This is a genomic window from Bradyrhizobium sp. USDA 223, assembly GCF_044909005.1.
Classification (GTDB): domain Bacteria; phylum Pseudomonadota; class Alphaproteobacteria; order Rhizobiales; family Xanthobacteraceae; genus Bradyrhizobium; species Bradyrhizobium yuanmingense.
Window position 1 is genome coordinate 4,474,690 of record NZ_JBIYDR010000001.1, and the last position, 227,500, is coordinate 4,702,189.

At 65.3% G+C, this 227,500-nt stretch carries 203 protein-coding genes, 1 other RNA gene, 7 pseudogenes and 1 riboswitch (2 of these 212 running past the window's edge); of the genes and pseudogenes, 106 read left to right on the top strand and 105 right to left on the bottom strand.

The window, feature by feature from the left end:
* The 5 genes from ABIA40_RS20820 to ABIA40_RS20840 all read right to left on the bottom strand — a co-directional run.
* On the bottom strand, positions 1–179 hold the 5' end (the start) of the coding sequence (locus tag ABIA40_RS20820) for a methyl-accepting chemotaxis protein (protein WP_271542648.1). It extends 1,558 nt beyond the left edge of the window; 179 of the gene's 1,737 nt are visible here — the first part of the coding sequence; it begins with the start codon at positions 177–179; its stop codon lies beyond the left edge, outside the window.
* 200 nt (positions 180–379) lie between these two features.
* On the bottom strand, positions 380–625 hold the full coding sequence (locus tag ABIA40_RS20825; RefSeq protein WP_157286918.1) for a DUF6894 family protein: 246 nt from the start codon (positions 623–625) through the stop codon (positions 380–382).
* Positions 626–788: 163 nt separating this feature from the next.
* Positions 789–1,376 (bottom strand): hypothetical protein, encoded by a 588-nt coding sequence (locus ABIA40_RS20830; protein WP_036003601.1) that lies wholly within the window; start codon positions 1,374–1,376, stop codon positions 789–791.
* 114 nt (positions 1,377–1,490) lie between these two features.
* Positions 1,491–2,477 carry an MDR family oxidoreductase gene (locus ABIA40_RS20835; RefSeq protein WP_404543075.1) on the bottom strand — a complete coding sequence of 329 codons (987 nt, stop codon included), beginning with the start codon at positions 2,475–2,477 and terminating at the stop codon, positions 1,491–1,493.
* A 42-nt stretch (positions 2,478–2,519) separates the two neighbouring features.
* A complete protein-coding gene (locus ABIA40_RS20840) occupies positions 2,520–3,773 on the bottom strand; it encodes an MFS transporter (RefSeq protein WP_404543076.1) in 1,254 nt (417 codons plus the stop codon).
* A 338-nt stretch (positions 3,774–4,111) separates the two neighbouring features.
* Between ABIA40_RS20840 and nadA the strand changes: the two genes are divergently transcribed.
* The 3 genes from nadA to nadC are packed head-to-tail and all read left to right on the top strand — an operon-like array spanning position 4,112 to position 7,717.
* Positions 4,112–5,212, top strand: coding sequence for a quinolinate synthase NadA (gene nadA, locus ABIA40_RS20845; protein WP_404543077.1), 1,101 nt, complete (start codon positions 4,112–4,114; stop codon positions 5,210–5,212).
* Between the two features lie 11 nt (positions 5,213–5,223).
* Positions 5,224–6,828 (top strand): L-aspartate oxidase, encoded by a 1,605-nt coding sequence (locus ABIA40_RS20850; RefSeq protein WP_271542655.1) that lies wholly within the window; start codon positions 5,224–5,226, stop codon positions 6,826–6,828.
* 10 nt (positions 6,829–6,838) lie between these two features.
* Positions 6,839–7,717, top strand: a complete 879-nt coding sequence (nadC, locus tag ABIA40_RS20855) for a carboxylating nicotinate-nucleotide diphosphorylase (protein WP_404543078.1) — start codon at positions 6,839–6,841, stop codon at positions 7,715–7,717.
* Between the two features lie 157 nt (positions 7,718–7,874).
* Here the strand turns inward: nadC and ABIA40_RS20860 are convergent, their stop codons facing one another.
* The 20 genes from ABIA40_RS20860 to rsmH all read right to left on the bottom strand — a co-directional run bounded on the left by ABIA40_RS20860 (position 7,875) and on the right by rsmH (position 35,661).
* Positions 7,875–9,323 carry a cell wall hydrolase gene (locus ABIA40_RS20860; protein WP_404543080.1) on the bottom strand — a complete coding sequence of 483 codons (1,449 nt, stop codon included), beginning with the start codon at positions 9,321–9,323 and terminating at the stop codon, positions 7,875–7,877.
* Between the two features lie 308 nt (positions 9,324–9,631).
* Positions 9,632–11,785 carry an NAD-dependent DNA ligase LigA gene (gene ligA / locus ABIA40_RS20865; RefSeq protein ID WP_404543081.1) on the bottom strand — a complete coding sequence of 718 codons (2,154 nt, stop codon included), beginning with the start codon at positions 11,783–11,785 and terminating at the stop codon, positions 9,632–9,634.
* Between the two features lie 165 nt (positions 11,786–11,950).
* Positions 11,951–13,624, bottom strand: a complete 1,674-nt coding sequence (recN, locus tag ABIA40_RS20870; RefSeq protein ID WP_404543082.1) for a DNA repair protein RecN — start codon at positions 13,622–13,624, stop codon at positions 11,951–11,953.
* Between the two features lie 13 nt (positions 13,625–13,637).
* Entirely contained in the window at positions 13,638–14,528 is an 891-nt protein-coding gene (locus tag ABIA40_RS20875) for an outer membrane protein assembly factor BamD (RefSeq protein ID WP_404543083.1), read from the bottom strand.
* A gap of 242 nt (positions 14,529–14,770) precedes the next feature.
* A complete protein-coding gene (lpxC, locus tag ABIA40_RS20880) occupies positions 14,771–15,730 on the bottom strand; it encodes a UDP-3-O-acyl-N-acetylglucosamine deacetylase (protein ID WP_404543084.1) in 960 nt (319 codons plus the stop codon).
* A gap of 364 nt (positions 15,731–16,094) precedes the next feature.
* Positions 16,095–17,873, bottom strand: coding sequence for a cell division protein FtsZ (gene ftsZ / locus ABIA40_RS20885; protein ID WP_404543085.1), 1,779 nt, complete (start codon positions 17,871–17,873; stop codon positions 16,095–16,097).
* 87 nt (positions 17,874–17,960) lie between these two features.
* The gene (gene ftsA / locus ABIA40_RS20890; RefSeq protein ID WP_036003557.1) at positions 17,961–19,283 is read right to left on the bottom strand and encodes a cell division protein FtsA; all 1,323 of its coding nucleotides are present in this window, start codon (positions 19,281–19,283) and stop codon (positions 17,961–17,963) included.
* Positions 19,280–20,296, bottom strand: coding sequence for a cell division protein FtsQ/DivIB (locus tag ABIA40_RS20895; RefSeq protein WP_271542670.1), 1,017 nt, complete (start codon positions 20,294–20,296; stop codon positions 19,280–19,282). Before ABIA40_RS20895 ends, ftsA begins: the two co-directional genes overlap by 4 nt.
* A gap of 350 nt (positions 20,297–20,646) precedes the next feature.
* Complete coding sequence (locus tag ABIA40_RS20900; RefSeq protein WP_271542672.1) at positions 20,647–21,633, bottom strand: D-alanine--D-alanine ligase; 987 nt, start codon at positions 21,631–21,633, stop codon at positions 20,647–20,649.
* 132 nt (positions 21,634–21,765) lie between these two features.
* Positions 21,766–22,683 (bottom strand): UDP-N-acetylmuramate dehydrogenase, encoded by a 918-nt coding sequence (gene murB, locus ABIA40_RS20905; protein WP_404543086.1) that lies wholly within the window; start codon positions 22,681–22,683, stop codon positions 21,766–21,768.
* A 5-nt stretch (positions 22,684–22,688) separates the two neighbouring features.
* Positions 22,689–24,092, bottom strand: a complete 1,404-nt coding sequence (gene murC / locus ABIA40_RS20910) for a UDP-N-acetylmuramate--L-alanine ligase (RefSeq protein ID WP_271542675.1) — start codon at positions 24,090–24,092, stop codon at positions 22,689–22,691.
* A gap of 149 nt (positions 24,093–24,241) precedes the next feature.
* Positions 24,242–25,342, bottom strand: coding sequence for an undecaprenyldiphospho-muramoylpentapeptide beta-N-acetylglucosaminyltransferase (gene murG / locus ABIA40_RS20915; RefSeq protein WP_404543088.1), 1,101 nt, complete (start codon positions 25,340–25,342; stop codon positions 24,242–24,244).
* Between the two features lie 205 nt (positions 25,343–25,547).
* Complete coding sequence (ftsW, locus tag ABIA40_RS20920) at positions 25,548–26,699, bottom strand: putative lipid II flippase FtsW (protein ID WP_271542677.1); 1,152 nt, start codon at positions 26,697–26,699, stop codon at positions 25,548–25,550.
* Between the two features lie 228 nt (positions 26,700–26,927).
* Entirely contained in the window at positions 26,928–28,325 is a 1,398-nt protein-coding gene (gene murD / locus ABIA40_RS20925) for a UDP-N-acetylmuramoyl-L-alanine--D-glutamate ligase (RefSeq protein ID WP_404543090.1), read from the bottom strand.
* Between the two features lie 7 nt (positions 28,326–28,332).
* A complete protein-coding gene (mraY, locus tag ABIA40_RS20930; protein WP_157286936.1) occupies positions 28,333–29,436 on the bottom strand; it encodes a phospho-N-acetylmuramoyl-pentapeptide-transferase in 1,104 nt (367 codons plus the stop codon).
* 138 nt (positions 29,437–29,574) lie between these two features.
* On the bottom strand, positions 29,575–30,957 hold the full coding sequence (gene murF / locus ABIA40_RS20935; protein ID WP_404543092.1) for a UDP-N-acetylmuramoyl-tripeptide--D-alanyl-D-alanine ligase: 1,383 nt from the start codon (positions 30,955–30,957) through the stop codon (positions 29,575–29,577).
* On the bottom strand, positions 30,954–32,426 hold the full coding sequence (locus ABIA40_RS20940; protein WP_404543093.1) for a UDP-N-acetylmuramoyl-L-alanyl-D-glutamate--2,6-diaminopimelate ligase: 1,473 nt from the start codon (positions 32,424–32,426) through the stop codon (positions 30,954–30,956). The genes murF and ABIA40_RS20940 overlap by 4 nt, the downstream gene beginning before the upstream one ends.
* Positions 32,427–32,512: 86 nt before the next feature.
* Positions 32,513–34,279 carry a peptidoglycan D,D-transpeptidase FtsI family protein gene (locus ABIA40_RS20945; RefSeq protein ID WP_404543094.1) on the bottom strand — a complete coding sequence of 589 codons (1,767 nt, stop codon included), beginning with the start codon at positions 34,277–34,279 and terminating at the stop codon, positions 32,513–32,515.
* The gene (locus ABIA40_RS20950; RefSeq protein WP_128263717.1) at positions 34,276–34,668 is read right to left on the bottom strand and encodes a hypothetical protein; all 393 of its coding nucleotides are present in this window, start codon (positions 34,666–34,668) and stop codon (positions 34,276–34,278) included. Before ABIA40_RS20950 ends, ABIA40_RS20945 begins: the two co-directional genes overlap by 4 nt.
* Positions 34,669–34,671: 3 nt before the next feature.
* Complete coding sequence (gene rsmH / locus ABIA40_RS20955) at positions 34,672–35,661, bottom strand: 16S rRNA (cytosine(1402)-N(4))-methyltransferase RsmH (protein ID WP_404543096.1); 990 nt, start codon at positions 35,659–35,661, stop codon at positions 34,672–34,674.
* Between the two features lie 440 nt (positions 35,662–36,101).
* Between rsmH and ABIA40_RS20960 the strand changes: the two genes are divergently transcribed.
* Positions 36,102–36,962: an N-acetylmuramoyl-L-alanine amidase gene (locus ABIA40_RS20960; RefSeq protein WP_225136852.1), complete on the top strand. Its 861-nt coding sequence runs from the start codon at positions 36,102–36,104 to the stop codon at positions 36,960–36,962.
* Positions 36,963–37,084: 122 nt separating this feature from the next.
* Here the strand turns inward: ABIA40_RS20960 and ABIA40_RS20965 are convergent, their stop codons facing one another.
* Together ABIA40_RS20965 and ABIA40_RS20970 are read right to left on the bottom strand one after the other, a co-directional pair.
* Positions 37,085–38,314 (bottom strand): RNA polymerase sigma factor, encoded by a 1,230-nt coding sequence (locus ABIA40_RS20965; protein ID WP_404543097.1) that lies wholly within the window; start codon positions 38,312–38,314, stop codon positions 37,085–37,087.
* 128 nt (positions 38,315–38,442) lie between these two features.
* Entirely contained in the window at positions 38,443–38,796 is a 354-nt protein-coding gene (locus tag ABIA40_RS20970) for a YciI family protein (protein ID WP_157286942.1), read from the bottom strand.
* Between the two features lie 149 nt (positions 38,797–38,945).
* On the opposite strand from ABIA40_RS20970, the gene rnpB reads away from it, so the two are divergent.
* Positions 38,946–39,376, top strand: an RNA gene (gene rnpB / locus ABIA40_RS20975) — RNase P RNA component class A.
* Positions 39,377–39,553: 177 nt separating this feature from the next.
* Here rnpB and ABIA40_RS20980 read toward each other — a convergent pair.
* Positions 39,554–40,267, bottom strand: coding sequence for an alpha/beta fold hydrolase (locus ABIA40_RS20980; protein WP_404543098.1), 714 nt, complete (start codon positions 40,265–40,267; stop codon positions 39,554–39,556).
* Between the two features lie 68 nt (positions 40,268–40,335).
* Positions 40,336–40,776 (bottom strand): DUF983 domain-containing protein, encoded by a 441-nt coding sequence (locus tag ABIA40_RS20985; RefSeq protein WP_404543100.1) that lies wholly within the window; start codon positions 40,774–40,776, stop codon positions 40,336–40,338.
* Positions 40,777–40,855: 79 nt separating this feature from the next.
* Here ABIA40_RS20985 and ABIA40_RS20990 point away from each other — a divergent pair, with 79 nt between their 5' ends.
* Positions 40,856–42,226, top strand: a complete 1,371-nt coding sequence (locus ABIA40_RS20990) for a PLP-dependent aminotransferase family protein (protein ID WP_404543101.1) — start codon at positions 40,856–40,858, stop codon at positions 42,224–42,226.
* A gap of 312 nt (positions 42,227–42,538) precedes the next feature.
* Complete coding sequence (locus ABIA40_RS20995; RefSeq protein ID WP_404543102.1) at positions 42,539–43,282, top strand: sulfite exporter TauE/SafE family protein; 744 nt, start codon at positions 42,539–42,541, stop codon at positions 43,280–43,282.
* A gap of 31 nt (positions 43,283–43,313) precedes the next feature.
* Here ABIA40_RS20995 and ABIA40_RS21000 read toward each other — a convergent pair whose 3' ends face one another.
* The 4 genes from ABIA40_RS21000 to ABIA40_RS21015 form a co-directional block, all read right to left on the bottom strand.
* On the bottom strand, positions 43,314–44,714 hold the full coding sequence (locus ABIA40_RS21000) for an MATE family efflux transporter (protein WP_404543104.1): 1,401 nt from the start codon (positions 44,712–44,714) through the stop codon (positions 43,314–43,316).
* 51 nt (positions 44,715–44,765) lie between these two features.
* Positions 44,766–46,565, bottom strand: a complete 1,800-nt coding sequence (locus tag ABIA40_RS21005) for an ABC transporter ATP-binding protein (protein WP_404543105.1) — start codon at positions 46,563–46,565, stop codon at positions 44,766–44,768.
* A gap of 350 nt (positions 46,566–46,915) precedes the next feature.
* A complete protein-coding gene (locus ABIA40_RS21010) occupies positions 46,916–48,502 on the bottom strand; it encodes a DHA2 family efflux MFS transporter permease subunit (protein ID WP_157287782.1) in 1,587 nt (528 codons plus the stop codon).
* 202 nt (positions 48,503–48,704) lie between these two features.
* Positions 48,705–50,018, bottom strand: coding sequence for an efflux RND transporter periplasmic adaptor subunit (locus ABIA40_RS21015; RefSeq protein ID WP_404543106.1), 1,314 nt, complete (start codon positions 50,016–50,018; stop codon positions 48,705–48,707).
* A 191-nt stretch (positions 50,019–50,209) separates the two neighbouring features.
* On the opposite strand from ABIA40_RS21015, the gene ABIA40_RS21020 reads away from it, so the two are divergent.
* Both ABIA40_RS21020 and ABIA40_RS21025 read left to right on the top strand, forming a co-directional pair.
* Complete coding sequence (locus ABIA40_RS21020; protein ID WP_225128345.1) at positions 50,210–50,845, top strand: TetR/AcrR family transcriptional regulator; 636 nt, start codon at positions 50,210–50,212, stop codon at positions 50,843–50,845.
* A gap of 41 nt (positions 50,846–50,886) precedes the next feature.
* The gene (locus tag ABIA40_RS21025; RefSeq protein ID WP_404543107.1) at positions 50,887–51,228 is read left to right on the top strand and encodes a DUF6665 family protein; all 342 of its coding nucleotides are present in this window, start codon (positions 50,887–50,889) and stop codon (positions 51,226–51,228) included.
* Positions 51,229–51,246: 18 nt separating this feature from the next.
* Here the strand turns inward: ABIA40_RS21025 and ABIA40_RS21030 are convergent, their stop codons facing one another.
* Together ABIA40_RS21030 and ABIA40_RS21035 are read right to left on the bottom strand one after the other, a co-directional pair.
* Complete coding sequence (locus tag ABIA40_RS21030; RefSeq protein WP_404543109.1) at positions 51,247–51,834, bottom strand: histidine phosphatase family protein; 588 nt, start codon at positions 51,832–51,834, stop codon at positions 51,247–51,249.
* 132 nt (positions 51,835–51,966) lie between these two features.
* Entirely contained in the window at positions 51,967–53,169 is a 1,203-nt protein-coding gene (locus tag ABIA40_RS21035) for an extensin family protein (protein WP_404543111.1), read from the bottom strand.
* Positions 53,170–53,264: 95 nt separating this feature from the next.
* Here ABIA40_RS21035 and ABIA40_RS21040 point away from each other — a divergent pair, with 95 nt between their 5' ends.
* Positions 53,265–53,444 (top strand): hypothetical protein, encoded by a 180-nt coding sequence (locus ABIA40_RS21040; protein ID WP_271542713.1) that lies wholly within the window; start codon positions 53,265–53,267, stop codon positions 53,442–53,444.
* A 196-nt stretch (positions 53,445–53,640) separates the two neighbouring features.
* Here the strand turns inward: ABIA40_RS21040 and ABIA40_RS21045 are convergent, their stop codons facing one another.
* Positions 53,641–54,540 (bottom strand): DUF2147 domain-containing protein, encoded by a 900-nt coding sequence (locus ABIA40_RS21045; RefSeq protein WP_404543112.1) that lies wholly within the window; start codon positions 54,538–54,540, stop codon positions 53,641–53,643.
* A gap of 194 nt (positions 54,541–54,734) precedes the next feature.
* Between ABIA40_RS21045 and ABIA40_RS21050 the strand changes: the two genes are divergently transcribed.
* A complete protein-coding gene (locus ABIA40_RS21050) occupies positions 54,735–55,511 on the top strand; it encodes a DUF2147 domain-containing protein (protein ID WP_275508675.1) in 777 nt (258 codons plus the stop codon).
* Positions 55,512–55,718: 207 nt separating this feature from the next.
* On the opposite strand, the gene ABIA40_RS21055 is transcribed toward ABIA40_RS21050, so the two are convergent.
* Positions 55,719–56,300: an NUDIX hydrolase gene (locus ABIA40_RS21055; protein ID WP_271542719.1), complete on the bottom strand. Its 582-nt coding sequence runs from the start codon at positions 56,298–56,300 to the stop codon at positions 55,719–55,721.
* Between the two features lie 68 nt (positions 56,301–56,368).
* Entirely contained in the window at positions 56,369–57,232 is an 864-nt protein-coding gene (gene asd / locus ABIA40_RS21060) for an archaetidylserine decarboxylase (protein WP_128263736.1), read from the bottom strand.
* A 35-nt stretch (positions 57,233–57,267) separates the two neighbouring features.
* Between asd and ABIA40_RS21065 the strand changes: the two are divergent.
* Positions 57,268–58,933, top strand: a pseudogene (locus ABIA40_RS21065) (aminotransferase class III-fold pyridoxal phosphate-dependent enzyme).
* Between the two features lie 306 nt (positions 58,934–59,239).
* Here ABIA40_RS21065 and ABIA40_RS21070 read toward each other — a convergent pair.
* The 3 genes from ABIA40_RS21070 to ABIA40_RS21080 form a co-directional block, all read right to left on the bottom strand.
* Positions 59,240–59,899 carry a hypothetical protein gene (locus ABIA40_RS21070; protein ID WP_404543113.1) on the bottom strand — a complete coding sequence of 220 codons (660 nt, stop codon included), beginning with the start codon at positions 59,897–59,899 and terminating at the stop codon, positions 59,240–59,242.
* A 125-nt stretch (positions 59,900–60,024) separates the two neighbouring features.
* Entirely contained in the window at positions 60,025–60,714 is a 690-nt protein-coding gene (locus ABIA40_RS21075) for a methyltransferase domain-containing protein (RefSeq protein WP_271542726.1), read from the bottom strand.
* Positions 60,715–60,747: 33 nt separating this feature from the next.
* Complete coding sequence (locus ABIA40_RS21080; RefSeq protein ID WP_271542728.1) at positions 60,748–61,800, bottom strand: glycosyltransferase family 1 protein; 1,053 nt, start codon at positions 61,798–61,800, stop codon at positions 60,748–60,750.
* A gap of 273 nt (positions 61,801–62,073) precedes the next feature.
* Here ABIA40_RS21080 and ABIA40_RS21085 point away from each other — a divergent pair, with 273 nt between their 5' ends.
* From ABIA40_RS21085 to ABIA40_RS21095, 3 genes are all read left to right on the top strand, one after another.
* On the top strand, positions 62,074–62,796 hold the full coding sequence (locus tag ABIA40_RS21085; protein WP_157281595.1) for a L,D-transpeptidase: 723 nt from the start codon (positions 62,074–62,076) through the stop codon (positions 62,794–62,796).
* Between the two features lie 111 nt (positions 62,797–62,907).
* A complete protein-coding gene (locus ABIA40_RS21090; RefSeq protein WP_404543115.1) occupies positions 62,908–63,324 on the top strand; it encodes a c-type cytochrome in 417 nt (138 codons plus the stop codon).
* A gap of 187 nt (positions 63,325–63,511) precedes the next feature.
* A complete protein-coding gene (locus ABIA40_RS21095; RefSeq protein ID WP_404543116.1) occupies positions 63,512–63,850 on the top strand; it encodes a GIY-YIG nuclease family protein in 339 nt (112 codons plus the stop codon).
* A 130-nt stretch (positions 63,851–63,980) separates the two neighbouring features.
* On the opposite strand, the gene ABIA40_RS21100 is transcribed toward ABIA40_RS21095, so the two are convergent.
* Together ABIA40_RS21100 and ABIA40_RS21105 are read right to left on the bottom strand one after the other, a co-directional pair.
* A complete protein-coding gene (locus ABIA40_RS21100; protein WP_404543117.1) occupies positions 63,981–64,247 on the bottom strand; it encodes a hypothetical protein in 267 nt (88 codons plus the stop codon).
* Entirely contained in the window at positions 64,244–65,038 is a 795-nt protein-coding gene (locus ABIA40_RS21105; RefSeq protein WP_157281604.1) for a thioredoxin family protein, read from the bottom strand. Before ABIA40_RS21105 ends, ABIA40_RS21100 begins: the two co-directional genes overlap by 4 nt.
* 90 nt (positions 65,039–65,128) lie before the next feature.
* Between ABIA40_RS21105 and ABIA40_RS21110 the strand changes: the two genes are divergently transcribed.
* The 5 genes from ABIA40_RS21110 to ABIA40_RS21130 all read left to right on the top strand — a co-directional run bounded on the left by ABIA40_RS21110 (position 65,129) and on the right by ABIA40_RS21130 (position 68,590).
* Positions 65,129–66,349, top strand: a complete 1,221-nt coding sequence (locus ABIA40_RS21110) for a helix-turn-helix domain-containing protein (protein ID WP_404543119.1) — start codon at positions 65,129–65,131, stop codon at positions 66,347–66,349.
* Positions 66,350–66,378: 29 nt separating this feature from the next.
* Positions 66,379–67,017 carry a glutaminyl-peptide cyclotransferase gene (locus ABIA40_RS21115; protein WP_404543120.1) on the top strand — a complete coding sequence of 213 codons (639 nt, stop codon included), beginning with the start codon at positions 66,379–66,381 and terminating at the stop codon, positions 67,015–67,017.
* Between the two features lie 224 nt (positions 67,018–67,241).
* Entirely contained in the window at positions 67,242–67,580 is a 339-nt protein-coding gene (locus tag ABIA40_RS21120; protein WP_404546289.1) for a hypothetical protein, read from the top strand.
* Positions 67,581–67,620: 40 nt separating this feature from the next.
* Complete coding sequence (locus tag ABIA40_RS21125; protein ID WP_404543121.1) at positions 67,621–68,109, top strand: ABC transporter permease; 489 nt, start codon at positions 67,621–67,623, stop codon at positions 68,107–68,109.
* A 100-nt stretch (positions 68,110–68,209) separates the two neighbouring features.
* The gene (locus tag ABIA40_RS21130; protein WP_404546291.1) at positions 68,210–68,590 is read left to right on the top strand and encodes an ABC transporter permease; all 381 of its coding nucleotides are present in this window, start codon (positions 68,210–68,212) and stop codon (positions 68,588–68,590) included.
* A 224-nt stretch (positions 68,591–68,814) separates the two neighbouring features.
* Here the strand turns inward: ABIA40_RS21130 and ABIA40_RS21135 are convergent.
* Positions 68,815–69,193: pseudogene (locus ABIA40_RS21135) on the bottom strand (LrgB family protein); the annotation flags it as partial.
* On the opposite strand from ABIA40_RS21135, the pseudogene ABIA40_RS21140 reads away from it, so the two are divergent.
* From ABIA40_RS21140 to ABIA40_RS21165, 6 genes and pseudogenes are all read left to right on the top strand, one after another.
* A pseudogene (locus ABIA40_RS21140) lies at positions 69,194–69,322 on the top strand (glutamine cyclotransferase); the annotation flags it as partial. It lies immediately after the preceding pseudogene.
* Positions 69,323–69,594: 272 nt separating this feature from the next.
* A complete protein-coding gene (locus ABIA40_RS21145) occupies positions 69,595–71,163 on the top strand; it encodes a DUF4403 family protein (protein ID WP_275508664.1) in 1,569 nt (522 codons plus the stop codon).
* Between the two features lie 290 nt (positions 71,164–71,453).
* A complete protein-coding gene (locus tag ABIA40_RS21150; protein ID WP_271542742.1) occupies positions 71,454–72,563 on the top strand; it encodes an ABC transporter ATP-binding protein in 1,110 nt (369 codons plus the stop codon).
* 64 nt (positions 72,564–72,627) lie between these two features.
* Positions 72,628–73,677 (top strand): ABC transporter substrate-binding protein, encoded by a 1,050-nt coding sequence (locus ABIA40_RS21155; RefSeq protein WP_404543124.1) that lies wholly within the window; start codon positions 72,628–72,630, stop codon positions 73,675–73,677.
* Positions 73,678–73,683: 6 nt separating this feature from the next.
* On the top strand, positions 73,684–74,946 hold the full coding sequence (locus ABIA40_RS21160) for an ABC transporter permease (RefSeq protein WP_404543126.1): 1,263 nt from the start codon (positions 73,684–73,686) through the stop codon (positions 74,944–74,946).
* Positions 74,943–75,773: an ABC transporter permease gene (locus ABIA40_RS21165; RefSeq protein WP_404543128.1), complete on the top strand. Its 831-nt coding sequence runs from the start codon at positions 74,943–74,945 to the stop codon at positions 75,771–75,773. Before ABIA40_RS21160 ends, ABIA40_RS21165 begins: the two co-directional genes overlap by 4 nt.
* A gap of 78 nt (positions 75,774–75,851) precedes the next feature.
* Here ABIA40_RS21165 and ABIA40_RS21170 read toward each other — a convergent pair whose 3' ends face one another.
* Entirely contained in the window at positions 75,852–76,379 is a 528-nt protein-coding gene (locus ABIA40_RS21170; protein WP_036013268.1) for a PRC-barrel domain-containing protein, read from the bottom strand.
* 233 nt (positions 76,380–76,612) lie between these two features.
* Here ABIA40_RS21170 and ABIA40_RS21175 point away from each other — a divergent pair.
* A pseudogene (locus tag ABIA40_RS21175) lies at positions 76,613–77,417 on the top strand (histidine kinase dimerization/phospho-acceptor domain-containing protein); the annotation flags it as partial.
* Between the two features lie 43 nt (positions 77,418–77,460).
* On the opposite strand, the gene ABIA40_RS21180 reads toward ABIA40_RS21175, so the two are convergent.
* On the bottom strand, positions 77,461–77,661 hold the full coding sequence (locus ABIA40_RS21180) for a hypothetical protein (RefSeq protein ID WP_157281619.1): 201 nt from the start codon (positions 77,659–77,661) through the stop codon (positions 77,461–77,463).
* Between the two features lie 230 nt (positions 77,662–77,891).
* Here ABIA40_RS21180 and ABIA40_RS21185 point away from each other — a divergent pair, with 230 nt between their 5' ends.
* The 6 genes from ABIA40_RS21185 to thiC all read left to right on the top strand — a co-directional run bounded on the left by ABIA40_RS21185 (position 77,892) and on the right by thiC (position 83,555).
* On the top strand, positions 77,892–78,452 hold the full coding sequence (locus ABIA40_RS21185) for a lytic transglycosylase domain-containing protein (RefSeq protein WP_157281621.1): 561 nt from the start codon (positions 77,892–77,894) through the stop codon (positions 78,450–78,452).
* A gap of 160 nt (positions 78,453–78,612) precedes the next feature.
* Positions 78,613–78,741, top strand: a riboswitch (TPP riboswitch).
* Positions 78,729–79,739, top strand: coding sequence for an FAD-dependent oxidoreductase (locus tag ABIA40_RS21190; RefSeq protein WP_404543131.1), 1,011 nt, complete (start codon positions 78,729–78,731; stop codon positions 79,737–79,739). It overlaps the preceding riboswitch by 13 nt.
* Positions 79,730–79,927 carry a sulfur carrier protein ThiS gene (gene thiS, locus ABIA40_RS21195; RefSeq protein WP_157281625.1) on the top strand — a complete coding sequence of 66 codons (198 nt, stop codon included), beginning with the start codon at positions 79,730–79,732 and terminating at the stop codon, positions 79,925–79,927. Before ABIA40_RS21190 ends, thiS begins: the two co-directional genes overlap by 10 nt.
* 174 nt (positions 79,928–80,101) lie before the next feature.
* Positions 80,102–80,884 (top strand): thiazole synthase, encoded by a 783-nt coding sequence (locus ABIA40_RS21200; protein WP_036028480.1) that lies wholly within the window; start codon positions 80,102–80,104, stop codon positions 80,882–80,884.
* Positions 80,871–81,476 carry a thiamine phosphate synthase gene (locus ABIA40_RS21205; protein ID WP_404543134.1) on the top strand — a complete coding sequence of 202 codons (606 nt, stop codon included), beginning with the start codon at positions 80,871–80,873 and terminating at the stop codon, positions 81,474–81,476. The genes ABIA40_RS21200 and ABIA40_RS21205 overlap by 14 nt, the downstream gene beginning before the upstream one ends.
* Before the next feature lie 180 nt (positions 81,477–81,656).
* Positions 81,657–83,555 carry a phosphomethylpyrimidine synthase ThiC gene (gene thiC, locus ABIA40_RS21210; RefSeq protein ID WP_404543136.1) on the top strand — a complete coding sequence of 633 codons (1,899 nt, stop codon included), beginning with the start codon at positions 81,657–81,659 and terminating at the stop codon, positions 83,553–83,555.
* A 94-nt stretch (positions 83,556–83,649) separates the two neighbouring features.
* Here thiC and ABIA40_RS21215 read toward each other — a convergent pair whose 3' ends face one another.
* The gene (locus ABIA40_RS21215; RefSeq protein ID WP_271542761.1) at positions 83,650–84,204 is read right to left on the bottom strand and encodes a DUF4262 domain-containing protein; all 555 of its coding nucleotides are present in this window, start codon (positions 84,202–84,204) and stop codon (positions 83,650–83,652) included.
* Between the two features lie 44 nt (positions 84,205–84,248).
* On the opposite strand from ABIA40_RS21215, the gene ABIA40_RS21220 reads away from it, so the two are divergent.
* Both ABIA40_RS21220 and ABIA40_RS21225 read left to right on the top strand, forming a co-directional pair.
* On the top strand, positions 84,249–84,761 hold the full coding sequence (locus tag ABIA40_RS21220) for a mismatch-specific DNA-glycosylase (RefSeq protein ID WP_271542763.1): 513 nt from the start codon (positions 84,249–84,251) through the stop codon (positions 84,759–84,761).
* 336 nt (positions 84,762–85,097) lie between these two features.
* A complete protein-coding gene (locus ABIA40_RS21225; protein ID WP_404543138.1) occupies positions 85,098–85,748 on the top strand; it encodes a glutathione S-transferase family protein in 651 nt (216 codons plus the stop codon).
* A 14-nt stretch (positions 85,749–85,762) separates the two neighbouring features.
* Here ABIA40_RS21225 and ABIA40_RS21230 read toward each other — a convergent pair whose 3' ends face one another.
* Positions 85,763–86,308: a phosphohydrolase gene (locus ABIA40_RS21230; protein ID WP_404543140.1), complete on the bottom strand. Its 546-nt coding sequence runs from the start codon at positions 86,306–86,308 to the stop codon at positions 85,763–85,765.
* A gap of 232 nt (positions 86,309–86,540) precedes the next feature.
* Here ABIA40_RS21230 and ABIA40_RS21235 point away from each other — a divergent pair, with 232 nt between their 5' ends.
* A complete protein-coding gene (locus ABIA40_RS21235) occupies positions 86,541–87,236 on the top strand; it encodes a glutathione S-transferase family protein (RefSeq protein ID WP_404543142.1) in 696 nt (231 codons plus the stop codon).
* A 103-nt stretch (positions 87,237–87,339) separates the two neighbouring features.
* On the opposite strand, the gene ABIA40_RS21240 is transcribed toward ABIA40_RS21235, so the two are convergent.
* Positions 87,340–87,774, bottom strand: coding sequence for a hypothetical protein (locus tag ABIA40_RS21240; protein ID WP_157281643.1), 435 nt, complete (start codon positions 87,772–87,774; stop codon positions 87,340–87,342).
* Positions 87,775–88,287: 513 nt separating this feature from the next.
* On the opposite strand from ABIA40_RS21240, the gene ABIA40_RS21245 reads away from it, so the two are divergent.
* From ABIA40_RS21245 to ABIA40_RS21255, 3 genes are all read left to right on the top strand, one after another.
* Positions 88,288–88,671: a RidA family protein gene (locus ABIA40_RS21245; protein ID WP_157281647.1), complete on the top strand. Its 384-nt coding sequence runs from the start codon at positions 88,288–88,290 to the stop codon at positions 88,669–88,671.
* A gap of 171 nt (positions 88,672–88,842) precedes the next feature.
* Positions 88,843–89,103, top strand: a complete 261-nt coding sequence (locus ABIA40_RS21250) for a hypothetical protein (RefSeq protein ID WP_057026969.1) — start codon at positions 88,843–88,845, stop codon at positions 89,101–89,103.
* A gap of 239 nt (positions 89,104–89,342) precedes the next feature.
* A complete protein-coding gene (locus ABIA40_RS21255) occupies positions 89,343–89,594 on the top strand; it encodes a hypothetical protein (RefSeq protein WP_271542772.1) in 252 nt (83 codons plus the stop codon).
* 79 nt (positions 89,595–89,673) lie between these two features.
* Here ABIA40_RS21255 and ABIA40_RS21260 read toward each other — a convergent pair whose 3' ends face one another.
* Entirely contained in the window at positions 89,674–90,159 is a 486-nt protein-coding gene (locus tag ABIA40_RS21260; RefSeq protein ID WP_271542774.1) for a J domain-containing protein, read from the bottom strand.
* Positions 90,160–90,270: 111 nt separating this feature from the next.
* Here ABIA40_RS21260 and ABIA40_RS21265 point away from each other — a divergent pair, with 111 nt between their 5' ends.
* The 3 genes from ABIA40_RS21265 (at position 90,271) to ABIA40_RS21275 (ending at position 92,152) form a co-directional block, all read left to right on the top strand.
* Positions 90,271–91,038, top strand: a complete 768-nt coding sequence (locus ABIA40_RS21265) for an SDR family NAD(P)-dependent oxidoreductase (protein WP_271542776.1) — start codon at positions 90,271–90,273, stop codon at positions 91,036–91,038.
* 177 nt (positions 91,039–91,215) lie between these two features.
* Positions 91,216–91,464, top strand: coding sequence for a helix-turn-helix domain-containing protein (locus ABIA40_RS21270; protein ID WP_157281651.1), 249 nt, complete (start codon positions 91,216–91,218; stop codon positions 91,462–91,464).
* A 172-nt stretch (positions 91,465–91,636) separates the two neighbouring features.
* Positions 91,637–92,152, top strand: a complete 516-nt coding sequence (locus ABIA40_RS21275) for a collagen-like protein (RefSeq protein ID WP_404543145.1) — start codon at positions 91,637–91,639, stop codon at positions 92,150–92,152.
* Here ABIA40_RS21275 and ABIA40_RS21280 read toward each other — a convergent pair.
* Positions 92,149–92,364 (bottom strand): hypothetical protein, encoded by a 216-nt coding sequence (locus ABIA40_RS21280; protein ID WP_157281653.1) that lies wholly within the window; start codon positions 92,362–92,364, stop codon positions 92,149–92,151. The genes ABIA40_RS21275 and ABIA40_RS21280 overlap by 4 nt on opposite strands.
* A 93-nt stretch (positions 92,365–92,457) precedes the next feature.
* Positions 92,458–92,727 (bottom strand): DUF2277 domain-containing protein, encoded by a 270-nt coding sequence (locus ABIA40_RS21285; RefSeq protein ID WP_157281655.1) that lies wholly within the window; start codon positions 92,725–92,727, stop codon positions 92,458–92,460.
* A gap of 256 nt (positions 92,728–92,983) precedes the next feature.
* Between ABIA40_RS21285 and ABIA40_RS21290 the strand changes: the two genes are divergently transcribed.
* Both ABIA40_RS21290 and ABIA40_RS21295 read left to right on the top strand, forming a co-directional pair.
* Positions 92,984–93,337, top strand: coding sequence for a hypothetical protein (locus ABIA40_RS21290; protein WP_271541860.1), 354 nt, complete (start codon positions 92,984–92,986; stop codon positions 93,335–93,337).
* 77 nt (positions 93,338–93,414) lie between these two features.
* Positions 93,415–94,017: an MSMEG_1061 family FMN-dependent PPOX-type flavoprotein gene (locus ABIA40_RS21295; protein WP_036042123.1), complete on the top strand. Its 603-nt coding sequence runs from the start codon at positions 93,415–93,417 to the stop codon at positions 94,015–94,017.
* Positions 94,018–94,111: 94 nt separating this feature from the next.
* On the opposite strand, the gene bfr is transcribed toward ABIA40_RS21295, so the two are convergent.
* The 3 genes from bfr to ABIA40_RS21310 form a co-directional block, all read right to left on the bottom strand.
* The gene (gene bfr, locus ABIA40_RS21300) at positions 94,112–94,600 is read right to left on the bottom strand and encodes a bacterioferritin (protein ID WP_036013205.1); all 489 of its coding nucleotides are present in this window, start codon (positions 94,598–94,600) and stop codon (positions 94,112–94,114) included.
* A 133-nt stretch (positions 94,601–94,733) separates the two neighbouring features.
* Positions 94,734–95,006, bottom strand: coding sequence for a bacterioferritin-associated ferredoxin (locus ABIA40_RS21305; protein WP_036013202.1), 273 nt, complete (start codon positions 95,004–95,006; stop codon positions 94,734–94,736).
* Between the two features lie 161 nt (positions 95,007–95,167).
* A complete protein-coding gene (locus tag ABIA40_RS21310; RefSeq protein WP_404543147.1) occupies positions 95,168–95,479 on the bottom strand; it encodes a hypothetical protein in 312 nt (103 codons plus the stop codon).
* Between the two features lie 125 nt (positions 95,480–95,604).
* Between ABIA40_RS21310 and ABIA40_RS21315 the strand changes: the two genes are divergently transcribed.
* On the top strand, positions 95,605–95,925 hold the full coding sequence (locus ABIA40_RS21315) for a hypothetical protein (protein ID WP_404543148.1): 321 nt from the start codon (positions 95,605–95,607) through the stop codon (positions 95,923–95,925).
* 210 nt (positions 95,926–96,135) lie between these two features.
* Positions 96,136–96,417, top strand: coding sequence for a hypothetical protein (locus tag ABIA40_RS21320; RefSeq protein ID WP_036013199.1), 282 nt, complete (start codon positions 96,136–96,138; stop codon positions 96,415–96,417).
* A 79-nt stretch (positions 96,418–96,496) separates the two neighbouring features.
* On the opposite strand, the gene ABIA40_RS21325 is transcribed toward ABIA40_RS21320, so the two are convergent.
* Positions 96,497–97,723: a lytic murein transglycosylase gene (locus tag ABIA40_RS21325; protein WP_404543149.1), complete on the bottom strand. Its 1,227-nt coding sequence runs from the start codon at positions 97,721–97,723 to the stop codon at positions 96,497–96,499.
* A 7-nt stretch (positions 97,724–97,730) separates the two neighbouring features.
* Positions 97,731–99,380: an energy-dependent translational throttle protein EttA gene (gene ettA / locus ABIA40_RS21330; RefSeq protein ID WP_404543150.1), complete on the bottom strand. Its 1,650-nt coding sequence runs from the start codon at positions 99,378–99,380 to the stop codon at positions 97,731–97,733.
* A 235-nt stretch (positions 99,381–99,615) separates the two neighbouring features.
* Here ettA and ABIA40_RS21335 point away from each other — a divergent pair, with 235 nt between their 5' ends.
* Positions 99,616–99,831: a hypothetical protein gene (locus ABIA40_RS21335; RefSeq protein WP_128263772.1), complete on the top strand. Its 216-nt coding sequence runs from the start codon at positions 99,616–99,618 to the stop codon at positions 99,829–99,831.
* Positions 99,832–99,962: 131 nt separating this feature from the next.
* Positions 99,963–100,925, top strand: coding sequence for a D-2-hydroxyacid dehydrogenase family protein (locus ABIA40_RS21340; protein ID WP_404543151.1), 963 nt, complete (start codon positions 99,963–99,965; stop codon positions 100,923–100,925).
* A 54-nt stretch (positions 100,926–100,979) separates the two neighbouring features.
* On the opposite strand, the gene ABIA40_RS21345 is transcribed toward ABIA40_RS21340, so the two are convergent.
* Positions 100,980–102,176 carry a L,D-transpeptidase gene (locus ABIA40_RS21345; RefSeq protein ID WP_271541877.1) on the bottom strand — a complete coding sequence of 399 codons (1,197 nt, stop codon included), beginning with the start codon at positions 102,174–102,176 and terminating at the stop codon, positions 100,980–100,982.
* A 367-nt stretch (positions 102,177–102,543) separates the two neighbouring features.
* Here ABIA40_RS21345 and ABIA40_RS21350 point away from each other — a divergent pair, with 367 nt between their 5' ends.
* The gene (locus ABIA40_RS21350) at positions 102,544–103,314 is read left to right on the top strand and encodes a hypothetical protein (protein WP_404543153.1); all 771 of its coding nucleotides are present in this window, start codon (positions 102,544–102,546) and stop codon (positions 103,312–103,314) included.
* 171 nt (positions 103,315–103,485) lie between these two features.
* Here ABIA40_RS21350 and sseA read toward each other — a convergent pair whose 3' ends face one another.
* The 3 genes from sseA to ABIA40_RS21365 form a co-directional block, all read right to left on the bottom strand.
* On the bottom strand, positions 103,486–104,343 hold the full coding sequence (gene sseA / locus ABIA40_RS21355) for a 3-mercaptopyruvate sulfurtransferase (protein ID WP_404543154.1): 858 nt from the start codon (positions 104,341–104,343) through the stop codon (positions 103,486–103,488).
* Positions 104,344–104,479: 136 nt separating this feature from the next.
* Complete coding sequence (locus ABIA40_RS21360; protein ID WP_036013188.1) at positions 104,480–104,893, bottom strand: rhodanese-like domain-containing protein; 414 nt, start codon at positions 104,891–104,893, stop codon at positions 104,480–104,482.
* A 129-nt stretch (positions 104,894–105,022) separates the two neighbouring features.
* Positions 105,023–106,198: a VWA domain-containing protein gene (locus ABIA40_RS21365; RefSeq protein ID WP_036013185.1), complete on the bottom strand. Its 1,176-nt coding sequence runs from the start codon at positions 106,196–106,198 to the stop codon at positions 105,023–105,025.
* A gap of 160 nt (positions 106,199–106,358) precedes the next feature.
* Between ABIA40_RS21365 and ABIA40_RS21370 the strand changes: the two are divergent.
* Positions 106,359–106,601 (top strand): annotated as a pseudogene (locus ABIA40_RS21370) (GlsB/YeaQ/YmgE family stress response membrane protein); the annotation flags it as partial.
* A 110-nt stretch (positions 106,602–106,711) separates the two neighbouring features.
* A complete protein-coding gene (locus tag ABIA40_RS21375; RefSeq protein WP_036042145.1) occupies positions 106,712–107,554 on the top strand; it encodes a MoxR family ATPase in 843 nt (280 codons plus the stop codon).
* A gap of 1,001 nt (positions 107,555–108,555) precedes the next feature.
* Here the strand turns inward: ABIA40_RS21375 and ABIA40_RS21380 are convergent.
* The 4 genes from ABIA40_RS21380 to ABIA40_RS21395 form a co-directional block, all read right to left on the bottom strand.
* Positions 108,556–110,202, bottom strand: coding sequence for a GMC family oxidoreductase (locus ABIA40_RS21380; RefSeq protein ID WP_271541886.1), 1,647 nt, complete (start codon positions 110,200–110,202; stop codon positions 108,556–108,558).
* A gap of 16 nt (positions 110,203–110,218) precedes the next feature.
* The gene (locus ABIA40_RS21385) at positions 110,219–110,812 is read right to left on the bottom strand and encodes a GNAT family N-acetyltransferase (protein ID WP_271541887.1); all 594 of its coding nucleotides are present in this window, start codon (positions 110,810–110,812) and stop codon (positions 110,219–110,221) included.
* 158 nt (positions 110,813–110,970) lie between these two features.
* A complete protein-coding gene (locus ABIA40_RS21390) occupies positions 110,971–111,897 on the bottom strand; it encodes an SMP-30/gluconolactonase/LRE family protein (RefSeq protein ID WP_271541889.1) in 927 nt (308 codons plus the stop codon).
* A gap of 136 nt (positions 111,898–112,033) precedes the next feature.
* Positions 112,034–112,867, bottom strand: a complete 834-nt coding sequence (locus ABIA40_RS21395; protein ID WP_271541891.1) for an AraC family transcriptional regulator — start codon at positions 112,865–112,867, stop codon at positions 112,034–112,036.
* 171 nt (positions 112,868–113,038) lie between these two features.
* On the opposite strand from ABIA40_RS21395, the gene ABIA40_RS21400 reads away from it, so the two are divergent.
* Positions 113,039–114,142, top strand: a complete 1,104-nt coding sequence (locus ABIA40_RS21400) for a mandelate racemase/muconate lactonizing enzyme family protein (RefSeq protein WP_271541893.1) — start codon at positions 113,039–113,041, stop codon at positions 114,140–114,142.
* A 9-nt stretch (positions 114,143–114,151) separates the two neighbouring features.
* Here the strand turns inward: ABIA40_RS21400 and ABIA40_RS21405 are convergent, their stop codons facing one another.
* Complete coding sequence (locus ABIA40_RS21405) at positions 114,152–114,508, bottom strand: hypothetical protein (protein WP_271541895.1); 357 nt, start codon at positions 114,506–114,508, stop codon at positions 114,152–114,154.
* Positions 114,509–114,692: 184 nt separating this feature from the next.
* Between ABIA40_RS21405 and ABIA40_RS21410 the strand changes: the two genes are divergently transcribed.
* Positions 114,693–114,917: a hypothetical protein gene (locus ABIA40_RS21410; protein WP_024339451.1), complete on the top strand. Its 225-nt coding sequence runs from the start codon at positions 114,693–114,695 to the stop codon at positions 114,915–114,917.
* Positions 114,918–115,197: 280 nt separating this feature from the next.
* Here the strand turns inward: ABIA40_RS21410 and ABIA40_RS21415 are convergent, their stop codons facing one another.
* On the bottom strand, positions 115,198–115,854 hold the full coding sequence (locus ABIA40_RS21415) for a glutathione S-transferase family protein (protein ID WP_157281691.1): 657 nt from the start codon (positions 115,852–115,854) through the stop codon (positions 115,198–115,200).
* 164 nt (positions 115,855–116,018) lie between these two features.
* Between ABIA40_RS21415 and ABIA40_RS21420 the strand changes: the two genes are divergently transcribed.
* The gene (locus ABIA40_RS21420) at positions 116,019–117,242 is read left to right on the top strand and encodes a polyhydroxyalkanoate depolymerase (protein WP_271541897.1); all 1,224 of its coding nucleotides are present in this window, start codon (positions 116,019–116,021) and stop codon (positions 117,240–117,242) included.
* Between the two features lie 3 nt (positions 117,243–117,245).
* Here ABIA40_RS21420 and ABIA40_RS21425 read toward each other — a convergent pair whose 3' ends face one another.
* The 8 genes from ABIA40_RS21425 to ABIA40_RS21460 all read right to left on the bottom strand — a co-directional run bounded on the left by ABIA40_RS21425 (position 117,246) and on the right by ABIA40_RS21460 (position 129,818).
* Positions 117,246–120,620 carry an adenylate/guanylate cyclase domain-containing protein gene (locus ABIA40_RS21425; protein ID WP_404543157.1) on the bottom strand — a complete coding sequence of 1,125 codons (3,375 nt, stop codon included), beginning with the start codon at positions 120,618–120,620 and terminating at the stop codon, positions 117,246–117,248.
* Positions 120,621–120,922: 302 nt separating this feature from the next.
* Positions 120,923–121,441 carry a hypothetical protein gene (locus tag ABIA40_RS21430; protein WP_271541901.1) on the bottom strand — a complete coding sequence of 173 codons (519 nt, stop codon included), beginning with the start codon at positions 121,439–121,441 and terminating at the stop codon, positions 120,923–120,925.
* Positions 121,442–121,884: 443 nt separating this feature from the next.
* Positions 121,885–123,753, bottom strand: a complete 1,869-nt coding sequence (locus ABIA40_RS21435) for an ABC transporter ATP-binding protein (protein WP_271541903.1) — start codon at positions 123,751–123,753, stop codon at positions 121,885–121,887.
* A 200-nt stretch (positions 123,754–123,953) separates the two neighbouring features.
* Positions 123,954–124,880 (bottom strand): 2-hydroxyacid dehydrogenase, encoded by a 927-nt coding sequence (locus ABIA40_RS21440; protein ID WP_404543159.1) that lies wholly within the window; start codon positions 124,878–124,880, stop codon positions 123,954–123,956.
* 7 nt (positions 124,881–124,887) lie between these two features.
* On the bottom strand, positions 124,888–126,216 hold the full coding sequence (locus tag ABIA40_RS21445) for an NAD(P)/FAD-dependent oxidoreductase (protein WP_404543160.1): 1,329 nt from the start codon (positions 126,214–126,216) through the stop codon (positions 124,888–124,890).
* Between the two features lie 52 nt (positions 126,217–126,268).
* Positions 126,269–127,144, bottom strand: coding sequence for an ABC transporter permease (locus ABIA40_RS21450; protein WP_057026066.1), 876 nt, complete (start codon positions 127,142–127,144; stop codon positions 126,269–126,271).
* A 4-nt stretch (positions 127,145–127,148) separates the two neighbouring features.
* Positions 127,149–128,099 (bottom strand): ABC transporter permease, encoded by a 951-nt coding sequence (locus tag ABIA40_RS21455; protein WP_157281707.1) that lies wholly within the window; start codon positions 128,097–128,099, stop codon positions 127,149–127,151.
* A 27-nt stretch (positions 128,100–128,126) separates the two neighbouring features.
* Positions 128,127–129,818 carry a peptide ABC transporter substrate-binding protein gene (locus tag ABIA40_RS21460; RefSeq protein WP_404543162.1) on the bottom strand — a complete coding sequence of 564 codons (1,692 nt, stop codon included), beginning with the start codon at positions 129,816–129,818 and terminating at the stop codon, positions 128,127–128,129.
* Between the two features lie 218 nt (positions 129,819–130,036).
* Here ABIA40_RS21460 and ABIA40_RS21465 point away from each other — a divergent pair, with 218 nt between their 5' ends.
* Positions 130,037–130,669, top strand: coding sequence for a cupin domain-containing protein (locus ABIA40_RS21465; RefSeq protein WP_157281711.1), 633 nt, complete (start codon positions 130,037–130,039; stop codon positions 130,667–130,669).
* Positions 130,670–130,699: 30 nt separating this feature from the next.
* Here the strand turns inward: ABIA40_RS21465 and ABIA40_RS21470 are convergent, their stop codons facing one another.
* Positions 130,700–131,725, bottom strand: a complete 1,026-nt coding sequence (locus ABIA40_RS21470) for an AraC family transcriptional regulator (RefSeq protein WP_404543163.1) — start codon at positions 131,723–131,725, stop codon at positions 130,700–130,702.
* 187 nt (positions 131,726–131,912) lie between these two features.
* Here ABIA40_RS21470 and ABIA40_RS21475 point away from each other — a divergent pair, with 187 nt between their 5' ends.
* The 6 genes from ABIA40_RS21475 to ABIA40_RS21500 all read left to right on the top strand — a co-directional run bounded on the left by ABIA40_RS21475 (position 131,913) and on the right by ABIA40_RS21500 (position 140,682).
* Positions 131,913–132,362, top strand: coding sequence for a cupin domain-containing protein (locus ABIA40_RS21475; protein WP_024339447.1), 450 nt, complete (start codon positions 131,913–131,915; stop codon positions 132,360–132,362).
* 99 nt (positions 132,363–132,461) lie between these two features.
* The gene (locus ABIA40_RS21480) at positions 132,462–133,952 is read left to right on the top strand and encodes a flavin-containing monooxygenase (protein ID WP_404543164.1); all 1,491 of its coding nucleotides are present in this window, start codon (positions 132,462–132,464) and stop codon (positions 133,950–133,952) included.
* Between the two features lie 70 nt (positions 133,953–134,022).
* A complete protein-coding gene (locus ABIA40_RS21485; RefSeq protein WP_404543165.1) occupies positions 134,023–135,096 on the top strand; it encodes a hypothetical protein in 1,074 nt (357 codons plus the stop codon).
* Positions 135,097–135,163: 67 nt separating this feature from the next.
* A complete protein-coding gene (locus ABIA40_RS21490) occupies positions 135,164–136,144 on the top strand; it encodes an NAD-dependent epimerase/dehydratase family protein (RefSeq protein WP_271541920.1) in 981 nt (326 codons plus the stop codon).
* Positions 136,145–136,320: 176 nt separating this feature from the next.
* Positions 136,321–137,517, top strand: a complete 1,197-nt coding sequence (locus ABIA40_RS21495) for an efflux RND transporter periplasmic adaptor subunit (RefSeq protein ID WP_271541921.1) — start codon at positions 136,321–136,323, stop codon at positions 137,515–137,517.
* Positions 137,518–137,529: 12 nt separating this feature from the next.
* Positions 137,530–140,682: an efflux RND transporter permease subunit gene (locus tag ABIA40_RS21500; RefSeq protein WP_404543167.1), complete on the top strand. Its 3,153-nt coding sequence runs from the start codon at positions 137,530–137,532 to the stop codon at positions 140,680–140,682.
* 267 nt (positions 140,683–140,949) lie between these two features.
* Here the strand turns inward: ABIA40_RS21500 and ABIA40_RS21505 are convergent, their stop codons facing one another.
* Positions 140,950–142,122 (bottom strand): MFS transporter, encoded by a 1,173-nt coding sequence (locus tag ABIA40_RS21505; RefSeq protein WP_275497045.1) that lies wholly within the window; start codon positions 142,120–142,122, stop codon positions 140,950–140,952.
* A 51-nt stretch (positions 142,123–142,173) separates the two neighbouring features.
* On the opposite strand from ABIA40_RS21505, the gene ABIA40_RS21510 reads away from it, so the two are divergent.
* Positions 142,174–143,049 carry an AraC family transcriptional regulator gene (locus ABIA40_RS21510; protein ID WP_404543169.1) on the top strand — a complete coding sequence of 292 codons (876 nt, stop codon included), beginning with the start codon at positions 142,174–142,176 and terminating at the stop codon, positions 143,047–143,049.
* A gap of 226 nt (positions 143,050–143,275) precedes the next feature.
* Entirely contained in the window at positions 143,276–144,628 is a 1,353-nt protein-coding gene (locus ABIA40_RS21515; protein WP_109144743.1) for a malonyl-CoA decarboxylase, read from the top strand.
* 227 nt (positions 144,629–144,855) lie between these two features.
* Here the strand turns inward: ABIA40_RS21515 and tarD are convergent, their stop codons facing one another.
* The 5 genes from tarD to ABIA40_RS21540 all read right to left on the bottom strand — a co-directional run bounded on the left by tarD (position 144,856) and on the right by ABIA40_RS21540 (position 148,832).
* A complete protein-coding gene (gene tarD, locus ABIA40_RS21520) occupies positions 144,856–146,025 on the bottom strand; it encodes a D(-)-tartrate dehydratase (RefSeq protein WP_404543170.1) in 1,170 nt (389 codons plus the stop codon).
* Between the two features lie 176 nt (positions 146,026–146,201).
* Complete coding sequence (locus ABIA40_RS21525; protein WP_036007363.1) at positions 146,202–146,444, bottom strand: DUF3297 family protein; 243 nt, start codon at positions 146,442–146,444, stop codon at positions 146,202–146,204.
* Between the two features lie 11 nt (positions 146,445–146,455).
* On the bottom strand, positions 146,456–146,932 hold the full coding sequence (locus tag ABIA40_RS21530; RefSeq protein WP_157281731.1) for a glutathione peroxidase: 477 nt from the start codon (positions 146,930–146,932) through the stop codon (positions 146,456–146,458).
* A 2-nt stretch (positions 146,933–146,934) separates the two neighbouring features.
* A complete protein-coding gene (locus ABIA40_RS21535; protein ID WP_271541933.1) occupies positions 146,935–148,335 on the bottom strand; it encodes an amidase family protein in 1,401 nt (466 codons plus the stop codon).
* A gap of 239 nt (positions 148,336–148,574) precedes the next feature.
* Positions 148,575–148,832, bottom strand: a complete 258-nt coding sequence (locus ABIA40_RS21540; protein WP_036007354.1) for a DUF6894 family protein — start codon at positions 148,830–148,832, stop codon at positions 148,575–148,577.
* A 262-nt stretch (positions 148,833–149,094) separates the two neighbouring features.
* Between ABIA40_RS21540 and pqqA the strand changes: the two genes are divergently transcribed.
* The 10 genes from pqqA (at position 149,095) to ABIA40_RS21590 (ending at position 159,222) form a co-directional block, all read left to right on the top strand.
* Positions 149,095–149,175 (top strand): pyrroloquinoline quinone precursor peptide PqqA, encoded by an 81-nt coding sequence (gene pqqA, locus ABIA40_RS21545; protein ID WP_007595659.1) that lies wholly within the window; start codon positions 149,095–149,097, stop codon positions 149,173–149,175.
* Positions 149,176–149,305: 130 nt separating this feature from the next.
* Entirely contained in the window at positions 149,306–150,235 is a 930-nt protein-coding gene (gene pqqB / locus ABIA40_RS21550; RefSeq protein WP_404543171.1) for a pyrroloquinoline quinone biosynthesis protein PqqB, read from the top strand.
* Positions 150,236–150,255: 20 nt separating this feature from the next.
* The gene (gene pqqC / locus ABIA40_RS21555; protein ID WP_404546293.1) at positions 150,256–151,011 is read left to right on the top strand and encodes a pyrroloquinoline-quinone synthase PqqC; all 756 of its coding nucleotides are present in this window, start codon (positions 150,256–150,258) and stop codon (positions 151,009–151,011) included.
* An 11-nt stretch (positions 151,012–151,022) separates the two neighbouring features.
* On the top strand, positions 151,023–151,334 hold the full coding sequence (pqqD, locus tag ABIA40_RS21560; RefSeq protein ID WP_157281739.1) for a pyrroloquinoline quinone biosynthesis peptide chaperone PqqD: 312 nt from the start codon (positions 151,023–151,025) through the stop codon (positions 151,332–151,334).
* A complete protein-coding gene (pqqE, locus tag ABIA40_RS21565; RefSeq protein WP_128263812.1) occupies positions 151,331–152,512 on the top strand; it encodes a pyrroloquinoline quinone biosynthesis protein PqqE in 1,182 nt (393 codons plus the stop codon). Before pqqD ends, pqqE begins: the two co-directional genes overlap by 4 nt.
* The gene (pip, locus tag ABIA40_RS21570; RefSeq protein WP_404543173.1) at positions 152,502–153,488 is read left to right on the top strand and encodes a prolyl aminopeptidase; all 987 of its coding nucleotides are present in this window, start codon (positions 152,502–152,504) and stop codon (positions 153,486–153,488) included. Before pqqE ends, pip begins: the two co-directional genes overlap by 11 nt.
* Positions 153,489–153,501: 13 nt before the next feature.
* Positions 153,502–154,179: a hypothetical protein gene (locus tag ABIA40_RS21575; RefSeq protein WP_404543175.1), complete on the top strand. Its 678-nt coding sequence runs from the start codon at positions 153,502–153,504 to the stop codon at positions 154,177–154,179.
* 240 nt (positions 154,180–154,419) lie between these two features.
* Positions 154,420–156,219 carry an FAD-dependent oxidoreductase gene (locus ABIA40_RS21580; RefSeq protein WP_404543176.1) on the top strand — a complete coding sequence of 600 codons (1,800 nt, stop codon included), beginning with the start codon at positions 154,420–154,422 and terminating at the stop codon, positions 156,217–156,219.
* On the top strand, positions 156,189–158,036 hold the full coding sequence (locus ABIA40_RS21585; protein WP_404543177.1) for a 2-oxoacid:acceptor oxidoreductase subunit alpha: 1,848 nt from the start codon (positions 156,189–156,191) through the stop codon (positions 158,034–158,036). The genes ABIA40_RS21580 and ABIA40_RS21585 overlap by 31 nt, the downstream gene beginning before the upstream one ends.
* 130 nt (positions 158,037–158,166) lie before the next feature.
* On the top strand, positions 158,167–159,222 hold the full coding sequence (locus ABIA40_RS21590; protein WP_404543178.1) for a 2-oxoacid:ferredoxin oxidoreductase subunit beta: 1,056 nt from the start codon (positions 158,167–158,169) through the stop codon (positions 159,220–159,222).
* Here ABIA40_RS21590 and ABIA40_RS21595 read toward each other — a convergent pair whose 3' ends face one another.
* Positions 159,223–159,669 (bottom strand): DUF4399 domain-containing protein, encoded by a 447-nt coding sequence (locus tag ABIA40_RS21595; protein ID WP_271541953.1) that lies wholly within the window; start codon positions 159,667–159,669, stop codon positions 159,223–159,225.
* A gap of 17 nt (positions 159,670–159,686) precedes the next feature.
* A complete protein-coding gene (locus ABIA40_RS21600; RefSeq protein ID WP_404543180.1) occupies positions 159,687–161,219 on the bottom strand; it encodes an SUMF1/EgtB/PvdO family nonheme iron enzyme in 1,533 nt (510 codons plus the stop codon).
* A 323-nt stretch (positions 161,220–161,542) separates the two neighbouring features.
* On the opposite strand from ABIA40_RS21600, the gene ABIA40_RS21605 reads away from it, so the two are divergent.
* From ABIA40_RS21605 to ABIA40_RS21630, 6 genes are all read left to right on the top strand, one after another.
* Complete coding sequence (locus ABIA40_RS21605; RefSeq protein ID WP_271541957.1) at positions 161,543–162,163, top strand: hypothetical protein; 621 nt, start codon at positions 161,543–161,545, stop codon at positions 162,161–162,163.
* 40 nt (positions 162,164–162,203) lie between these two features.
* Positions 162,204–162,653 (top strand): DsrE family protein, encoded by a 450-nt coding sequence (locus ABIA40_RS21610; protein WP_271541959.1) that lies wholly within the window; start codon positions 162,204–162,206, stop codon positions 162,651–162,653.
* A 217-nt stretch (positions 162,654–162,870) separates the two neighbouring features.
* Positions 162,871–163,194 carry a helix-turn-helix transcriptional regulator gene (locus ABIA40_RS21615; protein ID WP_271541960.1) on the top strand — a complete coding sequence of 108 codons (324 nt, stop codon included), beginning with the start codon at positions 162,871–162,873 and terminating at the stop codon, positions 163,192–163,194.
* The gene (locus ABIA40_RS21620) at positions 163,191–163,619 is read left to right on the top strand and encodes an SRPBCC domain-containing protein (RefSeq protein WP_225182720.1); all 429 of its coding nucleotides are present in this window, start codon (positions 163,191–163,193) and stop codon (positions 163,617–163,619) included. The genes ABIA40_RS21615 and ABIA40_RS21620 overlap by 4 nt, the downstream gene beginning before the upstream one ends.
* Positions 163,620–163,670: 51 nt before the next feature.
* A complete protein-coding gene (locus tag ABIA40_RS21625) occupies positions 163,671–163,862 on the top strand; it encodes a hypothetical protein (RefSeq protein ID WP_157282126.1) in 192 nt (63 codons plus the stop codon).
* Between the two features lie 11 nt (positions 163,863–163,873).
* The gene (locus tag ABIA40_RS21630) at positions 163,874–164,311 is read left to right on the top strand and encodes a DUF1801 domain-containing protein (protein WP_157282129.1); all 438 of its coding nucleotides are present in this window, start codon (positions 163,874–163,876) and stop codon (positions 164,309–164,311) included.
* A 210-nt stretch (positions 164,312–164,521) separates the two neighbouring features.
* Here the strand turns inward: ABIA40_RS21630 and ABIA40_RS21635 are convergent, their stop codons facing one another.
* The 3 genes from ABIA40_RS21635 to ABIA40_RS21645 are packed head-to-tail and all read right to left on the bottom strand — an operon-like array spanning position 164,522 to position 169,308.
* Entirely contained in the window at positions 164,522–166,060 is a 1,539-nt protein-coding gene (locus ABIA40_RS21635; protein ID WP_271541966.1) for a SpoVR family protein, read from the bottom strand.
* On the bottom strand, positions 166,057–167,334 hold the full coding sequence (locus ABIA40_RS21640; RefSeq protein ID WP_338122584.1) for a YeaH/YhbH family protein: 1,278 nt from the start codon (positions 167,332–167,334) through the stop codon (positions 166,057–166,059). Before ABIA40_RS21640 ends, ABIA40_RS21635 begins: the two co-directional genes overlap by 4 nt.
* A 30-nt stretch (positions 167,335–167,364) precedes the next feature.
* Positions 167,365–169,308: a PrkA family serine protein kinase gene (locus ABIA40_RS21645; RefSeq protein WP_036007284.1), complete on the bottom strand. Its 1,944-nt coding sequence runs from the start codon at positions 169,306–169,308 to the stop codon at positions 167,365–167,367.
* A gap of 849 nt (positions 169,309–170,157) precedes the next feature.
* On the opposite strand from ABIA40_RS21645, the gene ABIA40_RS21650 reads away from it, so the two are divergent.
* From ABIA40_RS21650 to ABIA40_RS21675, 6 genes are read left to right on the top strand one after another with little or no spacing between them, the layout of a single operon-like run.
* Positions 170,158–173,007 (top strand): bifunctional transaldolase/phosoglucose isomerase, encoded by a 2,850-nt coding sequence (locus tag ABIA40_RS21650; protein ID WP_404543182.1) that lies wholly within the window; start codon positions 170,158–170,160, stop codon positions 173,005–173,007.
* Between the two features lie 13 nt (positions 173,008–173,020).
* Positions 173,021–174,019, top strand: a complete 999-nt coding sequence (gene gnd, locus ABIA40_RS21655; RefSeq protein WP_057026081.1) for a phosphogluconate dehydrogenase (NAD(+)-dependent, decarboxylating) — start codon at positions 173,021–173,023, stop codon at positions 174,017–174,019.
* 29 nt (positions 174,020–174,048) lie between these two features.
* Entirely contained in the window at positions 174,049–175,560 is a 1,512-nt protein-coding gene (zwf, locus tag ABIA40_RS21660) for a glucose-6-phosphate dehydrogenase (RefSeq protein WP_275508610.1), read from the top strand.
* Positions 175,560–176,309, top strand: coding sequence for a 6-phosphogluconolactonase (pgl, locus tag ABIA40_RS21665; protein ID WP_404546295.1), 750 nt, complete (start codon positions 175,560–175,562; stop codon positions 176,307–176,309). The genes zwf and pgl overlap by 1 nt, the downstream gene beginning before the upstream one ends.
* A 22-nt stretch (positions 176,310–176,331) precedes the next feature.
* Entirely contained in the window at positions 176,332–176,838 is a 507-nt protein-coding gene (locus ABIA40_RS21670) for a gluconokinase (RefSeq protein ID WP_404546297.1), read from the top strand.
* The gene (locus ABIA40_RS21675; RefSeq protein ID WP_404543184.1) at positions 176,835–177,647 is read left to right on the top strand and encodes an HAD family hydrolase; all 813 of its coding nucleotides are present in this window, start codon (positions 176,835–176,837) and stop codon (positions 177,645–177,647) included. The genes ABIA40_RS21670 and ABIA40_RS21675 overlap by 4 nt, the downstream gene beginning before the upstream one ends.
* A 205-nt stretch (positions 177,648–177,852) precedes the next feature.
* Here the strand turns inward: ABIA40_RS21675 and ABIA40_RS21680 are convergent, their stop codons facing one another.
* Both ABIA40_RS21680 and malQ read right to left on the bottom strand, forming a co-directional pair.
* Positions 177,853–179,655: a glycoside hydrolase family 15 protein gene (locus ABIA40_RS21680; RefSeq protein ID WP_275497062.1), complete on the bottom strand. Its 1,803-nt coding sequence runs from the start codon at positions 179,653–179,655 to the stop codon at positions 177,853–177,855.
* 30 nt (positions 179,656–179,685) lie between these two features.
* Positions 179,686–181,647 (bottom strand): 4-alpha-glucanotransferase, encoded by a 1,962-nt coding sequence (gene malQ / locus ABIA40_RS21685; protein ID WP_404543185.1) that lies wholly within the window; start codon positions 181,645–181,647, stop codon positions 179,686–179,688.
* 204 nt (positions 181,648–181,851) lie between these two features.
* On the opposite strand from malQ, the gene ABIA40_RS21690 reads away from it, so the two are divergent.
* The 6 genes and pseudogenes from ABIA40_RS21690 (at position 181,852) to treY (ending at position 195,853) form a co-directional block, all read left to right on the top strand.
* Positions 181,852–183,798, top strand: coding sequence for a maltotransferase domain-containing protein (locus ABIA40_RS21690; RefSeq protein ID WP_404543187.1), 1,947 nt, complete (start codon positions 181,852–181,854; stop codon positions 183,796–183,798).
* A gap of 11 nt (positions 183,799–183,809) precedes the next feature.
* Positions 183,810–187,104 (top strand): annotated as a pseudogene (treS, locus tag ABIA40_RS21695) (maltose alpha-D-glucosyltransferase).
* Positions 187,097–189,235: a 1,4-alpha-glucan branching protein GlgB gene (gene glgB, locus ABIA40_RS21700; RefSeq protein ID WP_404543189.1), complete on the top strand. Its 2,139-nt coding sequence runs from the start codon at positions 187,097–187,099 to the stop codon at positions 189,233–189,235. The pseudogene treS and the gene glgB overlap by 8 nt, the downstream one beginning before the upstream one ends.
* Positions 189,236–189,238: 3 nt before the next feature.
* Complete coding sequence (glgX, locus tag ABIA40_RS21705) at positions 189,239–191,317, top strand: glycogen debranching protein GlgX (RefSeq protein WP_404543190.1); 2,079 nt, start codon at positions 189,239–189,241, stop codon at positions 191,315–191,317.
* Positions 191,314–193,065: a malto-oligosyltrehalose trehalohydrolase gene (gene treZ / locus ABIA40_RS21710; RefSeq protein ID WP_404543191.1), complete on the top strand. Its 1,752-nt coding sequence runs from the start codon at positions 191,314–191,316 to the stop codon at positions 193,063–193,065. Before glgX ends, treZ begins: the two co-directional genes overlap by 4 nt.
* A gap of 1 nt (position 193,066) precedes the next feature.
* Complete coding sequence (gene treY / locus ABIA40_RS21715) at positions 193,067–195,853, top strand: malto-oligosyltrehalose synthase (RefSeq protein WP_404543192.1); 2,787 nt, start codon at positions 193,067–193,069, stop codon at positions 195,851–195,853.
* A gap of 3 nt (positions 195,854–195,856) precedes the next feature.
* Here treY and ABIA40_RS21720 read toward each other — a convergent pair whose 3' ends face one another.
* Positions 195,857–196,174, bottom strand: a complete 318-nt coding sequence (locus tag ABIA40_RS21720; protein ID WP_404543194.1) for a polyhydroxyalkanoic acid system family protein — start codon at positions 196,172–196,174, stop codon at positions 195,857–195,859.
* A 180-nt stretch (positions 196,175–196,354) separates the two neighbouring features.
* On the opposite strand from ABIA40_RS21720, the gene ABIA40_RS21725 reads away from it, so the two are divergent.
* Entirely contained in the window at positions 196,355–196,519 is a 165-nt protein-coding gene (locus tag ABIA40_RS21725; protein WP_009798696.1) for a DUF3309 family protein, read from the top strand.
* A 130-nt stretch (positions 196,520–196,649) separates the two neighbouring features.
* On the opposite strand, the gene ligD is transcribed toward ABIA40_RS21725, so the two are convergent.
* A complete protein-coding gene (ligD, locus tag ABIA40_RS21730) occupies positions 196,650–199,325 on the bottom strand; it encodes a DNA ligase D (RefSeq protein ID WP_404543196.1) in 2,676 nt (891 codons plus the stop codon).
* Positions 199,326–199,443: 118 nt separating this feature from the next.
* Here ligD and ABIA40_RS21735 point away from each other — a divergent pair, with 118 nt between their 5' ends.
* Positions 199,444–200,328 carry a Ku protein gene (locus tag ABIA40_RS21735; protein WP_157281790.1) on the top strand — a complete coding sequence of 295 codons (885 nt, stop codon included), beginning with the start codon at positions 199,444–199,446 and terminating at the stop codon, positions 200,326–200,328.
* 120 nt (positions 200,329–200,448) lie between these two features.
* Here the strand turns inward: ABIA40_RS21735 and ABIA40_RS21740 are convergent, their stop codons facing one another.
* The 6 genes and pseudogenes from ABIA40_RS21740 to ABIA40_RS21765 all read right to left on the bottom strand — a co-directional run bounded on the left by ABIA40_RS21740 (position 200,449) and on the right by ABIA40_RS21765 (position 208,662).
* Complete coding sequence (locus ABIA40_RS21740; protein ID WP_271542004.1) at positions 200,449–201,138, bottom strand: response regulator; 690 nt, start codon at positions 201,136–201,138, stop codon at positions 200,449–200,451.
* Positions 201,135–203,859: pseudogene (locus ABIA40_RS21745) on the bottom strand (DUF4118 domain-containing protein). Before ABIA40_RS21745 ends, ABIA40_RS21740 begins: the two are co-directional and overlap by 4 nt.
* Positions 203,860–203,899: 40 nt before the next feature.
* Complete coding sequence (locus ABIA40_RS21750) at positions 203,900–204,505, bottom strand: K(+)-transporting ATPase subunit C (RefSeq protein ID WP_404543198.1); 606 nt, start codon at positions 204,503–204,505, stop codon at positions 203,900–203,902.
* 109 nt (positions 204,506–204,614) lie between these two features.
* The gene (kdpB, locus tag ABIA40_RS21755; protein WP_275508596.1) at positions 204,615–206,732 is read right to left on the bottom strand and encodes a potassium-transporting ATPase subunit KdpB; all 2,118 of its coding nucleotides are present in this window, start codon (positions 206,730–206,732) and stop codon (positions 204,615–204,617) included.
* Positions 206,733–206,755: 23 nt separating this feature from the next.
* On the bottom strand, positions 206,756–208,459 hold the full coding sequence (gene kdpA / locus ABIA40_RS21760) for a potassium-transporting ATPase subunit KdpA (protein WP_404543199.1): 1,704 nt from the start codon (positions 208,457–208,459) through the stop codon (positions 206,756–206,758).
* A 113-nt stretch (positions 208,460–208,572) separates the two neighbouring features.
* A complete protein-coding gene (locus ABIA40_RS21765; protein WP_035698142.1) occupies positions 208,573–208,662 on the bottom strand; it encodes a K(+)-transporting ATPase subunit F in 90 nt (29 codons plus the stop codon).
* 609 nt (positions 208,663–209,271) lie between these two features.
* Between ABIA40_RS21765 and ABIA40_RS21770 the strand changes: the two genes are divergently transcribed.
* On the top strand, positions 209,272–209,736 hold the full coding sequence (locus ABIA40_RS21770; protein ID WP_404543201.1) for a hypothetical protein: 465 nt from the start codon (positions 209,272–209,274) through the stop codon (positions 209,734–209,736).
* A 23-nt stretch (positions 209,737–209,759) separates the two neighbouring features.
* Positions 209,760–209,951 carry a hypothetical protein gene (locus tag ABIA40_RS21775; protein ID WP_157281804.1) on the top strand — a complete coding sequence of 64 codons (192 nt, stop codon included), beginning with the start codon at positions 209,760–209,762 and terminating at the stop codon, positions 209,949–209,951.
* Between the two features lie 40 nt (positions 209,952–209,991).
* Here the strand turns inward: ABIA40_RS21775 and ABIA40_RS21780 are convergent, their stop codons facing one another.
* Positions 209,992–210,573, bottom strand: a complete 582-nt coding sequence (locus ABIA40_RS21780) for a TetR/AcrR family transcriptional regulator (protein WP_275497078.1) — start codon at positions 210,571–210,573, stop codon at positions 209,992–209,994.
* A gap of 86 nt (positions 210,574–210,659) precedes the next feature.
* On the opposite strand from ABIA40_RS21780, the gene ABIA40_RS21785 reads away from it, so the two are divergent.
* From ABIA40_RS21785 to ABIA40_RS21795, 3 genes are all read left to right on the top strand, one after another.
* The gene (locus ABIA40_RS21785) at positions 210,660–211,400 is read left to right on the top strand and encodes a crotonase/enoyl-CoA hydratase family protein (protein WP_404543202.1); all 741 of its coding nucleotides are present in this window, start codon (positions 210,660–210,662) and stop codon (positions 211,398–211,400) included.
* A gap of 84 nt (positions 211,401–211,484) precedes the next feature.
* Positions 211,485–212,120 carry a uracil phosphoribosyltransferase gene (gene upp, locus ABIA40_RS21790; protein ID WP_172786898.1) on the top strand — a complete coding sequence of 212 codons (636 nt, stop codon included), beginning with the start codon at positions 211,485–211,487 and terminating at the stop codon, positions 212,118–212,120.
* Between the two features lie 33 nt (positions 212,121–212,153).
* A complete protein-coding gene (locus ABIA40_RS21795; protein ID WP_404546299.1) occupies positions 212,154–213,728 on the top strand; it encodes an AMP-binding protein in 1,575 nt (524 codons plus the stop codon).
* A gap of 20 nt (positions 213,729–213,748) precedes the next feature.
* Here the strand turns inward: ABIA40_RS21795 and ABIA40_RS21800 are convergent, their stop codons facing one another.
* Entirely contained in the window at positions 213,749–214,915 is a 1,167-nt protein-coding gene (locus tag ABIA40_RS21800) for an acyl-CoA dehydrogenase family protein (RefSeq protein ID WP_404543203.1), read from the bottom strand.
* A gap of 96 nt (positions 214,916–215,011) precedes the next feature.
* Here ABIA40_RS21800 and ABIA40_RS21805 point away from each other — a divergent pair, with 96 nt between their 5' ends.
* Positions 215,012–215,515: a MaoC family dehydratase gene (locus tag ABIA40_RS21805; protein ID WP_343212595.1), complete on the top strand. Its 504-nt coding sequence runs from the start codon at positions 215,012–215,014 to the stop codon at positions 215,513–215,515.
* Positions 215,515–216,366 carry a CoA ester lyase gene (locus tag ABIA40_RS21810; protein ID WP_198399641.1) on the top strand — a complete coding sequence of 284 codons (852 nt, stop codon included), beginning with the start codon at positions 215,515–215,517 and terminating at the stop codon, positions 216,364–216,366. The genes ABIA40_RS21805 and ABIA40_RS21810 overlap by 1 nt, the downstream gene beginning before the upstream one ends.
* 251 nt (positions 216,367–216,617) lie before the next feature.
* Here the strand turns inward: ABIA40_RS21810 and ABIA40_RS21815 are convergent, their stop codons facing one another.
* On the bottom strand, positions 216,618–217,022 hold the full coding sequence (locus ABIA40_RS21815; protein WP_157281814.1) for a hypothetical protein: 405 nt from the start codon (positions 217,020–217,022) through the stop codon (positions 216,618–216,620).
* A 264-nt stretch (positions 217,023–217,286) separates the two neighbouring features.
* On the opposite strand from ABIA40_RS21815, the gene ABIA40_RS21820 reads away from it, so the two are divergent.
* Both ABIA40_RS21820 and ABIA40_RS21825 read left to right on the top strand, forming a co-directional pair.
* Positions 217,287–217,505: a hypothetical protein gene (locus ABIA40_RS21820; protein ID WP_157281816.1), complete on the top strand. Its 219-nt coding sequence runs from the start codon at positions 217,287–217,289 to the stop codon at positions 217,503–217,505.
* A complete protein-coding gene (locus ABIA40_RS21825; protein ID WP_404543204.1) occupies positions 217,502–217,660 on the top strand; it encodes a hypothetical protein in 159 nt (52 codons plus the stop codon). The genes ABIA40_RS21820 and ABIA40_RS21825 overlap by 4 nt, the downstream gene beginning before the upstream one ends.
* A gap of 311 nt (positions 217,661–217,971) precedes the next feature.
* Here the strand turns inward: ABIA40_RS21825 and ABIA40_RS21830 are convergent, their stop codons facing one another.
* The 4 genes from ABIA40_RS21830 to ABIA40_RS21845 form a co-directional block, all read right to left on the bottom strand.
* Positions 217,972–219,078, bottom strand: coding sequence for a trypsin-like peptidase domain-containing protein (locus tag ABIA40_RS21830; protein WP_271542058.1), 1,107 nt, complete (start codon positions 219,076–219,078; stop codon positions 217,972–217,974).
* A gap of 164 nt (positions 219,079–219,242) precedes the next feature.
* Complete coding sequence (locus ABIA40_RS21835) at positions 219,243–219,578, bottom strand: hypothetical protein (RefSeq protein WP_157281818.1); 336 nt, start codon at positions 219,576–219,578, stop codon at positions 219,243–219,245.
* Positions 219,579–219,665: 87 nt separating this feature from the next.
* Positions 219,666–220,157 carry an Hsp20/alpha crystallin family protein gene (locus ABIA40_RS21840; RefSeq protein WP_057026078.1) on the bottom strand — a complete coding sequence of 164 codons (492 nt, stop codon included), beginning with the start codon at positions 220,155–220,157 and terminating at the stop codon, positions 219,666–219,668.
* A gap of 74 nt (positions 220,158–220,231) precedes the next feature.
* Positions 220,232–220,693, bottom strand: coding sequence for an Hsp20 family protein (locus ABIA40_RS21845; RefSeq protein ID WP_036042370.1), 462 nt, complete (start codon positions 220,691–220,693; stop codon positions 220,232–220,234).
* 308 nt (positions 220,694–221,001) lie between these two features.
* Here ABIA40_RS21845 and ABIA40_RS21850 point away from each other — a divergent pair, with 308 nt between their 5' ends.
* Positions 221,002–222,564 (top strand): hypothetical protein, encoded by a 1,563-nt coding sequence (locus ABIA40_RS21850; protein ID WP_404543206.1) that lies wholly within the window; start codon positions 221,002–221,004, stop codon positions 222,562–222,564.
* On the opposite strand, the gene ABIA40_RS21855 is transcribed toward ABIA40_RS21850, so the two are convergent.
* Positions 222,553–223,854: an MFS transporter gene (locus ABIA40_RS21855; protein WP_404543207.1), complete on the bottom strand. Its 1,302-nt coding sequence runs from the start codon at positions 223,852–223,854 to the stop codon at positions 222,553–222,555. The genes ABIA40_RS21850 and ABIA40_RS21855 overlap by 12 nt on opposite strands.
* 400 nt (positions 223,855–224,254) lie before the next feature.
* On the opposite strand from ABIA40_RS21855, the gene ABIA40_RS21860 reads away from it, so the two are divergent.
* The 3 genes from ABIA40_RS21860 to ABIA40_RS21870 form a co-directional block, all read left to right on the top strand.
* Positions 224,255–225,469, top strand: coding sequence for an ABC transporter substrate-binding protein (locus tag ABIA40_RS21860; RefSeq protein WP_404543209.1), 1,215 nt, complete (start codon positions 224,255–224,257; stop codon positions 225,467–225,469).
* Between the two features lie 7 nt (positions 225,470–225,476).
* Positions 225,477–227,210, top strand: a complete 1,734-nt coding sequence (locus ABIA40_RS21865; protein ID WP_404543210.1) for an FAD-dependent oxidoreductase — start codon at positions 225,477–225,479, stop codon at positions 227,208–227,210.
* Positions 227,211–227,287: 77 nt separating this feature from the next.
* Positions 227,288–227,500, top strand: partial view of an IclR family transcriptional regulator gene (locus ABIA40_RS21870; protein ID WP_404543211.1) — the 5' portion only. Its footprint extends 582 nt past the window's final position; 213 of the gene's 795 nt are visible here — the first part of the coding sequence; it begins with the start codon at positions 227,288–227,290; the stop codon falls past the right edge of the window.

Genomic DNA, 227,500 nt, shown 5'->3' on the forward strand with positions numbered 1-227,500 from the left:
TCGGCCTTGACTGCGTCGCGCGCGATCTGCTGCTGCGCAAGCGCGCTCTGGCTGCTCTCGCGAATGTCCGCATTGCCGAGCATCTGGCTTGCAATCATGGCCCCAACCAGGAGCACACCGAGCGCCGACGCAATCGCCAGCTTGGTCCCGATCCTCAGATTCTGAACTAGGCTCAACATGGGCATGCTTCCCCCGAAGGAACGCGCAGCCGAGTCATTGTCGGCTTCCCCTGACTGCGCCATTGCCCAAAAAGTGAGCTTCTCACATTCCGATTTGGTTAACGAAATCCCTCGCAGAAATACTGACTTTGCACGCTAAATGATTGAGCGCGAAAGGAAATGATCCCGTCATAGTTGTAAATTGCAGCTTCAAGTCGGAGCTAGGACGCTTTACATCCGATGGCCTCGCCGACGAGGCTGATTCGAAAGACCGGCTGCTTGTCCTCGTCGAGCAGCTCCATGCACCATTCGGCGTTCGGCTTCAGGCTGCGCGCGATACCGCTGAGCAGATTGGCGCACACCTCGGTCATCTCGGTCCAGGCGGCTGCGCGATCCTCGAACTCGTACGGCAGGTCGGCGGCGCCGGAATAACGGCCGGTGCTGATGCGGAAGAAATAGAGCGACATCGTTGAACCTTTGCGTGGGACCGCCCCCCGGCCACGCGCAAACTGCGGCCCGAACAGCTACCAAGGCATGAAAGCCGCCGTCCGTATGACTACGGCGCAGGCGGCTTGGTGTTCGATGATGCCTTCGACGATCAATGGCGCGGGTTGTCCCGCGCAGGCGAGCTCACTGCGTGGAGCGGCGCAGCTCCAGCGGTCCCTCGTTCTTCGCCGGCTCGGACTTCACCGGCTCGAGCCGGCTGCCCTCGACACGCGGCGTCTCGACGCGCGCGGCTACCTCGGTGTTCGATGCGGCAACCGTGCCGGTGTGCTCCGGCTTGTGCAGCGAGCGCGGCCGCGCCGCAGCGCGCGCCATCAGCATTTGGTTGCCGCCCTGGTGACGGAAGTCGCAATAGGCGAAGCCCATGCCCGACACCGAACCGCGGAAGCTGCGATCGTCGGTCTTTTCGAGGTTGAAACAGGGCTCGAACGGAATGCCCTTGATCGAGGCGCAAACGTTCTGGCCGCGAATCTGGAGCGTATTGCCGGGAAGTCGGAGGTGCTTGACCGGGCCCGAGCCCGAGAATTGCACCGCACCGGCGGCGCCGAGATCGTCGAGGATGCGGCCTGCACCGCGGGTGCCGTCGAAACAGGTGAAGGCGAACACCTTGCCGGCCACGAAGCGGCGCGCCTCGTCGGCGTTCATGCTTCCAGCGATGGCCGGCGCAAACGTCGCTGCCGCCGTGACAGCCCCCAACACAATACGCGCAAGCATGCTCAACTCCGAACCAACCCCCGCAGCGGGCGATGCCTTTATCTCTTTACCCGCTGCTTACCATACGAACCATGGCGAGATTGAAGCAGCTTGGTTGGTAAAGTCTGAACGCCGTCAGACAATTTTTACCACGACGCGGCCGCGCACCTGGCCGGCCAGGATTTTTGCGCCCCACCCCGCAACTTCGTCGAGCGAGATTTCCTTAGTAATTTCAGTTAGTTTTGTCCGATCCAGGTCGGAGGCCAAGCGCTGCCAGGCGGCTTTCCTGGGCTCGATCGGGCACATCACCGAATCGATGCCGAGAAGGCACACTCCGCGCAAAATAAACGGCGCCACCGAGGACGGCAGGTCCATGCCGGCGGCCAGGCCGCAGGCCGCGATCGCTCCACCATATTTCGTCATCGAAAGCAGGTTGGCGAGGGTGGTCGAGCCGACGCTGTCGACGCCGCCGGCCCAGCGCTCCTTGGCGAGGGGCTTTGCCGGCGCCGACAATTCGTTGCGGTCGATGATCTCGGCAGCCCCCAGCTGCTTCAGGTAGTCGGCCTCGGAGGCCCGCCCGGTCGAAGCGATGACGTGGTAGCCGAGCTTCGAGAGCACGGCGATCGCGACCGAGCCGACGCCGCCGGCAGCGCCCGTCACCACGACCGGGCCGCTCTTCGGCGAGATGCCATGCTTCTCCAGCGCCAGCACCGAGAGCATCGCGGTGAAGCCGGCGGTGCCGATCGCCATGGCGTCGCGCGCCGATAGCCCTTGCGGAAGAGCGACCAGCCAGTCGCCCTTCACCCGCGCCTTCTCGGCATAGGCGCCGAGATGGGTCTCGCCCATGCCCCAGCCGGTGCAAACGACCTTGTCGCCCGCCTTCCACTGCGGATGCGAGGAGGCTTCGACCGTGCCGGCAAAATCGATGCCGGCGATCATCGGGAAGCGACGCACCACCGGCGCCTTGCCGGTGAGCGCAAGGCCGTCCTTGTAGTTCAGCGTCGACCATTCGACGCGGACGGTGACATCGCCCTCCATCAGCTCGGCTTCGTCGAACTGCGCGAGCTGCGCGGTGGTGCCCTTGTCCGCCTTGTCGATCCTGATCGCCTTGAATGTGGCCACGACTGAACTCCCTGACTTTGTTTGTCGGGGATGTTTAGCCGATCAGGCAGGCTGCGCAACCGCCCGCTGAACGGGTTTCTCCACGATCGGAAGATTGATCAGCGCCGAGAGCACGCCGAACAGGATCGAGAGCCACCAGATCGGCGTGTAGGACCCGAACTTTTCGAACACGATGCCCCCGAGCCAGACGCCGAGGAAGCCGCCGACCTGATGGCTGACGAAGGCAAAGCCGTAGAGCGTCGCGAGCCAGCGCGTTCCGAACATCAGCGCCACCAGCGCCGAGGTCGGCGGCACCGTCGACAGCCAGGTCAAGCCGGAGATCGCGCCGAACGCGATCGCCGAGAACGGCGTGATCGGGAACGAGATGAAAGCGAGGATCGCCAGCGCGCGCGTGAAGTAGATGGCCGAGAGGATGTAGCGCTTGGGAAGATAGTTCTGGAGATACCCCACGCTCAGCGATCCGATGATGTTGAACAGGCCGATCGCCGCGATCACCCAGCCGCCGGTTTGTGCGGTGATACCGCGATCGACCAGGAACGCCGGCAGATGCACGGTGATGAAGGCGAGCTGGAAGCCGCACGTGAAGAAGCCGAGCACCAGGAGCACGTAGGAGCGATGACCGAAGGCTTCGGCAAGCGCCTTGGTGATGGTCTGGTCATCCGCGGGCGTTGCGCTGCTTGCGCTTGTCACCGGCGGCGTCGAGAGCGCCAGCGACAGCGGGATGATCAGCAGCATCAGGAAGCCGAATACGGAGAGCGCCTGCTGCCAGCCGAAATTGTCGATCAAGGCGACACCGATCGGTGCGAACAGGAACTGTCCGAACGAACCCGCCGCCGTGCCGGCGCCGAGCGCGATGCCGCGCTTCTCCGCGGGCAAGAGCTTGGTGAAGGCCGACAGAACCAGATTGAACGAACAGCCGGCGAGGCCAAAGCCGATCATCACCCCGGCGCCGATGTTGAGCGACAGCGGCGTCGAGGAATAGCGCATCAACAGCAGCCCGCCGGCATAGAGCAGCGCGCCGACGCACATCACCCGGAACAGGCCGAAGCGATCCGCGACCGCACCGGCGAACGGCTGGCCCAGTCCCCACAACAGATTCTGCACGGCGATGGCGAGGCCGAACACGTCACGGCCCCAGCTGAATTCGTGACTCATCGGCTGCACGAAGAAGCCGAGCGCCGAGCGCGGACCGAAGCCGAGCATGCCGATGGCACAACCGCAGAGGATGATGACGGCCGGGGTACGCCAGTTGGAGGAACGCGAGGCCGGTGCGAGCTCGCCGATCTGTGTCGACATGGTTGTCCTCGTCTGTCCTTGGCGGAGCCGCAAATCAGCAGCCGCGGGACAGCCCGTTTAATGCATATGCATGAAAATCCCAAGGCAAAAACGATTGCATTCCACGAAGAGCTGAAGCGGGAGCATTGCGTTTCAATCCGACCTCGTCTGACAGGTGCGCGGTGACGGGAATGTGTACGGCAGGCCCTAGCGATAGTCGCCCGTGCGTGCTACGTTTGATTTACTCATATTGAGCATATATGGCTTCTGTCCGGCCTGCTCGGCCGGCTTTCTCGGGCCCTATATATTCTCAAACTGAGCATAATCGCACATCTAATGGCCACACTTGGGAGGATTCAATGCCGATCACTGGAATGTACGGTCCCGACGACTTTGCCAATCGGCCGCAAGGCCAGCCGATCACCTCCCCCCGCGCCGCGCCTCCGGGACCGACATGGCCGATGCCCTCCCTGGAATGGACGCCGGCGGTCGAACGCGCCACTGCGCCGCTCTATGACCGCGTCAAGCACGTGATCCCGTCGATCGAATGGCCGCTGATGGCGCCGACGATTCATGCGATCAACGAGCTCAAGCGCGCGCGGGGCGCGGTCATCCTCGCCCACAACTACCAGACCCCGGAGATCTTCCACTGCGTCGCCGATATCGGCGGCGACTCGCTCCAGCTCGCGGTCGAAGCCACCAAGGTGAAGTCCGGCATCATCGTCCAATGCGGCGTGCACTTCATGGCGGAGACCTCGAAGCTGCTCAATCCGGACAAGACCGTCTTGATCCCGGATTCGCGTGCGGGCTGCTCGCTCGCCGCCAGCATCACCGGTGCGGACGTGCGGCTGCTGCGGGAGAAGTTCCCCGGCGTGCCTGTTGTCGCCTACGTCAACACCTCGGCCGAGGTGAAGGCCGAGGTCGACATCTGCTGCACGTCCTCGAACGCGGTGCAGGTGGTCGAGAGCCTGAACGCCCCGACCGTGATCTTCCTGCCCGACCGATACCTCGCCACTTACGTGGCGTCGAAGACCGACGTGAAGATCATCGCCTGGAATGGCGCCTGCGAGGTGCATGAGCGCTTCACGGGCGAAGAGCTGCGGAGCTTTCGCGAGGCCGATCCGTCCGTGCAGATCATCGCGCACCCAGAATGCCCGCCGGACGTGCTGGCGGAAGCCGACTTCACCGGTTCGACCGCGCACATGATCAACTGGGTACGCGCGAAGCGGCCGCGGCGGCTCGTCATGATCACGGAATGCTCGATGGCCGACAATGTCCGGGCCGAGCTGCCCGACGTGGAGATGCTTCGCCCCTGCAATCTCTGCCCGCACATGAAGCGCATCACGCTCGCGAACATCCTGGAGAGCCTGCTGACGCTTGGTGAGGAAGTGACGATCGATCCCGCGCTTGCGGAACGTGCGCGGCGCTCGGTCCAGCGCATGATCAATCTGAGCAATTGAGAGCGAGCAACATGCAACACGACATCCACGACCCCGCCCGCACCGACGACGTCGTCATCGTTGGCGGCGGTCTTGCCGGACTGTTCTGCGCGCTGAAGCTTGCACCGCGGACGGTGACCTTGATCTCGGCGGCACCGCTTGGGCACGGCGCATCCTCCGCGTGGGCGCAAGGCGGCATCGCCGCGGCAGTTGCCGAAGGCGATACGCCGGAGACACATGCTGCCGATACCGTCGCGGTCGGCGGCGGCCTCGTCGATGCAGCCGTCGCGCTCGGGATCGCGCGCGAAGCGGCGCCGCGCATTCACGATCTTCTCGCCCTTGGCGTTCCGTTCGACCGCGATCTCGACGGCAGGCTTGCCGTCGGACGCGAAGCTGCGCATTCGGCGCGACGCATCGTGCATGTGCGCGGCGACGGCGCCGGTGCCGCGATCATCGCGGCCTTGAGCGAGGCCGTGCGCCGCACGCCCTCGATCCGGCTGATGGAAGGCTTCGTCGCCGAAGCACTGCTGACCGAGGACGGCGCGGTCACCGGGCTTCAATTGCGCGAGGCCGGCAATCCCGCGGCACGGCCGCTCGTGCTCGCCTCGCGTGCGGTCGTGCTTGCGACCGGTGGGCTCGGCCATCTCTACGCCGTCACCACCAATCCGTCGGAAGCGAGCGGCTCGGGCCTTGCGATCGCCGCCCGCGCCGGTGCCGTGATTGCCGATCCTGAATTCGTGCAGTTCCACCCGACCGCCATCATGGTCGGCCGCGACCCGGCGCCGCTCGCCACCGAAGCGCTGCGCGGCGAAGGGGCAACGCTGATCAATGGCAACGGCGAGCGCTTCATGAGCGCCCGCCACCCGCTCGCCGAGCTCGCGCCCCGCGACATCGTGGCCCGCGGCGTGTTCGCCGAGATCGCGGCCGGGCGCGGCGCCTTCCTCGATGCGCGCCAGGCGCTGGGCGCGCGCTTTGCGACGAGGTTTCCGACCGTGCATGCGAGCTGCATCGCCGCCGGCATCGATCCCGCGGCGCAGCCGATTCCGATCGCGCCGGCCGCGCATTACCACATGGGCGGCATCGCGGTGGACGCGCGCGGTCGCAGCTCGATCGACGGTCTCTGGGCCGCCGGAGAAGTCTCCTCCACGGGCGCGCACGGCGCCAACCGGCTTGCCTCGAATTCCCTGCTCGAAGCCGTCGTCTATGCCGCCCGCATTGCCGACGACATCGCCGGCCGCACCGTGCCCCCGCCGGCACGCCTTCCCGACTCTTTGGTGAGGTCGCGCGCTGGCACGCCGGACGCCGCAGAAGTGAAGCGGCTGCGCGCGACGATGAGCGCACATGTCGGCGTGATCCGCGACGATGGCGGGCTTGCACAAGCCATGCGCCATTTCGCAAGGCTCGAGCGCGAGGCCGGACGCGGCGTCCTCGGCAACATGGCGATTTCGGCCCTGCTCGTCGCCGCTGCGGCCTGGACCCGGCGCGAGAGCCGCGGTGCGCATTACCGTTCCGATCACCCGGCCGAAAACCCAGCGCTGGCGCAGAGAACGATGACCACGCTCGCGGCGGCGCGCGAGGTCGCGGAAAGCCTCGACGAGCACCCGCGGCCACGCCTTGCGCAATCCATGATCGCCTGAAGGAGGCCCCATGATCACCCCGACCTCACTGCTCTATCCCGATGCCTTCCTCTCGCCGCTCGCGATCGAGGCGGCCGCCAGTCGCGCGCTCGACGAGGACCTGGGGCGCGCCGGCGACGTCACCTCGCTGGCGACGATCCCGGAGGCGACGCGCGCGCAAGCCATCCTTGTCGCGCGCCAGTCCGGCGTGATCGCCGGATTGCCGCTGGCGCTCGCGACCTTGCAGAAGCTGTCGCCCGAGATCGAGGTGCGCGCACATGTTCGCGATGCCGCTCGGGTTGCGCGAGGCCAGCACGTGCTCACGATCTCGGGTCCTGGGCGCGCCATCCTCACGGCGGAGCGCACCGCGCTGAACTTCGTCGGCCGGCTGTCGGGCATCGCCACGCTCACGGCGGACTATGTCGCCCGCGCCGAAGGCACCAGGATGCGCATCTGCTGCACGCGAAAAACCACGCCGGGACTGCGCGCGCTGGAGAAATACGCCGTGCGCTGCGGCGGCGGCTTCAACCATCGCTTCGGGCTCGACGATGCGATCCTGATCAAGGACAACCACATCGCGGTCGCCGGCGGCATCCGCCCGGTGCTGGAGCGCGCCCGCGCCCATGCAGGCCATCTCGTCAAGATCGAGATCGAGGTGGACACGCTGGCTCAGCTGCGCGAGGTGCTCGACAGCGGAATGGCCGATGCGGTGCTGCTCGATAATATGGACCTTGCGACGCTGCGCGAGGCGGTGAAGCTCAACGCGGGCCGCCTCGCGCTGGAGGCGTCCGGCGGCGTCACACTGGACTCGATCGCCGCCATTGCGGCTACCGGCGTCGACTATGCGTCGGCCGGCGCCCTGACGCATTCTGCGCCGAATTTCGATTGTGCGCTGGACATCGAGGCGTAGGGAGCTCTTCTCCCTCTCCCCGTTCTTACGGGGAGAGGGTTGGGTGAGGGGCCTCTCTCCGCACATGCGACCAGTCGAGAGTCCTGTACCCCCTCGCCCGAATTCGAGCTTCGCTCGAATTCGACCTCTCCCCGCAAGCGGGGCGAGGTTGAGAAAACTACCGCCGCTCGCCCAACTCCGCGGAGCTCTTGGCTTCCTGCGCGAGCTCGGCCGACAGCGCAGCGGTCTGCGCCGGCGTGCCCCAGCTCGGCAGCTCGCTGCCGTCGCCCCAGTTGCGCGGCCGATAGAAGGTGTGCACGCCGGTCTTGTACAGCTTCTTCATCTCGGCGACCCAGGACGGGCGGACCCAGTAGGCATGGTAGTGCGTGGACTTGCCGACCTCGGGCAGCCAGATCTGGCCGTCGAGCATCGCCTTTGAGATCTTCTTGGCGCGCTCCCACATTTCGGGCTCGCGGATCACGTCCGGATTGTTGTCGCAGGCGAAGGTGAACTGGCAGGCCAGATGCCGGTGCTTGTTCTGGTAGACCGCGCCGCACACGGTGTCGGGATATTTGCCGGAGAAGACGCGGTTCATCACCACTTGCGCCACCGCAATCTGGCCGCGCACGGCTTCGCCGCGTGCTTCGAAATAGACGGCTTCGGCAAGACACTTCTCGGACTTGGCGCGCGACTTGTCGTCGAGCGCGAGCCGCTCCGCCGGCGACTTGCCGCGCTGGTTGTCGGCGTTGACCTCGCCCTTCGGCGCGACGCTCTCGCCGCTCTCGATGTCCTTGGCGATCTCCGCCGTCGGCGGGGTCAGCGAGGCCGTCACCTTCATGTCGGGGTCGGGCATCACGATCAGCGGCTCGGCGCCGGGCTGCCAGCTCTCGATGGTCTCGAGATTGCCGCCCAGCGAGGAGCTGCCGAAGAACAGGCTCGATGTCTTGACGCTGAAAGGATCGCGCGCGGGAGCAGCCGGCGCCGTGGCGCGCTTCAGCGCTTCCAGCGGCTGCACCGCGAACGCGCGCGCAGCCTCGCTCGCCTGCGGCGGATTGGAATATTGTGGCAGCGGCGGCGCGCGCATCGCCTCCTGCAGCTCGGGATCGAGCGGGGCCGCGGATTCCGGCGACATCGCCGGCGGCAATGCGGCGGTCTTGGCGCCGAATACCGAGCTGTTCGAGGTCGCGGGATCTTCCTTGGCCGGTGCTGCAGCCGGCGCGGCCGTCTCAGGCGACTGCGTCGGCGCGACGATTGCGAGGCGATCGCCCTTCAGGGCGCGATCGACCTTGGGAAAGTCGGATGCGTGGTAGCGCGGCGGTGCCTGAAGCGCCGGATTGCGGCGGATTGCGCCGGTGACGTCGCTGCCGTCGAGGCTCGCGAGCCGAACCATCGCGCTCTGCGGAACCGAGGTGCCGATGGGCCGGGAAAAACTGTAGGTGGCGAGCTGGATCGAGGACGCAGCGGAGAACACCTGCTTCTGCCACCGCTCGGCGACGCCGGGTTGGCGCGCCAGCAGCGAGGCAATGTCCTGATAGCCGGTCTCTCTCGGCATCAATGCGAAGATGCAGAGACCGATGCCGAAGGACGCGAACCGCGCGCCCTTCGGATGGTTACGCAACACAGACATCGATACGCTCACGCTACGCTTACGCTCGTTTGATCGAACTCAGTACATCCGTGCAATTCGACCTTTATTGTGAGTATCTAATTTAGGTTGCCGGGGCGTTAATCGGCGTTGCGCAGGCGGTACACTCAAGCGAATGCAGGTGTTTTCACGGGGCGACGTCGCGCATTGGTAAACGCGGCCTCACGTGAAGCGGTAAACATCGGGTCAACGCGAATGGTGAAGGAACTCTTGCGTCCGCGTACCATCACGGGAAGCTGTTGGGGGAGCGCCTGTGCGATGACGACGGTTGCGAGGGGCCAACGCGCCCCTCACTCGGCGATCAGCTTCAACCACTCGTCTTCGGTCAGCACCTTGACGCCGTGCTTGTTGGCGTCCGCGAGCTTGGAGCCGGCGCCGGGGCCCGCGACGACGAGGTCGGTCTTTTTCGAAACCGAGCCCGACACCTTGGCCCCGAGCCGCTCGGCTGTCGCCTTGGCTTCATCCCGTGTCATCTTCTCCAGCGAGCCCGTGAACACCACGGTCTTGCCGGCGACGGCCGAATTGCTCTTCGGCTTCTCGGCGTCGACGATCTCGACCTCCCTGGTCAGCCGCTCGACGATGCCGCGATTGTGGCTCTCGCCGAAATAATCGGCGATGCTCTTGATCACGGTGTCGCCGATCTGGTCGAGCGCGTCCATGTCCGCGATCGCCTCCTCGTCGCCCTTGGCAACTTTCAGGCAGGCATCGTGGAAGGCGTCCCACGAGCCGTAGCCGCGCGCGAGCGCCAGCGCCGTGGTCTCGCCGACATGGCGCATGCCGAGCGCGAAGATGAAGCGCTCCAGCGCGATCTTGCGGCGGCTCTCGATGGCGCCGAACAGGTTGCGCACCGAGGTCGCGCCGTAGCCTTCGATCTCCTCGAGCTTGAGTTTCGCGTTGCGCTGCTCCAGCGTGAAGATGTCGGCAGGCTCCTTCACCCAGCCCTCGTCGAAGAAATACTGGAGCTGCTTTTCGCCGAGACCGTCGATGTCGAATGCCCGCCGCGACACGAACAGCTTCAGATGCTCGATCTTCTGATAGGGACAGGCGAACTCGCCGGTGCAGCGGGCACGCGAGCCCTCCTCGCCCGTCGCCGTCTCCTCGCGCACGACGTCGGTGTGCAGCGGACACGGACACTTCTTCGGGAAGTGGAATTCCCTGGCGGTCTTCGGCCGCTTGTCGAGGACGACGTCGACCACCTGCGGGATGACGTCGCCGGCACGCTGGATCACCACGGTGTCGCCGATCCTGATGTCGCGCCCCTCGCGCAGCACCTCGCCCTTGTTGCCGATGCCCTTGATGTAGTCCTCGTTGTGCAGCGTCACGTTCTGCACGATCACGCCGCCGACGCCGACCGGCTCGAGCTTGCCGACCGGCGTGAACGAACCGGTGCGGCCGACCTGGATCTCGATGTCCCGCAGCACCGTCATGGCGCGTTCGGCCGGGAATTTGTGCGCGATGCCCCAGCGCGGCGTCCGCGACACGAAGCCGAGCCGCTCCTGCCAGTCGATGCGGTCGACCTTGTAGACGACGCCGTCGATGTCGTAATCGAGCCGCGCGCGCTGCTCTTCGATCGCATGGTGGAAGGCGAGCAGCTCCTCGACCGAGTGACAGAGCTTGGTCAGCGGATTGGTCTTGAAGCCGCAGCGCTCGAACCAGCCGATCATGCCGCTCTGCGTCTCTTCCGGCATCGCGCTCATCTGCCCCCAGGCATAGGCGAAGAAGCCGAGGGGACGGGAGGCGGTGATGGTCGGGTCCTTCTGGCGGAGCGAGCCGGCGGCCGAATTGCGCGGATTGGCGAAGATGGTATCGCCTGCCGCCTTCTGCCGTTCGTTGAGCGCCAGGAACGCCTTCTTGGTCATGTAAACTTCGCCGCGCACCTCGCAGATGTCGGGGATGTTGCGGCCCTTCAGCTTCTGCGGCACGTCCTCGAGCGTGCGGATGTTGGCGGTGACGTCCTCGCCGACAGCGCCGTCGCCGCGCGTCGCGGCGGTGACGAGCTCGCCGCCCTCATAGCGCAGCGACATCGAGAGACCGTCGATCTTCGGCTCGGCGGAGAAGTCGATCTTGTCGTCGTCGAGCTTCAGGAAACGCACGATGCGGCCGACGAAGTCGCGCACGTCCTCCTCCGCAAAGGCGTTGTCGAGCGACAGCATGGGCACGGCATGCGGGACTTTCTTGAAGCGCCCTGACGGCGCGGCGCCGACCTTCTGCGAGGGCGAGTCCGCGGTGACGAACTCGGGAAAACGCGCCTCGATCGCGTTGAGGCGCTGGCGCAGCGCGTCGTATTCGGCGTCGGAGACGGTGGGCGCGTCCTCCTGATAGTAGCGCTCGTTGTGCCCCTCGATCTCGAGCGCGAGCCGCTTATGCTCGACCCTGGCCTGCGCCTTGGTGAGTTCGGCGACGTCGCGTTGCGGTGTTGCTTTGGATTTTGCTGCTCTGGCCATGGCGCTTGGATACGACGGAGCGGGCGGGAGGGTAAAGGCTTGTGGAAATCTCGTGCCCCGGACGCAGCGCAGCGCTCCTTCAGCGGTGCGCTGCGAGCCGGCGCCACATGTCGCGGCAGGCATTCTGGGTCCCGGCTCGCGCTCCGCGCGTCCGGGACACGAACCTCAAGCCGTCGCTGCCTTCAGCAGCCTCTCCGCCGCCGCCCTCGCCTCGGCCGTGATCTCGGCACCGGCGAGCATGCGGGCGATTTCCTCACGGCGGTGGTCGGCGGCGAGCGCATTGACGCGGGTGGCGACGCGCTTGCCCTTGTCGAGGGCGTCCTTGGAGATGAGCAGGTGCTGGTCGGCGCGGGCGGCGACCTGCGGGGCGTGGGTCACGGCCATGACCTGGACCTTGCCGGCAAGCCGCGCCAGGCGCCCGCCGATGGCGTCCGCAACCGCACCGCCGACGCCGGTGTCGATCTCGTCGAAGACGAGCGTCGGCGCCGAGCCGCGGTCGGACAGCACGACCTTGAGCGCGAGCAGGAAGCGCGACAGCTCGCCGCCGGAGGCGACCTTCATCAAGGGCCCCGGTCTGGTGCCCGGATTGGTCTGCACCCAGAACTCGACGCGATCGAAACCTTGCGGCCCGGGCGCGGCCTCGTCGGTCTCGACCTGGGTCATGAACCTGGCGCGTTCGAGCTTGAGCGGGGCAAGCTCGGCATTGACCGCCTTGTTGAGCTTCTCGGCCGACTTCTGCCGCGCCAGCGACAGCTTCTTGGCGGCCGCCGCATAGCGGCTGTCCGCCTCGATCGCGGCCTGCTCCAGCTTCTTCAGGCGCGAGGCGCCGGCATCGATCAGCACGACGTCAGCGGCATATTTGGCGGCCAACGCGGCGAGGCCGTCAACCGGGGTCGAATATTTGCGAGACGCCGCACGCAAAGCAAAAAGCCGTTCCTCGATGCGTTCGAGCTCGGCCGGATCGAAATCGGTTGCGGCCAGCGCCGCCTGGAGGTGCTGATCGGCCTCCTCCAGCGCGTTGATCGCGGCGTCGATCGCCTTCACCGCCGGCTCGACCAGCGCCGGCGAGTTGACGCCGCGCCGCTCCAGCCGGCGCACCGCCGCCGAGAGCGCGGCAACCGGCGAATGATTGCCGCCGACCGCTTCCTGCGCCTCGCGCAGGTCGGTGGCGATCTTCTCGCCTTGCATCATGGTGGTGCGGCGGGAGGCCAGCGCGGTTTCCTCGCCGTCCTTGGGCGCGAGCTGCTTCAGCTCGTCCGAGGCGTGGCGCAGATAATCGGCCTCGCGCGCAGCGCGCTCCATGGCGGCGCGATGCTCCTCCAGCGCGGTGTTGGCGGTGCGGCGCGCGTCCCAGAGCGCTTCGACGGCCGCGACGTCCTTCTCGAGGCCGGCAAAAGCGTCGAGCAGGCGGCGGTGGGTTGCGGCATCGACCAGCGCGCGCTCGTCGTGCTGGCCGTGGATCTCGACCAGGGCGGTGCCGACCGCCTTCAGCGTCTGCACGCTGATCGATTGGTCGTTGATGAAGGCTCGGGTGCGGCCGTCGGCGAGCTGCACGCGCCGGAGAATCATCTCACCGGTATCGTCCAGACCGTTCTCGGCCAGGATCTTCGCGGCAGGGTGATTCTTCGGGACATCGAACACGGCCGTGACCTGCCCCTGCTCCGCGCCGTGACGCACGAGGCCGGCGTCGCCGCGGCCGCCGAGCGCCAGCGCAAAGGCATCGAGCAGGATGGATTTGCCCGCACCGGTCTCGCCGGTCAAAACCGCGAGGCCGGAGGCGAATTCGATATCGAGCCGTTCGATCAGGACGATGTCACGGATCGACAGACGCGCCAGCATGGAACCAAATTTCCTAGCCGAGACCCATCTTCTTGAAGGTCCGGCTGATCCAGGACCCCTGATTCTCGCTCGGCTCGAGACCGCCGGATTTTACAAGATTATAGGCGTCCTTGTACCAGCGGCTGTCAGGAAAATTGTGCCCAAGCACGGCCGCCGCGGTCTGCGCTTCGCCGACGATGCCGATCGTCATGTAGGCCTCGGTCAGCCGGAACAGCGCCTCCTCGACATGGCGGGTGGTCTGGTACTGCGTGACGACGGTCTTGTACCGATTGATCGCAGCCGTGTAGTCGCGCTTCTGGGCGTAGTAGCGGCCGACACTCATTTCCTTGCCGGCGAGCTGGTCGCGCGCGCCCTCGATCTTGGCCTTGGCCGAGGTCGCATATTCCGAGTTCGGATATTTGCGCACCACCTCTTCCAGCGCGGCGATCGCCTTTTCGGTGCGGGTCTGGTCGCGGCTGATGTCCGGGATCTGGTCGTAATGGGAGGCGGCGATCAGATATTGCGCATAGGCCGCATCCGGGCTGCCGGGATGAAGCGTGACGTAGCGGGTGGCAGCACCGATGCAGCCGTCATAATCGCCGCCCTGATAGGACGCATAGGCCGACATCAGCAGCGATTTGCGGGCCCAGTCGGAATAAGGATGCTGGCGGTCGACCTCCTCGAACTTCTTGTTCGCCGCCTTCATGTCCTTCTTCTCGTTCATGAGGTACAGGCCCTCATTGTAGATCTTGTCGGCGGGCTCCTCGACGAAGGTGTCGTCCTTGGCGGTGAACTTGTCCCAGAGCGCGCCCGTGCCGCATCCGGCGAGCGGCAGCGCGAGCATGATGAAGGTGACGGCCTGAAGCAGCCCGCGGGCTCGCGACGAGACCGAGAAATATCCGCGCGTCATACGCTGTGCCGACATGAGTTTAAGCCCTGACGCCCTGTGATGCGGTGTCCGCCAGCCCACGAACCCCTCATGGGCGCGAAATGTAACCGTGGTGCCTGCCACGCGACCACGCCGATGTATCCGAAAACGATCGTTAACGAACCGGATAGGGAGGCATTTCGCCCGGATTAAGGCGAACCTGCCGCAATGCTAGCCGATCATGGTTACCAGGAGTTTCCCGGGGGCCGCCAACCACGTTCTGAAGGCGGCAGGCCGCGTCACACATCCGGTCCGAAGGCCGCAGCGACCCGGCCGCCGACGATGCCGCGACCGACCTCGCCCATGGCGCGCGTGGTGCGGCGGGCAGCCTCGCCCTCGACCACCCGCCAGGCGGTCCGGTCGGCGAGCAGCGCCGTCAGGACGGCGTGGTTGAGCTTGTGGCCGCCACGCACCGAGCGGTAGGCGCCAAGCAGCGGCAGGCCGGCCAGCGCGAGGTCGCCGATCACGTCCAGCACCTTGTGGCGGGCGCATTCATCGGCGTAGCGCAGGCCTTCGGTATTGAGCAGCCGCTCGTCGTCGAACACGACGGTGTTGTCGAAGGAGGCGCCGAGGGCATAGCCAGCGCTCCAGAGCCGCGCGACGTCGCACATCAGGCCGAAGGTCCGGGCCCGGCCGACTTCGCGGCGGAAACCTTCAGGGTTGACGTCGAAGGCGTAAGCCTGCTGGCCGATGACGGGATTGGTGAAATCAATCTCGACCTCGACGCGGAACCCATTGGTGTGGGGCCTGATCTCGCCGAAGGAGTCGCCGATCTTGACCGAGATCGGCTTCAGAACCTGGATGAAGCGGCGCTGCGCCGGCTGGGTGACGATGCCGGCCTGGTCGATTGCCGCGATGAAGGCGGCAGCGCTGCCGTCCATGATCGGGACTTCGGGACCGTCGATCTCGATGGTGGCGTTGTCCACGCCCATTCCCCGCAGTGCAGCAAGGACATGCTCGGCGGTGGACACCAGCGGACCGTTGCGGTCGCCGAGGACGGTGGCAAAGTCAGTCGCAATCACCTGCTCGGCGGTGGCCTGAACTTCGCGATCACTTCCCTCAAGTCCGGTCCGGACAAAAATAAAACCCGCGTCGACAGACGCAGGCCCAAGCGTGAGAGTGACGGGAAGACCGGAATGAACGCCGACGCCTGCCACAGAGGCTTGCGCACGAAGCGTTGTTTGCCGGCTAAATTTCATCAGGAACCCGCCCCGCTACGACCCACTGCGACTTATACGAGACCCGCTTGCCCGGCCAGAGCCGACGCTACCGAATCTCCGTATCCCCAAGTCACGGCAAACCATAGTTGCAGCCTCAAACAGCGCCAACTCACGCTTTTTTACCGATTGTTACCCCAAACCTGCCGTATTCGCGCCAAGGCTTAACCAAATTGCACCGGGTTTCGGGACCCTTATCGGCAGTTTTACTGAACCACTGAAGTCGTAATTAATGATTTAAAATCAGTTGTTTGGCTGCGCTATCCGGATGTGCCCGGGACAAAAGGAAAGGTCCCGGCGAGCTTCTCGCCGGGACCTTTTTTCGTCCGCCTTATTGTAACAATTCTCAGGTCGCCTGCCGCCGCAGGAAGGCCGGGATATCAAGATGGTCGTCACCCTGTGGCGCCGGCGCAACAGGCGCGGGGCGGCCGTGGATGTCCAGCCCTTGCGGCGCGGGACGGCGGGCATACTCGGATACCGGCTCATTGGACGCGATCTGCTGCGCCACGGTCTTCTGCGGCCGGCGCTCAGGCAGCGGCGGCATGGCAGGACCGGCGGTGCGGGCCGCGACCGGCGGCTCGCTTTCCTCGTCGCGACGGCCGAGGCCGACATTGGCGAGGCGCTGCAACAGCGACAGGCGGGTCTTCTGCGGGGTCTCCTCCTCGGCCTCGCCGCGTGCCTGCCGAATCTCGGCCTGCGCCGGCATCGGCAGCTCCTCGATTCGCGGCATGCGCGGCGTCCGGGCCGGACGCTCGGCCTGCGGCGGGATGAAGGTATCAGGCGTCATCGGCTCCTGCACCGTGACCGGGGCCATATCGGCCTCCGGGAACAGGGTCGGCTTCTGCGCGATCGGGCGCACGGTGACGTCGCCATAGGTCTGCGGCGCGGGCGCCTGCGGCACCTCGGAAACGGCAGCGGCGATCGCGGCGAGCGCAGCACGCTCGACGTTCGGACGGGGCGCAGCGGGAGCCGGCGCGGCGGCTGGGGTCTGCGCTTCCAGCTTCTGGGCGCGCTCGGCCAGACGCTGGTTGTCGGCGCGCAGCCGGGCGGTCAGGTCGGCGAGACGGCTCTCGGCGGCGGCCGGGGCGGCAGCCTGCTGCATCTGTGGTGCCGGGTTGGCGACGGGCGCAGAGGTGGCCTGGCTGTTGCGGGCGATCGCGGCCTGCTCGATGCCGGTGGCGACCACCGAGACGCGGATCAGACCGTCGAGCGCTTCGTCGAAAGTGGCGCCGACGATGATATTGGCGTCCTGGTCGACTTCCTCGCGGATGCGGGTCGCGGCCTCGTCGACCTCGAACAAAGTGAGGTCCTTGCCGCCGGTGATGGAGATGAGGAGGCCCTTGGCGCCCTTCATCGACGAGTCGTCGATCAGCGGGTTGGCGATCGCGGCTTCCGCGGCGGTCAGCGCGCGCTTGTCGCCGGAGGCTTCGCCGGTGCCCATCATCGCCTTGCCCATCTCGCGCATGACGGCGCGGACGTCGGCGAAGTCGAGGTTGATCAGGCCTTCCTTGACCATCAGGTCGGTGATGCAGGCGACGCCCGAATAGAGCACCTGGTCGGCCATCGCGAAGGCGTCGGCGAAGGTGGTCTTCTCGTTGGCGACCCGGAACAGGTTCTGGTTCGGGATGATCAGGAGCGTATCCACGACCTTGTGCAGCTCGGAGATGCCGGCTTCGGCCGTGCGCATGCGGCGCTGGCCCTCGAAGTGGAACGGCTTGGTCACCACGCCGACGGTGAGGATGCCCATGTCGCGCGCGGTCTTGGCGATGACGGGAGCTGCACCCGTGCCGGTGCCGCCGCCCATGCCGGCGGTGACGAACACCATGTTGGCGCCCGAGAGATGGTCGCGCAGCTCGTCGATCACCTCTTCCGCGGCCGCGGCGCCGACGTTCGGCTGCGAGCCGGCGCCGAGGCCTTGCGTGACGGCCGTGCCCATCTGCACGATGCGCTGCGCCTTCGACATCGTCAGCGCCTGCGCGTCGGTGTTGGCGACCACGAAGTCGACGCCCTGCAGGCCCGCCGTGATCATGTTGTTGACGGCGTTGCCGCCGGCGCCGCCGACGCCGAACACGGTGATCCGGGGCTTCAGTTCGTGAATATCAGGAACATTGATGCTGATGGTCATGGTTGCCTCTCGATCACGCGCGCGTGGGTTCGCCCCGGCCGGTGGCCGCGGGAGTTGGTGAAAATCGAAGATTGCGGAAAGCGGTCATCAGAAGCCCTCGCGTAGCCATCGTCCGACCTTTCCGAAATATCCGCCGGTCCCTGTCTTGATCTGCTGCCGCGTATGCCGCGGTTCGACATGTTCGAGGTGAACATATTGCGGGTAGACCAGAAGTCCGGCCGGCACCGCGAACGCGGCGTTCTTCGCCTCGTTGGGAAGCCGGCCGAAGCCGAGCGGACGACCGACCCGCACGGGCCGGCCGAGAATCCGGGTGCCGAGATCGACGAGGCCGGTCAGCTGCGAGGCCCCGCCCGAGAGCACGACACGGCCGTTCGGCTCTGCGGCGAAGGGCGAATCCTTCAGCTTGTCCCGAACCATTTCGAAGACTTCCTCGGCACGGTGCTTGACGATGTTCGCGATGGTGGCGCGGGAGACGATCTGCGGCAGATCCTGCTCGTCACCGGCTGTCGGCACAGACATCAGCTCACGCGAGTCCGATCCGCCGGTGATGACGGTGCCGTATAAGGTCTTGATTCGCTCGGCATCGGCAATGGTCGCCGAGAGTCCGCGCGCAAGATCCATCGTGATGTGTTGCCCGCCGACCGCAAAACCCGCCGCGTGCACGAAGCGGCCGCCCGAATAAACGGCAATCGTGGTGGTGCCGGCGCCCATCTCGACGACAGCGGCGCCGAGATCGGCCTCGTCGTCGGTCAGCACCGACAATCCGGCCACATAGGGGCTCGCTGCCATGGCTTCGACATTGATGTGGCAGCGCTCCACCGCCAGCATCAGGTTCCGCGCCACGGTGGCGTCGCAGGTGACGACGTTCATGTCGACGCCGAACTGGTGCGCGACCATGCCGCGGGGATCGCGGATGCCTTTGACACCATCGAGCGTGTAGCCGACCGGCAGGGCGTGCAGCACGGTGCGGCCTTCGCCGGTGGCGTGGCGCATGCCGGTGGAGGTGACGCGGCTGACATCGGCCGGCGTCACGGCGCCGCCACGAATGTCGGCGGCAGCCTCGACCAGCTGGCCGGCGAGCCGGCCGCCGGAGACCGACAACAGCACGGACTCGACCCGCACCTTGGCCATCTTCTCCGCAAGCCCGACCGCCTGGCGCACCGCCTGCTCGCATTCGCCGAGATCGATCACAGCGCCGGCCTTCATGCCGCGCGCCTGGATCTGGCTATAGCCGATCAATTCCACCGCATGGGTGCGGCCGCGCAGCGCATCGCTCGGCGGCGAGGGCTTCAGCCGCGCGATCATGCAGGCGATCTTGCTGGTGCCGATGTCGAGGCAGGCGACGATGCCGCCGCGCTTGTGCGGCATCGGGCGCGTCTTCGGCGTCTGGGTGCGATCGAGACCGGTCATGCGGAATCCCCGGCCTTCTTTTTCTTCTTGTCCTTGAACAGCTCCTCGCGCGCCTTGGCGGCGTCCTCGGAGAGCTGCACCACCAGCCGGTCCGGCAGGCGCATGTCGACGGCGACGATGTCGCGCGAAAAGAGCCTGTCCTCCTTGTCGAGCTTCGACAGCATCGCAAGCGCGTTGCCGACGTCCTGCTCGGGCAGGCGGATGTCGAGACCGTCCTTGAGCCGCAGGTTCCAGCGCCGCTCGCCGACGTAGATCGCGGCCTTGGTGACCGAATGGACCTGCGGATAGCGCGCCAGCAGCGCCAGGAAATCGCGCGCCTGGGTTTCGGCGCCCTTGCCGACTACGAGCGGCAGCGACAGGAAGCGGCGCGAGACATAGGGCTCGAGCACGGCGCCGTCGTCGGCGATGACGGAGAGCCGGCCGGCCTCCTGCCACAGCGCGAACGCCTTGCGCTCGGTGAGCTCGATCATGAGCTGGCCCGGATAAAGCTTCAGCACGGTCGCATCAGCGATCCAGGGATTGGCCTTGAGCTTGTCGCGCACCGCCTCGGCATCGAGGAACAGCAGCGAGGAGCGGCCGCTGACGCCGCCGATCGCGAGGATCTCGTCCTGCGTCAGCTGCTTGCGGCCGTTGATGACGACGGAGGTGATCCGGAAGCCGGCGGAATTGGCCAGCGCATTGCGGGCATCGCTGACCGCGGTGACGAAATCCTGGAGGTGGCCGCCCTTGACGATGCCGAAGCCGCAGCTGCCGATCAACAGCAGCACGGTCATGGTCAGGCCGACCCGGCGCGGCAGATAGCGCTCGACCAGCGCGACCAGGCGCGGCGGTGGCTCGCGCTCGATGACGGCCTTGGCCTTGGCTTTGTCCCTGGCGGCAGCGCGCGCCGCTTCGTGCTTGTCCTGCATCCACTCGCGCAGAAGCACGACCGCTCCGATAGCGGCCGCCTTCAGGTCAGCTTGGGGCCTCAGCGACCTTAAAAGCGATCGGGTGAGGCGTCCTGCACCATCCATTGCACGAGCTCGTCAACAGTTTGCCCGCGACATCGCGCGGATCCTGGCGAACATGACGTCTCGGACCTGCCGGGCCGGGTGCTGGTCTTCAGCAGAAGAAAACCTCTCCCCTTCAAAGCGTTCGCTGGGGGTGACATCACCCGCGACAGCTCACGCGCCGGCAGCCAAAGCGCCATATGCGCCGCCAGCGTTAACCTTCGGACGTCCTGGTAAACAAAAGGTAAAGTTCGTTAACGACTCGCGCATTTTGCCTCGCGATGTCTGGCATTTGCGCCGCGATGTCCGGCATTTTACCGGTTTTGGCCACCAAACCGCCCCGTTTCGCCGGTCTGGCCGTTAACCAGTCCTGACTATTTCCGCACGCGCTGGCAGGCGAGCTCGACCAGGCCGCGCAGGAAGTCGACGAACTCGATGCCTTCGGCTTTCAGCGCCTTGGGGTAGAGCGAGGACTTGGTCAGCCCGGGCAGCGTGTTGGTTTCGAGATAGACGAGGCCCTTGTCCGAGACGATGAAGTCAGAGCGGGAATAGCCGGTGCAGGACATTGCGCGGTGGGCCAGCATCGCCTGCTCCTTAAGCGCGGCGGTGATCTCGGGTGCGAAGCGGCCGGGGCAGATCTCCTGGGTCGACTTCAAAAGATACTTCGCCGCGTAGTCGAAATTGCCCTCGCCCGGAATGATCTCGATCGGCGGCAGCGAGATGATCGAGCCGTCGGTGCGCTCCAGCACGCCGCAGGTCGCCTCCACGCCGGCGATGTAGGGCTCGATGACGTACTCTTCATGCTTCGCTGCGTTGCGGACAGCGACGAGATCCTGCTTGGCGTTGACGAAGATCAGGCCGTAGCTCGATCCGTCGCGCGCGGGCTTTGCGATCAGCCTTCCATACTCGGCGAAAGCCTCGTCGATATCATCGAGCGCAAGATTTTCCGGCGGCGTCACGCCGCCGAGCGCGGCGAAGTGCTTGGCTGCGATCTTGTCGAAGGCCAGATGCGACGACGCCGAGCCCGAGCCGGTGAAGGGCACGCCGCGCGCCTCGCACATCACCTGCAATTCGCCGTTCTCGGCACGCCCGCCGTGCAGGCCGAGCACCAGCACGCGATCCTCAGCCTTGGCCCGGTCGAGCGCCTGCGCGAGCGGGACGCCGCGCGTGCCCGGCTTGAATTCGTCCTCGAACGGGCGGGCATGCTCGAGCAGCTGCTTCGACTGCACGACGTGCACCTTGTCCTCGACGTCCCACCACCAGAGGTCAGCCTCGGGCAGCGCCTGATGCAGCGCCTGGGCTGTGGCAACCGAGACAAGACGCTCGCGGTTGGAGCCGCCGAAGAGGATGGTGATGCGCATGTTTTTTGGTCCGTTACCTATCTGCATCGTCATTCCGGGGCGCGCTGAAAGCGCGAGCCCGGAATCCATAACCACCAGTCGGGGTTATGGATTCCGGGCCTGCGCCTGCGGCGCATCCCGGAATGACGGTGATCATGAAACCCCGATCCGCTTGATTTCCCAGTGTAGCTCAATTCCGGAATTCGCCTTCACCCGTTCGCGCACGGTCTCGCCGAGCGTCTCGATGTCGTGCGCGGTGGCATCGCCCGTGTTGATCAGGAAGTTGCAGTGCATCTCCGAAACCTGTGCGCCGCCGACGCGCAGGCCGCGGCAGCCGGCGGCGTCAATCAGCTTCCAGGCGGAATGGCCGGGCGGATTCTTGAAGGTCGAGCCGCCGGTTTTCTCGCGGATCGGCTGCGCGGTCTCGCGATGGCTCTGCACCTCCGCCATGCGCGCGCGGATCGCCTCCGCGTCCCTGATCTCGCCGCGAAAGCGCGCGGAGGTGAAGATGATGGAGGGATCGACGCCGCTGCTGCGGTAGACGAACTTCATCTCGGCCTTGGAGAAGACGTGCTTGGTGCCGTCGCGCCCGACACCCCTCGCCTCGATCAGCACGTCCTTGGTCTCGCCGCCATTGGCGCCGGCATTCATGCGCAGCGCGCCGCCGATCGTGCCGGGAATGCCGAAGTAGAATTCGAGCCCGCCGATATTGGCGGCGGCGGCGACTTCGGCCACCCGCTTGTCCAGCGCGGCGGCGCCCGCTGTGACGATGTCGCCGCTCGCGCTCGCCTCGCCGAAAGCGCGCGGCGCAAGGCGGATCACGACGCCGGCAATGCCGCCGTCGCGCACGATCAGGTTGGAGCCGACCCCGATGACGTAGACGGGAATGTCGGAGGCGAGATGCGCCAGGAAGTAAGCGAGATCGGCCTCGTCCGCTGGCGTGAACAGCACCTGCGCTGGACCGCCGACGCGAAACCAGGTGAGTTCGGCGAGCGACTGGTTGGCGAGCAGCCGGCCGCGCAGATCCGGCATCGCGGCTTTGAGAGCGGGCGTGATGTCGGGGAAACCCACCGTCCTTACCCCAACGCCTTCAACTGGTCCGGCAGCGCATACGCCCATTGCGTGATGTTGCCGGCGCCGAGACACACAACGAGATCGCCGCTCTTGGCGATGCCATGGACGATTTTGGCTAGTTCGCCGGCATTGGGCAGCGGGATCACCTCGCGATGGCCGTGGGCGCGCAGGCCGGCGACGAAATGATCGCGGTCGATGCCTTCGATCGGCGCTTCGCCGGCGGCATAGACATCGGCGACGACGACCGCGTCGGCATCGTTGAAGCAGGTGCAGAACTCCTCGAACAGGGATTGCAGGCGGGTATAGCGATGCGGCTGCACCACCGCGATCACCTTGCCGGTGTAGGAATCGCGCGCGGCCTTCAGCACGGCTGCGATCTCCACGGGGTGATGGCCGTAATCATCGATCACGGTGACGCCGTTCCACTCGCCGGTCTTGGTGAAGCGGCGCTTGACGCCGCCGAAGCCGGCCAGCGCCTTGCGGATCACCTCGTCCGACACGCCGAGCTCGTGCGCGACCGCGATCGCCGCCGTCGCGTTCGAGGCATTGTGCCGGCCCGGCATCGGCAGCGCGAGATCGGCGATCTCGTGCGTGGTGCCGTTCTTGCGGTCGCGGATCACGACCTTGAACTTCGAGCCGCCGCCGCCCGCGGTGAGATCGACCAGCCGCGCATCGGCCTGCGGATTCTCGCCATAGGTGATGATGCGGCGGTCCTCGATCTTTCCGACGAGGCTCTGCACCACGGGATGATCGATGCACATCACGGCAAAGCCGTAGAACGGCAGGTTCTCGACGAAGTGACGAAACGCGTCCTGCACGGCCTCGAAGGTCTTGAAGTGATCGAGATGCTCGGGGTCGACATTGGTGACGATCGCGACATCGGTCGGCAGCTTCAGGAAGGTGCCGTCGCTCTCGTCGGCTTCCACCACCATCCAGTCCCCCGCGCCGAGACGTGCGTTCGAACCATAGGCGTTAATGATGCCGCCATTGATGACGGTCGGATCGAGGCCGCCGGCGTCGAGCAGCGTTGCGACCATCGTCGTCGTGGTGGTCTTGCCGTGCGTGCCGGCGATGGCGACGCAGCTCTTCAGCCGCATCAACTCGGCCAGCATCTCGGCGCGGCGCACCACGGGAATGCGTTTCTCGCGCGCGGCCATCAGTTCCGGGTTGTCGCGCTTGATCGCGGAGGACACGACCACGACCTCGGCGCCGTCGATGTTCTCGGCCTTGTGGCCGACCGAGACTTTCGCGCCCTTCTTGCGCAGACGGTCGAGATTGTAATTGTCGGAGGCATCCGAGCCCTGCACGGCATAGCCGAGATTGACCAGCACCTCGGCGATGCCGCTCATGCCGATCCCGCCGATCCCGACGAAGTGGATGGGTCCGATCTCGCGCGGCAGTCTCATGTGGTTTCCTTGGGGTCATCGTCCGCGAAGGCGGACGATCCAGTACTCCGCGACGCCTGAGATTCAAATCAACTGCGTCGGATACTGGATGCCCCGCTTTCGCGGGGCATGACAAGTGACTTTTTTGGCCATTCGGGCCGGAACAGGCGTCAGATTCCCGCGACCTTGACCACGAGATCCGCCAGCCGCTCGGCCGCATCGAGCCGGCCAGCGCCGCGGGCGGCTTCAGCCATCGCGGCAAGCCGCGCCGGCTCGGCGGCGAAGCCAGAAATTTCCGACGCCAGCCGGTCGGAGGTGAACTCGGTCTGCGGGATGCGGATTGCGCCGTCGACCTTGACCAGCACGCCGGCATTGGCGAACTGGTCCTGGTCGATCGAGCCGGGCAGCGGCACCAGGATGGAGGGGCGGCCGATCGCGGCGAGCTCGGCCACGGTACCCGCGCCGGAGCGCGATACCACGAGATGATTGGAGGCGAGCCGCGCCGGCAGATCCGTGAAGAACGGCGCGAGCTCGGCCTTGATCTTGAGCTTGTCGTAGACGGCGCGCACGCGGCTCATGTCCTCTTCGCGCACCTGCTGGGTGAGGACGAGACGGCTCCACAGCGCAGGCTCGAGCCTTTCGATCGCGCCCGGCACGATGTCGGCCATGATGCGCGCGCCCTGGCTGCCGCCGACGACGAGCAGACGCAGCGGACCGTTTGGCTCGGGCGCTGCATATTTCACCGCAGCGGCCGCGAGGATCGCCGGACGCATCGGCGTGCCGACGGTCGTGGTCTTGCCTGCCAGCGCCGGGTCGCGATCGAGCACACCGGGCAAGGACGTCGCGATGGCGCGCACGTGGCGCGACAGGAACCGGTTGGCGCGGCCGAGCACGGCGTTGGCGTCGTGGATGATGCCGGGCACGCCGGCGAATTTCGCCGCGACCAGCGGCGGCAGCGTCGGATAGCCGCCGAAGCCGACGACAGCGACGGGCTTCAATCGCTTGATCAGCGCATAGGCCGACAGCGTTCCGGCGGCAAGCGTGAGGCCGGCATAGGCGAGCTGGAACGGATTGCGGCCGCGCGCGGTCTCGCTTCTGACGACGTCGATCATGTCCTTGCTGAACAGCCCGCTATAGCGCAGCGCGCGCTCGTCGGTGACGAGGCGGACGCGATAGCCGCGCCGGATCAATTCGACGCCGAGCGCCTCGGCCGGAAACAGATGGCCGCCGGTGCCGCCCGCGGCGAGAAGAATCAGGGGGGACGTGTCCATAATGAGAGAGTTTTACAGGGTCTTTCTCGTCATTGCGAGCGAAGGCAACAATGAGTGTTCGTGCCCCGGGCGCAGCGCAGCGCGCTGCCCTTCGCAGCGTGGTGCGCTGCTGAACCGGGGCCCATTCCTTCTGCGATATGGCTGCGGCATCCTGGGTCCCGGCTCTGCGCTCCGCTTCGCTGCGCTTGTCCGGGACACGAGAGCTTCACGCGTAACTGCGCATCGCCTCGGCGTGGCCGCTCGCCTCGACCTCGGTGCGCGGGCGCAGCCGCGTCAGCGCCAGCATCATGCCGACGCCATAGGCGAGCGAGACCATCGAGGAGCCGCCATAGGAGATGAAGGGCAGCGTCATGCCCTTGGCGGGGATGAGCTGCAGGTTCACCGACATGTTGATCGCCGCCTGCACGCCGAACAGGATCGCGAGCCCGGAGGCCGCAAAGCGCGCGAACATGTCCTCGTTGGCATAGGCGCGCGACAGCGTGCGGATCACGACGAAGGCGAACAGCGCAAGCATCGCAAGGCACAGGATGATGCCGAACTCTTCGCCAGCGACCGCAAACACGAAGTCGGTGTGGCTGTCCGGCAGGCTGCGCTTGGCGATGCCCTCGCCCGGTCCGAGCCCGAACCAGCCGCCGTTGTAGAACGCCTCCATGGCGGTATCGACCTGAAAGGTGTCGCCGGAGGCCGGGTTCATGAAGCGCCTGATACGTCCTGCGACGTGCGGGACGAACAGATAGGCGCTGAACAGGCCGGCCGCGCCGAGCCCTGCGAGGCCGAACACCCAGATCATCCGCATGCCCGCGATGAAGAACAGCGAGCCCCACACCATCAGCACCAGCATGGTCTGGCCGAAATCCGGCTCCATCACCAATAGCGCGACCAGCATCAGGAGCAGCACCACTGCCATCGAGGTCGCCGGCATCTCCGGGCGCCTGGTCGATTCCGCGAACAGCCAGGCAGCGATCACGACAAAGGACGGCTTTGCGATCTCGGAGGCCTGGATGTTGACGCCCAGCAGCGTGATCCAGCGGCGCGAGCCCTTCACCTCCGGGCCGAAGGCGAGCGTGAGCACGATCAGGACGATGCTCGCCGCGAAGATGATCAGCGCCGAGCGGCGGATCGCGCGCGGTGACAGGAAGGACACCCCGAGCAGCACGATGCAGGAGGGCACCAGGAACAGCACGTGGCGGCTGAAGAAATGGAAGGCATCGAGCCCGATGCGGGTCGCAACCGGCGGGCTCGCCGCCAGTGACAGGATCACCCCGGTCAGCATCAGCCCCAGGATGGCGCCCATCAGCGGCTTGTCGACGGTCCACCACCACTCGGAAAAGGGGGTGCGTTCTTCACGGGAGAGCATGGGCGGCCGCTTTCGGACAGAGGTCCGTTCATTGGTCGCCGAGGTTGGTTACCGGGGGGTTAACATGATGGTTCAAGTTGTGGAGAGTCTCGTGCCCCGGACGCAGCGCAGCGCGCCGCCCTTTGCGGCGCGCTGCGCTGCAGAGCCGGGGCCCAACTCTCAACAGTATACCGTATCGCCTTCTAGGTCCCGGCTCGCGCTCCGCGCGTCCGGGACACGAGAGCGCCCTCACACCACCGGCTTCACGCCCGGCAGGACTTGCACCAGCTCGCGGAACTTGGTGCCACGGATCTCGAAATTGCGGTACTGGTCGAAGGAGGCGCAGGCGGGCGACAGCAGCACGACCGCATCAGTGAGGCCCGAAGCCTCGGCATCGCGCGCGGCGTGCTCGACGGCGACGTCGAGGGTCTGGCTGATCTCGTGCGGGACCGTTCCGAGCGTGCCCGAAAACTCCTGCGCGGCTTCGCCGATCAGATAGGCTTTTCGAATGCGCGGGAAGAAGCCCGTGAGGCCAGTGATGCCACCCGCCTTGGGCTTGCCGCCGGCGATCCAGAAGATGTCAGCGAAGGACGACAGCGCATGCGCCGTGGCGTCGGCGTTGGTGCCCTTGGAATCGTTGACGAACAACACGTTGCCGCGGCGCCCGACCTGCTCCATGCGATGCGCCAGGCCCGGAAAGCTGCGCAGGCCGTTCTGCAGCACGTCCTGGCTGATGCCCATCGCGAGCGCGGCAGCAGCCGCGCAGGCCGCGTTTTGCGCGTTGTGCTGGCCGCGCAGCGAGCCGATGCCACCGAGCGCGGCGACCTCGCTGCGGGCGCCGCCCGCGGCGCGCACGATGGTGCCGTGCTCGACGTAAATGCCCGACGCGAGCGGGTTCTTGACCGAGATGCGCACCACGTTCTTGCCGGCGCGGTCGAGCCGGTCGGCGATGTCGCGGCAAAAGCCGTCATCGACACCGACAATCGAGGTGCCGCCGACCTGCACGCCGGCAACGAGGCGCTCCTTCACCGCGGCGTAGTGCTCGATCGTGCCGTGGCGGTCGATGTGGTCCTCGCTGACATTGAGCAGGATGCCGACGGAGGGATCGAGCGAGGGCGTCAGGTCGATCTGGTAGGACGACATCTCGATGACGTGGACGCGGCCCGTGCGCGGCGGCTCCAGCGACAGGATCGCGGTGCCGATGTTGCCGCCCATCTGGGTGTCGTAGCCCGCGACTTTCGTGAGATGCGCGATCAGCGCCGTCGTGGTCGACTTGCCGTTGGTGCCGGTGATGGCGACGAACGGGGCGTCCGGCGCGTGGCGGCGCCGCTCCCGACAGAACAGCTCGATGTCGCCGATTGCCTCGACGCCAGCTTCGCGCGCCTTCAACACGCTCCAGTGCGGCACCGGATGCGTCAGCGGCACGCCGGGCGCGAGCACCAACGCGGCGAACTTCGCCCAGGAGACGTTGCGCAAGTCCGCGGTGATGAAGCCGGCCTGCGCGGCCTTAGCGACGTTCTCGGCATTGTCGTCGGCGGCGATCACGTCGGCGCCGCCGGCCTTCAACGCATGGCAGGAGGCGAGCCCCGAGCCGCCGAGGCCGAACACCGCGACCGTCTTGCCGGCGAAGGACGTGACGGGGATCATCGATCGGTCACCGCAGCTTCAGCGTCGAGAGGCCGGCGAGCGCCAGCATCACCGAGATGATCCAGAATCGGATCACGATCTGCGGCTCGGTCCAGCCCTTCTGCTCGAAATGATGGTGGATCGGCGCCATCCGGAACACGCGCTTGCCGGTGAGCTTAAAGGACACGACCTGGACGATGACCGAAACCGCCTCGAGCACGAACAATCCGCCGATCACGGCGAGCACGATCTCGTGCTTCACCGCGACGGCGATCGCGCCGAGCATGCCGCCGAGCGCGAGCGAGCCGGTGTCGCCCATGAAGATCGAGGCCGGCGGCGCGTTGAACCAGAGGAAGCCGAGACCGGCGCCGAGCAGCGCACCGCAGAGCACCGCGAGCTCGCCGGTGCCTGCGACATATTTGATCTGGAGGTAGTCGGCGAACACCAAGTTGCCGGTGAGATAGGCGATCATCGCGAAGCTCGCGGTGGCGATCATCACCGGCACGATGGCGAGGCCGTCGAGCCCGTCGGTGAGGTTCACCGCATTGCCGGCACCGACGATCACGAACGCGCCGAAGACGACGAAGAACCAGCCGAAATGCAGCACGGTATCCTTCAAGAAGGGAATCGTCAGCGCGGTCGAGGCGGGATCGCGGTTGAGCCGCACCAGCGCATAGCAGGCGACCAGCGCGATCACGGCTTCGATCAAGAGGCGCAGCTTGCCGCCGAACCCGGTCGTGGTTTGCTTGGTCACCTTGAGGTAATCGTCATAGAAGCCGACGAAGCCGAAGCCGAGCGTCACCGCGAGCACGATCCAGACATAGGGGTTGAGCGGATTCGCCCACAGCACGGTGCCGACCGTGAGCCCGGACAGGATCATCAGCCCGCCCATGGTGGGCGTGCCCTTCTTGGAAAGATGCGATTGCGGACCGTCGGTGCGGATCGGCTGGCCCTTGCCCTGACGGATGCGCAAGTGATCGATGATCCAGGGGCCGAACAGGAACACGAACAGCGCGCCGGTCACGATGGCGCCACCGGTGCGGAAGGTGATGTAGCGGAAGACGTTCAGGAAGGTGCGAAAGGCACCGAAGCCCGGAAATGTGTTGGAAAGCTCGATCAGCCAGTAAAACATTCAGACGGTCCTATGGCGCCTTTGCACGTCCAGGTGCTTCACGCGCATTCGCTGGTCTTCGTCATGGGCCGCGCGTTCGGGAAACGGACGGCTTTCGCCGCAAGGGGTGGGATTCGGGAACGGCGCCTTCCAAGCAGTTTACGCCTTTGCCTGCAAGGCGGCCACCAGCCCCGGCACAAACTTGTTGACCCAGAACATCTTCTTGCTGCCCTTGACAACCACGACGTCGCCTGCCTTCAGCAGGTTTGCGACCTCCGCCGGTTTCAGCGTGGCGGGATCGTCGTGCCAGCCAAGACCCTTGCCCGAGGGCAATGCGTCGAACAGGTGGCGCATCAGCGGCCCGACGCAATAGACGCCGTCGATGCCGTCGAGGTGGCTGGCAAGGCCGGTGTGATAGCTCGTTGCGTCCGCGCCGAGCTCGAGCATGTCGCCGAGAATCGCGATGCGGCGGCCGCCGCTCATGTTGCGCGCCTGCAGGCTTTGCAGCGCCGCGGCCACGCTGGCCGGATTGCCATTGAAGCTGTCGTCGATCACGGTGACGTCGCCGACCGCCTGCTCGACGCCGCGGCCGGTCATGATGCCGACTCGGTCGAGCTTGACCGCGAGGGTCGCGACGTCGAGATGCGCGGCATGAACCGAGGCGAGCGCGGCCAGCGCATTGTGCACCCGGTGCGGCGCGCCAGGGGTGAGGCTGAAGGCGATCTCCTTCCTGCCGATCGCGGCCACGACCTGCCAGCTCTCGCCGTGCGGCGCGTGCGCGACCTCGTGCACCTCGGCATGCTCGCCGCCGAAGCGCACGACCTTGCCCTTCCACTCGGAAGCCTTGATTCCGGCGGGCAGTACCAGCACGCCGTTCTCGGGCAGTCCGAGCGCGATCGATACCTTCTCGCGCCGGATGGCTTCGAGCGAGCCGAGCTTTTCCAGATGCACCGGCTGGACGTTGACGACGAGCGCGACGGTCGGCTGCGTGAGCTCGCTCAATCGCGCGATCTCGCCCTTCTGGTTCATGCCCATCTCGACGACCCAGAGGCTGGCGTCCCGTCTGGCATTGCACAGCGTCAGCGGCACGCCCCAGAAATTGTTGAAGCTCGAGGGGCTGGCATAGGCGTTCGGATAGGCGGCGAGAAATTCCTTGGTGCTGGTCTTGCCGGCGCTGCCGGTGAGCCCGATCACCGGGCCATTGAAGCGCGCGCGTGCGGCGCGCGCGAGGCCCCAGAGGCCGTCGATCAGCGTGTCGTTGACGACGATCTGGGGAATGCGGATGCCCGCGATCTCGTGCGGTACGATCATCGCGACTGCGCCTGCGGCTTCCGCCTTGTCGGCGAACTCCCAGCCGTCGCGCGCGCTTGCAAAAGCCGAGACGAAGCCGCCGCTCGGCGTGCCGCTCAGCGCAACGAACAGGCTGCCCGGCTTCACCAGCCGGCTGTCCTGGGTGACGAAATCGATCGGCGTCTCCGGGAACGATCCGGCGACGCCCAGCGCGCGCGCGACCTCGGCAACCGTCCATATTGGCCCGCTCATGCAACCCTCGACGCTAGTGCGGCGGCGACCGCCTCGTGATCACTGAAAGGCAGCACCTCGCCGCCGACGATCTGCCCGGTCTCGTGGCCCTTGCCGGCGATGAGCAGCGCATCGCCCTCCTGCAAGTCCTCGATCGCGGCGCGGATCGCCTCGGCGCGGTCGCCGATCTCGCGCGCGCCCTTGGCGCTGGCGAGGATCGCGGCGCGGATCGCTTCCGGCTTCTCGCTGCGCGGATTGTCGTCGGTGACGATGACGGCGTCGGCATTCTCCGCCGCGATCTCGCCCATGATCGGACGCTTGCCGGCATCGCGGTCGCCGCCGGCGCCGAACACGACGACCAGCTTGCGCCTCGCATAAGGCCGCAGCGCCTGCAGTGCCTTCGCGAGCGCATCGGGCTTGTGCGCATAATCGACGAAGATCGGCGCGCCGTTGCGCTCGCCGACGCGCTCGAGCCGGCCCTTGGCGCCTTCGAGATGTTCGAGGCTCGCAAACACGTTTTCAGCATCGCTGCCCGTGCCGATGGCAAGGCCGGCCGACACCAGCGCATTCTCGATCTGGAATTCGCCGACCAGCGGCAGCCGGATCGCGTAAGCCCTGCCGCGATGTTCGACCGTGAGCTTTTGCGAGAAGCCTTCGACCACGGCCTCCGTGAGGCGGATGCCCTCGCCTGCGCCATCGCCGTTGCGGCCCACCGCCATGACGCGCAGGCCGCGCGATGTCGCCGCATCGATCGCCTCCGCCGAGCAATCATGATCTGCCGAGATCACCGCGGCGCCATCCGGCGGCACCAGCTCGCGGAACAGGCGGAGCTTGGCCGCGAGATAATGCGCGACGGTCGGATGGTAATCCATGTGGTCGCGGGAGAGATTGGTGAAGCCGCCGGCCGAGATGCGCACGCCGTCGAGGCGATATTGGTCCAGCCCGTGCGAAGATGCCTCGAAGGCGAGATGCGTGACGCCCTCGCGCGCGATCTCGTCCAACTGCCGGTGCAGCGCGATCGGATCCGGCGTGGTCAGCGAGCCGTAGACGGTGCGCTTCTGCGACACCAGACCGATGGTGCCGATGCTGGCGGAGGCATGCCCGAGCCGCTCCCAGATCTGGCGCGTGAACGCGGCGACCGAGGTCTTGCCGCTGGTTCCGGTCACCGCGGCGATCGTCGTAGGCTGTGCCGGGAAAAACCTCGCAGCGGCCAACGCCAACGCGCGGCGCGGATTGGCGCTCGTGATGAACGGCACCTTGCACGCGGCCGGTGCATGGTCACCGACAACGGCAACAGCGCCAGCGGCAATCGCCGCATCGACGAAGCGGGCGCCGTCGGTCTTGCTGCCTGCCAGCGCGAAGAAGAGATCGCCCGGCTTGACTAGGCGGCTGTCGAGCGCAACGCCGCTCACCTCGAGCGCCGCAACAGCGGGCTCGATTGCGGCATCATTGCCCTTGACATCCTGACTCAAGAGGTCGCGCAGCTTCATGGTGTTCCAGTCGACATGCCCTGCCGGAAGGCCGAATTCTCGGGAGAAAATCCCGACTCAGCAGCGGCAATGGCCCACCCGGTTGATTACTGGGTTGTCCTGGATGCTGCAAGAATAAGGCGCTCCGCAGGCGGCAGCTCGAACCGCGGCTCGACCCCCAGAAGCGGCGCGATCCGCTCGATCACCTTGCCGCCGGTCGGCACCGCGTTCCAGCCCGAGGTGATGAAACCATGCGTTTCCGGCAGTGCCTGCGGCTCGTCCAGCATGATCAGGACGTGATATTTGGGATCATCGCAGGGCAGGATGGCGGTGAAGGAATTGAGCACGCGCTTCTTGGCGTAGCGGCCGTTGACGACCTTCTCGGACGTGCCGGTCTTGCCGCCGACGTAATAGCCCTTGACGTCCGCCTTTCTCGCCGAGCCGACTTCGGCATTGAGCCGCATCAGGAACCGCATCTTGTCGCTGGTCTCCGGCTTGATGACGCGCTTGGCCATCGCCATGGCCTCGGATTCGCTGCGCTTCAGGAATGTCGGCGGAATCAGATGGCCGCCGTTCACCAGCGCGTTGATGCCCATCACCGCCTGCAGCGGCGCCACCGACAGGCCCTGGCCGAACGCGGCGGTTACCGTGTTCAGCTCGCTCCAGCGCCGCGGCAGAAGCGGCGCCGCGCTCTCCGGCAACTCGGTGCGCAGCCGCGTCGTCTGGCCTAGCTTTGCGAGGAACGCCTTGTGCGCCTCGACCCCCTGGTTGAGCGCAATCCGCGCCGCGCCGATGTTGGAGGAATAGGTGAACACTTCCTTGGTGTTGATGAAGCGCCCGACCGGATGGCTGTCGTGGATCGTGAACTTGCCGTAATGCAGGTTTCCGCGCGCGTCCCACATCGAGTTCAGACTGATCTTGCCGGAATCGAGCCCCATCGCCAGCGTGAACGCCTTGAAGGTCGAGCCCATCTCGTAGACGCCGGTGGTGAGGCGGTTGATGCGGTCGGGGTCGTGCGCTTCCTTCGGATTGTTGGGATCGAAGTCCGGCAGCGAGACCATCGCCACGATCTCGCCGGTCTTGACGTTTGAGACGATGCCGGAGGCGGCCTTGGCGCGGAACTTGTCCTTGGCCTTCAACAGCTCGTCGCGCAGCGCGTGCTCGACGCGCAGATCGACCGCGAGCTCGATCGGCTTCTGCAACCGGTCGGTGGCAAAGCCGGCGCGGTGGAGGTCGGCGAGCCCTTGATTGTCGAGCCACTTCTCGAGGCCGGCGATGCCCTGGTTGTCGATATTGACGAGACCGATGAGGTGAGCGACCTCGTTGCCGGTCGGATAGACGCGCTTGTTCTCGCGCAGGAATCCGATGCCGGGAATGCCGAGCTTGTGGACGGCCTGCTGCTGCGCCGGCGTGACCTCGCGCTTGAGCCAGACGAAGCCCTTGCGTGTCCTCAGGCGCTCGCGCACCTCAGCCTCGTCGAGGTCGGGAATGGTCGCGGTGAGGAGCTCGATCGCCTCGTCCTTGTCGATGATGCGGCGCGGCTCGCCGAACAGGCTCGCCGCCTTGACGTCGGTCGCAAGGATGGCGCCGTTGCGATCGACGATGTCGGGCCGCGCGGTCGCAACCACCTCTTGCGCTGCGGCGCGGCGCGCGCTGTGGGCGTCGGCGCCGATGGCGAACATCACGAGCCGCCCGCCGATCAGGGCATAGACCGAAGCGAAGGCGAGCATGGCGAGGCCGACACGCGCGCGCGCCTTCGCGGCGCGATCGACGTTGCGCCCGTAGAGCAGGCTTCGGATCAGCCGCCGCCGCCAAGGTTCACCTGACCGCTCGGTCGACTTTTCGGTAAGTTTTGCAGGCGTTGCCGGGCTCATTGCTTGTCCTCGGGCTGAGGCACGGAGCCCGTCACCGTGTCGGGATCGCTCGCAGCTTCAATGGTCTTGAGCATGGCCCCGATCGGATCGGGCTCGCCCGGCCTGAACATCCGGGGCGGACGCTCCGGCAGGTTCTTCAGCAAATCATATTGCGTGCCGTTGACCGGCTTGAGGTGCAGATGCCGGTCGGAGAGGCCTTGGAGGCGGTGGGGCGCATCGAGCTTGGCCCATTCGGCGCGCAGCGCCGCGATCGCATCGCGCTGCTCGCGGATCTCCGCACGCAGCCGCAGCACCTTCTCGGTGCGCGCCGTGGAGTCCATCTTGATCCGGTAGACATGGGCGGCTGCGAAGATCAGCGCACCGATGACGAGGAGGTGGATGATGCGCATGCGCTAGCCGCCCCTCATCACGTCGGCGAGCTTCGGCCAGGACGATGCCTCATCAGTCTCATGCGCCGGCGCCGAGCTGCGCTCGGCCGCGCGCAGCTTTGCCGAGCGCGCGCGCGGATTGTGCGCAACTTCGTCCTTGCCGGCGACGACCGGTCGCCGCGTCAGCAGCTGGAAGCTCGGCGGGACTTGCGCGACTTCCGGCAGATGCCGCGAGCCGCCGCCGGTCTTGGAACGCTCGGAGAGGAAATTCTTGACGATGCGGTCTTCCAGCGAATGGAACGAGACCACGACGAGGCGGCCGCCGGGCTTGAGCACGCGCTCGGCCGCAACGAGCGCCGCCTGGAGCTCCTCGAGCTCTTCGTTGACGAAGATGCGCAGCGCCTGGAACGTCCGTGTCGCCGGATGAATGTCGCCGGGCTTCGATCGCACCACCCTGCCGACGAGATCGGCGAGCGCACGCGTGGTCGTGAACGGGGTTTCCTGCCGGTCCGCCACGATGGCGCGGGCGATGCGGCGCGAATGCCGCTCCTCGCCGAAGAGATAGATGATGTCGGCGAGATCGCCTTCCGAGGCGCGCGCGACGATGTCGGCCGCGGTCGGACCTGTCTGTCCCATCCGCATGTCGAGCGGACCGTCGAGGCGGAAGGAGAAGCCGCGGCCGGCTTGGTCGAGCTGCATCGAGGATACCCCGACATCCATCACGACGCCGTCGACAACATCGACGCCTTGCGCCGCGCAGACTTCGGCGAGATTGGAGAAGCGGTCCTCGACCAGAGTCAGCCGGCCCGCGGCGCGTTCGACCAGCTCGGCGCCGCCGGCAATCGCGGTGCGGTCCCGATCGATGGCAATCAGTCGGGTTCCCGGCACGTCCAGGATCGCGCGGCTATAGCCGCCGGCGCCAAAGGTGGCATCGACATAGACGCCGCCCTCGCGCGGAGCGAGATGCGCGATGGCCTCACGGCCCAGAACGGGGATATGCGGAGTCGAGCTCATGGGCGACGCCTGCCGGCCGCCGGCCGAAATACCCGAGCGGAATCGAGGCCGAACAAGCCCATAACGCCTCGAATCATTGCGCGTCGCGGCGGTTCCACGACAAAGCCCCCGTCCAGCATGGTTACCGAGCCCGATCGTCCTGGGCCACAAACCCAGTGTTCCCAGTGGAATTTGTCGGGCAGCCATGGGATTTCGAGCCAAAATACGCTTTGGCCGCCTCCGGACGCGGGTCGGCTCTTCATCCCTCAGTAACGGCCCTTAGCGTTAAGAAAGCGTTGCTCGGTTCGAGACAAGTGGAAAAGGTGACGATGGGGTGATGCGTCATCCACACACATTGCCAAAATGAATCCGTTAACCGCGCCGCGCGATTGCGCGCGATGGAGGGTAAAGGAATAGTAAAGAGAAGGGCTTGCCCCACTCTCCGTCGATTTGAGCTGCTCATGCCCTCGGGTTCGTCCACGCCTGGATCTGATTCGAAGCGTCACCGCGTTCTCCCGGTTCCCAAGACCGTGGCGGGCCTGCGCACCTTCGAGCCCGATTCCTCGATCGTCTCGGACATCATCCCCTCCCCGAACCATGGCGAGCGCAACAAGGGACGGCAGCCGGACATGATCGTGCTGCACTACACCGGCATGCCCGATGTCGAAGGCGCGCTGGCGCGCCTCTGCACCGCCGGCACCGAAGTGTCGGCGCATTATGTCGTGCTGGAGGACGGCCGCATCGTGCAATGCGTGCCTGAGGCCAAGCGTGCCTGGCACGCCGGCGTCTCCTCCTGGGCCGGCGAGGACGACATCAACTCCTGCTCGATCGGCATCGAGATCATCAATCGCGGCCATGACTGGGGCTATCCGGAGTATCCGCTGCGCCAGATCGCTGCCGTGATCGCGCTGTGTCGCGGCATCATGCTCCGCCGCAAGGTGCCGGCGCACCGGGTGCTCGGCCATTCCGACGTCGCGCCCGCCCGCAAGAAGGATCCCGGCGAGAAATTTCCATGGCATTCGCTGGCCAATTCCGGCGTCGGCCACTGGGTGACGCCCGCGCCGATCGTCCGCGGCGAGACTCTCATGCTCGGCACCATCAGTGACGCGGTGCTGAGCATGCAGCAGGCGCTGGCAAGGTACGGCTATGGCGTGCCCCTGAACGGCAAGTACGACGCTGCGACGATGGAAGTCGTCACCGCCTTCCAGCGCCATTTCCGCCCGGCGCGGCTCGACGGCGTCGCCGATCATTCGACGCTGTCGACCTTGCAAGCGCTGCTGGCGAGCCTGCCGGCGGAAGGAACGCCGGTGGCGTCGACATAGCAGAGGTCTTCCGAGAATGTGACCTCTTGCTCCGTCATGCCCGGGCTTGTCCCGGGCATCCACGTCTTGCCTCCGCGCATGCGAACGTGGATGGCCGGGACAAGCCCGGCCAAGACGGAAACTCAATCCATCTCCCTCATTCTTCGCGCATAGAGCCTTCGCAACGGCGCGAGCTGTGTCGCCGCCGTCGCTGCACGATAGGCCTCGCGCGCCTCCTCCGTCCTGCCGAGCCGCCGCAACAGATCCGCGCGCACGGCGGGCAACAGCTCATAGCCGCGAAGCCCGCCGCGCGCGGCGATCGCATCGACGAGATCGAGCGCTCGTGCCGGCCCATCGACCATCGACAGCGCCGCGGCGTGATTGAGCTCGATCACCGGCGACGGATTGATGCGCAGCAGCACCCCGTACAGCCCCGCAATCTGCGGCCAATCGGTCTCCTCGAAGCTCGGCGCACGCGCATGCAGCGCTGCGATCGCAGCCTGCACCGCATAGGGCTGCGGCCGGCCCGGCACGCGCAGCGCATGCTCCACCAGTCGTAAGCCCTCCTCGATCTGCGCGCGGTCCCACAGCGAGCGGTCCTGCTCTTCGAGCAGGACGATGTCGCCGGCCGGCGTCTGTCGCCCGGCGCGGCGCGCGTCGTGCAGCAGCATCAGGGCCAGCAGGCCCTTGATGCCGGCGCGGTCGGGCATCAACCGGTTCAGCAGGCGGCCAAGCCGGATCGCCTCGCTCGCCAGATCGGGCCGCATCAGGTCCGCGCCCTCGGTCGCGACATAGCCTTCGGTGAAGACGAGATAGATCACGGCGAGCACGCCATCGAGCCGCGGCGCCAGCATCTCGCGCTCCGGCACCTCATAGGGGATGCCGGCAAGCCTGATCTTCTGCTTGGCACGGACGAGCCGCTGCGCCATCGCTTCCTCGCCGACGAGGAAGGCGCGTGCCACCTGCGCCGTCGACAGTCCGCACACGGTGCGCAGCGTCAGCGCGACCTGCACCTCGGGCGCGAACGCGGGATGGCAGCAGGTGAAGATCAGCCGCAGCATGTCGTCGTCAAGCGTTGCGGTCGGCTCGTCCGGGCCCAGCGCGTTAAGCTCGAGCTCGTGCACCAGCGCCTGCTGCTTGCCGCGGAACACAGCCTGACGGCGGATGCGATCGATCGCCTTATGCTTGGCGACGTTGACGAGCCAGGCGCGCGGATTGTCGGGGACCTCACACGCCCAGCGTTCCAGCGCGACCGCAAAAGCATCCTGAAGCGCGTCCTCGGCGAGATCGAAATCGCCGACGAGACGGATCAGCGTGGCCAGCGCCCGCCCCGCCTCGTCGCGGAAGATTTTTCCGATCTCGCTCGGGGTCATGTCACGCTATCACTCCCCTCTCGTCATTCCCGGGCGCGGCAGCCCGGAATCCATAACCACGATTCGGGGATATGGATTCCGGGCCTGCGCCTTGCGGCGCATCCCGGAAATGACGAAGGTGAGAGCCGTCACTTGTCGTAGACCCAGATCGGCCGCACCTCGATCGAGCCGATGCGTGCGCTCGGAATCCGCGCCGCGATCTCGATGGCGGCGTTGAGATCCTTGGCTTCGATCAGGTAATAGCCGCCGAGCTGCTCGCGCGTTTCCGCGAACGGACCATCGGTCGTCAGCGTCTTTCCGTCGCGCACGCGCACCGTTGTCGCGGTCGTGGTCGGCTGCAAGCGGTCGCCGGCCTTGAAATTGCCGTTCTGGATGATGTCTTGCGTGAAGGATTGATACTCGGCCAGGATCTTCTGGCTGGTCGCCGCGTCGATCTTCGCGTACTCGACCTCGTTCTGGTAGATCATCAGCAGATATTGCATTGCTTCACTCCTGTGTTCGGCTCCATCGCCGACATCCAGTCGAACGGGGCACGCGCCAAACGACATCTTCAGGATAAATTATTTCTGGGCGAGCGTGCCTCGCGATATCGGCTTGACGAAACCGTCACAAATGCCCATGCCTAAAGCCGTCAGTCGGCCGGACGGCCGCTCCGGCAGGTGCCGAAAGGCCGCCGGGGAGGAAAGTCCGGGCTCCCTTGACATGCGGTGCCGGATAACGTCCGGCGGGGGTGACCCCAGGGAAAGTGCCACAGAGAACGAACCGCCCGCCTTCGCCCTCCGGGGCTTCGGCGCGGCAAGGGTGAAAAGGTGCGGTAAGAGCGCACCGCGGGTCCGGCAACGGAGCCGGCATGGCAAACCCCACCGGGAGCAAAACCGAATAGGGACGGCTTAAGCGGGCTGTTCGCGAAAGCGATAACGCCGCGGGGCGATGTCAGGCCCGCCGTCCGGGTAGGTTGCTCGAGGCCGTGTGCAAACATGGTCCCAGAGGAATGGCCGTCACGTATCGTTCGCGCAAGCGGACGGTGCCCTACAGAACCCGGCTTACAGGCCGGCTGATATCTTGCAACGAGGGGTTCGATGCTAGCGCATCGGACCCCTCACCAATTGTACGAGCGCGCAAACATTCAACCAGTGTCATTCCGGGGCGTGCGCAGCACGAACCCGGAATCCATCGCGCGGCAGTGTCGGTGGATGAATGGATTCCGGGTTCTCGCTTCGCGAGCCCCGGAATGACGAACTACGCCACGATCTCGCTCAACACTTTCATCAACACCTCCGGCGCCGTCACATTCGGCGCGTGGCTGGCGTCGAGCTCGACATAGCGCCAGCCCTCCTCGCTCTTCGTGCGCTGGGCAAACTGCCCGAACACATCGCCGGGCGGAAGGCGTGTGCAGTAGATGTAGCTGCGCGGCATCTCCGGCTCGCCGTGTTCGACCCTCAGGCGCGTCTCGAAGCACTTGATCGGCATCGGGACGCGGCGCGCGTTGAGCCAGTCGAGATCGGCCGGCGAGGTGTCCGGCGGCGGCGGGTTCGGCGGGATGCGATAGCCGTCGCCCGAGCTGACTGCCTTGCGCATCGGCACGCGCCCGCCCTCGTTGAGGTCGAACAGCGACTGGCCGTCACGCGGCACGAAGGCGTCGAGATAGATCAGCTGCGTTACGCGCTCGCGCGCGCGGTCGGCGACGCCGGTCGCAACCATGCCGCCATAGCTGTGGCCGAGCAGCACGATGTCGCTGAGGTCCTCGAAAGCGATGACGTTGAGGATGTCCTGGATATGGGTGTCGAGATCGACCGACGGATTGGCCAGATGCGCGCGCTCGCCGAGCCCGGTGTAGGTCGGCGCCACCAGGCGGTGGCCGGCCTGCGCCATCAGCGGGTGCATCTTCTTCCACGCCCATCCGCCGGACCATGCGCCATGACAGAGCAGGAAGGTCTTCGCGCGCGGGGCCATCGGGGTTTCCATCATTCTTGCTTGATATGATGGAGTGTAGCGGCATGCCGCGCGATGTAAACGCCGCCTCAGGCGGCGCGCGTGTCTGCCTTCACCAGCACCGGCGCAAGCTCGCCGGCGTTACGCCGCAACTTGCCCGCCTCGAAACCATGCATGCCGAGCTGCCATTGCAGGCCGACGATGGCGCCCTTGGTCGGTTGCAGCAGCGCGAGCGAGGCCAACAGCGTCACCGGCAGCCACACCGCGAGTTGCAGCCATTCCGGCGGGGCGTAGGCGGTCTCGACCGCGAGGATCGCCGGGACCACGAGATGGCCGACCACCACCATCACGAGATAGGCGGGAAAGTCGTCGGCGCGCTGGTGGATCAGCTCCTCGCCGCAATGGTCGCAAGCCTCCGCCACTTTCAGGAAGCGGCCGAACATGTGCCCTTCCCCGCAATTCGGGCATTTGCCGCTGAAACCGCGCCACATCGCCTTGGCCAGAGAGACCGTCGCCGGAGAGACAGACATGACCACACCTCTTCCTTTTCGATGATCCATACAATACTATCTTGTATCCATACATTCAAAGGTTATGGGCCTAAATTGCATGGAATGGATCCCTACAATCTCGGAGCTTTCGGGCCCGCGCTACCAGCGCATCGTCGAGGCCATGGAGGCGGACATTGCCGCCGGCAGGCTGGTGCGCGGTCAACAGTTGCCGACGCAGCGCGCGCTGGCAAAGGCCCTCGGCATCGACCTCACCACGGTGACGCGCGCCTACACCGAGGCGCGGCGCCGGGGTATCATGGAAGCCAGGGTCGGACAGGGCTCGTTCGTGTCGGAGACCAGCGCGCGGCGCGCGGTCGACCTGCCGCACCCGGTCGCGATCGACCTGTCGATGAACGTGCCACCGCACCCGCTGGAGGCGCAGCTCGACGAGCGCATCATTGCCGGATTGGAGGCCCTGCGCGCGCAATCGGGCCTGACGGCGTATCTCAACTATCAGCCGCCCGGCGGCAGCGCACATGAGCGCGAGGTCGCGGCGCGCTGGATGCGCGCCCGCGTTCCGCATGCGCAGGCCGACAGGCTGGTGATCTTTCCCGGCGCTCAGACGATCCTCTTCAACCTGCTCGGCCATCTTGCGCGGCCCGGCGAGACCGTGCTGACCGAAGCCCTCACCTTCCCCGGCATCAAGGCCGCCGCGGCACTGCTCGGCGTCAAGCTCGTCGGTGTCCCCATGGATGAGGACGGCATCCTGCCGGACGCGCTGGCAAAGGCGTGCCGCGTGCATACGCCGAAAGCCGTCTATCTCATTCCGACGCTGCACAATCCGACCACGGCGACGCTTTCCGCCGATCGGCGCGGCACTATTGCGAAGATCATCCGCGATGCCGGCACCATCCTGATCGAGGACGATGCCTACGGGCTGCTCGACCGCTCGGCCTCGCCCGTCGCGAACCTCATTCCGGAGCGGACTTATCTTGCAACCACGCTGTCAAAATGCATCGCGCCGGCGCTGCGCGTTGCCTATCTGGTGACGCCCGACAGCGGCTCGCAGCGGGACATGCGCACCTCCCTGCAGGCGACCGTACAGATGCCGGCGCCCCTGATGGTCGCGCTGGTAACGCATTGGATCGAAAACGGCATCGCCGACCGCATCGTCAGCGCCATCCGCAACGAGGCGGTCGGACGCCAGCAGCTCGCGCAACGCGCACTGAAAGGCTTTCAGTTCCTCGCCAGGCCCGCTGCGCATCATCTCTGGTTGCGGCTGCCGGAAGGACGCCCCGACGTCGCGGCACATCTGCTGCGGAACGGGCTTGCCGTCGTCGCCGGCGATGCCTTCACCGTCGACGGGGCACCGCCGCATGCGGCACGCGTCTCGCTCGGCGCGGCCCGGAACAGATCGGAATTGACGGAAGCGCTGCGTATCCTGGTCGGCGCGCTGCAGAAGCCTGCCGACACCAGGCAGATCGTCTAGTGCGGAAATGGCTTCCTTCACCTCTCCCGCTTGTGGGAGAGGTCGCGCCGAAGGCGCGGGTGAGGGCTTTCTCCTCTGGGGGATTGTCCCGTTGTGGAGACACCCTCTCCCCAACCCTCTCCCGCAAGCGGGCGAGGGAGCGCACCTCCCTCGTAGCAATCGGGCTACATTCATCGCACTTCAGATCACCGACGGTGAAGCGGCCGCAGACCACGCTTGCATGCGGTTGGATTGACCTCGATGCCGGCAGGCATGTTATGCGAGCCGCGCGATCAACCGTTCAGGGTCGCCCCTTGCGACAAGGACAATCCGTTGGAAACGCTCACCTACGTCCTGCTGCTGCTCGGCGCGCTCGCCGGCGGCTTCGTCTCGGGACTGGCCGGTTTCGGCACGGCGCTGATGGCGCTCGGCATCTGGCTCTACGTGCTGCCGCCCTCGCTCGCGGTGCCCCTGGTGCTGATCTGCTCGGTCATCGCGCAGACCTCGACGCTGCCCTCGATGTGGAAGAATTTCGATCTCTCGCTGGTCTGGCCGTTCCTGATCGGCGGACTGATCGGCGTGCCGCTCGGGACCATGATGGTCGCCTCCGCGGACCCGGAGGTGTTCAGGCTGAGCGTCGGCGTGCTGATCCTGATCTTTTCGAGCGCGCTGTATCTGAACAAGAGACCGCTCGCGATCAAAATCGGCGGCCGGGTCGCAGACAGTGCGATCGGCTTTGCCGGCGGCATTCTGGGCGGACTTGCCGGATTGTCCGGCCCGCTGCCGATCCTTTGGGCCAACATCCGCGGCTGGAACAAGCACGAGCGGCGCGGCATCTTCCAACTCTTTAACTTCACAGTGCTCGCCACCGCGCTGGTGTTGCAAACGGCATCAGGTCTCGTCGCCCTCAAGGTGGTCTGGCTCGCGGCCGTCGCGTTTCCGGGCACGCTGGTCGGCGCCTGGGCCGGCGCGCGCGTCTACCATGCGCTGAACGACAAGCATTTCGGCGATGTCGTGCTCGGCCTGTTGTTCCTGTCCGGCCTGACGCTCGTCTGGAATAGCCTTGGCGGGCATTGAAGCGCCGCGAACTGGCGGGCGGTCATTTTCTCTACGCGGGAGCACGCGCGGGAGGCGCGACCGCCTCGGCTTCCACGGTCTCCGCAGCCTGGTCCCGCGGCGCGAAGCGCTTGCCGAACTCGCGGCGCATCAGCCACAGACTCAAGCCGGCCTGCAGCGTCGTCGCCGCGATCGAAAGATACCAGACGTGCTCGATGCGGAATCCGGGTCGCGTCGACAGCCAGAGCACCGGCACCGAATAGGTGAACACGCGCGTCAGCGAGCTCAGCAGCACAGGCTTGGTGTTGCCGAGGCCCTGGAACATGCTGGAGCAGGTGAAGATGAGGCCCTGCGCCACCATGTTGAGCGAGATGATCCGCAGGAACAGGAAGGCGACCTCCATCGTCTCCCGGTCGTTGGAGAATCCGGCCAGCAGCAGCTCCGGCTTCAGCTGCGCGAGGATCATGAAGCCGACCGCCACGACCGTGGCGATCAGCGCCGATTTGACGAAAGTCTCTCGCACCCGCGCGGCGTCGCCAGCGCCGAAATTCTGGCCTGCGATCGGCCCGGCCGCCAGTGCAACCGCGAGCGCCGGCATCTGGATGAGGGCGAGCACGCGCTGGCCGATACCGAATCCGGCCTGTGCCGCCGCGCCGAAGTCGCGCAGCACGTAGTAAACTACCGCCATGAAGATGAACATCATTGCGAACTCGCCGCCGGCCGGCAGACCGACATTGAGGATGCGCTTGAAGTAGCGCGGCTGCGGACGCCACTGCACCGGATTGAATGCAACGTAGCGCTCGACCTTGCGAAAATACGCCAGCAGCATCAGGACGCCGGCGCCCACCGCGATCGTGCTCGCCAGTCCGGCGCCGGCGACACCGAGCGGATAACCGGTGCCCCAGCCCGAGATCAGTACCGGCGCCAGTGCAATGTTGATGATGACGGCAAGGATCCGCACCAACATAGCGGGGCGAACGATACCGGTCCCGCTTAGGGCGGAGGCAATGACTTGCATGACAAATTCCAGCGCGAGCGCCGGCATGAACCACAACAGATAAGTGGTCCCCGCCTCGATCGTGGCCTGGTCAGCGGCAATCGAACGCATGTAAGGACGCGACAGCGCCGCACCGATCACGAGGGTCGAGACGCCCGCCAGCACCGACAGCACGACCGACTGGTTGAAGATCAGGTTGGCGTCCCGCCGGTCCTTGCGTCCCACCGCATGCGCGATCAGCGCCACCGTGCCGACGCCGAGCACCTGCATCAAGGCGTTGACGAGGAAGCCGGCATTGCCGGCCGCGGCGACGCCGGCAACCGCGGCATCGCCGAGGCTAGACACGAAATACAGATCGACCAGCTGGCAGATCATGATCGAGATCATGCCGGCCATGATCGGAGGCGCCATGCTCAGGATGTGACTTGCGATGGAGCCGTGCGTCAGGTCTTTCATGTCATTCGATCCTCACGCGGCGCGCCGGCATTCGTCCGCCGGCCACGCGCGTCATTCCGCTGCTGCGATCTGTCCGAGCTCCACCACCTGGCGCTCGAACAGGCTGCGATAGATGCCGTCCGGCTTGCGCGCGAGCACCGCGTGCGTGCCCTGCTCGACGATCTCGCCGCGATCGAACACCAGGATGCGATCGAGGCTCTTCACCGTCGACAGCCGGTGCGCGATCACGATCGAGGTGCGGCCCTGCATCAACCGCTCCATCGCCTCCTGGATCAGCGCCTCGGATTCCGAATCCAGGCTCGAGGTCGCCTCGTCCAGAATCAGCACCGGCGCATCCGCCAGGAAGGCGCGCGCCAGCGCCACGCGCTGCCGCTCGCCGCCCGACAATTTCACGCCGCGCTCGCCGACCAGGGTGCCGTAGCCCTTCGGCAGGCGCAGGATGAAGTCGTGCGCATTGGCAAGCCGCGCCGCTTGCTCGATCGCTTCCAAGCTGGCGCCGGGCCGGCCATAGGCGATGTTCTCGGCGAGCGTGCGGTGAAACAGGATCGGCTCCTGCTGCACGATCGCGATCTGGCTGCGCAGCGATTGCTGCGTGGCCAGCGCGATGTCCTGACCGTCGATCAGCACCCGGCCTCCGCTGACGTCGTAGAGCCGCTGCACCAGCTTGACGAAGGTGGTCTTGCCGGAGCCGGAGCGGCCGACGAGGCCGACCCGCTCGCCGGCGCGGATCGTCAGCGAGAGCCCGTCATAGAGCGGCGCGCGATGGCCGCCATAATGGAACGTGACGTCGTCGAACACGATCTCGCCGCCCTCGATCGCGATCGGCTGCGCGTCGGCCGCATCGGCGATGCCGATCGGCTCGTCGTGGATCGCCACCAGCTCCTCCATGTCGTTGACCGAGCGCTGGAGGTTGTTGATGTGCATGCCGACGTCGCGCAAATAGGCGTGGATCACGTAGTAGCTCGTCAGCACGTAAGTGACATCGCCAGGCGAGGCGTAGCCGGAGACCCACAGCCACACGGAGCCGCCGATCACCGAGGCGCGCAAGGCCAGCAGCAGCGTCAGCTGCGCCATGGCGGTGTAGTTGTAGCGAAACCAGGTCCGCCGCACCCGCACGCGCCAGCGGTTGATGACGCGCGCGAGCCGCGCATCCTCGCGCAGCTCCGCACCGAAGGATTTCACCACGGCATTGCAGGTCAGCGCATCCGCCAGCGTGCCGCCGACCTTGGTGTCCCAGGCATTGGAGACGCGCGCGGCCGGCGCGATGTAGCGGGTCGAGAACAGCACCGTCATCGTGACATAGGCCAGCGCGCCGAGCGCGATCACCGCGCCGAGCGAGGTCCAGTGCAGGCCGAGCAGAATCATCGAGCCGATCAGAACGACGAACGAGGGCAGCAGCGCGAGCAGCAGCGTGTCGTTGAGCAGGTCGAGCGCCCACATGCCGCGAGTGATCTTGCGGACCGTGGAGCCGGCGAAGGAGTTCGCGTGCCAGTCGGTCGAGAGACGCTGCACGCGCGTGAACGCCTCCTGCGCGACCTCGGACATGATCTGCAGCGTGAACGGCACGATCGCCTGCAATCCCGCGAGCCGCAGTACCATCGAGGCCGCACCCAGCGCCACGATGGCGCCGAACGCGACCAGCGCCGCGTGCCGGGCATCGGGGTCGGACGGACCTCGGGTCAGCGCGTCGATCAGGTGGCCGGAGAAGACCGGCATGAACAAATCGGCGGCGGTTGCGCCGAGCAGGCCGCCGGCCACGACGAGGCCGCGCCCCGGCTGCTTCAGCCAATGCTTGAACACGAAGGGAAGCACGACGCGAATCGCCGCAGGCTTCTTGGACAGAGCGGTCATGGCATCATCCGGCCGCTTCGCGCGGGCCGGCTCCATCGGTGGACGCAGGCCGGCCGCGAGGGCCGAGACGGCGTCACGTAAGACTGATTTTGACTTGGGAAACGAAGCGATCGGGACGCTTGGCCAAAACCTTGGCCCAATCGAAGCTGGCGGAAGAGGCCTCTAACAGGCCGCGTACATACCGAGCCAGAACGTGATCGAGGTCATCATCGAGCGCGGGCGTACGATCTGCGATTGCGACGAAATCATGCAAATCTCTCCCCGGTTCGAATGAATGAGGTGCGCTTTATAGATGTGTCGCCAGCCGATTGCAACGGGCCTCGCGCGAGATCACGCACGAGTGTTGCAAATTAGTGCGCGTCGCCGCCGGCGCCGAACGGCGAAGCCGGCTTGTTCAGCAGCGCGACCAGCAGGCTGAGACCGAGATAGAACAGCGCCAGCATGAGGAAGACGTCGCCGAAACTCATCACCACGGCCTGGCGATGCACGATCTGGCTGAGCTGCTTCATCGCCATCAGCGCGGAATCGCCGAGCCCCTGGAACTTCTGCATCAACATGGTCAGGGTTTCGGTCGCAGTCGCGTTGCCCCAGGTCACCCGCTCCTGCAGGCGGACGATGTGCAGGTCGGTGCGTTCGTTGAGCACGGTGTTGATGACGGCGAGGCCGACCGCACCGCCGAGATTGCGCATCAGGTTGAACAGGCCGCTCGCGTTCTTCACCTTCTCGGGCGCGAGCGTGCCGAGCGCGATGTTGTTGGTCGGCACCATCGCGAACATCATGCCGATGCCGCGCAGGATCTGCGGCACCAGCAGCTCGTAGAAATCGTATTCGCGCGTGATAAAGGTCATCTGGTAGGAGCCGATCGCGAACACGATGAGGCCGAATGCGATCATGTAGCGCATGTCGACCTTCGCCATGAGCCGGCCGACCAGCGGCGCGACCAGGAACATGGTGATGCCGGAGACGAACATGGTCTCGCCGATCATCAGCGCGCTGTAGCCGCGCACTTCGGCGAGATAGCGCGGGTAGATGTATGTCAGGCCGTAGAGGCCGATGCCGATGCAGAATTGCAGCGTACATCCGACGGCGAAATTGCGGTCAGAAAAGGTGCGCAGATTGACGATCGGCTCGGCCGCCGTGAACACGCGCCAGAAGAAGGCGATGGCCGAGAGACCGCTGATCCAGGCGCAGATCGCGACCGACGTGTCCTGCATCCATTGATGTTGCGATCCTTCCTCCAGCACGTATTCCAGCGTGCCGAGGAAGCTGGCCATGAACAATAGGCCCCACCAGTCGAAGCGCTCGAGCAGCTCGAAATGCGGCTCGTCGAAATCGACCAGCGCCAGCACGCCCAACGTGATGCCGATGCCGGGCACGACGTTGATGAAGAACAGCCAGTTCCACGACATCAGGTCGGTGATGTAGCCGCCGACCGTCGGCCCGATGGTCGGGGCCAGCGTCGCGACGAGGCCGATGATGGGTCCGACGATGTGGAATTTCGTGCGCGGAAAGACGGTGTAGGCCGAAGCGAACACGGTCGGGATCATGCCGGCGCCGAGAAAGCCCTGCAGCGCACGCCAGAGGATCATCTCCTCGATCGTCGTGGCGAAGCCGCAAAGCAGGCTTGCGGCGGTGAAGCCCGCCGCCGAGATCGCGAACAGCAGCCGCGTGCCGAAGGCGCGCGACAGGAAGCCCGACAGCGGGATCGCGATCACCTCGGCGATGAGATAGGCGGTCTGAACCCAGGACACCTCGCTCGAGCTCGCCGACAGCCCGGCCTGGATTTCGCTCAAGGAGGCCGAGACGATCTGGATGTCCAGGATCGACATGAACATCCCGAACACCATGATGATGAACGCGAACAGCCGCTTCGGCGCAATGCGCTCCGAAGCGGGATCCGCCATCATGGCAGGTGAAGCGGTGGTGGCGGTGGCCATGTGTCAGTTCGGACTGGAGCGGCGGGCTCTTACCTCTCCCGCTTGCGGGAGAGGTCGACGCGCTCGAAGAGCGCGGCGGGTGAGGGCTTTCTCCTCTTGGGGAGTCTCCCTGGAGGAGACACCCTCTCCCCAGCCCTCTCCCGCAAGCGGGAGAGGGAGCGCACCTGCATTCGGGGCAGCGGCGCGGCTCATGTCATCGTCCCTACTGCGGATGGACCGCGGTGGGATGGTCGAGGTCGACCTCGGTGTCGGCGTCGGCGGCGCCCTTGTTGGTGTCGACGGTGGCGTAGACCGACATGCCGGCGCGGAGCAGGTTCTGCTTCGCCACTGATTTGGGCACGCGGATGCGAACCGGCACGCGCTGCACGATTTTGGTGAAATTGCCGGTGGCGTTGTCGGGCGGCAGCAGCGTGAACACCGAGCCCGCGCCCGCCGCGATGCTGTCGACCACGCCGGAGAACTTGCGCATGCCATAGGCATCGACCTTGATCGTCACCGGCTGGCCGGGACGGATGCGCTTGAGCTGCGTCTCCTTGAAATTCGCGTCGATATAGACCTCATCCAGCGGCACGATGTTGCCGAGGCGCTGGCCGACCGCGACGAAGTCGCCGGTGTTGACCAGGCGGTTCGAGAACGTGCCGTTGACCGGCGCACGCACCGCGGTGAAGCTGAGGTCGCGCTCGGCCTTGGCGAGCGTGGTCTTGAGCTCGGCGAGCTGCGCTTGCGCTTCGGCTTGCTGCGCCTTGGCGACGTCGACATTGCTGACGGCAACCTCATAGGCGGCGCGTGCGGCCTTGACCGCGGCGGCGCCCTGGTCGCGTCCGGCCTCCGAGCTTTCGAAGGTGGCGCGCGAGGCAAAGCCCTTGCTGCTCAGCGCCTGCTGGCGCTCGTAATCGAGGTCGGCGCGCTTGAGGCCCGCTTCCGCGGAGACGAGCTGCGCCTTGGCCTGGGCGACCTGGCTGTCGAGCGCGGCGACCTGGCGGCCGATGCGATCGATGGTGGCCTGCTGGGTCGCGATCTTGGTCGCGGCGGCTTCGACCGCAATTCGGTAATCGCCGTCGTCGATGCGGAAGATGATGTCGCCGGCCTGGACGGCCGTGTTGTCGCCGGCGAGGATCGCGGAGATATGGCCGGCAACGCGCGCGCCGAGCATGGTGTTGTTGGCGCGGACATAGGCATCGTCGGTCGAGATGTAGAAGCGGCCGACCAGCGTGTAATAGCCGGCATAGCCCGCAACGGCGAGCGCGAGCGCGAGGCCGACGCCGGTCAGGACGAATTTGCGCTTGCCGGATTTGGGCGCAGCGGCGGCAGGCACCTCCGTCGCGGGTGCCGGCGGCTTGTCGGTCACCGGGCCCTCCGGCGCCTCGCGGGTCGGACGCTTCGCTTCCTCGGCGACATGAGGGCGCAGCTGCTCGGCAGGGAGTGCGGATGCCTCGGAGACAGCATCACCACCCGCCTGGCCCTCCACCGCTTCCTGGCGAAGGACGCGAGCCGTCTGGTCTCTCGATGCGGCCATCCAGGCCTCCCCAAAAACGCAACCGAGGGCGCCCGCTGCTGCGGGCGGTCTCCTCGCTGGATCTCAAATACCATTGACCGAACGGTTCGGTCAATATAGAGATCGTGTCCTGCAGACCTTACTGCCGCGAAGCCTTCGTTGGCGTTTCATGGCCCTGATCCGAACCAAAAAGCTTCCGAGACCCTAAACCAATGGTTGTAGCTGCCGGCGAACAATTGCACGTCGTCCCGGACGAGGACAATTCCAAGCGCCGCCAGATTCTGGACGGTGCCCGCAAGGTGTTCATGGATCTTGGCTTCGACGGCGCCAGCATGGGCGAGATCGCCCGCGCCGCGCAGGTCTCCAAGGGCACGCTCTACGTCTATTTCGCCGACAAATTCGCGCTGTTCGAAGCCATCGTCGAACAGGAGGCGCTCCAGCATGGCCAGGTCGTGTTCAGTTTCGATCCCGAGCGCGAGGCCGAGACGACGCTGAAGGAGTTCGGCCTCGCCTATCTTCACCTGGTCTGCCGCCCCGGTGGCGGATCGGCGATCCGCACCGTGATGGCGATCGCCGAGCGCATGCCGGATGTCGGCCGCCGTTACTATGCGCGCGTGCTGGACAAGAGCATCAACCGCCTCTCCGACTATCTCAAGGCCCGTGTCGCCTCGGGCGATCTCGCGATCGACGATTGCGATCTCGCCGCCTCGCAGTTCATGGAGCTCAGCAAGGCCTCGCTGTTCCTGCCCTTCGTGTTCCAGGCGGCGCCCGCGCCGTCGGAACAGCGCATGAGTGCGGTGGTCGAGAGCGCAACGCGGATGTTCCTGGCGGCGTATAAGGCGAAGTAGCCGCGCGTTGCGCCTGTGGGCCGGGCGGCTATATTGCGGCCATGTCTCGCGATCTTCGCCCGCCGGTCGACATCCTCCACTACGAGATCGTCCAGGAACAGGCTTCCGCGCTTGGACGGATGGGCCGTGCCCTCGAACAGAGCCTGTCGCGCTTGCGCGAGTTCGACGCCGCCCACGCAGCGACCGATGTGCCGGAAGCGATGCAACCGGCCAGGCGCAAGCTGGTGCTGGAAGCTGGCGAGGCGCTTTGGATGTTCGTGGTGCAACGCGAGGCGTCCGGCTTGCGCGACAGCCGCCACATCATGCGCACCTACAACGTCCCGGGTGAGGTGCAGCGCTGCATGGGATTGGCACCCGCGCCGCGGAAGCCGGCCGCCGGATGAACCCCGGCTCCGCTGGGATCAAATTCCGATGTCTTCCATTGCGCGCCACCCGTGCAGGACGCGCCGCCCCTCCCGCGCGAACGCAAAGCAGTTGCCGCCGCCGGCGGGCTGATCGTGGATGCGGGCGATGGGGTGGCCCGCAATGTGGCAGAACAGCAGCGTGCCGACTGCGCCGTGGCCGACGAACAGGACGTCGCCGGGACGATGTCGCGCCAGCACCGCCTCGGCCTCGCGCACGATCCGCGCCTGTGCATCCGCAGCGCGCTCCCAGCCGCGCACGCTGAGATGAGGCGCGGCGAAGAACTGGTCGGCGACTTGCTCGAACTCGGCCGGCTTCAGGAAGCCGGTCGCCGAACGATCGTTCTCGTGCATGGCCTCGCGGATCTCGATCATGAGTCCGAGCCGAGCGGCAATGATCTCGGCGGTCTCGATCGCCTTCCGCTCGCCGCTGGAGACGATCTGCGTCGTGCTTGCGAGCCAGCCTGCATTCGCCAAAGCTTCGGTGCGCGCGCGACCCACCGGGCTCAGGCCCCATTGCGGCACCGGCACATCGGGATCGATTTGCACCTGCGGGTGGGTGAGATAGCGGACGATGCCAGCGGTCATAGTGAATCCGGTCTCTCCTCGTCATTGCGAGGAGCCCTTGCGAGAGCAATCCAGACTGCCGCTGCGGTGATAGTCTGGATTGCTTCGCTCCGCTCGCAATGACGGCGGGAGATGACTTCCGCAAGGTCATGCCTATTCGTCGATGTACTCGTCGTCTTCCCGCTTGTGCATCGTGCTCTTGCGCGCACCGAGCGAACCGGTCACCGCCGGCTCACGCGCGCTCGCATAGGGCTTGCGCGATTGCGCGCGGGAGGCGACCTCTTCGCCCGACACTGCGGCGGGCTGGCAGATCAGGCGGCGGCTGGCGCGGCGCATCAGATCGACATGGATGTGATCGTAGTGAAAGACGTTGGAGCCCGGCGCCAGCACGGTCGTGAAGTGCGCGCAGGCCCCAGCCTGCACGTCGCGCAGGAAGCCCTGCTCTTCCGGCATGCCGCGCCAGCCGTCCTTGATGGTGATGCGGCGGCCGTCGGCGAGCACGAAGGCGGAAATGTCAAGGGCGTTGCCGAAGGCGTGCTCCGAAATATGGGCCCGCGAATTGCCGTTCATGCCGCGGCAGGAATAGGCGGAGATCTGCTTGATCTCGGCGACGCGTACGCCGAACCAGCGCATCGCCGACGGCTGCACCGTGTCGGCGAGCCAGCGGTCGAGCTCGGACACGATCGGACAGGCGAGCGTCGCGGTCGGCTTGATCGCGACGGGACCGACGCTCGTGACGGGATTACCCTGCGCAGGACCAAGACGCGGCAGCGGCTGCTGTGCCGGCGCCTGCGAGTAAGGCGCCGGACGAGCCGGATAGCTCGGTGTGTTCATGTAACGTGCCGCCCCCGCGGCATCGGTGCCCTCCGGCGGCAGGTCGATCTCGTCCTCCTGCGCAGCCACGCCGGGAGCGTTGAGCGACATCGGCCCGGATGAGGTGCCGTAGCCGGCGGGCTGGCGCACCGCGCTCTCGGGATAGTTCGAGGGCTGCGGATAGGACGATGCGGGATATCCCCGGCTCTGCGGATAATTCGACTGCGGCTGCACCGGCCAACGCGGCTGGTTGCCGATGCTGCCGGGGGGGCGCAGCGCCTCGTCGGCAAAGCCATAGGTGCCGGAGGCTTCGCCGATGGCGGCGACCTTGAGCGGAAACTCGGCGCCGCAGCTGCCAGGGCCGGAGATCGGGTCGATGCGGACGATGTCCGCACTTTCCTTGACTGCGCCCGATTTCAGGCATGCGGCTTCTGCCTCGGCCCGCCACGGTTCGCGTTCGGCCTGGAAGAAGCCGCGACCGCAACCCGCTAGCGAAACAAGGACGATGGAGCCGACGAGATACAAACGAACTCCGCGCGTCATGAACGCACGTTCGGTGAATTTACTTAAAGACTCTTCAACGTGTTGATTTCAGTGTTCTTTAACCATACCGGGCGCGGCGGCGCCGGTTGCTGCCGATGACGAGCGACAGCGAGCCTGACTTTTTCAGAAAGAGACTTTCTGTTAACCATAAGAGCTGCGCGCCAAGCAACGCGCACGGAGGGAGCGACCTCATGACGTTCGCCGGCAGATTGAGCGTTATCACCGCCTACCTCGCCATGGCCTTCGTCGGCGCCATCGTGCTCGGGATGATTTAGACGGCATCGATCGACACAACGCGGCTGCTTACCCTCCCCTGGAGGGGGAGGGTCGCTGCGCATGTAGCGAAGCGGAATGCGTAGCGGGGTGGGGTGACAGTCTCTCCCCATCCACAGTGTCCGAGAGGAGAGATCACCCCACCCCGCTCGCGCTGCGCGCGATCGACCCTCCCCCTCCAAGGGAGGGTAAGAAACACTACGACCGCGTGCGCGAGGATTGCGACGAGGCGGTGATCTCCTCCCGTGGCGCATCGACTCGCGTCCAGTCGTTGCCGGAGCACCAGAAGCGGCCGAGCGCGCAGGCTTCGACGTGCAGCTTGCCGGAGCCCTTCAGCGTCATCCTCGCGTAGTAGGTGTTGCCGCTGGAGCGGCTGTAGATGCTGCCGGCCCAGACATCGCGCTTCCTCGGCTTCATGTTGACGAGCACGCTCTCGCCGCGGCTCGACGCTTCACTGAGCGCGTAACCGCACAACGCAGCTCCACAGCGCTCGATGCGGACCGTGCCCTTGGCACCTAGGCTCTCCCATTCGCCGAGCAGCGCGTGGCCCGTGTCAGTGGTGATCTGCGCCACCGCTACGGTCTGATTGATCTCGGTGCTCGGAACGATGACCGGCGGCTCGATGCGCGGCGGTTCGAGCGCGGCGGTCTTCGGCTGATCGGTGCGCTCCAGGTCAACCCGCGGCGGACCGGGGCTCAGCGTCTCCATTCTTGCAATCTCCAAGCTTGGCGCCGGCGGCGGTGCAACGGGCTGCGATGTCGCCGCGGCAAGGGCGGGAGGCGCCGGTGGCGGCACCACCACAGCCGCTTGTGGCGGCTTGACCGCTGCCGCCGGACAAGCCGGCTGCGGCGCCTGGACCATCGGCGCGGGCGCCGGCTGCACAGTTCGTGCCGGGCCGACATCCCCCGTCGGCCTGAGGCTGCGCTTGGGAGCCACCGTAATACAGGACGCGGCTCGGCAATTGCGCGGCGCCTCGACATGGAACCGGCTGCCGCCGATCGAGAACGTGTAGGAGCCGGCCTGCGCCGTCGGCGCGACCGCCAGCAGCGCGATCGATGTGGCAAGACAAGTGGCAAGCCAGGTTGCAAGCCGCTGCATCTGCGTTTCCCTCAGGTCGCGACGACGTTACGCAGCGCAGGCGAGGCTGAATGTGCGCTGCATCACCCAGGCGTTGTTCGCTCGTTGTGACGCCCATCACAGAACGCCCGACCGCCGCGGCGTAGGGTCGAACCACGCTTCATCCACCAGCGACACCAGTCCATATCGGGACCGCGCTATTTTCGGAGGTTGTCATGAACAAGCTCTCCATCGCCGCCACCGCCCTCTTCCTGGCTTCGACCGCCGCCGCGCATGCCGGCAATTCGATCTCGTTCCAGATCGAGGGCCAGCACATCCGCATCGAGACGCCGCGCAACTGCGCTTCGCTCAACTGCGTGACCATCGTCGCGCCGGGCCTGTCGGACAAGCCGATCAAGCTGAACAACATCAACCTCAAGGGCCTTGGCGGCTCCAAGGACGATGACGAGGACACCACGCCGGCTCCGGCGCCCACGACGGCGCAGCCCGCGCCGGCTCCCGTGCAGCAGCAGCCGGTGCCGCAAGCGACTGCGCCGGCAGCGCCAGCCGCGCCCGCTGCCCCAGCCGCGACCGCTGCCGCCGCTCCCTCTATTGGCTTCGACAATTCGCAGCCTGCTCCGGTTGCGGCGCCCGCGCCCGTTGCTGCCACCGCTCCCGTCGCCGCGGCTCCCGCGCCGGCTCCGGTGGCTGCCGCGCCCGTGGCCGCAGCGAACTCGCCGATCGGCATCTGGGCGACCGAAGAGAACAAGGGCAATGTCCGCGTCGAGCAGTGTGGCGCCAATCTCTGCGGCTATGCCGAGAAGACCAATGAGCGCATCCTGATCAACATGAAGCCCGAAGGATCGAAGTGGAGCGGCCGCATTCGCGATCCCAACTCCGGACGCAATTACGACTCCACGATCTCGATGAAAGGTCCGAACGTGATGCGCGTGCAGGGCTGCGCCTTCGGCGGCATGTTCTGCGGCGGTCAGACCTGGAAGCGCGTCAGCTGACGCGCGGAGGGTCGGCTCAAACACGTTCGACGCACGTGAGCGCGCTCGGTGCGCTCCCTCGCCCCGTTCTTACGGGGAGAGGGTTGGGGTGAGGGGCTGCTTCGGCAGAAATAGTGACAGTGAGACTCGCGGAGAGTCCCCCTCACCCGGATTGCACCTACGATGCAATCCGACCTTTCCCCGCAAGCGGGGCGAGGTCGAGAGAACTCACGCCTCGCCGCGCAGCCAAGCCTTCACCTTCTGCAACAGGCCATGCCGCAACTCATCGACAGAAGCTGCTTCCGCTTGTGTCAGCGTCTGCAAAGATGCATGGATGTCGTCCTTCGCCAACGGCGACACCGGCTCGGAAACCTGCTCCGGGACGGACAGAGGCGCCAGCCCTGCCGCCGCGAGCGCGATCGGTCCGATCTGAGTCAGGAAGACGCGTTCGTATTCGCGCGACAGACGGGCGATCGCGTCGTCCAGCGTCAACCAGTCGACCGCCTTGATGTCGTTCATCAGCTTGCGGACCGGCCCGCCGTCGGCCTCCATCCGCCAGTAATGCACGACCTTGGAGCGCCCGCCGGACTGATAGACCAGCGTGCCCAGAAATTCGTGCACGGCGACGTCGTGGCCGGTCTCCTCCAGCACCTCGCGGTGCGCGGCTTCCCTCGGCGTCTCGCCGTCGTCGAGCTTGCCCTTGGGCAGGACCCATTCGTTGCGCTTGCGCTGGCGCACGACTGCAACCAGCGGCACCGGCGCGCGCCGCAACACAATACCACCCGCCGCCATGACCGGCGCCCGCGCCATCGTCACATCCGTATCGATCGAATCGTCCCCACCCGACGATATAGGCGGCGGGGGCGGCGGATTGAAGGCTACTTTCTCCTGAGCAACGCTTGCCCCGCGCGAATGCGCGTGCCCTCGGCAATGCCGTCGCAGAAGGAGAAATCGCCGGGCGCGAGGATGATGATGGTCGAGCCGTGCTCGAACCAGCCGAGCTCCTCGCCTTTGCTCACGTTGACGTCGCAGGGAAAATTGACCGGGCCGCGCGTCTGCGCGTTCAGCACCATGTCGAGGAAGTGCAGGCGGATGCTCGCGACCAGGATCGCCGCCACCGGCACCAGCGTCACGGCTTCGCCGGTCGACAAATGCGTGCGGATCACCGCGCGCTCGTTCTTGCAGAACAGACGCTCGACGCGCTTGAGCGCAATCGGGTTGACGTTCCAGACGTCGCCATGGATCAGCGTGACCCGCTCGATGTGCGCGTCATAGGGCGCATGGAAGCGGTGATACATGCTCGACGTCAGCCGCAGCGTGACGAAGGAGCCGTTGCGGTGCTGCTCGACCAGCGCGGAATCGCCGACGAGATCGAGCAGCGAATAGGGCGCGCCCTTGACCTGGAACAGCTCGGTGTCCGCGATTTTCCCGTGAGCGCCGACGATGCCGTCGGAGGGGCTCGCCACCACCGCAGGATCAGGATCGAAGGGCCGCAGGCCCGGCTTCAGCTCCCGGGTGAAGCAGTCGTGCAGACTCCTGAACTGCGTCTTGCTTGCCTCCGACAGATCGAGGTCGGAGAACAGCTTCCACAGCGCGATCGAGAAGTCCCGCACCAGGGGATTCTCGATCTTGGAGAACCAGCCCATGAAGCGGGTCAGGGCCGCGCGGGGGATGCGATTGGTCAACAGGAAGTTGAGGTCTTCCTGCTGAGTGAAAGAGGCGATGAGGGCTTTGACTGTCATGAATCTGTCAGCTCGCAGGTTTAGCGCTTGTTGTCATGGAAACGACACTCCCGATTCTCTCGATGTCCGTGGCCGCCGCAGCGTCCGCTGCCGCCGTCCTCCCGAAGATCAAGGCGCGGGTCGAACTCTCCCGCGCCAAGCACCGCTCGCTCGCCGGGCACTCCAAGATGTCGCGCCGGGTGGCGCGGCTGCTGCCGTTCTACGAGTTCGAGGGCGATCAATACTTCGCCTGCGACGGTGCGCCGGCGAACATCGCAGCGCAACGCAAGGACGCCTTCTTCCGTCTCGCCAGGCTCTACGCCGAGCGCTACCCCAAAGGCCGCGCGATGACCAAGGAAGCGGCGGAGCAGATCTCCGATCTCAACTTCACCGAAAGCTATCGCGTGCCGTTCCAGTTCTCGCGCCTCGTCCGCGAGCATCTGGGGACCTCGACCTTCATGGAATCGTCCAGCGGCGTCACCGTCACCGATGTCGACGGCAACAGCTTCTACGACCTCACGGGCTCCTACGGCGTCAACATCTTCGGCAACGACTTCTACAAGGAGTGCATCGAGGGCGCCGAGAAGCGCGCGCATGCGCTCGGCCCCGTGCTCGGCCCCTACCATCCCGTCATCCTCGAGAATGTGCAGCGGCTCTGCCAAATCTCCGGCCTCGACGAGGTCTCGTTCCACATGTCCGGCACCGAAGCCGTGATGCAGGCGGTGCGGCTGGCGCGCTACCACACCAAGCGCACGCACCTGGTTCGTTTCGCCGGCGCCTATCACGGCTGGTGGGGCGACGTGCAGCCGGGCGTCGGCAATCCCATTCCTGCGCACGAGACCTACACCCTCGCCGAGATGTCGGAGAAGACGCTCCATGTCCTGCGCACGCGCAAGGACATCGCCTGCGTTCTGGTCAACCCGCTGCAGGGGCTGCATCCCAACGCCAACGCGCCCGGGGATTCCTCGCTGGTCGATTCCTCCCGCGGCGGCAATTTCGATCGCGCGGCCTACACCGAATGGCTGAAGAAGCTGCGCGAGGTTTGCAGCGAGCGCGGTATTGTCCTGATCTTCGACGAGGTCTTCGTCGGCTTCCGCCTCGCCGCCGGCGGCGCCCAGGAATATTTCGGCGTCAAGGCCGACATGGTGACCTATGGCAAGAGCCTCGCCGGCGGCCTGCCGGTCGGCGTGGTCTGCGGCAAGCGCGAATTGATGCGGCGCTTCCGCGACGACCGTCCCGCCGACATCTGCTTCGCCCGCGGCACCTTCAACTCGCATCCCTACGTCATGACGGCGATGGACGAGTTCCTGAGCCGCCTCGCCAGCCCGAACTTCCGCGCCGTTTATGACGGGCTGGAAGAGACCTGGAACGGGCGCGTGAAGAAGCTCAACCAGATGATGCAGGATGCCGACCTGCCGGTGCGCTTCGCCAACTTCTCCTCGATCTGGACGGTGAAATACACCACGCCGTCCCGCTACAATTGGATGCTGCAATATTACCTGCGCGCCGAAGGCCTGGCGTTGAGCTGGGTCGGCACGGGACGGCTGATCTTCAGCCTCAACTACACCGACGCCGACTTCACCGAAGTCGCCGACCGCTTCGTCCGCGCCGGCCCAGAAGATGAAGGCCGACGGCTTCTGGTGGCACGATGGCGTGCTCACCAACAAGCAGATCAAGCGCCAGATCCTGAAAGAGATGCTGGCCAAGCGCTTCGGGCGCTGAGGCTCTCTGACACTTAGCCCCGATCACCGCTCGCCCTTCTCCCTCGCCCCGCTTGCGGGGAGAGGGTCGGGGTGAGGGGGGCTCTCCGCGCGTGCGGTGAGCATTGACGCACGACCATCTGGCAGCGTCCCCGCGGATAGCCCCCCTCACCCGAATTTGCGCTCCGCGCAAATTCGACCTCTCCCCGCACGCGGGGAGAGGTGAAGGAAGCACCGCGTTCGCAGCCCCGAACACGTGGATGCCCGGGACAAGCCCGGGCATGACGTAGCCATCAGACATCGGAGCCTGTCGCGTGCGCCGCGCGCTTCAAGCGTGCTGCTCTTCGAGCACGGGCTCGTCGATGAAGCCCAGCGTGTGCTCGGGATTGAGGTGCAGGCCGGGATCCATCAGCTCGCCGCGCATCAAAGCGAGCGGGGCTTTGCGATAGAGCATCAGATCGTGGAAGGGATCGGTCAGGATCTTGGTCATCCAGACGAGGCCGGTCTCGACGTCGCGGATGAAGAACAGGTGCACGGTGCGGAACAACAGGCCGCCGCCGCCGACCACGAGCCAGATCTTCGCCACCTGCCGCATGAAGTCGGTCGCGCTCTGCCAGGGCGTGAAGATGCCGAACAGGGTGGGATCGACGACCAGCACCAGCGGCGACAGCGCCCAGATCGCCATCAGCACCACTTTGCGCTGCAAATTGTAGCCGACCTTGATCTCTTCCTTGTACTCGTGCGTCGCCTGGTTGATGTGGTCGTAGGTGTGCGGCTCGAAGAAGAAGTGGCCGGCCTGGCGCGAGGTCATCGACACCAACCAGCCGACCAGCGCGGAGACGACGGGATCGATGAACAGCCAGACATAGGCGAACAGGAAGCTCAGCGCGCTGACGAAGTGCAGGCTCTGATTGATGCGGCTGTGGTGATAGTAGCGATGGTCGTCCCAGCGCTGGATCCGCAGCTGCTCGAGATAATTCTTGATCATGCTCTTCCCCAAAATGCTTTCGGGTTCAGGATTACAGGGATTCGATGTAGGCCGTGTGACATCATCATTTTGTCATGTGACGATGTGCAGCGGCGCGATGACGCACGCGACGCGTGAGCCTCAGATCAAGCCGCTTTGGCGACGTCGACCTTGCGGAAGCGCACCAGCGAGAAGTGTCCCAGCGGCGGAATCAAGCGGCGCTCGGCAAGCTCGATGCCGTGCGCGCCGGCGAGCCATTTGGCATAGCGCGACCAGGCGAATTCGGCGGTGCGAAAGCCGAGCGGACGCACCACCGGCTGCAGCTTCTGCTCGATGAAGCGGCGCATCCCGGTGTCGGCGCTGACGCGGGTGAGGATGATCAATTCGCCGCCCGGACGCAGCACGCGGGCGAATTCGTCGAGCGCCTTCTCCGGGTTCGGCACGGCGGTGACGACGTATTGCGCCATCACGACGTCGAAGGAATTATCGGGGAATTCGAGCTTCTCGGCGTCCATCACCGCGAGGCCCTCGACGTTCTTCAGCTTCTGCTCCGTCACGCGGCGGCGCGCCTTGTCCAGCATCGCTTCCGAAATGTCGGTGCCGAAGATGCGCAGGTTCGGCGCGTAGAGCGGCAGCGAGATGCCGGTGCCGACGCCGACCTCGAGCACGCGGCCGCCGATCTTGTTGGTGGCCGCGATCGCCGCCTGCCGGCCCTTGGCGAACACGCCGCCGAACACGAGATCGTAGACCGGTGCCCAGCGGTCATAGGCCTGCTCGACCGTGCCGCGCGTGAGGTCGAGCTGCTGGGTGCCGTCAAAGTTCATGATCTTAGCCATCGATGAGGTTCTCGCTGTGGTTCGAATAGACGGTCAGCCGCGCACCGGCCGCCGCGCCATGCGAGGCGAGGCGCGCAGGACGCGGCTGGGCTGCAGTGAGGTGAGGTTGCCGACGAACTGGCGCGCGCTGTTCTCCCAGGAGCGCTCCAGCGCGAAATTGCGGCAGGTCTCGCGCGACATCGTGAGCGCGCGCAGGCAGGCGGAGCCCAGATCGTGGTCGATCGCGCCGATCGGGTGATCGGCAATGACGTCTTTCGGTCCCGTCACCGGAAACGCCGCAACCGGCGTGCCGCAGGCGAGCGCCTCGAGCTGCACCACGCCAAAGGTGTCGGTCAGGCTCGGAAACACGAATACGTCGGCCGCGGCGAGATGGGCCGTGAGATCCGCCCCCTTCTTCTCGCCGAGGAAGACTGCGTCCGGATATTTCTTCTCCAGCGCCGCCTTCTGCGGGCCGTCGCCGACGACGACCTTGGTGCCGGGCAGGTCGAGCGACAGGAACGCTTCGAGATTCTTCTCCACCGCCACGCGCCCCATTGTCATGAAGATCGGGCGCGGCAGGTCGAGCTGTGCCGGAGCGTCGGGATGAAACAGCCCGGTGTCGACACCGCGCGTCCAGAAGCCGAGCCGCTTGAAGCCGCGCTCGGACAGCTCCTGCCGCAGCGAGGGCGTCGCCACCATGGTCATGGCAGCGGCATCGTGGAAGTGGCGCAGCACCGCGTAGCCGACGCCCGCCGGGATGCCGGTCCGCACCGAGACGTATTCCGGAAAGCGGGTCGTGTAGGAGGTGGTGAAGGCGAGCCGGTTGCGGCGACAATAAGCGCGCGCCGCCCAGCCGATCGGGCCCTCGGTCGCGATATGCAGCGCCTCTGGCGCGGCCTTCTCGATCCGCCGCGCGATCTCCTTCGCCGAAGGCAGCGCGAAGCGCAGGCCCGGATAGGTCGGCAGCGGCCAGGACGGAAAGCCGTCGGGGGTGAGGAAGTCGATCTCGACGTCGAGGGCCTTGGCCGCATTCGCTAGGGAGGTCAGGGTGCGGACCACACCGTTGACCTGCGGATGCCAGGCGTCCGTCGCGATTAATACCCGCATGGGAAGATCCCGAGAGTTTGATGATTCTCAGGCATCGACCATCAACGAAGGTTATTTCAGGCGTGTGACGTCACAGAAGTGTCGGCGTGCTGTTTTGTTCGTTAACGAGCCGGCGGAGCCACGAAACTGTCATGAAACAATTCTTGCCGCCGTGAAACCGTTTTCGGTTTTCCGCGCAAATGTCCCGAAACGTTTTGCCGTTAGGACTTTAGGCAACGGAGCACCGCAACGGTGCCGCGGTGAGCAAAACACCGAGCAAACAGGGGCGATCACATGTTCAATCTGGACACGTTCAAGACGTTTTCGCGCGCCGTTGCACTCAGTGCCGTCGCGGTTTCCGCAATCGCGTTCGCTGGTGCAGCCAAGGCCGCGCCGGTGCAGATCTTCCCGTTCTTCCAGCCGCTGCCGCCGATGACCGCGCCGCAGCCGCTGCAGCCCTATCAGCCGTATCAGCCCTATCAGGCGCCGACCTACCAGACCGAGCCTGAGGATCAGGACGCGGTCGAGCTGCCGGCCCGCTTCCGCCGCCAGACCGTCTCCTACGCGACGCGCGAAGCGCCGGGCACAATCATCATCGATACGCCCAATACCTATCTCTATTACGTGCTCGGCAATGGCCAGGCACTGCGCTACGGCATCGGCGTCGGCCGCGACGGCTTCACCTGGTCCGGAATCCAGTCAGTGAGCCGCAAGGCCGAGTGGCCGGCCTGGACGCCGCCGCCGGAGATGATCGCCCGCCAGCCCTATCTGCCGCGCCACATGGCCGGCGGCCCCGGCAATCCGCTCGGCGCGCGCGCCATGTATCTCGGCGGCACCATCTACCGCATCCACGGCACCAACGCCCCTGAAACCATCGGCAAGCGCGTGTCCTCCGGCTGCATCCGCATGACCAACGAGGACGTCACCGACCTCTATTCCCGCGTCAACGTCGGCACCAAGGTGATCGTGCTGCCGATGACCGAGCGCCGCGCAGACCTCGGCGCCGCGAGCCGCTGAAGCGACAGGACAACGTAACGCGAACGGCCCCGGAACCCACCGGGGCCGTTTTCGTTTGCCCTCGACATCCCCGTTGCGCCTGTTGCGGCGCAATCCCCGATGGAGGCGCAAATGCGACCACGAAGGCAACCCTCGCCAAGCCCATGGCTGCACGCCCTCGCCTGCGCCGGAGCACTGACGCTGCTCGTGTCCGCGCACGCCTCGCGCGCGCAGCAACCCGCGAATGACGACGCCGGCAAGCAGGCTTTCAACAATTCCTGCCGCACCTGCCATTCCATGAAGGAAGGCGACAATCGCCTCGGTCCCAATCTCAACAAGATCGTCGGACGCAAGGCCGGCTCGCTGCCGGACTACAATTACTCCTCGTCCATGAAAGAAGCCGGCTTCGCCTGGGACCAGGACAAGCTCACCCGCTTCATGGTCAAGCCGGACGAAGTCGTGTCCGGCCACAAGATGCAGCCCTATGGCGGTATCTCGGCGGAGGAGGCGGCGAAAGTGGTAACGCATCTGAAGGCAATGTCGCAGTGACCGGTGATTGCGGCGCATCCTTCGAGACGCCCGCCTGCGGCGGGCCCTCAGGATGAGGACTGAGTCTGCTGCTTCGATTGGCTGCCGAGACGTTTCCCGGTCATGATCAATCCAAGGCAGGACTGCCAGATAGCCTCATCCTGAGGAGCGCGCCGTTGCGCGCGTCTCGAAGGACGAGGCGTTCACGATGACCGACGGCGCGTGGCTCTACATTCTCCAATGCGCGGACGGCAGCTACTACATCGGCACGACGCGCACCGAGCTCGAGATTAGGGTCGCTCAACACAACGCCGGCACGTTCGAGGGCTACACGATGTCTCGTCGCCCCGTCACGCTGATCTTCTCCCAATGGTTCGACCACATCACCGACGCGATCGAATGCGAGCGCAAGCTCAAGAAATGGAGCCGCGCGAAGAGGGAGGCGTTCATGCGCGGCGACTTCGCCGAGCTGCATGAGCTGGCAAAGCGAGGATCACATCATCCTTCGAGACGCCCGTCTACGGCGGGCCCTCAGGATGAGGACTGAGTGTGTGGCTCGCAGTCATCCAGTACTTGCGCCACTCGCCAAATGCCAGATAGCCTCATCCTGAGGAGCGCGCCCTTGCGCGCGTCTCGAAGGACGAGGCGTTCGCACCGGCGGATCGCTTCACCGGCCGCTACCGCCGCCGCTCCGCCATCAGCCTCAGCCACGCCGCGGCATGAAACGCGCTCATCAAGAGATACATCGGCACCATCCCGCCGAGCAGGGAGCCTTGCCCGGCGCCGCACAGCATGTCCGCCGGCCCACCCCCGATCATGGCCGTCATCACGGCCATGATCGCGAAAGTCGGCGTGGCCGCCAGCGCCAGCCATTTGGCGAGGTGGCGCGCGGCCGCCACAGCGTCGGGGCTGGCGCCGGGGACCGCGCTGACCGGGCCGGTCATTTCCGTTCTCCCGCGGCCTCCTCGCGGAAGGCTTTCTCGCCGGCGTCCGAGATCTCCACCCATCGCTTGTCGGGCGCGGCGCCCTCCTCGTAGCTGTCGTGCCAGTTCCACCATTTGTAGGTCGGCGTCTGTGGATAGCCCGGAGGCGAGTCCTCCCACACCTCCTGGCGGCCGAGCGGGGTGATGTCGAGATAGTTCCAGGTCCCGCCCATCTGCTCGTCGCCGCGGCTCTTGACCAAATAGGTGCGGAAGATTCGCGTTCCGTCGCGGTAGAACACGTTGGTGCCGTGCCATTCGTCGACGCCGAAATCGGCATCGAAGCTGTCGGTGATGGTGACCCAGGGCATGGTCCAGCCCATCCGCTGCTTCAGCCTGACGATGTCGGCGTACGGCGCGCGCGACGCGAACACCAGCGTGGTGTCGCGGGCATTCAAGTGCGAGACATGGGCGACCTGGTCGGCCACCATGGAGCAGCCGCGGCAGGCGTGATCGGGCCAGCCGAACACACCGGGCTCGAAGAAGGCGCGATAAACGATCAGTTGCCGCCGGCCCTGGAACAGCTCGTGCAGACTGAGCTTGCCGCCGGGGCCCTCGAACGCATAGGTTTTGTCGACCGCCATCCATGGCATGCGGCGCCGCTCGGCGGCCAGGGCGTCGCGGGCACGGGTATGCGCCTTCTCCTTCACGAGCAGCTGCAGACGGGCCGCCTCCCAGTCCTGCGGAGACACCACCGGCGGTGTCTGCATGGCGGTCTTTCCGTTGGTTCCTGCTTTTTCTGCTGATGTCATCATGACTCTCCAAAGCTTTTGCTCGACGTCCTGCCAACGATTTCTGGCACCAAGCGGCCACGGTGCGGGAGTAACAAGTGTGGCGGGATTGACATGGAATCGCTGATCACTGCCGCTGCGCGCGCGTTAGAGGCCGGCGATCCGCTCGGGGCCCTGAACCGCGTCGCGCTGCGCAACGATGCGCCGTCGCTGGCGCTGCGCGGCATCGCGATGGCGCAGCTCGGCGATCTCGCCAAGGCCAAGTTGCTGCTGCGCACCGCCGCGCGCGCCTTCGGTCCGCGCGAGGCGGTGGCACGCGCAAGATGCCTGGTGGCCGAAGCCGAGATCGCGCTGGTCTCACGCGATCTGAACTGGCCGGTGAAGACGCTCGCGGCGGCACGCGCGACGCTCGAACAGCACGGCGATCTCGTCAATGCCGCCCATGCAGGCCATGTCGAGGCCCGCCGCCTGCTTCTGGTCGGGCGCCTCGACGAGGCCGAGCGCACGCTCGCCGAAGTCCGTCCCGCCATGCTCCCGCCCGCGTCGCAGGTCGTCCGCGAGCTCGTGCTCGCCGGCATCGCCATCAGGCGGCTCAGAACGAACGACGCGCGCACGGCGCTCGGCCGCGCGGCTCACGCAGCGCGCCTTGCAGCCATTCCGGCGCTCGTGGCCGAGGTCGACAGCGCGAGCCTGATCCTCGACACGCCGGCAGCACGCCTGATCGCCCGCGGCAGCGAACATCCGCTGTTGCTGGGAGAGGTCGAACGTCTGGCGACCTCGACGGCGCTGGTCGTGGATACCTTTCATCACGTCGTGCGCAGGCAAGGCGTCGCGGTGTCGCTCGGAACGCGCCCCGTGCTGTTCGCGCTCGCGCGTCTCCTGGCCCAGGCATGGCCTGCGGATGTCTCGCGCGAGACGCTGATATCCGGCGCCTTTCGAGCCGGGCACGCCGACGAATCGCACCGCGCGCGCCTGCGCGTCGAGATCGGACGGCTCCGCACCAAGCTCGCGCCGCTGGCCGATATCAGCGCGACGAAGCAAGGCTTCGTGCTGGCGCCGCGGAAGACGCGCGACGTCCTCGTGCTGGCGCGGCCCGTTGAGGAGAGGCACGCCGCCGTCCTCGCCTTTCTTACCGACGGCGAGCCATGGTCGAGCTCGGCGCTCGCGCTTGCGCTTCGCATCAGTCCGCGCACCGTGCAGCGCGCGCTCGAGGACCTGGCGCGGTCGGGCAAGGTGCAGTCGTACGGACACGGACGGGCGCGCCGCTGGATGACGCCGCCCGTTCCGGGTTTCCCGACAGGCTTGTTACTCCCCACGCCGCTCCTGAAGACGTAGGATGCGCGTTAAGCACAGGGAGCAAGCACATGAAACGTTCAGCCGCCGAGATCGTCACGGAATATGGCCCCTTTCCAGGCGTCGAAGCCGTGCATGGCGTCACCTATGACGGCACGCGAGTCTGGTTCGCCTCCGGCGACAAGCTGAACGCGCTCGATCCGGCCGACGGCAGGATCGCGCGCTCCATCGACGTCGCCGCGCATGCGGGAACGGCGTTCGACGGACGGCACCTATTCCAGATCGCCGAGGACCGCATCCAGAAGATCGATGCGGCCTCGGGCAAGGTGCTCGGCACCATTCCGGCGCCCGGCGGCGGCGGCGATTCCGGCCTCGCCTGGGCCGAGGGCTCGCTCTGGGTCGGGCAATATCGCGAGCGCAAGATCCATCAAATTGACCCCGAAACGGGGAAGATCCTCCGCACCATCGAGAGCAAGCGCTTCGTGACCGGGGTGACCTGGGTGGACGGCGAGCTCTGGCACGGCACCTGGGAGAACGAACAGAGCGATTTGCGCCGGATCGACTCGGAAACGGGACAAGTGATCGAGCAGATCGACATGCCCGCCGGCACGATCGTGTCAGGCCTGGAATCGGACGGCGGTGACCGTTTCTTCTGCGGCGGCGGCAATCGCGGCAAGGTGAGAGCGGTCCGGCGCCCGCGGCAAAGCTAGTTCACGGTGAGCTGAGCGCTTAGCCTCGTCCTTCGAGACGACCGCTTCGCGGTCTCCTCAGGATGAGGCTAAGCAACATCGGCGCTCGCTGAAGCCAGCGCCGCACACACACGCGAACATTTCTCTGGCTTCGCTGAGGGCCTCGTCTCAACGGCGGGCTGACTGGAATCATATCGGCAGCGCGAGAACGGTCTTTAGCGCAGAAGCACGTCAATGGCTTACGGATTCGATGCAGCGGGCCGACGCAACTCTGCCAATTCCTCTCCGGCGGAAACCAGCAGAAGGTCGTGCTGGCAAAATGGCTGGCGCGAGGGGTACAGGTTCTGGTGCTCGACAATCCTACCCGTGGTGTTGATGTCGGCGCAAAAGAGGAGATCTACAGTGTCCTCAGGGATCTGACGGACCAGGGAGCAGCCATTCTTCTGATATCGGACGATTTGCTCGAGCTCATCGGTCTGTCAAACCGGATTCTGGTGATGCGCGATGGCGAGATCCAGTTCGAGCGGGACGCGCCTGCCAATGATAAACCGACGGAGCAGGAACTTGTCAGGCACATGGTCTGAGACAAAGGCGCGTAGATCGAGATTGCGACTCGAGGCTACAATGGAGATCGCGAGGCAGTTTGTTCAGCGTCACCGCGCGATCATAAATCCAGGTGGCCCCGCGCTTCTGCTGCTGACGATGGTCATCGTTTTCACAGCCATCAATCCTCGCTTCCTGAGCTGGATAAACCTTTTCAATCTGATGAGACAGTCCTCCATCCTGCTCATCGTGGCGACCGGCATCACCTTTGTCATTCTCATGGGAGCAATCGACCTTTCCGTCGGCGCGATCGTGACCTTCGTGGCAATCTCCTCGGCAGTTCTGATCCGGGATTTCGGGTTCAGCGCCGCTGCGATCCTGTTTGCTGCTTCCGTCATCGGGGCGCTTTGCGGCCTTTTCAACGCCATTTTGGTGCTGCGCCTGCGGATCCCGTCCTTTGTCGCCACCCTCAGCACCATGACCATCATTGGGGGCATTTCCACCTGGATCAGTGGCGGTGTGAACGTGTTTTTTCGCAGTCCGGATCTCACATGGTCGCATCCGGTGTAATGATCGGGCGCATTCCAAACTCGGGAATTCTGGCGCTTCTGATATTTGCGGTCGCCTCTTTTATCGGTGCGAGAAGCCATTTCGGGCGATCTCTGTTGCAATTGGCGGGGGAGGAGTGACGGCTCGGCTTTCGGGCATCGATGTTCTTCGCACGAAAGCAATCGCGTTCGTCGCATCCGGAATGCTCTGCGGAATTGCAGGCTTGCTGCTTGTCGCGCGAACCTCGACCGGAACCGCCCGGATGGGCGATGACCTTTTGCTTCAGGCGATCGCAGCTGTGGTCATGGGCGGCACCGCTCTTTCAGGCGGTTCAGGAGGCGTGCATCGAACGCTAATCGGGGTGTTGGTGATTGCCGTTCTGCAAAATGGCTTAAACATCGCAGGGGTGCATACCTACATCCAGATCATGGTGACGGGCCTTATCGTCATCCTGGCCGTGACAGTCACGCTCGATCGATCACGGCTTGCCTTCATCAAGTAGACGGGATCTGTTCCGGTATTGAGCGGGTCAATTGGGCGGCTTCCTTGCACAGGCTTCCCTTTCAGGCTTTATCTTGTTTTATGGGAGTGCGAGTGGTGTCCAAACAGCGCCCATGGACATCTCGGAACGTAAACGATGGCTATGAAGGTGCTACTGGCGAAGCGGTTCGTCTCTGGACATTCTTCGTCGATGCAGAGTCCAATAGCGGCGAGAGGTCTCGCGCATCATTTTATCAATACCGTTACTGCGAACGGCACCAGGAAGGATGTCACAAGGGCATTCAGGCCCATGCCAAGGCTTGAGAACACACCAGCGATCTCATCAACCTGGAAAGCGCGTGCGGTGCCGATGCCGTGCGCCGCGATGCCTGCGGCAAAGCCTCGAGCCCGAAATCGATGATGCCTGTCCAGTTCATCAAGGGGGTCACGATGATGGCGCCATGATACCAGTGAGAATGACTGCGACAGCAGTCACCGACGGATCCGCATGTAGCGTTTCGCTGATTCCCATTGCAACGCCGGCCGTGAGTGACTTCGGCGCAAGAGACAGGATAGTTTCGAGGGGAAGCCCGGCGGCCTCGGCAAGAAGGACCACAGATGTGACATCGAGCAGATCGACATGCCCGCCGGCACGATCGTGTCAGGCCTGGAATCGGACGGCGGTGACCGTTTCTTCTGCGGCGGCGGCAATCGCGGCAAGGTGAGAGCGGTCCGGCGCCCGCGGCAAAGCTAGTTCACGGTGAGCTGAGCGCTTAGCCTCGTCCTTCGAGACGACCGCTTCGCGGTCTCCTCAGGATGAGGCTAAGCAACATCGGCGCTCGCTGAAGCCAGCGCCGCACACACACGGTCCTCATCCTGAGGGCCCGCCAACGGCGGGCGTCTCGAAGGATGGCCGCAGTCGCAGATCTCACGCTGCGGTTTCGCCCCAATTCCACCCAACGGGTGCGCTCTAGCGCCCTCCTCGCCCGCCCTGTAGAATCCCCGTCGGGGCGACTTGGGGGATTGATGCGTCTGACGTGGAATGTGAAGACTATCCTGATCGGTGTCGCGGTGCTCGCGGCGTCGTTCTTCATCAGCCTGAAGGCGATGGACTTACTGGCGCCGCGCGCGACAGATTCGGCGCCGCCGGTCGCTCAGTTGCCGCCGCTGCCGCCGGCCTCGAAGAGCTCCATCGTGATCGCGCCGGTCGCCATCGCGCTGTCGGCGATCCGCGAGCAGGCCGAGAGGGCCGCGCCGCGCAATTTCGCCGGCAAGGCCGACAACCCGATCTCGCAGATCCTGGAGAATGCCGATATCGGCTGGTCCGCCGTCCGGGGCCCGATGGCGGCAGCCGGCGACAAGGACGTGCTGACGATCTCGACCCCGCTCACCGGCAAGCTCAACGTGACCGGCTCGCTGTCGTCGAAGGCCACAGGCGCGCTTGGCGATGCGCTCGGCAGCGTGCTCGGCGGCGACGCCGCGAAGCGGATCGGCGCGGTCAACATCAAGAACCTGAACGCGAGCGCGGAGATCAAGGGCAACGTCGTCGTTACCTCGCGCCCGAAGCTCGCCGCCGCCTGGTATCTGGAGCCTAATCTCGGCGCCCAGGTCAATCTCGGCGACACCAACCTCAACGTCGCCGGCGCCAAGGTCAACGTGCCCGCGCAGGTCAAGCCGCTGATCGACAAGACCGTCGGCGAGCAGATCAACGCCGCCTCCGAGCGCATCCGCAACGATCCCAGCCTGCGCGAGAATGCCAAGGCGCAATGGATCAAGGCCTGCCGCTCGATCCCGCTGCAAGGATCTAGCGCCTCGGCGGCGCTGCCGCCGCTCTGGCTCGAGATGAAGCCGGTGCGCGCGATCGCGGCGCAGCCGCGCGTCGATGCGCAGGCCGTGACCTTGCTGCTCGGCCTCGAGGCCGAGACACGCGTGACCTCGACGCCGACCAAGCCGGACTGTCCGTTCCCCGACAAGATCTCGATCGTGCCGCCGACCGGCACCGGCGTGAACATCGGCGTGCCGATCGACGTGCCTTTCACGGAGATCAACAAGCTGATCGCCGCGCAGATGGTCGGCCGCACCTATCCGGAGGACGGCTCCGGCCCGGTCGACGTCACCGTCAAGAGCGCCAACGTCGTGCCCTCGGGCGACCAACTGCTGATCTCGCTTCTGGTGCGCGCCAAGGAGAAGAAGAGCTGGTTCGGCCTCGGCGCCGAGGCGAATGTGCACATCTGGGGCCGGCCGGTGCTCGACCAGGCGCAGCAGACGCTGCGGCTCACCGACATCCAGCTCGCGGTGGAATCCGAGGCGGCCTTCGGCCTGTTGGGTGCCGCCGCCCGCGCCGTCGTCCCGCAGATGCAGCAGGCGCTGCTGCAGAGGGCAACGCTCGATCTGAAGCCGATCGCCGCCAACGCCCGCGAGAAGATCGCCGCCGCAATCGCCGACTACCAGAAGAGCGAGGACGGCCTCAAGGTCGAGGCCAGGATCGAGAGCCTCACTCTCGCCGACATCGCCTTCGATTCCAAGACTCTGCGCGTGGTTGCGGAAGCCGGCGGCTCGCTGAACGTATTCGTGACGAAGCTGTCGGGGATGTAGCGCTTCCCTGCGAATCGCAGGGCTATTTGCATTTGAACCTTCACCGAGGTCGTCATGCCCGGGCTTGTCCCGGGCATCCACGTTCTTTGTGCTGCGCGGCAAGGCGTGGATGGCCGGGACAAGCCCGGCCATGACGATGTGGGGACTATCGTGCCAGACGTGCACTGTTCATATGCGATAGCCCCGCCACTCGCCGGACCCGCACAATTCCTCGTCGCTTGCGCCGCTGGCATTCTCGCTGCAGGATGCTAATCTCGCACGCGCATTGTAGGGGACAACGCGAGGACAACATGGAAGCCGGCATGGTCACGCCTGCGCCGGCGCTGGTGCGTTTTTCCGGCATTCAAAAAACCTATGATGGCGAGCATCTCGTGGTGAAGAACCTCGACCTCGACATCAGGAAGGGCGAATTCATCACCCTGCTCGGCCCGTCGGGATCGGGCAAGACGACCACGCTGATGATGCTGGCCGGCTTCGAGGTGCCGACCCATGGCGAGATTTACCTCAGCGAGCGGCCGATCAAGAACGTGCCGCCGCACAAGCGCGACATCGGCATGGTGTTCCAGAACTACGCGCTGTTTCCGCACCTGACGATCGCTGAAAACATCGCCTTCCCGCTGTCGGTGCGCAAGTCGAGCAAGGCGGAAACGCAAGAGCGCGTCAGCGCGGCGCTGCGCATGATCAAGATGGAAACTTTTGCGCACCGGCGGCCCGGGCAATTGTCCGGCGGTCAGCAGCAGCGGGTGGCGCTGGCCCGCGCGCTGGTGTTCAATCCGCAGCTCGTGCTGATGGACGAGCCCCTGGGCGCGCTGGACAAGCGGCTGCGGGAGCAGATGCAGCTGGAGATCAAGCAGTTGCACGAGACGATGGGCATCACGGTCGTCTATGTCACCCACGACCAGAGCGAAGCGCTCACGATGTCGGACCGCATCGCCGTATTCAACGACGGCATCGTGCAGCAGATCGACCGCCCCGACGCGCTGTATGAGCATCCCGTGAACAGCTTCGTCGCCCATTTCATCGGCGAGAACAATGTGCTCGCCGGCACCGTGGAAACCGTCGAAAGGGATTATTGCCGCGTCGCGCTGGCCGGTGGCGGCACAGTCGCCGCACGGGCGGTCAACGTGTCAGGCGCAGGCGCATCGACCTCCCTGTCGGTGCGGCCGGAGCGTGTCGCAATAATTCCCAATGGCAATTCCAGTGAGGGACCGAACCGGCTGCCGGCAAAAGTGCAGAACACCATCTATCTCGGTGACCACGCGCTGGCCGTGCTGGATGTGGCCGGCAACGCCGAGTTCATGGTCAAGCTTCAGCCGGGAGCGCATCACGGCCTAAGACCTGGCGAAAGCGTGTTCATCACCTTCCGCCCGGAGGACTGCCTCGCCCTCGATCCAGTCTGATCTGCCGGCGGCAAAGCTGAACACTCGATGTCAACGCAACTCACATGAAGAAGGAACGAAGACCATGCTGAAGCGCAAGATTGCTCTGGGTTTCGCCGCGGCACTGGGCGCCAGTGCTGCGCTGGCCAATGTCGCGGAGGCGCGTGACCTCACCGTCGTCTCGTGGGGCGGTGCGTATCAGGAGGCCCAGAAGAAGGTCTATTTCGAGCCGTTCAAGAAAGCATCCGGCATCGCGATGAACGATGAATCCTGGGACGGCGGCGTCGGCGTGCTGCGCGCCAAGGTGCAGGGAGGTGCCGCCACCTGGGACGTCGTCCAGGTCGAGAGCGATGAGCTCGCGGTCGGCTGTGAAGAGGGCCTGTTCGAGAAGCTGGACTATTCCAAGATCGGCGGCGAGGCCGCCTATATCCCGCCGTCGGTCAATCCTTGCGGCGTCGGCGCCATCCTCTACGATTTCGTGCTCGGCTACGACAAGGACAAGCTGAAGGAGGCCCCGAAAGGCTGGGCCGACTTCTTCGACACCAAGAAGATTCCCGGCAAGCGTGCCCTGCGTCAGGGTCCGAAGACCACGCTGGAGATCGCCCTCATGGCCGACGGCGTCGCACCGAAGGACGTCTACAAGGTGCTGGCGACCGACGAAGGCATCGAGCGCGCCTTCAAGAAGCTCGACACTATCAAGGGCGACCTCGTCTGGTGGAAGGCCGGCGCGCAGCCGCCGCAATTGCTCGCCTCCGGCGAGGTGGCGATGACCTCGGTCTACAATGGCCGCATCGACACCGCGAACAAGAACGAGAAGAAGAACTTTGGCATGGTGTGGGACGGCGCGCTGTTCACACTCGACAGCTGGGTCATCCTGAAGGGGAGCCCGAACAAGGACGCGGCCTACAAGTTCCTGGAATTCGTCGGCAAGGCGGAGAACCAGTCCAAGCTGTCGGAGAACATTGCTTACGGCACCTCCAACAAGGACGCCGCCGGCCGGCTCGCGCCCGCCGTCCTGAAGGACCTGCCGACGGCGCCTGACAACATCAAGAACGCGGTCGAGATCAACGTCGGCTTCTGGCTCGAGAACATCGACCGCCTGACCGAGCGCTTCAACAAATGGGCCGCGAAATAGCGATCAATGACGAACGCGCTTCTGACTGGCGCTGACGCCAAGACCGAGGTGCCGCTCAAACGCCGCTTGAGGCGCGCGGAGCGGACACGCCAGGTCAAGGCATTGGCGCTGGTCCTGCCGCTTCTGCTGTTTCTGCTCTTCACCTTCGCAGGTCCCATCGCCGGCATGCTGTGGCGCTCGGTCGAGGACTGGGAGGTGCGTCAGGTCCTGCCGCAGACGGTCGCAGCTCTTACCAGCTGGGACGGCAAGGACCTGCCGGATGAAAACGCCTATGCGGCGCTTGCAAGCGACATCCTGGCGGCGCGCGCCGCCGGCACCCTTGCGATTGCGGCCAAACGGCTCAACTACGCGCTGAACGGCTTCCGCACGATCCTGACCAGCACGGGACGCAATCTGAAGGCGGTGCCTGAGCCCGGTACGGCCAGGGAGACGCTGGGCAGGATCAACCCCGCCTGGCGCGAACGCGCCACCTGGACCACGATCAAGGACGCGAGCGGCCCGATCACCGGCTTCTACCTGCTTGCCGCGCTCGACCTGACGCGAAACGCGGACGGCGCGATCGTCGCCGCACCACCGGATCAGGCCATCTACCGCGACATTTTCCTCCGCACATTTCTCATCAGCCTCGGTGTCACGGCGCTCTGCCTGATCCTCGGCTTTCCGGTCGCTTACCTCCTGGCGACGCTGCCGCCCGGCCGGTCGAACCTCTTGATGATCTTCGTGCTGCTGCCGTTCTGGACGTCGCTCCTGGTTCGCACCTGCGCCTGGATCGTCCTGTTGCAGAGCAAGGGCGTCGTGAACGACAGTCTGCTCTGGCTCGGCATCATCGACGCGCCCTTGCGCCTGATCTACAACCGCTTCGGCGTCTGCGTTGCCATGACCCACGTTCTGCTGCCGTTCATGATCCTGCCGCTGTACAGCAGCATGAAGGCGATCTCGCCCGCTTACATGCGGGCCGCCGCCTCGCTCGGTGCGCCACCCCTCACCGCCTTCCTGCGGATCTACCTGCCGCAGACCCTGCCTGGCATCGGCGCGGGAAGCCTGCTCGTCTTCATCCTGGCGCTCGGCTACTACATCACGCCGGCCCTCGTCGGCGGCGCCGCCGACCAGATGATCAGCTACTTCATCGCCCTCTACACGACCGAGACGGCCAATTGGGGCCTTGCTTCGGCGCTGGGCGCGGTGCTGCTGCTGGCCACCGTTCTGCTCGCTCTCGTCTACGGCAAGCTGGTGCAGGGCCAGCAGGTCACGGGAGGGATGAAGAATTGAGCGACAATTCCTCCTTGCGCACCCCCAGCCAGCGCATCGCGTGGACCGCGACTATCGTTGTCTCCACGCTGGTTTTCATCTTCCTGATCGCGCCGATCCTCGCGATCATGCCGCTGTCCTTCAGTTCAAGCTCGTACCTCACCTATCCGCTGCCGGGTCTTTCCTTGCGCTGGTACGACGACTTCGTCAATTCGCCGCGCTGGATGAACTCGCTCAAGAACAGCATGATCATCGGCATCGCCTCGACGCTGTTGTCCATGGTCCTCGGCACGCTGGCCGCGCTGGGGCTGGCGCAGTGGAAGAGCCGGTTCAAGCCGCTCGTGCTGGCCTTCGTGCTGTCGCCGGTGGTCGTGCCCGGCGTCATCACCGCGGTCGGCCTGTACTTCTTCTTCGCGCCGATCGGCCTGACCGGCAGCTATCTCGGCCTGATCCTGGCCCACACCGCGCTGGCGACGCCCTTCGTGGTGATCACGGTCGGGGCGACTCTGCAGAGCTTCGACACCAACCTGGCGCGCGCCGCCGCCTCGCTCGGCGCCTCGCCAATCTACGCGTTCCGTCGCGTGATCCTGCCGCTGATCCTGCCGGGTCTGGCGTCTGGCGCCCTGTTCGCGTTTGCGACCAGCTTCGATGAGGTGGTGATCGTGCTGTTCATGGCGGGTCCCGAGCAGCGGACCCTGCCGCGCGAGATGTTCAGCGGCATCCGCGAGAACATCAGCCCGACCATCACGGCAGCGGCCGTGATCTTGACGACCGTCTCGGTCATCTTGCTTGCCACCCTGGAAGCCCTGCGGCGGCGTAATGAACGGCTGAAGGGCAGCGGGGGTTGAGGACGCAGGAGGTCGAAGCACGACAGCGCGCCCGGTGAAAACCAGGCGCGCTTCGTTCAGGCAGTTACGCGAGCCGCATTACTCCGCGTACTTGAACTGCGGCATGTTCTTCAGCTCGTCCTTGCTGGCATTGAACACGGCGTGGTCCGGATACCATTTTGACGCGGACGACGTCGATGCGGTCGCTGCGGGCCTGTCGGTACCGGTCGCAGCGCCGGTCGTCGTGCCAGCGGGCCGGGCGCCGGTGTTCGCGCCGGTGCCGGTATAGGCGACGGGCTCGTTGACGAATTTCAGCTTCTCGTAGGGCACGGCGACCAGATGCTCGCCCATGCCGAGGAAGCCGCCGACTCCGATCACGGCGATCTTGATGTCACCGTTCTTGTCCATCAGCAGGTCGTTGATCGTGCCGATGTTCTCGTTGGCCTCATTGTAGACCTTCAGGCCGTCCATCTTCGAGGTGCGCCACTGGCCGGAAGCCGTCGTGGTCGTTGCGGTGGCCGCAGGGGCCGCCTTGTCGGTGGTGGCGGCGGGCGGCGTTTGCGCGATTGCGACGGTCGCAAGTAGCGCGGTACCGGCGAGGCCGGTGACGATCGATTTCATCAACATGGTTGTCCTCTCCTTCACAGAAAACTCGTGCGGAGAAAACCGCTCTGATCGGGCGCAGTTCCGTGCGTGCCGCAATTTCGTCGCGCCATGCGCGAACTGTTCCTGCGTCACTCAGGAACATTTTGCGATGCACGGTTCCCCCCGACGATCGTGCGCATTGGGGCAAGGCAGGACCGCGGCGAGGACCGCGCCGACCCGGCGTCGCCGAGGTCAGCTCTTGTAGTCGATTAGGAGCGCGTCCGCGCCTTGTCACCAATCTCGCGCGCGCCTTTCCCGGGCTCGGCATTGAGATGCTGGCGCCCGGCACGGCCGATCTCGCGGAGAGCGACAGCCTGCATCTGCGCTGGATGCGCCGCCATCTCGGCCGCGCCTACAAGACCGGACGGCTGGCGTCAGGCAGCATCGAGCCCCGTATCGGCGTGCAATTGCCCGACGGCACCGTGATCGCGGGCCATGTCGATGGCGCCCCGCGGCCGTTGTTCTCTGGCGCGCCCTGGCTGATGAGCGCCTTCATCTGCGTCACCGTGCTCGGCCTGTGGGCGGCGCGCGCGCTGACGAGGCCGCTGTCGTCCTTCGCCGCGGCGGCGGAGAATTTCAGCCTCGACGGCGCCGCCGAGCCGCTGCCCGAGCCGCGGCCCGGAGGAGATCCGCGCGGTGGCGCGCGCGCTCAACCGCATGCACGAGCGGATCGTGCGGTTGATGTCGGACCGCACGCGGATGCTGGCCGCCATCAGCCACGATTTGCGCACGCCGATCACGCGGCTGCGCCTGCGCGCCGAGTTCATCGAGGACGAGAGCAACCGCAAGCGCATGCTGATGGATCTAGACCAGATGCGCGCGATGCTGGAATCGGTGCTGTCGCTCTTGCGCGACGACCGCAAGGTCGAGGCGGTGACGCTGGTCGACATCGCCAGCACGCTGCAGCTCGTCGCCAATCAGTTCGGCGATATGGGCCACCTCGTGCATTATGTCGGGCCGGCGTCCGCGACCGCCGCCGCGCGCCCCGACGATCTGCATCGCGGCGTCACCAAGCTGGTCGTGCGGATGAAATTGCCGGTCTCGCAGGCGCCGCGCCGCCTGATCAAGCCGCGAGCGGCGGGTGCTCGATGGCCTCGTGCGGGAAGATCGCCACCGCCTCGAAGCGATAGTTGCAGGCGTGGCAGGTCCAGAGATAAGAGACGCGGCCTTCGCCCGGCTCGATCCAGTCAGGAAACGGGATCGGTGTGCCACATTGTGCGCAAGGGTTCTGCTTGGGAATGTCGTCGATGTCTGCAGGATTCATGGACGTCCTCCCGAGTGCTGGTTTTGAGTAGCGATTGTTGGGCGAATGCGCGAAATGGACAGACCCGCTGTCGCGTAAGGCGCTCTACCAGGTCCGAGCTTAACCCAGGTTTGAGTCGCAAAAGCGACGAGCCGGCAAAAATTGCCGCTGGTGACATTTCGCCACATCATCGCCGTGTTCCCACGGCCTAACGCGCTGGGTGCGGGTCCGTTCTGCCGAGGAATACTTCGATGAAAATCTTACGAATTGTCGCGCTGCTCGCGGCCGGATTGACGTTGCCGCAGGCAGCTTTCGCCGGGCAAGCCGAATATGCCGAGATGGTCGCCGCCCATGCCCGCGCCAACGGCGTGCCGGAAGCGCTGGTGCATCGCGTCATCATGCGCGAAAGCCGCTATCAGCCGCATGTGGTCGGTCGCGGCGGCACCATCGGGCTGATGCAGATCAAGCTCGCGACCGCCCGCGGGGTCGGCTACACCGGCGATGCCGCCGGCCTGCGCGATCCCAACACCAACCTCACTTATGCGGTGAAGTACCTCGCCGGCGCCTACCGCGCCGCCAATGGCGATCACGCGCGAGCCGTGCGTTATTTCGCGGGCGGCTATTACTACGCTGCAAAGCGCCAGCGGCAGGAGGCCGTCCAGGTCGCGAGTATGGGCGACACCATGGGCCAGGGCACTATGGGCCAACCTTGGCTCGAGCCGAACGGCAATCCGCAGCCGATGTTCGCCGCGCCGGCGCAGAGGAAGCTCGCCCAGCGCGTCCGCAACGCGCGGGCGCAGGCATTAAAGTAGCCTTCGTGTCCCGGACGAGACGCAACGCGCGAGCGTTGCGTCGCAGAGCCGGGACCCAGCCCCTACACAACAATGGGCCCCGGCTCAGCGCTGCGTCCGGGGCACGGTCGGGTTCCGCGCCAACACGCGTTGACCACCCCGTCCCGCTGGCATACATTACCACCGTTCCGAGGGGTGCTCCGAGGAGGAGCTGAGATACCGCTAAATGGGCAATACCGCCCAGGACCGCGGTGACCCTTTGAACCTGATCCGGGTCATGCCGGCGAAGGGACAGGGATGTTGCAGACCATCAAGCGACCGGATTCACCGGTATCCATCATCGGCGCAGGCATCGCGGGCGCCTGGCAGGCGCTGCTATTCGCGCAGGCCGGTCACGCCGTCACCTTGCACGAGCGCGGTGACGAGGCGATGACGGATGCCACCAGCCATTGGGCCGGCGGCATGCTCGCGCCCTATTGCGAGGCCGAAGTCGCCGAGCCCATCATCAGCCGTCTGGGGCTGCGCTCGCTCGATCTCTGGCGGCGCGAGCTGCCCGACACGCCGTTCAACGGCTCGCTGGTCGTCGCCCATCCGCGCGAGCGCAACGATTTCGAGCGGTTTGCGCGCATGACCGAGCATCACCGCCGGCTCGATGCCGCCGGCCTTGCCGCGCTCGAGCCGTCGCTGGAGGGCCGCTTCCGCGATGCGCTGTTCTTCCCCGCCGAGGGCCATGTCGAGCCGCGCCGCGTGCTGCCGCAGCTGCACGAGCGCATCAAGGCTGCCGGCGGCACCATCAAGTTCTGCAGCGACGTCACTGCGAACGAGCTTGACGGCATCGTCATCGACTGCCGCGGCCTTGGTGCCCGCGACGAGCAGAGCGAGCTTCGCGGCGTCAAGGGCGAGATGATCCTGATCGAGACGGACGAGGTGCAGCTGGCGCGCCCGGTGCGGCTGATCCACCCGCGCTGGCCGCTCTACGTGATCCCGCGCGAGAACGGCCTGTTCATGCTGGGCGCGACCTCGATCGAGGCGGAAGACACCGGCGTCAGCGTCCGCTCCGCGCTGGAGCTCTTGGGCGCGGCCTACACCGTGCACCCGGCGTTCGGCGAGGCCCGTATCGTCGAGTTCGGCTCGGGGCTTCGGCCCGCCTTTCCCGACAATTTGCCGCGCATCGGCATTCGCGATCGCAAGATCAGCGTCAACGGCCTCTACCGCCACGGCTTCCTGATCGCGCCGGCGCTCGCCGAGCTGACGCTCGCCTATGTCGAGCGCGGCCAGATCGACAACGAGGTAATGCAATGCGCCTGATCGTCAACGGTGAGCCGCGCGAGGTCAGCGCAGCCAGCGTCGACGCGCTGCTCGCCGAGCTCGACTACGAAGGCAGCCATTTCGCCATCGCGCTGAACTACGACGTCGTGCCGAAGAGCCGCTGGGCCGAGACGCAGCTCAAGGCCGGCGACGAGATCGAGATCATCACGCCGCGGCAGGGAGGGTGAGGTGATGGCTGTCTATTTGTCCCACCGGCGCATTCCCTACACCCCACTGTCATCGCCCGGCTTGACCGGGCGATCCAGTACCCCGCGGCTTCACGGTTCCAGCCGCGCTGCTGCGGCGTACTGGATCCCCGCCTTCGCGGGGATGACTCCTGCACTTGCGGAGACACCTGCCACATGGTGACCTTCTACGGCAAAACCTTCGCCTCCCGCCTGCTGATCGGCAGCGCGCTCTATCCCTCGCCTGCGATCATGCAAGGCGCGATCCGCGCCTCCGGCGCCAACATCGTCACGGTCTCGCTGCGGCGCGAATCCGCCGGCGGCAAGACCGGCGATGCGTTCTGGAAGCTGATCCGCGAGCTCGACGTCACCGTGCTGCCGAACACCGCGGGATGCCGCACCGTACGCGAGGCGGTGACCACCGCAAAACTCGCGCGCGAATTGTTCGGCACAAGCTGGATCAAGCTCGAAGTGATCGCCGACAACGACACGCTGCAGCCCGACGTCGTCGGTCTCGTCGAAGCCGCCGGCATCCTGATCAAGGACGGTTTTGAAGTCTTTCCCTATTGCACGGAGGATCTCTCGGTCGCGAGCCGCCTGGTCGAAACTGGGTGCAAGGTGGTGATGCCGTGGGCCGCGCCGATTGGCAGCGCCAAGGGCATCACCAACCGCGATGCGCTAAAACTGCTGCGCGAGCGGCTGCCCGACATCACGCTGGTGGTCGACGCTGGCTTAGGGGCGCCTTCCCACGCCGCGCAGGCGTTCGAGCTCGGCTATGATGCCGTGCTGCTCAACACCGCCATCGCCAAAGCCGCCGATCCCGTCGCAATGGCGAACGCCTTCCGCCTCGGCTGCGAGGCCGGCCGCACCGCTTACGAGGCCGGGCTGATGAACGCCCGCGATTTCGCTTCGCCCTCCACCCCTGTCGTTGGGACCCCGTTCTGGCATGCCGTATCCTGATCGCTTCTATCCCGTCGTCGACAGCCTCGCCTGGGTCGAGCGCCTGACAAAACTCGGCGTCGGCACCATCCAGCTGCGCGCCAAGGACCTCGACGACTCGCAGGCGCTGCAGATCGTCTCCGACGCGCTGGCGATCACCAAGGGCACGCAGGCCAAGCTGGTCGTGAACGATTATTGGCGCGCCGCGATCGTCGCCGGCGCAGAATATCTGCATCTCGGCCAGGAGGACCTGGCCGAGGCCGACCTCGGCGCGATCCGCGAGGCCGGCCTCAAGCTCGGCATCTCCACCCATGACGACGCCGAGCTTGCGACCGCGCTGGCCGCCAAGCCTGACTACGTCGCGCTCGGTCCGATCTTCTTCACCACGCTCAAATCGATGCGCTTCGAGCCGCAAGGCATTCCCAAAATCACCGAATGGAAAAAGCGCATTGGCACCATCCCGCTGGTCGCGATCGGCGGCATCAAGTTCGAGCAAGCCGCGGAGATCTTCGCCGCCGGCGCGGATTCGATTGCTGTTGTCTCCGACGTCACCCAAAACCCCGATCCCGATGCCCGCGTGCGGCAATGGCTTGGTCTGAAGGAGGCGGCGTGATGCGCACGCTTTCCCCACACCCTCAACTGTCATCGCCCGGCTTGACCGGGCGATCCAGTACGCCGCGGCCTCTCGGCTCCAGCCGCACCGCCTCGGAGTACTGGATCCCCGCCTTCGCGGGGATGACACCGGAATTTGCCTCTCGCGTAGCGAAACTAACGAATTAAACCGGAGGATCCCATGAACATCCGCTCCAATCCCGAAAAAACCGTTCCCGCCGTCACCACCGGCCCGCTGCCCTCCTCGCGAAAAATCTTCGCAACGCCCGACGCCGCGCCTGATATCCGCGTGCCCTTGCGCGAGATCATTCTCTCCGAAGGCGCCGGCGAGCCGAACCTGCCGGTCTACGACACCTCCGGCCCCTACACCGATCCCTCCGTCACCATCGACGTCAACGCCGGCTTGGCGCGCGACCGCAAGCAATGGGTGTTGGAGCGCGGCGGCGTCGAGGAATATGAGGGCCGCCAGATCAAGCCGGAGGACAATGGCAGCGTCTCCACCGACAAGGCCGCGCGCGCCTTCTCGGCCTATCACAAGCCGCTGCGCGGCCTCGACGGTCACAAGGTGACCCAGCTCGAATTCGCCCGCGCCGGCATCATCACCAAGGAGATGATCTACGTCGCCGAACGCGAGAATCTCGGCCGCAAGCAGCAGCTCGAGCGCGCCGAAGCCGCGCTCGCCGACGGCGAGAGCTTTGGCGCCTCGGTGCCCGCCTTCATCACCCCCGAGTTCGTCCGCGACGAGATCGCGCGCGGCCGCGCCATCATTCCCTCCAACATCAACCATTCCGAGCTCGAGCCGATGATCATCGGCCGCAACTTCCTGACCAAGATCAACGCCAATATCGGCAACTCGGCGGTGACCTCGTCGGTCGAGGAGGAGGTCGAGAAGATGGTGTGGGCGATCCGCTGGGGCGCCGACACCGTGATGGACCTCTCCACGGGGCGCAACATCCACACCACGCGCGAATGGATCCTGCGCAACTCGCCGGTGCCGATCGGCACCGTTCCCATTTATCAGGCGCTGGAGAAGTGCAACGGCGATCCGGTCAAGCTGACCTGGGAGCTCTACAAGGACACCCTGATCGAGCAGTGCGAGCAGGGCGTCGACTATTTCACCATCCACGCCGGCGTGCGCCTGCAATACATCCACCTCACCGCGAGCCGCGTCACCGGCATCGTCAGCCGCGGCGGCTCGATCATGGCGAAGTGGTGCCTCGCGCATCACAAGGAAAGCTTCCTCTACACGCATTTTGACGAGATCTGCGACCTCATGCGCAAATATGACGTCTCGTTCTCGCTCGGCGACGGCCTGCGCCCCGGCTCGATCGCGGACGCGAATGACCGTGCACAGTTCGCCGAGCTGGAGACGCTCGGTGAGCTCACCAAGATCGCATGGGACAAGGGCTGCCAGGTCATGATCGAAGGCCCCGGCCACGTGCCGATGCACAAGATCAAGATCAACATGGACAAGCAGCTGAAGGAGTGCGGCGAGGCGCCGTTCTACACGTTGGGGCCGCTGACCACCGACATCGCGCCGGGCTACGACCACATTACGTCGGGCATCGGCGCCGCCATGATCGGCTGGTTCGGCTGCGCCATGCTCTGCTACGTCACGCCGAAGGAGCATCTCGGCCTCCCTGATCGCAACGACGTCAAGACCGGCGTCATCACCTACAAGATCGCCGCCCACGCCGCCGACCTCGCCAAGGGCCACCCCGCCGCGCAACTGCGCGACGACGCCCTCTCCCGCGCGAGGTTCGAATTCCGCTGGACCGACCAGTTCAACCTCGGCCTCGATCCCGACACCGCGAAAAACTTCCACGACGAGACCCTGCCGAAGGAAGCCCACAAGGTCGCCCATTTCTGCTCGATGTGCGGCCCAAAATTCTGCTCGATGAAGATCACGCAGGACGTGCGCGACTACGCGGCGACGCTGAACGATCCGAACAGCGTGGGGATGTCGATGAGCGGGACGGCCGAGGACGGCATGGCCAAGATGAGCGCGAAGTTCAAGGAGATGGGCGAGAGCTTGTATCTGGATGCGGAGAAGGTGAAGGAGAGCAATCGGGTGTTGTGAGAGAGTTCTCCTCGTCATGCCCGGGCTTGACCCGGGCATCCATCCGAAAAAGAGGAGCCGGGCAGACAGCCCGGCTTTTTCTTCGAAACTCGCTTTAAGAAATCCTCTTCTTCAATAACGGCTGGTCCTCTTTGACCGCGGGCAAACATTCCACTTCCCAAGGGAAGCGCCGATTGACGTCCTGCCAGATGACCTGCAGACAGGGGAATGCACGCCGCGATTTCCAGTAGAACCAGATCGCCGTGCCGAGATATTCGGGATAGGCCGCGAACGGCACTTCCCAGAAGCCGAGCTTGTAGCCGTTCTCCAGCAAATCATCGGAGATATCGCCATCGACGAATTTATGGCCGGATTGCACTCGGTCACGGACAAGGTTGATGATGGCCTGCGCCCTTTCGGCTCTCTGGCCGAAAATGATGAGTTCGGGATGACCATAGTTCAGATGCAGACCAATTGAAAATGCAAACGGTGGATTTGCATCTGGTATGCCCGTGATATGGCAGCCGTGATTGCGGACGTTGCGCAAAATGACTTTATCGGCTTCGTGCTCGGGCTCGGGCCATTCGAACTGATCTTGCATTTTCAACCCAGATGAAACAAGCGCAGCCAGGACGAGCGTAGCGACATCCGGGGTCTTTGTCGCTAGCATATCGCTGACGCTCCTGCCGGCTACAACTCCACGGATAAGTGATTTTGTCCGATAGCAAGCTCCACCGCCTCCCCGACCTCCTCCGCCCCAACCTCCGCCTCGTCTTCGTCGGCACCGCCGCCTCGACGCGCTCGGCGGAGCTCGGGCACTACTACGCCCATCCCGGCAACCGCTTCTGGCGCGCGATCCATGAGGCCGGGATCACGCCGCGGCGCTATCAGCCGGGCGAGTTTGCTTCGCTGATCGAGCTCGGGATCGGCTTCACTGATCTCTGCAAGACGGGCGCCGGGATGGATCACCAGATCGCGGCGGAGACGATCGACGTGCCGGGCTTTCGGGCGAAGATGGACAAGTACCGACCGCGGACGATTGCGTTCACGAGCAAGAAGGCGGCGAGCTTGTTTTACGGCAGACCGTCAGCTGCGATTGCGTTGGGACGGCAGGCGCGGGATGAAAACCTACCGGGAATTTTTGTGCTGCCGTCGCCGTCGGGTGCGGCGTCCGGGCATTGGACGATTGAGCCGTGGCGCGAGCTGGCGGCGTGGATCGCCGCGTAGGGTGGGCAAAGGCGCTCTTGCGCCGTGCCCACGATCTTTCCATGGGTCCGGCAGGACGGTGGGCACGGCGCGCGAAGAGCGCCTTTGCCCACCCTACGGGACCTTGCTCTCGTGTCCCGGGCAAGCGTAGCGCAGACCCGGGACCCAGAAGCCCCGGCGCGCGTTCGCCATGGGCCCCGGCTCTGCAGCGCATCACGCCGCACTGGACGATGCTTCGCATCGCCAGGGGCGCGCTGCGCTGCGTCCGGGGCACGCCACCACCGATATTTCGCACAGTGTCTGTCGGAAAACCGCATCGTCGTTCGTCCTCTGGAAACGATCACCCCGGAGCCCCAGATGCCTCCCACCATCACCGCCTTCGAATCCTCCCCCGACCGCGGCAAGGGCCACGCGCGCGACATGCGGGTGCGCTGGGCGCTGGAAGAGGTCGGCCAGACCTACGACGTCCGCCTTCTCTCCTTCGCCGCGATGAAGCAGCCGGCGCATCGTGCGCTGCATCCGTTCGGGCAGATCCCGACCTATGAGGATGGCGATCTCACCCTGTTCGAGTCCGGGGCGATCGTGCTGCACATCGCCGAGCGCCATGACGGCTTGCTGCCGAAGGATGCGAACGCGAGGAGCCGCGCGATCGCGTGGATGTTCGCTGCGCTGAACACGGTGGAGCCGCCGATCGTCGAGCTCACCATGGCGATGCTGTTCGAGCGCGACAGGAGCTGGTACGCCGAGCGCCTGCCCGGCTTGCAGGAGCGCGTGCGCACCAGGCTCGGCGAATTGTCCCGCCGCCTCGGCAAGGCCGACTGGCTCGACGGCGCCTTCAGCACCGGCGATCTCATGATGGTGACGGTGCTGCGGCGGCTGAACAAATCAGGCCTGCTCGAGGAATTCCCCGATATCGCCGCCTATGTCGCACGCGGCGAGGCGCGGCCGGCGTTCCGGCGCGCGTTCGAGGCGCAGCTTGCGGTGTTCACGGCGGCGTCGCGTTCGTAAGCGGGTTAGCCGCTTCAGCTCAGCTGGGCCAGTTCGCGGGCGAGGTTCGCGCGGGCTTGCCGATCGAAAGTCGCGGCGAACACCGGGTCGGGAAAGATGACCTCGCGTGCCGCGAAACGGCGCAGCACGCGGGCGCGGCCGGCGCGATAGTCGTCCTCGGCGACATGGCTGAACTCCCGACGGATCGCGGCGGCATAGGCGTCGTAGCGGGCGTTATCGGCGCCGAGAATGCTGAGGTCGATCGAGATCAGGATCGCCCCGAGACGGTCGCCCGGGGGAACGTCGTGCGTTTTGGTCAGCCGGATCAGGCGGCCGACCTCCTGGCGAAGCTCGGCGCGGACGTGCTGCTCGGCGAGCTCCGCGCTGCGTTCCTCGTTGTCCGTTCGCGTCGGATCGTAGACGACGTCGTGCCACCAGATCGCTTCCGACAGCGTCTCGCGCTCGGCGGCCGAAAGACCCTCGGCGCGCGCGAGCACCGCCAGGCAATGCTCGATATGCGCGAGATTGTGATAGTGGCGGCCGGGCGCCGCATAGGCAGCGACCAATTCGTCGCGGGTCATGGGCGAGGTCTCACGTTGTCGATCTTGTCCTTGTTGATGGCCATCGTGATCTCCCGGACCAGGGGATTGCGGTCATCCTATTGCGCAAAAGGCAGTTCGCAAATGGCGCTCTGACGTAAGCGATATCCGGGAGCCCCTTCCCGCATGTCGCTGCGCTCATGCGGGCTACAAGGATTGCATCCGTTTCCACTCCCTAGCATGCTGGCCTCCGCCACCCCGGAGGAGCCCGCCCATGCTGACCCTCTACTCCTACCCAGAGCTCTTCGGCGTCGCCGACAACAACGGCTACGGCCTCAAGGTCTACGCCTTCCTCAAGCTCGCGGGCGTGCCGTTCGTGCATGAGCACGTCTTCGATGCCTCGGCCGCGCCGCGCGGGCAGCTGCCTTACATCGTCGACGACGGCGAGATCATCGGCGACAGCGAGACCATCATCGCGCATGCGATCGCGAAATATCGCCTCACGATCGACGCCGGCCTGTCAGCGGAGCAGCGCCGCACCAACCATCTCGTCACGCGCATGCTGGACGATCTCTACTGGGTGATGTCCTATTCGCGCTGGAAGGACGAGCGCTTTTATCCGGCGTTCCGCGACGCCTTCATCGCGCAGCATCCGCAGATCGACCCGGCCGGCTTCGAGAAGGCCAAGGCCTACAACGCGCAGCGCTATCATTTCCAGGGCATCGGCCGCTACACGCCCGAGCAGGCCTATGCCCGGGGGCTCGCCGATCTGAAGGTGCTGGCGGACATCGTGCCGGCGCAAGGCTTCGTGCACAGCGCGGCGCCGACGAGCGTTGATGCCGGCATCTACGGCTTCATCGCCAACATCTATTTCTTTCCGATCGCGACCCCATTGAAGGCCTTCGTCGATGCGCACGCAAACCTCGTCGCGCATTGCGAGCGGGTGCATGCGATGGTCGGGAAATCGTAGGGTGGGCAAAGCGAAGCGTGCCCACCAACCTTTGCGTATGGCACCAAGACCGATGGTGGGCACGGCGCTTCTCGCGCCTTTGCCCACCCTACGGCACCGTCTTTTACCGCATCGTGATCGCGAGCCCGCTGAGATCCGCATTCGCCATCAGGCCGACCTGGTGACCCGTCAGCTCCAGCACCGCGCCCTTCTGGTTGGTCAGCACGATGGCGCGGGCGCCGCGGCCGACCGCGAGGCCGGCACCGGCGGCGCCGTAGACGCCGGCGACATCAGAGGGGCGGTTGATGTTGGAGACGCGGCCGCGCAGCACGGTCTTGGAGCCCCCGAACACCAGGCCGTAGTCGAGGCCGCCGGTGGAGAGCCCGTACGAGCGGCCGCGGAAGTTCAGCACGCCCGAGCCGCCCGAGCCGCCGATGATCCAGCCCGCCTTGTAGATCGTCAGCGTCACGAAGCCGCTGTCGGCCTGCGCCGTCGTCGAGAGGCCAGCCAGGGCGACGATGGCGACGCACGCGGCGCGGAGGGTGGATGCGAGCTTCATGGGGGTCTCCGGGGGCTGCTTTTTAAAAGGAGGATTCGAATCAGACGGAGCGAATGTACCTGATCGATCGGGGCGGCAACATGATCGGCGGGCGTTTCCGCAAACAAGGAGGCGGCGAGACTCGCGGAAGGTCCTCATGCTCCGTCATTGCGAGCGCAGCGACTTGTCCGCCGAAGCCTTGGCGAAGGCGGAAGCAATCCAGAATCGCTCCGCGGCGGCAGTCTGGATTGCTTCGTCGCAAGGACTCCTCGCAATGACGGGGTGAATGGCCTGCTCTCTCACCACGCGCAGGCCGCACGCGGGGAGAGGCGAAGACCACCATCGCCAGCATGCCATACTACCCCTGTTTTGCCCGACGGAGCAAACGCGCACTTCCGCAATCCCGAATTTCCGAAAACCCCAACGATCTCCGCACTATCCCTACTGTGCATGGGGTTGTTTTCGCACTTTGTGTTTTGAGAAGCCCGCGCCAGCCGCTACGCTCCTGCCTCAGCCACGTCCCGAGGTGATCCCATGCCGATCCAGCATTTCGCGCCCCCGCCGCACGTCAAGGCGCCGCCGCTGTCCTTTGCGACGCGGGTTGGCGACCTCCTGTTCGTCTCCGGCATTCCCGGCTTCGATGCCAATGGCGCGCTGCCCGACGGCTTCGAGGCGCAGTTCGCCAATGTCGTCGTCAACATCAAGCGCGTGCTGGGCGAGGCCGGCGCCGGCATGCATGATCTCGTCAAGGTCAACGTGCTCCTGACCCGCGCCTCGGACGTCGCCGCGATGAACGCGCTCTATGCCGGCGCCTTCGGCCCGCCGCCCTACCCGGCGCGCACCACATGCGTGGTGCAGGCGCTGCCCGATCCGAAGATGCTGATCGAAATCGAGGCGGTCGCTTCGCTGGCCAAGTAGGCGCCGAGTCAGCTGCGTGTGACCTATCGGGCACGCGTCCAAACCAAATACGTTGGGCACGGCTGACATGTCCGTGAATGGCGGCTCCCCGGCTTGCAAAGAACCTGCTTTTACCGCACGAATTTTTTCGGTCCCATGTCCCACCACCCATGTCCCACCAGGAGATACTTCATGCGTCGCCTTCTCGCGCTCAGTGCCGTTGCCGGCATCGCTAGTTCCGTGTTCGCCGTGCCCGCCTCCGCGAAGGTCGGCTATTACGTGATCCGCTGGGACAACACCGGCATCTGCCAGGTCTGGAACGAGGACCTGCAGTACAAGCCGTTCCAGTTCGGTGTCTCGACCTACAAGGTCGTCAGCAAGCCGTTCCCGACCTTCCAGCAAGCCTCGGACCTGCAGATCAAGATGCGCGCCGAGCGGAAGTGCACGCTCTGAGCCGGACGCGAGAATAGCGTTTGAAGGGCGGGTCGCGCGGGCGATCCGCCCTTTTGCTTTGCGGTGGCCTGACGCGTTTCCCCGGCCGCCATCAGACCTGTCCCGCGCACATTCTTTGAACCTCTTCGGCGGGTGGAACTACTCACATCTTGTCCGGGGCGCATGCCAAGCGCGTCCCGCACCACCCCTCCCCGTCATTGTCGGGAGGCGCATCACATCATTCATTTGAGGAGCTGATCATGCGTCGTATTTCCATGCTGTGCGCTGCCGCCGGTCTTGCCGTCACCGCGTTCGTCGCCGCGAGCCCGGCCGAAGCCAGCTATCATCTGATCCGCTGGCAGGACACCGGCTTCTGCCAGATCTGGGACGAGAGCATCCCGACCACGCCGTGGCCGGCCGGCTATCACCGCGCCAGCGCCAGCGTGCCGACCTTCGTCGATGCGCTCGCGGTGAAGGACGCCGCGCTCAAGAGCGGTAGCTGCAAGTGGTAAGGTAATCGATCGGCGGACGAAGAACCGGGCAAGGACGCGAGCGTCCTTGCCCGGTTTGCTTTTCGAAGGCCCGTGACGCTCACGCGTCCTTGTGCGCGCCGGGATGGATCAGGATGTCGCGCGCGGCGGCGAGGTCGATGAAGGCTTCGGCGCTGCCGCCCTGGTCGGGATGCAAGCCCTTGGCGGCACGGCGATAGGCCTGGTTGATGTCCTCGCAAGTGAGCTGCACCGCGAGCGGCAGGCCGAGCACCTTGCGGGCGCGATCCTCGCTGGAAAGCTTCTTCGGCGCGGCGTTGCGGCGGCCGAAGCGCGGCGCGGTCAGATCGTGCACGACCTCGAGCACCACGCCGAGACGGCGCTGCGCCGCCAGCGTCACGCTATGATCGTCATTGTCGACGGCCTGGCGCAGCACCGGCAGCGCCTGCTCGGCAGCCTGGCGCAGCGTGACGTCGCTGCTCATCCGCGCGATCTCGGCCACCAGCCGGCCGGCCTCGGCCCAATCCGGCGCTTGCGCGGACCGCACGCGTTCCAGAGCGAGTTTCCAGGTTTCGAGCCGTTCCATCATGCGCGCAACGTTTAGCAATCAGGATCAGTATGCCAAGGCCGCCGTTTCCGACCCCTTAATTTCGCGTTAGCGTTTCGAGAAACTTCGAAACGAAAACGGGAGGAAACTGCCATGGCGCTGCTCGCAAACCACATCGCCGTCGTCACCGGCGCCGGTTCCGGAATCGGCCGGGCGATCGCCGCCGGCTATGCGCGGGAGGGGGCGCAGGTCGTGCTGCTCGACGTCAACGCCGAGACGGTGGCGGAGACGGCGCAGGAGATCCGGACAGCGGGCGGCAAGGCCGAGAGCTTTGCGCTCGACGTTGTCAGGCGCGAGGATTGCTTCGCGCTCGCCAGGCAGATCGCGGACAAGATCGGGCAGGTCTCGATCCTCGTCAACAATGCCGGCATCACCCGCCGCAACGCCTTCACCGCGGAGACCGAGACGGTGGCGAAGGACTGGAACGACATCATCTCGCTCAATCTGAACGGCGTCTTCAACGTGACGCAGGCGTTCCTCGCGCCCTTGCGCGCCAGCAAAGGCCGCATCGTCAACATCGGCTCGATCCAGTCCTTCGTGCATCTGCGCACGCCGAGCTCGGCGGCCTACACCACCTCGAAACACGGCGTGCTTGGCTTCACCAAGGCGCTCGCGGTCGAGCTCGGCAAGGAAGGCGTGCGCGTCAACGCGATCGGCCCCGGCTTCATCGAGACCAACCTCAACGCCAATGCGCGCGCGACCAATCCGGCGCTGGTGCAGGCCTTCATCGATCACACCCCGCTGGCGCGCACCGGCAAGCCCGAGGACATCGTCGGTCCCGCGGTGTTCCTCGCCTCCGACCTGTCGGCCTATGTCACCGGAACCATCGTGATGGTGGACGGCGGCTATCGCACGGTGTGAGGCGAGACTCGCGCCAATCGCGGCGGCATCTGGGCATTCTCAAGATCAATTCGGTGCAGCCCCTCCAATTAACCTTTCATTAACCAAACCCGACCACCGTAGATTCACGGCTTGGGGGTCGTTGGTTCTCGATCCGCTTCCGACGATGGAAGCGGGCGTTGATCGGGAGGTGTGTTGATGACCACTGTTCATGTCGCCGCGTCCGGGCCGGACGCACAATTCCTTGCCCCGAATCAGATCGTTCCGCTTCTGATCGGCGCCACCGTCGACGAGGTCGAGCGTGAGCTCGTGCTCCAGACGCTGGCGCGCTGCGACGGCAACCGCACGCGCGCCTCGCGCGTGCTCGGCCTTTCCGTGCGCACGCTGCGCAACAAGATCAGGCTCTATGCCGCCTCCGGCATCGACGTGCCCGCCTGTCAGGATTAGCGCACGACATCAGTCGGCCAGCGACAACGCGCTGCGCAGCCACGCGCGATCGATGAGGCGGCCGCTCGCGCCGCCGATTGATGTTGATCAAGCCTGGCACGATGCGCGGGCAGAATTGCTGCTGTCGTCAAACGCCGCTAAGTAGCTTGCTCCAGGTGAAGGGAGCGGTGGCGTGGCAGACGACCAGGGACGACGGCCGGGGCCTCAGGGGCCTCGCGGGCGGCAAGGCGAGCCGGGACGGCCGGGGCCACAGGGCCATCCGGGCCGGCGCGGCCCCGACGGCGCACGCGGCAAGCCCGGGCCGCAGGGCAAGCCGGGCCCGGTCGGGAAGGCCGGACCGCCCGGCAAGCCCGGTCCGCAAGGCAAGCAGGGCGAAGCCGGTCCGCGTGGGCCAGCCGGCGCTGCCGGGCCGCAGGGACCGGCGGGGCCGCAAGGCCCGCGCGGCGAGCCGGGTCCGCCCGGCCAATTGCCGTCGATCGAGCAGGTGCTGCCCTGGCTTGACCAGCTCTTCGACGCCTGGGACGAACGCCGCCGCCAGCGCGAGCGCGAAGCCGCTGAGCGCGAAGCGCTCGAAGCCGCCGTCCAGGAGACCGACGAGGCAACCGTCGATGACGAGGGCGATGACGTCGACGATCACCGGAAGAAAAAGAAAAAGAAGAAGCAGGGCAAGGATAGCCGACGGGTCTAGTCGGGCCGATCCTCGCGCCGCGGCAGCATGCCCATGCGCTCGAACTGCCAGCGCATGGCGCGATACCAGAGATAGCCGACCGCCGCGCCGCACAGGGCGAGGATGATCACATTCGCGCTCGAGAACGAGCCGCTCCACCACATCATCCACGCGGTCCACAGCAGCGTGAAGACGATGGCACCTGCTTTCAAAGGAAGAAGGGGGTGGCTCATGTCGTGCTCCGGGCGATCAAAACCCCGGCCGCCATCATCGCAAGCTGAGGCAGCAGGTACCGTGAGCCAGATCACGGAGCACGCTGCCTGAGCTCACGCACCGAAGCGCAGCCGCGAACGCTCTTTCGCCTTCTCCGCCTCAACTTCGCGATCGCGCGCCGGCGCATTGGTATGCAGCGACGTCAGGAGTTTTCGCGCCGCCTCGGAGACCTCGGCCACCGCACGCTCGAACGCCACCTCGTTGGCCTGCGACGGCTTGTTGAAACCCGACAGCTTTCGCACGAATTGCAGCGCGCTGGCGTGGATCTCATCCTCCGTCGCCGGCGGCTCGAAGTTGAACAGCGTCTTGATGTTGCGGCACATGCACTTTCTCCCGGCGTTTTCCTTAAGACGAAGGTCCGAGCCGAAATCCTACATCCCCCTTCTCGCTTCTGCGACCAACTTGGATGCGCATCGCCACAAGCTGCATCTCGCAGCGCATCATAAGCGGGGCGCCGGCATCGCATATTATTTGAGCATGCATTGCAGTGACGGCTCAGGCTTAATCCGTGCCAACGATAGGGAAAGACGCGCAGGACAATCGCGCGCCCATGGCACGATACGCGATGAGGAGGATCGCATGCACAGGCTCGCACTGTGCGTTTGGCTGGTTGCGGCGACAGCGCTGGCAAACGTTGCGTTCGCGCGCGACAATGGCCAATACGACCACGTTCCGCCCGACATCCGCGCCTGGTTCAAGAGCGTGATCGCGCCGAACGGGGTTCCCTGCTGTGACATCTCCGATGGCCATCGCACTGAATACGACGTGCGCAATGGCGCCTATTGGGTGCCGATCGAGGGACAATGGATGGAGGTGCCCGAACGCGCCATCATCCGCAACCAGGGCAATCCGATCGGCCAGGCCGTGGTGTGGTACGTCCATCACCGCGGCTCGATCATCATCAGCTGCTTCGTGCCGGCGGATGCGGTGTAACGCGCCTTGGTGATTTCCATTGGCTGGCGACGGCCCGATCGGGTAGCTTGAAGCCTAGCTGAAGCGGAGGCACGCCGTTGACCGATCTTAGCGCCGAAGACCTCGCCACCATCTATGCCAAGCCGAGCCCGCGCGTGATCGCGAAGGCACGGCCCGCGATCGATGCGCATGCGAAGAAATTCATCGAGATGTCGCCATTCTGCGTGCTCGCGACATCGGGAGCGGACGGCAGCGTCGACGCCTCGCCGCGCGGCGGCGGCATCGGCTTCGTCCGCGTCGCCGGCCCCAACCAGCTGCTGATGCCCGACCGCTCCGGCAACAACCGCATCGACAGTTTCCGCAACGTGGTCGAAGGCTCAGGCTTCGTGCATTTGCTGTTCTTCGTGCCGGGCATCGAGGAAACGCTGCGCGTCGGCGGCCGCGGCACGCTGTCGGCCGACCCGGATCTGCTCGCCTCGATGGTGGAATTCGGCAAGCCGCCGCGCGCGGTGCTGAATGTCGCGGTCAGCGAGGTCTATTTCCACTGCGGCAAGGCGCTGATGCGCTCGAAGCTGTGGTCGTCGGAGAAGGTGCAGCGCTCGGTGATGCCGAGCATCGTCACGGTCATTCACGAGCAGACCGGCCTCGGCGAACCGGCGAGCCAGGAGGCCGTGGAAGAGCTCTACAAGACGCAGCTGTAGCCGAGAGCGGTTCCGCAAAACGAAACGTCGTGCGGCAGCACGTGGATGGCCGGGGTCAAGCCCGGCCATGACGATGGAGGGAGCCGGGCCTCGCTTAGTGCCCCTCGCCCTCGAGCCCGCCGACATGCTTCTGGGTGTAGAGCTCAAGGCCGATGCGGCCGATCAGATCGAGCTGGGTCTCGAGGAAGTCGATGTGGTGCTCCTCGTCGCTCATCAGCTTCTCAAACAGGTCGCGTGTGACATAGTCCTTGGCGCTGTGACAGTAGGTCGCCGCTTCCTGATAGAGCGCCCGCGCGCTCATCTCGGCGGCGAGATCGCACTCGATGATCTCCTTGACGTTCTGGCCGATGCGCAGGGGATCGAGCACCTGCATGTTCGGAAAGCCGTCGAAGAACAGGATCCGCTCGGTGAGCTTGTCGGCGTGCTCCATCTCCTCGATGGACTCCTTGCGCCAGACCTTGGCCATGTCCAGCAGGCCCCAATTGTCGAGGAATCGGTAATGCAGCCAGTACTGATTGATCGCAGTCAGTTCGTGACGCAGCGCCTTGTTGAGATAGTCGATGACTTTTGCGTCGCCCTGCATGGTTCACTCCAGCTCTTGCAGTCCAAATCGGTCCCAAACCGAGTTTAGAACGCTTCTAAATCACTTTGCGAGCGAGAGCAACCGGCTACGGGAACCCAGCCGGGGAAAAGCTCAGCCGGAATTGCGGAAGTTTTCAGCAAGCCGCGAGGGCGAACTCGGCGGGTTCGGCGGTCTCGTCGTTGGCGGCCACGGTGTGGCTATGCGGGCAGCCGGCGCAGCAGGACTGCGCACAGGGGCCGAGCGCTTCGTCGATGATACTCTTGATCGTCCGGGCGCAGCGGCCGCATTCGGCGCTGCAGCCGAGACAGCCATAGACCTGTTTGGCATGCCGCACGGCGTCGTCGGACTCGGCGACGGCGGCGCGGATATCATCATCGCTCAGCACATTACAGGAACAAACGATCATGGAAGCGGCAGGCCCTTCGGTGATGCGCCATCATCGATATTTAACAGGCCGGCCGGATGCAAAAGGAAAAACAGGTATTTGAAGCTATTCCAAACTGGCCTGATCAAAGCCTAGAACGGCTCTAAATCAAGCTCTTGCGCTGGATCAAGATTGTAGCCGGACTAGTCGCCGCCACCGCCGCCTCCTCCACCGCCGTCGCCACCGCCTCCGCAGTCGCCGCTACTGCTGCTATCGCTGCTCGAACAGCTTGCGCCGTCGCTCGGGTTCCCCGAACTGCCGCCGGAGAACCAGCTTCCCAGCGAGAAGCCGTCATTCGTCCCGGAATAGGTGCTGTCCCCGCTACTCCCTCCGTGGCTGCCGGCGGTGGCGCGGGAGCGCCGTGCGCGGTTCTGGAGATGTGCGATCCAGCCGTAGCCGATCGCGAAAACGATCCCGGCCGCAATCAGAGCATTAACCATCGCGTTGCCCATCATCGTCTCCCGGTGGGACCCATACCAATTGGTCGTCTCCGGCAAAGGTGCCGTTCATTGATCATTCAAGCGAAATATGGAACCTTGCGGTCCAAAGGTTCCCGCGTGTTCGTCTGAAAGGTCAAGCAATGAAGAAGTCGCTCCTGGCGGTCGCTGCCGTCGCCATTCTGGCCCTGACGGCCGGAACGCCGGCCCATGCCCAGCGCGGTGTCGCGGCAGGCGTGGCGGCCGGGATCATCGGCGGCGCCATTGTCGGCGGCGCGCTGGCTTCTCCGTATTATTACGGACCAAGCTATGGCTACTATGGGCCGGGTTACTATCGGCCGCGCTACTACGCCCCGGGTCCAGGCTATGTTGCCGACGACTATTACGGCGGCTGCGTCTGGCAGAAGCAGCGCTTCTGGGATGGCTATGCCTGGCGCGTCCGTCGCGTCCGAGTCTGCGGCTGAGGCGCGCCAAGCCGGTTGACTGCGGAGCGCCGTTCATCTCAGGGCCTGAAAAAGACCGCTTTTTCTCGTCACAGCTCCGTGTGCGTTTACCGTGGATTGACCATTTGCGCGCTTCCTAGCTGCAAGGCCAATTCCATCAGAGTGTGCGTGAACCTTTGAAACCCGGGCGCCTCTAACAGGAGGAACCCATCTCCCAGGAGAGCCAAGAGCATGAACAAGACTTTAGTTGCCGCGCTCACGGTCGCGACGGTCGCCGGTTCGCTGGTGACCGCCGCTCCGTCCGCGAAGGCCCATGACGGCGTCGGCGCCGGTATCGCAGCCGGCCTGATCGGTGGCGCCATCGTCGGCGGCGCCATCGCCTCCAGCCGTCCCGCCTATGGCGGCCCCGTTTACATCGCCGAGCCCCCGCCGCCCGCGCCCTGCTACTGGCGCCGCGAGCGCTATTGGGACGGCTACGGCTGGGTCAGCCGCCCGGTTCGCGTCTGCTACTGATCTGATCGCAACGCGCTCATGAGCGCGGCGATCGAGGCCCGGCCGAGCACCTCGGCCGGGCTTTTTCTTTGGTCGCACGCTATCGCGCCGCCTGGATCGAACGCAGCACCTCTTCGCTCGGCCAGCAATCGACCTTGAGGCCCGCCGACTTCTGATAGGCGCCGAGCGCGGCACGCGTCTGCATGCCGGCCTTGCCGTCGATCTTGTCCTTGTAGAGTCCGATCCGCGTCAACCCGCGCTGCATGGTCTCGACGTCCTTGGTGCGCAATTGCTTCGAGGCGGACCAGGGCGTTGCGAACGGCAGCGGGCTCGTCATGCGGTCGCTGAGATGGCCGACGAACAGCACGTAGAGATCGGAGAAATTGTATTCCTTGATGACGAAGTAATTCTTCGTGGTCAGGAATGACGGGCCGTAGATGCCTTCGGGCTGGAGCAGCGAGGCCGGCTGCGCCTGCTCGGCGGCGCTGAGCTTTTGGCCGCGTACCGGGACAAAACCCTCGCGCAGCCATTGGCCGATCGGCTTCGTCACCTCCGGCACGCCCGTCGTGCAATCGACCTTCGCCGGCGCCTGCACCTCGTAAGCCCAGCGCACGCCGCTCTGCCAACCCTTGTTGACGAGCTGCTGCGCAGCCGAGGCCAGCGCATCCGGCACCGAGTGCCAGATGTCAATGCGGCCATCGCCGTCGAAATCGACGCCATGCTTGTAATATTCGGACGGCAGGAACTGGGTGAGGCCGGTCGCGCCGGCCCAGGACGAGCGCATGTCCTTGCGCGTGACGACGCCCTCATCGAGGATCTTGAGCGCGGCAATGAACTCGTTGCGATACTGATCCTTTCGGCGTCCGACATAGGCCTGCGTCGCCAGTACGCGCACCAGATCGTAGGGCAACGTGTGCCGGCCATAGTCTGTCTCGCGGCCCCAGATGGCGAGCATGACGGTCGCCGGTACCCCGGACTTCTTCTCGATCTCGTCCAGCGAGGTACGATGCTTTTGGAGCAGCCGCTGCCCCTCGCCTGCAAGCCGCGCGATCGAGGCTTCCTTGACGTAGTCGGCCGGCACCTGCACGAACTCGGCCTGCGACGGCGCGCCAGTCGCCGGCCGCCCGGGCAAGAGCAGATCGGGCAGCTTGTAATCGGGCTCGAGTCCGCGCGTCTGCTCCTCGAACGTCTTGCGCGAGACGCCGGCCTCCTGCGCTTCCGGCCACAACGAGGCGATGAACTGTGTGAAGGCGGCGTCGGCAGCATGGGCGGGCGAGCAGCCGCAGGCGATAACGATCACCGCAGCAATACGCGCCCGCCGCATCATGCCGCGATCACCGCGTCAGCTTCTTGTACTTCACGCGGTGCGGGATGATGCTGTCCTGGCCGAGCCGGCGCATCTTGTCCTTCTCGTAATCCTGGAAATTGCCTTCGAACCATTCGACGTGGCTCTCGCCCTCGAAGGCGAGGATGTGCGTCGCGATGCGGTCGAGGAACCAGCGATCGTGGCTGATGATGACTGCGCAGCCGGCAAAATCCTCTAGCGCCTCTTCGAGCGCGCGCAGCGTGTCGACGTCGAGGTCGTTGGTCGGTTCGTCGAGCAGCAGGACGTTGGCGCCGGACTTCAGCATCTTGGCGAGGTGGACGCGGTTGCGTTCACCGCCCGAGAGCGCGCCGACCTTCTTCTGCTGGTCCGCGCCCTTGAAGTTGAACGCCGAGCAATAGCCGCGCGAATTGACTTCCTTCTTGCCGAGCAGGATCAGCTCGTTTCCGCCGGAGATCTCCTCCCACACCGTCTTCTTGCCGTCGAGCGCGTCGCGCGACTGGTCGACGTAGCCGAGATGCACGGTCTCGCCGACCGTGATCGTGCCCTTGTCAGGCGTCTCCTGCTTGGTGATCATCTTGAACAGCGTGGTCTTGCCGGCGCCGTTCGGACCGATCACGCCGACGATGCCGCCCGGCGGCAGCTTGAAGGTGAGATCGTCGATCAGGAGACGATCGCCGAAGCCTTTGCTCAGGCCTTCGAAATCGACAACGTTGGCGCCGAGCCGCTCGGCGACCGGGATGATGATCTGCGCGGTCTGGGTCTGCTTCTCGCTCGCCTTCTTCAGCAGCTCCTCATAGCGCTGGTAGCGCGCCTTCGACTTGGCCTGGCGGGCCTTCGGCGACGAGGCGACCCATTCCTGTTCGCGGGCCAGCGTCTTCTGGTGCGCCGCATCCTCGCGACCCTCCTGCTCCAGACGCTTCTGCTTCTGCACCAGCCAGGACGAGTAATTGCCCTCGTACGGGATGCCGCGGCCACGATCGAGCTCGAGGATCCAGCCGGTGACGTTGTCGAGGAAGTAACGGTCGTGGGTGACGATCAGGATCGCACCGGGATAATTGCGCAGGTGCCCTTCCAGCCACGACACGGATTCCGCGTCGAGATGGTTGGTCGGCTCGTCCAGCAGCAAGAGCTCGGGCTGGTCGAGCAGCAGGCGGCACAGCGCGACGCGGCGGCGCTCACCGCCCGAGAGTTTCGTCACGTCGGCATCGTCGGGCGGACAGCGCAGCGCGTCCATGGCCTGGTCGACCTTGCTGTCGAGATCCCACAGGCCCTGGGCCTCGATCTCGTCCTGCAGCTTGGTCATCTCGTCGGCGGTCTCGTCCGAATAGTTGACCGCGAGCTCGTTGTAACGGTCCAGGATCGCCTTCTGCTTGGCTACGCCCTGCATGACGTTTTCGCGCACGGTCAGCTTGGAATCGAGCTGCGGCTCCTGCTCGAGATAGCCGACGCGGGCACCCTCGGCGACCCAGGCTTCGCCGGTGTATTCCTTGTCGAGACCGGCCATGATCTTGAGCAGCGTCGACTTACCCGAGCCGTTGACGCCGAGCACGCCGATCTTGGCGTCCGGGTAGAAGCTCAGATGGATGTTATCGAGCACCTTCCGGGTCGGGTAGCTCTTGGTCAGGCCCTGCATGAAATAGATGAACTGGCGCGCCATCGGTCCCGTGAAACCTTCGATTTGAGGAAATTTTGCTTGCCGCCGATGTAGCGATCCCGCCCCCAAAGGGCAACGTTTTCCGTCCGTTCACCACGGATGAATACGGTCAGGAAACCATCCGGCCACCGATCCGGACAATTGAAACCATCTTTTAATAAATCAGGCCAAAGCTCGGTTTCGCGCGGAAACAGCGCCACCCGCTCAGAACGAACGGGGAGCACAGCGAGGCCGCATCATGGCTCTGATCGAGACCCATTCTCTTCCTGTTCCGGCAGGAGCCGGGCGCGACTCCGGGTTCGCCTCGGAGATCAAGGCCTTCTGGAAGCGCTTCTTCGTCACCGCCTTCAATCCCTACCGGCCCGAGCTGCATTACATGCGCGGCCCCGGCCCCGCCTGGCGCGCCAAGCACGGCATGGATGCACCGTTCCGCTTGAAGCCGCGCGACCTCTGAGCGACGATCTCCTATCGGATTTTTGAAGGCGCAGGCTGCTTGCGCGCCGGCGCGATTGCGCGCAAACCATGGCCAGGTTCCGATGACGGCGCCCGCCCGGCGCCTTCACCTCTCGCCATGGATGAACGCTGATGAGCCGGCTGCGCTGCGCGATCCTCGACGACTATTTCAATCTCGCCCTCGACGTCGCCGACTGGCCGAAATTGTCGGATCGCGTCGACATCACCGTGTTCAGCCATCCCTTCGCCTCCGAGCAGGCCGCAGCCAGTGCGCTCACCGAGTTCGAAATCATCTGCGCGATGCGCGAGCGCACGGCATTTCCCAAGAGCCTGTTCGATCGCCTGCCGAAGCTGAAGCTGCTGCTGACGTCGGGCATGCGCAACGCTGCGATCGACATCGAGGCCGCGAAAGCGCGCGGCATCGCCATCGGCGGCACGCAATATTCCCGTGATCCGACGGCGCCGCTCGCCATGGGTCTGATCCTGGAGTTGACCCGCGGCATCGGCCGCGAGAACGCGCGGATGCATGCGGGCGAGTCCTGGCAGACCTTTGCCGGTGTCGAGATCGAAGGGCTGACGCTCGGCGTCGTCGGGCTCGGCAAGCTCGGCAGCAAGATGGCGGGCATTGCGAAGGCGTTCGGCATGAACGTGATCGCCTGGAGCCCGAACCTCACCGCGGAGAAATGTACGGCGGCCGGCGTCGGCTACGCCTCCAAGGAGGAGCTGTTCGCCAAGGCCGACATCGTCACCATCCACGTGGTGCTGAGCGAGCGCTCGCGTGGCCTCGTCAGCCGCGCGGATCTTGCGCGGATGAAACCGACGGCCTTCCTGGTCAATACCGCGCGCGGGCCGATCGTGGATGAGCAGGCGCTGCTGGACGCTTTGCAGCAGCGCAAGATCGCAGGTGCCGGATTGGACGTGTTCTCGGTCGAGCCGCTGCCGGTCGACCATCCCTTCCGCAAGCTCGACAATCTCGTGCTGACGCCGCATCTGGGCTACGCCACCACGGATGGTCTGCGCATCCATTACGGCCAGATGGTCGAGGCGATCGCCGCCTTCACCAAAGGCGGCGAGCTGCCGCGGAAGCTGGCCTGAACGAAAAGGGCGTGCCGACGGCACGCCCTTCGCAATCTCATCGAGTTGAGGCCCTCAGCGCACGGTGACCGGCGCGGGCAGCGGCGGCACAACGGTGGGCTGCGTCCCCGGGACCGGGCCCGCCTGGGCGGACATCGGAGCCGGCCCGGCAGCGCTCTGCGTCGGCGCGGCGGAGGCCGTCGCCGTTCCCGGCGGCGGACCACCCGGCATCACGACAACGCGGGTGCCGACCTTGACGCGCTCGAACAGGTCGGAGACGTCCTCGTTCAGCATGCCGATGCAGCCGGAGGAGACGAACTTGCCGATCGTCGAGGGCTGGTTGGTGCCGTGGATGCGGTAGACGGTCGAGCCGAGATACATCGCGCGGGCGCCAAGCGGATTGCCCGGGCCGCCGGCCATGAAGCGCGGCAGATAGGGCTGGCGCTCGATCATCTCGGTCGGCGGATGCCAATCCGGCCACTCGGCCTTGCGGGTGATCTTCTGCACGCCGGTCCAAGTGAAGCCGTCGCGGCCGACGCGGACACCGTAGCGGATCGCACGGCCGCCTCCGAGCACGTAATAGAGGTAGGTGTTGGGCGTATCGACCACGAGCGTGCCGGCCGGCTCCTTGGTCTGGAACGCGACCTCCTGACGGCGCAGGTTCGGCGGCAGCTGCACCGGTGCAGCATCGGGCTGCTCCTCGGGCGGCAGCGCGGCCAAGGCCACCGGGCGGCCATCCGTGCCCACGGGCGGCTGTCCGGCCTGGACCGCCCCGGTCGCGGCAGGACCGCCCACAGCCTCGGGCGGACGCAGGCCATCATTGGCGGGCGATTGCTGAGGCGGACGGTCGGCGTAGATCACCGCCGGCGGACCGGCGGGCCGGCCGTAGCGGGGATCGTCGGGCGACATCACGGGGCCCTGCGGCGCGGCCGAATAGACCGGCGGGGCACCAGCCGGGCGCCCATAGCGCGGATCATCCGGCGACATCACCGGACCTTGGGGCGGGGCAGCCGAATAGACCGGAGGCGCGCTCATCGGACGACCGTAGCGCGGATCGTCGGCCGGACCGGGCGGCGGCAGCGAGGCATGCGGCATCGCCTCGTCGTCTTCGTCGAGCGCGTCGAAATTCGGCATGCGGTCACCGGGCCGATATTCGGCCGGTGCGCCATAGCCGGGCACCTGCTGGATCGGATAGCTCTGAGCCTGAGCGAGCGAGGTTCCCGCCGCAGCGACTGTTGCGGCAGCGCATATCGTCAGAAAGTGTTTGATCATCATCGCTCTTGTATAGTCCCCAAGCCCGATCGGACCGTTAACGGCCAGATGACGGAAGATAGCGGCACATTCAAGACATATCAGGCGTATTTGCGCCGGATTTGCCGATTTGTGATCCGCAAGACTACCGTTGCCCCGTTGCATCACGGGGCTGAAATCGTGTCGCGCCTTCGATTGGCGCGACGGTCGACCGCGATTTTAACGGAACGATGCGGAGACGTTGCGATATGGTCGAATCAGCCTGATTCGCCACCTTTTTGAGCTCCGATCCCGCGTGGCGAACGCGGCAAGCAGTACCGTCACCGCGTTCAGATGGCTCTTGAGCCCCGGCCACTCCGCCGCCGGGGCGGAAATTCGCAATCGCTCAATGCTTCCCGGCTTTCGCTTCCTGTTTGCCGCGATCCTGCTGTCAACCTCCATCCTGGTGTTCGGCCTAGGGGCCGCCGCGCTGCTCCGGGCGACCCATCAGCAATATGTCAACAACCCCGGCTGGCGGAACGGGCCGCAGGAGCAGGTGTTTGCGCAAGCGCCCGAGCCGGCCCAGCCGGTGCTCGCGGTGCTGCGGGCCGAGCCGGAGCCGCCCGCCGAGACCACGCCATCGCTGCGCGACCAAGTGCCGACCATCGCTCTGCCCTTGAGCGAGCCCGAACAGGTGGCCGCACTCACGACCGAGACCGACGTCCAGCCTGAGGCCGCCGCGCCCCTGGCTGAAGTGCCGGCCATCGAACCAGCCAAGCCCGAACCGACGGTGGCGGCCGCAGCGCCGGCTTCGATCGATACGCTGACCCCCGCCGACACCACGGCCGGGATTCCCGAGGCCCAGCCTGCCGCAATCGCCAACGAGCCGGAACCGGCTGACCCGGCCCTCGCCGCCGCGGCGCTCGATGTCGCCTCCGCAAGGCTCGCTGCGCTGAACGCTGCCACGGCGGCGACGGACGCGCCGGCGAAGGCCAGAACCGAGAGCAGCAAGGTCGAGAGCACCAAGTCGGACAGCAAGGCGACCAAGCGCAAGGCCAAGGCCAAGAAGCGCCAGCGCGTGGTGCGGCGCCCGCCGCCTCAGCAGCTGCAGCAGCAGCTCGATCCGTTCGGTCAGCAGCAGCCGGCTTTCGCGACAACAACGACCGCACGCACGCGGTGATCTTCTTCACCTCGCCCCGCTTGCGGGAGCCGATCTGGAACGCTCACAGAGGTCGTCATGCCCGGGCTTGTCCCGGGCATCCACGTTCTTCGTACTGCGCGTCAAGGCGTGGATGGCCGGGACAAGCCCGGCCATGACGCTGTGGAAGCGCGAACGCATCCAATACTCATATCACGCCGGGCCGGTCGCGATGGCCGGGCCGCCGGCCTGGCCCCATTCCGACCACGAGCCGTCATAGAGCGCGGTGTCGGTGATGCCGAGGCGGTAGAGCGCGAGCGTCAGCACGCCGGCCGAGACGCCGGAGCCGCAGCTCGTCACGATCGGCGCATCCAGCTTGACACCGGCATTGGTGAAGGCGGCGCGGAGCTCGTCGAGCGGCTTCATCTCGCCGGTCGCGGCGTCGAACAGCAGATTGTAGGGCACGTTGCGGGCGCCGGGGATGTGACCGGAGCGGATGCCCGGGCGCGGCTCGGGCGCGCGGCCCTCGAAGCGATCGGCGGCGCGCGCGTCGATCACCTGCTCGTTGCGGCTTTCGACATTGGCGATCAGTTGCTGCATGCTGCGCACGCGGTTTGCATCATAGCTCGCCGTGAAGGTCGCCGGCTTCGGCTTGACCTCGCCGCTCTCGGTCGCGCGTCCCTCAGTGCGCCACTTCTTCAGCCCGCCATTGAGGATACGCACGTTGCTGTGGCCATAGGACAGGAACATCCACCACGCACGCGGCGCTGCGACCCAGCCGCCGGCATCATAGAGCACGACGGTGTCCGCGTTGGAGATGCCTAGATTGCCGACGTCGCGGCCGAACTGCTCCGCGCTCGGAAACATGTGCGGCAGCGGGTTGGAATGATCCGACACCGCATCGACGTCGAAGAGCACGGCGCCCGGCAGATGCGCGGCGAGATAGTCGTCCTTCGGCAGCGGCAGCAAGCCCGGCAGCTTGAAGCTGGCGTCGAGGATCTTGAGGTTGGCATCGCCGATGTGAGCGGCGAGCCATTCGGTGGAGACGAGGGGGTCGGTGGCGATGGTCATGGGCATGCTCCGGCAATTGTCTTAGTCGTCATGGCCGGGCTTGTCCCGGCCATCCACGTTCTTTCTTGCGGCGAAGACGTGGATGCCCGCGACAAGCCCGGGCATGACGGAGTGTGTGGCACGCGCGGCGTCCAACTCACCCCTTCTTCTTCGGCTCCCACTTCTCTGTGGGCCCGCCGGCATCGCGCCAGGCGGCGTAGCCGCCGGCGATGTGGGCGACGGGCTTGAGGCCCATGTCTTGCGCGGTCTTGGCCGCGAGCGCAGAGCGTAAGCCCCCGGCGCAGTGGAACACGAACTTCTTGTCCTCCTGGAAAATCGGTTTGGCGTACGGGCTCTGCGGGTCGATCCAGAATTCGAGCATGCCGCGCGTGCAGGCGAAGGCGCCGGGGATGCGGCCGTCGCGCTCGATCTCGCGGGGATCGCGGATGTCGACGATGACGACGTCGCCGTTCCTGGAGATCTCGATCGCGTCCTTGGCGGTGAGCGTCTCGATCTCGGCATTGGCCTCGTCGATCAGCGCCTTGATGCCGCGGGTGATGGTCTGGGGCACGTGCTTCTCCCTCTTGTTGTCATTCCGGGGCGCGCGTAGCGCGAGCCCGGAATCCATTCCTCTACATGCACTGCGCCCGATGGATTCCGGGTTCGCCCTTCGGGCGCCCCGGAATGACGACGGGAGGCATCAGTGCGTCAATTCCTTCATCGCGGCTTCCAGCCCCTCGATCGTGATCGGATACATCCGATTGGCGAAGATGCGCTTGATGATGGTGGTGGATTCCGAATAGTCCCAGTGCTTCTGCTGCACCGGATTCAGCCACACCGTATGCGGATAGGTGCGGATGATGCGGTCGAGCCAGACCGAGCCCGGCTCCTCGTTGACGTGCTCGACCGAGCCGCCGGGCACCATGATCTCGTAAGGCGACATCGAGGCGTCGCCGACGAACACGACCTTGTAGTCGTGCGGGTATTTGTGCAGCACGTCCCAGGTCGGCGTGCGATCGGTGAAGCGGCGCTTGTTCTGCTTCCACACGCCCTCATAGAGGCAATTGTGGAAGTAGAAATACTCCATATGCTTGAACTCGCTCTTTGCCGCCGAGAACAGCTCCTCGACCTGCTCGATATGCGCATCCATCGAGCCGCCAATGTCGAAGAACACCAAGAGCTTCACCGCGTTGCGCCGCTCGGGTCGCATGTGCACGTCGAGATAGCCGTGATTGGCGGTCTCGCGAATGGTGGTGTCGAGATCGAGCTCGTCCGGCGCGCCGGTGCGGGCGAATTTGCGCAGGCGCCGCAGCGCCACCTTGATGTTGCGGATGCCGAGCTCGACATTGCCGTCGAGATCCTTGAACTCGCGCTTGTCCCACACCTTCACGGCGCGGTTGTTGCGGTTCTTCTCCTGGCCGATCCGCACGCCTTCGGGGTTGTAGCCGTGGGCGCCGAACGGCGAGGTGCCGGCGGTGCCGATCCATTTCGAGCCGCCCTGGTGACGGCCCTTCTGCTCCTCGAGGCGCTTCTTCAGGGTCTCCATGAGCTTGTCCCAGCCCATGGCCTCGATCTGCTTCTTTTCTTCTTCGGTTAGGTATTTCTCGGCGAGCTTCTTCAGCCACTCCTCGGGGATCTCCGCCTTCTCCATGGCGTCGAGCAGGCTTTCCAGCCCCTTGAATACGGTGCCGAAGACGCGGTCGAACTTGTCGAGATTGCGCTCGTCCTTCACCAGCGAGGCGCGGGACAGGTAATAGAAATTCTCGACCGTGTAGTCCGCAAGGTCGGCGTCGAGCGCCTCCATCAGCGTGAGGTACTCGCGCAGCGTCACGGGGACCTGCGCATCGCGCAGAGAGGTGAAGAATTGCAGGAACATGGGTGACAGATTGCCCGTCGGGTGGCGAACGTCAAGGGGCGGCGCACCTCTCCCATTGGGAGAGGTGAACCACGCGCGTCGCGAACCAATTCAACGTGGACCCAATCACTTTTTGCTCTAGAATTGGCGAAATCAAGGGGTGGTTTGGGGGACGTTTGCAATGGGAATTGTCGCCGCGCTCATCATCGGCGCGATCGCAGGCTGGCTTGCGGGCAAGATTGTCCACGGGGCGGGATTTGGGCTGGTCGGCAACATCGTCGTCGGCATCATCGGCGCGCTGGTGGCGAGCTGGGTACTGCCGCAGCTGCACATCCAGCTGGCAACGGGCACAATCGGCGCTATCGTCGATGCCACGATCGGCGCGGTGATTGTGCTCATCATCCTTTCGCTGATAAAACGGGTCTCAAAGCCTGACCGAACCAGGAACGGCCGCCGCGAGCGGCCGTTCGCTTGTCGTGAGCAAGGCCATTGAGACTGGCAATGCCTTGCGACGACGACCAACAAGGACGCGCAATGAAATTTACCGGCACCAAGGACTATGTTGCGACTGATGACCTCAAGGTCGCCGTCAACGCTTCGATCGTGCTGGAGCGCCCGCTCCTGGTGAAGGGCGAGCCCGGCACTGGCAAGACGGTGCTGGCGGAGGAAGTGGCGAAGGCGCTGAACGCGCCGCTTCTGACCTGGCACATCAAGTCCACCACCAAGGCGCAGCAGGGCCTCTACGAATACGACGCGGTATCGCGCCTGCGCGACAGCCAGCTTGGCGATGCCCGCGTGTCCGACATCAGGAACTACATCAAGCGCGGCAAGCTGTGGGACGCGTTCACCAGCGAGCAGCGCCCGGTGCTCCTGATCGACGAGATCGACAAGGCCGACATCGAATTCCCCAACGACCTCTTGCTCGAGCTCGACCGCATGGAATTCCACGTCTACGAGACCGGCGAGACGATCAAGGCCAAGCAGCGCCCGATCATGATGATCACCTCCAACAACGAGAAGGAGCTGCCGGACGCGTTCCTGCGCCGCTGCTTCTTCCACTACATCAAGTTCCCCGACGCCGACACGATGGGCCGCATCGTCGACGTCCACTTCCCCGGCATCAAGAAGCGCCTCGTGGAAGAAGCCCTGCGCATCTTCTTCGAGGTCCGCGAGGTGCCCGGCCTGAAGAAGAAGCCGTCGACCTCAGAGCTCTTGGACTGGCTCAAGCTGCTGCTCAACGAGGACATGAGCGCCGAGCAGCTGCGCGAACGGGACCCGCGCAAACTGATTCCGCCGCTGCACGGCGCGCTGCTGAAGAACGAGCAGGACGTGCATCTGTTCGAGCGGCTGGCGTTCTTGAGTCGACGGGAAGTGTGAGCCTCGGGCTCGCTCGCGATAGCGCCCCGCTGTCGCTTCAAACATTGGTGTCATTCCCCGCGAAGGCGGGGAATCCAGTACGCCGCAGCATCTCGATTGAATCACTCCTGTCTCGGAATACTGGATCGCCCGGTCAAGCCGGGCGATGACAGTGAGAGTGTGGCACCCGCCTGCTTCCCCATCGTCATTGCGAGCGCAGCGAAGCAATCCAGAATCTTTCCGCATTGACAGTCTGGATTGCTTCGCTGCGCTCGCAATGACGGAGCAAGCCAATTCAATTTGCTGACATACCTTCGCAGCCTCGCGGCTCATCTCGCCCGAGCTTTGCTTCATTCCGTCGCCCAAAAGAAAGAGGGCGCAGGGAAGACCGGGTGCCGACGGGCACCCGCGGTCCGCTGCGCGAAAAGCACACGCAGAAAACCGCACAGCAGCATACAGGTGTCGCCGATCACTCGGCCTTCCCTGCGCGATGGTCGGACGGCTTATGCCGCGCTCTCCCGGGAGCCGAATTCCTTCTGGCCTCCCTCGCCCCGCGAATTGACGATGCCGTCCGCCCGGTTGGGTTCGCGCGCATCTCCGCAGCCAGCTTGACCGTAGCAACGACGGCCAGGACCACACGGTTTTGCCGTACGCAGCTCATCCGGCTTCGCCAAGAGGCTTCGCCGGACTTCAGCGCCGTTCGTCTGCACGGGGGCCTCGGGCTCACAGGGACTACCCGCCCTGCCCGCACCCATCGTGCCGACGCTGCCGCGTCCACCGCAACCCGGCCCGCGTTTCGAACGACTCGCGAACCGCCCCTCTTCGTCGGGCCGGGCTGTTCAGGTTATGCCGCAATTCCGAATTTCGGTAAAGCGGAATATTTTTGCGGGAAGGGGTTGACGGGGCAGCGACACAGCCGGTCTCGTAGGGTGGGTTAGCGTCAGCGTAACCCACCTCTTTCGTTTCTGCATCGGCAGAAGTGGTGGGTTACGCTACGCTAACCCACCCTACGCAGTCGTGCCTCACGCCACCGCGGCGTCCGGAATCCTTGCGGCTTCCATCGGCTGCTTGCCGCGGATCAGGTCGGAGGCGCGGTCGGCGATCATCATGGTGGATGCATTGAGGTTCGCCGAGATCATGCGCGGCATGACCGAGGCGTCGATGACGCGGAGGCTTTCGAGGCCGTGGACGCGGAGATGGTCGTCGACCACCGCCCAGGTGGAATCCGCCGGGCCCATGCGGCAGGTGCAGCCGGGGTGGAACGTGGTGGTGCCGCGCTCGGTGGCGGCGTGCAAGAATTCGTCGTCTGTGTTGACGTTGGGGCCGGGGAAATCCTCGTAGGCGTAATAGGGCGACAGCGGCGCGGACTTCAGCAATTTGCGCGCGAGCTTCATGCCGCCGACGATGACGCGGCGGTCGAGCTCGGCATCGAGATAATTGGTCTGGATGATCGGCGGCGCGAACGGATCGGATGAGCGGATGCGGACATAGCCGCGGCTCTCCGGCCGCTGCTGCCAGGACGCCACCGTCATGCCGGGCTCATCCTCGAGCTGGCCCTGCACGCCCTCCTTGTAGCTTGCCGGCGTGAAGGTAAGCTGCAGATCGGAGCTCTCCGCGCTCTCGCCGGAATGCCAGAAGCAATAGACCATGGTCGGCGACAGCGACAGCAGGCCGCGGCGCGCGGTGGCCCATTTCGCCGCCTCGACCCAGAGACGCCAGCCGCGGCGGAGCTCGTTGATGGTCTTGATGTCCTTGACCCGCGCCACCGTGCGCGGGGCGTAGTGATCCTGCAGGCCCTCGCCGACCGGCAGCGCGTGACGCACGGCGATGCCGTGCTGCTGCAACAGATCCGGCGAGCCGATGCCGGAGAGCTGCAGCAGCTGCGGCGAATTATAGCTGCCGCCTGAGAGGATCACCTCCTTGTTGGCGCGCACTTCGACGGGATGGCCGCCGCGGCCGCCCTTCATGTAGCGCACGCCGACGGCGCGCTTGCCCTCGAAGATGATCTCGGTCGCGTGCGCATGCGTATGCACATGCACGTTGGGCCGCTTCATCGCCGGCTTGAGGAACGCGGTGGCGCCGGAGACGCGCAGGCCGTTGTTGATGGTGCGCTGGCAGTAGGAGACGCCTTCCTGGGTCTTGCCGTTGTAATCGGGATTGCGGGGAATGCCGAGCGAGACCGCGCCTTCCATGAAGGCCTCGCAGAGCGGATCGCGCCAGTTCATGGTGGTGACGATGAGGTTGCCGTCGCGGCCGCGATAGGTGTCCTCGCCCTCGCCGATCCGCTTCTCCAGTCGGCGGAAATAGGGCAGCACGTCGGCATAGCCCCAGCCGCGATTGCCCATCTGCGCCCAGGTGTCGAAATCCATGCGCTGGCCGCGATTGTAGATGTGGCCGTTGATCGAGGACGAGCCGCCCAGCGTCTTGCCGCGCGGCGCGTAGATGCTGCGCCCGCCGGTCCAGGGACCGGGCTCCTGCTGATAGGCCCAGTTGATGCTCTTCATGTGGAAGGTCTTGATGAAACCCGCCGGCAGATGGATGTAGGGGTGCCAGTCGGACGGGCCCGCCTCGAGTACGCAAACGGAGGTGTTGGGGTCCTCGCTGAGCCGGCTGGTGAGCACGCAACCGGCGGAGCCCGCGCCGACGATCACATAATCAAATCTATCCATGGTCCCTCGGCCGCCCCTAGCGCGGCTTGTCGTTGAGTTGAAATTCGAGATGCGCCTGCACCGTCGGCCATTCGGCGGCGGTGATGCTGTAGACGACGGTATCGCGCAACGTGCCGTTCGGCGCGACCTGGTGGCTGCGCAGGATGCCGTCCTGCTTGGCGCCCAGGCGCTCGATGGCGCGGCGGCTCTGGTGGTTGAAGAAATGCGTGCGGAACTCGACCGCGATGCAGTTCAGCGTCTCGAAGGCATGGCGCAGCAGCAGCAGCTTGCACTGCGTGTTGAGCGGGCCGCGCTGCGCGCTCTTGCCGTACCAGGTCGAGCCAATCTCGACGCGGCGGTTGGCGGCATCGATGTTCATGTAGGTGGTCATGCCGACGATCTTGCCGCCGGCATCGAACACGGTGAAGGGCAGCATCGAGCCCGCGGCCTGCAGGCCTAAGCGGCGGTCGATCTCCTTGCCCATGTTCTCCGGCAGCGGGATTGCGGTGTACCACAGCTTCGACAGCTCGCCGTCCTTGACCGCCTCGACCAGCCCTTCGCGATGGTCATGCGACAGCGGCTCGAGACGGGCGTGCTGTCCGCGCAGGGTGATGGGATCGGGCCAGGGCATTTCTCACTCCATAATGACTGCCGTCATTCCGGGGCGCGACGAAGTCGCGAGCCCGGAATCCATAACCACCGCCTGGGGTTATGGATTCCGGGCCTGCGTGCTGGCGCACGCATCCCGGAATGACGACGGATGTATTGGCACAACTCGTCCAGATACATTCACTTGTTCAGAAAATTCAACGGCAATCCGCCGCGCGGCCAGTCCATGGCGATCAGCTCGCCCTTGCCCGACAGCGTGATGTAGGCGGTCCTCAGCTCGGGGCCGCCGAAGGCGATGTTGGTGGTGACGCGGTCGCCGGTCGGGACCTGTTCCACCAGGGTGCCGTCGGGCGCGATCACCGAGATGCAGCCGGAGACGAGCGTGGCGATACAGACATTGCCGCCAGCTTCCACCGCGAGCGAGTCGAACATCTGGTAGCCGCCGAGGCCGCAGATCGGCTGGCCGCGCTCGCCGCGATAGATCGGATCGCGCGGCTTGAGCGTGCCCGGCGCCGAGAGCTCATAGGCCCAAAGCCGCCCGGTCGGCGTCTCCGCGATGTAGACCGTATTCTCGTCCGGCGACAGGCCGATGCCGTTGGCCGGCAATACGCCATGCACGATTTCGACGACCTCGCTCATGCCGGGCTTGAGGTAATACATGCCGCCGACGTCCATCTCGCGCGCGCGGCGCTTGCCGAGATCGGAGAACCAGAGGCCGCCGTGCTTGTCGAAGACGAGGTCGTTCGGCCCGCGCAGATCGTGGACGCCGCATTTGGTCACGACGGTCTCGACCTTGCCGGATTGCAGGTCGACGCGCTGGATCGCGCCGCCGAGATAATCGTCCGGCTGCGGACCCGGCATGATCATCTTGCCGGCCGGAATCCAGGAGAAGCCCCCATTGTTGCAGATGTAGATCTTGCCGTCGGGTCCGAGCGCGGCGCCATTCGGGCCGCCGGGAATCCTGGCCACGATCTCCTTGCGGCCGTCGGGATAGACGCGCGTCAGGCGCTGGCCGCGGATCTCCACCAGCACCACCGAACCGTCCGGCATCACGACCGGCCCTTCGGGAAATTCGAGGTCGGTGGCGAGAACGCGGACGTTGGACATCGGAGACCCTCCCGGCTGCTTGTTATGGCTTGCACGGGATGTCCGGCACGGGCCCCCGCAGGCAAGATTTGCCTGCGGTTATGGCAAAGTCGCCGGAGCTTGCCAAGCAAGCGGGACGGTATGCCAGCGTTGCGTGTTATTCGCTGACAGGTATCCAGATTTCGAAGCCGCCGTTGCCGGTGGCGGGATCGAACTTTTCGTCATAGCGCTCGAAGTTGGGCGCGTCCGCGGCTTTCAGGCCAGACGCCGGCAGCCATTGATTCCAGATCGTGTTGACGGTGCGCCGGATCGAGGCGACGTGATCCTTGTGCGTGAACACCGCATAGCGCTGCTCCGGAATGCGGATGCGACCGAAGCGGCGCGGCAGGTCGGAGAAATCGGCGACCTCGACGCCGGCAATGTAATCGAAATTGCCGGCATCATCGCCGTTGCAGCAGACGCCGTAGGCGACGTTGCCTACGCGCGCGGGAATGTCGAGGACCTCCCGATTGAAGCGCTGCCATAGACCAGGGATCATGGCACCGTTGTCGCAGGAGATGCGCTCGGCGAGACCGGCGACGAGGAAGGCTTTTGCGGTCTCGAAACGCGGTGGGGCAAGATGGTCGAGCATGGTGGAGTCCATGAGGATCGGCTCCTGTAGCCTGAGCTGGTTGACGCACGCTGCCGCCCTCACCGCTTCGGGCGTGGTGCCGAATTGGTCGCGGAACGCGCGGGTGAAAGCTTCGTGCGAGCCGTAATCTGCCTCCAGCGCCAGCGACAGGATGTCCGGCGCTCCCTTTGCAAGACTGCGCGCCGCCTCACTCAGCCGCCGCGCGCGCACGTAGCGCATCACCGGCAGACCGACGGCTGCGGCGAACGCACGCACGATGTGGAACCGCGACACGCCCGAGATCGCAGCGATCTCGTCGAGCGTCATCGGCTCGGCCAGATGGCTCTCGATATACCAGAGCGCGCGCTGGGCTGGATTCATGTGGTTCAGGCCCTCGTTCGAAGCGCGGCGATGATGCGCCGGTCGGCATCACCCTGCTTGATCGGCATTGCGGTGCTCCGCATGAGGATAGCCGGCCAATGGAAGCTGGCAACGCCCCGGTGTTCGTGGCTACACTCACCGAAACCGCTCACGAGAAAGAGGAACCGGGTCATGGAAATCACCGATGTGCGGGCGCACCATATCCGCATCCCCTATGATGCCGGCGTCGCGAGCTTCCGCCAGGGCGCTTCCGCCATCACGGCCCTCGACATGGTCCTCGTCGAGGTCACGACCGATGCTGGGCTGACCGGCTGGGGCGATGCTTTCGCCTATGTCTGCCCGCACACGACGCGCAGCGCGGTCGAGGAGATGATCGCGCCGCAGGCCCGCGGGCTGAAGGTGCCCGATGCGGCCGGCATTGCCGCGGTGATGGAGCAGATCCAGCGCAACCTGCATCTGTTCGGCCGCTACGGCATCACGATGTTCGCGATCTCCGGGCTCGATATCGCTTTGTGGGACTTGGCCGCGAAGGTCGCCGGCGTGCCGCTGCATCGCCTGCTGGGCGAGATCAGGCGCACCGCCATTCCGGCTTACGCGAGCCTGCTCCGGATCGGCGCGCCCGACACCATCGCCGCCGAATGCAGGAAGGCGCTCGCGCTCGGCTATGGCGCGATCAAGCTGCACGAGACCACGACGCCTGCGGTGCTCGCCGCGCGCGCGGCGATCGGCCCGAGCATTCCACTGATGGTCGACATGAACTGCCCGCTGACCGGAGAGCAGGCGATCGCGTTCGCGGCGACATGCCGCGAGGCGCAGCCGATGTTCCTGGAGGAGCCGGTCTGGCCGCCGGAAGACTTCGCCACGCTTGCCGAGGTGCGCAGCAAGAGCGGCGTCGGAATTGCCGCCGGCGAGAATGCCTGCACCGAATATCAATTCCGCCAGATGATGGAGGCAGGCGCGGTCAGCCACGCCCAGCCGTCAGTTATCAAGGTCGGCGGCATCACGGAATTCCTGAAGGTCGCAGACTTGGCCGATCGGTCCGGCGTCAAGATCGTGCCGCACTCTCCTTACTTTGGCCCGGGCCTGCTGGCGACGCTGCATCTGCTCGCGACGCGCGACGACGGGCTGGTCGAGATGTTCTATCTGAAGCGCGAAGCCTGCCTCTGGGGCGGCCGCGCCGATGTCGATGCAAGCGGCCACGTCGCGGTGCCCACGGACCGCGGGCTTGGCTATGAGCCCGATCGCGGCGTGATGGAGCGCTATCGCGTGGCGTGACCGGCGCGCCTATTTCGCAGCATCCTTCGCCGGCGGCGCGTCCTGCTTCTTCTTCAGATCCTCGGCGGTCTTCGCCTGCGCGGCCTGGAGATCAAGAAGCGTCTTCTGCAGGCCGGCGACGGCTGTCTTCAACGCATCGATCTGGCGACCCGCCGCATCCAGCTTCTGCTGATGATCGAGGGAGAGCTTGGTGATCGTCTTCTGCAGGAAGTCGACATTGCTCTGAAGGCAGCTGGTGCGGCGTTCCATGGTCTTCTCGACCGTGCAGATCTCGATGCCGGGCACGTCCTGCGCGAGCACGGGCAGAGGCGCCAGCGCTGCGAGCAGCAACATTGCGAAACAAATGCCGGCGTTTCGAAGCAGCATGAAAGTTCCTCGCCAGTCGATCACATCAATGTGCGCTGTTTGCGCACTGCAGCGTGAGGCTACCACACTCGCACCGCATTCTCGCGTTGAGCTTGGGCTCGTTCCCCTTGGGACGGGGGAGCAGTGAACCGCATGCGGAAGAAGTGGGCGCTCTCCGCGGCTTTGTTTAGGGGAGATTTTCGGAATGGCAACGCGCGATAGACGTTTGGCGGAATTCGACGGCGCCGGAGAACCACCGCCGGGCCTGCCACTCGAAGTGCTGTGCGAGGATCACAGCGGGACCTATCAACTGCCGTTCGCCTGCCGCTATGTCGAGGGACGCTGGCAGAACCACGAGGCCGGGATTGCGGTGGAAGCAACCGTGATCGGCTGGCGCCTGCCGCGCGTGAAGCAGCGCGGGGCCGCCTGAAGGCGGTGTCTGTTTCAAAATGCGACGGGGCGGCGCTGCGCTTTAACCTTCGCAACGCGGCCCGAACGAATCACGTCCGAATCAGCCGAAGCGCCTTGTACGCACCTGTTCACGGCTAGATCTCGCTGCGGTTCGGCAGGCGCGCACAATATCTGCGCAGCCGGCCGGATCGCAGGCGCCTGTCACCGGGTCCAAAGGTTAATTGTTGCAAAGGCATAGCGCTGCGGTCCGCAGCGGAGGGCCGCCGCCCCCGAAACAGGCACAGCCGTGCAACGCCTGCCTAATATTCGACCTCGAGCTCCTCGATCTCGGCCGGCTCCTCCTTTGCCGCCGCGACCCATTCCTGCATCTCGGGCATGGCCATGATGGTGTCGGCATAGGCCTTCAGCGGCGGTGCGAGCTTAACGTCGTAGGTCACGAAGCGCGTCACGACGGGAGCGTACATCGCATCCGCCATGGTGCGCTTCTCGCCAAACAGGAAGGGACCGCCCGATTTCTCCAGGCAGTCGCGCCAGATGAACCAGACGCGGTCGATATCGGCCTGCGCCCGCGACCAGATCTTGAAGCCGGGAAAGTGCCCCTTCAGGTTGACCGGCAGCGAGGCGCGCAAAGTGGTGAAGCCGGAATGGATTTCGCCTGAGATCGAGCGGCAATGGGCGCGCTGGATGCGGTCGGCCGGCAACAGGCCTGCGTCCGGCATCACCTCGTTGAGATATTCGGCAATCGCCAGCGTGTCCCAGACCACGGCGCCCTCGTGCCGCAGGCACGGCACCAGGATCGAGGACGACAGCAGCAGGATCTCCGCGCGCGCCGACGGATCGTCCGGCGCGGTGACGATCTCCTCGAAGTCGAGCCCGGAGAATTTCGTCAGCAGCCAGCCACGCAGCGACCAGGACGAGTAGTTCTTGCTGCTGATGGTCAGTGTCGCCTTCGCCATAGAGCCCTTCCCTCACGCCTGGGCAACGCACCCCGCGCGTGCGTGCCCGTGATCTGTGCCTACCCGCCCGGGGCGCAGCAAGCGACGTGCCAATTTTCCGGGCGGTCCGGCTCCCGTCTGGCTTCGATATTGCATCACGACAGGAGGCAAGTGGGCGCTTCAGTATGATGTCGATGTATTATCAGGCTTTTCAGAACCACATGGACCTGACTGCGCCATGGCGCGCGGGGGCTTCGTCCGCACTCAAATTCCTCAATCTGGTGCCTCAGGGCTCATCGGACCAGGTGGTCGGCCGGCTGTCGGCCGCGCTGGAGCTGATCTCGCGCTCCACCCTCACCTATGACCGTCCCGCCTACGGCATCGACAGCGTCATGGTGGGCAACCGCGAGGTCGCAGTCAGCGAGGAGATCGCCTACGCGACGCCGTTCGGCTCGCTGCTGCACTTCAAGAAAGAAGGCGTCGGCGAGCAGCCGCGCATGCTGCTGGTGGCGCCGATGTCCGGACATTTCGCCACGCTCCTGCGCGGCACCGTGAAGACGCTGCTGCAGGACCACGACGTCTACATCACCGACTGGCACAATCCGCGCGACATCCCGCGCAGCGAGGGCCGCTTCGGGCTCGACGACTACACCGAGCACCTGATCGACTTCCTTGGGCAGCTCGGGCCGCGCCCGCACATGGTGGCGATCTGCCAGCCGTCCGTCTCCGCGCTCGCGGCTGCCGCGATCATGTGCGAGGACAACCATCCCTCGCGCCCGGCGACGCTGACGCTGATGGCCGGCCCGATCGACACGCGGATCCAGCCGACCAGGGTCAACGAGTTCGCCAAGAGCAAGCCGATCGAATGGTTCGAGCGCAATCTGATCAACTACGTGCCGGTGCAGTGCCGCGGCGCCCTGCGCAAAGTCTATCCCGGCTTCGTGCAGCTCAGCGCCTTCGTCTCGATGAATCTCGAGCGCCACATCAAGCAGCACATGGACCTCGCCAACCACATCGCCAAGGGCGAGAAGGAGAAGGCCGCGACCATCAAGACCTTCTACGACGAATATTTCGCCGTGATGGATCTGCCGGCCGAGTTCTACATCGAGACCGTGCGCGACGTGTTCCAGGAGCACCTCCTGCCGCAAGGCAAGCTGATGCATCGCGGCCGTCAAGTGAACACCAAAGCCGTCAGTCGCATGGGGCTGATGACGGTCGAGGGCGAGAAGGACGACATCTGCTCGATCGGCCAGACGCTCGCCGCCCAGGACCTCTGCACCGGCGTGCGCGCCTATCGCCGCGTCCACCACATGCAGGCCGGCGTCGGCCATTACGGCGTGTTCTCCGGCAAGCGCTGGAACAACGAGATCTATCCGCTGCTGCGGGACTTCGTGCACGTGAATTCGTGAGGATCATCTCTGCCGATACGACGTCCGGCCTGGGGCAACGGCATGTGCCTCATGCTCTTGCTTGAGCAGCTCTTTCGCTTCCACGGATTCCGGAAGATTTCGTTCCGCCTCGAATTCGGCGAGCACGGGAGCGAGAACTTCGGATAGCGTACGCGCTCGGCCATTTGTCTTGTACAGGCGTGCAAGTTCAAGGGCACTGCGCAGCTCGAAAGTCTTGGTCCGCTGATGTTGTGCGATGTCCAGCGCCCGCTTGAGGGCGTCTTCGGCGCTGGATTCGTCCGAAGGATCATGGCGCGATAAGAGTTTACCGCGGACACGATGCAGCTCGGCATCAAGCCAATGCTGGCCGGATTGTCCCGTCCCGGCGATCAATTCGTCCAGGATTTCCAGCCCGGTCTCGACTTCGCCTAGATCTGCAATCGCCAGGGCGACATGCATCCCCCAGAACGGTTCGCAGAGGTAGCAATCGTTCTCGTGCAGGAAGGTCCAGCCGTGACGCATGTCCGCCAGTCCGGCCATTCGGTCTCCTGCACGCCACTTGGCGAGGCCGTTCAGGTAGGTGCCGGCGGCCACGTACAGCGGCATCGTGTGGTCGCGTGCGAGACCGAGCGCCAGGATCGTCTCTGTCTGCTGCAACATGCCCCCGCATACTCCGTCGAACACCGCGCGATGAACCAACGCATTGGCCTGGGACAGCGCCCGTTTTTCTCCTGGAGTACCCACCGCTTCCGCGGCGAGCTTGCGCGCACGAGCGATGTCGCCGAGCGGCCAGAGCACCAAAGCGAGAAATCGCATGATCACGAACGGGAGATCCAGCGCCGAAGCCCTGAAGGTCGCGGGATCCGGTTCGGCCCGATAGATCGCCAGCGCCCGCTCAAGATGCGTACGCGCGTTCAAATACTCGCCGGCGAACCAGCAGGTCACGCCCCCAGTCCAATGGGCCACGACGGCGGCCACCGGCGAGTCCGGCCGTCGCTCAGCGGCGCTCCTGATGGCATCCGCCAGCTCCCGCATCGGAGCAAGTTCGCCATGGGTCAGGCAGGCATTGAAGAGGCCGGAATGGACCGGCGCAAGTTCAACGGGATCATCGATACCGGCTGCGAATTGTCGCGCGCGCGTCCATGCGGCGACCGTTTCCGGAGCGCTGTGGCCGAGGCTGCCCCGCAAGGCACGGCCATATGCGATTTGAAGATGCAGCCTGCTCGTCATCCGGTGGGGCTCGCCAGGCAATTGATCGGCGATCGCGATGGCCTTGCCGAGATGGGCGATCGCCTCGGAATAGGCCGAGCGTTTCAACGCCTGCTGGCCCGCCTTGCGCCACCATTCGAGGGCGATCTCGCTCAGCCCCGCCTCGGTGAAGTGGTGCGCCAGAACTTCCGGCTCGGTCTCGGCGACGGCTGGAAACTTCTCACGCAGGACATCGCCAATTCGTGTGTGAAGAACCTGCCGTTTGCTCTTGAGCAGACTCTCGTAGGCCGCTTCCTGAACAAGGGCGTGCTTGAAACTATAACTCGCTTCGGGCGGCGTCCCGCGACGAAGCAGCAGTTCGGCCTCTTCGAGTTGTCCCAGCGCAGCGCTCAGCGTCAGATCGTCGCGTCCCGCCACGGTTTTCAGCAGCGCGTACGAGAAGTCGCGGCCAATGGCGGCTCCTATCTGGGCCACCTCCTTGACCGGAGCGAGCCGATCGAGCCGCGCCATCAGCGAATCCTGCAGCGTCGCAGGGATAGCAAGCGGCGGCAGCGGATTATTCAGGCGGTAGCGCCCGGCATCCTCAACGAGCAGCCCGGACTCCAGCACCATCTTGGTCAATTCCTCGACGAATAGCGGAATGCCATCGGTCTTGTCGATGATCTGCTCCATCATCTCGCTTGGCAGCCGGCGACCGACGACAATCTGCTCGACGAGCGCGCGGGTGTCCTGCCGATCGAGCCGGTCGAGCCGCAACAGACTGACGTTGGCAAGGCCCGACCAGGAGGGCTCGAACTCCGGCCGGGACGTCAAGAGCACGAGTATCGGCAGCCCTCTGATCCGATCGACCGCGAGATCGAACAGTTCAAGTGTCGTGGCATCGGCCCAATGCATATCCTCGCAGATGATCAGCAGCGGCTGGCCTCTCGCCAGTCCCTCAAGCTGATCGAGAAGGGCGGCAAATGTCTGCCGCCGCTGCTGCGCCGGGCTCAAGCCGAGGGGCGGGCAATGGTCGCCGGTGGGAATCGAAAGCAATGCCGCAATGAGCGGTGTTGCCCGGGCGACCTGCTGGGTTCCTATTGCGAGCATTGCCTCGAGCTTGTCGAGTTTTTGATCCGCCGTGTCGTGCGAGCGAATTCCGGCGGCGCGCTCGAGCTGCGCGACAAAGGGATGAAGCGCGCTGTTGGTGTGGTAAGGTGAACACTGATATCGCACGCGACGGTGCGTCCCCAACGAGGGACTTTCGGACAGCGTTGCCACAATACGCGACTTGCCGATGCCCGCTTCGCCGGAAATCAACACGAACTGTCCCCGGCCCTGCCATGCCTCCCGCTGGCGCGAGAGGATGAACTCGATCTCGTTCTTACGGCCGACAAAGCCGATCGAGCGCGCGGCACGGACTGCCTCGAAGCGACTCTCGGATGCGGTCGCGCCTTCCACCGCCCAGACCGCGATGGGGTCTGCCATTCCCTTGACCTCCCGACGGCCGAGATTGCGCAGGGAGAAGAGATCGCCAAGCAGCCGGCGCGTCGATGAAGCAACGACGACGACCCCCGGCTCCGCCAGGCTCTGGAGCCGGGCGGCGAGGTTTGGTGTGTCGCCGATGGTTGCGTGCTCCTCCGACGCATCTCCGCTGATGAGGTCTCCGACCACCACGAGTCCGGTCGCAATTGCGATCCGCAGTTCAGCTCGTTCGTCGGTCCCTGTCTTGAGCTGGCGTATCGCGGAGATCATGTCGAGGCCGGCGCGCACCGCGCGCTCGGCATCATCTTCGTGGGCGCGCGGATAGCCGAAATAGACGAGTATTCCGTCACCGACGAATCTGGCTATCCTGCCATCATAAGCAGCAATCACGCTCGCGCAGGCAGCGCGATAGGCCCGGATCACCTCCCACATATCCTCGGGATCGAGACGCGCCGAGAGCGCAGTCGAGCCGACCAGATCGCAAAACATGACCGTGAGATGACGCCGCTCGGCGTCCTGAGGAGGAGCGGGAGATGCGATCAACGCGGCCGGATCGAGGTCAGCGATAGCACGCAGCATCTTGCGGCGATGGCCGAGCAGGACTCCGAGCTTATCGAAGTCCTCGTCCATCAGTTCGGGAAGGACGCCTATGTCGATCCCATTTTGGGCAAAGCGCTCCGCGTATTGCGCAAGCCCCAGCTTCTCGAGCCACTCCGCAATCTGCATTGGCTCCACCGATCGTGTGGTTAGCGGTTAGCAGAAATTTTGGACCACGGCGCGCGGGGACAATATACCAACACCACCATGATGGCACGTCTTGTTTGTTGCGCGATAACCTGGGTTTCTCAATGCCGATATCGCATTCAAGCGGTGACGCTGCTCGATGCGAACGGCTTTGCTACCAAACATCGTCGGCACGCAGCATTGGACGGCGGAGGTTGCGATGAGTCGTGGCGGTCATTTCGAACCGAAACCGAACCAACACTGCGGCTTGTGCCGAACGGACGTTTTCCGCGACAGCAGCTCCTTCATTGCTCGCTGATCGGCGCTTCGTAGCTGCGAGCCATCGTGCCCGCCGCAACCTGCAGCGAAGAACCAATTACCCAGCAGCCGGCAACAAAGCCGATCAGGCCGTTTGGCAAATTCTGATCAAGGACAAGGATGCTGACGGACAGAGTTGCAGCGATTGCCGCGCCGAACGTGCCGGCCGCACTCATGATCTCTATCGGCTCGGAACCGTTCCACTCTTCCGAGATGCTCGATGTCGACCTCTGCGCGGGGGCATTGCCCGACAAATCAATCCCCATGTAATAGCCAAGAGCTCCGTAGAGTATCGTTATCAGGACGATCCAGCCGCTTTCAAACAGTCCGGCCTTCTGACGTAACAGGGTCGCACCAACATAGAGCCCGCCAGAGGCCCCAACCGCGGCCAGTCCGATTCTTTCAAGAAGATGGGCCGATTTGATCAAACTGGAACGGGGGATCCGAAGATTGCCGACCCGCCTTGTTGCGGAGAAGGCGTTGGAAATTGCGCTGCTTATCTTCATAGGAGCTCCTTCTGAGTAAGTAGCAGCCTACCGGCCGACCCCGAACAGAAGCTGCGTGAGTTGCGCGATGCCCTTTCATTCCAATTTCTGAAGGATCTTTGCTGAGTGATGGGACTGGCTTGCTCGTGAGCAAGATGGAGCCAATCCAAAGCTGCGAGCATGCGGCTGCGCAGGCATTGCCTCTCACCCGTGTTTGAAATGATCCGGGTGCGGCAATTTCGTTGCGAGAGTGGTAATTCAGAAAGAGAGCGATTGCGTATGAAACGGTTCACACACGGCTCTTCCCTGTCGCTCTATTCGGTCACAATTTCCGGAGGACGCGCCTGCATTGTTGCGATAAGGGAGGGCGAACATGCTGGCTCTGCAACGCGCGGTTGGTCAGCACGCTGATCACGTCTGGCCGAAATCAAAGATCCGCGCTTGCTTTCGTGAAGCTCGCAGCCTCATGTCGACCATTCCTCGCCCCACACCTGCACCACGTGGCCGGGCGACACTTCGCGATATTGCCGCACCGGCGGCTGGTAGTCCGGCGCGCGGACCGGGCTTCTGATCTCATCGTTCGAGGCTTGGCGCCGCGTGCCGCGGCGTGACGGGTCGGGCACCGGCACGGCGGCCATCAGTTTTTTCGTATAGGGATGCTGCGGGTTGCCGAACACCGACGCGCGCGGGCCGATCTCGACGATCTCGCCGAGATACATCACGGCGACGCGGTGGCTCATGCGCTCGACCACGGCGATGTCGTGGGAAATGAAGAGATAGGCAAGGCCCATGCTGGCCTGGAGGTCGAGCATCAGGTTGACGACCTGCGCCTTGACCGAGACGTCGAGCGCGGAGACAGCTTCGTCGGCGACGATCAGCTTCGGCCCGAGGGCGAGCGCGCGCGCGATGCAGATGCGCTGGCGCTGGCCGCCGGAGAATTCGTGCGGGAAACGCGCGGCCATGTCGGCGGAGAGGCCGACGCGGACGAGCAGGTCGGCGACCTTGTCGCGCGCCTGCGACGCCGTTGCGAGTCCGTTGGCAAGCAGGGGCGCGGCGATCGCCGTCCCCACCGACATGCGCGGATTGAGGCTCGCGAACGGATCCTGAAACACGATTTGCATGTGCTTGCGGACATCGCGTAGAGCCCGGCCGTTCATGGCCAGCACATCCTGGCCGTCGATCAGGACGGTGCCGCTGTCCGGCTCGGTCAACTTGAGGATGGATCGGCCGGTGGTCGACTTGCCGCAGCCGGATTCGCCGACCACCGCCAGTGTCTCGCCGGCGCGCAAGGTGAAGGAGACGTTCTCGACCGCATGGACGCGGCCCGAGACCTTGCCGAACAGGCCGGAGCGGATCGGAAAGCGCGTCGTGAGGTTTGAGACTTCCAGCAGAGGCCGCTCGGCGGGCGAGACCGTATCGGGCGTCTCGGCCGGCTCGTCCGACGTGCCCGTCACCTTGTCGACGATCGGAAACCGCATCGGCCGCATCCGCCCGTCCATCGAGCCGAGCCGCGGCACGGCCGCGAGCAGCGCGCGCGTATAGGGATGCGCAGGCGCGGCGAAAATGCGGGCGGTGGCGTCCGTCTCCACCGCCTGCCCGCCATACATCACCACGGTGCGGTCCGCGATCTCGGCGACCACGCCCATGTCGTGGGTGATGAAGAGGATCGACATGCCCTCCTCCTGTTGAAGCTCCTTCAAGAGCTCGAGGATCTGCGCCTGGATGGTGACGTCGAGCGCGGTGGTCGGCTCGTCCGCGATCAGAAGCTTCGGCTTGCAGGCCAGCGCCATCGCGATCATCACGCGCTGGCGCATGCCGCCGGAGAAGCGGTGCGGATGCTCGTGGAAGCGCGACGCCGCCGCAGGGATGCGGACGCGATCGAGCAGGCGGATGGTCTCCGCCTCCGCTGCCGCGCGCGACAGGCCGCGATGCTGGATCAGCGCCTCCGCGATCTGGAAGCCGATGGTGAGCACCGGATTGAGGCTCGTCATCGGCTCCTGGAAGATCATGGCGACGTCATTGCCGCGGATATCCTTCATATCAGCCTCGGGCAGCGCGAGCAGATCGCGCCCCGCCAGCATGACGCGGCCCTCGACCCGGCCGATCTCGCTCGGGATGAGCCGCATGATCGACAGCGCGGTGACGCTCTTGCCCGAACCGGACTCGCCGACGATCGCGACGGTCTCGCGGGCCGCGATGTCGAACGAGACGTTGCGGACGACGGGTACCCATTGCCGCTCGAGCATGAAGGAGGTGGTGAGGCCGGCGACCGACAGCACGGGGCCCTGTGCGTTGGCGATGGCTTCGTTCGAAATGTTTGCCACGATGCTCATGCGAGGCCTCCGCCAACCGCCGCGGAGAAGATGCGCCCCCTCCCCCGCTTGCGGGGGCGGGTTGGGGAGAGGGTGTCTCCGCAAGCGAGATCCCCCCAGAGGAGAGAGCCCTCACCCGGCGCTACGCGCCGACCTCTCCCGCAGGCGGGAGAGGTAAGAGGAGCCCGTGGCAGCACTGATGTCACCATCACCATTCCGCCCTAGTACCCCCGCTTGCGATCGACCAGCCCGGGCAGCTCCTCGCCGCGACGATGCCGCGCGATGACGTCGAGCACGAAATCGACCGCCGTATCGGGCGTCGTCATGCTGGCATTGTGCGGCGTCAGCAGGATGCGCGGATGGCTCCAGAACGGGTGGCCTGCAGGCAGCGGCTCGGGATCGGTGACGTCGAGCACCGCACCTGATAGCGCGCCGCTGTCGAGGGCTGCGAGGAGATCGGCCTCGACGAGATGCGGGCCGCGCCCGACATTGACGAGCCCTGCCCCGCGCGGCAGGCGCGCGAACAACTCGGCATTGAGAATGCCGCGCGTTTGATCCGTCAGCGGCAGCAGGCAGACGAGAATGTCGGCCTGCGCCAGAAATTCTGGCAAGGCATCGGCCCCCGCATAGCAGGTGACGCCTTCGATCTCGCGCGGCGAACGATTCCACCCAAGTAGCGGAAAGCCGAACGTCTTGAGCCGTTTCAGCACGGCCTGGCCGAGTTGGCCGAGCCCCATCACGCCGACCCGCCGGCGCCTGGCCGGCGTGATCCGGATCTCGCGCCAGACCTGCTGCTTCTGCTGGCCGATGAAATCGAGGAGATCGCGATGCAGGCCGAGCACGGCCATGGTGACGTATTCGACCATGGTCTCGGCGATGCCGGGCTCCAGCATGCGGACCAGCGGGATGTGCGCTGGGACTTTCGTGGTGTCGAACTGATCGACGCCGGCACCCACCGAGAAGACCAGCTCGAGATTGGGAAAGGTCGTCGCGATGTCATCCGGCGGCACCCAGGCCACGAGATAACGCACCGCGGCGGGGTCGCCGATATCAGGCCAGAGCCGGAACGGCACGTCGGGCGCGCGCTCCGCGAAGAAGCGCGCCCACTCGGCGCCGCGCACCATGTTGGCCTTGTAGAGAACCGTCATGCCGGCCTCAGAACGGGCTGACCGGCGCGAGACGACGGCCGTCGATCATGCGCTTGTGGCTGTAGGCGGCGGGATCGACAAGCGGCGTCGCGCCCGTCACGAGGTCGGCCGCAAGCTTGCCAGCGGCTGGACCGATGCCGAAACCGTGGCCGGAGAAGCCGGTCGCGAGGAAGAAGCCCGGCAGCGCATCGACCGGTGAGATCACCGGAATCGTATCGGGCGTGCAGTCGATGGTGCCGCCCCAGGCTTCCGCGATTGCGATGTCCTTCAATTCCGGATTCGACTTGATCAGCGCCGCCAGCGCCGCATTGACCAGCGACATGTCGGGCGCGGGATCGCGCACGCGCTCGGCCTCGAAGGGCGATGGCTTGTCGAAACTCCAGCTGGTGCCGCGCACGAGCTGATCAAAGAACGACTTGCCGAACGAGAGCTTCAATCCGTTCTTGCGATGCTGATAGGTCGGCCAGAACGTGCGCGCGTAACGGAACAGGTCCGGCGACAGCTCGACCGTGCCGCGGTTGCGCAGCGCCAGCGTAAAGCCGCCGTCGAGGCGGCGGCGGATGCAGTAGAAATCGGTGCCGAGCGCGCCGGAGGTGATCTCCGGTCCCGGCGTAGTCCGGCACGCGGTGGCGTTGACGAGGCCGATCGGCAGCTCGATGCCGTGGCGGCGGCAGAACAGCGACGACCACGCGCCGCCCGCCAGCAGCACGGATTGCGTGCGGATGGTGCCCTTCTCGGTGACGACCGCGCTGACGCGTCCGCCCGTCGTCTCCAGTCCGCGCGCGGCGCAGCCCTGGTGGATGGTGACGCCGTGCTTGCGTGCGGCGGTGGCGAGCGCAGGGACGGCCATCGACGGCTCGGCGCGGCCATCGCTCGGCGTGTGCAGGCCGCCGACCCACGTGTCAGCATTGCCGGGCATGCGCTCGGCGACTTCGGCCAGCGTCAGCACGGTGGAGTGAACCTGCATCTCGCGCGCGACCGCTGCCCAGCGCTCCCAGCTTGCCAGTTCGTCCTTGCTCTTGGTCAGGAACAACACCCCTGTTCGCCGGAAGCCGGCATCGACGCCGGCATCGTTCTGCATGTCCTCCCACAACCGCAGCGCCTCGCGGGCGAGCGGAATCTCCTCGCGCGCGCGGCCTTGCTGGCGGCACCAGCCCCAATTGCGGCTCGACTGCTCGCCGCCAACATGGCCCTTCTCGACCAGCGCGACGGAGAGGCCCTTCTTCGCCAGATGATAGGCGGCCGAGACGCCGATGACGCCGCCGCCGATGACGACGACATCTACCTGCGCCGGCAGGCGTTCGTCGCTGTTGATGCGGTTGAGCGGCGGGGACATGGGGCACTCCTGGAGTTCAGTTCGAGCTCTTGCGCGTCAGAGGTCTTGCGCGTCACGGGATGTTCATTCGCGGATCGAGCGCATCGCGCAGGCCGTCACCGAGGAAGTTGAAGCTGGTCACCGCGAGCGTGATGGCGACGCCCGGCGCGATCGCGAGCCAGGGCGCGCTGGTCAGATAGATCTGCGCATTGTTGAGCATGTTGCCCCAGCTCGCCGCCGGCGGCTGGATGCCGTAGCCGAGATAGCTGACATAGGATTCGAGCAGGATCGCCTTGGCGACGTTGAGCGTCGCGGCAACGACGATCGGCGCGATCGCGTTGGGCACGAGCTCGCGGAACATGATGCGCAGGTTCGAGGAGCCGAAGGCGAGCGCGGCGACTGCAAATTCCCGCTCACGCAACGAGCGCACCTGGGCCTCGACCACGCGCGCCACCGCCATCCAGGCCGTCGCCGCGATCAGCACGGTGGTGGTGACGAGGCCGGGCTCGGTGAGCGCTGCGAGCGCCAGCAGCAGGAAGATGGTCGGAAAGCACAGCACGGCGTCGACCAGCCGCATCAGAACCGCACCGACCGCGCCGCCATAGAACCCGGCAAAGGCGCCAACGACGATCCCGACCGCCATCGCGATCACCATCGCGACGATGCCGATCGAAAGCGAGACCCGCCCGCCCATCATCAACCGTGCCAGCACGTCGCGGCCGAGCTCGTCGGTGCCGAGGATGTGCGCGCCGGAGAGCGGCGGCGCGAACCGCTTCATGATGTCGATGTAGGTGTCGTCGAACGGCAGCAGGTAGGGACCGAACGCCGAACCGAGCACGAGGACGAGGATGATCAATGCGCCCGCGAGCGCCAGCCGATGCCGGCGGAAGCGCCGCCACGCGGCCTGGCCGGGCGCGAGCTGAACCGTGGAGAGGGCTGCGGTTGCCATCGCTTCAGCCCACCCGGATGCGGGGATCGACGACGGCATAGAGGATGTCGGCGAGCAGCGAGCCGATCAGCACCATCGTCGCCGAGAACATCAGGATGCCCATCACCACGGGATAGTCGCGGTAACCGATCGAATCCAGGAACAGGCGGCCCATGCCCGGCCAGGTGAACACGGTCTCCGCAACCAGCGCACCGCCGAGCAGCGTCGGAAACTGCAGGCCCGCGACCGTGATCATCGGCAGCAGCGCGTTGCGCAGCGCGTGCACCGTGAGGATGCGCCATTCCGGCATGCCCTTGGCGCGCGCGGTGCGGATGTAGTCCTGGTTGATGACCTCGAGCATCGAGGAGCGCATGAAGCGGCCCCACATCGCGGTCTCGACCAGCGCCAGCACCATGGCCGGCGCGATCAGATGATGCAGCAGGTCGAGGAAGGAGCCGTCGCCAATGGTGTGCCGGTTGCCCGCCGGCAGCCAGCCGAGCTTGACGGAGAAGACGTAGATGGTGACGAGGCCGAACCAGAAGGTCGGGATCGACAGCGCGATCATGGCGCCAACGGTGGCGAGCGTATCGAACAGCGAGTAGCGGCGTAGCGCGCCGAGGATGCCGATCCAGCAGCCGAGCAGCACCGCGATGATCGTCGCCGTCGCCATCAGCTCCAGCGTGGCGCCGAGATGCGAGGAGATCACCGACAGCACCGCCTCGCCGTCGCGATACGACTTGCCCCAATCACCCCGCACCATGCGGCCGAACCAGTCGAGATATTGGACCGGCAACGGCCGATCGAGGCCGAGCTGCCTGGTGACGCGGTCGAGATCCTCCTGGGTCATATGGCTTGAGACGGCAAACTGCGACAGCGGCCCGCCGGGCGCCAGATGCAGGATGGCGAAGCCGATTCCCGAGACGATCACCAGCAGCATGATCGCCTGTGCCAGGCGATTGACGACGTAGCGGGCCATCTCAGGCGATCCGACCAGCCCGAGACATCAGGCCCAATACCATTCGCGCATATTCCAGCTGTTGATCGACATGTTGATGTTGGGACGGAAGCCTTGCAGCCCCTCCTTGATGCCTTCGGCGATGAAGCCCTGGAACAGCGGCAGGATCGCGAGGTCGTTGCGGATCAGCTTTTGCAGCTCGCCATAGGTCGCCTTTCGCTGCGCCAGGTCGAATTGCTTGGCGCCTTGAGACAACAGCCGGTCGGCCTCCGCGCTCTGATATTGATAAGTGTTGAAGCCGCGGCCGCCCTTGGCGGGAATGGCGCCGGAGCCGAAGCGCGGCGTCACGTCAGGGTCGCTGCCAAGCATGAAGTTCACGCCGACGATCACCGAATTGAACTTCGATTGCTGCCAGAAGTCGCCCCAAATCACGGCCGCCGGCATGTTGTTGACGCGCATCGCCGCGCCAATGGCCCGCCAGTCCTGGATCAGGAGCTGCTGGCACTGCTCGCGCACGGCACTGCCTGCCGTCGTCGAGTTGGCGAACTCGAGCTTGACCCCGCCCTTCTCGCGGATGCCGCTGGAGCCACGAACCCAGCCCGCGGCGTCGAGCAGCGCATTGGCCTTGGCAGGATCGTATTTGTGCTGCGGCAGCCCCTGCTGGAACGACCAGGCCTGCTGCGGCACGAAGCTCTCGGTCGGCGTCGGCAGGCCGTAATAGAGCGCGTCGATGATCGCCTGCTTGTTGATGGCGAGATAGAGCGCCTCGCGCACGGTGCGATCGGCAAAGGGCCCGAATTCCAGATTGGGCGCGATGTGTTCCACCGAAGAGGTCGAGGAGACGAAGATCTTGCGGCCCTTCAGCGTCTTTGCCTCCTGCACGAAGTTCGGCAGGATGCCTTGCAGGCCGGTGTAATCGACCTGACCGGTGCGGAACTGGGTGTAGAGCACGGTGAGATCAGGGATGTACTTGAAGACCACGCGTTCGACGTACGGCCCCTTGCCATGATAGCCGGTGTGGGCGTTCAACTGGATACGGTCGCCGGGCACGCGCTCGCCCCAGCGAAACGGGCCGGTCCCCACAGGCGCATTGTGGAACGGTGAGGCGTTCGGATCGGACACTTTCTCCAGGATGTGCTTGGGCACGATGAAGGTGAACGAGGCCAGGATCGACATATAGGGTGAATAGGGCGCTTCCATCCGCCAATGGATCTCGTCGGGCGCCACGACGGTAATGTCCTTGACGAGGCTATGGCCGACGCGGCTGCGCGCGCGGAAACCGGGATTGTTGATCAATTCGATGGAGAATTTGACATCCTCCGCGGTGAACGGCGTGCCGTCGTGCCACTTCACGTCGCTGCGCAGCTTGATCTTCCAGGTCAACCCGTCGGCCGAGAGGCCGCCATTCTCGATGGTCGGGACTTCGCGGGCGAGGTCGGGAACGAATTTCCCGTCGGGCTCGATGTACCAGAGCGGCGAGAACACCTGCCACCAGACGCCCTGGTCAACCTCGATGCCCGGCATCAAGGGATGAAAGACGGTCGGCTCCTGCGACAGCGCCGCGATCACCTGCCCGCGCGGCTTGTCCGGCGGATTAGAGGGACGTTCGGTCTGTGCGAAGGCGTTCCCTGAAAGCGTCCAGCCTGCGGCTGCGCCCGCGCCGAGCTGGAAGAATTGACGGCGATTCGGAATGCCGAGATGCCCTGCCCCAACGCCGAACTCGCCGGTGTCGTTCGCCATGACCCACTCTCCGTTCCGCACGCGGCACCGTCTCCCGCGCCCCCGAGACCCCGGCAAAGGGACAGGAGTGGGCTTTAGTGCTTCTAAATTTTTCTCGCAAAAGTTCATCACGACTAAATACAGCTGTCAATCGCATTGCTAGAATGCGCCAGCTTTTCACTCTGACTGAAGGCGCGGGGCTCGATCCCCGACGCTGAGATGATGCATGGGAGAGCGACATGGATGGTCGCGGCGATACCAACGGCAGCAAGGACGCTTCGGCGATCGAAGCTGACGATGCGGTCGACCAGCGCCTGGGTGAAACCGTGCGGCTGCTGCGTCAGCGCGCCGGCCTGTCCATCCAGGACGTCGCCAACAAGACCGGCCTGTCGACCGGCATGATCAGCCAGCTCGAACGTGCGCGCGCGATGCCGTCGATCCGCACGCTGCGCCTGCTCAGCATCGCGCTCGACGTTCCCATTTCCTATTTCTTCGAGAGCAGCGATCCCACTGAAGCGCCGCGCTACACCGTGCGCAAGAACGCCAGGCGGCTGCTGCGGCTCACCGCCAGCGGCGTCGTCAAGGAAGCGCTGACGCCGGAAGGCAAGGGCCAGCTCGAGCTCTACGAGCTCACGCTCAACCCCGGCGCCTCCTCCGGCACCGACTTCCTGCAGCACACCGGCGAGAAGGCGGGCTACATCCTCTCGGGCAGCCTGCGGCTGTGGCTCGACAACCAGGCCCATGTGCTGGAAGCCGGCGACAGCTTTCGTTTTCCGAGCATCGTGCCGCACATGTTCGACAACCCGACCCAGCAGGTGGCGCGCGTGATCTGGGTGACGACGCTGCGCCAGACCGACTCGCCGGCGGGTTGAGGCCCGGCATCAAGGTCTGGCGAGACGGATCTAGCTCATCCTTCGCCGCAGCGTGGCTGACGGCGTCTCGCCGAATTTCTCGCGGTAGGCGCCGGCCATGCGGCCGAGATGGGTGAAGCCGAGATCGAAGGCGATCTCGGTGATGGAGACATCGGGAGCGGCTTGCGCGAGGCGCGCGTTAAGGCCTGCAAGGCGCATGTCGAGCAGCATCTGCGAGATCGACGCGCCGAAGTGACGGCGGAAGCCGAGCTGCAGTGCGCGGATGCCGATGCCTGAAGCGCAGGCGAGCTGCGCAAGATCGAGCGGCTCGCCGGCATGGTCGGCAAGGTAATCGCGCGCGGCGCGCAAGGCGCGCGGCAAACGCTCGGCCTGCCCCGAGAACGTTTCAATCGCATCCGACAGACCATGCCGCTGCCGGTTGAGCAGATGATCGAGCAGCGCTTCGCGCCAATCGGCCATCGCGGCCGGCGACAGCCGGCCTGATGGCCCGAGGCGCTCGGCGAGTGTCATCAGGTCGGCGAGCCTGGCCTGCAGAGCCCACCCGGACGGCGCATCCAGCTCGATTACCGGATCAAACTCGACCACACCGGCCGCCCGGCCCGACAAGGCCGCGGCGCGCTGCTCGACCATGCGGCGGTCGAGCAGCAGGATCGCCTGCGCGCAATCGGTCCACGTCATCCGGGTCGGAATCGTCGGCGACAGCAGCGACGCGATCCGGCCCGGCGCCGCATCGAGCTCGCGACGACCGGCACGAATGCGGGCGCTGCCCGCGAGCGGGACCTGCACCAGGAAGAAGCGCTCGAGGCAGCCCGGATCGATGCTGACCGATCCGCCATAGGCGACGTAGTTGATGGAAAAGCCGTCGAAGGCCGCGCAATTGTGCCGGGCCGAGAAGCCGGCCGCGCGCGCCTGTGTCGGCTTGAGATCATGCGGGCAGAAGATGCGCCCGATCTGCTCGGCCGCCTCGTCGACGTCATCAGTGGTGACGCGGGCGAAGGCCGCAAGCCGTTCGGCTGCAGAGGCTGTTGCGCTCATTTCCAGCTCGGCTGCGGACATCGTCGACCATGCTTCGCGCCCGGAATTCCTTTAAGCCTAGAATAGTTCCGCGGGGGCGAAAAGGGCCGTAGCTTGCAAATTCGTCGTGCTGCATGGCAATAGGTTCATCCGGATTCGTTTAGCGGATAGACAGGCGGTCCGTCCCCGGCCGATGCTCCGCCCCGCCGGAATCCATGAGGAGCAAGCCATGACTGCACTCGAAAAAGGTATCACCGCGAACGGCACAGGCTACGGCGGCAAGAGCTGGAACATCCTTGGCCAGGTCTATTTCCCCAAGGCCGTCACCGATTCCACCTTCGCGTTCGAGACCAACAGCGATCCCGGCCAGTTCGTGCCGGTGCATATCCATCCGACCCAGGACGAGTTCATCCTGGTGCAGGAAGGCACGCTCGATCTCAAGCTCGACGGTCAATGGGTCAAGGCCCATGCCGGCGACCTCGTGCGCATGCCACGCGGCATCCCGCACGGCTATTTCAACAAGTCTGACAAGCCGTGCCGCGCGCTGTTCTGGGTCTCACCGATGCAGAAGCTGGAGGCGCTGTTCAACCAGCTGCACAATCTGACCGACCCGGCCGAGGTCGTGCGCATCTCGGCGCTGCACGAGGTCGACTTCCTGCCGCCCGAGGCCAACGACTAGCCGTCGCCGCTTCCTCCGCTTCCATTTGCTTGCAGTCCGGCCGGCCGTGCCTTGCGGCCGAACGCGGCCGCTTGCGCGCCAAACACATCGAGCAATCCCATGGTCAGCCCAAAACATGTCTGCGTGATCGGCGCCGGCGTCTCCGGCCTTGCCGCCGCGAAAGCATTCTCCATCCGAGGCCACCGCGTCACCATCGTCGAGCGCAGCTCGGATCTCGGCGGCGTCTGGGAGCCGGCGCGCTCCTACCCCGAGGTGCAGACCCAGAGCCCGAAGGAGCTCTACCGCTACACCGACCGCGCCATGCCGGAGGCCTATCCGGAATGGCCGACCGGGCCGCAGGTCCACGCCTACCTCGCCGATTATGCCAAGAGTTTTGGCCTCGAGCGCATGCTGCGGCTCAACACCGAAGTCGCCGGCATGGCGCGCCGGGCGGACGGCAGGCCGGGATGGACGCTTGCCTTGAAGGACAAGAACGGCACGACCACGAACGAGGATTTCGATTTCGTTGCGGTCTGCACCGGGCAGTTCAACGAGCCGCGCGAGCTGCACTGCCCCGGCGAGGACGGCTTTCTGGCGCAGGGCAGCCAGATCCTGCACTCGTCGACATACGGCGATCCGACACTGGCGAAGGGACGCCGCGTCGTCGTGCTCGGCGGTTCGAAGTCCGCAACCGACATCGCCGTGAATGCGGTGAAGTCAGGCGCGCGCGAGGTCACCATCGTGATGCGTGAGCCGGTCTGGCGCATTCCCTATTTCATCGGCGGTCTCGTGAACTTCAAGCGCATCCTCTACATCCGCGCGCAGGAGGACATGTTTCCGGGCTGGGGCATCAGCGCGATGGGGCGGCTCGCGCACCGCATCGCCGCGCCGCTGGTCTGGGCGAACTGGCGCGGGCTGGAGAGCCTGCTGAAGGCGCAGCTCAAGCTCGGCCGCTGCAAGATGGTGCCGAAGGAGCGGATCGAGGACGGCGTCAACTGCTCGGTGCCCATCGCAACGCCGGGCTTCTACCCGATGGTTGCCGACGGCCGCATCAAGGCCGTGTTCGGCACGTTCGACCATTATGAGGGCGACAGCATCGTGATGAGTGGCGGCGAGCGCGTGGGCGCCGACGTCGCCGTGCTCGCGATCGGCTACAAGCTCGGCGTGCCGTTCCTGCCCGAAGCCTACCGGCAGAAACTGGTCGATACCGACGGGCAGTACCGGCTCTATCGCCTGATCGCCAATCCGGATCTGCCCGAGCTCGGCTTCGTCGGCTTCAACTCCTCGTTCTGCACCGTGCTCTGCGCCGACCTCGCGGCGAACTGGCTGGTGCGTTATGCCGACGGCCAGCTCGCCAACCAGCCGACGGCCCAGACGATGCGCGACAACATCGAGATGATGCTGCACTTCAAGCGCGTCGAGCGGCCGGCCGCGGGCGTCTATGGCGGCCTCTGCGTCGCCCCCTATCACTACCGCCATTTCGACGAGCTGATGGCCGACATCGGTGCCAAGCAGCAGAAGCGCGGCGGACTTGCGGGACGCTTCCAGCCGCCGGATGCGGATGCTTACGCCAAGTTCCTGGCGACGGCGCCGGACTACCGGGCGGCGTGAAAGGAGAATTGCGGCGGCTCGCCTCCGACGTCTACGATCTCGCTGGCCATCGAATCGACGGGAACCAGCCATGGGATCGAGACGACTTGCTGCCGTAGCATTTGCGGCTGCTGCCTTCTTCGGCGCGGCACCCGCCGCTGCGCAGGAGGCGGCGCCGACGCCACAGCAATCGGAGGCGCTCGCGGCTTACGAGCGCGCGCTCGGCGGCTTCAAATCCATTCTCGCCGAGCGGCGGCGCCAGATCGAGGCGAAGGAGCCGCTGCCGAACCTGCCGGGACAGGCGCTCTATCTCACGCGCGTCGCTGTGATCAGCAGCTACAAGGACCTCACCGACGTCATGCCGTCGCGGATCGGCCGGCCCAACAAGTTCGAGATTCCTCCGGCCTATTTCGATGCCGACATCGAGCCGCTGGTCGAGGAATACGGCAAGCTGTTCGACATCATGGAGGCGCCGCCTGCCAGCGCGCAGAGCTCGCCGACGCCGTTCGAGGACGTCGTCGATCTCGCCGTTGTAATTGCGCGCGCCAAGGGCCTCGCCCCCGAGCATGCCGAAGCTGCCGGGCGCATCAGCCTCGGGCTGTTCTTTGCGGAGACCAACGGCAAGCAGAATGTCCGCAATGCACGCTCGAACACCTATATGGGCAGCTTCCAGACCGGCCCCTCCGAAGACCGCAACGGCCGGCGGAAATGGGAGGCCATCAAGAGCGACATCGCCGCGATCGATCCGCACCTGAGCGCGCGCGACGACAAGGAAGAGGCGCGCGCCCGCGGCACCGATCAGCGCTTCAACCACTGGACCAACGTGCGCAACGGCCTGATGAACGCGCACGCCGATCTGTTTCGTGAGATCCCGGGAATCGCGAAGACGCTGCCTGATACGATCGACCAGATGAAGCTGTTTCAACTGATCCAGATCGTTCCCACCCCGACGCGGTCCGCGCTGAGATCGGGCGATCTCCTGAACTACCGGGTGTCCAGCCCCAGGATCATGAGGTACCTGCGCAACAACAGCATTTTCGCGTTCGGACAGGCCGACCGGGCGCGAACCTCGGCAAGCTATCGCGAGATCTTCGCCGCGATGTGGCTGTTCAACCGGAAGTTCGAGAAGGCAATGGCGAAATACGCGGAGATCAGGGCACGCTGAGGAAGCGGGTTGCAACTGCCAGCGCAGGTTGTAGTCTCGCGGTGGCATCGATCACGCGGACCTTTCCATGCGCATTCTCGTTCTCGGCGGCAGCCAGTTTCTCGGCCGGGCGATCGCAAGCCATGCCTGCGCTGGCGGGCATGACGTGACCTGCGCCGCTCGCGGCCTCGCAGGGCCGATTGCCGCGGGCGCCCGCTTCCTGCGGATCGACCGCGACGTGGCCGACGGACTTGCGCCACTCGCGGGTGAGACATTCGACGCCGTGGTCGATGTCTCGCGTCATCCTGGCCAGGTCCGTCGCGCAGTCGCCGCGCTAAAGCGGCCGGGCGTGCATTGGACCTTCGTCTCGACGATCAGCGTTTATGCGGACAACCGCATCCCGGGGCAACGCGCCGACTCCGCGCCGCTGCGCGAGCCTGTTGCGGGAGAGATCGAGCACAGCACCGAGGCGATCTACGGCGCCGCCAAGGTGGCCTGCGAACAGGCGGTCGGCGATGACGCCTTCATCTGCCGCGCCGGACTGATCGCAGGGCCTGAGGACCCGACCGGACGGTTCGCCTACTGGCCGGCGCGGCTTGCGCGCGGCGGCGAGGTGCTGGCGCCGGGATCGCCGGAGGATGCGGTCCAGTTCATCGACGTGCGCGATCTCGCGCAATGGATCGTGCATGCGGCAGAGACCGATCTCACGGGCATCTATGACGGGATTGGGCCGATCCGCACGCGCGGCGGATTCCTGAGCGAATGCGCAGCCGCGCTGAACGCTTCCTGCACCTTCACCTGGGTCGATCGCGACTTTCTGGAAGCGCATGACGTCAGGCGTTGGGCGGGCCCGCGGTCCTTGCCGATGTGGCTGCCATTGCCGGACTACGCCGGCTTCCTGACGCGCGATACCTCGCCCGCGCGCGCGGCCGGCTTGACCTCGCGACCGCCGGGAGACACCGCGCGCGATACGCTTCATTGGCTCCGCGCCAACAACGGGCCAGTCGTCGGTCTCACTGCCGAAGACGAGAAGGATGTGCTCGCGGCGTGGCATGCGCGCCAGCCCTAGGTGCGGACGGGCCGATCGTTCGCCGGGTGAAAAAGCGCCTTGTCGTGACAAATTCTGTCAAAAGCCACACAGCCGTTTGCTGTGCAAGGTCCGTGACCGCCATGGCTATGGTGTTCCACGACTGCCCATTTGTTGGTAGCCTGCCGCACCGACAGACAGCAATCGGGGACCACCGAATGACGCGCGCCAATCCCGCATCTCCCGCACGACGCAATGGAGCAGCGAGGAAACATATCGGTCGGGCACTCGCCGCAACCGCGGCATTGGCTGTGCTCGCCGGCTGCGAGGACAAGAACACGTTCGTGGCGCCGCCGCCGCCCAAGGTCGACGTCGCGACGCCGGTGCAGCGTCCGGTGACGCGCTACATCGAGGCGACCGGCAACACGGCACCGATCAAGAGCGTCGATCTCGTCGCGCGCGTGCAGGGCTTTCTGCAAACGATCGATTATCAGGACGGCACGTTCGTCAAGCAGGGCACCCAGCTGTTCACGATCGAGCCTGAGACCTACAAGCTCAAGCTCGAGCAGGCGCAAGCGGCCGAAGTCGGCGCGCAGGCTTCGCTCCGGCAAGCGGAAGCCGACTACAAGCGGCAGGCCGAGCTGGTGCAGCGCCAGGCCGTCTCGCAAGCCACGCTCGACACCTCGACCTCGAACCGCGACAACGCCCAGGCCAATCTCCAGCAGGCGCAGGCCAACACCAAGCTGGCCGAGGTCAATTACGGCTACACCAAGGTCACGGCACCGTTCGACGGCATCGTCAGCGCGCACATGGTCTCGATCGGCGAGCTCGTCGGCGTGTCCTCGCCGACCCAGCTCGCCACCATCGTCGCGATGGACCCGATCTATGTGAACTTCACCGTCAACGAGCAGGACGTGCTGCGCATCCGCGCCGAGGCGACCCGTCGCGGACTGACGCCCGCGGACATGAAGCACTTCCCGATTCAAGTGGGGCTGCAGACCGATACCGGCTACCCGCATGAGGGCAAGCTCGACTACGTCTCGCCGACCCTCAACCAGTCGACCGGCACGTTGGCCGTGCGCGGCCTCGTTCCCAACGACAAGCGGGTGCTGCTGCCCGGCTACTTCGTCCGCGTCCGCGTGCCCTTCGACCAGGAGAAGAGCGCCCTGCTCGTTCCCGATACCGCGCTCGGCAGCGACCAGGGCGGCCGCTATCTCCTCGTCGTCAACAACGACAACGTCGTCGAGCAGCGCAAGGTACAGATCGGCCCGGTCGATAACGGCCTGCGCGTGATCGAGAGCGGCCTGAAGCCAGAGGATCGGGTCGTGACCGCGGGGCTCTTGCGCGTCATCCCGGGCCAGAAGATCGACCCGCAGGTGACGAAGATCGAGCAGACGCAGGCCTCGAGCAAGTAGGGGCTGCCAGCCATGATCTCAAAGTTCTTCATCGAGCGGCCGGTCCTCTCGAACGTCATCGCGCTCCTGATGATCCTGATCGGCGGCGTTGCGCTGTTCAATCTCGCCATTGCGCAATACCCCGACGTGGTGCCGCCGACCGTGCAGGTCACCACGCGCTATCCCGGCGCCAGCGCCAAGACCGTGATCGACACCGTGGCGCTGCCGATCGAGCAGCAGGTCAACGGCGTTGAGGACATGCTGTACATGCAGTCCTACAGCGGCTCCGACGGCACCTACACACTGACCGTGACCTTCAAGATCGGCACCGACCTCAACTTCGCGCAGGTGCTGGTGCAGAACCGCGTCTCCAGCGCATTGTCGCAATTGCCGCAAGCCGTGCAGAACCAGGGCGTCACCGTACAGAAGCGGTCGACCTCGATCCTGTTGTTCGTGACGCTGACCTCGCCCGATTCGCGATACGACAGCCTCTACTTGAGCAACTACGCCACCATCAACATCCGCGACGAGCTCTCGCGCCTGCCCGGCGTCGGCAACGTCACAGTATTCGGCGCCGGGCAATACTCGATGCGGATCTGGCTCGATCCCAACAAGCTGCAGGTTCGCGGCCTGGTGCCGCAGGACGTGATCCAGGCAATCCAGCAGCAGAGCCAGCAGGTCGCCGCCGGCCAGGTCGGCGCACCGCCGACGCCGCCGGGACAGGCGTTCCAGTACACGCTCAACGTCAACGGACGCCTCGACGATGCCGGCCAGTTCGAGAACATCATCGTCAAGACCGGCACGAGCGGCGACGTCACGCGGGTGCGCGACGTCGGCTGGGTCGAGCTCGGCGCGCAGACCTACAGCCAGATCTTCTCGCTCAACAAGCAACCCGCGGTCGGCATCGGCGTATTCCAATCGCCGGGCGCCAACGCGCTCCAGGTCGAACAGGCCGTCGAGAAGAAGATGGCGGAGCTCGCCAAGCGCTTCCCCGAAGGCATCAAGTACGACACGCCGTTCGACACCACCAAGTTCGTCGAGGCCTCGGTGCACGAGGTCTACATGACCTTGATCGAGGCCGGCCTGCTGGTGCTGGTCGTCATCCTCATCTTTTTGCAGGACTGGCGCGCGATGCTGGTGCCGGCGACGACCGTGCCCGTCACCATCATCGGCGCCTTCGCCGCGATGGCGGCGCTCGGCTTCACCATCAACATGTCGACGCTGTTCGCGATCGTGCTTGCGATCGGCATCGTGGTCGACGACGCCATCGTCGTGGTCGAGGGCGCCGCCCACAACATCGAGCAGGGCATGAACGGTCATGACGCCGCGATCCGCGCGATGGACCAGCTGTTCGCGCCGATCGTCGGCATCACGCTGGTGCTGATCTCGGTATTCCTGCCGGCTTCGTTCCTGGCAGGACTGACCGGGCGCATCTATTCGCAATTCGCGCTGGTGATCGCCGCGACCGCCCTGCTCTCTGCCATCAACGCCGCGACCTTGAAGCCGACCCAATGCGCGCTGTGGCTGCGGCCGGCGGTGCCGCCGGAGCAACGCAATTTCTTCTATCGGGGTTTCAATGCAGTCTACAACCGCGTCGAGCGCGGCTACACGCGGCTGATCACGTTTCTCGTGAAGCACGCCACCATCTCGGTCGCGTTCGCGCTGCTGATCATCGCAGCCAGCGGCTACGGCCTGTCGCGGGTGCCGACCGGCTTCCTGCCGATCGAGGACCAGGGCTATCTGATCGCCGCGGTGCAGCTGCCCGACGGCGCCGCGCTGGAGCGGACGCAGGCCGTGCTCGACAAAGCAAGCGGGCTGATCAAGGAGACGCCCGGCGTGGCGCAGGTCATCACCATCGCGGGCATCTCCGCGCTCGACAACAGCGCCAGCCTCGCCAATGCCGGTGTCGCCTACATCATCCTGAAGGATTGGGACGCCCGCAAAGGGCCCGGTGAGGATCTGCGCTCGCTGGTCTTTGGCCTGAACGACAAGCTCGCTGATATCATGGAGGCGCGCACCATCGTGTTGCCGCCGCCCCCGATCCAGGGCATCGGCAACGCCGCCGGCTTCTCGATGCAGGTCGAGCTGCGCGACGGCAACAGCGATTTCGCCAAGCTTCAGGCCATCACCGGCGCGATGGTGTCCAACGCACAGAGCCAGAGCGCACTGCAGCGCGTGCAGTCCTCGTTCCGCTCCTCGGTGCCGCAGTTCAACGTCGAGATCGACCGCATCAAGACCCAGACCCTGCACGTCACCACCGATCAAGTGTTCTCTGCGCTGTCGACCTATCTCGGCTCGTCCTATGTCAACCAGTTCAACAAGTTCGGCCGCGTGTTCCAGGTCTACACGCAAGCCGATCCCGCCTTCCGCGTCACCGAGCGCGACATCGCCAACATGCAGGTGCGCAACTCGAACGGCGACATGATCCCGCTCGGCACCGTCGCCAAGATCACCCCGGCCACGGGGCCGTCGCTGATCAGCCTCTACAATCTCTATCCGTCGTCGACCGTGATCGGCCTACCGGCGCAGGGCTACTCCTCCGGCCAGTCGCTGAAGCTGATGGAGGAGATCGCGGACAAGACGCTGCCGCCGGGCACCGGCTATGAATGGACCGCGATGTCGTATCAGGAGAAGGCGGTCTCGAACCAGATCTACTGGGTGTTCGGGCTCGCCATGCTGCTGGTCTATCTCGTGCTCGCCGGCCAGTACGAGAGCTGGTACGCGCCGATCTCGGTGATCCTCGCCGTGCCGCTGTCGCTGCTCGGACCGATGCTGATCCTCTCCGCGCTCAAGATCGACAACAACCTCTATTGCCAGATCGGCCTGATCCTCCTGATCGCGCTCTCGGCCAAGAACGCCATCCTGATCGTCGAGGTCGGCCTCGAGCTGCACGGCCGCGACGGCAAGCCGATCATCGAATCCGCGATCGAGGCGGCGCGCGCCCGCTTCCGCCCGATCCTGATGACCTCGTTCGCCTTCATCCTCGGCGTCGTCCCGCTGGTGCTCGCCACCGGCGCCGGCGCCAGCGCGCGCAAGTCGATCGGCATCACGGTGTTCTCGGGCATGCTGGCCTCGACCTGCCTTGCGGTGCTGTTCGTGCCGGCCTTCTTCGTGGTGGTGCAGCGCTTCGAGAACTGGCGGGCGTCGAAGAAGAAGCCGCAGGCGGTGGCGGAGGTGAAGACTTAGCTTCCGCTCAAAACAAAGAGTGCGAAAAACAACCCCATGCACAGTAGGGATGGAGTTGAAAAGGTTGGCGTAATTTCGGTCTTACCGAACCGGCTTGCTCCGTCGGGCAAAACAGGGGCATAATGGCATCATAGGCGGCATGGCGAGGGTGCCTCCTCATCCTCCGTCATTGCGAGCGAAGCGAAGCAATCCAGACCGCCTCCGCGGAGGCAGTCTGGATTGCTTCGTCGCAAGGGCTCCTCGCAATGACGGTGGAGAGAGTTCGGCTCACACCGCCTGCGGTGTCCTGATCTCGCGCGGCAGGATCAGCGCGGCGGCGATGGCGAGCAGGCAAAGGGCGGCGAAGGCGTGCAGCATGGTGACGAAGCCGCCCTGCTCGTAGAGCCAGGCAACGAGGCCGACCGAGGCGCCGGCCGCGGTGAAACCGACAAAATAGCGCACGGCATAGGCGCGCGAACGCCACTCTTCCGTCGTGTATTTGCCGACCATGGCGTCGTTCACCGTGACCTGCCCGAACGCGCCCATGACGATACCGATCGACACCAGGATCAGCGGAAGATTGTTCAGGCTCGCAGCGAGATACAGGAACGGCGCCAGCATGAAGGACAGCGGCAGCGCCACCGTCTTCAGCGAATAGCGGTCGAGCAGCCGTCCGATCGTGTACTGCGTCATCGCGCCGAACACGTAGACGCCGGCGGCGATGACACCTAACAGCGCCGGGCTTTTGGTCAGGTCCGCGAGCCGTTCGGCGAACAGCTTTGGCAGCGCCACGGTGACGGCGTTGAAGGTCGTGGAAATCGCGATCACCACGATCAGCAGCGCCAGGATCACGCGCCACATGTCCTGCCTGGCAACCCGCGCCTGCGCCGCGGCCTGCTTCGAGCCCTTGCGGTCCTCGTGCACGATGGTCAGCGCGAAGGCGATGCCGATCAGGACGGTGACCGCGCCGGGAACGATGAACGCAAAGCGCCAGCCGAGATATTGGCCGATCACGCCTGTGACCAGCGCCGACGAGGCCACGCCGAGATTGCCCCAGACGCCGTTGATGCCCATCTCGCGGCCGAGCCGGTCGGCGTAAGACACGATCATGGCGGTGCCGACGGGGTGATAGATCGAGGCGAAGATGCCGATCGCGAGCAGCGCGGCGCCGAGCTGCACGGGGGTCTGCACGAAGCCGACCGCGATCATCGAAAGGCCGATGCCGACGAAGAAGATCAGCATCATGTGGCGGCGGCTCCACCGATCGCCCAGCCAGCCGGTGAGCAGCGAGCCGGCGCCGAAGGCGACGAAGCCCGGCGTCGCGTAGGGCAAGAGTTCCGAATAGGCCATGCCGAGCGCCGGACCCATGATGATGACGGCGGCTGCGAAGATCAGCATCGAATAATGGTCGATGAAATGACCTGCGTTGACGAAACCGATGACCCGGCTGGGGCTGTTCATTCCGAATCCTCTCCTGCTCCGAAATGAGTTATATGTCCTCCCAATGACGAGATGCTGCCAATGACTGTCGTGGAAAGGCCAATCTTGGAAACGCCAATGCTGCGGGAGGTCCGGAGCAACCACCGCTCGCCCGCGGGCGTGCACCTGGTCGCCCGCGACTATCCCAAGGGGATGCGGATCGATCTGCACATGCACCGCGAGTCGCAGCTGATCTATGCGGCAAAGGGCACGATGCAGGTGACGACGCCCGCCGGACGCTGGCTGGTGCCGCCGGACCGCGCGGTCTGGGTGCCGGCCGGGCTCGAGCATGCCATTGACCTGCTCGCCGACATCGAGATGCGCACGCTGTATTTCGACCTGTCCTGGCTGAAGCGCGAGCAGCGCTATGACGGTCTGACGAGGGAATTCGTGGTGCGGGTGTCGCCGTTGCTCAATCAGGCGATCCTCGCGCTGTTCGACGGGCGCAACACCGAGGAACGCACCGAGCTCCTGGTGCGCCTGGTGATGCTTGAATTGCACCAGGCCGAGGATTCCGCGACTTTCGTGCCGCTGCCGCGCGAGGCGCGCTGCCGCCGCGCCGCGATGATCGTGCTCGACGATCCCACCGGCCTGCACGACATCGACACGCTAGCGCGCGAGGTGGGAACCTCCGGGCGTACGCTGTCGCGGCTGTTTTCGAGCGAGACGCAGCTGAGCTTCAAGAGCTGGTGCCAGCGCGCGAGGATTGCGGCGGCGATCGAGCGGTTATCGACGGATGCGAATGTCTCGGTGAAGCAGCTCGCGACCCAGCTCGGCTATGCCAGCGTGCCGGCGTTCTCGGCCGCGTTCCGCCAGGTGACGGGGCGGACGCCGACGGAGTTTGCAACACACGCGGTGTCGTCGCCCGGCTTGACCGGGCGACCCAGTACGCCGAGACGGCTCGGCTAGAATCGAGAAGCTGCGGCGTACTGGATGCCCCGGTCAAGCCGGGGCATGACAGCGCGTTTTGGAATGAGCACTGCCCGGCATATCATCGACCCGTTCCGGCATGCCCTCATTCTCCAAACGCACGGCCCGACGAAAGATGCCGCATTCGCCTGCTTGATTGTGATCGGCTTGCACCCAAATCCCGTGTAAGCTTGCCGCATCGCACAGACCTGATACGAAAGCCCCGATGGCCAACGCCTTCTTCTCCGACCTGCTTGCCACCATCTCCGAGCGCGGCCGCACGTTGCTTCGCCGGGGAGACGCCGCCGATACCAAGCATGATGCCGACGGACTGCTCGAGCTCTGCGATGCGCTGCTGTCGGGCCGGGGCGAAGCCTCGGGCACCGCGATGGCGCGCGAGGTGCTCGACATCTACCGGGAGCTGGACGCGGCCGGACGCCGCGCCTTCTTCGAGGGCTTGGTGCGCGATTTCGGTCCCGACCGGGAGCGCCTGTCCAAGGCGATCGAGACATGGCGGGCCGCGCCCAGCGACGAGGACGCAAGCTCGCTGCACTTCGCCTCAGAGCCGCGCCGGCAGGAGCTGATCCGGCGGCTCAACCGCGCACCCGGCGGTACCGGCGATCTCGTCAACATGCGCGCCGATCTGCTCGGCATGATGAACGGGCACACCGATCTCGCCGCGCTCGATCGCGACGTCTCGCATCTTCTCTCTTCGTGGTTCAACAGGGGGTTTCTCGTGCTGCGCAGGATCGACTGGTCGACCCCGGCCAACATCCTCGAAAAGATCATCCGTTATGAGGCCGTGCACGAGATCTCGGACTGGGACGATCTGCGCCGCCGCATCGATCCGGTCGACCGGCGCTGCTACGCCTTCTTCCATCCTGCGATGGTGGACGAGCCCTTGATCTTCGTCGAGGTGGCGCTGACCGAGACGATCCCCGGCGCGATCCAGCCCCTGCTCGCAGTCGACCGCCAGCACCTGCCGATCGAGCGCGCGCGCACCGCCGTGTTCTATTCGATCTCCAACACCCAGCGCGGCCTGGGTGGCATCTCCTTCGGCAGCTTCCTGATCAAGCAGGTGGTGGAAGAGCTGCGCCGCGAGTTGCCGAAGCTCGACACCTTCGTCACGCTGTCGCCGGTGCCGGGCTTCATGGCCTGGGTGAAGCAGGACAAGGATCTGCCGCTGTCGGACGAGGACCGCGAGGTGCTGAGGCGCCTCGACGATCCCAGATGGTTCGAGAGCCCGGAGACGGCGGCGCTGCTCCGCGCCGTGCTGGAGCCGCTCGCGGCGCACTATTTCCTCAAGGCGCGCACGCCGAAAGGCAAGCTGATCGATTCCGTCGCCCGCTTCCATCTCGGCAACGGCGCGCGGCTGGAGCGCATCAACTGGCTGGGCGACCTCTCGCCCAAGGGAATGCGCGAGTCCGCCGGCGTGATGGTCAACTACCTCTACCGCCTCGACGACATCGAGAAGAACCACGAGGCCTACGCCAATGACGGCGAGGTCGTGGCGTCGAGTGCAGTGAAGAAGCTGCTGAAGGGCGAGGGGCGAAGGCTGCTGGATATGAGGTTGTCGTAACGACACACTCGGCGTCGTCCCGGACAAGCGCAGCTCCCGACAACGCGTAGCGTTGTCTCGAGCGAAGCGCAGATCCGGGACCCATAACCACAGGAGCTCGTGGTTACGGGGACTCGGAGTTATTAGCTTCGCGAAACGACTCCTCCCTGGGGTTATGGGTCCCCGCCTTCGCGGGGACGACACCGTTGTTGGCGCGGCCGTCTCGCCTCGAACTCCGAAGCGCGCGCCTACTCGGCCAGCGCCTTCATTTCCTTGTAGAGATCCGACTTGCCTTCGAAGCCGATGCCTGCAAGCTCGGGCATGGTGATGTGGCCGTTCTCGACGCGCACGCCGTCGGGGAAGCCGCCATAGGGCTGGAACAGGTCGGGGTAGCTTTCGTTGCCGCCCAAGCCGAGGCCGGCGGCGATGTTGAGCGACATCTGGTGGCCGCCGTGCGGGATGCAGCGGCTGGGGGACCAGCCGTGGGTCTTCAGCACCTCCAGCGTGCGCTGGTATTCGCACAGGCCATAGGACAGCGCGCAGTCGAATTGCAGCCAGTCGCGATCGGGGCGCATGCCGCCGTAGCGGATCAGGTTGCGGGCGTCCTGGTGGCTGAACAGGTTCTCGCCGGTCGCCATCGGGCCGGGATAGAACTCCGCGAGCGCAGCCTGCAGCGCGTAGTCGAGCGGATCGCCGGCTTCCTCGTACCAGAACAACGGATAGTCGCGCAGCATCTTGGCGTAGGCGATGGCGGTCTCCAGGTTGAAGCGGCCGTTGGCGTCGACGGCGAGCTGCGCGTCCTTGCCGATCTCCTTCAGCACCGCCTCGATGCGCCTGCGGTCCTCGTCGATATCAGCGCCGCCGATCTTCATCTTGACGACGTTGTAGCCGCGATCGAGATAGCCGCGCATCTCAGCCCGCAGCATCGAGAGATCCTTGCCGGGATAATAGTAGCCGCCGGCGGCGTAGACGAACACGCGCGGATCGGCTTTGACGCCGTGGCGTTCGGCGAGCAGACGGAACAGCGGCTTGCCCGCGATCTTCGCCACCGCGTCCCACACCGCCATGTCGATGGTGCCGACCGCGACCGAGCGCTCGCCATGGCCGCCCGGCTTCTCGTTGGTCATCATCGCGGCCCAGACCTTGTCGGGGTCGAGATTGTCGCCGGCTGCGTTGAGCAGCGACTTCGGATCAGCTTCCGTGATGCGCGCGGCAAAGCGCTCGCGGATCAGACCGCCCTGCCCATAGCGGCCGTTGGAGTTGAAGCCGTAGCCGACGACACGCTTGCCGTCACGCACCACATCGGTGACGACGGCGACGAGGCTGGTCGTCATCTTCGTGAAGTCGATATAGGCGTTGCGGATCGGCGAAGAGATCGGTTTTGTAATTTCGCGGACGTCGACGATGCGGACGGACATGGGCGGTTTTCCTGGCTGGATCTCTCCGCTCGTCATGGCCGGGCTTGACCCGGCCATCCACGTCTTTGCCACGGAGCAAGTCTGAAGACGTGGATGCCCGGGTCAAGCCCGGGCATGACGACAGAGTGTGGGCGAAATACGAGACTATGTCTTATCCCGGAATGACGGCTTCGCCGTCACTTCTTATCCCGGAAATACGGCTCGACCGGACCGTGCACCTTGATGGTCAGCGGGTTGCCGTGGCGATCCTTGGCGTTCCCTGCGGTGACGCGGACCCAGCCTTCGCTGATGCAGTACTCCTCGACGTTTGTCTTCTCGATGCCTTTGAAACGGATGCCGACGTCGCGCGACAGGATCTCCGCGTTGTAATAGGGGCTGTTCGGGTCGACCGACAGGCGGTCCGGAAATTCGTCGCTCATGATTGTCTCGCTCACAACAGTGTTTCGATTTGATTGCGCAATCCTTCGGGCCGGGCGGTCGGCGCGTAGCGCGCCACCACGCGGCCCTCACGGTTCACCAGGAATTTGGTGAAATTCCATTTGATGGCGGCGCCGAGAAGCCCGGATTGCTGGCGTTTCAGGTACTCGTACAGAGGATGCGCCTTCGGCCCGTTGACGTCGATCTTCTCGAACAGGGGAAAGGTGACGTCGTAATGGGTCGAGCAGAATTCCTGGATCTCGCTCGCCTGCCCCGGCTCCTGCGCGCCGAACTGGTTGCAGGGAAAGCCGAGCACCGAGAAGCCGCGCGGCGAGAGGTCGCGATGGAGATCCTCGAGGCCGCGATATTGCGGCGTGAAGCCGCATTTGCTCGCGGTGTTGACGATCAAGAGCACCTGCCCCTCGAAACGCCGCAGGGCGACCTCCTCGCCGGCGAGCGAGTTGGCCTTGAAGTCGTAGATATCAGTCATCGCTAGCCCATGGGATCGATCGGCGACGGTGGCACGCCGCCGGCCTCGATCGCCTCGCCCGCGAGCAGGCACAGATCCTCGCGATAGCGGCCGGAGACGATGTGCACGCCGACCGGCGCCTTGCCGACGAGACCGGTGGAGACGACGAGGCCCGGCAGTCCCATGAAGGGAATCGCGATCTGCGGCAGCTGCGCTTCCCAGACCCGCTTGAAGGAGTCCTCGTCCTTGCGGTCGAGATGGTCGGGGAACGGCAATTCGCCGGAGACCGGCGTCAGCAGCACGGCGTATTTTTCGAAGAACAGCATCCAGTCGCGCGTCAGCGTGGCGCGTCGGGTCAGCGCCCTGGCGTAATTGGCCTGATCCATCGGCGTGACCCTGGCGCGGTTGCCGCGCAGGCAGGCCAGCGCGCCGGGATCGCCCTCGCGCTCGGCCATCTCCAGCTGCGCCTCATAGCCGTCGCCGAGCCAGAGCTTGATCTGCCACTCGACCGCCTCGCGCATCGGCGGCGTGTCCTCGATCACATCGACGGTCCAGCCCGCGCGCTCCAACCGCTTGCCGGCATCGCTCACCGCGGCCTTCACCTCCGGCGCGGTGGCAAGGCCGCCCGGATTGAGGCAGAGCGCGGCGCGCTTGTCCCGCGCCGGGCCCTGCAGCGGCACCGGCACGAACCAGGGATCGCGGATGTCGCGGGCCGACATGGCTTCGAGCGAGATGCGCAAATCGTTGACCGTGCGCGCCAGCGGGCCCGACACCGCCATGATCTGCGGTCCGATCGGGCGCTCCGGCAGCGCCGGGTTGAAGGCGGGAATGCGGCCGAGCGTCGGGCGCAGACCATGCACGCCGCAGGCATAGGCGGGATAACGGATCGAGCCGGCGATATCGGTGCCGTGCGCGATGTGGCCGATGCCGGCCGCGACCGCCGAGCCGGCGCCGCCGGAGGAGCCGCCGGGCGTCAGCGAGGCATCCCGGGGGTTCTTGGTGTCGCCGTGGATGAGATTGGTGGTGAACCAGCGATAGGAGAAGGCCGGGCAATTGGTGCGGCCGAGCAGGATGGCGCCAGATTTCCGGAAATTGGCGACCACCGGATTGTCCTCGCGCGCGATCAGGTCGCGCTGCAGCTTGAGGCCGTTGGTGGTGGCAAAGCCTTCCTGGTCGACATTGGCCTTGATGGTGACGGGCACGCCGGCAAGGACGCCGGGGTCCTCGCCCCGCCCAATTGCGGCATCGACGGCATCGGCCTGCTTGAGCACGTCGTCCGGCCGGTGGTCGATCACCGCGTTGAGCTGGGGATTGACGGCATCGAGCCGCGCGAGACCCGCCTTGGCGGCCTCCCTGGCGGACACTTTTTTAGACCTGACGAGGGCGGCGAGGTCGGCGGCCGACAGGCGCCAGAGATCTTGCATGGCTTGCTCCGTATGACCGGCGTCTTTTAGCGCCGGGAACGCGGCAAAGCCATGCGGATTTCGCGGGGGTGGAGGGCGGGTTTGGCCCGGGTGCTGCCTCATTCTCCGTCATTGCGAGGAGCCCTTGCGACGAAGCAATCCAGGCTGCCTCCGGGGCGGGATTCTGGATTGCTTCGCTACGCTCGCAATGACGTGGAGGGAGTGGTGGGCCTCTCTTGCCACCTTGCGGACTGGTCCGGCTAATGCCTCGTGGCGGACTGGTCCGGCATGTCGAGCAGCGCCTCGGTGAAGGGAAACTCCAGCACGATCTCGCCGTCGGCGTCGGTGACCTCGATGACGGCCTCCAGCAGCGCCGGCTGGGTTCCTTCCGACTTCACGACCTCGAGGATCATCTGGCGCGCGACCTCCCAGGCGCGATCGGGGTTGCGCAGGTCCTCGCCGTCAGGATCCACAATCAGTTCGTCGCCGATGCGGGTGTTGAAGAAATATCTGGGCATGCCTGATCCAATGGGGTCGTCTGTCGCCGATGAGAAGCCGATCCATACTCACAACTGGTTTATCCCGACAGGGATCACGACCTATCGGCAATTTTGCGTATCTGATCCGCTCATCTTTGCGGCCGCAATACGCCATCTTTGCAGTGCAACAATTCCCGCAGCCTACTACCTAGGTCGGGAAAATTTCACTGGCGAACTTTGCCGTCCGCACTAACTTGTCCAATGGGCGGATACGTCCGAATTCGCGAAAATGGAGAGCCAAATGGCCTGGAAAGCCCCGAAGATCGTCGAAGTGCCCTGCGGCATGGAAATCAATATGTATGTGAGCGCCACCCGCAAGTAAGCGGCTGGTGGAAACGCGTTCTGCGCAGGTGGTTCTTTCGGTCACGATACGTTTCCGACAGTCAGAAACCTTGTCCGAAACTGTCTCGGCCTGAGATCCACCTCGCCAATTCGCCTCCAGGAGACGGATCATGCTTCGCGTCGTCGTCCTGGGCGCCGGGGCCGGCGGCGGAGTTCCGCAGTGGAATTGCGGCTGCGAAGGCTGCCGCGCGGCTCGTGCGAAGGGACATGAGCTCTTTCGAACCCAGGCCTCGGTCGCCTTCAGCGGCGACGGCGAGCACTGGTTCCTGATCAACGCCTCGCCCGATCTTCGCCAGCAATTGAACGCCACGCCGCAGCTGCACCCAAAGGCGGGCGCGCTGCGCCACACGCCGATTGCGGGCGTGATCTTGACCAACAGCGAAGTCGATGCGGTGGCCGGCCTGCTGTCGATGCGCGAAGGCTCGCCCTTCACGATCTATGCGCACGAGAAGGTGCTGGCGATCCTTGCCAGCAACAGCATCTTCAACGTGCTGAACGAGAAGAACGTGCGGCGCCAGCCGATCGCGATCCGCGAGCCGTTCGAGCCGCGGCTGCCCGGCGGCACGCGCTCGGGGCTCGAGGTGCTGCCCTTCGCGGTGCCGGGCAAGTCGGCGTGGTATCTCGAAGGCAAGGCGCATCCGGGCGGCGAGAGCGGCGACGGCGACACGCTGGGCCTGAAGATCACCGACAAGGCCACCGGCAAGTTCTTCTACTTCATCGCGGCCTGCGCCGAAGTGACCGACGCGCTCAAGGCCGAGATCGACGGCGCTTCACTGGTGTTCTTCGACGGCACGGTCTGGCGCGACGACGAGATGATCAGGGCCGGCCTCGGCCACAAGACCGGCAAGAGCATGGGCCATGTCGCCATGTCCGGCGAGGACGGCGCCATCGCGCGGCTGGCCGACCTCAATATCGACAGGAAGCTGTTTCTGCATATCAATAACTCGAATCCGGCACTGCTGCCCGGCTCGCCCGAGCGCAAGATTACTCAGGAGGCGGGCTGGCAGATACCGGCGGATGGAACGGAGATCGTGCTGTGAACGCCGCATCACTGACTGGAATGACCGCGCTCTCGATCGGCAAGGACTTGAAGCTCAACTCGGCTGAGGAGCTCGAGGCGGCGCTGCGCCACATCGGCGCCACGCGCTATCACAGCCTGCATCCGTTCCATAAGCTGCTGCATGGCGGCAAGCTGAACAAGGGCCAGGTGCAGGCCTGGGCGCTCAACCGCTACTATTACCAGAGCACGATTCCGATCAAGGACGCAGTGGTGATCTCGCGCTTCCGCGACCGCGCCACCCGCCTGGAATGGCGCCATCGCATCGAGGACCATGACGGCGATATCGGCAGCGAGGGCGGCATCGAGCGCTGGATCAAGCTGACCGAAGGGCTCGGGCTCGACACCGCTTACGTCGAATCCACCGAAGGCATCTTGCCGGCGACGCGCTTCGCGGTCGAAGCCTATGTGCACTTCTGCCGCGAAAAAAGCCCGCTGGAGGCGATCGCCTCCTCGCTCACCGAGCTGTTCGCGCCGAACCTGCATGAAGAACGCATCTCGGGCATGCTGGAGCACTACGACTTCGTCAACCCCGATATCATGAGCTACTTCAAGCGCCGCCTGACCCAGGCGCCGCGCGACGCCAATTTCGCGCTCGATTATGTCAAGAGGCACGCCACGACGCCGGAGCAGCGCGCGCAGGTCTGCAACGCGCTGATCTTCAAGACCAACGTGCTGTGGGTGCAGCTGGACGCGCTCCAGCATGCCTATGTCGAGGGCCACATTCCGCCGGGCGCGTTCGTGCCCAAAGCGAGCTAAGGATAAAAGCAATGGCCGGGCCGCGGAACATCAGCGTCAGCGAGGCGAGCCGCCCCGTGCTGCCGCGGCATGCCAAGCTGAAATATGACGAGACTCGCAAGGTCTGGGTGATCCTGGCGCCGGAGCGGGTGCTAGCGCCGGACGAGATCGCGGTCGAGGTCTTGCAACTCTGCAACGGCGAGCGCAATGTCGGCGAGGTCGCCGATCAGCTCGCCACAAAGTACGCAGCGCCGCGCGAGGCGATCCTGACCGATGTCATCGCCATGTTGCAGGATCTCGCCGACAAGGGCTTTCTCACCGAGATCAGGGAGAAGACGTCATGAGCGACGTGACCATCCCGCCCAGCGACAGCCTCGCGGTGCTTGAGAAGCAGCGCTCGACGGCGGAGACGTTCGGCATTCCGCTCGCCGTGCTGCTCGAGATCACCCATCGCTGCCCGCTGCAATGTCCCTATTGCTCCAACCCGGTCGAGCTCGACCGCTCTGGCAAAGAGCTGACGACGGACGAGTGGAAGAAGGTGCTGAGCGAGCTCGCCGAGATCGGCGTGCTCCAGGTGCATTTCTCCGGCGGCGAGCCGACGGCACGGAAAGATCTCGTCGAGCTGGTCAAGCATGCAAGCGACGCCGGGCTCTACACCAATCTCATCACCTCGGCCGTGCTGCTGACGCGCGAGAGGCTCAGCGATCTCGCAGATGCCGGGCTCTGCCATGTGCAGATCTCTTTCCAGGGGATCGAGGACGGCCTCGCAGATCGCGTTGCCGGCTACAAGGGCGGCCACCGCAAGAAGCTCGAAGTCGCGAAATGGACGCGCGAGCTCGACCTGCCGCTCACCGTGAACGCGGTGATGCACCGGCAGAACCTGCACCAGCTGCCCGACATCATCCAGATGGCGCTCGATCTCGATGCCGACCGGCTCGAGGTCGCCAATGTGCAATATTACGGCTGGGCGCTGAAGAACCGCGCCGCGCTAATGCCGACCGTGGCGCAGCTCGATGAGTGTACCCGCCTCGTTGAGGAGGCGCGCGAGCGGCTGAAGGGCCGACTGACGATCGACTACGTGGTGCCGGATTATTACGCGCTGCGGCCGAAGAAGTGCATGGGCGGCTGGGGCCGGCAGTTCTTCAACATCTCGCCCGCCGGCAAGGTGCTGCCCTGCCATGCCGCCGAGAGCATCACCGGGCTTGATTTCGAGTCGGTGCGCTCCAACCATTCGATCGCCTGGATCTGGCAGAACTCGGAGGCCTTCAACCGCTATCGCGGCACCGGCTGGATGAAGGAGCCGTGCAAGTCTTGCGAATTCCGCGAGATCGATTTCGGCGGCTGCCGCTGCCAGGCCTTCGCGCTGACCGGCGATGCCGCCAACACCGACCCGGCCTGCGCGCTGTCGCCGCTGCACGAGACCATCTTCAAGCAGGCGGAAGCCGAGGCCGAGGGCGAGACCAGCCGCTTCCTCTATCGCAACTTTGCCGGCGGCACCCTGGAATCCGAGAATGGGACCTGACGCCGACGCGGCCGCTTCCACCAAACGTGCCGATCCCTTTGCGCCGCTGACCTCCGACATCCTCGACGTCGGCGACGGCCATGAGCTCTATGTCGAGAGCGTCGGCCGCGCCGACGGCATCCCCGCGGTCTACCTGCATGGCGGGCCCGGCAGCGGCTGCCAGCCCGACCATCGCCGGCTGTTCGATCCCGACCGCTTCTGCGCCGTGCTGTTCGACCAGCGCGGCTGCGGCCGCAGCCGGCCCAAGGGATCGCGCGAGCACAACACCACACAGCATCTGATCGCGGACATGGAAACGATCCGCGAAAAGTTCGGCTTCGAACGCTGGATGGTGGTCGGCGGCTCCTGGGGCGCGACGCTGGCGCTGGCTTATGCCGAGGTGCATCCCGAGCGCGTCTCGGGCATTGCGCTGCGCGCGACGTTTCTCGGCACGCGGGCCGAGGTCGAGACGGCCTTCACCTCGCGCCTGTCGCAATTCCATCCGGCGCTGTACGAGGATTTCCTCAGCGTGCTGCCGCCCCAAGAGCGGGCGCAGCCGGTGGAGGCCTTTTGGCGCCGCATCCTCGATGCCGACCCTGCCGTGCATGGCCCGGCGGCGAAGGCCTGGCACGACACCGAGCGCACCTTGTCCGAGCACAAGCCGGCCAGGATGCGGCTCGACCTCGCCGCGCTGAACGTCTGGCGCACATTGCCGGCGACGCCGTTCATGGAAGCGCATTATTTCATCAACGACAGCTTCATGAACGAGGACCAGCTGCTGCGGAACGCGGGCCGGCTCGACGGCATTCCCGGCATCATCGTGCAGGGGCGCTATGATCTATTGTGTCCTCCCGCGACAGCGCAGGCCCTTGCGAAAGTATGGCCCGGTTCCGAGCTTCGCATCGTGGAAGAAGCCGGGCATTCGCTCTATGATGGCGGCGTGAGGGACGCGGTCATGAAGTCGATCGCGGACCTCGCATCGAAGATCGGGCGATGAGAGGACAAGAAGAATGCCGCTCGCCGGAAAGGGCATGCTGCTGACGTCGATGAACATCGACGCTGTGGACGAGGCCGATTTCAACCGCTGGTACGATCGCGAGCATCTGGAAGAGCGCGTCGCAATCGACGGATTTCTCGAAGCGCGGCGCTATGTCGCGCATGCCGCCAACCCCAAATATCTCTCGCTGTACTCGACCGAAACGCTCGGCGTGCTCGACAGCCCCGCCTACCGGGCGCGGCTCGCCGACCAGACCGAATGGTCGCGGCGATCCATGGCGCGCTTCCGGGACATGCTGCGCGTGGTCGCGCGCATCACAATCAGCAAGGGTACTGGCCGCGGCACGTCGCTCGGCCTGGTGCGGCTGCGGCCGACGCCCGACAACGCCGGTGCGTGGCGTGATGCGCTGCAAGAAAAGCTGGCGCCGCAAGACCGCGACGGCATCATCTCGATGCACCTGCTCGAAAGCGAGCCGGAATTGTCGGGCGCAACGGCGGGAATTCCGGCGGTGCGCAACGAGGGCGCGCGAGACTGGTTCGTGCTGATCGACGGCACGCATGTCAATGCGGTCTCCGCCGTCATCGCCGAGCGCTTCACCGGCCCGGCTGCGGCGCCCTTCCCGCTCCCCATCTCCGTCGGCACCTACTGCCTGATGTGGGACCTCGCCAAGAGCGACATCGCGCGCGGCTGAACGGCACCCGCATCGCAGCATATTGCACCGCACGCATCTCGTGCGCCGCGCGTTAATGCCGTGCACGCGTAGCTCCCATGAAAGCGGTGACGCGCGCAAATTTGCCGTTGTACTTCGGAACGGTTCTAATAAGCTAACCCAATGACGTCATTCAGAAACCAGATCGAAGCGCGTTAAGCGCTCGCCAAGCTCTAACAAAAAAGGCCGCGGGGTCTTCGGGCCTGCGCGGACAGGGTAGGAATGAAACCGACCGACATCGCGGCCCCCGACTACTTTCACAAAGTGGTCGATTGCCAATGGGCCTGTCCTGCGCACACCCCGGTTCCCGAATACATCCGACTGATCGCCCAAGGCCGCTACAGCGATGCCTACATGATCAATTGGAAATCGAACGTATTTCCCGGCATTCTGGGACGCACCTGCGATCGTCCCTGCGAGCCGGCGTGCCGGCGCGGACGCGTGGAGGAAAATCCTGTCGCGATCTGCCGCCTCAAGCGCGTTGCGGCGGATTTCAAGGACGACATCAGGCAGCGCCTGCCGAAGCCCGGGCCGAAGAACGGCAAGCGCATTGCGCTGGTCGGCGGCGGTCCCGCTTCGCTGACGGTGGCACGCGATCTCGCGCCGCTCGGCTATCACTGCACCGTGTTCGATGCCGACCCGGAAGCCGGCGGCATGATGCGCACCCAGATCCCGAAATTCCGCCTGCCCAATTCCGTGATCGACGAGGAGACCGGCTACATCCTCAATCTCGGCGTCGAGTTCAAAGGCGGTCATCGCATCGACAGCATGAAGGCGCTGCTCGCCGAGAAATACGACGCCATCTTCGTCGGCTCCGGTGCGCCGCGCGGCCGCGAGCTCGAGCTTCCCGGCCGGAAAGAGGCCGCCGCCAACATCCATATCGGCATCGAATGGCTGGCCAACGTGTCGTTCGGCCATGTCGACAAGATAGGCAAGCGCGTCATCGTGCTCGGCGGCGGCAACACGGCGATGGATTGCTGCCGCACCGCACGCCGGCTCGGCGGCGAGAAAGTCACCGTGGTCGTGCGTTCCGGCTTCGACGAGATGAAGGCCTCGCCCTGGGAGAAGGAGGACGCGATCCACGAGGATATCCCGATCCTCAACTACATGGTCCCGGTGGCCTTCAAGCATGTCGCCGGCAAGCTGATCGGCGTCACCTTCCAGCACGTCAAAGCCGAATACGACGCCAAAGGCCGCCGCAACCTCGTGCCTTCGGGCGATCCCGATCAGACCATTCCCTGCGACGACGTGCTGGTCGCGGTCGGTCAGGAAAACGCCTTCCCCTGGATCGAGCAGGATTGCGGCATCGAGTTCGACAAATGGCACATGCCGAAGGTCGATCCGAAGACCTTCGCCTCGACCAATCCGAAAGTGTTCTTCGGCGGCGATGCCGCGTTCGGCCCGAAGAACATCATCTGGGCGGTCGCGCACGGCCATGACGCCGCGCTGTCGATCCACAAGATGCTCTCGGGCGAAGCGGTCGACGAGCGCCCGCTGCCGGAGGTGCAAATCTCCTCGCAGAAGATGGGCATCCACGAATGGAGCTATGACAACGACATCTCGCCCGACAAGCGCTACAAGGTGCCGCATCGCGACAAGGTCGTTGCGCTCAAGGACATCCGCGCCGAGGTCGAGCTCGGCTATGACGTCAAGCTGGCGCTCGGCGAAGCCCATCGCTGCCTGAACTGCGACGTGCAGACCGTGTTCTCGACCTCGCTCTGCATCGAGTGCGACGCCTGCGCCGACATCTGCCCGATGGATTGCATCACCTTCACCGCCAACGGCGAGGAAAGCGATCTGCGCCAGCGCCTGAAGGCGCCCTCCGCTCACCCGGACCAGGACCTCTACGTCTCCTCGGATCTGAAGACCGGGCGGGTGATGGTGAAGGACGAGGATGTCTGCCTGCATTGCGGGCTGTGCGCCGAGCGCTGTCCCACCGGCGCCTGGGACATGCAGAAATATTTCATCGAGATGACCCACGCAGGTTCGACATGTCCGACAAAAAGCCGATCAGCAGCGTAAACGACTTCGTCGTCCGCTTCGCCAATGTCAACGGCTCGGGCTCGGCCAGCGCCAACGAGATGTTCGCGCGCGCGATCCTGCGCCACGGCGTGCCTGTCAGCCCACGCAACATCTTCCCCTCCAACATCCAGGGCCTGCCGACCTGGTACGAGGTGCGCGTGACGGAAGCCGGCCATCTCGGCGCACGCGGCGGCGTCGACATGATGGTGGCGATGAATCCGCAGACGTGGGACAAGGACGTCGCCGGCATCGAGCCCGGCGGCTACCTGTTCTACGATTCCACCAAGCCGATGCCGTCGACCAAATTCCGCGACGACATCACCGTGATCGGCGTGCCGCTGACCGCGATCACCAACTCGACCTACACCGATCCGCGCCAGCGCCAGCTGTTCAAGAACATCATCTATCTCGGCGCGCTCTCGGCGCTACTCGACATGGATCCGAAGCTGATCGAGCAACTGATCGGCGAGCAGTACAAGGGCAAGGAGAAGCTGCTGTCCTCCAACGTCCATGCGCTGCATCTCGGCCGCGATTGGGCCTTGCAGAACCTGAAATGCCCGATCGGGCTGCGCGTGAAGAAGTCCGACAAGGTCGGCGACCGTATCTTCATCGAAGGCAACAGCGCCGCCGCGCTCGGCGCCGTCTATGGCGGGGCCACCGTGTGCGCGTGGTATCCGATCACGCCGTCCTCGTCAGTCGCCGAAGCTTTCACCGCCCATTGCAAGAAGTACCGGCACGATCCTGAGACCGGCAGGGCGAAATACGCGATCGTGCAAGGCGAGGACGAGCTGGCTTCGATCGGCATCGTGATCGGCGCGTCCTGGAACGGCGCCCGCGCCTTCACGGCGACCTCCGGCCCCGGCATCTCGCTGATGACGGAGTTCATCGGCCTCTCCTACTTTGCCGAGATCCCGGCCGTGATCATGAACATCCAGCGCGCCGGCCCCTCCACGGGCATGCCGACCCGCACCCAGCAATGTGACATCATCGCCTGCGCCTATGCCTCGCACGGCGACACCAAGCATGTGCTGCTGTTCCCGGAAGACCCCGCCGAAGCGTTCGAGTTCGCGGCCGCCGCGTTCGACCTTGCCGAGCGGCTGCAGACCACGATCTTCCTGATGCTCGACCTCGACATCGGCATGAACCACCGGCTCTGCCGCCCGCTGAAGTGGGACGACGCCAGGCAATATGACCGCGGCAAGGTGATGACGGCGGAGATGCTGGAGGAGGGCCGCGACTTCGGCCGCTATCTCGACGTCGACGGCGACGGCATTCCCTACCGCACCTATCCCGGCACGCATCCGACCAAGGGCTCCTATTTCACCCGCGGCACGTCGCGCGACCGCTATGCGCGCTATTCCGAGGAAGGCACCGTCTACGCCGACAACATGCAGCGCCTGGTGCGCAAGTTCGAGACGGCTCAGGACCTGGTGCCGCGGCCGCTGCAGGCCAATGCGGAACGGCCGACCAAATATGGCGTGATCTATTTTGGCTCGACCTCGCCGGCGATGGACGAGGCGATCGGCCTGCTGGAAGCGCGCGGGCATCAGCTCGACCGCCTGCGCATCCGCGCGTTCCCGTTCCACTCGAGCGTGGCGAGCTTCCTCGCCGAGCACGATTTCGTCTACGTCGTCGAGCAGAACCGCGACAGCCAGCTGCGCCAGCTCATCGTCAACGAGAACGGCATCGATCCCGTCCGGCTGGTGCCGATCGTGCATTACGACGGCACGCCGATCACTGCCCGCTTCATCGCCAAGGCCATTGGCGACCACCAGGACCACCTCAAGGTGACCCCGCTCCGCAAGGCCGTGTCATGATTAGCGCATCACTCTCTCTTTCGTCATGCCCGGGCTTGACCCGGGCATCCACGCCTTTCTTTTTCTCGGCCAAGACGTGGATGGCCGGGTCAAGCCCGGCCATGACGGCCCTGGGATCGCAGGTGCTTTCATGACCTACATTGCAAAACCGAAATTCCATCATCCGGGCCTGAAGAAGAACGCGCTCGGCTACACGCATCGGGACTACGAGGGCAAGATCTCGACGCTATGCGCCGGCTGCGGCCATGATTCGATCACGGCCTCGATCATCGAAGCCTGCTACGAGCTCTCGATCGAGCCGCACCGGGTGGCGAAGATCTCCGGCATCGGCTGCTCGTCGAAGACGCCGGACTATTTCCTCGGCAATTCGCACGGCTTCAATTCCGTGCACGGCCGCATGCCGAGCGTGCTCACAGGCGCCAATCTCGCCAACCGCGATCTGATTTATCTCGGCGTCTCCGGCGACGGCGATTCCGCCTCGATCGGCTTCGGCCAGTTCGCACATTCGATCCGGCGCGGCGTCAACATGACCTATATCGTCGAGAACAACGGCGTCTACGGCCTGACCAAAGGTCAGTTCTCGGCGACCGCCGACCGCGGCTCGAAGAGCAAGAAGGGCGTCACCAACACCGACAACGCCATCGACCTCGTCGCCATCGCGCTGCAGTTAGGGGCCACCTTCGTGGCGCGCTCGTTCTCCGGCGACAAGAGCCAGCTGGTGCCGCTGATCGCCGCCGCGATCGGCCACAAGGGCGCGTCCTTCATCGACGTGATCAGCCCCTGCATCGCCTTCAACAACCATGCCGGCTCGACCAAGAGCTTCGACTATGTCCGCGAGCACAATGACGCCGTGAACCGGCTCGACGTGCTGGTCGACCGCGACCCGATTGCGGTGGACTACGCGCCCGGCACGGTGCAGGTGGTCGAGCAGCACGACGGCAGCAAGATCGCGCTGCGCAAGATCGATGCGGATTACGATCCGCACGACCGCCTGGGCGCCCAGACCTTCCTCGCAAGGCACGCCGCCAAGGGCCAGATCGTCACCGGTCTTCTGTACGTCGACCCCGACGCGGAGGACCTGCACGAGCATCTCAACACGGTCGAGACGCCGCTCAACGCGCTCGAGGCGGACACGCTCTGCCCGGGCTCGGCGGTGCTGGACAAGATCAACGCCAGCCTGCGGTGATCATCTTCGCGCTGATGCCGCCGGCCTGACGCGTATCGTGATCTTCTCCGACACGACGGGTGGTTCGAACGGATAGTGCTTGGCGTCGCCAAGCACCAGTTGCAGCGTGTGCGTGCCCGGCGGAAGCTCGAGAAACGTTTCGGTTTGTCCCGCTCCGAAATGCAGATGGGACTTGTCCTGCGGAATCGGCTCCTTGGCATTGATGGGGTCTTTCACATCGATCAACAGATGATGGTGGCCGGCATTGTGGTAGTCGTCGCCGGCATGCGTCACGCCCATGTTGCGCAGGCCGAAACGGACCCAAAACCCACCACGGATCTTCTGGCCGTCATACGGCGAGATGAAATAAAGCTTGGCGTCCTTTGGCGCAGCTTTGCCTTGCGGATAGGCCGCGCCGGGGAACAATGCGATGGCGGCCGCCAGCGCGATACAGGAAACGATCTTCATCAAATTGACTCCAGTACCTACGGACTGAGCGCGATCCGGAATCCATGCGTGGGGTAACGGACGCCGGTGTCGTATCCACCGCGGTTTGACGGCCGCACATATCTCGAATCGTTCTTCCAGGAGCCTGAGCGCAGGACATGAGAGCTGCAGTCAGCGCTGGTCCGCGCCGAGCCGTCGCTGGGCGCGCCCTGATAGGTCCGGTGCCAGCAGTCCGCGACCCACTGATCGATGCCGCCGCCCATGTCGTAAAGCCCGAACGGATTGGGCTTGAAACTGCCGACCTTGGCCGGCTGCTCGGCCGCAAGTTCACCGCAATCCTTGCAGCCGGCCATGCCCGGCTGCAGCTTGTCGCCCCACCAATATTTGGTCTGTGTCCCGCCGCGTGCCGCATATTCCCATTCGGCTTCGCTCGGAAGCCGATAGGGCTTCTTTGTCGCCTGCGCGAGCCAGGCGACATATTGCTGCGCATCGATCCAGCTCACATTGCTGACCGGGGCATCGTCCTTGCCGGTGGCCGTGAATCCGCACGCCTTGGCGGCAGCGCATTCGTTCCACTCCTGCACCGTCACCGGGTATTTTCCGATCGAGAACGGCTTGATCGTGACCTGGTGGACGGGACGCTCGGTCGGATCGTCGTTGCTTCCCATGGCGAAGCTGCCGCCGCGAATGGCGATCATTTCGGGCTCGCGCACCGGCGTTGCCGATGGGCTGGGAGCCGGAGCCGGAGTCGGGGCCGAAGGCGACGAAGCCAATGACGGAGAGGGTTGCGGCGTCTGCTTCGCCGCCTCGCTCGGCAACGGCTGAGGAACCGGTGAGACCACCGGAGCGGTGGGCGGCGCGGCAGCCTGCTCGCCCATCTTGCCGGGTTGCGCCAGCAAATACCAGAGCACGCCGGTGGCCATCATCAGCACTGTAATGGCCAGCAAAAAGATCAGCGCGTTCTCACGCCGGCTTCTTGTCTTGCCGATCGCATCAGCGTCCGGCAGCACACGATACACGCGCACCGGATCGGTGATGTTCTTGACCTTGCGGTCGCCGAGCGACTCATAGCCGCATACTACCTTGTGCTTGATCTGCTCGTAGATCGCGCCCGAGATATAGACCTGACCGGGCTCGGCAATGCCCTCGATGCGTGTGGCGATGTTGACGCCGTCGCCGTAGACATCGTCCGACTCCACGATCACATCGCCGAGATTGACGCCGATCCGATATTCGAGCCGCGAATGCTTGGGAAGCGACGCGTTGCGGCCGATGAGGTTCTGCTGGATGACGATGCTGCATCGAACGGCCTCGACGGGGCTGTCGAAAATGGCGATGAAGCCATCGCCTGTCGTCTTCACCAGAGTTCCATGGTGCTCGACGATGCTTGGATAGATGAGGTCGCGCTCGATCCGCTTGACGCGGACATGCGTTCCCTCCTCATCGGCCTGCATCATGCGGCTGTACGAAGCGATGTCACCGACAATGATCGCTGCGAGGCGACGAGGCATGGCGCCGTGGGCAGGCGGCTCGTCTTGATTGCCGGATTTGAAGCTGCGAATTTCGCCCATTGCGGGGGGACTCCACATACTGACAAGGCAGCCCCAGCTTACGACCGCCGAAGGCGGTCGTTTGTGAAGGCTATCACATTGACGAACCGAGACAATGTCGCAGCGATTGCAGACTTCAAGTTCCGAAGGGCCGCCCGCTTCACCGCTTGAACCTTCTCAAGCCCATCAGTGACTAAGGCGGAGCGTGAAGCGAGTTGCGCGAATCCGCACCGCGACCACCGCTCGAGCGGCTTGCGACGGTTGAACGCGGGTCACCAATTCTGCGTCTAACAGACAGCAGCTCTGTCCTGCTGCGACGAAATTGTCGTGTGCGCGAGGCCCTCATGAAGCTCGTCATCCTTGCTGCCCTCACTTTTGCTGCGCTGACCAGCGTCGGCCGCGCCGAGGAAGTCGACGATATTCGCGAGCCCAGCAAGGCCGAGGCCGAGACCTTCAATACGCGGATGTATGCGAAGCCTCCCGGCGACAAGGCCTATGCCTGCTTCGTCCGCCGCTACGATGCCGACCATCTGGCGCGGCATCCGAAGCAGAAGGTCGCCGCGATGAAGCTGCTGATCTCCGCGGAATTCGACAAGGAGGACAAGGAGCTTCACCATTCCTTCCGCCTTGGCTTCAGGTACCGTCACCGCAGCGGCGATTTCGACTCCAGCGGCTCGTGCAACCACGCCGTATTCACCAGGAGCGGCGACGAGGTGCGCCTCGGCTGCGGCGTCGACTGCGATGGCGGCGGCATCGGTGTTGCGCTCTCCAAGGACGACAAGTCCGCGATCGTCCGGCTCGAACGTGTCAGGGTCTGGCAGAACAACAAGCCGGACGATGACGCCGAGCATTCGCTGACCGCCGGCGCCGACGACAAGATTTTCCGGCTCGACCGGGCCGACAATCGCGAGTGCGCCTCGCTGGTGATCGACCGCAAGGAACTCGCGGCGCTGCGCCACAAATGATATGCCTGCGGCAAATTCGGGCTTCGTCGAGGAGATCGCCATGAACCGCCGGAACATCCTGTGGAGCGCCGTCTCGGCACTCGGTGCGGCGCTTGGCGGCTCCAGCGCGAAAGCCACCACCGCCACCGCGCGGTCGAACAAGCTCAAGGTGGCCTATCACCTCAGCGACGCCGAGAAGGTCCATTTCGTGCTCGGCAATATCCAGAACCACATCGACGGCGTCGGCGGCCCCGAGCACGTGACGATCGCGCTGGTGATCCACGGCCCGGCGCTGAAGGCGTTTCACTCGGCGCAGGCCAACCCCGACGTCAGCAAGCGCGTCGGTGACTTCTCCACGGGCGGCGTCGAGCTCGCGGCCTGCGGCAACACGATGAAGGCGCAGAACGTGACGCTGAGCGAGCTGCTGCCAGGCTTCGTCAACGCAGAGAACGGCGGCGTGGTGCGGCTCGCCGAGCTGCAGTCGCAGGGGTATCTGTATTTGCGGCCGTAGGCGGGCACGGCGACGTCTGGCGCAGCCCTTTCCGCGTCATTGCGAGGAGCCCTTGCGACGAAGCAATCCAGACAGCCTCCGCGGACAGATTCTGGATTGCTTCGCTGCGCTCGCAATGACGGGGGCGTATGGCGGCGCCGCAGGCCCCATCGTACTTGACTTACCCATAACTCCACAGTTATGAGTCTATTCATAACCTCCCGGTTATGGATTTTTCATGCCTCCCACCCCCGACCTCCTGTTCAGGACGCTCGCCGACCCGACCCGGCGGGCGATCTTCGAGCGGCTGTGCCGTGAGGGGGAGCAGACGGTCGGGGCGCTGACGGCGCGATCCGGCGTATCGCAGCCGGCGGTGTCGAAACATCTTGGCGCCCTGAAGCAGGCGGGCCTGGTGCGCGACCGGCACGAAGGACGGCAGACCCATTACAGCGCGCAGCCCGGCGCGCTCAATCCGCTGATCGACTGGACCGGCCAGATGGCCGGGTTCTGGCAGAAAAGGTTAGATGCCCTCGACGATCTCCTGACGAGGATGGACCAATGAACGAACCCGCCGAAACGCGCTCCGTCGTCATCGAGCGCGAATTTGCCTATCCCGCCGAGCGGCTCTGGCGCGCGCTGACGCAGCCGCATCTGATCGAGGAATGGCTGATGAAGAACGATTTCAAGCCGGTCGTCGGCCATCGCTTCAATCTGCGCGGCGAATGGGGCGGCGTGCTGGACTGCGAGGTGCTCACCATCGAGCCGCAGAGGACGCTGGCCTACACCTGGAATTTCTCGCACGAGGACGCCGCGTTCGATCTCAAGAGCATCGTCACCTTCACGCTGACGCCGACGAGCGCGGGCACGCATTTGCGCGTCGAGCAGGCGGGCTTCCGCCCGACGCAGAAACAGGCGTTCGGCGGCGCGCATGCCGGCTGGAAGCAGTTTTTGGCGAAGCTGGACGATCTGCTGGCGCGGGCGAGCTAGCTCCACCACCCATTCCGATCATTCTCAAAGGAGGTCCCAGTGAGCACGCCTATGTGGATTCGGCAGATTCATCGCTGGCTGTCGATGGCTTTCACGCTTGCCGTCATCGCCAACATCGTGGCGATGACGATGCAAGTCGAGGCCGTGTGGATCGGCTTCCTGGCACTGGTGCCGCTGATTCCGCTGCTCGCGACCGGGCTCTATCTGTTCGCGCTGCCTTATCGCGGCCGCAGCGACGCGTGAACGAGGCCATGATGAAGAAGCCCGTGGCGGCCAAGACGAGCAGCGCGAAGCAAGCAGGTACCGCCTCGCCATCCAAGCTGATCGACGGCAGGATCAAGGAGCTCGGCGACTGGCGCGGTGAGATGCTGGGGCGGGTTCGCGCGCTGATCAAGGAGGCCGACCCTGATGTCGTCGAAGAGTGGAAATGGCGGGGCGTTCCCGTGTGGGAGCACGACGGCATCATCTGCACCGGCGAGACCTACAAGGAGGTGGTGAAGCTGACCTTCGCCAAGGGCGCGGCACTCGCGGATCCCGCAGGCCTCTTCAATTCCAGCCTCGACGGCAATGTGCGCCGGGCGATCGATCTTCGCGAGGGCGAAAAGGTCAACGAGAAGGCGCTGAAGGCGTTGATCCGCGCGGCGGTGGAGCTGAATGTGTCGAAGAAGAAGCCGGGGAAGCGATCGGCGTAGAGCGGAATGGCTTTAGGTTGACTTGATTGCCCCGGGCTCGGTGCAACCTCTCCCGCTTGCGGGAGAGGTCGTGCCGAAGGCGCGGGAGAGGGCTCTATCCTCTTGGGGAACCCCACTGCGGAGACACCCTCTCCCAGCCCTCCCCCGCAAGCGGGGGAGGGAGCGCACCGCCTTCGGCGCGCGAGCTTCACTTCAAAAGAGGAGACAGCCTCACGCCACCGCGGCGGGAATCGGGCGTGGGCTGACGACGTATTCGCGCAGGACCTTGTCGTTGGCATCGACCTCGATCAGTGCGACGTCGTAGGTCCAGAGATCGGCCAGGTGCTGGAGCACGCGCTTGGCGTCGGTCTCGTTGAGCTGCGAGCCCTTGATGACGTGATGATGCAGGATCAGGCGGCGGTCGCCGGAGAGATCGACGTCGACCACCTCGATATTGGCGTCGATGTAGCCGACATCGTGCTGCCGCGCCAGCTCGCGGCGGACGCGGCGGAAGCCGCGCTCGTCGTGGATGGCGTCGACCCGGATGCCGGCGCGCTCCTCGGGATCGTCGTGCAGATGGAACATGCGGAAGTGCCGCATCAACTTCGGGCTCAGGAATTGGCCGATGAAGCTCTCGTCGCGATAATTGGCCCAGACGTCGCGCAGCACGCCCATGACATCGCCCTTGCCGGCGATGTCGGGGAACCACTCGCGGTCCTCGTCCTCCGGATTGCTAACGATGCGCTCGATGTCCTGCATCACGGCGAAGCCGAGCGCGTAAGGGTTGAAGCCGGAGAAGCGCGGGTCGTCGAATTCGGGCTGGAACACCACGTTGGTGTGCGACCCCAAGAATTCGAGGAAGTTGCCGTCGCTGATGCGGCCTTGCTCGTGCAGCTTGGTCATGATGCGATAATGAACGTAGGTCGCCGTCCCCTCGTTCATGACCTTGGTCTGGCTCTGCGGATAGAAATATTGCGCGATGTGGCGGACGATGCGGAGCAGCTCGCGCTGCCAGGGCGCCAGCCGCGGCGCGCTCTTCTCCAGGAAATAGAGCAAATTCTCCTGCGGCAGGCCGAGCAGCTTGCGGCGGCGCTCGATGCTGAGCGTGGAGCGGCTCTTGGCGGCGCCCTTCGGCACCGTGCGCCAGAGATCGTTGAAGACCTCCTCCTCGTGCTGGCGGCGGCGCCCTGCCCGCTTCTCCTCGGCGCGCAGATCGAGCTTCTTCTTGCCGGGGTAACGGTCGATGCCGTGCGACATCAGCGCGTGCGCGGCATCGAGCGTGCGCTCGACCTCGATGCGGCCGTAGCGCTCCTCGCACTGCATGACGTAGTTCTTGGCGAAGTCGAGATAGTCCAGGATGCCGTCGGCATCGGTCCACTGCTTGAACAGATAATTGTTCTTGAAGAAATGGTTGTGGCCGAAGGCGGCGTGCGCGATCACCAGCGTCTGCATCGTCGCCGTGTTCTCCTCCATCAGATAGGAGATGCAGGGCGAGGAGTTGATCACGATCTCATAGGCGAGCCCCATCAGGCCCTTGCGGTAGGACGCCTCATGGAACGCGAAGTGCTTGCCGAACGACCAGTGCTTGTAGAACAGGGGCATGCCGACCGACGAATAGGCGTCCAGCATCTGCTCGGCGGTGATGACCTCGATCTGGTTCGGATAGACGTCGAGGCCGAGATCCTTCAACGCCACCTCCTCGCAGGCATCGGTGATGCGCTGCAAGGTGTGGAAATCCCAATCGGCGCCTTCGAACAAACGTTCCTTCATGGAGCGGCCTTCTCCTGGGCAGTGTCGCGGCGCTGGAACAGATCGTGGAATACCGGGAAGATCTCGCTGCGCTCCGAGACCTTGCGCATCGAGAGCGGGGCGCCGCTGTTGCGCAGGCGTTCGTAGAGACTCCAGAGCGAGGAGTCGGAGAGATCGAAGGCGCTGCCGCCGGCCTCGCCGACCTCGAGATAGGCGAAGAACTGGCAGACCGGCAGGATCTTCTCGGTCAAGAGGAGCCCCGTGAGCTCGCCGTCGGAATAGGAATTGTCGCCGTCGGAAGCCTGCGCGGCGTAGATGTTCCAGTCCGACGGGTTGAAGCGCTCGCGCACGATCTCGTGCATCGCTTGCAGCGCACTGGAGACCAGCGTACCGCCCGAGGCCGGACCGTAGAAGAAGGTCTGCTCGTCGACCTCCTCGGCGCGGTCGGTGTGGCGGATGAAGACGATCTCGACGTGCTTGTAGCGCCGCTTCAGGAAGACGTAGAGCAGCATGTAGAAGCGTTTCGCCAGGTCCTTCATGTGCTCGGACATCGAGCCGGAGACGTCCATCAGGCAGAACATCACGGCCTGCGCGACGGGCTTGGGGACCGTCTCGAAGCGCCGGTAGCGGATGTCGAGCGGATCGATGAAGGGGATGCGCTTCGACTTCGCCTTCAACGTTTCGAGCCGGGCCACGAGAGCCGCACGCTCGTCCTCGTCCGTGCAGGCTTCGATCGCGGCTTCCAGCTCCTCGATCTCCTCCTTGCGCGGACGCTTGAGCGCGATGCGGCGGGCGAGCGCGAGCTTCACCGTCCGGCTCACCGAGATGTTGGCGGGCGAGCCGGTCATGGTGTAGCCGGCGCGCTGGATGCCTTCGCTCTCGGTCTGTGCGATCTTGCGCTTGGCGAGATCCGGAAGCTCGAGGTCGTCGAGGAACAGATCGACGAACTCGTCACGGCTCAGCACGAAACGGAAGGCGTCCTCGCTGTCGCCTTCGCCGGGACCGGAATCCTTGGCGCTGCCCTGGCCGGAGCGCTGGAGATAGTCGCCTTCGATGAACTTCTTGTTGCCGGGCAGGACCATGTCGCGCGTCCCGCCTTCACGGCGGAAACGCGGCTCGTGCATGCCGTCGAGTGGAATCGTAACCTCACCACCCTCCAGGACGTCCTTGATGTCGCGTTCCTGCGAGGTCTTCTTGACGGCGCCCTGCACCAGGGATTTGGCCCGACGCAAGAACCGCTGGCGGTTCTCAAGACTCTTGCCGCCTGGATTCAGGCGCCTGTCAATAATGTGAATGGGCACTTTACCATTCGCCTCCCATCCGCCTCAACCGGCCTGCTTCACGCGCATGTACCATTCGACGAGCCGGCGAACCTGACGTTCGGTATAGCCGCGCTCCACCATGCGTGCGACGAACTCGCCGTGCTTCTTTTCCGTCTCGCCGTCCTTCTTCGACCCGAAGGAGATGACCGGAAGCAGGTCCTCGACCTGGGAGAATATCCGCTTTTCGATCACATCGCGAATCTTCTCGTAGGAGGTCCAGGTCGGGTTTTTGCCGCCGTTCTGGGCCCGGGAGCGTAACGAGAATTTGACGACCTCGTTGCGGAAATCCTTGGGATTGGCGATGCCCGCCGGCTTCTCGATTTTCGTCAGCTCCTGGTTCAAAAGCTCGCGATCGAGCAGCTGGCCGGTATCGGGATCCTTGAAGTCCTGGTCCTCGATCCAGGCGTCGGCATAGTCGACGTAGCGATCGAACAGGTTCTGCCCATAATCCGAGTAGGATTCCAGATAGGCCTTCTGGATCTCGTTGCCGATGAACTCGGCGTAGCGCGGTGCGAGCTCGGCCTTGATGAATTCGAGATAGCGCTTCTCGGTCTCCTCAGGCAGCTGCTCGCGGCGGATCGCCTGCTCCAGCGCGTACATCAGATGCACGGCGTCCGCGGCCACCTCCTGCGGATCGTGGTTGAACGTCGCAGCCAGGATCTTGAAGGCGAAGCGGGTCGAGGCGCCATCCATGCCCTCGTCGACGCCGGCGGCGTCGCGATATTCCTGGACGCTGCGCGCCTTCGGATCGGATTCCTTCAGGCTCTCGCCGTCGTAGACCCGCATCTTGGCGAACAGGGTGGAGTTCTCGTGCTTGCGCAGGCGCGACATCACCGAGAACCGCGCCAGCGTCTCCAGCGTCGACGGCGCGCAAGGAGCCGAGGCGAGCTCGGAGCCCTGGATCAGCTTCTCGTAGATCTTCTGCTCCTCGGTGACCCTGAGGCAGTAGGGCACCTTGATGACGCAGATGCGGTCGATGAAGGCTTCGTTGTTCTTGTTGGCCTTGAAGCTCGCCCACTCGGCTTCGTTCGAGTGCGCCAGGATGATGCCGGTGAACGGGATCGCGCCGATGTTCTCGGTGCCGATATAATTGCCTTCCTGGGTTGCGGTCAGCAACGGATGCAGCATCTTGATCGGCGCCTTGAACATCTCGACGAACTCGAGCACGCCCTGGTTGGCGCGGTTGAGGCCGCCGGAATAGCTGTAGGCGTCGGGATCGTTCTGGGCGTAGGTCTCGAGCTTGCGGATGTCGACCTTGCCGACCAACGAGGAGATGTCCTGGTTGTTCTCGTCACCGGGCTCGGTCTTGGCGATCGCGATCTGGCGCAGCCGCGACGGCTGGATCTTGGCGACACGGAACTGGGAAATGTCGCCGCCGAACGCTTCCAGCCGCTTGTAGCACCACGGGCTCATCAGGCCGGTGAGGCGACGGCGCGGAATGCCGTACTTCTCCTCCAGCATCGGACCGAGCTGATCGGGATCGAACAGGCTGAGCGGGCTCTCGAACACGGGCGAGAGCTCGTCGCCGGCCTTGAGCACGTAGATCGGCTGCACTTCCATCAGCGACTTGAGCCGCTCGGCGAGCGAGGACTTGCCGCCGCCGACCGGGCCGAGCAGGTAGAGGATCTGCTTGCGCTCTTCGAGACCTTGCGCCGCATGACGGAAGAAACCGACGATGCGCTCGATGGTTTCTTCCATGCCGTAGAAGCCGGCGAAGGCTGGATAGGTGCGGATGGTGCGGTTCAAAAAAATACGGCCAAGGCGTGGGTCCTTGGCCGTGTCAATCGTCTGAGGCTCACCGATCGCCGCTAGCAGTCGTTCAGCCGCGTTCGCGTATTTCATGGGATCGCTTCGACACGATTCCAGATATTCCGCCATCGACATGTCGTGCTGGCTTCTCGCCTCGAACGACCGAGCGAAAGCGTTGAATAGAGAATCGTTGTACATGATCCCTCTCCGCGTGAGTTCCGCTACAAGCTGAAACGAAAGCAGTTACCGGACCGTTCCTCAGGCCGTTTCGAATCAGCGTGAGCACATGACAATCATTGGACACCCTGGTGCCGACTCGACGCAACGCACAACGTAGGCACTCCATGAGTTACGAACAGGCACCTGCCTGTAATTTGTGCGAATCTCCGTCTATTCTGGCTCATTTCCAGAAAATGTCACTCGGTCGCCACATCCGGGCGTTCCCGGGGATGGCCCCATCCGGCGGTGCAGCATAGCGATCGGGGAGCGGCGATCTTATGACGCTCGTACGGCGAAGCCTTGCGGTCCCCGTTCATCTTCCTGCTGCAATGCGGTGTGCTGGCGGCCTACGTCACGGCAACGCGCAGCACCGTGTCACAATCGCTGCCAGGCCAGGCCCACCCCGACGGATGACAACGCGATCGTTCTCTGCGTAACGGCCAGCTTGGGATGCTGCGGAGCTCTTCGCATGTCCGGCGTCGGCCTCAGCACGATCATTTCGTGACCGCGGCAATCTTCGAGCAAGATCTCCGCTATCGAACCCCGTGGCAGAAATTCATTGTCGATACGGGAAAGCGCGGATGCGAAGGAGTGGATGACGACGACATGCCCGCTGGGCAGCGAAGCGCTCAGATCGGCCGGATGGTGAACGACCTTTACGCAACAGTAAGCTGCCCGTCTGGATCGCCATGATCGCGACGGAGTTACACTGGAGGGTATGACTCCTGCACCCTTGATTGGTTCCCTCCCGGGTGCATGTAGGCTAGAGGATAGCGCGACAGACCTTCGCGAAAACCCTCGTCCGCAGGCTTGGAGATAATAAGCATCATGAATCCCGTCAAAGAACTGGAAAAGCACGGACAGGCGGTCTGGCTCGACTTCCTGGCCCGCGGCTTCATCGCCAAGGGCGACCTGAAGCGGCTGATCGACACCGACGGCGTCAAGGGCGTCACCTCCAACCCGTCGATCTTCGAGAAGGCGATCGGCAGCTCGGACGAATACGACGCCCCGATCGGCAAGGCGCTGAAGCGCGGCGACCGCACCGTGGCCGGCCTGTTCGAGGCCGTCGCGATCGAGGACATCCAGAACGCCGCCGACGTGCTGCGCCCGGTCTATGACCGCCTCAAGGGCGGCGACGGCTATGTCAGCCTGGAGGTCTCGCCCTATCTCGCCATGGACACGTCAGGCACGGTCGCGGAGGCGCGGCGGCTCTGGAAGGACGTCGGTCGCAAGAACCTGATGGTGAAGGTGCCGGCGACGCCGGAGGGCCTGCCGGCGATCGAGCAGCTGATCAGCGAAGGCATCAGCATCAACATCACGCTGCTGTTCTCCAAGGCCGTCTATCTCGAGGTGGCCGAGGCCTACATCGCCGGTCTCGAGACCTACGTCGCCGGCGGCGGCGATCCGTCGCATGTGGCCAGCGTCGCCAGCTTCTTCGTCAGCCGGATCGATTCGGTGGTCGACAAGCAGCTGGACGAGAAGATCGCCCGTGCCAACGATCCGTCCGAGAAGGAGCGGCTCGCCGCGCTCAAGGGCAAGGTGGCGATCGCCAATGCCAAGCTCGCCTACCAGGACTACAAGCGCCTGTTCGCAGGCCCCCGCTGGGAGAAGCTCGCCGCCAAGGGCGCCAAGCCGCAGCGCATGCTGTGGGCCTCCACCGGCACCAAGAACAAGGACTATAGCGACGTCCTCTATGTCGAGGAGCTGATCGGCCCCGACACCATCAACACCGTGCCGCCGGCAACGCTGGATGCGTTCCGCGACCACGGCAAGCCGCGCGACAGCCTGGAGGAGAACGTCGAGGACGCCAAGCGCGTGTTGGACGAGCTGGAGCGCTCCGGCATCTCGCTCGATGCGATCGCCGAGGAGCTGGTCAAGGACGGCGTCAAGCTGTTTGCGGATGCCGCCGACAAGCTCTACGGCGCCGTCGCCCACAAGCGGGCGGTCGTGCTCGGGCCCGCACTCGACCGCCAGCAGCTCTCGCTGGGCGAGGCGCTCGGCAAGGCGCTGGCCAAGACCACGGAGGAATGGCGGGCGTCGGCCAAGATCCGCAGGCTGTGGCAGCGCGACAAGTCGGTCTGGACCGGTGCGGACGAGGACAAATGGCTCGGCTGGCTCGACAGTCCAGCCAAGGCCGACATTGCCGATTACGAGGACTATGCGGGCCGCGTGAAGGGCCAGAAATTCTCCGACGCCGTCGTGCTCGGCATGGGCGGCTCCAGCCTCGGCCCCGAGGTGCTGGCGGAGACCTTCGGCAAGAAGCCCGGCTTCCCCAAGCTGCACGTGCTCGACTCCACCGATCCGGCGCAGGTGCGGGCGATGGAGGCGAAGATCGACATCGCCAACACCGTCTTCATCGTCTCCAGCAAGTCCGGCGGCACCACCGAGCCGAACGCGATGAAGGACTATTTCCACGAGCAGGTTGCCAAGGCGGTGGGTGCAAAGGTGAAGACCGGGCATCGCTTCATCGCGGTGACCGACCCCGGCTCGTCGCTGGAGAAGGCGGCGAAGAGCCTTCATTACGCCCGCATCTTCCATGGCGAGCCCTCGATCGGCGGACGCTATTCGGTGCTCTCGCCGTTCGGGCTGGTGCCGGCGGCGACCGCGGGCATCGACGTCAAGAGCTTCGTCAAGCATGCGCTGGCGATGGCCCGCTCCTGTGGCCCCGATGTGCCGCCGTCCGAAAACCCGGGCGTGCAGCTCGGCCTTGCCATGGGTCTCGCGGGACTCGAAGGCCGCGACAAGGTGACGATCCTGGCGTCGAAGAAGATCGCCGATTTCGGCGCCTGGGCCGAGCAGCTGATCGCGGAATCGACCGGCAAGGAGGGCAAGGGCCTGATCCCGATCGAGGGCGAGCCGCTGGGCGATCCCTCCGTCTACGGCAACGACCGCTTCTTCATCGACATCCGTGTCGAAGGCGAAGCGGACGCCGCACACGATTCCCAGCTTGCCGCGATCCAGGCGGCGGGTCACCCCGTGGTGCGCATCGTCATGAAGTCGATCGAGCATCTCGGCCAGGAATTCTTCCGCTTCGAGATGGCGACCGCCGTGGCCGGCAGCATTCTCGGCATCAACCCGTTCGACCAGCCGGACGTGGAGGCCGCGAAAATCAAGACCCGCGAGCTCACCGCCGCGTTCGAGAAGACCGGCAAGCTGCCGGCGGAAGAGCCGGTGGTCAGCACCAAGGACGCCGATCTCTACACCGACGAGGCCAATGCCACGGCGCTGCGCGCCGCCGGCGCCAATGGCGATCTCGGCTCCTGGCTGAAGGCGCATCTGTCGCGATCCAGCGACGGAGACTACGTCGCCCTGCTCGGCTACATCGCGCGCGACAAGGCCACGATCGACGCGCTTCAGGCCATGCGCTTAGAGGTGCGCGAGAAGCGGCATGTCGCGACCTGCGCCGAGTTCGGCCCGCGCTTCCTGCACTCGACGGGACAGGCCTACAAGGGCGGGCCCGACAGCGGCATCTTCCTCCAGATCACCGCCGATGACGCCAAGGATCTGCCCGTACCGGGGCAGAAGGCGAGCTTCGGCGTGATCAAGGCGGCGCAGGCGCGCGGCGATTTCGACGTGCTGACGGAACGCGGCCGGCGTGCGCTGCGGGTGCACCTGAAGGGTGGGCTCAAGAAAGGCCTCGCCGCGCTCAATGCAGCGCTCAACGACGCGCTGAACTAAAGGAATAACGCAGATGCAACTCGGCATGATCGGCCTCGGCCGAATGGGCGGCAACATCGTTCGCCGCCTGATGCGCCACGGGCATTCGACGGTGGTCTACGACAAGGACGCCAAGGCCGTCGCTGGCCTTGCCGCCGACGGCGCGGTCGGCTCGGCGACGCTGGAAGAGTTCGTCGCCAAGCTGGAGCGGCCGCGCACGGCCTGGGTGATGCTGCCGGCAGGACGCATCACCGAGACCACGATCGAGACAATCGCCGGCGTGATGCAGGAAGGCGACGTCATCATCGACGGCGGCAACACCTTCTGGCAGGACGACGTCCGCCGCGGCAAGGCGCTGAAGGCGCGCGGCATCCATTATGTCGACGTCGGCACCTCCGGGGGCGTGTGGGGGCTCGACCGCGGTTACTGCATGATGATCGGCGGCGAGAAGCAGGTGGTCGACCGGCTCGATCCGATCTTCGCGGCGCTCGCGCCGGGCGCCGGCGACATTCCGCGCACGCCGGGGCGCGAGGGCCGCGATCCCCGCGTCGAGCAAGGCTACATCCACGCCGGGCCCGTCGGCGCCGGCCATTTCGTCAAGATGATCCACAACGGCATCGAATACGGCCTGATGCAGGCCTATGCCGAAGGTTTCGACATCCTCAGGAATGCCAATATCGAGGCTTTGCCGGCGGATCATCGCTACGATTTCGATCTCGCCGACATCGCCGAAGTGTGGCGGCGCGGCAGCGTGATTCCGTCCTGGCTGCTCGACCTCACCTCGACCGCCCTCGCCGACAGTCCGCAACTGTCGGAATATTCCGGCTTCGTGGAGGATTCCGGCGAAGGCCGCTGGACCGTGAATGCCGCGGTCGACGAGGCCGTGCCAGCCGAGGTTTTGACCGCGGCGCTCTACACACGTTTCCGTTCCCGCAAGGAACACACCTTCGCCGAAAAAATTCTCTCGGCGATGCGTGCAGGGTTCGGCGGGCACAAGGAGCCGACGCAGCCGGGCGCGGCGAAGCCGAAGTAACGCGTAAACCAAGCGAAGGCCGACCATTCGTGACAAAAGACCCGCAGCCAAAGCGCAAGCCGGAAAATTGCGCCTTCGTCATCTTCGGCGTCACCGGCGATCTCACCCATCGCCTGGTGATGCCCTCACTCTACAACCTGGCGGCCGAGCATCTTTTGCCGGAAAAATTCTGCGTCGTCGGCGTGGCCCGCAGGGGCCAGTCGGATGAGGAGCTGCGCGACAGCCTGCTGAAGGGCTTGCGGCAATTCGCGACGCGCCCGGTGGACGACGACATCGCGACGAGGCTTTTGGAATGCGTGACCTTCGTCGAGGCCGACGCAAAGGATCCGCCCTCCTTCGATCGCTTGCGCGATCATCTGGATTCGCTGGAATGCGCGCAGGACACCGGCGGCAACCGGCTGTTCTATCTGGCAACCCCGCCGGCCGCGTTCGCGCCGACCGCGCGGGAGCTCGGCCGCACCGGCATGATGAAGGAGAACGGCGCCTGGCGGCGGCTCGTGATCGAAAAGCCGTTCGGCACCGACCTCGCCTCGGCCCGCGCGCTGAATGCCGAACTCTTGAAGATCATGGACGAGCACCAGATCTACCGGATCGATCATTATCTCGGCAAGGAAACGGTGCAGAACATCCTGGTGCTGCGCTTTGCCAACGGCATGTTCGAGCCGATCTGGAATCGCAACCATATCGACCACATCCAGATCACCGTGGAAGAGAAGCTCGGGGTCGGCCACCGCGGCGGCTTCTATGATGCCACGGGCGCGCTGCGCGACATGGTGCCGAACCACCTGTTCCAGCTGATGTCGCTGGTCGCGATGGAGCCTCCCGCCCGCTTCGATGCGCACTCTGTGCGTTCCGAGAAGGCGGACGTGCTGACATCGATCCAGCTGCCCAGCCGGGAGGACGCACTGAAGAATTCGGTGCGCGCGCAATATCTCGCGGGTCGCAGCGGCGACGACGAGATCACGGACTATCGCAAGACCGCGGACGTCAAGCCAGACAGCACCACCGAGACCTTTGTTGCGCTCAAGCTGATGATCGACAATTGGCGCTGGGCCGGCGTGCCGTTCTACTTGCGCACCGGCAAGGCGCTCGGCCACAAGCGCACCGAAGTCGCGATCAAGTTCAAGCAGGCGCCGCTGTCGATGTTTTCGGGTACGGACGTCGACCGCCTGTCTCAGAACTTCCTCACCATCGGCATCGCCCCGACTGAGACCATCGAGCTGCAGTTCAACGCCAAGATCCCGGGGCCGAGCATCACCATCGACGGCGTCGAGATGAAGTTCCGCTATGGCGACTATTTTCGCGCCGATCCCTCGACCGGCTATGAGACGCTGATCTACGACTGCATGATCGGCGACAACATCCTGTTCCAGCGCGCCGACGGCATCGAGGCCGGCTGGCAGGCGGTGCAGCCGTTCCTGGACGCCTGGAAGAGCGCGGGCAGCAACGGCATCGAAACCTATGAAGCCGGCAGCGACGGCCCTGCCTGCGCCGACGAGCTGCTCCGGCGCGACGGCCGAAGCTGGCGGAAGTACTCGTGATGGCTCCGGCCGAGCAGCCGAAGCTGATCATCGAGGCCGATGCCGAAGCTCTCGCCCGCGCCGCGGCTGAACGCGTGATGGCGCGGATCGCAGCCAATCCCGGCCGGATCGCGATCTGCCTCACCGGCGGCTCCAGCCCGAGGAAGCTGTATCAGTTGCTCGGCAGCGAGGCCTGGCGCGGCAGGATTCCGTGGGAGCGCGTGCACTGGTTCATCGGCGACGAACGCTTCGTGCCCGAAAGCGATCCCCTCAACAACATGGCGGTCGCGCGCGCGACCTTTCTCGACCGCCATGCGCCCGCCGGCCATATTCACCCGATCCCGACCACAGCCGAAAATCCCGATGCCGCTGCGGAAGCCTATGCGCGCGAGCTGCAGGCCTTCTATGCTGGAGACCAGCTCGATCCGGCACGTCCGCTGTTCGATCTCGTCCTGATGGGCGCAGGACCGGACGGCCACACCGCCTCGCTGTTTCCCGGTTACCCCGAGATCGAGGAGACCCGACGCTGGGTCGTCGGCGTGCCCAAGGCGAACGTCGCGCCGTTCGTGCCGCGGGTCTCGCTCACCCTGCCCGTCTTGGCCTCCTGCCGCGAAATGCTGTTCGAGATTGCCGGGCACGACAAGCGGCCGATCTTGACGCGCCTCTGCAATGGCGAGAATCTGCCGGCCTTACGCGCGCGCTCGAACGGCGAAACCGTCTGGCTGGTCGACAGGGCCGCGCTTCCGGAGGACATTCGTGGGCCGCGCTGAAGCACCTTGTGCATTGATCGTGATGGGCGTGTCGGGCTCCGGCAAGAGCACGGTCGCGAAGGCGCTCGGCGAGCGCCTCGGCTGGCGTTTCGAGGACGGCGACAGCTTCCATCCCGCCAGCAATGTCGAGAAGATGCGGGCCGGACATCCTCTCACCGACGAAGACCGCTGGCCCTGGCTGAATGCCATCGCCGACGAAATCGCGCGGGTCTGCGGCCGCGGCGAGCACGTCATCATCGCCTGCTCGGCGCTGAAGCACGCCTATCGCGACGTGCTGCTGCGCGGACGCGACGACGTCCGCTTCGTGTTCCTGAAGGGCACGAAGGAGCTGATCGCCGAGCGGCTCGCGCAGCGCAAGGGGCACTTCATGCCGCCCGGACTGCTCGCCAGCCAGTTCGAGACGCTGGAGCCGCCGGAGCCGGGCGAGCACGCCATCATCGTCTCGATCGACGAGACCGTCGAAGCGATCGTGGACGGCATCGTGCGGCAGCTCAAACTGGGCGGCGCAACACCCAAGGTTCTGCCATGACCCAAATCTCACTCGTGGTCTCCGACGTCGACGGCACGCTGCTGACCAAGGACAAGACGCTGACGGAGCGCGCGAAAAACGCCGTGCAGCGGCTGCACCAGGCTGGCATTGGTTTCACCATCACCTCCAGCCGTCCGGCGATCGGCATGCGCTTCTTGATCGAGCCGCTGGCGCTGTGGCTGCCGGTTGGGCCGTTTAACGGCTCCTCGATCGTCGATCCCGAGATGCGGGCGGTCGAGCAGCACCTGATTCCCGCGCGCGCGGCCGAACGCACCTTGCAGATCCTGCGCGACTACGGCGCCGACATCTGGCTGTTCACCACCGACAAATGGCTGATCGACAATCCCAGCGGCAGCTACGTCGCGCACGAGCAGCACACGATCCGCTCGGATCCGACGATCGTGACTGACTTCTCGTCCTACCTTGCCAGCGCTTGCAAGATCGTCGGCGCCAGCGCCGACGCCGCCCGGCTCGAGGCGTGCGAGAAGGTGATGCAGGAAGCCCTCGGCAGCGAGGCCACCGCGGTGCGCTCGCAGACCTATTATCTCGACATCACCCCGCCGGGCTTCAACAAGGGCACATTCGTGCAAGCGATGGCCAAGCGCTTGGGCATCTCGACCGACGCGGTCGCCACCATCGGCGACATGCAGAACGACCTCGCCATGTTCCGCGTCAGCGGCACCTCGATCGCGATGGGCAACGCCGCCGACAACGTCAAGGACGAGGCGACGCATGTCACTGCGACCAATGAGCAGGACGGCTTTGCCGAGGCGATGGAGATGATCTTGACGCGGAATGGGGTTGGCTGAACGGAATGGCTTAGATTGAATCGATTGCCACGGGCTCGGTGCAACCTCTCCCGCTTGCGGGAGAGGTCGCGCCGAAGGCGCGGGTGAGGGCTTTCTCCTCTAGGGGGCTATCCCATTGCGGAGACACCCTCTCCCCAACCCTCTCCCGCAAGCGGGCGAGGGAGCGCACCGTGCTCGTGGGGGCAAAAGCGCCTGACGGCGCTTGCTACTTCGACCGCTGCACCGCCGGCTTCTCGCTGCCTTGCCGTGCCGCCGACAGATTATGCGCCGTGTTGATCAGCGCGATGTGGGTCAGGGCCTGCGGGAAATTGCCGGTCTGGCGGCGGGCCACGGAATCGTATTCTTCGGCCAGTAGCCCGACGTCGTTGGCGATGCCGACTACGCGGTCAAGCAGAACTTGCGCCTTGTCGAGATCGCCCGACAGCACATAGGCATCGGCGAGCCATAGGGTACAGGCCAGGAAGGCGCCTTCGAGCGGCGGCTGGTCCGGGGGCAGCTCGCGCGGGTCGTGCCGCAGCACGAAACCGTCGCGCATCAGGCATTTTTCGGCCGCGGCGATGGTGCCGCGGATGCGCGGGTCGTCCGCCGGCAGGAAGCCGACGGCGGGCAGCAACAGCACGCTGGCGTCGAGCATCTTCGAGCCGTAGGACTCGACGAACGCATTTTCCTCCGCATCGAATCCCCTGTTGCAGACATCGCGATGGATGGCATCGCGTAGCGCGCGCCAGTGCAGGAGCGGCGCCTTGAAGCCGAAGGTCTCGGCGCTCTTGATGCCGCGGTCGAAGGCGACCCAGGTCATCACCTTGGAGAACACATAGTGCTTGGGCTGGCCGCGCCGCTCCCAGATGCCGTGGTCGGGCCGATCCCAGACTTCGGCCAGATGGTTGAGCACGGCGCATTCCAGCGCCCAGGTCGTCTCGTCGTCGAGCTTGAGCCTCGCCATGCGAGACTGGTGGAAGGCGTCGATCAACTCGCCGTAAACATCGAGCTGGAGCTGCGCGTGGGCGGCATTGCCGACGCGCACCGGCTGCGCACCCTCGTAACCGTCGAGCCAGCCCGCCTCCCATTCCAGGAGGCGCCGCTGGCCCCAGATGCCGTACATGATCTGCATGTTCGCGGGCGAGCCGGCCGCGGCGCGCAGCAGCCAATTGTGCCAGGCCAGGGCTTCCTCGGTGTAGCCCGAGTTCATCAGCGCCAGCAGCGTGAAGGTGGCATCGCGCAGCCAGCAGAAGCGATAGTCCCAGTTCCTGCTGCCTCCGAGCTTCTCCGGCAAGGAGGTGGTGGGTGCCGCGACGATGCCGCCGGTCGGCGCGAAGGTCAGCGCCTTCAGCGTGATCAGCGAGCGCAGGACCAGCTCCTGATAGTCGCCGTCACGGGTGCAATGGCCGCACCAGTCCTCCCAGAATTTTTCGGTCTCCTGAAGCGCCAGCTCCGCATCGATCGGCGCAGGCGGGTCGAGATGCGAGGGACCGTAAGTCAGCACGAATGGCACGGTCTCGCCTTCCTTCACCTCGAAGTCCGAGACGGTGGTCAGATCCTCGCCGCGGGTCTCGACCGGCGTGCGCAGCACCGTCATGTCCTGGCCGGCGATGGCCATCAAGGAATGGTCGATCCGCCGCACCCAGGGAATATCCGCGCCGAAGCCGAAGCGGATGACGAGCTCCATCCTCATCTTCACGGTGCCACGGATGCCGCGGACCAGCCGCACGATGTCCGACGCCTTGCCGCGCAGCGGCATGAAATCGATCAGCGCGACGGTGCCGCTCTTCGTCTCGAAGCGCGTCTCGAGGACGAGGGTATGGCCGACATAGCGCCGCGAAATGCGGGTCGCGTTCTCGCTCGGCGCGATCAGCCAGCGGCCATTCTTGTGGGTGCCGAGGATGGCGGCAAAGCAGGCGTCGGAATCGAAGGCGGGCCAGCACAGCCAGTCGATCGAGCCGTTGCGCCCGACCAGCGCCGCGGTCTCGCAATCGCCGATCAGCGCATAGTCCTCGATCCTCTGAGCCAATGTCGTGCGCGCCTGGCAAGTCCCGGCGGTTCAATTCCCGCCGGGCAATGAACGTTCCCGCGTCGCAGCCTTCAAAGCTGCGAGATCGATCTTGGACGCGATCTTGTCGAGCGCGACCGGAAGGCGCTGGCGCCAGTTCGGATGCTCGTCGATCGTGCCGGGAATGTTGGGCTGGTCGATCACGCCGAGCAGATCCTCCATCGACACCGCGAGCAGCCGGGAGGGCGTGCGCGACAGGAAGGCCAGCACAGAGTAGAGATCGTTGGCGCTGATGCCGTTCTGGCGCAGGATCTCGTCGAGCCCGCCGAGCGCATCCCATCGCGCCTGGTCGTTCTCGCCGGGATCGAGCCCGAGCGAGCGCTTCATCTTGAGATCGCTGAAGGAGCGCCAGCCGGCATAGGTCGACAGATCATGGGTGTTCAGCGTCACCAGCGCATTGGGCCGGTAATGGTCGACATTGCGGAAATGGCCGGCATCGTCGCGCTCGAACATCATGACGAGATAGGACCAGATGCCGAAATCCTGCATCATCTCGCGGAAACCTTCCGGCACGGTGCCGAGGTCCTCGCCGATCACGATGCATTTGTGGGCTGCGCTCTCGCGCGCTACGGCGGCCAATAGCGCCTCGAACGGCATCTGCACATAGGCGCCGTTGTCGGGCTTGAAGCCGCGCGGCACGAGATAGAGCCGTTTCAGACCGAGCACGTGATCGAGCCTGATCGCGCCGGCATGGCGCATCGAGGCCGCGAGCATGTCGGCGAACGGGACGAAGGATTGCGCTTCCAGGCCACCGGCATTGAAGCCGGCAAGGCCCCAATCCTGGCCGATGGTGTTGAGCACGTCGGGCGGCGCGCCGACCGCGAGATGACGCGAGATCGCCGTCTGCTCGTTCCAGGCATCGAAGCCGTTGGACTGCACGCCGACGGCGACGTCGAGATAGAGCCCGACCCGCATACCGAGCTGGCCGGCGAGCGCCTTGGCGGCATGCAGCTGGCTGTCGGCCGTCCATTGCACGAATTCGACGAACTCGACCTCGCGCTTGTCGGGACCATTGCGCAGCTCGGCGCATTTCGCCCCGTCCGGCTGCTGCCATTCTTGCGGCCATTCCCACCAGGGTCCGGCGAAGCGATGCCGCAGCACCTCGAAACAGGCAAAGCGGGACAACAGCGGCGCGCGCTCCGCACGGAAGGCGTCAAACGCCTTGCGACGCGCCTCGCTCGCGCTTGTCACGAAGCTGTTAAAGGCGGCGCGCAGGCCCAGCCATTTCAGCGCCGCCATGTCGGCATAAGGGACGCGATCGCCCTCGCGCAGACGGGCCGCCGTCGCGGCTGCGTCGGGCACGAGGTCGGCCGAGAATTCAGGGATAGCCTCGACGTCGATATAGAGCGGGTTGAGGAAGAGCCGGCTGTTCGGCGAATAGGGGCTGCAATCGGCCGGGTGATCGTCGAACAGGACATGCAGCGGATTGAGCCCGACGCCGTCGGCACCGAGCTGCTTGGCGAGCCGGACGAGACCAGCGAGATCGGTGAAATCACCGATGCCCCAATTGCGGTCGGAGCGGACGCTGTAGAGCTGCACGGCGAGCAGCCAGCCGCGGTCGAAATCGCCACCGAAGCAGCGCTCGGGGGCCACGATCATCGGCACGTCTTCGCTCACACCTTCGGCATCGGTCAGCGTCAGGCGGTGATACCCGAGCGCCAGGCCCGCGGGCCAGGCGATCACGGGCTCCCGCGTCTCGCCTGCCGCGATCACATTGCCATTGCCGGCGATTTTCCATTGCAGCGGCGGCGCGCCAACCGACGCCAATTCCGTGCGCGGGCGTCCGAGCGCACGGACCACGACCGGCCCGCTGACGAAGCGATAGACCCGCTTCTCCGGCAGGGCGTCGAGGATGGATTTGAGGGCCTCGGGCGCGGTGACCCGCAGCTTGCCGAGGGCATCGATGAATTCGGATTGAACGCCCTTGATCCGGGCTTGAGCTAAAAGATCCATTCGGCACGCAGCTTGCAGGCCATTAATTGGCCAGGGGCATCGAGAATAACGAGATCGCGGAAGAGGTTAGTCAGGGGTAACTCGCAAACTGCGCTTGCCGTTCCCAAGGGAACCAATGACACACAAGCGGCTTTCTATCATGGTACCAAGCGTGGGTTCCCGACAAGGGAAACGGGCTCCTGCTTTCTTGTCAATGGCATCACCGTGAACAAGACAATTCAAACTGTCGAGAGTGCCGCGGCCAGCAGCGCTTTCCTGATCGAGGACGTCTATCCCGCGATCGACGGCGGCCGTTTCGCCGTGAAGCGGATCGCGGGCGAGCCGGTTGAGATCTGGGCCGACATCTACCGCGATGGTGAGGCCGTGATCTCAGCCGCGCTGATCTGGCGAGGAGAGCAGGAGCGCGAATGGCGGAGCGAGCCGATGACCCATCACGGCAATGACCGCTGGTCCGGCGCGTTCACGCCCCCCGAGCCCGGCCAATATGTCTACGCGATCGAAGCCTGGACCGACGAGTTCGCCACATGGTCGCACGCCGCCGCGCGAAAGCGGCGCACCGGGGCCGATGTCAGCCTCGATGCGATCGAGGGCGCCGGGCTTTTGACCAAGGCGCATGGCGCGCGGCAGGACGCCGCAGCTATCATCATCAGGCAGTGCGAGGACTATTTGAAGAACGGCGACATCACCTCGCTGCTCGCAACCGAGCTCGGCGAAGCCATGGCCGAGAGCCAGTCGCGGCCGGACCTGACGCGTTCGCCATTCTTCCCGCTGACCGCGGACCGCGACAAGGCGCGCTTCAGCACCTGGTATCAGATGATGCCGCGCAGCCAGAGCGCATTGCCGGGCCGGCATGGCACGCTGCGCGATTGCATCGCGCGCGTGCCCGACATCGCCGCGATGGGCTTTGACGTGCTCTACTTCACGCCGATTCACCCGATCGGCAAGACCAGCCGCAAGGGCCGCAACAATGCGCCGATGGCCCGTGAAGGCGATCCGGGCTCGCCCTATGCGATCGGCTCAGCCGAGGGCGGCCACGATGCGCTGCATCCGGAGCTCGGCACGATCGAGGACTTCCGCGCCTTGGTCGCCACCTGTCTCGAATACGGGCTCGAGCTTGCGCTGGACTTCGCGGTGCAGTGCTCGCCGGATCATCCCTGGCTGACGCAGCATCCCGAATGGTTCAAATGGCGGCCCGACCGTTCGGTGCGGACGGCGGACGGCCCCTATTCCGACATCGTTATCCCCGACTTCAATTCGGTCGATCGCGTCGGGCTGTGGAATGCGTTTCGCGATGCCATGCTGTTCTGGATCGACAAGGGTGTGACCATCTTTGCCATCGACAATCACGACACCGCGCCGCTCGCGTTCTGGGAGTGGCTGATCCGCGATATAAGCCGCCGTCATCCCGACGTGATCCTGTTCTCCAAGACCTATGCACGGCCGAAGCTGATGAAGGGCCTGGCCAAGCTCGGCTTCGCGCAGTCCTTCACCTATTTCCCCTGGCGCACGGAAAAGTGGGAGCTGGAGCAATATCTCGGCGAGATGACGCGCTATCCCGAACGCGATTTCTACCGTCCGAACATGTTCGTCAACACGCCTGACCTGTTGCCCTTTCACCTCCAGAGCGGAGAGGCCTGGGCCTTCAAGTCGCGCATCGCACTGGCGGCAATGCTCTCAGGCAATTACGGCATCTACAGCGGATTCGAGCTGCTGGAGCACGACGCCATTCCCGGACGCGAAGAATATCTGGATTCCGAGAAGTACCAGATCAGGCAGCGCGACTGGGACAGGTCGGGCAACATCAAACCCTACATCGCCGCGCTCAACCGCATCCGCAACGAGAACGCGGCGCTCCAGCAAACCGCGAATTTGCGCTTCCTCGCCATCGAGGACGGCGAGACGATCGCTTTCGCCAAGGAGGCGGCCGATCCGGCCAACATTGTCGTCGTCGTGATCGCGCTGTCGCGCCGTGAGCGAGAATGCTGGCTGCCGCTCGGCGGTCTCACCGTTGACGCCGGCGGGCGGCGTCACCATGTGACGACACTCGAAAACCTCCTCACCGGCGAACAGTCACGCATCGAATGGGGCGGCATCAAGTTGCGTATCGATCCCGACCGCGATCCGGCACTTCTGTTCCGCTGCCTGGCGTAAGGGGTCACGCCATGAATGTTCTGTCTTCCGTCGATACCAAGAAGGCTGAGGCTGCCGAGGTCGTAGATGAGCTCTGGTACAAGGACGCCATCATCTACCAGCTCCACGTCAAAGCCTTCGCCGACAGCAACAATGACGGCATCGGCGACTTCGCCGGGCTGACCGAGCGGCTGCCCTATCTGCAGGAGCTCGGCGTCACCGCGCTGTGGCTGCTGCCGTTCTATCCCTCGCCCGGCCGCGACGACGGCTATGACATCGCCGATTACGGCGCTGTCAATCCCGATTTCGGGACGATGAAGGATTTCAAGCGCTTCATTCAGGAAGCGCAGAAGCGCGGCCTGCGCGTCATCACCGAGCTCGTCGTCAACCACACCTCGGACCAGCACAAATGGTTCAAGCGCGCGCGGCGCAGCCATCCGGGCTCGAGCGCGCGCAACTGGTATGTCTGGAGCGACACCGACCAGAAATATCAGGGCACACGCATCATCTTCACCGACACCGAGAAGTCGAACTGGACCTGGGATCCGGAGGCCGGCGCGTTCTACTGGCACCGCTTCTTCTCGCACCAGCCCGACCTCAATTTCGACAATCCGCGCGTGGTCAGCGCCATCATCCAGGTGATGAAGCGCTGGCTCGATGCCGGCGTCGACGGCTTCCGGTTAGATGCCATTCCCTATCTGTGCGAGCGCGAGGGCACCTCGAACGAGAACCTGCCCGAGACGCATGCGATCATCAAGCGCCTGCGCCAGGAGCTGGACGCGTATTCCAAGGGCAAGCTGCTGCTGGCCGAGGCCAATCAATGGCCGGAGGACGTGCAGGAATATTTCGGCCGTGGCGACGAGTGCCACATGGCCTATCACTTCCCGCTGATGCCGCGCATCTACATGGCGATCGCCCAGGAGGACCGCTTCCCGATCACCGACATCCTGCGCCAGACGCCCGACATTCCGGCGAGCTGCCAATGGGCGCTGTTCCTGCGCAATCACGACGAGCTGACGCTGGAGATGGTCACCGACGTCGAGCGCGACTATCTCTGGACCACCTACGCCAACGATCCCCGCGCGCGCATCAATGTGGGCATCCGCCGGCGCCTTGCGCCGCTGATGGACAACGACCGGCGCAAGATCGAGCTGATGAACTCGCTGCTGCTGTCGTTCCCGGGCACGCCGATCATCTATTACGGCGACGAGATCGGGATGGGCGACAACATCTATCTCGGCGACCGCAACGGCGTCCGCACGCCGATGCAATGGAGCCCGGACCGCAACGGCGGCTTCTCGCGCTGCGACCCCGCCCGCCTCTACGCGCCGCTGATCATGGATCCGGTCTACGGCTATGAATCGGTGAACGTCGAGGCGCAGTCGCGCAGCCTGTCCTCGCTGCTCAGCGCCACCAAGCGGCTGATCTCGGTACGCAAGTCGACGCTCGCCTTCGGCCGCGGCAGCATGACCTTCATCCGCCCGGCCAACCGCGCCGTGCTCGCCTATGTCCGCCAATACCGCGACGAGGTGATCCTCTGCGTCGCCAATCTGTCACGCGCGGCGCAGGCGACCGAGCTCGATCTGTCGCCGTGGAAGGACCGCATCCCGCAGGAGATGCTCGGCCGCACGCGCTTCCCCGCCATCGGCGAACTGCCCTACATGATCACGCTGGGGCCGTACGGCTTCTACTGGTTCCAGCTTCTGGAGCGCGACAAGTCCGAGCCGGTGGTGCCGCGCGCGGTGCCGGAGTTCGAGACGCTGGTCGTGCCGGTGAACTCGAACTGGGTCTCGCTCGCCCGCGAGCGCGGCGTGTTCGAGCGCGACGTGCTGCCGGGCTTCCTGTCGCGGACGCGCTGGTATCCCGAGAACAATCCCAAGCACATCCGGACCACGCTGACCTCCGCGGTACCGTTCAGCGACATCGGCGACAACAGACCCTGGATCGCGTTCTTCGAGACGACGCGCGACGAGGTGACGACGCGGTACGTGATGCCCATGCAGATCGAATGGGTGCGCTTCGACCGCGAGCGCTTCAACCCGAAGGCGCTCGCCGCCGTCCGCCAGGGCGCACGCGAAGGCACGCTCCTCGACGTCGCGACCGAGCAGATCTTCATCGGTCTGTTCTTGCGAGGGCTGTCGCAAAACCTGGTCGTGGACGAGAACAATCTGCGGCTCGAGTTCAAGGCGACCAGCCGTTTCGCCGACTACACCATCAAGGAGCCCGAACGCATCCGCGCCATCGAACAGTCGAACAGCACCGCGCTGGTCGACAACAAGTACGTTGCCAAGATCTATCGGCGGCTGGAAAGCGGCATCAGCCCTGAGATCGAGATCGGCTACTATCTCACCGAGGTCGCCCGCTTTGCCAACACGCCGGCGCTGCTCGGCAGCGTCGAGCTGGTCGACGGCAACCAGCGCAGCGCGCTCGGCGTGCTGCATGCCTATGTCGAGAACCAGGGCGACGGCTGGACCGTGACGACCGGGTATCTCGACCGCTATATCGACGAGCAGCGCGTGGCGCCGGCCGATGAGATGCCGCGCGAGACCCAGGAGCAGGCGCCCTATCTGCATTTCATCGCGCAGATCGGCCGGCGGCTCGCCGAGCTGCATGTCGCTCTCGCCGCGGCAGAGCCCGCCGATCTCGCCCCGGAGCCGATCGACTCCGCCCAGATCAAGGCTGCGCTCTCCGACCTCAAGGCGCGGGCCGAGCGGATTCTCGAGCTGCTTGCCGACAGCCGCGACGGGCTGCGGGAGACGGACCGGCCCCTGATCGACCGGCTCATCGCCGCACGCGCCGACCTGTTCGACCACCTCAATGCGCTCTTGCCATCCGAGATCGGGCGGGTTGAACATCCGTCATCATGGCGACTTCCGGCTCGGGCAAACTCTGATCGTGAAGGACGATATCTTCATCATCGACTTCGACGGCGATCCGCGTGTGCCTCTGGCCAACAAGCGCCGCAAGGCGCCGGCCGCGCGCGACGTCGCCGGCCTGATCCATTCCATCGACCTTTCTGTGAACGTGGCGCTGAGCCGCGCGCCCACCGGCGCTTCCGACGAGCAGGACCGGCTCGCGGCCGCCCTCGCCGAATGGCGCGAGCGCGCCACCGCGACCTTCCTGTCCGCCTACCGCGAAGCCATGACCGATCGGAGGCTGTGGCCGGACGATCGGTCCTGCGCGGAAGGCCTGTTGAGATTTTTCCTGCTGGATCGAGCGTTCCACGACGTAGAGTACGAGCTGTCCCGCCGGCCTGAGGGACTTCATGCGCCGCTGACCGGACTGCTTCGCATTCTGTCAAGTGCCGAGAGCGAAGCCCATGCCTAAACTGCCTGCAGAAGCCTACGCGATCATCGAAGGCCGCCACTCCGACCCCTTCCACTATCTCGGGCTGCATCCCGAGGGCGGAAAGAGCGTTGTCCGCGCGTTTCTGCCCGAGGCCACCAATGTCGAGGCGGTCGGCGACCACGGCGAGGTCGCGCCGCTCGACCGCGTCCACGATTCCGGCCTGTTCATCGGCGCCCTGCCCAACGGCTCGAAGCACTACCAGCTGCGCGCGAAGTTCGGCAACGACGTGGTCGAGTTCGAGGATGCCTACCGTTTTCCGCCGATCCTGACCGATTTCGACCTCTATTTGCTCGGCGAAGGCACCCATCAGCGCCTCTACGACAAGCTCGGCGCGCATCCGATGCGGCTCGAAGGCGTCGACGGTATCGGCTTCGTGGTGCTGGCGCCGAATGCGCGGCGCGTCTCCGTCGTCGGCGACTTCAACTTCTGGGACGGGCGGCGCCATCCGATGCGGGTGCGCGGCAACGGTTATTGGGAATTGTTCATCCCGCACGCGAAGGCCGGCGATCACTACAAGTTCGAGATCGTCGGACCGCATGGTCATCTGCTGCCGCTGAAATCAGATCCGATGGCATTTGCCAGCGAGCTGCGGCCGAAGACGGCTTCGATCGTGTTCGACGAGGCGCGCCTGCCGCGACCGCGCCCGGCGCCCGAAGGCATCAACGCATTGTCGGCGCCGATGTCGATCTACGAGGTGCATCTCGGCTCGTGGCGGCGCAAGGACAACAATGAATGGCTGACCTATCGCGAGCTGGCCGAGCAGCTGCCGGCCTATGCCCGCGACATGGGCTTCACCCATCTCGAATTCCTGCCCGTGAACGAGCATCCGTTCGATGGCTCCTGGGGCTATCAGCCGACCGGCCTCTATGCGCCGACCAGCCGCTTCGGCAGCCCCGAGGATTTTGCCGCCCTGATCGATGCCTGCCACCGCGAAGGCATCGGCGTGCTGCTCGACTGGGTGCCGGGCCACTTCCCAGACGATCCGCACGGGCTCGGCCATTTCGACGGCACCGCGCTCTACGAGCACGCCAACCCGCTCCAGGGCCGCCACCTCGACTGGGGCACGCTGATCTACAATTACGGCCGCACCGAAGTGACGAACTTCCTGGTGTCGAATGCGCTGTTCTGGATGGAGCGTTACGCCATCGACGGCCTGCGCGTCGATGCGGTCGCCTCCATGCTCTATCTCGACTACAGCCGGCCGCCCGACGCCTGGATCCCGAACCAATATGGCGGGCGGGAGAACATCGAGGCGATCAACTTCCTGCGCCGCTTCAACACGGAAGTGTTTGCCCGCTTCCCGCAGGCGACGACTGCCGCGGAAGAGTCCACCGCCTGGCCCCAAGTCTCGCGCCCGGTCGAGTTCGGCGGGCTCGGCTTCGGCTACAAGTGGAACATGGGCTGGATGCACGACACGCTGAACTACATCAGCAAGGATCCGATCCACCGCAAGCATCATCACGGCGAGATCCTGTTCGGCCTGCACTATGCGTTCTCGGAGAACTTCATCCTGCCGCTGTCGCATGACGAGGTCGTGCACGGCAAGCGCTCGATCCTCGGCCGCATGCCCGGCGACGAGTGGCAGCGCTTTGCGAATTTGCGCGCCTACTACAGCTTCATGTTCGGCCATCCCGGCAAGAAGCTCCTGTTCATGGGCGCCGAGATCGCGCAGAGCCGCGAATGGAATCACGACCATTCGCTCGACTGGCACCTGCTCGAATACAAGGTCCATTCCGGCGTCCAGGCCCTGATCCGCGACCTCAACCGGCTCTATCGCGCGGTTCCGGCGCTGCACCAGATGGATTGCGAGCAGGCCGGCTTCGAATGGCTGATTACCGATGATGCCAACCGCAACGTCTTCGCCTGGCTGCGCAAGGGATTCGACGAGAATGCGCGGTGTGTCGTCATCGTCAACTTCTCGCCCAACGTCTACCAGAACTATCGCGTTCGCGTGCCCTTCGGCGGCAAGTGGAAGGAAGTGCTCAACTCCGATTCCGCCCATTACGGCGGCAGCAATGTCGGTAATGTCGGCGAAGTCAATGCCGAGGGCGGCGAGCTGCGCCTCACCATTCCGCCGCTGGCTGCGATCTTCCTCGTTCCGGAAGGCTGATCGATGCGCCTGACTGCCGGATCGCCCGCACGGCTCGGCGCAAGCTGGGACGGACGCGGCACCAATTTCGCGCTGTTCTCCGCCAACGCGCAGAAGGTGGAGCTCTGCCTGTTCGACACGCAAGGCCGCCGCGAGCTTGAGCGCATCGAGCTGCCGGAGAAGACCGAGGATGTCTGGCACGGCTATCTCAACGACGTCTCGCCGGGCCAGCTTTACGGCTATCGCGTGCACGGCCCCTACGAGCCCGAGCACGGCCATCGCTTCAACGCCAACAAGCTGCTGCTCGACCCCTACGCCAAGCGGCTTGCCGGGCGCCTGGTCTGGAGCGATGCGCATTTCGCCTACCGCACCGGAAGCCCGCGCGAGGACCTGTCGTTCGACCGGCGCGACAATGCGCGCGGCATGCCCAAGGCCGTCGTGGTCGACGAGACCTTCAACTGGGGCCGCCGCGAGATCCGGCCGAATATTCCCTGGGAAGACACGATCATCTACGAGGCCCACGTCAAGGGCCTGACGCAGAAGCGCGAGGACGTGCCGCCGAATTTGCGCGGTACCTATGGCGGCTTGTCATCGCCCGCGATGATCGAGCACCTGAAGAAGCTCGGCGTCACCACGGTCGAGCTGCTGCCGGTCCACAGCTTCGTCGACGACCGCATCCTGGTGGAAAAGAAGCTCGCCAATTACTGGGGTTACAACACGCTGTCGTTCTTTGCGCCCGAGCCGCGCTACGCGCAGGACAACGCGCTCGATTCCTTCCGCACCACGGTGGCGCGGCTGCACGACGCCGGGATCGAGGTGATGCTCGACGTCGTCTACAACCACACCGCCGAGGGAAATCATCTCGGTCCGACGCTGTGCTATCGCGGCATCGACAACGCCTCCTATTATTGGCTGAACCGCGAGAACCCGCGCTATTACGACGACTTCACCGGCTGCGGCTCGTCGGTGAACCTCACCCATCCGCGCGTGCTGCAGATGGTGATGGATTCCCTGCGCTACTGGGTCGAGGTCTGCCATGTCGACGGCTTCCGCTTCGACCTCGCCACAACGCTGGCGCGCGGGCCGAACGGTTTCGATCGCGGCAGCTCGTTCCTGACCGCGGTACGGCAGGACCCGGTGCTGGCTTCGGTCAAGCTCGTCGCCGAGCCGTGGGATCTCGGCCTCGGCGGCTATCAGGTCGGCGCCTTTCCCTCGCAATGGTCGGAATGGAACGACCGCTACCGCAGCGCCATGCGCCGCTACTGGAGCGGTGAAGGCAGCCTGATCGGCGACATTTCCAGCCGCATGACCGCGTCCTCCGACCTGTTCAACCACGACGGACGGCGGCCGCGCGCCAGCATCAACCACATCACCGTCCACGACGGCTTCACGCTCGCCGACCTTTTCAGCTACAACGAGAAGCACAACGAGGCCAACGGCGAGGACAATCGCGACGGCTCCAACGACAATCACAGCAACAATTGCGGCGTCGAGGGCCCGACAGACGATCCAAAGATCATCAGCCTGCGCCGCCAGTTGCGCAAGAACGTGCTGGCCTGCCTGATGCTGGCCCAGGGCGTTCCGCTGATCCTCGCCGGCGACGAGGTCGGCAACTCGCAATCCGGCAACAACAACGCCTATTGCCAGGACAACGAGGTCGGCTGGGTCGGCTGGGACAATCTCGGCAAGGACGGCGACGACATGATCGACTTCGTCGCCCAGCTCGCCGACATCCGCCGCCGTTTCTCACAGCTGCGCAGCCATCGCTGGCTCGACGGCCGGCCCAAGGACGGCGTCTCCTACGGCGCATTGTGGCTGACTCCCGCCGGCAACGAGATGACGGAGAGCGACTGGACATTCCCGGATGGGCGGTTTCTCTCCTATGTGATGGGCCCGATGGAACCGGGTGGAGCTGCGATCTTTATCGTACTGAACGCCGCTCCCGAAGAGATCGCATTCAAATTGCCCAAAATGACCGAATACAAGAGCTGGCAGCAGCTGCTGAACACGACCGATGCCAAGCTGAATACGATCGACTTCCTGCCGGGGAGCGACAGCAAGGCGCCGCCGCGCTCCGTGCTCGCCTTCGCAGGCGCGCTATGAGGCCATCCTTCGGGGCGAGGCCGACGAAGGACGGCGTGTCGTTCCGGCTGTGGGCGCCGGCCGCGCGCCGCGTCGATCTCCTGCTCGACCGCAGGCACGCGATGCAGCGCCGGCAGGATGGCTGGTTCGTCGCCGAGATCGCCGGCTTGTCATCTAGCAGCAAGTACAAGTTCAGGATCGACGACGACATCGACGTGCCGGATCCCGCTTCGGCCTTCCAGCCCGACGACGTGTTCGGCCCGAGCGAGGTGATCGATCACGATGCCTTCGTCTGGCGCGCGCGCGATTGGCGGGGCCGTCCCTGGGAAGAGACGGTGCTGGTCGAGACCCATGTAGGCACCTTCACTTCCGAAGGCAGCTATCGCGCCATGATCGACAAGCTCGATCACCTCGCCGCGACCGGCATCAATGCGCTGGAATTGATGCCGCTCGCCGATTTCGCAGGACGCCGCGGCTGGGGCTATGACGGCGTGCTGTGGTATGCGCCGGACAGCGCCTATGGCCGGCCCGAAGACCTGAAGACGCTGATCGACGAGGCGCATCTGCGCGGGCTGATGGTGTTCCTCGACGTCGTCTACAATCATTTCGGCCCGGAAGGAAACTACCTCGGCCGTTACGCGCCGACCTTCTTCACCGATGCGCACACGCCGTGGGGCAGCGCGATCGATTATCGCGTGCCGCAGGTGCGAGCCTTCGCCGTTGAGAACGCGCTGTCCTGGCTCGGTGACTACCGCTTCGACGGCCTCAGGCTGGACGCCGCCAACCACATCATGGCTGTCCCGGGCGAGCAGTCCATGCTGCAGGACCTCAGCGTTGCCACCGGCGAGCTTGCCAAGGCCACGGGACGCCACATCCATCTCGTGCTGGAGAACGGCGACAACCGCGCCAGCCTGCTCGACGCTGCGCAGGACCCGCCGAACGGCAAATATCGCGGGCAGTGGAACGACGATTATCATCACGTCTGGCACGTGATGCTGACCGGTGAGCATGCCGGTTACTATGGCGATTACCAGACGCCGCGCATGGATCTGGCACGCGCGCTCGCCTCCGGCTTCGTCTATCAGGGCGAGATCTCGGAATTCTGGGGCAAGAAGCCGCGCGGCGAGCCGAGCGGCCAGCTGCCGCCGGCGACCTTCGTCAATTTCCTGCAAAACCACGACCAGATCGGCAATCGCCCGCTGGGCGAGCGGCTGGAAAGCCTGGCATCGCCACAGCAGATCGAGGCCGCGCTCGCGGTCACCCTGCTCGCGCCGATGGTGCCGATGCTGTTTCAGGGCGAGGAATGGGGCTCGACGGTCCCCTTCCCGTTCTTCTGCGATTTCCAGGGCGGCCTCGCCGATGCCGTGCGCAAGGGACGCAAGCGCGAATATGCCTGGGCTTACGAGAAATACGGTGACGAGGTGCCCGACCCGCTCGATCCGGCAACGCTGCAATCGGCCGTGCTCGACTGGACCGGCCGCACGCCGCAACAGGAAGCGCGGCTCGCGCTGGTGCGGGAGTTGCTCGGCGTTCGTCGCAAGCAGATCGTGCCGCGGCTGAAGGGCGCAAGCTTCGGTGATGCCGAGGCGGCCGACAACGGCCTCGTCACCGCACATTGGCGCATGGGCGACGGCACCACGTTGCGTCTTGCCGCCAACCTGTCGGATCACGAGATCACCTCCAGCGTCAGCGCGGGCACGCCGATCTGGGGCGGCGGAACCGGCGAGCGGCTCACGCCCTGGTCGGTGGTTTGGCGCCTCGGAGGTTAGAATGCCTCCCGCCATTCCGCTCGCGACCTACCGGCTCCAGCTCACCGCGGATTTCGATTTCGACAAGGCCGCCGCGGTCGTTCCTTATCTCAAGGCGCTGGGCATCACGCATCTCTACGCCTCGCCGGTGATGAAGGCCCGCAAAGGCTCGACCCATGGCTACGACACGGTCGATCACGGCCAGTTCAATCCCGAGCTCGGCGGCGAGGCCGGCTTTACGCGGCTGAGCCAGGCGCTTCAGCAGCACGATCTCGGGCTCATCATCGATTTCGTCCCCAACCATGTCGGCGTGCATTTTGCCGACAATCCCTGGTGGCTCGACGTGCTGGAATGGGGCCAGGCCTCGCCGCACGCCGCGTCCTTCGACATTGACTGGGACCAGCTGGCCTACCGCGCCCGCGGCGGCGTGCTGCTGCCGATCCTCGGCGCGTCCTACGGCGAGGCGCTGGAGCGCGGCGACATCGAGCTGCGCTACGACCCGGCCGAAGGGACTTTTTCCGCCTGGTATTTCGAGCACCGCTTACCGATCGCGCCGGAGCGCTATGGCGAGATGCTGCGGATCGTCGTCAAGGAGGCGGACGCGGCGGAAATGGAGCCCGGCAAGCGCCTGCTGTCGCTCGCGACCCGCTACACAGGGTTGCGGCGCCCCAATCGCAAGGAAGCTCCCGGCTTCAAGTCCGAGCTCAAGGAGATCGCAGGTGCCACTGAGGTCATCAAGCGCGGCCTTGCCGCCTATCGCGCCGGCAAGGACCGCCCGGCACAAACGCTGACGCTGCATCACCTCCTGGAGCGCCAGCACTACAAGCTCGGGCACTGGCGGCTTGCTTCCAGCGACATCAACTATCGCCGCTTCTTCGACGTCAACGGCCTCGCCGGCCTGCGCGTCGAGGACGCGAGCACGTTTGCCGCCACGCACCGGCTGGTGAAGCAGCTCATCGCCGACGGCAAATTGCAGGGAATCCGGCTCGATCACATCGACGGCCTGCGCGACCCGGCCCAATATTGCCAGCGGCTGCGCCGCCTGGTGCGCGACGCGCAGGGCAACGCAAAGCCCTTCTATACCGTGATCGAGAAGATCCTGTGCGAGCACGAACGCCTGCCGCATTTCGCCGGCGTCCAGGGCACCACCGGCTATGAATGGATGAATGTCATCACTCATGTGCTGGTCGATCCCAGGGGGCTGGAGGCGCTGGACGAGACCTGGCGGCAGATCAGCAACCGGCCGCCGCGGCTTGTGCCTTACGTCAAGGACGCCAAGCGGCGCGTGCTGGAGACGCTGCTCACCAGCGAGTTCACCGTGCTGACGCGCCTGCTTGCGCGCATCGCCAACGGCCATTATTCGACGCGGGACTTCTCGGCCGACAGCCTGCGGCAAGCGCTCGAGCTCTATGTGCTGCATTTCCCGGTCTATCGCACCTACCTGACGCACAGCGGTCCCACCGCGTCGGACCGCAAGCTGATCGACGACACCATCGCGCGCGCTCGCCGCGACTGGTTCGCCGCCGACGAAGGCATTTTCGACTTCCTGCGCGATGCCTTGACCATGGACTTGCTCAAGCCGGGCCGTCCGCCGCACAGCGCCCCGCGCGTGCGCCGCTTCGCGCTGAAGGTGCAGCAATTCACCGGCCCGATGATGGCAAAGTCGCTGGAGGACACCGCGTTCTATCAATTCCACCGGCTGCTGGCGCTGAACGAGGTCGGCGGCGACCCCGCCAGCACCGGCCTCAGCATTCCCGCCTTCCATCAGGCCATGCAGGGCCGCGCCAGGGAATGGCCGCAAGGCATGACCGCAACCGCCACCCACGACACCAAGCGTGGCGAGGATGCGCGCACGCGCATCGCATCGCTCAGCGAGATTCCCGGTGAATGGACCAGCGCGGTGGCGCGCTGGAAGGTGCTGAACGCCCCGCACCTCACGCTGCACGGCAATTTCCGCGCGCCGTCGGCAACGTTCGAATACATGCTCTACCAGACCCTGCTCGGTGTCTGGCCGGTTCAAGCGCCGGCCGATGCCGCCTTCATCGAGCGCATCCAGGCCTATGCTCTCAAGGCCGCGCGCGAGGGCAAGGAGGAGACGAGCTGGCTCAACCCGCATGAAGCCTATGAGAACGGCATCCGCGACTTCATCGCGAAGATCCTCGACCCCGACCAGTCCGCGGAATTCCTTCAGGCCTTGCAGACGCTGGCGCGCCGCGTCTCGCTGCTCGGCACGCTGAACTCGCTGAGCCAGCTCACGCTCAAGGCGACGCTGCCGGGCGTGCCGGACTTCTATCAAGGTACCGAATTCTGGGACCTGTCTCTGGTCGATCCCGACAACCGCCGCCCGGTGGACTTCGCCGCGCGCCACGCGGCGCTGCCATCACTGGAAGCGCCGGACTGGAGCGACCTGATCAAGAGCTGGCCGGACGGCAAGCTCAAGCTGGCCTGGACGCGGCATCTGCTCAAGCTGCGCAACGAGCTGGCCGACGTCTTCGCGCAGGGCGACTACCAGCCGCTTGAGGTACGGGGCGCCCATGCCGACCATGTCATCGCCTTCGCGCGTCGTCATGGCCGCGCCGCCGCGATCGTCGTTGTCGGGCGTCATTTCGCGCCTTTCAGCCAAGCGGGCCGGGAATGGCCCGCACCCGAAGCTATGGACGCCACCATCGACATCACGGGCTATGCCGTGCCCGGCCTTGCCGGCAACGACTTGCCGCTCGCGCAGGCCTTCCGTGACTGTCCTGCCTTGGTCATCGCGGCCCGAACGGCGAATGCTGTCAGGGCGCCGCGGCAACGCGTGCGCGCCTGAAAGTTACTTCTCCCCGTCTTTGGTCAGCAGCAATTGGCCGCGCTTCCTGATCGTGGCCTGCGCCATCTCGGCGAAGCGCTGCAGCAGCCAGGGCAGCACCACCTCGACCCGGACCTGATCGTCGCCGACATCGATCTGCCCCGTCGCGACTTGGCCGAGCGCGCGGATGCGGAAGGCCAGAGTGTCGCCGCTCCAGCGTTCCTCCTCGACCTGCATCACGGGAAGGCTCGCCGCGGCGCGGCCAAGCCCCGTCTTGAGCCGGCGCACCGCTTCTTCGCGGCCGAGACGATGCGGAATCGAGACGACGAGCGGTGCTGACATGGTCCTGCCTCTTCTGACTGACGTCACATAATCATGCCGGGTCGACCAACAAAGGTTCCATGCAAGTTGATCCCCCGGCTGTGTTTCAAGGCCGGAACTTTACAACCTACGGCAAGTTGCTCCCGCACAACGGGACAGGTTTGCAATGACCCTTCTTACGAAGGGCTGGAGGAGATTCGTATGTCAATCGGCACGATCATTCTGATCATCTTGATCATCGCCCTGCTCGGCGGCTTCAGCGGCATCGGCGGCGGGCCGTTCTATGGCACCGGCTATTACGGCGGCGGCGGCCTCGGGCTTGTCATCGTCATTCTGCTGATCCTGATCCTGATGGGAAGGATCTAGTACTGGCTCCGTAGGGTGGGCTAAGGCGCAACACGCCAAGCCCACCACTTCGCTCGAACGAAACAAGGTGGTGGGCACGCTCCGCTTTGCCCACCCTACGACACCCGCCTTCGCCGCAACAGCGGCAGACCTACTTCACCTTCCCCGCCAGCTTCTTGATCGCGGCCTTGATCGACACGGCGGCATCGTCGTAACCCTCCCACGCTTTCGATCGCGCCAGCAGGGCCGGCACGGTGCGCAGCGTATAGCGCTTGGGATCGAGGTCGCTCTTCACCTGCGCCCAGGTGACCGGCATCGACACGGTTGCGCCGGCGCGCGCTCGCGGCGACAGCGGAGCCACCGCCGTCGACATGCGGTCGTTGCGCAGATAATCCAGGAAGATCTTTCCCTTGCGCAGCTTCTTCGACATGTTGAGCAGATAGCGTTCGGGATCGTCGTCCGCCATCCACTGGCAGACGCCTTGCGCAAAGGCCTTGGCTTCCTTCCAGCTCACCTTGTCGCGCGCGCCATGGAGCAGCGGCACCACGACGTGAAGGCCCTTGCCGCCGGTGGTCTTGCAGAAGCTGTCCATGCCGATATCGGCGAGCCGCTGCCGCATCTCCTTCGCCGCCTCGACCACCTCGGGAAAGTCCACGTCGGGGGCGGGGTCGAGATCGAACACCAGGCGGCCCGGGGTGTCATAGGCATAGGGCGCGCAGTTCCAGGGATGCAGCTCGACGCCGCCGATCTGCGCCACCGCGGCGAGCCCTTCGATCCGGTCGATCTGAAGATACGGCTTGCGGTCGCCGGAGACCCGCGCAAGCTCAAGAAGGTTCGACGTGCCCTGCATCGCATGGCGCTGGAAGAAGCATTCGCCCTTGATGCCATCAGGCGCGCGGATCAGCGAGCACGGCCGGCCCTTGAGATGCACGATCATCCATTCGCCGACGGCTTCGAGGTAGCGGGCAAGGTCCAGCTTGGTGACGGCGCCACCATCGCCGTCATCCGGCCAGAGCGGCTTGTCCGGCTTGGAGATGACGACGCCCATGACCTCGGCATTTTGAGCGGTCTGCTTCACTCGCCCGCTCGCCTTCGCGCGCGCTGGCTTCCTGGTTTTGGGCTCGGCGAGCTCGGTGTCGACGGGCGTCTCCGCCTCGACCTCCTTGGCCGGCTTGTCCTGCCGCAGGCCCTTGAACGCCGCCTGGCGAATATTGCCGTCGGCCGTGAAGCCCGCGAATTCGATCTCGGCGACGAGCTCCGGCTTCAGCCAGTGCACGTCCCGCGTCTTCTTCGGCGCATTCTTGCCGCCGAACGGGCTTTCCTTGCTCTCAATCGCCTTCAGCGCCGGCATGATGCGCTTGACCTTGTCAGCGCCAAAGCCGGTGCCGACCATGCCGACGAAGGCGAGATGATCGCCGCGCTGCACGCCGGCCATCAGAGAGCGGAATTTGCCGTTGGTGGTCTTGTAGCCGCCGATCACCACCTCGTGGCCGGCGCGGCATTTCGACTTGACCCAGCTCTCGGTGCGCCCCGAACGATACGGCGCATTCAGCTTCTTCGACACCACGCCTTCGAGCTCGAGCTTGCAGGCCGATTGCAGCACGGCATCGCCGCCGCTCTCGAAATGCTCGACATAGCGGAGCTGGCTCGATTTCCGCTTGCGCGATTCCAGCAGCTTCTTGAGCTGCGCCTTGCGCTCCCCAAGCGGCAGCCGACGGTAGTCCTGCCCTTCCGCGAAGAGCAGATCGAAGGCGAAGAAGATCAGGTCGTCGGTCTTGCCATCGGACAGCGCAGCTTGCAGCGAGGAGAAGTTCGGCGCACCGTTGTGGTCGAGCGCGACGATCTCGCCGTCGATCATCACGTCCGGCAGCGCGGCGGCTTCCTCGGCGATGGAGGCGAATTTGCTGGTCCAGTCGAGGCCCTTGCGCGTCTTCAGCGTCGCCTCGCCGTCCTCGACCCGGAGCTGGACGCGATAGCCGTCGAACTTGATCTCGTGGCACCAGCCCTCGTCTCCGGGCGGCCGCTCGACCAGCGTGCAGAGCTGCGGCGCAACGAAATCCGGCATCTCTGACACCGTCTTGGCCCTCGCCGCGGTCGTGGCAGTTTTCTTCGCCGCTTTGCCGGCTTTCAACGCGGTGCGCGGCGCCGGCTTCACCGTCCGCCCTTTGGTCTCCTCGGCACGATTGGACTGCCAGACCGCGTCGGCCTTGCCCTTGGTCCCCTTCGCCAGCATGAACGGCTTCGGCGCGCGGCCCTTTCCCTCCGCGATCTGTTCCATCGCCCGGCCCGAGGCGACGGACTTGTCCTGCTCGAGAATATCGTTGTCCGCGCCTTCGCGGACATACTCGTCACGATGCTTGATCAAGAGCCAGTTGGTCCGCTTCTCGCCGCCACGGTTTCGCATCCGCACCAGCACCCAGCTTCCCTGCAGCTTGTCTCCGTGGAGCGTGAACTTCAGATCGCCTTTCTTGAAGCCGGCTTCCGGATCGTCCGATTCCCAGGTGCCGCGGTCCCACAACATCACGGTGCCGCCGCCGTACTGGCCTTCGGGGATCGTGCCTTCGAAATCGCCGTAATCGAGCGGATGGTCCTCGACTTCGACTGCAAGCCGCTTGTCGTGGGGATCGAGCGAAGGCCCCTTCGTCACCGCCCAGGACTTGAACACGCCGTCGAATTCGAGCCGGAGGTCGTAGTGCAGCCGGGTCGCATCATGCTTCTGGATGACGAAGCGCCGCTGTTTCGATGGCGCCACGGCGGTCTTGCCCGATGGCTCCGGCGTTTTCTCGAAGTCCCGCTTCTGTCGGTAGGTGGAGAGTTTCTGCAGCACGTCCGGTCCCGCTTCTCGTTCGGCACTTGAAGCCTATCACGGCGAAAGTCCCGCCCGGAACCAAAACCCCATGGGGCGGTTGGGGTTCCAAAACGCCTTGAAAACGCTGGAGAATGGAATGGCCCCGCGCGCCTATTGGAAGGGAACGTTGAAGCTGTCGCTGGTCAGTTGCCCGGTCGTGCTTTATCCGGCGACCACCGCGGCCGAGAAGACGCGATTTCACCTGATCAACCGCGAGACCGGGAACCGGCTCAAGCAGCAGATGATCGATTCCGAGACCGGCGACGTCGTCGAGAGCGAGCAGAAGGGCCGCGGCTACGAAGTGCGCAAGGGCAAGTATGTCGAGATCGAGCCGGAGGAGCTCGAGGCGGTCCAGATCGAGAGCAATCACACCATCGATATCGAGAGCTTCGTGCCACGCGAGGAGATCGACCAGCGCTATCTCAACCATCCCTATTACATCGCGCCCGACGGCAAGGCGGCGGTCGATGCGTTCGCGGTGATCCGCGACGCGATGAAGGACCAGGAGCGCGTGGCGCTCGCCAAGATCGTTCTGACCAATCGCGAGCACGTCATGGCGATCGAGCCGCGCGGCAAGGGCCTGCTCGGCACCACGCTGCGTTTCCCTTACGAGCTGCGCGAGGAGGACCAGTTCTTCGACGACATCAAGAGCCCGAAGATCACCAAGGACATGGTCGAGCTCGCCGGTCACATCCTGCAGACCAAGGCGGCGCATTTCGATCCCAGCAAGTTCAAGGACGAATACGAGGACGCGCTGAAGGCCCTGGTGAAGCGCAAGGCCAGCGGCAAGAAGATCGAGCTGCCCGAGCCCGAGGAGCGGCCGAGCAACGTCGTCAGCCTGATGGACGCACTGAAGCAGAGCCTGAAGGGACGCGGCGGGAAGAAGACGGCGGCGAAGTCCCATGCGCGCCGCGCGACCGGACGGCACCGCAGCGCGAAGAAGGCGCACCGGTCGACGGCAAGGCACAGGAAGGCGGGTTAGTTCGTCATTCCGGGGCGATGCGAAGCATCGAGCCCGGAATCCATCGTGCCAAGCGCGACGGGCAGAGAAATGGATTCCGGGCCCGCGCCAACGGGCGCGTCCCGGAATGACAGCCGGGGTCTATTCCCCCGCCTTGAGCCGATACCCGATCCCGGTCTCCGTCAGCACGTATTGCGGCCGTTCCGGATCGGCTTCGATCTTCTGGCGAAGCTGGCGGACATAGACGCGCAGATATTGCGCGTCGGTCAATTCGTCCCACAGCTCCTTCAGCAGGAAGCGGTGGGTGAGCACCTTGCCGGCGTGCTGCACCAGCACCCGCAACAGGTCGTATTCCTTCGGCGAGAGCTTCACCTCGCGATCCCCGGCCTTGACGATGCGGCGAACGAGATCGACCGAGAGATCGCCGGTGCGGAACACCGGGCGCTCGCCCTTGACCTGAAGCTGGTGGCGCAGCGCGGCGCGCAGGCGCGCCAGCAGCTCCTCCATGCCGAACGGCTTGGTGAGATAATCGTCGGCGCCGAGATCGAGCGCCTGGACCTTGCCGGCTTCGTCGCCGCGGCTCGACAGCACCACGATCGGCACGCCGTCGTTGCGGGCGCGGATGGTGCGGAGCAGCTCATGGCCTTGAACGTCGGGCAGGCCGAGATCGAGGATGATCAGCGCCGGCTCCTCGCCAAGTTTCTGCAGCGCCGTCTTGCCGTTCGGCGCTTCCAGGATTTCGTAGCCCTGGGTCGTCAGCCCCATCCGCAGCAATTTGCGGATCGGCGGCTCGTCGTCGATGACCAGGACCTTGATCGGAGCAGCGCTCATGCGGCGGTATCCAATGCGTGGCTCTCTGCCGGAACCGGCAGGCGAATGGTGAGGACCGCGCCGCTCCGCTCGCTGCGATTGGCGGCGGAGATCGTGCCGCGCATCGCCTCGACGAAGCCGCGGGAGATGGCAAGCCCGAGCCCGGTGCCGGGACGGACGTGATCGCCCTTCTGCACGCGATAGAACTTGTCGAACACGCTCTCGAGCTCGTCCGGTGGAATGCCGGCGCCCTCGTCGGCGACCTCGAGCACGACATGAGCGCTGTCGCGCCGGCCGCGGATCGAGATCGTGGTTTCGGGGGGCGCGTATTTCGCGGCGTTGTCAAGCAGGTTGAACAGCACCTGCTCGAACAGCACGGCGTCGAGCTGGAGCATCGGCAGCTCGGCGGCCAGCACCAGCTCGACCTTGTGGCGGCTGAGGATCTTGCTGGCGCGCCGGAGCGCGCTGCCGACGATCTCGCTGAGATCGTGCAGCGCTGTGTTAGGGCACGATGGCGCCGGATTCGAGCTTGGTCATGTCCAGCAGATTGGCGATGAAGCGGTTGAGCCGCTCGGATTCGTCGATCACGGTGGCGAGCAAATCGCGCTTCTCGGTGTCCGAGAGCGCGCCGGCGAGATCGCGCATGGTGGAGGCCGCCCCTAACACCGAGGCGAGCGGCGTCTTCAAATCGTGCGAGATCGAGGTGAGCAGCGCCGAGCGCAGCCGCTCAGATTCGACGGTGCGCTTGACGCGGTCCATGTCCTCGACCAGCAGCACACGCTCGATCGCGAGCGCGCCCTGGTCGACCAGCGCATCGAGCAGCCGCCGCTGGTCCGGCGTCAGCAGCGGGCCGGTGCGATCGTTGTCGATGCCGATCACACCGATCGGCCCTCGGCCGGTGCGCATCGGCAAAAACAGCCGTTTTGCGCCCGGCAACGTGTCCGAGCCGCGGCCGGCCGGGCGATCGTTGCTCCAGGCCCAATTGGCGGCGGCAAGATCGGCCTGGTCGAGCTCGTCTTCGGGTGGATAGCCTGATTTCACCGTCAGCAGGCCTTCATCCGGCAACAGCAGCACCACGCGGACCTTCAGCATCAATGCGGTCTGGTAGGCACTCGCCCACAAGACGTCGTCGAGCGTGGCCGTGCCGGCCAGCTTGCGGCTGAAGGCATAGAGTTGCTCGGTCATCCTGATCCGGCCGATCGCGGTGTCGGCCTGGATGCGCACGCGCGCCGCGACATTGGAGACGATCATCGCCACCACCATGAACAGCACGAAAGCGGCGACATTGGTCGGGTCGGTGATCGTGAAGGTGTAGATCGGCGGGATGAAGAAGAAATTGTAGCAGAGCGAGGCCGCCACCGTGGCCAGCAGCGAGGGCCACAGGCCGTAGCGCACGGCAACCGCGACGACCGAGGTCAGCAGCACGAGATCGACGTTCTCGATGCCGAAATAGGGCTGGATCAGCTTGGCAGCGCCGAGACCCACAAGCACGATCCCAAGCGCCTTGAGAAAAGGCAAGGAATCGAACGGCTCGGATCGTGCGGCGGTCTGCACCGCCATCTTGGGCGCGGCCTCTTCGGAAAGCTCGTTCCCGGGGATGACGTGAACGCTGATATTGCCCGCGCGGCGCACCAGATCGTGCACGACCGAGCCGCGCGTCATCTCGAACCAGCGCGAGCGCGTCGACTTGCCGATCACGATCTGGGTGACGTTGTTGCCGTGCGCGAAACCGATGAGATCATCAGCGATACGGCGGCCGACGGCGGGAATGGTCAGCGCCTCGCCGCCGAGCGATTCCGCAAGCCGCAGCGTGTCGGCCAGCCGATCCCGCTCCTCGTCGGACAATTGCAGCGATCGCCGCGTCTCGATCGAAATCGCGGTGAACGGCGCATGCAGCCGGTCGGCCAATCGTTTGGTGTAGCGCACGAGGCCGGCCGCGCGCGGGTCCTCGCTGACGCAGACCAGGATGCGCTCGCCCGCCGCCCAGGGCCCCGGAATCGCATTCGCCTGCATGTGGTTGAGCAGCTGCTCGTCGACGCGCTCGGCGGTGCGCCGCAGTGCGAGCTCGCGCAGCGCCGTGAGATTGCCCGGCGAGAAATAATGCTCCAGCGCCCGCTCGGCCTGCTTGGGCACATAGACCTTGCCCTCCTTCAGGCGCTGGATCAGGTCGTCTGGCGTGAGGTCGATCAGCTCGATCGCGTCGGCTCGGTCGAACACCGAATCCGGTACGGTCTCGCGCACCCGGACATGGGTGATCTGGGCAACGACATCGTTCAGGCTCTCGATGTGCTGGATGTTGACGGCGGTATAGACGTCGATGCCGTGCGAGAGCAGCTCCTCCACGTCGAGATAGCGCTTGGGATGGCGGCTTCCGGACGCATTGGTGTGGGCGAGCTCGTCGACCAGCGCGATCTGCGGCCGCCGCGCGATCACCGCGTCGAGGTCCATCTCTTCGACGATCTGGCCGCGGTAGTCCAGCCGCTTGCGCGGGACCACTTCGAGGCCGCGCACCAGCGCCTCGGTCTCGGCGCGGCCATGGGTCTCGACGAAGCCGACCACGACATCGATGCCGGCCTTGCGCTTGGCCTGGGCGCTTTGCAGCATCTCGTAGGTCTTGCCGACGCCGGGAGCGGCGCCGACGAAGATCTTCAGCCTGCCGCTCGCACCCTCCTCCCGGCGCGCCGCTTCCAGCAGGGCCTCCGGTGACGGACGTTGTTCGGGATGGCGACGCTCTCGGACCATCTTGCCAGTATAATCACCCGTCCACTGCGAGCCTAGACCGCTACTTCGCGGCCATGCGATCGAGCGCGAGATTCAAGGCCAGAACGTTAACCCGGGGCTCGCCGAGCAGGCCGAGCAGGCGGCCTTCGGTGCTGGCGGTCACGAGCTGCTTGACCTGATCCTCGGGCAGATTGCGCGCCTTCGCCACGCGCGGCACCTGGAATTGCGCCGCTTCCGGCGAGATGTTCGGGTCGAGGCCGCTGGCCGAAGTCGTCACCAGGTCGACCGGCACGGGGGCGTTCGGATTCTCGGCCCTGAGCTTGGCCACATCCTCCTTCAGCCGGTCGGCCAGCGCCTTGCTGGTCGGACCGAGATTGGAGCCGCCCGAATTGGCGGCGTTGTAGGACGCGGGCACCGTCTTGGTCGAATCGTTCGGGTCCGGCGCCAGCGTCGCCGAGGGGCGGCCGTGGAAGTACTTGTCGTCCTTGAACTCCTGCCCGATCAGGGCGGAGCCGATCACCTTGCCGTCTTTCTCGATCAGGCTGCCTTGCGCCTGCACAGGAAACAGCGCGCCGGCAATGCCGGTCATTGCGAGCGGATAGATAAGGCCCGTGATAGCAGTGAGCGCCAGCAAGAGGACGATGGCGGGGCGGATTTCTCTGAGCATGTTGGGTCTCCTATGTCTTCCGTCATTGCGAGCGAAGCGAAGCAATCCAGGGTCTTTCCACGGAGGCAGTCTGGATTGCTTCGTCGCAAGGGCTCCTCGCAATGACCGGTTATGCCAAGTGCAAGGCGGTCACCGCGAGGTCGATCGCCTTGATGCCGATGAAGGGAATGACGATGCCGCCGAGGCCGTAGATCAGGAGGTTGCGGCGGAGCAGCGCGCCGGCACCGACGGCGCGATAGGCGACGCCCTTCAGCGCCAGCGGAATCAGCGCGATGATGACGAGCGCGTTGAAGATGATGGCCGACAGGATGGCACTTTGCGGGCTCGACAGGTTCATGACGTTGAGGACGTTGAGCTGGGGGTAGAACGCCAGGAACATCGCCGGGATGATCGCAAAATACTTGGCGACGTCGTTGGCGATCGAGAACGTCGTCAGCGCACCGCGCGTCATCAGGAGCTGCTTGCCGATCTCCACCACCTCGATCAGCTTGGTCGGGTTGGAGTCGAGATCGACCATGTTGCCGGCCTCGCGGGCGGCCTGAGTGCCGGTATTCATCGCGACGCCGACATCGGCCTGGGCGAGCGCCGGGGCGTCGTTGGTGCCGTCGCCGCACATCGCCACCAGCTTGCCCTTGGCCTGCTCGTCACGGATCAGCTTGAGCTTGTCCTCGGGCGTTGCCTGCGCCAGGAAATCATCGACGCCGGCTTCCGCGGCGATGGCGGCCGCCGTCATCGGGTTGTCGCCGGTGATCATGATGGTGCGGATGCCCATGCGGCGGAGTTCGGCGAAGCGCTCGCGGATACCGCCCTTGACGATGTCCTTGAGCTGGACGATGCCGAGCAGCTTGCCGTCCCTGGCGACCGCCAGCGGTGTGCCGCCGGCCTTCGATATCTCATCGGCGATGGTCTGGATCTCGCGGCCAACCTCAGAAAGCCCGCCGGGCTGAAGGGCACGCGCGGTGCTGCCCGAGGCAACCGCCAGCGGTGCACCGCGGCCGACATAGTTCAGCATCGCATCGACCGCGCCCTTGCGCACCGACGAGCCGCCGGCGTCGACGCCGCTCATGCGGGTCTGCGCCGTGAACGGAACGAAGGTCGCGCCCAATTCGGCCATGTCGCGGCCGCGGATGCCGTACTTCTCCTTGGCCAGCACGACGATGGAGCGGCCTTCCGGCGTCTCGTCCGCCAGCGAGGCGAGCTGGGCGGCATCCGCCAGCTCCTGCTCCGTGACGCCGCGCACGGGACGGAAGGCCGTCGCCTGCCGATTGCCGAGCGTGATGGTGCCGGTCTTGTCGAGCAGCAGCGTGTCGACGTCGCCGGCGGCCTCGACCGCGCGGCCCGACATCGCCAGCACATTGAAGCGCACCAGGCGGTCCATGCCGGCGATGCCGATCGCCGACAACAGCGCGCCGATCGTGGTCGGGATCAGCGTCACGAACAGGGCCACCAGCACGACCACCGAGATCGAGCCGCCGGCATAGGCGGCATAGCTCGGGATCGTGACGGTGGCGAACACGAAGATGATGGTGAGGCCGGCGAGCAGGATGTTGAGCGCGATCTCGTTCGGCGTCTTCTGCCGCTCGGCGCCCTCGACCAGCTTGATCATGCGGTCGATGAAGGTCGATCCCTGCGCGGCGGTGATGCGCACCCGGATCCAGTCCGACAGCACCTGCGTGCCGCCCGTCACCGCCGAACGGTCGCCGCCGGATTCGCGGATCACGGGCGCGGACTCGCCGGTGATGGCGGCCTCGTTGACGGAGGCGACGCCCTCGACCACCTCGCCGTCCGAGGGGATGGTGTCGCCCGCCTCGACCAGCACGAGATCGCCGACCTTCAGGCTCGTGCCTGACACGAGCTTGTAGTCCCGGCCCGCGCCGCTCAGGAGCTTGGCCTGGCTCTCGGTGCGGGTCTTGCGCAGCGTCTCGGCCTGCGCCTTGCCGCGGCCCTCGGCGACGGCTTCGGCGAGATTGGCGAACAGCACGGTGAACCACAGCCAGAGGATGATCTGGAAGGTGAAGCCGAGATTCTCCCCGCCGGTGACGAGGTCGCGCAGGAAGATCACCGTGGTGAGCGCGGCCACGATCTCGACCACGAACATCACGGGATTCTTGATCATGGCGCGCGGATCGAGCTTGGTGAAGGCAGCGCCGATCGCCGGCATCACGATCTTGGGATCCAGCATCGCCGAGACCGGCATGCGCTTGTTGGATTTGTGGACAGGTTCCATGGAGGTCACTCCGAAAAGCGAGATCAGAAGACGTTGCCGGCGTTCATCGCGAGATGCTCGACGATGGGACCGAGTGCGAGCGCCGGGAAGAAGGTCAGGCCGCCCATGATCAGGATGACGCCGACGACGAGGCCGACGAACAGGCCTCCGGTGGTCGGAAAGGTGCCCATCGACGGGGGGATCGACTTCTTCGCGGCGAGCGAGCCTGCGATCGCCATGGCCGGAACGATCATGAAGAAGCGACCGACGAACATCGCGCTGGCGAGCGTGAGATTGTAGAACAACGTGTTGCCGGTGAGGCCCGCGAAGGCCGAGCCGTTGTTGGCCGCCCCCGACGTGAAGGCGTACAGCACTTCGGTGAAGCCGTGCGGTCCGGCATTCGCCATCGACGCCACCGCCGCGGGATAAACCACAGCGACGGCGGCCCAGCCGAGAATCATCAGCGGCAGGACGAGAATGGCGAGCATCGCCATCTTGACTTCCCGCGCCTCGATCTTCTTGCCGACATATTCCGGCGTACGGCCGACCATCAGGCCTGCCACGAAGATCGCGAGAACGACGAACAGCAGCATGCCGTACAGGCCGGCGCCGACGCCGCCGACGATGATCTCCCCTAACTCCATGTTGATCAGCGGGATCATGCCGCCGAGCGCGGTGAAGCTGTCGTGCATGGCGTTCACGGCGCCGCACGACGCGGCGGTGGTGATCACCGCGAACAGCGAGGACGCAACGATGCCGAAGCGGACTTCCTTGCCCTCCATGTTGCCGCCGGTCAGGCCGAGTGCATGCAGGGTCGTGGTGCCGCTGGCTTCAGCCCAATAGCAAACGGCGACGCCTGCGACGAACAGCACGCCCATCACGGCGAGGATCGCCCAGCCCTGGCGCTGGTTTCCGACCATGCGGCCGAACACGTTGGTGAGCGCCGCGCCGAGCGCGAAGATCGACAGCATCTGCACGAAGTTCGACAGCGCGGTCGGATTCTCGAAGGGATGCGCGGCGTTGGCGTTGAAGAAGCCGCCGCCGTTGGTGCCGAGCATCTTGATCGCGACCTGCGAGGCGACCGGGCCGACCGCGATGGTCTGCCTGGCGCCTTCGAGCGTGGTCGCTTCGACGTAGTCGCCAAGCGTTTGCGGGATGCCCTGCCAGACCAGGAACAGCGTGAACACGACGCAGATCGGCAGCAGGATGTAGAGCGTGCAGCGGGTCACATCGACCCAGAAGTTGCCGATTGTGCGCATGGACGCGCGGGCAAAGCCACGGATCAGCGCGACCGCGAGCACGATACCGGTCGCCGCCGACAGGAAATTCTGGTGGGTCAGGCCGACCATCTGGACGAGATAGGACAGCGTGCTCTCGCCGCCGTAGTTCTGCCAGTTGGTATTGGTGATGAAGGAGATCGCGGTGTTGAAGGACAAATCCTCGGCGACCGCGGACTGACCGGCCGGATTGAACGGCAGCACGGCCTGCAGCCGCATCAGGCCGTAGATGATGAGGAAGCCACCGACATGAAACAGCAGCATCGCGACCGTGTAGGTCAGCCAGTGCTGCTCGCGCTTCTCGTCGACGCCGGAGATCCAATAGATGCCGGCCTCGATCGGCCGCAGGACGGGCGGCAGGAAGGTGCGCTCGCCGTTGAACACGCGCGTCATGTACCAGCCGAGCGGCTTGGTCAGCGCGACGATGATGACGCAGAAAAGAATGATCTGGAACCAACCGATCGCAGTCATGGCATCAACCCTTCAGGCTTTTGGTCCGGCGCAAAAGCGGCAGGAGCGGCGCGAGCAGGCCCGCGACGAGCGCAGCCTCGGCCAGCAGCAATTTTGCGAGCAGCAGCACGGCGTCAGAACCGCTCGGGCCGCAGCAGTGCATAGGTGAGATAGATCAGGAGGCCGAACGAGACGGCGCCAGCGAGCGCATAATCGAAGATCATGGTCCCGCTCCCTCACAGCCGTTCGCAGGCATAGGTGTAGCCGATCGCAAGGGCAAAGAAGATGAAGCCCAACGCCAGCATCAAAAGGTCCATCATGGCGATACTCCTTAGGAGAGACGAGTCCGGGATAGCCCGTCTCTGGATCCCGGCGGGCCGCTTGCTGCGATCGAGCGCGGCACGGGCGGGACGTCACCGCGGTGAAGTGCCACCGTGCCCATAAGTTTTCGAGATGAGGCCTATGGCGACGTTATAGGAATCTCATAAAGGCCGGCCCGTCCCGGTGCAGGGCTATCGCGCCTGAGAGCTTTCCCCGCAGCCATCCTTCGAGACGCCCGCTTGGGGCGGGCTCCTCAGGATGAGGGCGGAGTGCGGCCATAGTTTCAGCGGGCACTGACGCCGATGAGCCTCATCCTGAGGAGGCGCGTCAGCGCCGTCTCGAAGGACGAGGCGTGCGCACGGGCTGCCGCTACGAGTCCGCTGACCGGGAAGGCCCGGCCGCTTATGGAATCCCTATATCTCTCGCCCAATCCCTCTCTCGTTTTCAAATGCTCTTCCCGCCATCTTGGCGAGGCCGGCCGACTGACCGACGCCAATTCCAGGAGGCCTGCCATGACCGCTCTCCACCCGCTCGATCTCCCCTCGCTCGCCGAACAGCTGCGCAAGGCCCATTCAATGACGCGGCCGCTGATGCTCGACATCATCGGTCGCGCCTGCCGACGCTTGCCGTCGCTGGGCCGGAGCGAACGCGCAGCCCGCGTCATGCGCCTGATCGATGCGGAAGCCTGGGCCGATGCGGCGCTGGCGCTGATGGAGCTCGAGCTGCCGATGTGGCAGGTCCGCCGCATCGCCTACGATGACGGCGAGTGGCATTGCGCGCTGTCGCGCGAGCGCGAGCTGCCGGACTGGCTGGATTCCGCGGTCGAGGCGCGCCATGCCGACCTCGCGCTCTCTCTGTTGTCGGCGTTCGTCGAAGTCCGGACGCTGGCCATCGAAGTGTCGCGGCCGAGCGTTCCGTCGGTGTGCCCTATGGTGGATCCGCTTTACGAGCCGGTCGCCTGCCACAATTCCCGCTAGACGCATCTGAAAGGACACGAGAAATGCCGACGCCGATTCTCGGCTTTGAACGCCCCCGTCTGAGGGCTGAACAGCAGTTGCGCATATCGAAGCTGCGCAAAGCTCGACTCGAGCGTATCGCCCTGGATGGGTTGGCCATGCTGTCGATGGGCAGCGTGCTCACCGCGCTGATCGCGCTGAGGACCGCAATCCATATCTGGCATCTCCAGGCCTGACCGGCATTGCAGATGTCATGACTTTTCGCGGCCTCGGCGGCTAGCGCCTCACCTCCGCCTCGATCAGTCGCGCCAGCTCCGACGCGGTGACCTCGATCGGCCGGCCGCTGCGCTCGACGCGGGCCTGGATCAGCGCGCCCTGGAGCGCCGACGTGCAGAGCACCGCCAGCGCCTCCGCCCGCGGCCTGGCAAACCCGTCGGCGACCAGCTTGTCACGCAGGATCGATAGCCGTGCCGCATAGGCCTTGCGACCGGCCTCCGACACGGCGCGCTCGCGCGGCGCAAGCTCGAGCAGCACGGTCGTGATCGGGCAGCCGTTACGGAAGCCGGAGCCCTGCATCCAGCCTGCCAGCAGTCTGGCGTGCGCGCGCAAGAGCTCGCCGGTCGAACCGCACTCTGCCGCGAGCTCGGCGACCGTCGCCGCGACGCGGCGGCCCGCCTCCTCCACCGCCGCCACCGCGATCGAGGATTTTCCGTCCGGAAAGTAATGATAGAGCGACCCCTTCGGCGCGCCGCTGACGTCGACGATGTCGTTGAGGCCGGTGCGGGCAAATCCCTGGCGGCGGAATAGCGTCACCGCGGCATTGATGATGGGCTGACGGTGCTTCGGCACGGCCGGCATGGTACTCTCCTCCGCTCGGAAATTATATTGATTGGTCTACATCAGCCTCCGACAGTCAAGGCATGACAACTGACGGAGAGAGGCAGATGCCTGAGAGAGTGACCTATGAACTGAACGACGGCGTGGCGCGGATCGGGCTCGACGACGGCAAGGTCAACGTGATGTCGGCCGCGATGCTGGGCGAGATCGGCGCCGCCTTCGACCGCGCCGAGACGGAGGCGGAGATCGTGGTGCTGCGCTCGGGCCGGCCCGGCATCTTTTCCGCGGGCTTCGATCTGAAAGTGTTCGCCTCGGGCGATGCCGCCAGGAGCCTCGAGATGGTCCGGGCCGGCGCCGAGCTTGCGCTGCGGCTGATGTCGTTTCCGCATCCGACCATCGGCGTGATGGAGGGCCATGCTTACCCGATGGGAACGTTCCTGCTGCTCGCCTGCGACGTCAGGCTGGGCGTGCGCGGACCGCACCGCATGGGGCTGAACGAGGTGGCGATCGGCATCGCGCCGCCCAGCTTTGCCATCGAGCTCGCGCGCAGCCGGCTGCATCCGGCCTGGCTCAGCCGTACCGTCACGCTGGGCGAGATGTACGAGCCAGAGGAGGCGCAGACGGCCGGCTTTCTCGATCGCGTGGTTGCACCTGAGATGGTCGACGCCACGATCGAGACGATCATCACCGGCCTGCGCGCCATCCACAAGCCGTCGCATGCCACCGCAAAGCGGCGCCTGCGCCGGGGAGCCATGGACGCCATGCGCGCGGCGATCGACCGCGAGCTGACCATGGCTGCCTATGAGGCAAGCAACCGCGCGCGCAGCGCAGTCGCGCTGCCCGGTTGAGGCCGGCTACCCCGCGGAAAAGGCGTTGCCTAAAACCACCTGGCCGATCTGGCGCAGATTCACGGAACCGTGTAGAGCGGTTTCATGAGCACCAGCAACGTCAACGTCGTCGCCCACCCCCTGGTCCAGCACAAGCTCTCCCTGATGCGGGAGAAGGACCGCTCGACCAAGAGCTTTCGCGAGATCCTGAACGAGATCGGGATGCTGCTCGGCTACGAGGTGACGCGCGACCTGCCGCTGGAGCTGGTCGAGATTGAGACGCCGATTGCGGCCATGCAGGCGCCCAAGATCGCCGGCAAGAAGCTCACGCTGGCCCCGATCCTGCGCGCCGGCGTCGGCTTCCTCGACGGCATGCTGGCGCTGATGCCTTCGGCGCGCATCGCCCATATCGGGCTCTACCGCGACCCGGAGACGCTGCAGGCCGTGGAATATTACTTCAAGGCGCCGCAGGACCTGTCCGACCGCACCGTGATCCTGATGGATCCGATGCTGGCGACCGGCAATTCCGCCTGCGCCGGCGCCTCCCTGCTCAAGGCGCGCGGCGCCCGCGACATCCGCTTCGTCTGCCTCCTGGCCGCGCCTGAAGGCATCGCCAAGTTCCAGAGCGAGCATCCCGACGTGCCGATCTGGACCGCCGCGATCGACGAGCGGCTCAACGACCACGGCTATATCGTGCCGGGCCTGGGCGATGCCGGCGACCGGATGTTCGGCACCAAGTAGACAGGTTTTCGCGATCGGGTTAGTCCGATGGCCATGAGTGCCAACGATGTTTCGCTGCAATCGCTGCTCCGGATCGAGACCGCCGCCGATCCTGCCCTGGTCTTCGACGGAAAGCCCGTCTCTCGCGCGGAATTCTCGGTAAAGGTCGAGCAGACAGCCGCCTGGCTAGCCGCGCAAGGCATCGGCAAGGGCGACGTCGTCGCGGTCTGGCTGGTCAACCGGGTCGAATGGCTTGCACTGCTGTTCGCCGCCGCACGGCTCGGTGCGGTCGTCGCCGCCGTCAATACGCGCTATCGCAGCGCAGAAGTCGCGCACCTGCTCAAGCTATCAGGCGCGAAGCTCATGGTCGTCGAGGCCGCATTTCGCGCGATCGACTTTGCCGCCATCCTCGCCGATGTCGCCGAGGCCGAGGTGCCCGCGCTGCAACGGCTGGCCGTGGTCGGCGCGGATGCGATCCCCGCACGCTGGCCCTGCGTGCGGTTCGATGCGTTCGAGACGCCTTACCCGCCCCCTCCGCCGATCCAGTATGATGTCGATCTGCCCGTGCTGCTCTACACCACGTCAGGCACGACCAAGGGGCCGAAGCTGGTCGCGCATTCGCAAGCGACGCTGGCGACGCACGCCGTCTCCGTCGCCCGCGCGCTCCAGCTCGATCCCCGGCGTCATTCGCTGCTGGCGATGCTGCCGTTCTGCGGCACGTTCGGCATGACGAGCCTGCTCGGCTTCCTCGCCGCCGGTGCGACTATTCATGTGCTCGACGCCTTCGAGGCAGCGCCGGCGCTGAAGATCCTCAGCACGCAACGGATCACGCATTCCTTCGGTTCGGACGAGATGTTCCGGCGCATCCTCGCCCTCACCGATGCACCACGCCCGTTTCCGCATCTCGAAGTCTGCGGCTTCGCCGCGTTCCAGCCCGGCTGGCGCGAGCTGGCTGTGGAAGCCGAAGCGCGCGGCATGAAGCTGTATGGCCTCTACGGATCGAGCGAGGTGCAGGCGCTGTTCTCGATCGGCCGCCCCGGCGATGCCTTTGCCGATCGGGTCGAGGGCGGCGGCTGGCCGATGTCGCCGGAGGCGAAAGTCCGCGTGCGCGAGGTCGAGACAGGCGAGCTCGCTGCCAGCGGCGTCTCCGGCGAGATCGAGATCAGCGCGCCCTCGCGCTTCCTCGGCTACTTCAACAATCCGGAGGCGACGCGCGAGGCGATCACCGCCGACGGCTTCTTCCGGACCGGCGACATCGGCCGGCTGCGCGGCGACGGGTCGTTCGTCTACGAGACTCGCGCCGGCGATGCGATGCGCCTCGGCGGCTTCCTGGTCGCGCCCGGTGAGATCGAGGACGAGCTCAAATCCTGCACCGGTGTCGCCGACGCCCAGGTCGTCGCCATCGATCTCAAGGGCCAGGCGCGCTGCGTCGCCTTCGTGATCCCGACAACGGAGCCGCCCATCCAGGAGACGCTGATCGCGCGTCTGCGCGAGCGGCTCGCCGGCTACAAGGTGCCGGCGCGGATCTATGTCGTGGACGCCTTCCCCGTCACCGACAGCGCCAACGGCGTGAAGATCCAGCGCGCCAAGCTTCGCGCCATGGCGATGGAGCGGATCGCCGCCGAATAGACCCGTTCAGTACGACTTGTTCAGTACGACTTCGCGAGCCCCAGCACCTTTTCCGCGATGAAGCTGAGCGCGAGCTGCGGGCTGACCGGCGCGATGCGCGGGATCAGCACCTCCCGCAAATAGCGCTCGACATGGAATTCCTTGGCGTAGCCGAAGCCGCCATGGGTCATCACCGCCTGCTCGCAGGCCGAGAAGCCCGCTTCGCCCGCCAAATATTTTGCGGCATTGGCCGCGGCGCCGCAGGGCATGCCCTTGTCGTATTGCCAGGCCGCCGACATCACCATCAGCCAGGCCGCCTCGAGCTCGACCCAGTTCACCGCAAGCGGATGCTGGATGCCCTGGTTCTTGCCGATCGGCCGGTTGAACACGACGCGCGTCTTGGCGTATTCGGTCGCGCGCGACAGCGCGAGTTTTCCCAAACCGACAGCCTCGGCCGCGATCAGGATGCGCTCCGGATTCATGCCTTCGAGGATGTACTCGAAACCCTTGCCTTCCTCGCCGATGCGATCCTCCATCGGGATCTCGAAGTCCTCGAAGAACAGCTCGTTGGAATCGACGATCTTGCGGCCCATCTTTTCGATCTCGTGGACCTTGATCCTGTTGCGGTCGAAATCGGTGTAGAACAGGCTGAGACCGTGGGTAGGCGAGCGCACCTCCTCCAGCGGCGTGGTGCGCGCCAGCAGCAAAATCTTGTGCGCGACCTGCGCCGTCGAGATCCACACCTTCTGGCCATTGACGATGTAGCGGTCGTTCTTGGCGACCGCGCGGGTCTTGAGCTGGGTGGTGTTGAGGCCGGTGTTGGGTTCGGTGACGGCGAAGCACGCCTTCTCGCGGCCTTGGACCATCGGCGGCAGCATGCGCCTGCGCTGCTCCTCGGTGCCGAACACGACGACGGGGTTGAGCCCGAACACGTTGATGTGCACTGCCGAGGCACCGGACATGCCGGCACCCGACTCGGCAATGGTGCGCATCATGATCGCCGCTTCCGTGATGCCAAGCCCGGAGCCGCCATACTTTTCCGGCACGCAGATGCCGAGCCAGCCGGCGTCCGCCAGCGCCTTGTGGAAGTCGTGCGGGAAGCCGCCGTCGTGGTCCTTCTTCAGCCAATAGGCGTCGGGAAAGCCTTCGCAGATCTTGGCGATGGCGTCGCGAATGGCTTCCTGCTGATCGGTGAGCGCGAAATCCATGGTCTTGATCTCCCTTCGCCAAGCGTTCTTTAGCTCGAAAAACTGCAGGCAGATACGTGAATTTGCCCGCGAAGTGTGTCTACCATGCATGGGGTCATGCGGCGCGACGCTGCGCGTGCGCCGTTATTTCGCAGGGAGGAAACCGCGATGGCCGGACTATATTTCGAGGACTTTTCCGTGGGCCAGGAGTTCAGGCATCCGCTGACCCGGACCGTCACGGAGATGGACAACACCATGTTCAGCCTGCTGACGCTCAACCCGCAGCCGCTGCACATCGACGCGCATTTCGCCGAGAAGACCGAGTTCGGCCAGCGCATTTTCAACAGCCTTTACACGCTCGGCATCATGATCGGCATGACGGTCTATGATACGACCTTAGGGACTACCGTCGCCAATCTCGCCATGACCGACGTCACCTTTCCGAAGCCGGTCTTCCATGGCGACACGTTGCGGGCCACGACAAAGGTGCTCTCTGTGCGGGAATCCAGATCGCGGCCCAAGGCCGGTATCGTCGAGTTCGAGCACCATGCCCTGAACCAGAACGACGAGATTGTCGGCAAATGCCGCCGCATGGCGATGATGCACAAGAGGCCGGTCTGATGCGCTCGATGCTGTTCGTGCCGGGCGATTCCCCGCGCAAATTCGAGAAGGCGAGCGAAGGCAAGGCCGACGCGCTGATCATCGATCTCGAGGATTCCGTCGTCACCGAGAAGAAGGCGGAGGCGCGTGAGCTGACGCTCTCGATGCTGAAGAGCCGCCCCGGCCCGCATCAGCTCTATGTCCGCGTCAACGCACTCGACACCGGCATGACGCTGGCCGATCTCGCCGCGATCATGCCGGGCAGGCCTGACGGCATCGTGCTGCCGAAATCGCAAGGCGGCGAGGACGTGCGTCAGGTCGCAACCTGGCTCGAAGCTTTGGAAGCCGCCTCCGGCATCGCGATCGGCGCGACCCGCATCGTCTGCGTCGCGACGGAGACTGCCGGCTCGATCTTCGGGCTCGGCAGCTACAAGGGCTGCTCCCCTCGCCTCGCCGGCCTGATGTGGGGCGCGGAAGATCTCTCCGCCTCGCTCGGCGCTACCGAGAAGGCGAGCGGCGGCGTGTTCCACAGCCCCTATCGCCTGGCGCGGGATCTCTGCCTGATGGCGGCGGCAGCCGCCGAGGTCGCGCCGATCGACACGGTTTACACCGACATCGACAATCTTGCCGGCCTCGAGCAGGAGACGCGTGCCGCGCGGCGCGACGGTTTTTCGGCCAAGGCGCTGATCCACCCCAAGCATGTCGACATCGTGAACGCGGCCTTCGCGCCGACGGAGGCCGAGCGTGCCTGGGCGGAGAAGGTGATCGCGGCGTTCGCGAGCAATCCCAATTCCGGCACGCTGCGGCTCGACGGTCAGATGATCGACAAGCCGCACCTTCGCGCCGCGAAGAAGATTCTCAGCCAGCCCTAGAGCGGGACGCAAGCCTCGTCCGCTAAAGCGAAATGAGATTCGATGTTGCAAGGAGGGAGGTACGCTCCCTCTCCCGCTTGCGGGAGAGGGTTGGGGAGAGGGTGCTTCCGCAATGGGACAATCCCCTAGAGGAGAAAGCCCTCACCCGGCGCTTCGCGCCGACCTCTCCCGCAAGCGGGAGAGGTGACCAGCCCGCGGCAGTATTCAAGCTAAACCATCGCGCTATAGGCTGCAGCCTGAAGTTGGCGGTCTCAGTCGAACCCCTGAACGGGCGGTGCCGGGGAATGCGCCGGCGCGGCAGGGGTGGCTTGAACCGGCGGAGCCTGGACCGGCGGCGGGGCCGGATTGCCGGCAGCTCTCATCTGGCCATTGGCGGCCATCGCCTCGCGCGTGCGCGACGGGCTGCCGGTCGCGGCGGCGCGACGTGGCGGCGGCTGCCGGTGCCTTGCCGACTGAGAGCCTCTCAGGCCCCAGGACCGGGCGATCGAAGGTCCGGCCGTGTAGCCGATCAAGGCTCCGGCGACCGCACCGACCGGCCCAAGCACGACCGCACCCGAGACCGCGCCGAGCGCCGCATCGCCCGCGCGCTCCTGCGCGAGCGCGCTCGCGGGCACGCAGGCCAGCATTGCGACAGCAGTGATCAGTGCCTTGTTCATCGGAGCGCCTCCCTCGCGACAGATCACTCCTGCTCAAATATGGCCACACGAGGTTCGCTTGCCGGCCAACAAAAGGCAATCGCGCCCGGAACCCGGGCGTCCGGACAGCTCGACCGGCCGACCATCGATCTCCAGGAGCCAGCAACGAGGACAGGCGCGCCAACATCTTGACACCGCTTAGCCGCTGAATATTTTTTCGCCGAGAAGAGATCTTCTCATCCTCGCAAACCAAAGGATCTAACGCGACCGTCTGGAGAGACGACGATGCTCGATGAGAATTTGGCCCGCATTCGTGCGCACCGCAACAACATCCACCGCTACCGGCGCCTGCTGAAGACCAGGCTGTCGCAGCTTGAGCGCCAATTCATCGAGAGGCGACTTGCGGAAGAGCGATCGGCGCTCGATGGCCTGACCGCCACCACCTTTCCCGTCGGCTTCCGCGCCGCCGAGGCGCCGGCGGGCGCAATGGGGATGGCGCAATGAACAGCCAACGCGACCTGCTCATCCGCGGCAGCGAGAAGGTCATCGGCCATTACGAGCTGCTTCTTGCCAGCGCCAAGAGCGAGCATGAGCGCGAGCTCTATCGCCAGCGTATCGAACGCGAGCGGCGGCCGATCCGGGACCTGCAAGGCGAATAGGATCACCGCGCGGCCTGAGCTGGGAGATCGCGCCTCCCCGGCACCGTCGCAGGGAGGGCTATCGCATTTGAGAGCTCTCCCCTGCGGCCATCCTTCGAGACGCCCGCTTGAGGCGGGCTCCTCAGGATGAGGACGGAGTGTGTGGCTACAGTTTCAAGAGACACTGACGCCGATGAGCCTCATCCTGAGGAGGCGCGTAAGCGCCGTCTCGAAGGACGAGGCGTGCGCACCGGCCGCCGCTACAAGTCATATGCCATAGCCCTGCCATCGCACGACGAACCGCTTGCGCGGTTCGTCCCTGCGCATTCGTTTCAGCGGACGAGGCGATTGGGGCCTGCGAGCGCGCTGCTCGTGCCGGCTGCCGGCGCCACTCTCACCGTGGCGGTGAACGGCGCACCGTTGCGCAGCAGCGTGAGCTTCACGTCCTCGCCGATCCGCGCCAGGCCGATCGTGTTGCGGAGCTGGGCGGCAGTGCGGATCGGGCGGTCGTCGGCGCCGGTCACGACATCGCCCTTGCGCAGGCCGGCCTTCTCTGCGGGCGAATCCGCCGCGATCTCGGCGATGACGGCGCCCTGATTCAATCCCTTGTTGACCGACGGATGCAGGTCCTTCAGCGAAATGCCGATGCGACCGCGCTCGACGCGGCCGCTCACGATGATCTGCTCCATCACCTTGCGCGCCATGTTGACCGGAATGGCAAAGCCGATACCGACATTGCCGCCCGCGGGCGAGATGATCGCCGAGTTGATGCCGACGAGCTCGCCGCGCAGGCTGACCAGCGCGCCGCCGGAATTGCCGGGATTGATCGCCGCGTCGGTCTGGATGAAATCCTCATAGCCCTGCTTGCCTAGGCCGGTGCGGCCCAGCGCGCTGACGAGCCCTGAGGTCACGGTCTGGCCGAGGCCGAAGGGATTGCCGATCGCGAGGACGAAATCGCCGACATCGAGCCCGTCGCTGTCGCCGAAGGCAAGCGCCTTGAGCCCGACCGGGTTCTGGACCTGGAGCACCGCGACATCCGTCGGCGGATCACGGCCGATGACCTTGGCGGAAAACTGCCGGCCGTCCTTGGTCGTGATCTGAACGGCGGATGTGCCCTCGACCACGTGATTGTTGGTCAGCACATAGCCGCGCTGGGCGTCGACGATCACCCCGGAGCCGGTCGCATTGACCTCCTTCTCGATCTGCCGGGGGACGTCGAAGAACTCGCGAAACAGCGGGTCGCGATAGAGCGGGTTGTCCTCGCGCACGCGGCCATGCACGGAGATGTTGACGACGGCCGGCGTCACCTGGCGCACCAGCGGCGCCAGGGTCGGTACCGGACCGCCGGTCTTCAGATCCGGAATCTGGCCGGCGGCAGGCTGCGACGCCGTGAGCGTCAGCATCAGCAAGGCCAGGAACAGCAGACGCACAGCATTCATCATCGTCACCCTGCCGCGTTGTGTTGTGAGGATAGTCGGAACCTTGGTGCTTCAGCCTTCGTCGCCTGATGCGACGATCCAGCCTTGCAGGGCCAGAAGCGGGACGGTCCAGGCTGCCGCGGCCTGGCCGAGCAGCACGAGGGCGAGGACGGTGTTGGTGAGGATCATGCCGCCTGCCCTTCGGCGGCGGCCCATGGCCGCCGCAACCGCATCGGGACGCCGCCCCCGCGTGGCGGGTCGTCATTGTCGTTGTCGCCGTCGAGCTTGCGCAAGGCGGCCAGAATGTCGGCGAGCCGGACCGTGTGGCTCATGCCGGGAATCTCGCGCAAGGCGGGATAGGATTCGACCGCGTACATGTCCGATGCCCAGGACGACAGGATGACGCGCTTTTCGGGCGGTGAGAGCTCCTCGGCATTCAGGACGTCGGCAGGCGAGTCGTAGTGGGCGGCGGGATGAAACAGCGGATTGAGAGTGCCGGAATTGGTATTCACGTTGGTCATCGGTTAAGTCTCCCACATGCTCCTTTCCAGGGGGACGGCTTGTTGACGATGAGACGGCGGCGCCACATCGCCGCCGTCTCACTTGACTTAATGCGTGTTGATCGCGATGCGCTTGACGCCTTCGCGTGCCTTCTCCGACTTCGGCAGCGACACGGTCAGGACGCCATTCCTGAACGACGCCTCTGCCTTGTCCTCCTCGACACCCTCCAGCGGAATCTGCCGTTCGAAGGCGCCGTAATAGCACTCGGTGAAGAACCTGCCTTCGCCGTTGCGCTCCGCCTTCTTCTCGCCTCGCACGGTCAGCACGCCATTGGCGATCTCGACCTGAACGTCCTTCTCCGTCAGGCCGGGAAGCTCAGCCGAGACAGTCAGCGTCTTGTCGGTCTCGCTGAGCTCGACCTTCGGCCAGCCGAAACGGCCTTCCATCAGCGGCGACAGGTTGGTCGCCCCGAAGCCGCGGAAGACATCGTCGAACAGACGGTTCATCTCGCGGTGAAGCGTCAGGAACGGATCGAAATTGTCGCGCGCCGGCGCAAGCTCCTGGTTTTTCGACCAGGGAATGAGATCACGAAAAGCCATGGTACCCTCCTTCTTGCATCGGAAAGCGCGGCCCGCGCATGCGCGCGCCGCGTTCCGCCTGTTCGATCGAGCGCTCAGGCTGCTTTCTTCTGCTCGATCTGCGTTGCCGCAGGAGCGCCGCCCGCGATCGGAATGCGACGCGGCTTCATGGCTTCCGGAACCTCGCGGACGAGGTCGATAATCAGCAGCCCGTCCTGGAACGAGGCCTGCTTCACCTGGACGTAATCAGCGAGGTTGAACACGCGCCGGAACGGACGCGCGGCGATGCCCTGGTACAGGTATTCGCGCGCAGCCGTCTCGGGCTTCCTGCCCTCGATGGTAAGCGCGTTCTGTTCGGCCGTCACGGTGATGTCGTTGGCGCCGAAGCCTGCCACGGCAAGGCTGATCCGGTAATGGTCTTCGCCGGATCGCTCGATGTTGTAGGGGGGATAATTGTCCTCGGTCGCCTGGCGGAGCGTGCTGTCGACGAGGTCGGCCAGGTGGTCGAAGCCGATGGTGGAGCGCCACAGCGGCGCGAAGTCAAAGCTGGTCCTCATAACCAAGTCCTCCAAAGAGCAAGATGGATACGAAGGAGCGCAAGGCGGGATTTCAGACGGGTCCGAAAGACCAACCCGGCGCCCGTGCCGGACCCGGTTGGCATCCGACACACCGCTCTCGCGGCGAAAAACGACTTAGAAAACCGGAAACCGGTTTCAAGAGGGGCCAGCGGATTTTTTTTCGACCCCATCGATGGTCCGCCGAGCCCGGACGCTCTCGGCGGCAACGGCAAGGTAAAATAGGGGTACAATGGGCGGGTCGAGGTAAGGCCACGTTGCCTCCGCGCATCTGGCCCCGGGCAACGCGCATGACGAACCAGGCGGCAGCACACCGCAGACCAGGGACCCGACCGCGTCCGGCCGGTCGCACGGCGGGTGCGATTGCCCTGCTGGCCGCCGCAACCGCCTTTGCGGCGCATGCCGACGACATTGCCATCTCGCCTGCCGGGCTAGAGACGCTCGGAACGATCGATGCGCGCTTTCAATCCTACAACATCGAGATGGTGGAGGTGACCGGCGGACGGTTCTGGAAGCCTTATCCGCGAACCGCACGTGCCTTCGACGAACGGGATCGTTACAGCGCGCGGCCGCCGATCGATCTTGCCAATGCGCGACTGCGCCTGCTCGCCGCGGCGCTGTCGCCGGCCTATCTGCGCGTGAGCGGCACCTGGGCCAATGCGACGTTCTTTGCCGAGGCGCCGGGAGAGCCACCGCCGGGATTCAATTCGGTGCTCAGCCGAGCGCAGTGGCGCGGCGTCGTGGAGTTCGCGCATGCGGTCGATGCGGAGATCGTCACCTCCTTTGCGATCAGTCCCGGCAGCCGCGATGACAACGGCATGTGGAAGCCGGATCAGGCGCAGCAGCTGGTCGACACCACGCGCGCTCTGGGTGGGCGCATCGCCGCCGCCGAATTCATGAACGAGCCGACGCTCGCAGCGACGGGCGGTGCACCGGCGGGCTATGACGCGGCCGCCTATGGCCGCGACTTCAAGATCTTTCGCGAGTGGATGCGGCGCGCCGCACCGGAGACGCTGATCCTCGGTCCCGGCTCGGTCGGCGATGCACCATCGCCGTCCGGAACGGGGCTCACCACGCGGGACCTGCTTGCCGCATCCGGCCCCGGCGTCGATCGGTTCTCCTATCACCATTACAACACGATCTCACCGCGCTGTGGCGGGCACGACGATCCGGCGCAGGCCCTCTCGGAGCAATGGCTGGCGCGCACGGATGCGACGCTCGGGACCTACCAGGCGCTGCGCGACGCATTCGAGCCGGGCAAGCCGATCTGGCTGACCGAGACGGCTGATGCCGCCTGCGGCGGCGGCTTATGGGACCGGACTTTTCTGGACACGTTCCGCTATCTCGACCAGCTCGGACGCCTGGCGAAGGCCGGTGTCCAAGTGGTGATGCACAACACGCTGGCTGCCAGCGATTACGGCCTGCTCGACGAAACAACGTTCCGACCGCGGCCGAGCTATTGGGCCGCGCTGCTCTGGCGCCGGCTGATGGGAACGATCGTGCTCGACGCAGGCAAACCTGCTGCGCGCAATCTCCATCTTTACGCGCACTGCCACCCAGCCACGACAGGCGCGGTGTCGCTGCTCGCAATCAACACGTCGCGCGGCACATCGCGCACGCTATCGCTGCCGGAGTCCGCCGAGCGGTACACGCTGCACGCAGCGCAGTTGCAGGGTACGATTGTGCAGTTGAACGGCAAGAGGCTCACGCTGACCCCTGAGGGCCAGCTGCCCCGGCTCGAGGCACGCGCAGCACCGCCGGGAACGGTCAGGCTTGCGCCGACGACCATCACCTTCCTGGTGTTTCCGAACGCTGCAAATCCGGCTTGCTTGTCCCGACGCTCAGGATCTTAGCGAGTCCCGCGCCGTCTCCGGCGCCAGCAGCGTCGCGAGGATCGTGACGATCGACAGCGCGACGATGTAGACCGACACCGCCCAGTACGAGCCGGCCCAGGCCAGCAGCGCAGCCGCGATCAGGGGCGAGAAGCCGCCGCTGAGCGCCGCCGCGACGTTGGCGCCGAGCGAGGCGCCGCTGTAGCGCACCTGGGTGCGGAACAGCTCCGGCATGAACGCGGCCTTCGGCCCGAACAGCAGCGCATGGGTGAGCGTCATCGTGACGACGAGCGCAAGCGTGATCAGCGCCGGCTCCCTGGTGTCGACGAACCAGAACAGCGGGAATGCCAGCGCCACCGAGAAGACGCCGCCGGCCAGATACAGCGCCTTGCGTCCGAAGATGTCGGACAGCCAGCCGGCCAGCGGCAGCGTCGCGAACTCGACGATCGCGGCATAGACCACCGCATCCAGGATCACCTGCCGGGGCAGGCCGAGCCTGGTCGTCGCGTAAACCACCGTGAACACGGTGAGGAGATAAGCGAGCCCGACCTCCGACACCGTGATGCCGATCGCGAGCAGAAAGCTGCGCCAGTCGCGGCGCAGCACTTCGAGGGCCGGCTGCGCCAGCACCTCCTTGCGCTCGACGATCTCCTTGAAGTGAGGCGTCTCCGCAAGCTTGAGCCGCACGATGAAGCCGACGCCGACCAGCAGAATGCTGATCAGGAACGGCACGCGCCAGCCCCAGCTGAGGAAGTCCGCCTCGGGCAGCTTCGTCATCAGGGCGAAGATGCCGGTGGAAGCGGCGACGCCGACGGGAAAGCCGACCTGCACCAGGCTACCGTAGAAGCCGCGGCGATTGCCGGCGTGCTCGATCACCATCACGACCGCGCCGCTCCACTCGCCCCCGAGCCCGATGCCCTGAACGAAACGGAGGATCACGAGCAGGATCGGCGCCCAGACGCCGATCTGATCGTAGGTCGGCAGGCAGCCGATCAGGAAGGTGCCGAGCCCCATCGCGATCATGGTCGCAACCAGCATGGTCTTGCGGCCGAGCCGGTCGCCGTAATGCCCGATGATGGCGCCGCCGATCGGCCGCGCAACGAAGCCGACCGCATAGGTCGAGAACGCCGCCAGCGTGCCGACGAAGGGATCGAAGCTCGGGAAGAACAGCTTGTTGAAGACGAGCGCCGCCGCCGTGCCGTAGATCAGGAAATCGTACCACTCGATCGCGGTGCCGAGCGCACTCGCCCACACCACGTGCGCCGTCGTCGATCTCTCCGCGGAAGCGGAGACCCCCGTTGCTGTCGTCATGCCCTGCCCCAAAGGATTCCAGTGGGCATCATGGCCAAACGTTGTGACGGCTGCAATCTGTGGAGGTGTTGCCTCCCACAGGATTACGGCGCGGGATTTTGTGCGCAGGTGGCGCAACACCCGTCATTGCGAGGAGCCCTAGCGACGAAGCAATCCAGACCGCCTCCGCGGAAAGACTCTGGATTGCTTCGCGGAGCCTGTCATCGGGCCGCGCTTCGCGCGGACCCGGTGGCTCGCAATGACGCGTGTCGAGGCAGGAGCGCTCCTTACCAGCATCACCCGGCGATCGTGGAACCCACCCGGCACCATAGTTCGCCATTGACAAATTCATTCGCCATTATCTAATTTACCTCCACAACGACCCCGTCGCACCAAGCGGCCAAAAAGAGAGGAAACGACAATGAGAGGGCTCCTGGCCTGCACCATGCTCGCGGCCATGACTTCGGCGGTCATGACATCGGCGGCGACCGCGCAAGTATCCGACGACGCGGTGCGGATCGGCGTGCTGACGGACCTGTCGAGCTGGGGCCGCGACAACTCTGGGCCGGGCTCGGTCGAGGCCGCCAAGATGGCCGTGGAGGAATTCGGGCCGACCGTGCTCGGCAAGCCGATCGAGATCATCAGCGCCGACCACCAGATGAAGACCGACGTCGGTGTTCAGATCGTCCGCGGCTGGTTCGACAACGGCAAGGTCGATGCGGTCGTCGACATCCCCAATTCCGGCATCGCCATCGCCGTGCACAACATGGTGCGCGAGCGCGGCAAAGTCGCCCTGCTCTCCGGCCCCGGCGCGAGCTCGCTGACCGACGAGCTGTGCAGCCCGAACACCGTGCATTTCACCTACGACACCTATGCGCTGTCGAAGGTGACGGCCTCCGCCGTGATCCGGGAAGGCGGAAAATCCTGGTACTTCATCACCGCGGATTATGCTTTCGGCCATCAACTCGAGAAGGACGCCACGCGCTTCATCAACGAGATGGGCGGCAAGGTGCTCGGCGGCGTCAAGCATCCGACCAACACCGCCGATTTCTCCTCCTTCGCGCTGCAGGCGCAGAGCTCGAAATCCGACGTGGTCGCCTTCGCCAATGCCGGCCAGGACACCGACAACGCCATCAAGCAATCCGGCGAATTCGGCCTGGTCCAGGGCGGCCAGAAGCTGGTCGGCCTCTTGATGTTCGACACCGACGTGCACGCCATCGGCCTGAAGGCCGCGCAGGGCACCTATATGACCACGGCGTCTTACTGGGCCATGGACGAGGCCACCCGCGCCTGGTCGAAGAAGTTCTACGAGCGCACCAAGGTGATGCCGACCATGATCCAGACCGGCGTCTACGGCGCGGTGCTGCACTATCTCAAGGCGATCAAGGCGGCCGGCACCGACGATTCCGCCAAGGTGATGGCGAAGATGCGCGAGCTGCCGATCGAGGATATCTTCGTCCATGGCGGCAAGTTGCGCGAGGACGGCCGTGTCATCCGCGACATGTATCTCGCCAAGGTGAAAACCCCCGCGCAGTCCAAGGAGCCGTGGGATTATCTGGACATCGTCAAGACCGTGAAGGGCGATGACGCCTTCCGCCCGGTCTCCGAATCCAAGTGTCCGCTCCTGAAGAAGTGAGGCCGATATGGCTGGCAACGAGCATGGCGCCACGGAGACCTACGAGTGCGACGTGCTCGTGGCCGGATCGGGATGCTCCGGCATGTCGGCCGCGATCACTGCGCGTTATCGCGGCCTCGACGTGCTGATCGTCGAGAAGGAGCCGCGCTTCGGCGGCACCACGGCCCGCTCCGGCGGCTGGCTGTGGATCCCCGGCACGTCGCTGGCTAAGGCGTACGGCATCGAAGAGACGCCGGAGCAGGCCCGCACGTATTTGCGGCATGAGGCCGGCAACAATTACGACGCGGCACGCGTCGATGCCTTCCTCAGCGCCGGTCCTGAAGCGGTCGATTTCTTCACCACCAAGACCGCGTTGCGCTTCGACATGCCGCTGGTGTTTCCCGATTACCACGCCGAAGCGCCCGGCGGCGCCCAGGGCGGCCGCTCCATGGTGACGCGCCCGTTCGACGGCCGCGAGCTCGGCGATCTCATCAAATCGCTCGGCATGCCGCTGCCCGAGCTCACCGTGTTCGGCATGATGCTCGGAAGCGGCAAGGAGATCATCCACTTCATGCGCGTGACGAAGTCGCTGACCTCGGCGGCCTATGTCGCGAAGCGCCTGTCGCGGCATGTCGTGGACGTGCTGCGCTACGGCCGCGGCATGACGCTCACCAACGGCAATGCGCTCGCCGGGCGCCTCGCAAAGTCAGCGCTCGACCTCAAGATTCCGATGTGGCTGTCTTCGCCCGTGCGCGAGCTGACGGTCGAGAACGGCGCGGTCACCGGCGCCATCGTCTCGCGCGGGGGACGTGAGGTGCGTGTCCGCGCCCGACAAGGCGTCGTGCTCGCCTGCGGCGGTTTTCCGCATGACGTCGAGCGGCGCAAGAAGATGTTCCCGCACGCGCCGACCGGCGTTGAGCATTATTCGCCCGGGCCTACGGGCAACACCGGCGACGGCCTGCGCCTTGCCGAAGGCGCCGGCGGCCGCATCGAGGATCGCCTGCCGAACGCGGCGGCCTGGGTGCCGGTCTCGCTGACCACACGCAAGGACGGCTCCAAGGGCGTGATGCCGCACTTCATCGATCGCGCCAAGCCCGGCGTGATCGCGGTGATGCGCGACGGCAGGCGCTTTGCCAATGAGGGCAATTCCTATCACGACTTCGTCCAGGCCATGATCAAGGCGGCCAAGCCCGGCGAGGAGATCGCCGCATTTCTCGTCTGCGATCACAAGACGCTGCGCAAATACGGCCTCGGCTGCGTGCCGCCCTTCCCGATGCCCCTCAGTCATCATTTGAAGACCGGCTATCTCATGCGCGGCGACACGCTGGAAGCGCTGGCGGCGAAAGCCGGCATCGACTCCGAGGCGTTCGCCGAGACGGTCAGGCAGTTCAATGCGACGGCGCCGCTCGGACACGACGCCGCCTTCGGCAAGGGCTCGAAGGCCTATAACCGCTACCAGGGCGATGCGCTGCACGGCCCCAACCCCTGCGTGGCGCCGATCGAGAACGGACCGTTCTACGCCATCAAGATGGTGATCGGCGATCTCGGCACCTATGCCGGCATCGTCACCGACGCGAACGCACGGGCGCTCGACGCCGAGGGCCGGGTGATTCCCGGTCTCTATGCCGCCGGCAACGACATGGCGAGCATCATGGGCGGCAATTATCCGGGCGCCGGCATCACGCTTGGGCCGGCACTGACCTTCGGCTACATTGCCGGCAGGCATCTTGCCGACAGCGCCGCCAAGCGCGACGCGGCGTAGAGCATGATCCGGAAAAGTGTGCAGCGGTTTTCCGAAGAGATCATGCTCAAGCAACGACCCAGGCGCATCGGAGGCGCATGAAGAGAGAGAGCCGCGGTATCCAGTCGATCGAGGTCGGCGGCGAATTGCTTCGCGCGCTCGCCCGCAGCGGCGAGCCGATGATGCTGCGCGATCTCGCCCGCGAGGCCGGCATGACGCCGGCCAAGGCGCATCCCTACCTCGCCAGCTTCTCCCGCATCGGCCTGATCGAGCAGGACGAGAGCACCGGCCGTTACGAGATCGGCGCGCTG

Coding starts and splice junctions, on each gene's coding strand:
- ABIA40_RS20825 (WP_157286918.1), bottom strand. CDS start 625: ATGTCGCTCTATTTCTTCCGCATCAGCACCGGCCGTTATTCCGGCGCC.
- ABIA40_RS20830 (WP_036003601.1), bottom strand. CDS start 1,376: ATGCTTGCGCGTATTGTGTTGGGGGCTGTCACGGCGGCAGCGACGTTT.
- ABIA40_RS20840 (WP_404543076.1), bottom strand. CDS start 3,773: ATGTCGACACAGATCGGCGAGCTCGCACCGGCCTCGCGTTCCTCCAAC.
- nadA (WP_404543077.1), top strand. CDS start 4,112: ATGCCGATCACTGGAATGTACGGTCCCGACGACTTTGCCAATCGGCCG.
- ABIA40_RS20850 (WP_271542655.1), top strand. CDS start 5,224: ATGCAACACGACATCCACGACCCCGCCCGCACCGACGACGTCGTCATC.
- nadC (WP_404543078.1), top strand. CDS start 6,839: ATGATCACCCCGACCTCACTGCTCTATCCCGATGCCTTCCTCTCGCCG.
- ABIA40_RS20860 (WP_404543080.1), bottom strand. CDS start 9,323: ATGTCTGTGTTGCGTAACCATCCGAAGGGCGCGCGGTTCGCGTCCTTC.
- ligA (WP_404543081.1), bottom strand. CDS start 11,785: ATGGCCAGAGCAGCAAAATCCAAAGCAACACCGCAACGCGACGTCGCC.
- recN (WP_404543082.1), bottom strand. CDS start 13,624: ATGCTGGCGCGTCTGTCGATCCGTGACATCGTCCTGATCGAACGGCTC.
- ABIA40_RS20875 (WP_404543083.1), bottom strand. CDS start 14,528: ATGTCGGCACAGCGTATGACGCGCGGATATTTCTCGGTCTCGTCGCGA.
- lpxC (WP_404543084.1), bottom strand. CDS start 15,730: ATGAAATTTAGCCGGCAAACAACGCTTCGTGCGCAAGCCTCTGTGGCA.
- ftsZ (WP_404543085.1), bottom strand. CDS start 17,873: ATGACCATCAGCATCAATGTTCCTGATATTCACGAACTGAAGCCCCGG.
- ftsA (WP_036003557.1), bottom strand. CDS start 19,283: ATGACCGGTCTCGATCGCACCCAGACGCCGAAGACGCGCCCGATGCCG.
- ABIA40_RS20895 (WP_271542670.1), bottom strand. CDS start 20,296: ATGGATGGTGCAGGACGCCTCACCCGATCGCTTTTAAGGTCGCTGAGG.
- ABIA40_RS20900 (WP_271542672.1), bottom strand. CDS start 21,633: ATGCGCATCACCATCCTCTTCGGCGGCTCCAACCGCGAGCGTCTTGTC.
- murC (WP_271542675.1), bottom strand. CDS start 24,092: ATGAGACTGCCGCGCGAGATCGGACCCATCCACTTCGTCGGGATCGGC.
- murG (WP_404543088.1), bottom strand. CDS start 25,342: ATGGACACGTCCCCCCTGATTCTTCTCGCCGCGGGCGGCACCGGCGGC.
- ftsW (WP_271542677.1), bottom strand. CDS start 26,699: ATGCTCTCCCGTGAAGAACGCACCCCCTTTTCCGAGTGGTGGTGGACC.
- murD (WP_404543090.1), bottom strand. CDS start 28,325: ATGATCCCCGTCACGTCCTTCGCCGGCAAGACGGTCGCGGTGTTCGGC.
- mraY (WP_157286936.1), bottom strand. CDS start 29,436: ATGTTTTACTGGCTGATCGAGCTTTCCAACACATTTCCGGGCTTCGGT.
- murF (WP_404543092.1), bottom strand. CDS start 30,957: ATGAGCGGGCCAATATGGACGGTTGCCGAGGTCGCGCGCGCGCTGGGC.
- ABIA40_RS20940 (WP_404543093.1), bottom strand. CDS start 32,426: ATGAAGCTGCGCGACCTCTTGAGTCAGGATGTCAAGGGCAATGATGCC.
- ABIA40_RS20945 (WP_404543094.1), bottom strand. CDS start 34,279: ATGAGCCCGGCAACGCCTGCAAAACTTACCGAAAAGTCGACCGAGCGG.
- ABIA40_RS20950 (WP_128263717.1), bottom strand. CDS start 34,668: ATGCGCATCATCCACCTCCTCGTCATCGGTGCGCTGATCTTCGCAGCC.
- rsmH (WP_404543096.1), bottom strand. CDS start 35,661: ATGAGCTCGACTCCGCATATCCCCGTTCTGGGCCGTGAGGCCATCGCG.
- ABIA40_RS20960 (WP_225136852.1), top strand. CDS start 36,102: ATGCCCTCGGGTTCGTCCACGCCTGGATCTGATTCGAAGCGTCACCGC.
- ABIA40_RS20965 (WP_404543097.1), bottom strand. CDS start 38,314: ATGACCCCGAGCGAGATCGGAAAAATCTTCCGCGACGAGGCGGGGCGG.
- ABIA40_RS20970 (WP_157286942.1), bottom strand. CDS start 38,796: ATGCAATATCTGCTGATGATCTACCAGAACGAGGTCGAGTACGCGAAG.
- ABIA40_RS20980 (WP_404543098.1), bottom strand. CDS start 40,267: ATGGCCCCGCGCGCGAAGACCTTCCTGCTCTGTCATGGCGCATGGTCC.
- ABIA40_RS20985 (WP_404543100.1), bottom strand. CDS start 40,776: ATGTCTGTCTCTCCGGCGACGGTCTCTCTGGCCAAGGCGATGTGGCGC.
- ABIA40_RS20990 (WP_404543101.1), top strand. CDS start 40,856: ATGGAATGGATCCCTACAATCTCGGAGCTTTCGGGCCCGCGCTACCAG.
- ABIA40_RS21000 (WP_404543104.1), bottom strand. CDS start 44,714: ATGAAAGACCTGACGCACGGCTCCATCGCAAGTCACATCCTGAGCATG.
- ABIA40_RS21005 (WP_404543105.1), bottom strand. CDS start 46,565: ATGACCGCTCTGTCCAAGAAGCCTGCGGCGATTCGCGTCGTGCTTCCC.
- ABIA40_RS21010 (WP_157287782.1), bottom strand. CDS start 48,502: ATGGCCACCGCCACCACCGCTTCACCTGCCATGATGGCGGATCCCGCT.
- ABIA40_RS21015 (WP_404543106.1), bottom strand. CDS start 50,018: ATGGCCGCATCGAGAGACCAGACGGCTCGCGTCCTTCGCCAGGAAGCG.
- ABIA40_RS21020 (WP_225128345.1), top strand. CDS start 50,210: ATGGTTGTAGCTGCCGGCGAACAATTGCACGTCGTCCCGGACGAGGAC.
- ABIA40_RS21025 (WP_404543107.1), top strand. CDS start 50,887: ATGTCTCGCGATCTTCGCCCGCCGGTCGACATCCTCCACTACGAGATC.
- ABIA40_RS21030 (WP_404543109.1), bottom strand. CDS start 51,834: ATGACCGCTGGCATCGTCCGCTATCTCACCCACCCGCAGGTGCAAATC.
- ABIA40_RS21035 (WP_404543111.1), bottom strand. CDS start 53,169: ATGACGCGCGGAGTTCGTTTGTATCTCGTCGGCTCCATCGTCCTTGTT.
- ABIA40_RS21040 (WP_271542713.1), top strand. CDS start 53,265: ATGACGAGCGACAGCGAGCCTGACTTTTTCAGAAAGAGACTTTCTGTT.
- ABIA40_RS21045 (WP_404543112.1), bottom strand. CDS start 54,540: ATGCAGCGGCTTGCAACCTGGCTTGCCACTTGTCTTGCCACATCGATC.
- ABIA40_RS21050 (WP_275508675.1), top strand. CDS start 54,735: ATGAACAAGCTCTCCATCGCCGCCACCGCCCTCTTCCTGGCTTCGACC.
- ABIA40_RS21055 (WP_271542719.1), bottom strand. CDS start 56,300: ATGGCGCGGGCGCCGGTCATGGCGGCGGGTGGTATTGTGTTGCGGCGC.
- asd (WP_128263736.1), bottom strand. CDS start 57,232: ATGACAGTCAAAGCCCTCATCGCCTCTTTCACTCAGCAGGAAGACCTC.
- ABIA40_RS21070 (WP_404543113.1), bottom strand. CDS start 59,899: ATGATCAAGAATTATCTCGAGCAGCTGCGGATCCAGCGCTGGGACGAC.
- ABIA40_RS21075 (WP_271542726.1), bottom strand. CDS start 60,714: ATGGCTAAGATCATGAACTTTGACGGCACCCAGCAGCTCGACCTCACG.
- ABIA40_RS21080 (WP_271542728.1), bottom strand. CDS start 61,800: ATGCGGGTATTAATCGCGACGGACGCCTGGCATCCGCAGGTCAACGGT.
- ABIA40_RS21085 (WP_157281595.1), top strand. CDS start 62,074: ATGTTCAATCTGGACACGTTCAAGACGTTTTCGCGCGCCGTTGCACTC.
- ABIA40_RS21090 (WP_404543115.1), top strand. CDS start 62,908: ATGCGACCACGAAGGCAACCCTCGCCAAGCCCATGGCTGCACGCCCTC.
- ABIA40_RS21095 (WP_404543116.1), top strand. CDS start 63,512: ATGACCGACGGCGCGTGGCTCTACATTCTCCAATGCGCGGACGGCAGC.
- ABIA40_RS21100 (WP_404543117.1), bottom strand. CDS start 64,247: ATGACCGGCCCGGTCAGCGCGGTCCCCGGCGCCAGCCCCGACGCTGTG.
- ABIA40_RS21105 (WP_157281604.1), bottom strand. CDS start 65,038: ATGATGACATCAGCAGAAAAAGCAGGAACCAACGGAAAGACCGCCATG.
- ABIA40_RS21110 (WP_404543119.1), top strand. CDS start 65,129: ATGGAATCGCTGATCACTGCCGCTGCGCGCGCGTTAGAGGCCGGCGAT.
- ABIA40_RS21115 (WP_404543120.1), top strand. CDS start 66,379: ATGAAACGTTCAGCCGCCGAGATCGTCACGGAATATGGCCCCTTTCCA.
- ABIA40_RS21125 (WP_404543121.1), top strand. CDS start 67,621: ATGGAGATCGCGAGGCAGTTTGTTCAGCGTCACCGCGCGATCATAAAT.
- ABIA40_RS21145 (WP_275508664.1), top strand. CDS start 69,595: ATGCGTCTGACGTGGAATGTGAAGACTATCCTGATCGGTGTCGCGGTG.
- ABIA40_RS21150 (WP_271542742.1), top strand. CDS start 71,454: ATGGAAGCCGGCATGGTCACGCCTGCGCCGGCGCTGGTGCGTTTTTCC.
- ABIA40_RS21155 (WP_404543124.1), top strand. CDS start 72,628: ATGCTGAAGCGCAAGATTGCTCTGGGTTTCGCCGCGGCACTGGGCGCC.
- ABIA40_RS21160 (WP_404543126.1), top strand. CDS start 73,684: ATGACGAACGCGCTTCTGACTGGCGCTGACGCCAAGACCGAGGTGCCG.
- ABIA40_RS21170 (WP_036013268.1), bottom strand. CDS start 76,379: ATGTTGATGAAATCGATCGTCACCGGCCTCGCCGGTACCGCGCTACTT.
- ABIA40_RS21180 (WP_157281619.1), bottom strand. CDS start 77,661: ATGAATCCTGCAGACATCGACGACATTCCCAAGCAGAACCCTTGCGCA.
- ABIA40_RS21185 (WP_157281621.1), top strand. CDS start 77,892: ATGAAAATCTTACGAATTGTCGCGCTGCTCGCGGCCGGATTGACGTTG.
- ABIA40_RS21190 (WP_404543131.1), top strand. CDS start 78,729: ATGTTGCAGACCATCAAGCGACCGGATTCACCGGTATCCATCATCGGC.
- thiS (WP_157281625.1), top strand. CDS start 79,730: ATGCGCCTGATCGTCAACGGTGAGCCGCGCGAGGTCAGCGCAGCCAGC.
- ABIA40_RS21200 (WP_036028480.1), top strand. CDS start 80,102: ATGGTGACCTTCTACGGCAAAACCTTCGCCTCCCGCCTGCTGATCGGC.
- ABIA40_RS21205 (WP_404543134.1), top strand. CDS start 80,871: ATGCCGTATCCTGATCGCTTCTATCCCGTCGTCGACAGCCTCGCCTGG.
- thiC (WP_404543136.1), top strand. CDS start 81,657: ATGAACATCCGCTCCAATCCCGAAAAAACCGTTCCCGCCGTCACCACC.
- ABIA40_RS21215 (WP_271542761.1), bottom strand. CDS start 84,204: ATGCTAGCGACAAAGACCCCGGATGTCGCTACGCTCGTCCTGGCTGCG.
- ABIA40_RS21225 (WP_404543138.1), top strand. CDS start 85,098: ATGCCTCCCACCATCACCGCCTTCGAATCCTCCCCCGACCGCGGCAAG.
- ABIA40_RS21230 (WP_404543140.1), bottom strand. CDS start 86,308: ATGACCCGCGACGAATTGGTCGCTGCCTATGCGGCGCCCGGCCGCCAC.
- ABIA40_RS21235 (WP_404543142.1), top strand. CDS start 86,541: ATGCTGACCCTCTACTCCTACCCAGAGCTCTTCGGCGTCGCCGACAAC.
- ABIA40_RS21240 (WP_157281643.1), bottom strand. CDS start 87,774: ATGAAGCTCGCATCCACCCTCCGCGCCGCGTGCGTCGCCATCGTCGCC.
- ABIA40_RS21245 (WP_157281647.1), top strand. CDS start 88,288: ATGCCGATCCAGCATTTCGCGCCCCCGCCGCACGTCAAGGCGCCGCCG.
- ABIA40_RS21250 (WP_057026969.1), top strand. CDS start 88,843: ATGCGTCGCCTTCTCGCGCTCAGTGCCGTTGCCGGCATCGCTAGTTCC.
- ABIA40_RS21255 (WP_271542772.1), top strand. CDS start 89,343: ATGCGTCGTATTTCCATGCTGTGCGCTGCCGCCGGTCTTGCCGTCACC.
- ABIA40_RS21260 (WP_271542774.1), bottom strand. CDS start 90,159: ATGATGGAACGGCTCGAAACCTGGAAACTCGCTCTGGAACGCGTGCGG.
- ABIA40_RS21265 (WP_271542776.1), top strand. CDS start 90,271: ATGGCGCTGCTCGCAAACCACATCGCCGTCGTCACCGGCGCCGGTTCC.
- ABIA40_RS21270 (WP_157281651.1), top strand. CDS start 91,216: ATGACCACTGTTCATGTCGCCGCGTCCGGGCCGGACGCACAATTCCTT.
- ABIA40_RS21280 (WP_157281653.1), bottom strand. CDS start 92,364: ATGAGCCACCCCCTTCTTCCTTTGAAAGCAGGTGCCATCGTCTTCACG.
- ABIA40_RS21285 (WP_157281655.1), bottom strand. CDS start 92,727: ATGTGCCGCAACATCAAGACGCTGTTCAACTTCGAGCCGCCGGCGACG.
- ABIA40_RS21290 (WP_271541860.1), top strand. CDS start 92,984: ATGCACAGGCTCGCACTGTGCGTTTGGCTGGTTGCGGCGACAGCGCTG.
- bfr (WP_036013205.1), bottom strand. CDS start 94,600: ATGCAGGGCGACGCAAAAGTCATCGACTATCTCAACAAGGCGCTGCGT.
- ABIA40_RS21305 (WP_036013202.1), bottom strand. CDS start 95,006: ATGATCGTTTGTTCCTGTAATGTGCTGAGCGATGATGATATCCGCGCC.
- ABIA40_RS21310 (WP_404543147.1), bottom strand. CDS start 95,479: ATGATGGGCAACGCGATGGTTAATGCTCTGATTGCGGCCGGGATCGTT.
- ABIA40_RS21315 (WP_404543148.1), top strand. CDS start 95,605: ATGAAGAAGTCGCTCCTGGCGGTCGCTGCCGTCGCCATTCTGGCCCTG.
- ABIA40_RS21320 (WP_036013199.1), top strand. CDS start 96,136: ATGAACAAGACTTTAGTTGCCGCGCTCACGGTCGCGACGGTCGCCGGT.
- ABIA40_RS21325 (WP_404543149.1), bottom strand. CDS start 97,723: ATGATGCGGCGGGCGCGTATTGCTGCGGTGATCGTTATCGCCTGCGGC.
- ettA (WP_404543150.1), bottom strand. CDS start 99,380: ATGGCGCGCCAGTTCATCTATTTCATGCAGGGCCTGACCAAGAGCTAC.
- ABIA40_RS21335 (WP_128263772.1), top strand. CDS start 99,616: ATGGCTCTGATCGAGACCCATTCTCTTCCTGTTCCGGCAGGAGCCGGG.
- ABIA40_RS21340 (WP_404543151.1), top strand. CDS start 99,963: ATGAGCCGGCTGCGCTGCGCGATCCTCGACGACTATTTCAATCTCGCC.
- ABIA40_RS21345 (WP_271541877.1), bottom strand. CDS start 102,176: ATGATCAAACACTTTCTGACGATATGCGCTGCCGCAACAGTCGCTGCG.
- ABIA40_RS21350 (WP_404543153.1), top strand. CDS start 102,544: ATGCTTCCCGGCTTTCGCTTCCTGTTTGCCGCGATCCTGCTGTCAACC.
- sseA (WP_404543154.1), bottom strand. CDS start 104,343: ATGACCATCGCCACCGACCCCCTCGTCTCCACCGAATGGCTCGCCGCT.
- ABIA40_RS21365 (WP_036013185.1), bottom strand. CDS start 106,198: ATGTTCCTGCAATTCTTCACCTCTCTGCGCGATGCGCAGGTCCCCGTG.
- ABIA40_RS21375 (WP_036042145.1), top strand. CDS start 106,712: ATGAAATTTACCGGCACCAAGGACTATGTTGCGACTGATGACCTCAAG.
- ABIA40_RS21380 (WP_271541886.1), bottom strand. CDS start 110,202: ATGGATAGATTTGATTATGTGATCGTCGGCGCGGGCTCCGCCGGTTGC.
- ABIA40_RS21385 (WP_271541887.1), bottom strand. CDS start 110,812: ATGCCCTGGCCCGATCCCATCACCCTGCGCGGACAGCACGCCCGTCTC.
- ABIA40_RS21390 (WP_271541889.1), bottom strand. CDS start 111,897: ATGTCCAACGTCCGCGTTCTCGCCACCGACCTCGAATTTCCCGAAGGG.
- ABIA40_RS21395 (WP_271541891.1), bottom strand. CDS start 112,867: ATGAATCCAGCCCAGCGCGCGCTCTGGTATATCGAGAGCCATCTGGCC.
- ABIA40_RS21400 (WP_271541893.1), top strand. CDS start 113,039: ATGGAAATCACCGATGTGCGGGCGCACCATATCCGCATCCCCTATGAT.
- ABIA40_RS21405 (WP_271541895.1), bottom strand. CDS start 114,508: ATGCTGCTTCGAAACGCCGGCATTTGTTTCGCAATGTTGCTGCTCGCA.
- ABIA40_RS21410 (WP_024339451.1), top strand. CDS start 114,693: ATGGCAACGCGCGATAGACGTTTGGCGGAATTCGACGGCGCCGGAGAA.
- ABIA40_RS21415 (WP_157281691.1), bottom strand. CDS start 115,854: ATGGCGAAGGCGACACTGACCATCAGCAGCAAGAACTACTCGTCCTGG.
- ABIA40_RS21420 (WP_271541897.1), top strand. CDS start 116,019: ATGATGTCGATGTATTATCAGGCTTTTCAGAACCACATGGACCTGACT.
- ABIA40_RS21425 (WP_404543157.1), bottom strand. CDS start 120,620: ATGCAGATTGCGGAGTGGCTCGAGAAGCTGGGGCTTGCGCAATACGCG.
- ABIA40_RS21430 (WP_271541901.1), bottom strand. CDS start 121,441: ATGAAGATAAGCAGCGCAATTTCCAACGCCTTCTCCGCAACAAGGCGG.
- ABIA40_RS21435 (WP_271541903.1), bottom strand. CDS start 123,753: ATGAGCATCGTGGCAAACATTTCGAACGAAGCCATCGCCAACGCACAG.
- ABIA40_RS21440 (WP_404543159.1), bottom strand. CDS start 124,880: ATGACGGTTCTCTACAAGGCCAACATGGTGCGCGGCGCCGAGTGGGCG.
- ABIA40_RS21445 (WP_404543160.1), bottom strand. CDS start 126,216: ATGTCCCCGCCGCTCAACCGCATCAACAGCGACGAACGCCTGCCGGCG.
- ABIA40_RS21450 (WP_057026066.1), bottom strand. CDS start 127,144: ATGGCAACCGCAGCCCTCTCCACGGTTCAGCTCGCGCCCGGCCAGGCC.
- ABIA40_RS21455 (WP_157281707.1), bottom strand. CDS start 128,099: ATGGCCCGCTACGTCGTCAATCGCCTGGCACAGGCGATCATGCTGCTG.
- ABIA40_RS21460 (WP_404543162.1), bottom strand. CDS start 129,818: ATGGCGAACGACACCGGCGAGTTCGGCGTTGGGGCAGGGCATCTCGGC.
- ABIA40_RS21465 (WP_157281711.1), top strand. CDS start 130,037: ATGGATGGTCGCGGCGATACCAACGGCAGCAAGGACGCTTCGGCGATC.
- ABIA40_RS21470 (WP_404543163.1), bottom strand. CDS start 131,725: ATGTCCGCAGCCGAGCTGGAAATGAGCGCAACAGCCTCTGCAGCCGAA.
- ABIA40_RS21475 (WP_024339447.1), top strand. CDS start 131,913: ATGACTGCACTCGAAAAAGGTATCACCGCGAACGGCACAGGCTACGGC.
- ABIA40_RS21480 (WP_404543164.1), top strand. CDS start 132,462: ATGGTCAGCCCAAAACATGTCTGCGTGATCGGCGCCGGCGTCTCCGGC.
- ABIA40_RS21485 (WP_404543165.1), top strand. CDS start 134,023: ATGGGATCGAGACGACTTGCTGCCGTAGCATTTGCGGCTGCTGCCTTC.
- ABIA40_RS21490 (WP_271541920.1), top strand. CDS start 135,164: ATGCGCATTCTCGTTCTCGGCGGCAGCCAGTTTCTCGGCCGGGCGATC.
- ABIA40_RS21495 (WP_271541921.1), top strand. CDS start 136,321: ATGACGCGCGCCAATCCCGCATCTCCCGCACGACGCAATGGAGCAGCG.
- ABIA40_RS21500 (WP_404543167.1), top strand. CDS start 137,530: ATGATCTCAAAGTTCTTCATCGAGCGGCCGGTCCTCTCGAACGTCATC.
- ABIA40_RS21505 (WP_275497045.1), bottom strand. CDS start 142,122: ATGAACAGCCCCAGCCGGGTCATCGGTTTCGTCAACGCAGGTCATTTC.
- ABIA40_RS21510 (WP_404543169.1), top strand. CDS start 142,174: ATGCTGCCAATGACTGTCGTGGAAAGGCCAATCTTGGAAACGCCAATG.
- ABIA40_RS21515 (WP_109144743.1), top strand. CDS start 143,276: ATGGCCAACGCCTTCTTCTCCGACCTGCTTGCCACCATCTCCGAGCGC.
- tarD (WP_404543170.1), bottom strand. CDS start 146,025: ATGTCCGTCCGCATCGTCGACGTCCGCGAAATTACAAAACCGATCTCT.
- ABIA40_RS21525 (WP_036007363.1), bottom strand. CDS start 146,444: ATGAGCGACGAATTTCCGGACCGCCTGTCGGTCGACCCGAACAGCCCC.
- ABIA40_RS21530 (WP_157281731.1), bottom strand. CDS start 146,932: ATGACTGATATCTACGACTTCAAGGCCAACTCGCTCGCCGGCGAGGAG.
- ABIA40_RS21535 (WP_271541933.1), bottom strand. CDS start 148,335: ATGCAAGATCTCTGGCGCCTGTCGGCCGCCGACCTCGCCGCCCTCGTC.
- ABIA40_RS21540 (WP_036007354.1), bottom strand. CDS start 148,832: ATGCCCAGATATTTCTTCAACACCCGCATCGGCGACGAACTGATTGTG.
- pqqA (WP_007595659.1), top strand. CDS start 149,095: ATGGCCTGGAAAGCCCCGAAGATCGTCGAAGTGCCCTGCGGCATGGAA.
- pqqB (WP_404543171.1), top strand. CDS start 149,306: ATGCTTCGCGTCGTCGTCCTGGGCGCCGGGGCCGGCGGCGGAGTTCCG.
- pqqC (WP_404546293.1), top strand. CDS start 150,256: ATGACCGCGCTCTCGATCGGCAAGGACTTGAAGCTCAACTCGGCTGAG.
- pqqD (WP_157281739.1), top strand. CDS start 151,023: ATGGCCGGGCCGCGGAACATCAGCGTCAGCGAGGCGAGCCGCCCCGTG.
- pqqE (WP_128263812.1), top strand. CDS start 151,331: ATGAGCGACGTGACCATCCCGCCCAGCGACAGCCTCGCGGTGCTTGAG.
- pip (WP_404543173.1), top strand. CDS start 152,502: ATGGGACCTGACGCCGACGCGGCCGCTTCCACCAAACGTGCCGATCCC.
- ABIA40_RS21575 (WP_404543175.1), top strand. CDS start 153,502: ATGCCGCTCGCCGGAAAGGGCATGCTGCTGACGTCGATGAACATCGAC.
- ABIA40_RS21580 (WP_404543176.1), top strand. CDS start 154,420: ATGAAACCGACCGACATCGCGGCCCCCGACTACTTTCACAAAGTGGTC.
- ABIA40_RS21585 (WP_404543177.1), top strand. CDS start 156,189: ATGTCCGACAAAAAGCCGATCAGCAGCGTAAACGACTTCGTCGTCCGC.
- ABIA40_RS21590 (WP_404543178.1), top strand. CDS start 158,167: ATGACCTACATTGCAAAACCGAAATTCCATCATCCGGGCCTGAAGAAG.
- ABIA40_RS21595 (WP_271541953.1), bottom strand. CDS start 159,669: ATGAAGATCGTTTCCTGTATCGCGCTGGCGGCCGCCATCGCATTGTTC.
- ABIA40_RS21600 (WP_404543180.1), bottom strand. CDS start 161,219: ATGGGCGAAATTCGCAGCTTCAAATCCGGCAATCAAGACGAGCCGCCT.
- ABIA40_RS21605 (WP_271541957.1), top strand. CDS start 161,543: ATGAAGCTCGTCATCCTTGCTGCCCTCACTTTTGCTGCGCTGACCAGC.
- ABIA40_RS21610 (WP_271541959.1), top strand. CDS start 162,204: ATGAACCGCCGGAACATCCTGTGGAGCGCCGTCTCGGCACTCGGTGCG.
- ABIA40_RS21615 (WP_271541960.1), top strand. CDS start 162,871: ATGCCTCCCACCCCCGACCTCCTGTTCAGGACGCTCGCCGACCCGACC.
- ABIA40_RS21620 (WP_225182720.1), top strand. CDS start 163,191: ATGAACGAACCCGCCGAAACGCGCTCCGTCGTCATCGAGCGCGAATTT.
- ABIA40_RS21625 (WP_157282126.1), top strand. CDS start 163,671: ATGTGGATTCGGCAGATTCATCGCTGGCTGTCGATGGCTTTCACGCTT.
- ABIA40_RS21630 (WP_157282129.1), top strand. CDS start 163,874: ATGAAGAAGCCCGTGGCGGCCAAGACGAGCAGCGCGAAGCAAGCAGGT.
- ABIA40_RS21635 (WP_271541966.1), bottom strand. CDS start 166,060: ATGAAGGAACGTTTGTTCGAAGGCGCCGATTGGGATTTCCACACCTTG.
- ABIA40_RS21645 (WP_036007284.1), bottom strand. CDS start 169,308: ATGTACAACGATTCTCTATTCAACGCTTTCGCTCGGTCGTTCGAGGCG.
- ABIA40_RS21650 (WP_404543182.1), top strand. CDS start 170,158: ATGAATCCCGTCAAAGAACTGGAAAAGCACGGACAGGCGGTCTGGCTC.
- gnd (WP_057026081.1), top strand. CDS start 173,021: ATGCAACTCGGCATGATCGGCCTCGGCCGAATGGGCGGCAACATCGTT.
- pgl (WP_404546295.1), top strand. CDS start 175,560: ATGGCTCCGGCCGAGCAGCCGAAGCTGATCATCGAGGCCGATGCCGAA.
- ABIA40_RS21670 (WP_404546297.1), top strand. CDS start 176,332: ATGGGCGTGTCGGGCTCCGGCAAGAGCACGGTCGCGAAGGCGCTCGGC.
- ABIA40_RS21675 (WP_404543184.1), top strand. CDS start 176,835: ATGACCCAAATCTCACTCGTGGTCTCCGACGTCGACGGCACGCTGCTG.
- malQ (WP_404543185.1), bottom strand. CDS start 181,647: ATGGATCTTTTAGCTCAAGCCCGGATCAAGGGCGTTCAATCCGAATTC.
- glgB (WP_404543189.1), top strand. CDS start 187,097: ATGCCTAAACTGCCTGCAGAAGCCTACGCGATCATCGAAGGCCGCCAC.
- glgX (WP_404543190.1), top strand. CDS start 189,239: ATGCGCCTGACTGCCGGATCGCCCGCACGGCTCGGCGCAAGCTGGGAC.
- treZ (WP_404543191.1), top strand. CDS start 191,314: ATGAGGCCATCCTTCGGGGCGAGGCCGACGAAGGACGGCGTGTCGTTC.
- treY (WP_404543192.1), top strand. CDS start 193,067: ATGCCTCCCGCCATTCCGCTCGCGACCTACCGGCTCCAGCTCACCGCG.
- ABIA40_RS21720 (WP_404543194.1), bottom strand. CDS start 196,174: ATGTCAGCACCGCTCGTCGTCTCGATTCCGCATCGTCTCGGCCGCGAA.
- ABIA40_RS21725 (WP_009798696.1), top strand. CDS start 196,355: ATGTCAATCGGCACGATCATTCTGATCATCTTGATCATCGCCCTGCTC.
- ABIA40_RS21735 (WP_157281790.1), top strand. CDS start 199,444: ATGGCCCCGCGCGCCTATTGGAAGGGAACGTTGAAGCTGTCGCTGGTC.
- ABIA40_RS21740 (WP_271542004.1), bottom strand. CDS start 201,138: ATGAGCGCTGCTCCGATCAAGGTCCTGGTCATCGACGACGAGCCGCCG.
- ABIA40_RS21750 (WP_404543198.1), bottom strand. CDS start 204,505: ATGCTCAGAGAAATCCGCCCCGCCATCGTCCTCTTGCTGGCGCTCACT.
- kdpB (WP_275508596.1), bottom strand. CDS start 206,732: ATGGAACCTGTCCACAAATCCAACAAGCGCATGCCGGTCTCGGCGATG.
- kdpA (WP_404543199.1), bottom strand. CDS start 208,459: ATGACTGCGATCGGTTGGTTCCAGATCATTCTTTTCTGCGTCATCATC.
- ABIA40_RS21765 (WP_035698142.1), bottom strand. CDS start 208,662: ATGATCTTCGATTATGCGCTCGCTGGCGCCGTCTCGTTCGGCCTCCTG.
- ABIA40_RS21770 (WP_404543201.1), top strand. CDS start 209,272: ATGACCGCTCTCCACCCGCTCGATCTCCCCTCGCTCGCCGAACAGCTG.
- ABIA40_RS21775 (WP_157281804.1), top strand. CDS start 209,760: ATGCCGACGCCGATTCTCGGCTTTGAACGCCCCCGTCTGAGGGCTGAA.
- ABIA40_RS21780 (WP_275497078.1), bottom strand. CDS start 210,573: ATGCCGGCCGTGCCGAAGCACCGTCAGCCCATCATCAATGCCGCGGTG.
- ABIA40_RS21785 (WP_404543202.1), top strand. CDS start 210,660: ATGCCTGAGAGAGTGACCTATGAACTGAACGACGGCGTGGCGCGGATC.
- upp (WP_172786898.1), top strand. CDS start 211,485: ATGAGCACCAGCAACGTCAACGTCGTCGCCCACCCCCTGGTCCAGCAC.
- ABIA40_RS21795 (WP_404546299.1), top strand. CDS start 212,154: ATGAGTGCCAACGATGTTTCGCTGCAATCGCTGCTCCGGATCGAGACC.
- ABIA40_RS21800 (WP_404543203.1), bottom strand. CDS start 214,915: ATGGATTTCGCGCTCACCGATCAGCAGGAAGCCATTCGCGACGCCATC.
- ABIA40_RS21805 (WP_343212595.1), top strand. CDS start 215,012: ATGCGGCGCGACGCTGCGCGTGCGCCGTTATTTCGCAGGGAGGAAACC.
- ABIA40_RS21810 (WP_198399641.1), top strand. CDS start 215,515: ATGCGCTCGATGCTGTTCGTGCCGGGCGATTCCCCGCGCAAATTCGAG.
- ABIA40_RS21815 (WP_157281814.1), bottom strand. CDS start 217,022: ATGAACAAGGCACTGATCACTGCTGTCGCAATGCTGGCCTGCGTGCCC.
- ABIA40_RS21820 (WP_157281816.1), top strand. CDS start 217,287: ATGCTCGATGAGAATTTGGCCCGCATTCGTGCGCACCGCAACAACATC.
- ABIA40_RS21825 (WP_404543204.1), top strand. CDS start 217,502: ATGAACAGCCAACGCGACCTGCTCATCCGCGGCAGCGAGAAGGTCATC.
- ABIA40_RS21830 (WP_271542058.1), bottom strand. CDS start 219,078: ATGAATGCTGTGCGTCTGCTGTTCCTGGCCTTGCTGATGCTGACGCTC.
- ABIA40_RS21835 (WP_157281818.1), bottom strand. CDS start 219,578: ATGACCAACGTGAATACCAATTCCGGCACTCTCAATCCGCTGTTTCAT.
- ABIA40_RS21840 (WP_057026078.1), bottom strand. CDS start 220,157: ATGGCTTTTCGTGATCTCATTCCCTGGTCGAAAAACCAGGAGCTTGCG.
- ABIA40_RS21845 (WP_036042370.1), bottom strand. CDS start 220,693: ATGAGGACCAGCTTTGACTTCGCGCCGCTGTGGCGCTCCACCATCGGC.
- ABIA40_RS21850 (WP_404543206.1), top strand. CDS start 221,002: ATGACGAACCAGGCGGCAGCACACCGCAGACCAGGGACCCGACCGCGT.
- ABIA40_RS21855 (WP_404543207.1), bottom strand. CDS start 223,854: ATGACGACAGCAACGGGGGTCTCCGCTTCCGCGGAGAGATCGACGACG.
- ABIA40_RS21860 (WP_404543209.1), top strand. CDS start 224,255: ATGAGAGGGCTCCTGGCCTGCACCATGCTCGCGGCCATGACTTCGGCG.
- ABIA40_RS21865 (WP_404543210.1), top strand. CDS start 225,477: ATGGCTGGCAACGAGCATGGCGCCACGGAGACCTACGAGTGCGACGTG.